Origin of the sequence: Pandoraea iniqua, assembly GCF_902459685.1 — a bacterium.
In the GTDB taxonomy this organism is placed as follows: Bacteria; Pseudomonadota; Gammaproteobacteria; order Burkholderiales; family Burkholderiaceae; genus Pandoraea; species Pandoraea iniqua.
Genome location: NZ_CABPSF010000002.1, coordinates 57,672 through 285,136, shown reverse-complemented (window position 1 = coordinate 285,136; position 227,465 = coordinate 57,672). Strand labels below are relative to the sequence as shown.

At 63.5% G+C, this 227,465-nt stretch carries 204 protein-coding genes, 1 tRNA gene, 1 other RNA gene, 1 pseudogene and 1 riboswitch (1 of these 208 only partly in view); of the genes and pseudogenes, 86 read left to right on the top strand and 121 right to left on the bottom strand.

Features of this window, described 5'->3' with window-relative positions; genetic code table 11:
* The first annotated feature begins 272 nt into the window (after positions 1 to 272).
* The 3 genes from PIN31009_RS07055 to panD all read left to right on the top strand — a co-directional run bounded on the left by PIN31009_RS07055 (position 273) and on the right by panD (position 2,670).
* Positions 273 to 1,100, top strand: a complete 828-nt coding sequence (locus PIN31009_RS07055) for a segregation and condensation protein A (protein ID WP_150684231.1) — start codon at positions 273 to 275, stop codon at positions 1,098 to 1,100.
* Between the two features lie 172 nt (positions 1,101 to 1,272).
* Positions 1,273 to 2,109 (top strand): pantoate--beta-alanine ligase, encoded by an 837-nt coding sequence (gene panC, locus PIN31009_RS07050; RefSeq protein WP_150789779.1) that lies wholly within the window; start codon positions 1,273 to 1,275, stop codon positions 2,107 to 2,109.
* 147 nt (positions 2,110 to 2,256) lie between these two features.
* Positions 2,257 to 2,670: an aspartate 1-decarboxylase gene (gene panD / locus PIN31009_RS07045; protein WP_058375448.1), complete on the top strand. Its 414-nt coding sequence runs from the start codon at positions 2,257 to 2,259 to the stop codon at positions 2,668 to 2,670.
* Positions 2,671 to 2,783: 113 nt separating this feature from the next.
* On the opposite strand, the gene PIN31009_RS07040 is transcribed toward panD, so the two are convergent.
* Together PIN31009_RS07040 and PIN31009_RS07035 are read right to left on the bottom strand one after the other, a co-directional pair.
* Positions 2,784 to 3,407, bottom strand: coding sequence for a ParA family protein (locus PIN31009_RS07040; protein ID WP_087688642.1), 624 nt, complete (start codon positions 3,405 to 3,407; stop codon positions 2,784 to 2,786).
* Between the two features lie 101 nt (positions 3,408 to 3,508).
* On the bottom strand, positions 3,509 to 5,020 hold the full coding sequence (locus tag PIN31009_RS07035; RefSeq protein WP_246185541.1) for a cobyric acid synthase: 1,512 nt from the start codon (positions 5,018 to 5,020) through the stop codon (positions 3,509 to 3,511).
* A gap of 40 nt (positions 5,021 to 5,060) precedes the next feature.
* On the opposite strand from PIN31009_RS07035, the gene cobU reads away from it, so the two are divergent.
* The 4 genes from cobU to PIN31009_RS07015 all read left to right on the top strand — a co-directional run bounded on the left by cobU (position 5,061) and on the right by PIN31009_RS07015 (position 8,194).
* On the top strand, positions 5,061 to 5,612 hold the full coding sequence (gene cobU / locus PIN31009_RS07030) for a bifunctional adenosylcobinamide kinase/adenosylcobinamide-phosphate guanylyltransferase (protein WP_150683624.1): 552 nt from the start codon (positions 5,061 to 5,063) through the stop codon (positions 5,610 to 5,612).
* A gap of 6 nt (positions 5,613 to 5,618) precedes the next feature.
* Entirely contained in the window at positions 5,619 to 6,599 is a 981-nt protein-coding gene (gene cbiB, locus PIN31009_RS07025) for an adenosylcobinamide-phosphate synthase CbiB (protein WP_150789777.1), read from the top strand.
* On the top strand, positions 6,596 to 7,693 hold the full coding sequence (gene cobD / locus PIN31009_RS07020) for a threonine-phosphate decarboxylase CobD (RefSeq protein WP_246185540.1): 1,098 nt from the start codon (positions 6,596 to 6,598) through the stop codon (positions 7,691 to 7,693). The genes cbiB and cobD overlap by 4 nt, the downstream gene beginning before the upstream one ends.
* A 273-nt stretch (positions 7,694 to 7,966) precedes the next feature.
* Positions 7,967 to 8,194: a hypothetical protein gene (locus tag PIN31009_RS07015; RefSeq protein ID WP_150683621.1), complete on the top strand. Its 228-nt coding sequence runs from the start codon at positions 7,967 to 7,969 to the stop codon at positions 8,192 to 8,194.
* 175 nt (positions 8,195 to 8,369) lie between these two features.
* Here the strand turns inward: PIN31009_RS07015 and PIN31009_RS07010 are convergent, their stop codons facing one another.
* Complete coding sequence (locus PIN31009_RS07010; protein WP_150683620.1) at positions 8,370 to 8,549, bottom strand: hypothetical protein; 180 nt, start codon at positions 8,547 to 8,549, stop codon at positions 8,370 to 8,372.
* A gap of 314 nt (positions 8,550 to 8,863) precedes the next feature.
* Between PIN31009_RS07010 and PIN31009_RS07005 the strand changes: the two genes are divergently transcribed.
* A complete protein-coding gene (locus PIN31009_RS07005; RefSeq protein WP_150789776.1) occupies positions 8,864 to 9,766 on the top strand; it encodes a cobalamin-binding protein in 903 nt (300 codons plus the stop codon).
* A 4-nt stretch (positions 9,767 to 9,770) separates the two neighbouring features.
* Here PIN31009_RS07005 and PIN31009_RS07000 read toward each other — a convergent pair whose 3' ends face one another.
* The 7 genes from PIN31009_RS07000 to PIN31009_RS06970 form a co-directional block, all read right to left on the bottom strand.
* A complete protein-coding gene (locus PIN31009_RS07000) occupies positions 9,771 to 10,376 on the bottom strand; it encodes a histidine phosphatase family protein (protein WP_150789775.1) in 606 nt (201 codons plus the stop codon).
* Positions 10,367 to 11,242, bottom strand: coding sequence for an adenosylcobinamide-GDP ribazoletransferase (locus PIN31009_RS06995; RefSeq protein ID WP_150789774.1), 876 nt, complete (start codon positions 11,240 to 11,242; stop codon positions 10,367 to 10,369). The genes PIN31009_RS07000 and PIN31009_RS06995 overlap by 10 nt, the downstream gene beginning before the upstream one ends.
* 4 nt (positions 11,243 to 11,246) lie before the next feature.
* Complete coding sequence (gene cobT, locus PIN31009_RS06990) at positions 11,247 to 12,335, bottom strand: nicotinate-nucleotide--dimethylbenzimidazole phosphoribosyltransferase (RefSeq protein WP_150789773.1); 1,089 nt, start codon at positions 12,333 to 12,335, stop codon at positions 11,247 to 11,249.
* A gap of 87 nt (positions 12,336 to 12,422) precedes the next feature.
* Entirely contained in the window at positions 12,423 to 13,082 is a 660-nt protein-coding gene (gene cobO / locus PIN31009_RS06985; RefSeq protein ID WP_150789772.1) for a cob(I)yrinic acid a,c-diamide adenosyltransferase, read from the bottom strand.
* Between the two features lie 87 nt (positions 13,083 to 13,169).
* A complete protein-coding gene (locus PIN31009_RS06980) occupies positions 13,170 to 14,018 on the bottom strand; it encodes an ABC transporter ATP-binding protein (protein WP_150789771.1) in 849 nt (282 codons plus the stop codon).
* Positions 14,015 to 15,010 carry a FecCD family ABC transporter permease gene (locus PIN31009_RS06975; protein ID WP_150683614.1) on the bottom strand — a complete coding sequence of 332 codons (996 nt, stop codon included), beginning with the start codon at positions 15,008 to 15,010 and terminating at the stop codon, positions 14,015 to 14,017. Before PIN31009_RS06975 ends, PIN31009_RS06980 begins: the two co-directional genes overlap by 4 nt.
* A gap of 27 nt (positions 15,011 to 15,037) precedes the next feature.
* Positions 15,038 to 17,026, bottom strand: coding sequence for a TonB-dependent receptor plug domain-containing protein (locus tag PIN31009_RS06970; RefSeq protein ID WP_150789770.1), 1,989 nt, complete (start codon positions 17,024 to 17,026; stop codon positions 15,038 to 15,040).
* Between the two features lie 166 nt (positions 17,027 to 17,192).
* Positions 17,193 to 17,443, bottom strand: a riboswitch (cobalamin riboswitch).
* An 89-nt stretch (positions 17,444 to 17,532) separates the two neighbouring features.
* On the opposite strand from PIN31009_RS06970, the gene PIN31009_RS06965 reads away from it, so the two are divergent.
* From PIN31009_RS06965 to ssrS, 3 genes are all read left to right on the top strand, one after another.
* A complete protein-coding gene (locus PIN31009_RS06965; protein WP_058375458.1) occupies positions 17,533 to 17,844 on the top strand; it encodes a hypothetical protein in 312 nt (103 codons plus the stop codon).
* Positions 17,841 to 18,152: a cell division protein ZapA gene (locus tag PIN31009_RS06960; protein ID WP_058375459.1), complete on the top strand. Its 312-nt coding sequence runs from the start codon at positions 17,841 to 17,843 to the stop codon at positions 18,150 to 18,152. Before PIN31009_RS06965 ends, PIN31009_RS06960 begins: the two co-directional genes overlap by 4 nt.
* Positions 18,153 to 18,197: 45 nt before the next feature.
* Positions 18,198 to 18,378, top strand: a non-coding RNA gene (gene ssrS / locus PIN31009_RS06955) — 6S RNA.
* Positions 18,379 to 18,522: 144 nt separating this feature from the next.
* Here the strand turns inward: ssrS and PIN31009_RS06950 are convergent.
* From PIN31009_RS06950 to PIN31009_RS06940, 3 genes are all read right to left on the bottom strand, one after another.
* The gene (locus PIN31009_RS06950; RefSeq protein ID WP_150789769.1) at positions 18,523 to 20,304 is read right to left on the bottom strand and encodes an acyl-CoA dehydrogenase; all 1,782 of its coding nucleotides are present in this window, start codon (positions 20,302 to 20,304) and stop codon (positions 18,523 to 18,525) included.
* 188 nt (positions 20,305 to 20,492) lie between these two features.
* On the bottom strand, positions 20,493 to 21,425 hold the full coding sequence (locus tag PIN31009_RS06945; protein ID WP_087688460.1) for an electron transfer flavoprotein subunit alpha/FixB family protein: 933 nt from the start codon (positions 21,423 to 21,425) through the stop codon (positions 20,493 to 20,495).
* Between the two features lie 12 nt (positions 21,426 to 21,437).
* Positions 21,438 to 22,187 carry an electron transfer flavoprotein subunit beta/FixA family protein gene (locus PIN31009_RS06940; RefSeq protein ID WP_058375462.1) on the bottom strand — a complete coding sequence of 250 codons (750 nt, stop codon included), beginning with the start codon at positions 22,185 to 22,187 and terminating at the stop codon, positions 21,438 to 21,440.
* Between the two features lie 398 nt (positions 22,188 to 22,585).
* Here PIN31009_RS06940 and PIN31009_RS06935 point away from each other — a divergent pair, with 398 nt between their 5' ends.
* Together PIN31009_RS06935 and PIN31009_RS06930 are read left to right on the top strand one after the other, a co-directional pair.
* On the top strand, positions 22,586 to 23,491 hold the full coding sequence (locus tag PIN31009_RS06935; RefSeq protein ID WP_174997007.1) for an alpha/beta hydrolase: 906 nt from the start codon (positions 22,586 to 22,588) through the stop codon (positions 23,489 to 23,491).
* A gap of 101 nt (positions 23,492 to 23,592) precedes the next feature.
* Positions 23,593 to 24,366: a ferredoxin--NADP reductase gene (locus tag PIN31009_RS06930; protein WP_150683610.1), complete on the top strand. Its 774-nt coding sequence runs from the start codon at positions 23,593 to 23,595 to the stop codon at positions 24,364 to 24,366.
* A 41-nt stretch (positions 24,367 to 24,407) separates the two neighbouring features.
* Here the strand turns inward: PIN31009_RS06930 and PIN31009_RS06925 are convergent, their stop codons facing one another.
* Complete coding sequence (locus PIN31009_RS06925) at positions 24,408 to 25,208, bottom strand: enoyl-CoA hydratase (RefSeq protein WP_150789767.1); 801 nt, start codon at positions 25,206 to 25,208, stop codon at positions 24,408 to 24,410.
* Positions 25,209 to 25,291: 83 nt separating this feature from the next.
* The gene (locus PIN31009_RS06920; protein WP_150683608.1) at positions 25,292 to 26,215 is read right to left on the bottom strand and encodes a histone deacetylase family protein; all 924 of its coding nucleotides are present in this window, start codon (positions 26,213 to 26,215) and stop codon (positions 25,292 to 25,294) included.
* Positions 26,216 to 26,752: 537 nt separating this feature from the next.
* Between PIN31009_RS06920 and mltB the strand changes: the two genes are divergently transcribed.
* Positions 26,753 to 27,907 (top strand): lytic murein transglycosylase B, encoded by a 1,155-nt coding sequence (gene mltB / locus PIN31009_RS06915; RefSeq protein WP_343039030.1) that lies wholly within the window; start codon positions 26,753 to 26,755, stop codon positions 27,905 to 27,907.
* Positions 27,908 to 28,042: 135 nt separating this feature from the next.
* Here the strand turns inward: mltB and cysM are convergent, their stop codons facing one another.
* From cysM to cmk, 10 genes are all read right to left on the bottom strand, one after another.
* Positions 28,043 to 28,945 (bottom strand): cysteine synthase CysM, encoded by a 903-nt coding sequence (cysM, locus tag PIN31009_RS06910; RefSeq protein WP_058375468.1) that lies wholly within the window; start codon positions 28,943 to 28,945, stop codon positions 28,043 to 28,045.
* A 224-nt stretch (positions 28,946 to 29,169) separates the two neighbouring features.
* Positions 29,170 to 30,015 (bottom strand): ComEA family DNA-binding protein, encoded by an 846-nt coding sequence (locus PIN31009_RS06905; protein ID WP_150789766.1) that lies wholly within the window; start codon positions 30,013 to 30,015, stop codon positions 29,170 to 29,172.
* A gap of 421 nt (positions 30,016 to 30,436) precedes the next feature.
* Entirely contained in the window at positions 30,437 to 31,441 is a 1,005-nt protein-coding gene (gene rfaD / locus PIN31009_RS06900; RefSeq protein WP_150789765.1) for an ADP-glyceromanno-heptose 6-epimerase, read from the bottom strand.
* A 1-nt stretch (position 31,442) separates the two neighbouring features.
* Positions 31,443 to 32,426 carry a D-glycero-beta-D-manno-heptose-7-phosphate kinase gene (gene rfaE1, locus PIN31009_RS06895; protein ID WP_150683604.1) on the bottom strand — a complete coding sequence of 328 codons (984 nt, stop codon included), beginning with the start codon at positions 32,424 to 32,426 and terminating at the stop codon, positions 31,443 to 31,445.
* A gap of 17 nt (positions 32,427 to 32,443) precedes the next feature.
* Positions 32,444 to 33,817: a UDP-glucose dehydrogenase family protein gene (locus tag PIN31009_RS06890; RefSeq protein ID WP_150683603.1), complete on the bottom strand. Its 1,374-nt coding sequence runs from the start codon at positions 33,815 to 33,817 to the stop codon at positions 32,444 to 32,446.
* A gap of 21 nt (positions 33,818 to 33,838) precedes the next feature.
* Positions 33,839 to 35,014: a lipopolysaccharide assembly protein LapB gene (lapB, locus tag PIN31009_RS06885; RefSeq protein WP_087688663.1), complete on the bottom strand. Its 1,176-nt coding sequence runs from the start codon at positions 35,012 to 35,014 to the stop codon at positions 33,839 to 33,841.
* A 67-nt stretch (positions 35,015 to 35,081) separates the two neighbouring features.
* Complete coding sequence (locus tag PIN31009_RS06880) at positions 35,082 to 35,375, bottom strand: LapA family protein (RefSeq protein WP_042115054.1); 294 nt, start codon at positions 35,373 to 35,375, stop codon at positions 35,082 to 35,084.
* 235 nt (positions 35,376 to 35,610) lie between these two features.
* Positions 35,611 to 35,904 carry an integration host factor subunit beta gene (locus PIN31009_RS06875; RefSeq protein WP_017232087.1) on the bottom strand — a complete coding sequence of 98 codons (294 nt, stop codon included), beginning with the start codon at positions 35,902 to 35,904 and terminating at the stop codon, positions 35,611 to 35,613.
* Between the two features lie 12 nt (positions 35,905 to 35,916).
* A complete protein-coding gene (rpsA, locus tag PIN31009_RS06870; RefSeq protein ID WP_058375474.1) occupies positions 35,917 to 37,620 on the bottom strand; it encodes a 30S ribosomal protein S1 in 1,704 nt (567 codons plus the stop codon).
* Between the two features lie 116 nt (positions 37,621 to 37,736).
* On the bottom strand, positions 37,737 to 38,432 hold the full coding sequence (gene cmk / locus PIN31009_RS06865) for a (d)CMP kinase (protein WP_150683602.1): 696 nt from the start codon (positions 38,430 to 38,432) through the stop codon (positions 37,737 to 37,739).
* Between the two features lie 110 nt (positions 38,433 to 38,542).
* On the opposite strand from cmk, the gene PIN31009_RS06860 reads away from it, so the two are divergent.
* Positions 38,543 to 39,859, top strand: a complete 1,317-nt coding sequence (locus PIN31009_RS06860) for an Nramp family divalent metal transporter (RefSeq protein ID WP_150789764.1) — start codon at positions 38,543 to 38,545, stop codon at positions 39,857 to 39,859.
* A 58-nt stretch (positions 39,860 to 39,917) separates the two neighbouring features.
* Here the strand turns inward: PIN31009_RS06860 and aroA are convergent, their stop codons facing one another.
* The 6 genes from aroA to gyrA form a co-directional block, all read right to left on the bottom strand.
* Positions 39,918 to 41,249 (bottom strand): 3-phosphoshikimate 1-carboxyvinyltransferase, encoded by a 1,332-nt coding sequence (gene aroA / locus PIN31009_RS06855; protein ID WP_150789763.1) that lies wholly within the window; start codon positions 41,247 to 41,249, stop codon positions 39,918 to 39,920.
* Positions 41,249 to 42,139, bottom strand: a complete 891-nt coding sequence (locus PIN31009_RS06850) for a prephenate dehydrogenase (RefSeq protein ID WP_425495469.1) — start codon at positions 42,137 to 42,139, stop codon at positions 41,249 to 41,251. The genes aroA and PIN31009_RS06850 overlap by 1 nt, the downstream gene beginning before the upstream one ends.
* A gap of 3 nt (positions 42,140 to 42,142) precedes the next feature.
* Positions 42,143 to 43,225 (bottom strand): prephenate dehydratase, encoded by a 1,083-nt coding sequence (gene pheA / locus PIN31009_RS06845; protein WP_150789761.1) that lies wholly within the window; start codon positions 43,223 to 43,225, stop codon positions 42,143 to 42,145.
* A 104-nt stretch (positions 43,226 to 43,329) separates the two neighbouring features.
* Positions 43,330 to 44,445: a 3-phosphoserine/phosphohydroxythreonine transaminase gene (gene serC, locus PIN31009_RS06840; RefSeq protein WP_150683597.1), complete on the bottom strand. Its 1,116-nt coding sequence runs from the start codon at positions 44,443 to 44,445 to the stop codon at positions 43,330 to 43,332.
* A 282-nt stretch (positions 44,446 to 44,727) separates the two neighbouring features.
* On the bottom strand, positions 44,728 to 45,321 hold the full coding sequence (locus PIN31009_RS06835) for a DUF2059 domain-containing protein (protein ID WP_150789760.1): 594 nt from the start codon (positions 45,319 to 45,321) through the stop codon (positions 44,728 to 44,730).
* A 156-nt stretch (positions 45,322 to 45,477) separates the two neighbouring features.
* Positions 45,478 to 48,099, bottom strand: a complete 2,622-nt coding sequence (gyrA, locus tag PIN31009_RS06830) for a DNA gyrase subunit A (protein WP_150683595.1) — start codon at positions 48,097 to 48,099, stop codon at positions 45,478 to 45,480.
* A 411-nt stretch (positions 48,100 to 48,510) separates the two neighbouring features.
* Between gyrA and ompA the strand changes: the two genes are divergently transcribed.
* A complete protein-coding gene (gene ompA / locus PIN31009_RS06825) occupies positions 48,511 to 49,176 on the top strand; it encodes an outer membrane protein OmpA (RefSeq protein WP_058375482.1) in 666 nt (221 codons plus the stop codon).
* 185 nt (positions 49,177 to 49,361) lie between these two features.
* Here the strand turns inward: ompA and PIN31009_RS06820 are convergent, their stop codons facing one another.
* Entirely contained in the window at positions 49,362 to 50,150 is a 789-nt protein-coding gene (locus PIN31009_RS06820; protein WP_150789759.1) for a hypothetical protein, read from the bottom strand.
* Between the two features lie 300 nt (positions 50,151 to 50,450).
* Between PIN31009_RS06820 and PIN31009_RS06815 the strand changes: the two genes are divergently transcribed.
* Complete coding sequence (locus PIN31009_RS06815; protein WP_150683593.1) at positions 50,451 to 50,918, top strand: EVE domain-containing protein; 468 nt, start codon at positions 50,451 to 50,453, stop codon at positions 50,916 to 50,918.
* A gap of 149 nt (positions 50,919 to 51,067) precedes the next feature.
* Entirely contained in the window at positions 51,068 to 51,775 is a 708-nt protein-coding gene (locus PIN31009_RS06810; RefSeq protein WP_150683592.1) for an SIMPL domain-containing protein, read from the top strand.
* A 99-nt stretch (positions 51,776 to 51,874) separates the two neighbouring features.
* Here the strand turns inward: PIN31009_RS06810 and PIN31009_RS06805 are convergent, their stop codons facing one another.
* Positions 51,875 to 54,277, bottom strand: a complete 2,403-nt coding sequence (locus tag PIN31009_RS06805) for a DNA polymerase II (RefSeq protein WP_150789758.1) — start codon at positions 54,275 to 54,277, stop codon at positions 51,875 to 51,877.
* Positions 54,278 to 54,495: 218 nt separating this feature from the next.
* Between PIN31009_RS06805 and PIN31009_RS06800 the strand changes: the two genes are divergently transcribed.
* Positions 54,496 to 55,623, top strand: a complete 1,128-nt coding sequence (locus PIN31009_RS06800) for an aminotransferase class V-fold PLP-dependent enzyme (protein WP_150789757.1) — start codon at positions 54,496 to 54,498, stop codon at positions 55,621 to 55,623.
* A gap of 80 nt (positions 55,624 to 55,703) precedes the next feature.
* On the opposite strand, the gene PIN31009_RS06795 is transcribed toward PIN31009_RS06800, so the two are convergent.
* The 6 genes from PIN31009_RS06795 to dctP all read right to left on the bottom strand — a co-directional run bounded on the left by PIN31009_RS06795 (position 55,704) and on the right by dctP (position 62,760).
* Positions 55,704 to 57,236 carry a malonate--CoA ligase gene (locus tag PIN31009_RS06795; protein ID WP_150789756.1) on the bottom strand — a complete coding sequence of 511 codons (1,533 nt, stop codon included), beginning with the start codon at positions 57,234 to 57,236 and terminating at the stop codon, positions 55,704 to 55,706.
* A 118-nt stretch (positions 57,237 to 57,354) separates the two neighbouring features.
* The gene (locus PIN31009_RS06790; protein ID WP_246185539.1) at positions 57,355 to 58,143 is read right to left on the bottom strand and encodes an enoyl-CoA hydratase/isomerase family protein; all 789 of its coding nucleotides are present in this window, start codon (positions 58,141 to 58,143) and stop codon (positions 57,355 to 57,357) included.
* 70 nt (positions 58,144 to 58,213) lie between these two features.
* Positions 58,214 to 59,746: a malonyl-CoA decarboxylase domain-containing protein gene (locus PIN31009_RS06785; RefSeq protein ID WP_246185538.1), complete on the bottom strand. Its 1,533-nt coding sequence runs from the start codon at positions 59,744 to 59,746 to the stop codon at positions 58,214 to 58,216.
* A gap of 43 nt (positions 59,747 to 59,789) precedes the next feature.
* Positions 59,790 to 61,133 (bottom strand): TRAP transporter large permease, encoded by a 1,344-nt coding sequence (locus PIN31009_RS06780; RefSeq protein WP_087688677.1) that lies wholly within the window; start codon positions 61,131 to 61,133, stop codon positions 59,790 to 59,792.
* On the bottom strand, positions 61,130 to 61,717 hold the full coding sequence (locus PIN31009_RS06775; RefSeq protein WP_150789754.1) for a TRAP transporter small permease: 588 nt from the start codon (positions 61,715 to 61,717) through the stop codon (positions 61,130 to 61,132). The genes PIN31009_RS06780 and PIN31009_RS06775 overlap by 4 nt, the downstream gene beginning before the upstream one ends.
* On the bottom strand, positions 61,714 to 62,760 hold the full coding sequence (gene dctP, locus PIN31009_RS06770) for a TRAP transporter substrate-binding protein DctP (protein ID WP_150789753.1): 1,047 nt from the start codon (positions 62,758 to 62,760) through the stop codon (positions 61,714 to 61,716). The genes PIN31009_RS06775 and dctP overlap by 4 nt, the downstream gene beginning before the upstream one ends.
* 335 nt (positions 62,761 to 63,095) lie before the next feature.
* Here dctP and PIN31009_RS06765 point away from each other — a divergent pair, with 335 nt between their 5' ends.
* Positions 63,096 to 63,767 (top strand): GntR family transcriptional regulator, encoded by a 672-nt coding sequence (locus tag PIN31009_RS06765; protein ID WP_150789752.1) that lies wholly within the window; start codon positions 63,096 to 63,098, stop codon positions 63,765 to 63,767.
* Between the two features lie 108 nt (positions 63,768 to 63,875).
* Here the strand turns inward: PIN31009_RS06765 and lgt are convergent, their stop codons facing one another.
* The gene (gene lgt / locus PIN31009_RS06760) at positions 63,876 to 64,769 is read right to left on the bottom strand and encodes a prolipoprotein diacylglyceryl transferase (RefSeq protein WP_150789751.1); all 894 of its coding nucleotides are present in this window, start codon (positions 64,767 to 64,769) and stop codon (positions 63,876 to 63,878) included.
* Positions 64,770 to 64,948: 179 nt separating this feature from the next.
* Entirely contained in the window at positions 64,949 to 65,920 is a 972-nt protein-coding gene (locus PIN31009_RS06755) for a LysR substrate-binding domain-containing protein (protein ID WP_150789750.1), read from the bottom strand.
* 178 nt (positions 65,921 to 66,098) lie between these two features.
* Between PIN31009_RS06755 and ilvD (PIN31009_RS06750) the strand changes: the two genes are divergently transcribed.
* The 3 genes from ilvD (PIN31009_RS06750) to PIN31009_RS06740 all read left to right on the top strand — a co-directional run bounded on the left by ilvD (PIN31009_RS06750) (position 66,099) and on the right by PIN31009_RS06740 (position 70,385).
* On the top strand, positions 66,099 to 67,976 hold the full coding sequence (gene ilvD / locus PIN31009_RS06750; protein ID WP_058375496.1) for a dihydroxy-acid dehydratase: 1,878 nt from the start codon (positions 66,099 to 66,101) through the stop codon (positions 67,974 to 67,976).
* A 139-nt stretch (positions 67,977 to 68,115) separates the two neighbouring features.
* On the top strand, positions 68,116 to 69,789 hold the full coding sequence (gene ilvD / locus PIN31009_RS06745) for a dihydroxy-acid dehydratase (RefSeq protein WP_150789749.1): 1,674 nt from the start codon (positions 68,116 to 68,118) through the stop codon (positions 69,787 to 69,789).
* 236 nt (positions 69,790 to 70,025) lie between these two features.
* Positions 70,026 to 70,385: a c-type cytochrome gene (locus tag PIN31009_RS06740; RefSeq protein ID WP_246185537.1), complete on the top strand. Its 360-nt coding sequence runs from the start codon at positions 70,026 to 70,028 to the stop codon at positions 70,383 to 70,385.
* A gap of 62 nt (positions 70,386 to 70,447) precedes the next feature.
* Here PIN31009_RS06740 and PIN31009_RS06735 read toward each other — a convergent pair whose 3' ends face one another.
* From PIN31009_RS06735 to PIN31009_RS06725, 3 genes are read right to left on the bottom strand one after another with little or no spacing between them, the layout of a single operon-like run.
* On the bottom strand, positions 70,448 to 70,807 hold the full coding sequence (locus PIN31009_RS06735) for a DUF2486 family protein (protein ID WP_174996015.1): 360 nt from the start codon (positions 70,805 to 70,807) through the stop codon (positions 70,448 to 70,450).
* Between the two features lie 2 nt (positions 70,808 to 70,809).
* Positions 70,810 to 71,226, bottom strand: a complete 417-nt coding sequence (locus tag PIN31009_RS06730) for a DNA polymerase III subunit chi (RefSeq protein WP_150683581.1) — start codon at positions 71,224 to 71,226, stop codon at positions 70,810 to 70,812.
* Positions 71,223 to 72,734 carry a leucyl aminopeptidase gene (locus PIN31009_RS06725; RefSeq protein ID WP_150789748.1) on the bottom strand — a complete coding sequence of 504 codons (1,512 nt, stop codon included), beginning with the start codon at positions 72,732 to 72,734 and terminating at the stop codon, positions 71,223 to 71,225. The genes PIN31009_RS06730 and PIN31009_RS06725 overlap by 4 nt, the downstream gene beginning before the upstream one ends.
* Positions 72,735 to 72,825: 91 nt before the next feature.
* Here PIN31009_RS06725 and lptF point away from each other — a divergent pair, with 91 nt between their 5' ends.
* The 4 genes from lptF (at position 72,826) to PIN31009_RS06705 (ending at position 80,344) form a co-directional block, all read left to right on the top strand.
* The gene (lptF, locus tag PIN31009_RS06720; protein WP_150683579.1) at positions 72,826 to 73,959 is read left to right on the top strand and encodes an LPS export ABC transporter permease LptF; all 1,134 of its coding nucleotides are present in this window, start codon (positions 72,826 to 72,828) and stop codon (positions 73,957 to 73,959) included.
* A complete protein-coding gene (gene lptG / locus PIN31009_RS06715; RefSeq protein ID WP_150683578.1) occupies positions 73,959 to 75,098 on the top strand; it encodes an LPS export ABC transporter permease LptG in 1,140 nt (379 codons plus the stop codon). The genes lptF and lptG overlap by 1 nt, the downstream gene beginning before the upstream one ends.
* Positions 75,098 to 75,484: a sirohydrochlorin chelatase gene (locus PIN31009_RS06710; RefSeq protein WP_150789747.1), complete on the top strand. Its 387-nt coding sequence runs from the start codon at positions 75,098 to 75,100 to the stop codon at positions 75,482 to 75,484. Before lptG ends, PIN31009_RS06710 begins: the two co-directional genes overlap by 1 nt.
* 258 nt (positions 75,485 to 75,742) lie before the next feature.
* Entirely contained in the window at positions 75,743 to 80,344 is a 4,602-nt protein-coding gene (locus PIN31009_RS06705; protein WP_150789746.1) for a dermonecrotic toxin domain-containing protein, read from the top strand.
* A gap of 68 nt (positions 80,345 to 80,412) precedes the next feature.
* On the opposite strand, the gene cobA is transcribed toward PIN31009_RS06705, so the two are convergent.
* The 5 genes from cobA to PIN31009_RS06680 form a co-directional block, all read right to left on the bottom strand.
* Complete coding sequence (gene cobA, locus PIN31009_RS06700; protein ID WP_150789745.1) at positions 80,413 to 81,204, bottom strand: uroporphyrinogen-III C-methyltransferase; 792 nt, start codon at positions 81,202 to 81,204, stop codon at positions 80,413 to 80,415.
* Between the two features lie 109 nt (positions 81,205 to 81,313).
* Entirely contained in the window at positions 81,314 to 82,615 is a 1,302-nt protein-coding gene (locus PIN31009_RS06695) for a sulfate adenylyltransferase subunit 1 (protein ID WP_150683574.1), read from the bottom strand.
* 109 nt (positions 82,616 to 82,724) lie between these two features.
* Complete coding sequence (cysD, locus tag PIN31009_RS06690) at positions 82,725 to 83,672, bottom strand: sulfate adenylyltransferase subunit CysD (RefSeq protein WP_150789744.1); 948 nt, start codon at positions 83,670 to 83,672, stop codon at positions 82,725 to 82,727.
* Positions 83,673 to 83,786: 114 nt separating this feature from the next.
* The gene (locus tag PIN31009_RS06685) at positions 83,787 to 84,563 is read right to left on the bottom strand and encodes a phosphoadenylyl-sulfate reductase (protein ID WP_150790239.1); all 777 of its coding nucleotides are present in this window, start codon (positions 84,561 to 84,563) and stop codon (positions 83,787 to 83,789) included.
* Positions 84,564 to 84,637: 74 nt separating this feature from the next.
* Entirely contained in the window at positions 84,638 to 85,414 is a 777-nt protein-coding gene (locus PIN31009_RS06680; RefSeq protein ID WP_150789743.1) for a sulfite exporter TauE/SafE family protein, read from the bottom strand.
* Positions 85,415 to 85,546: 132 nt separating this feature from the next.
* Here PIN31009_RS06680 and PIN31009_RS06675 point away from each other — a divergent pair, with 132 nt between their 5' ends.
* The 5 genes from PIN31009_RS06675 (at position 85,547) to PIN31009_RS06655 (ending at position 89,632) form a co-directional block, all read left to right on the top strand.
* The gene (locus PIN31009_RS06675; protein ID WP_058375510.1) at positions 85,547 to 86,488 is read left to right on the top strand and encodes a CysB family HTH-type transcriptional regulator; all 942 of its coding nucleotides are present in this window, start codon (positions 85,547 to 85,549) and stop codon (positions 86,486 to 86,488) included.
* Between the two features lie 165 nt (positions 86,489 to 86,653).
* Positions 86,654 to 87,823, top strand: a complete 1,170-nt coding sequence (locus tag PIN31009_RS06670) for an ABC transporter substrate-binding protein (protein WP_174997005.1) — start codon at positions 86,654 to 86,656, stop codon at positions 87,821 to 87,823.
* Between the two features lie 7 nt (positions 87,824 to 87,830).
* Positions 87,831 to 88,715, top strand: coding sequence for an NAD(P)-dependent oxidoreductase (locus PIN31009_RS06665; RefSeq protein ID WP_150789742.1), 885 nt, complete (start codon positions 87,831 to 87,833; stop codon positions 88,713 to 88,715).
* 169 nt (positions 88,716 to 88,884) lie between these two features.
* A tRNA-Leu gene (locus tag PIN31009_RS06660) sits at positions 88,885 to 88,969 on the top strand.
* A gap of 354 nt (positions 88,970 to 89,323) precedes the next feature.
* Positions 89,324 to 89,632, top strand: a complete 309-nt coding sequence (locus PIN31009_RS06655) for a hypothetical protein (protein WP_150789741.1) — start codon at positions 89,324 to 89,326, stop codon at positions 89,630 to 89,632.
* Between the two features lie 187 nt (positions 89,633 to 89,819).
* On the opposite strand, the gene PIN31009_RS06650 is transcribed toward PIN31009_RS06655, so the two are convergent.
* The 4 genes from PIN31009_RS06650 to PIN31009_RS06635 form a co-directional block, all read right to left on the bottom strand.
* The gene (locus PIN31009_RS06650) at positions 89,820 to 90,146 is read right to left on the bottom strand and encodes a hypothetical protein (protein ID WP_150683569.1); all 327 of its coding nucleotides are present in this window, start codon (positions 90,144 to 90,146) and stop codon (positions 89,820 to 89,822) included.
* 185 nt (positions 90,147 to 90,331) lie between these two features.
* A complete protein-coding gene (locus PIN31009_RS06645) occupies positions 90,332 to 90,730 on the bottom strand; it encodes a DUF1640 domain-containing protein (RefSeq protein ID WP_174997003.1) in 399 nt (132 codons plus the stop codon).
* Positions 90,731 to 90,968: 238 nt separating this feature from the next.
* Entirely contained in the window at positions 90,969 to 92,096 is a 1,128-nt protein-coding gene (locus PIN31009_RS06640) for an ArsO family NAD(P)H-dependent flavin-containing monooxygenase (protein ID WP_150789739.1), read from the bottom strand.
* Entirely contained in the window at positions 92,093 to 92,959 is an 867-nt protein-coding gene (locus PIN31009_RS06635; protein ID WP_150789738.1) for an AraC family transcriptional regulator, read from the bottom strand. The genes PIN31009_RS06640 and PIN31009_RS06635 overlap by 4 nt, the downstream gene beginning before the upstream one ends.
* Before the next feature lie 137 nt (positions 92,960 to 93,096).
* Between PIN31009_RS06635 and PIN31009_RS06630 the strand changes: the two genes are divergently transcribed.
* Both PIN31009_RS06630 and PIN31009_RS06625 read left to right on the top strand, forming a co-directional pair.
* A complete protein-coding gene (locus PIN31009_RS06630) occupies positions 93,097 to 94,488 on the top strand; it encodes an FAD-dependent oxidoreductase (protein ID WP_174997001.1) in 1,392 nt (463 codons plus the stop codon).
* A gap of 68 nt (positions 94,489 to 94,556) precedes the next feature.
* The gene (locus tag PIN31009_RS06625; RefSeq protein ID WP_150789736.1) at positions 94,557 to 95,420 is read left to right on the top strand and encodes an NmrA family NAD(P)-binding protein; all 864 of its coding nucleotides are present in this window, start codon (positions 94,557 to 94,559) and stop codon (positions 95,418 to 95,420) included.
* A gap of 33 nt (positions 95,421 to 95,453) precedes the next feature.
* Here the strand turns inward: PIN31009_RS06625 and PIN31009_RS06620 are convergent, their stop codons facing one another.
* From PIN31009_RS06620 to PIN31009_RS06610, 4 genes and pseudogenes are all read right to left on the bottom strand, one after another.
* Complete coding sequence (locus PIN31009_RS06620) at positions 95,454 to 96,308, bottom strand: alpha/beta hydrolase family protein (RefSeq protein WP_150789735.1); 855 nt, start codon at positions 96,306 to 96,308, stop codon at positions 95,454 to 95,456.
* Positions 96,308 to 97,468: a glycosyl transferase family 8 gene (locus tag PIN31009_RS28455; protein WP_425495476.1), complete on the bottom strand. Its 1,161-nt coding sequence runs from the start codon at positions 97,466 to 97,468 to the stop codon at positions 96,308 to 96,310. Before PIN31009_RS28455 ends, PIN31009_RS06620 begins: the two co-directional genes overlap by 1 nt.
* A 306-nt stretch (positions 97,469 to 97,774) precedes the next feature.
* A pseudogene (locus PIN31009_RS28450) lies at positions 97,775 to 98,485 on the bottom strand (tetratricopeptide repeat protein); the annotation flags it as partial.
* Positions 98,486 to 98,619: 134 nt separating this feature from the next.
* Entirely contained in the window at positions 98,620 to 105,159 is a 6,540-nt protein-coding gene (locus PIN31009_RS06610) for an autotransporter domain-containing protein (RefSeq protein WP_150789733.1), read from the bottom strand.
* Positions 105,160 to 105,911: 752 nt separating this feature from the next.
* Between PIN31009_RS06610 and PIN31009_RS06605 the strand changes: the two genes are divergently transcribed.
* On the top strand, positions 105,912 to 106,457 hold the full coding sequence (locus PIN31009_RS06605; RefSeq protein ID WP_087688705.1) for a glutathione peroxidase: 546 nt from the start codon (positions 105,912 to 105,914) through the stop codon (positions 106,455 to 106,457).
* A gap of 82 nt (positions 106,458 to 106,539) precedes the next feature.
* Here PIN31009_RS06605 and PIN31009_RS06600 read toward each other — a convergent pair whose 3' ends face one another.
* From PIN31009_RS06600 to PIN31009_RS06515, 18 genes are all read right to left on the bottom strand, one after another.
* Positions 106,540 to 107,511 (bottom strand): VOC family protein, encoded by a 972-nt coding sequence (locus tag PIN31009_RS06600; protein WP_150789732.1) that lies wholly within the window; start codon positions 107,509 to 107,511, stop codon positions 106,540 to 106,542.
* 55 nt (positions 107,512 to 107,566) lie between these two features.
* On the bottom strand, positions 107,567 to 108,541 hold the full coding sequence (locus PIN31009_RS06595; RefSeq protein WP_150789731.1) for a PDR/VanB family oxidoreductase: 975 nt from the start codon (positions 108,539 to 108,541) through the stop codon (positions 107,567 to 107,569).
* 76 nt (positions 108,542 to 108,617) lie between these two features.
* On the bottom strand, positions 108,618 to 109,076 hold the full coding sequence (locus tag PIN31009_RS06590; RefSeq protein ID WP_150789730.1) for a Rid family hydrolase: 459 nt from the start codon (positions 109,074 to 109,076) through the stop codon (positions 108,618 to 108,620).
* 17 nt (positions 109,077 to 109,093) lie between these two features.
* Positions 109,094 to 110,128: an aromatic ring-hydroxylating oxygenase subunit alpha gene (locus PIN31009_RS06585; protein WP_150683558.1), complete on the bottom strand. Its 1,035-nt coding sequence runs from the start codon at positions 110,126 to 110,128 to the stop codon at positions 109,094 to 109,096.
* 72 nt (positions 110,129 to 110,200) lie between these two features.
* Positions 110,201 to 110,419 carry a recombinase-like helix-turn-helix domain-containing protein gene (locus tag PIN31009_RS06580; RefSeq protein ID WP_087688710.1) on the bottom strand — a complete coding sequence of 73 codons (219 nt, stop codon included), beginning with the start codon at positions 110,417 to 110,419 and terminating at the stop codon, positions 110,201 to 110,203.
* Entirely contained in the window at positions 110,419 to 110,763 is a 345-nt protein-coding gene (locus PIN31009_RS06575) for a hypothetical protein (protein ID WP_150790237.1), read from the bottom strand. The genes PIN31009_RS06580 and PIN31009_RS06575 overlap by 1 nt, the downstream gene beginning before the upstream one ends.
* Before the next feature lie 22 nt (positions 110,764 to 110,785).
* On the bottom strand, positions 110,786 to 111,790 hold the full coding sequence (locus PIN31009_RS06570; RefSeq protein ID WP_150789729.1) for an ABC transporter substrate-binding protein: 1,005 nt from the start codon (positions 111,788 to 111,790) through the stop codon (positions 110,786 to 110,788).
* A gap of 74 nt (positions 111,791 to 111,864) precedes the next feature.
* Positions 111,865 to 113,361: an aldehyde dehydrogenase gene (locus PIN31009_RS06565; protein WP_150683555.1), complete on the bottom strand. Its 1,497-nt coding sequence runs from the start codon at positions 113,359 to 113,361 to the stop codon at positions 111,865 to 111,867.
* 19 nt (positions 113,362 to 113,380) lie between these two features.
* A complete protein-coding gene (locus PIN31009_RS06560; RefSeq protein WP_150789728.1) occupies positions 113,381 to 114,199 on the bottom strand; it encodes an aspartate dehydrogenase in 819 nt (272 codons plus the stop codon).
* Positions 114,192 to 115,844 (bottom strand): thiamine pyrophosphate-binding protein, encoded by a 1,653-nt coding sequence (locus tag PIN31009_RS06555; RefSeq protein WP_087722078.1) that lies wholly within the window; start codon positions 115,842 to 115,844, stop codon positions 114,192 to 114,194. The genes PIN31009_RS06560 and PIN31009_RS06555 overlap by 8 nt, the downstream gene beginning before the upstream one ends.
* Positions 115,837 to 116,643 carry an SDR family oxidoreductase gene (locus tag PIN31009_RS06550; protein WP_150683554.1) on the bottom strand — a complete coding sequence of 269 codons (807 nt, stop codon included), beginning with the start codon at positions 116,641 to 116,643 and terminating at the stop codon, positions 115,837 to 115,839. Before PIN31009_RS06550 ends, PIN31009_RS06555 begins: the two co-directional genes overlap by 8 nt.
* A complete protein-coding gene (locus tag PIN31009_RS06545) occupies positions 116,640 to 117,617 on the bottom strand; it encodes an IclR family transcriptional regulator (RefSeq protein ID WP_150789727.1) in 978 nt (325 codons plus the stop codon). The genes PIN31009_RS06550 and PIN31009_RS06545 overlap by 4 nt, the downstream gene beginning before the upstream one ends.
* Before the next feature lies 1 nt (position 117,618).
* Positions 117,619 to 118,533 carry an alpha/beta fold hydrolase gene (locus PIN31009_RS06540; RefSeq protein ID WP_150789726.1) on the bottom strand — a complete coding sequence of 305 codons (915 nt, stop codon included), beginning with the start codon at positions 118,531 to 118,533 and terminating at the stop codon, positions 117,619 to 117,621.
* A 108-nt stretch (positions 118,534 to 118,641) separates the two neighbouring features.
* On the bottom strand, positions 118,642 to 119,199 hold the full coding sequence (locus PIN31009_RS06535; RefSeq protein WP_058375531.1) for a cupin domain-containing protein: 558 nt from the start codon (positions 119,197 to 119,199) through the stop codon (positions 118,642 to 118,644).
* A gap of 54 nt (positions 119,200 to 119,253) precedes the next feature.
* Positions 119,254 to 120,036 (bottom strand): SDR family oxidoreductase, encoded by a 783-nt coding sequence (locus PIN31009_RS06530; RefSeq protein WP_425495475.1) that lies wholly within the window; start codon positions 120,034 to 120,036, stop codon positions 119,254 to 119,256.
* A gap of 51 nt (positions 120,037 to 120,087) precedes the next feature.
* Complete coding sequence (locus tag PIN31009_RS06525; RefSeq protein ID WP_150789724.1) at positions 120,088 to 120,870, bottom strand: ABC transporter permease; 783 nt, start codon at positions 120,868 to 120,870, stop codon at positions 120,088 to 120,090.
* A 43-nt stretch (positions 120,871 to 120,913) separates the two neighbouring features.
* Positions 120,914 to 121,780: an ABC transporter ATP-binding protein gene (locus PIN31009_RS06520; protein WP_087687421.1), complete on the bottom strand. Its 867-nt coding sequence runs from the start codon at positions 121,778 to 121,780 to the stop codon at positions 120,914 to 120,916.
* Between the two features lie 363 nt (positions 121,781 to 122,143).
* Positions 122,144 to 123,220, bottom strand: coding sequence for a porin (locus PIN31009_RS06515; RefSeq protein WP_150790236.1), 1,077 nt, complete (start codon positions 123,218 to 123,220; stop codon positions 122,144 to 122,146).
* Between the two features lie 501 nt (positions 123,221 to 123,721).
* Here PIN31009_RS06515 and PIN31009_RS06510 point away from each other — a divergent pair.
* The 4 genes from PIN31009_RS06510 to PIN31009_RS06495 all read left to right on the top strand — a co-directional run bounded on the left by PIN31009_RS06510 (position 123,722) and on the right by PIN31009_RS06495 (position 127,757).
* A complete protein-coding gene (locus PIN31009_RS06510) occupies positions 123,722 to 124,879 on the top strand; it encodes an FAD-dependent monooxygenase (RefSeq protein ID WP_150789723.1) in 1,158 nt (385 codons plus the stop codon).
* Between the two features lie 75 nt (positions 124,880 to 124,954).
* Positions 124,955 to 125,821 (top strand): IclR family transcriptional regulator, encoded by an 867-nt coding sequence (locus PIN31009_RS06505; RefSeq protein WP_150789722.1) that lies wholly within the window; start codon positions 124,955 to 124,957, stop codon positions 125,819 to 125,821.
* Between the two features lie 339 nt (positions 125,822 to 126,160).
* On the top strand, positions 126,161 to 127,162 hold the full coding sequence (locus tag PIN31009_RS06500; RefSeq protein WP_150789721.1) for a hypothetical protein: 1,002 nt from the start codon (positions 126,161 to 126,163) through the stop codon (positions 127,160 to 127,162).
* A 286-nt stretch (positions 127,163 to 127,448) separates the two neighbouring features.
* Positions 127,449 to 127,757 carry a DUF4148 domain-containing protein gene (locus tag PIN31009_RS06495; RefSeq protein WP_087687415.1) on the top strand — a complete coding sequence of 103 codons (309 nt, stop codon included), beginning with the start codon at positions 127,449 to 127,451 and terminating at the stop codon, positions 127,755 to 127,757.
* Between the two features lie 194 nt (positions 127,758 to 127,951).
* Here the strand turns inward: PIN31009_RS06495 and PIN31009_RS06490 are convergent, their stop codons facing one another.
* Together PIN31009_RS06490 and PIN31009_RS06485 are read right to left on the bottom strand one after the other, a co-directional pair.
* Positions 127,952 to 128,653, bottom strand: coding sequence for an ArsR/SmtB family transcription factor (locus tag PIN31009_RS06490; RefSeq protein ID WP_150789720.1), 702 nt, complete (start codon positions 128,651 to 128,653; stop codon positions 127,952 to 127,954).
* Between the two features lie 92 nt (positions 128,654 to 128,745).
* On the bottom strand, positions 128,746 to 129,159 hold the full coding sequence (locus tag PIN31009_RS06485; protein ID WP_150789719.1) for an Imm70 family immunity protein: 414 nt from the start codon (positions 129,157 to 129,159) through the stop codon (positions 128,746 to 128,748).
* Between the two features lie 795 nt (positions 129,160 to 129,954).
* Between PIN31009_RS06485 and PIN31009_RS06480 the strand changes: the two genes are divergently transcribed.
* The 3 genes from PIN31009_RS06480 (at position 129,955) to PIN31009_RS06470 (ending at position 134,061) form a co-directional block, all read left to right on the top strand.
* Entirely contained in the window at positions 129,955 to 131,118 is a 1,164-nt protein-coding gene (locus tag PIN31009_RS06480) for a cytochrome P450 family protein (RefSeq protein ID WP_150789718.1), read from the top strand.
* Between the two features lie 182 nt (positions 131,119 to 131,300).
* Complete coding sequence (locus PIN31009_RS06475) at positions 131,301 to 132,689, top strand: MFS transporter (protein WP_150789717.1); 1,389 nt, start codon at positions 131,301 to 131,303, stop codon at positions 132,687 to 132,689.
* A gap of 118 nt (positions 132,690 to 132,807) precedes the next feature.
* Positions 132,808 to 134,061: an Hsp70 family protein gene (locus PIN31009_RS06470; protein WP_150790235.1), complete on the top strand. Its 1,254-nt coding sequence runs from the start codon at positions 132,808 to 132,810 to the stop codon at positions 134,059 to 134,061.
* Positions 134,062 to 134,181: 120 nt separating this feature from the next.
* Here PIN31009_RS06470 and PIN31009_RS06465 read toward each other — a convergent pair whose 3' ends face one another.
* The 7 genes from PIN31009_RS06465 to zwf all read right to left on the bottom strand — a co-directional run bounded on the left by PIN31009_RS06465 (position 134,182) and on the right by zwf (position 142,524).
* Positions 134,182 to 135,558, bottom strand: coding sequence for a GntT/GntP/DsdX family permease (locus PIN31009_RS06465; RefSeq protein WP_058375541.1), 1,377 nt, complete (start codon positions 135,556 to 135,558; stop codon positions 134,182 to 134,184).
* Positions 135,559 to 135,751: 193 nt separating this feature from the next.
* Complete coding sequence (locus PIN31009_RS06460; RefSeq protein WP_150789716.1) at positions 135,752 to 137,251, bottom strand: AMP nucleosidase; 1,500 nt, start codon at positions 137,249 to 137,251, stop codon at positions 135,752 to 135,754.
* A gap of 148 nt (positions 137,252 to 137,399) precedes the next feature.
* Entirely contained in the window at positions 137,400 to 137,609 is a 210-nt protein-coding gene (locus tag PIN31009_RS06455; RefSeq protein WP_058375543.1) for a dodecin, read from the bottom strand.
* A gap of 103 nt (positions 137,610 to 137,712) precedes the next feature.
* A complete protein-coding gene (locus PIN31009_RS06450) occupies positions 137,713 to 138,288 on the bottom strand; it encodes a MarR family winged helix-turn-helix transcriptional regulator (RefSeq protein ID WP_150789715.1) in 576 nt (191 codons plus the stop codon).
* Between the two features lie 169 nt (positions 138,289 to 138,457).
* Entirely contained in the window at positions 138,458 to 140,329 is a 1,872-nt protein-coding gene (locus PIN31009_RS06445) for a bifunctional transcriptional regulator/glucokinase (RefSeq protein WP_174996999.1), read from the bottom strand.
* On the bottom strand, positions 140,307 to 140,984 hold the full coding sequence (gene pgl, locus PIN31009_RS06440; RefSeq protein WP_150683541.1) for a 6-phosphogluconolactonase: 678 nt from the start codon (positions 140,982 to 140,984) through the stop codon (positions 140,307 to 140,309). Before pgl ends, PIN31009_RS06445 begins: the two co-directional genes overlap by 23 nt.
* Positions 140,985 to 141,063: 79 nt before the next feature.
* Positions 141,064 to 142,524 (bottom strand): glucose-6-phosphate dehydrogenase, encoded by a 1,461-nt coding sequence (gene zwf, locus PIN31009_RS06435; RefSeq protein ID WP_150683540.1) that lies wholly within the window; start codon positions 142,522 to 142,524, stop codon positions 141,064 to 141,066.
* Positions 142,525 to 142,805: 281 nt separating this feature from the next.
* Here zwf and edd point away from each other — a divergent pair, with 281 nt between their 5' ends.
* Entirely contained in the window at positions 142,806 to 144,653 is a 1,848-nt protein-coding gene (edd, locus tag PIN31009_RS06430) for a phosphogluconate dehydratase (RefSeq protein ID WP_174996997.1), read from the top strand.
* A 5-nt stretch (positions 144,654 to 144,658) separates the two neighbouring features.
* Here the strand turns inward: edd and PIN31009_RS06425 are convergent, their stop codons facing one another.
* Positions 144,659 to 145,651: a LysR family transcriptional regulator gene (locus PIN31009_RS06425; RefSeq protein ID WP_150789714.1), complete on the bottom strand. Its 993-nt coding sequence runs from the start codon at positions 145,649 to 145,651 to the stop codon at positions 144,659 to 144,661.
* Positions 145,652 to 145,752: 101 nt separating this feature from the next.
* Between PIN31009_RS06425 and PIN31009_RS06420 the strand changes: the two genes are divergently transcribed.
* The 4 genes from PIN31009_RS06420 (at position 145,753) to PIN31009_RS06405 (ending at position 149,288) form a co-directional block, all read left to right on the top strand.
* Entirely contained in the window at positions 145,753 to 147,174 is a 1,422-nt protein-coding gene (locus PIN31009_RS06420; protein WP_150789713.1) for an aldehyde dehydrogenase family protein, read from the top strand.
* A 109-nt stretch (positions 147,175 to 147,283) separates the two neighbouring features.
* Complete coding sequence (locus tag PIN31009_RS06415) at positions 147,284 to 147,718, top strand: hypothetical protein (RefSeq protein ID WP_150789712.1); 435 nt, start codon at positions 147,284 to 147,286, stop codon at positions 147,716 to 147,718.
* Between the two features lie 79 nt (positions 147,719 to 147,797).
* A complete protein-coding gene (gene dapA, locus PIN31009_RS06410) occupies positions 147,798 to 148,679 on the top strand; it encodes a 4-hydroxy-tetrahydrodipicolinate synthase (protein WP_150683536.1) in 882 nt (293 codons plus the stop codon).
* 72 nt (positions 148,680 to 148,751) lie between these two features.
* Positions 148,752 to 149,288 carry a hypothetical protein gene (locus tag PIN31009_RS06405; protein ID WP_150789711.1) on the top strand — a complete coding sequence of 179 codons (537 nt, stop codon included), beginning with the start codon at positions 148,752 to 148,754 and terminating at the stop codon, positions 149,286 to 149,288.
* A 10-nt stretch (positions 149,289 to 149,298) separates the two neighbouring features.
* Here the strand turns inward: PIN31009_RS06405 and mgtA are convergent, their stop codons facing one another.
* Together mgtA and PIN31009_RS06395 are read right to left on the bottom strand one after the other, a co-directional pair.
* A complete protein-coding gene (mgtA, locus tag PIN31009_RS06400; RefSeq protein ID WP_217426769.1) occupies positions 149,299 to 152,040 on the bottom strand; it encodes a magnesium-translocating P-type ATPase in 2,742 nt (913 codons plus the stop codon).
* A gap of 93 nt (positions 152,041 to 152,133) precedes the next feature.
* Complete coding sequence (locus tag PIN31009_RS06395) at positions 152,134 to 152,313, bottom strand: hypothetical protein (protein ID WP_150789710.1); 180 nt, start codon at positions 152,311 to 152,313, stop codon at positions 152,134 to 152,136.
* A 643-nt stretch (positions 152,314 to 152,956) separates the two neighbouring features.
* Here PIN31009_RS06395 and PIN31009_RS06390 point away from each other — a divergent pair.
* Positions 152,957 to 153,559 carry a phosphatase PAP2 family protein gene (locus PIN31009_RS06390; RefSeq protein ID WP_170935882.1) on the top strand — a complete coding sequence of 201 codons (603 nt, stop codon included), beginning with the start codon at positions 152,957 to 152,959 and terminating at the stop codon, positions 153,557 to 153,559.
* Between the two features lie 186 nt (positions 153,560 to 153,745).
* Here the strand turns inward: PIN31009_RS06390 and rnk are convergent, their stop codons facing one another.
* Positions 153,746 to 154,171, bottom strand: coding sequence for a nucleoside diphosphate kinase regulator (rnk, locus tag PIN31009_RS06385; protein WP_058375555.1), 426 nt, complete (start codon positions 154,169 to 154,171; stop codon positions 153,746 to 153,748).
* A gap of 416 nt (positions 154,172 to 154,587) precedes the next feature.
* Here rnk and hemL point away from each other — a divergent pair, with 416 nt between their 5' ends.
* The 5 genes from hemL to ribD all read left to right on the top strand — a co-directional run bounded on the left by hemL (position 154,588) and on the right by ribD (position 159,241).
* Positions 154,588 to 155,892, top strand: a complete 1,305-nt coding sequence (gene hemL / locus PIN31009_RS06380) for a glutamate-1-semialdehyde 2,1-aminomutase (RefSeq protein ID WP_150789708.1) — start codon at positions 154,588 to 154,590, stop codon at positions 155,890 to 155,892.
* Between the two features lie 90 nt (positions 155,893 to 155,982).
* The gene (locus PIN31009_RS06375) at positions 155,983 to 156,612 is read left to right on the top strand and encodes a LemA family protein (protein WP_058379812.1); all 630 of its coding nucleotides are present in this window, start codon (positions 155,983 to 155,985) and stop codon (positions 156,610 to 156,612) included.
* A 10-nt stretch (positions 156,613 to 156,622) separates the two neighbouring features.
* Positions 156,623 to 157,591, top strand: a complete 969-nt coding sequence (locus PIN31009_RS06370) for a TPM domain-containing protein (RefSeq protein WP_150789707.1) — start codon at positions 156,623 to 156,625, stop codon at positions 157,589 to 157,591.
* Positions 157,592 to 157,618: 27 nt separating this feature from the next.
* The gene (locus PIN31009_RS06365) at positions 157,619 to 158,137 is read left to right on the top strand and encodes a TPM domain-containing protein (protein WP_174996007.1); all 519 of its coding nucleotides are present in this window, start codon (positions 157,619 to 157,621) and stop codon (positions 158,135 to 158,137) included.
* A 6-nt stretch (positions 158,138 to 158,143) separates the two neighbouring features.
* Positions 158,144 to 159,241 carry a bifunctional diaminohydroxyphosphoribosylaminopyrimidine deaminase/5-amino-6-(5-phosphoribosylamino)uracil reductase RibD gene (gene ribD, locus PIN31009_RS06360; RefSeq protein WP_150789706.1) on the top strand — a complete coding sequence of 366 codons (1,098 nt, stop codon included), beginning with the start codon at positions 158,144 to 158,146 and terminating at the stop codon, positions 159,239 to 159,241.
* A 92-nt stretch (positions 159,242 to 159,333) separates the two neighbouring features.
* On the opposite strand, the gene PIN31009_RS06355 is transcribed toward ribD, so the two are convergent.
* From PIN31009_RS06355 to PIN31009_RS06345, 3 genes are read right to left on the bottom strand one after another with little or no spacing between them, the layout of a single operon-like run.
* Entirely contained in the window at positions 159,334 to 160,095 is a 762-nt protein-coding gene (locus tag PIN31009_RS06355; RefSeq protein WP_058375559.1) for a 2-keto-4-pentenoate hydratase, read from the bottom strand.
* Positions 160,092 to 160,901 carry a 2-keto-4-pentenoate hydratase gene (locus PIN31009_RS06350; RefSeq protein ID WP_150789705.1) on the bottom strand — a complete coding sequence of 270 codons (810 nt, stop codon included), beginning with the start codon at positions 160,899 to 160,901 and terminating at the stop codon, positions 160,092 to 160,094. The genes PIN31009_RS06355 and PIN31009_RS06350 overlap by 4 nt, the downstream gene beginning before the upstream one ends.
* Entirely contained in the window at positions 160,901 to 161,110 is a 210-nt protein-coding gene (locus PIN31009_RS06345; RefSeq protein WP_023597244.1) for a tautomerase family protein, read from the bottom strand. The genes PIN31009_RS06350 and PIN31009_RS06345 overlap by 1 nt, the downstream gene beginning before the upstream one ends.
* Positions 161,111 to 161,303: 193 nt before the next feature.
* Here PIN31009_RS06345 and PIN31009_RS06340 point away from each other — a divergent pair, with 193 nt between their 5' ends.
* The 6 genes from PIN31009_RS06340 to PIN31009_RS06315 all read left to right on the top strand — a co-directional run bounded on the left by PIN31009_RS06340 (position 161,304) and on the right by PIN31009_RS06315 (position 167,535).
* Positions 161,304 to 162,209 (top strand): LysR family transcriptional regulator, encoded by a 906-nt coding sequence (locus PIN31009_RS06340; RefSeq protein WP_058375561.1) that lies wholly within the window; start codon positions 161,304 to 161,306, stop codon positions 162,207 to 162,209.
* 437 nt (positions 162,210 to 162,646) lie between these two features.
* Positions 162,647 to 163,759: a branched-chain amino acid ABC transporter substrate-binding protein gene (locus PIN31009_RS06335; protein WP_087687373.1), complete on the top strand. Its 1,113-nt coding sequence runs from the start codon at positions 162,647 to 162,649 to the stop codon at positions 163,757 to 163,759.
* Between the two features lie 104 nt (positions 163,760 to 163,863).
* Positions 163,864 to 164,787, top strand: a complete 924-nt coding sequence (gene livH, locus PIN31009_RS06330) for a high-affinity branched-chain amino acid ABC transporter permease LivH (RefSeq protein ID WP_150683528.1) — start codon at positions 163,864 to 163,866, stop codon at positions 164,785 to 164,787.
* Positions 164,788 to 164,795: 8 nt separating this feature from the next.
* A complete protein-coding gene (locus PIN31009_RS06325) occupies positions 164,796 to 166,070 on the top strand; it encodes a high-affinity branched-chain amino acid ABC transporter permease LivM (RefSeq protein WP_150683527.1) in 1,275 nt (424 codons plus the stop codon).
* The gene (livG, locus tag PIN31009_RS06320) at positions 166,067 to 166,834 is read left to right on the top strand and encodes a high-affinity branched-chain amino acid ABC transporter ATP-binding protein LivG (RefSeq protein ID WP_058375565.1); all 768 of its coding nucleotides are present in this window, start codon (positions 166,067 to 166,069) and stop codon (positions 166,832 to 166,834) included. Before PIN31009_RS06325 ends, livG begins: the two co-directional genes overlap by 4 nt.
* Positions 166,834 to 167,535 carry an ABC transporter ATP-binding protein gene (locus tag PIN31009_RS06315; protein WP_058375566.1) on the top strand — a complete coding sequence of 234 codons (702 nt, stop codon included), beginning with the start codon at positions 166,834 to 166,836 and terminating at the stop codon, positions 167,533 to 167,535. The genes livG and PIN31009_RS06315 overlap by 1 nt, the downstream gene beginning before the upstream one ends.
* Before the next feature lie 77 nt (positions 167,536 to 167,612).
* Here the strand turns inward: PIN31009_RS06315 and PIN31009_RS06310 are convergent, their stop codons facing one another.
* The gene (locus tag PIN31009_RS06310; RefSeq protein ID WP_150683526.1) at positions 167,613 to 168,110 is read right to left on the bottom strand and encodes an SRPBCC family protein; all 498 of its coding nucleotides are present in this window, start codon (positions 168,108 to 168,110) and stop codon (positions 167,613 to 167,615) included.
* Positions 168,110 to 168,445: an ArsR/SmtB family transcription factor gene (locus PIN31009_RS06305; protein WP_150789704.1), complete on the bottom strand. Its 336-nt coding sequence runs from the start codon at positions 168,443 to 168,445 to the stop codon at positions 168,110 to 168,112. The genes PIN31009_RS06310 and PIN31009_RS06305 overlap by 1 nt, the downstream gene beginning before the upstream one ends.
* Positions 168,446 to 168,608: 163 nt before the next feature.
* Between PIN31009_RS06305 and ribBA the strand changes: the two genes are divergently transcribed.
* The 4 genes from ribBA to PIN31009_RS06285 all read left to right on the top strand — a co-directional run bounded on the left by ribBA (position 168,609) and on the right by PIN31009_RS06285 (position 172,152).
* Entirely contained in the window at positions 168,609 to 169,730 is a 1,122-nt protein-coding gene (ribBA, locus tag PIN31009_RS06300; protein ID WP_150789703.1) for a bifunctional 3,4-dihydroxy-2-butanone-4-phosphate synthase/GTP cyclohydrolase II, read from the top strand.
* Positions 169,731 to 169,858: 128 nt separating this feature from the next.
* On the top strand, positions 169,859 to 170,374 hold the full coding sequence (gene ribH / locus PIN31009_RS06295) for a 6,7-dimethyl-8-ribityllumazine synthase (protein WP_058375570.1): 516 nt from the start codon (positions 169,859 to 169,861) through the stop codon (positions 170,372 to 170,374).
* Entirely contained in the window at positions 170,374 to 170,823 is a 450-nt protein-coding gene (gene nusB, locus PIN31009_RS06290; RefSeq protein ID WP_058375571.1) for a transcription antitermination factor NusB, read from the top strand. Before ribH ends, nusB begins: the two co-directional genes overlap by 1 nt.
* A 126-nt stretch (positions 170,824 to 170,949) precedes the next feature.
* Positions 170,950 to 172,152 (top strand): pyridoxal phosphate-dependent aminotransferase, encoded by a 1,203-nt coding sequence (locus PIN31009_RS06285; RefSeq protein ID WP_150789702.1) that lies wholly within the window; start codon positions 170,950 to 170,952, stop codon positions 172,150 to 172,152.
* A gap of 150 nt (positions 172,153 to 172,302) precedes the next feature.
* Here the strand turns inward: PIN31009_RS06285 and PIN31009_RS06280 are convergent, their stop codons facing one another.
* A complete protein-coding gene (locus PIN31009_RS06280) occupies positions 172,303 to 173,358 on the bottom strand; it encodes a lytic transglycosylase domain-containing protein (protein WP_150683523.1) in 1,056 nt (351 codons plus the stop codon).
* 568 nt (positions 173,359 to 173,926) lie between these two features.
* Between PIN31009_RS06280 and PIN31009_RS06275 the strand changes: the two genes are divergently transcribed.
* The 3 genes from PIN31009_RS06275 (at position 173,927) to PIN31009_RS06265 (ending at position 179,241) form a co-directional block, all read left to right on the top strand.
* The gene (locus tag PIN31009_RS06275) at positions 173,927 to 175,477 is read left to right on the top strand and encodes a UbiD family decarboxylase (RefSeq protein ID WP_150789701.1); all 1,551 of its coding nucleotides are present in this window, start codon (positions 173,927 to 173,929) and stop codon (positions 175,475 to 175,477) included.
* Between the two features lie 175 nt (positions 175,478 to 175,652).
* Positions 175,653 to 177,164: an NAD-dependent succinate-semialdehyde dehydrogenase gene (locus PIN31009_RS06270; RefSeq protein WP_150789700.1), complete on the top strand. Its 1,512-nt coding sequence runs from the start codon at positions 175,653 to 175,655 to the stop codon at positions 177,162 to 177,164.
* A gap of 460 nt (positions 177,165 to 177,624) precedes the next feature.
* A complete protein-coding gene (locus tag PIN31009_RS06265; RefSeq protein WP_058375576.1) occupies positions 177,625 to 179,241 on the top strand; it encodes an APC family permease in 1,617 nt (538 codons plus the stop codon).
* A gap of 76 nt (positions 179,242 to 179,317) precedes the next feature.
* Here PIN31009_RS06265 and PIN31009_RS06260 read toward each other — a convergent pair whose 3' ends face one another.
* The 9 genes from PIN31009_RS06260 to PIN31009_RS06220 form a co-directional block, all read right to left on the bottom strand.
* On the bottom strand, positions 179,318 to 181,237 hold the full coding sequence (locus PIN31009_RS06260; protein ID WP_150789699.1) for a GGDEF domain-containing protein: 1,920 nt from the start codon (positions 181,235 to 181,237) through the stop codon (positions 179,318 to 179,320).
* 407 nt (positions 181,238 to 181,644) lie between these two features.
* Positions 181,645 to 182,457 carry a MetQ/NlpA family ABC transporter substrate-binding protein gene (locus PIN31009_RS06255; RefSeq protein ID WP_087687363.1) on the bottom strand — a complete coding sequence of 271 codons (813 nt, stop codon included), beginning with the start codon at positions 182,455 to 182,457 and terminating at the stop codon, positions 181,645 to 181,647.
* A gap of 65 nt (positions 182,458 to 182,522) precedes the next feature.
* Entirely contained in the window at positions 182,523 to 183,176 is a 654-nt protein-coding gene (locus PIN31009_RS06250; protein ID WP_058375579.1) for a methionine ABC transporter permease, read from the bottom strand.
* Positions 183,166 to 184,200 (bottom strand): methionine ABC transporter ATP-binding protein, encoded by a 1,035-nt coding sequence (locus PIN31009_RS06245; protein ID WP_150789698.1) that lies wholly within the window; start codon positions 184,198 to 184,200, stop codon positions 183,166 to 183,168. The genes PIN31009_RS06250 and PIN31009_RS06245 overlap by 11 nt, the downstream gene beginning before the upstream one ends.
* Before the next feature lie 166 nt (positions 184,201 to 184,366).
* Entirely contained in the window at positions 184,367 to 184,789 is a 423-nt protein-coding gene (locus PIN31009_RS06240) for a response regulator (RefSeq protein WP_058375581.1), read from the bottom strand.
* Positions 184,790 to 184,801: 12 nt separating this feature from the next.
* Entirely contained in the window at positions 184,802 to 185,443 is a 642-nt protein-coding gene (locus PIN31009_RS06235; RefSeq protein ID WP_058375582.1) for a response regulator, read from the bottom strand.
* A 63-nt stretch (positions 185,444 to 185,506) separates the two neighbouring features.
* Entirely contained in the window at positions 185,507 to 186,118 is a 612-nt protein-coding gene (locus tag PIN31009_RS06230) for a ferritin-like domain-containing protein (protein WP_087687360.1), read from the bottom strand.
* 107 nt (positions 186,119 to 186,225) lie between these two features.
* The gene (locus PIN31009_RS06225; protein WP_039374862.1) at positions 186,226 to 186,387 is read right to left on the bottom strand and encodes a DUF1328 domain-containing protein; all 162 of its coding nucleotides are present in this window, start codon (positions 186,385 to 186,387) and stop codon (positions 186,226 to 186,228) included.
* A 103-nt stretch (positions 186,388 to 186,490) separates the two neighbouring features.
* Complete coding sequence (locus tag PIN31009_RS06220; protein ID WP_064674981.1) at positions 186,491 to 186,667, bottom strand: DUF1328 family protein; 177 nt, start codon at positions 186,665 to 186,667, stop codon at positions 186,491 to 186,493.
* Positions 186,668 to 186,975: 308 nt separating this feature from the next.
* Between PIN31009_RS06220 and PIN31009_RS06215 the strand changes: the two genes are divergently transcribed.
* From PIN31009_RS06215 to PIN31009_RS06195, 5 genes are all read left to right on the top strand, one after another.
* Complete coding sequence (locus PIN31009_RS06215; RefSeq protein ID WP_174996995.1) at positions 186,976 to 188,490, top strand: sensor histidine kinase; 1,515 nt, start codon at positions 186,976 to 186,978, stop codon at positions 188,488 to 188,490.
* Between the two features lie 197 nt (positions 188,491 to 188,687).
* On the top strand, positions 188,688 to 188,894 hold the full coding sequence (locus PIN31009_RS06210) for a CsbD family protein (RefSeq protein WP_058375584.1): 207 nt from the start codon (positions 188,688 to 188,690) through the stop codon (positions 188,892 to 188,894).
* 134 nt (positions 188,895 to 189,028) lie between these two features.
* Positions 189,029 to 189,166 (top strand): entericidin A/B family lipoprotein, encoded by a 138-nt coding sequence (locus PIN31009_RS06205; RefSeq protein ID WP_084656361.1) that lies wholly within the window; start codon positions 189,029 to 189,031, stop codon positions 189,164 to 189,166.
* Between the two features lie 67 nt (positions 189,167 to 189,233).
* A complete protein-coding gene (locus PIN31009_RS06200) occupies positions 189,234 to 189,815 on the top strand; it encodes a hypothetical protein (protein WP_058375585.1) in 582 nt (193 codons plus the stop codon).
* A 565-nt stretch (positions 189,816 to 190,380) separates the two neighbouring features.
* Positions 190,381 to 190,695 carry a hypothetical protein gene (locus PIN31009_RS06195; protein WP_246185535.1) on the top strand — a complete coding sequence of 105 codons (315 nt, stop codon included), beginning with the start codon at positions 190,381 to 190,383 and terminating at the stop codon, positions 190,693 to 190,695.
* 143 nt (positions 190,696 to 190,838) lie between these two features.
* Here the strand turns inward: PIN31009_RS06195 and PIN31009_RS06190 are convergent, their stop codons facing one another.
* Together PIN31009_RS06190 and PIN31009_RS06185 are read right to left on the bottom strand one after the other, a co-directional pair.
* Positions 190,839 to 192,251: a methyl-accepting chemotaxis protein gene (locus PIN31009_RS06190; RefSeq protein ID WP_150789696.1), complete on the bottom strand. Its 1,413-nt coding sequence runs from the start codon at positions 192,249 to 192,251 to the stop codon at positions 190,839 to 190,841.
* Between the two features lie 262 nt (positions 192,252 to 192,513).
* Positions 192,514 to 193,434 carry a LysR substrate-binding domain-containing protein gene (locus PIN31009_RS06185; RefSeq protein WP_246185534.1) on the bottom strand — a complete coding sequence of 307 codons (921 nt, stop codon included), beginning with the start codon at positions 193,432 to 193,434 and terminating at the stop codon, positions 192,514 to 192,516.
* A gap of 121 nt (positions 193,435 to 193,555) precedes the next feature.
* On the opposite strand from PIN31009_RS06185, the gene PIN31009_RS06180 reads away from it, so the two are divergent.
* From PIN31009_RS06180 to PIN31009_RS06170, 3 genes are all read left to right on the top strand, one after another.
* Complete coding sequence (locus PIN31009_RS06180) at positions 193,556 to 194,326, top strand: sulfite exporter TauE/SafE family protein (protein ID WP_150789695.1); 771 nt, start codon at positions 193,556 to 193,558, stop codon at positions 194,324 to 194,326.
* Positions 194,327 to 194,426: 100 nt separating this feature from the next.
* On the top strand, positions 194,427 to 195,359 hold the full coding sequence (locus PIN31009_RS06175; protein WP_150789694.1) for a carbohydrate kinase family protein: 933 nt from the start codon (positions 194,427 to 194,429) through the stop codon (positions 195,357 to 195,359).
* Between the two features lie 72 nt (positions 195,360 to 195,431).
* Positions 195,432 to 196,340, top strand: coding sequence for a LysR family transcriptional regulator (locus PIN31009_RS06170; protein ID WP_150683514.1), 909 nt, complete (start codon positions 195,432 to 195,434; stop codon positions 196,338 to 196,340).
* Between the two features lie 87 nt (positions 196,341 to 196,427).
* Here the strand turns inward: PIN31009_RS06170 and PIN31009_RS06165 are convergent, their stop codons facing one another.
* Positions 196,428 to 197,534, bottom strand: a complete 1,107-nt coding sequence (locus PIN31009_RS06165) for an SDR family oxidoreductase (protein ID WP_150683513.1) — start codon at positions 197,532 to 197,534, stop codon at positions 196,428 to 196,430.
* A gap of 69 nt (positions 197,535 to 197,603) precedes the next feature.
* Positions 197,604 to 198,500, bottom strand: coding sequence for a MipA/OmpV family protein (locus tag PIN31009_RS06160; RefSeq protein ID WP_150789693.1), 897 nt, complete (start codon positions 198,498 to 198,500; stop codon positions 197,604 to 197,606).
* 265 nt (positions 198,501 to 198,765) lie between these two features.
* On the opposite strand from PIN31009_RS06160, the gene PIN31009_RS06155 reads away from it, so the two are divergent.
* The 6 genes from PIN31009_RS06155 to PIN31009_RS06130 all read left to right on the top strand — a co-directional run bounded on the left by PIN31009_RS06155 (position 198,766) and on the right by PIN31009_RS06130 (position 205,391).
* The gene (locus PIN31009_RS06155) at positions 198,766 to 199,470 is read left to right on the top strand and encodes a response regulator (protein WP_058375593.1); all 705 of its coding nucleotides are present in this window, start codon (positions 198,766 to 198,768) and stop codon (positions 199,468 to 199,470) included.
* 3 nt (positions 199,471 to 199,473) lie between these two features.
* Positions 199,474 to 200,775: an ATP-binding protein gene (locus tag PIN31009_RS06150; RefSeq protein ID WP_064674982.1), complete on the top strand. Its 1,302-nt coding sequence runs from the start codon at positions 199,474 to 199,476 to the stop codon at positions 200,773 to 200,775.
* A gap of 108 nt (positions 200,776 to 200,883) precedes the next feature.
* Positions 200,884 to 202,020, top strand: coding sequence for a porin (locus tag PIN31009_RS06145; RefSeq protein WP_150683511.1), 1,137 nt, complete (start codon positions 200,884 to 200,886; stop codon positions 202,018 to 202,020).
* Positions 202,020 to 202,748, top strand: a complete 729-nt coding sequence (locus PIN31009_RS06140; RefSeq protein WP_246185533.1) for an ABC transporter ATP-binding protein — start codon at positions 202,020 to 202,022, stop codon at positions 202,746 to 202,748. Before PIN31009_RS06145 ends, PIN31009_RS06140 begins: the two co-directional genes overlap by 1 nt.
* A 39-nt stretch (positions 202,749 to 202,787) precedes the next feature.
* Positions 202,788 to 203,726, top strand: a complete 939-nt coding sequence (locus tag PIN31009_RS06135; RefSeq protein WP_237171978.1) for an ABC transporter substrate-binding protein — start codon at positions 202,788 to 202,790, stop codon at positions 203,724 to 203,726.
* A 6-nt stretch (positions 203,727 to 203,732) separates the two neighbouring features.
* Positions 203,733 to 205,391: an ABC transporter permease gene (locus PIN31009_RS06130; protein WP_150789692.1), complete on the top strand. Its 1,659-nt coding sequence runs from the start codon at positions 203,733 to 203,735 to the stop codon at positions 205,389 to 205,391.
* A 77-nt stretch (positions 205,392 to 205,468) separates the two neighbouring features.
* Here PIN31009_RS06130 and ahpF read toward each other — a convergent pair whose 3' ends face one another.
* The 4 genes from ahpF to PIN31009_RS06110 form a co-directional block, all read right to left on the bottom strand.
* Positions 205,469 to 207,058, bottom strand: a complete 1,590-nt coding sequence (gene ahpF, locus PIN31009_RS06125; protein ID WP_150789691.1) for an alkyl hydroperoxide reductase subunit F — start codon at positions 207,056 to 207,058, stop codon at positions 205,469 to 205,471.
* Positions 207,059 to 207,226: 168 nt separating this feature from the next.
* Positions 207,227 to 207,790: an alkyl hydroperoxide reductase subunit C gene (gene ahpC / locus PIN31009_RS06120; protein WP_058375599.1), complete on the bottom strand. Its 564-nt coding sequence runs from the start codon at positions 207,788 to 207,790 to the stop codon at positions 207,227 to 207,229.
* A 152-nt stretch (positions 207,791 to 207,942) separates the two neighbouring features.
* Positions 207,943 to 208,617, bottom strand: a complete 675-nt coding sequence (locus tag PIN31009_RS06115; RefSeq protein WP_150789690.1) for an outer membrane protein assembly factor BamB family protein — start codon at positions 208,615 to 208,617, stop codon at positions 207,943 to 207,945.
* Positions 208,618 to 208,702: 85 nt separating this feature from the next.
* Positions 208,703 to 209,932 (bottom strand): helix-turn-helix domain-containing protein, encoded by a 1,230-nt coding sequence (locus tag PIN31009_RS06110; protein ID WP_150789689.1) that lies wholly within the window; start codon positions 209,930 to 209,932, stop codon positions 208,703 to 208,705.
* Between the two features lie 890 nt (positions 209,933 to 210,822).
* Here PIN31009_RS06110 and PIN31009_RS06100 point away from each other — a divergent pair.
* Complete coding sequence (locus PIN31009_RS06100) at positions 210,823 to 211,365, top strand: cysteine hydrolase family protein (protein WP_150789687.1); 543 nt, start codon at positions 210,823 to 210,825, stop codon at positions 211,363 to 211,365.
* Between the two features lie 6 nt (positions 211,366 to 211,371).
* On the opposite strand, the gene PIN31009_RS06095 is transcribed toward PIN31009_RS06100, so the two are convergent.
* From PIN31009_RS06095 to PIN31009_RS06085, 3 genes are all read right to left on the bottom strand, one after another.
* Positions 211,372 to 212,898, bottom strand: a complete 1,527-nt coding sequence (locus tag PIN31009_RS06095) for a YfcC family protein (protein WP_150789686.1) — start codon at positions 212,896 to 212,898, stop codon at positions 211,372 to 211,374.
* 106 nt (positions 212,899 to 213,004) lie between these two features.
* Complete coding sequence (locus tag PIN31009_RS06090; protein WP_150789685.1) at positions 213,005 to 213,814, bottom strand: IclR family transcriptional regulator; 810 nt, start codon at positions 213,812 to 213,814, stop codon at positions 213,005 to 213,007.
* Positions 213,811 to 214,686, bottom strand: coding sequence for an N-formylglutamate amidohydrolase (locus PIN31009_RS06085; protein WP_150789684.1), 876 nt, complete (start codon positions 214,684 to 214,686; stop codon positions 213,811 to 213,813). The genes PIN31009_RS06090 and PIN31009_RS06085 overlap by 4 nt, the downstream gene beginning before the upstream one ends.
* A gap of 379 nt (positions 214,687 to 215,065) precedes the next feature.
* Between PIN31009_RS06085 and PIN31009_RS06080 the strand changes: the two genes are divergently transcribed.
* Entirely contained in the window at positions 215,066 to 216,289 is a 1,224-nt protein-coding gene (locus tag PIN31009_RS06080; RefSeq protein ID WP_150789683.1) for a porin, read from the top strand.
* A 131-nt stretch (positions 216,290 to 216,420) separates the two neighbouring features.
* On the opposite strand, the gene PIN31009_RS06075 is transcribed toward PIN31009_RS06080, so the two are convergent.
* On the bottom strand, positions 216,421 to 216,663 hold the full coding sequence (locus PIN31009_RS06075; protein WP_058375606.1) for a hypothetical protein: 243 nt from the start codon (positions 216,661 to 216,663) through the stop codon (positions 216,421 to 216,423).
* Between the two features lie 241 nt (positions 216,664 to 216,904).
* Here PIN31009_RS06075 and PIN31009_RS06070 point away from each other — a divergent pair, with 241 nt between their 5' ends.
* From PIN31009_RS06070 to PIN31009_RS06060, 3 genes are all read left to right on the top strand, one after another.
* Positions 216,905 to 217,357: a MarR family winged helix-turn-helix transcriptional regulator gene (locus PIN31009_RS06070; protein ID WP_150789682.1), complete on the top strand. Its 453-nt coding sequence runs from the start codon at positions 216,905 to 216,907 to the stop codon at positions 217,355 to 217,357.
* Positions 217,358 to 217,401: 44 nt separating this feature from the next.
* A complete protein-coding gene (locus PIN31009_RS06065) occupies positions 217,402 to 219,156 on the top strand; it encodes a chloride channel protein (RefSeq protein ID WP_150790231.1) in 1,755 nt (584 codons plus the stop codon).
* Positions 219,157 to 219,266: 110 nt separating this feature from the next.
* Positions 219,267 to 220,097 carry a DUF72 domain-containing protein gene (locus PIN31009_RS06060; RefSeq protein ID WP_150789681.1) on the top strand — a complete coding sequence of 277 codons (831 nt, stop codon included), beginning with the start codon at positions 219,267 to 219,269 and terminating at the stop codon, positions 220,095 to 220,097.
* Positions 220,098 to 220,183: 86 nt separating this feature from the next.
* On the opposite strand, the gene PIN31009_RS06055 is transcribed toward PIN31009_RS06060, so the two are convergent.
* Together PIN31009_RS06055 and pobA are read right to left on the bottom strand one after the other, a co-directional pair.
* On the bottom strand, positions 220,184 to 221,566 hold the full coding sequence (locus PIN31009_RS06055) for an MFS transporter (RefSeq protein WP_150683500.1): 1,383 nt from the start codon (positions 221,564 to 221,566) through the stop codon (positions 220,184 to 220,186).
* 239 nt (positions 221,567 to 221,805) lie between these two features.
* Positions 221,806 to 222,984: a 4-hydroxybenzoate 3-monooxygenase gene (gene pobA / locus PIN31009_RS06050; protein ID WP_150789680.1), complete on the bottom strand. Its 1,179-nt coding sequence runs from the start codon at positions 222,982 to 222,984 to the stop codon at positions 221,806 to 221,808.
* Between the two features lie 253 nt (positions 222,985 to 223,237).
* Here pobA and PIN31009_RS06045 point away from each other — a divergent pair, with 253 nt between their 5' ends.
* Positions 223,238 to 224,197, top strand: a complete 960-nt coding sequence (locus tag PIN31009_RS06045; RefSeq protein ID WP_174996993.1) for a helix-turn-helix domain-containing protein — start codon at positions 223,238 to 223,240, stop codon at positions 224,195 to 224,197.
* A gap of 26 nt (positions 224,198 to 224,223) precedes the next feature.
* Here PIN31009_RS06045 and pcaD read toward each other — a convergent pair whose 3' ends face one another.
* The 4 genes from pcaD to pcaG all read right to left on the bottom strand — a co-directional run.
* Positions 224,224 to 225,018, bottom strand: a complete 795-nt coding sequence (pcaD, locus tag PIN31009_RS06040; RefSeq protein ID WP_150683497.1) for a 3-oxoadipate enol-lactonase — start codon at positions 225,016 to 225,018, stop codon at positions 224,224 to 224,226.
* A gap of 13 nt (positions 225,019 to 225,031) precedes the next feature.
* Positions 225,032 to 225,457, bottom strand: coding sequence for a 4-carboxymuconolactone decarboxylase (pcaC, locus tag PIN31009_RS06035; RefSeq protein ID WP_087687337.1), 426 nt, complete (start codon positions 225,455 to 225,457; stop codon positions 225,032 to 225,034).
* On the bottom strand, positions 225,454 to 226,830 hold the full coding sequence (locus PIN31009_RS06030; protein WP_150789678.1) for a 3-carboxy-cis,cis-muconate cycloisomerase: 1,377 nt from the start codon (positions 226,828 to 226,830) through the stop codon (positions 225,454 to 225,456). Before PIN31009_RS06030 ends, pcaC begins: the two co-directional genes overlap by 4 nt.
* 129 nt (positions 226,831 to 226,959) lie before the next feature.
* A protein-coding gene (gene pcaG / locus PIN31009_RS06025) for a protocatechuate 3,4-dioxygenase subunit alpha (protein WP_150789677.1) crosses the window boundary here: on the bottom strand, positions 226,960 to 227,465 show its 3' portion. 94 nt of this gene lie beyond the right edge of the window; 506 of the gene's 600 nt are visible here — the last part of the coding sequence; its start codon lies beyond the right edge, outside the window; it ends in the stop codon at positions 226,960 to 226,962.

Below are 227,465 nucleotides of genomic sequence, written 5' to 3'. Positions count from 1 at the left end.
GTCACGCCAAGCGCCCTCCCGCCTACCACCAGCCCCGTATCGCGTTGAATCACACCACGCCTGACGATCCGTCGCAAACGCCCGAGCCCGTCCCCGAGACCGCGCCGGCGCCTTTGCACGTCGATCACGATCAGCCGGCCGATTCTACGGAAGGGGCCGGGGTGGCCGACGGGGCCGATGTGACCGAGGCTCCCGACGTGGCCGAGGCGCCCGCCAGTGCCGGCGCCCCGCACCGGGCGGCAAGCGGTGCCGCCGAAGGCAAGACCGCAGAGCTGCCGGCGCCGCCCGAAGGGCAGGACACCACGCCCGACACCGTCGACGGGGTTGCGCGCGCGCGTCTGTACGGCGAGCCGTTGTTCGCGATGCCGAACGACCTGTACATCCCGCCCGACGCGCTCGAAGTCTTCCTCGAAGCCTTTGAAGGTCCGCTCGACTTGCTGCTGTACCTGATCCGCAAGCAGAACTTCAACGTGCTCGACATTCCGATGGCGCAGGTGACCAAGCAGTACCTGCTCTACGTCGAACAGATCCGCACTACCAACCTCGAGTTGGCGTCGGAGTATCTGCTGATGGCGGCCATGCTCATCGAGATCAAGTCGCGCATGCTGTTGCCGGTCAAGAAGGCCGACACCGGCGAAGAGGCGGAAGATCCACGCGCCGAACTCGTGCGCCGCCTGCTGGAGTACGAGCAGATGAAGCTCGCCGCGCAAAAGCTCGACACGCTGCCGGTGCTGGGCCGCGACTTCCTGCGCTCGCAGGTGTACATCGAGCAGAGTCTGCAACCGCGCTTCCCCGATGTGGATTCCGAGGACTTGCGCGCCGCATGGGCCGAAGTGCTGCGCCGAGCCAAGCTGGTCCAGCATCACCGGATTTCGCGCGAAGAGTTGTCGGTGCGCGAGCACATGAGCCAGATTCTGCGGCGTTTGCAGGGTGCGCGGTTCATGGAGTTCAGCGAGTTGTTCGACGTCGGGCGCGGCGTGCCGGTCGTGGTGGTCAACTTCATCGCCATGCTGGAACTGGCGCGCGAGTCGCTGCTGGAGATCACACAGGCCGAGCCGTTCGCGCCGATCTACGTGCGCCTCACTTATTCTCCAAACTGAGTCGCCGAAGGAGGCCGAGCCGGGCTTGCGGTTTTGCGCACGCCCGTTGAGATTTCCTCTACAATCCCCCGGACATTTTGGCGGCCAGACCCCAATATCGGGCCAAGCGCATGCCAGATCTGGACTAGGGGGAACAGGCCCTAGCCACACATACGCCACGCACGGAACCTCAATGAAAGTCATCCCCTCGATTCACGAACTGCGCGATCAACTGCGCGGACAGAATCGCGTTGCCTTCGTGCCCACGATGGGCAATCTCCATGAAGGGCATTTGTCGCTGATGCGACTGGCGCGCCAGCACGGCGACCCGGTCGTGGCCAGCATCTTCGTCAACCGCCTGCAATTCGGGCCGAACGAAGACTTCGACAAATACCCGCGCACGATGATGGATGACGTCGAGAAGCTCACGCGCGAGAACGTCTACGTGCTGTTTTCGCCGGACGAGAAGGAGATGTATCCCGAGCCGCAGGAGTATCGCGTCGAGCCGCCGACCGATCTGGGCGACATTCTCGAAGGCGAGTTCCGCCCGGGCTTCTTCAAGGGCGTGTGCACCGTTGTCACCAAGTTGTTCTCCTGCGTGCAGCCGCGCGTGGCCGTGTTCGGCAAGAAGGATTACCAGCAACTGATGATCGTGCGCAGCATGTGCCGACAGTTCGCACTGCCGATCGAAATCATTGCTGCCGAAACCGTGCGCGCCGACGATGGCCTCGCGCTGTCTTCGCGCAATCGTTACCTGTCGGACGCCGAGCGCGCAGAAGCGCCGCAGCTGTATCGCCTGTTGGGTCAGATTCGCGACGACGTGGTCAGCGGCAAGACCGATTACGAGGCGCTCGAAGCCGCCGCCATGCAGACGTTGCGTGAGCGTGGCTGGGCACCGGATTACGTGTCGATTCGCCAGCGTGCCAATTTGCGGGCCCCGGCCCCGGGCGCCGCACCGGCCGAGAGTCTGGTCGTGCTGGCCGCCGCGAAGCTGGGTGCAACGCGCCTGATCGACAATCTGGAAATCTGAATCCGAGTGCCGGCAACGTCTGGCGTCTGACTGCGCGGTGTCGCAGGACGGGCGAGAGGCGAGGCCGGCAGATATCGTGCGCGTGTCGGATGCGCGTGCTTAATTCGTCGCGCGGAGTGCGCGACATCGCAACACAAGAGGCAAGCCATGTACCGCACCATGCTCAAGTCGAAGATCCACCGCGCCACCGTGACGCATTGCGAATTGCATTACGAGGGCTCGTGCGCCATCGACGAGAACCTGCTTGAGGCGTCGGGTCTGGTCGAGAATGAGCAGATCGACATCTTCAACGTCAACAACGGCGAGCGTTTCACGACGTACGCCATTCGTGGCGAGCGCGGCAGCGGCATGATTTCGTTGAATGGCGCCGCGGCCCGCCGCGCTCAGTTGGGCGACATCGTGATCATCGTGTCGTATGCACAGGTCGACAACAAAGATGTGCTGGCCGGCTTCAAGCCGCAGCTCGTGTTTGTCGACGAGAAGAACGTGCAGAAGGGCGAACGCGATCACGTGCCGCTGCAAGCGTGGGAAGAAACCCGCGCTTTCGACGCTGCCAAGTAAGCGTCACGCGTGAACCGCGCAGCATGAAAAAAAACCGGCCGAAATGGCCGGTTTTTGCGTTTCAGGGGCGTCGTCGATGAGCGATCCTATTCCGCCCCACGCCTCATTACAGCCTATTCACCCACGAACTTCACGATCCCCTGCCACTGCGGCAGGTCGCGTTCGACGCGGCTGGGCGCCACGTCCCACAGCGTGAGCCCGTGCGCGGCGAGTTGCACGTAGTTCTGCGTGTCGCGCAGCATGCCGAGCACCGGCAAGCCGGCTTCGTCGCAATAGCGGGCGAGTTGATCGGCGGCGCGGGTGCGCGCATCGACCCGCATGCCGACCACGCCGATGCGCACGTCGCCCTGACGGACTGCCTTCTCTTCCTGAAGCTTTTGGAGAAAATCGCGCGTCGCGAGGATATCGAAAATCGACGGCTGCAACGGCACCAGCACGTGATTGGCGAGTTTGAGCACCGTCTCCAGCCGTTTGCCGTGTAGGCCAGCGGGGGTATCGAGCACCGCGTGCGTCGTGCCCTTGGGCGGACGGGCGATCTCACTATGATCGACATCCCACGTCGCAATGGGCCGTAGCGCCGGCGGACGCAGCCCCAGCCACGCCCGGGAGGACTGCTGGCGGTCGGTATCCCCCAGCATCACCGCGTGCCCTTGGGCGGCCAGATAGCCCGCCAGATTCGTTGCCAGCGTGCTCTTACCCACGCCGCCCTTCGGATTCGCCACCACGATCACCGGCATTACGCACTCCCCGAGGTCGATTTTCCGCACATCTTACAACGGCTGCGTTACGGCTTCCGGCGGGCACCGGTGGCACGTCTTGGGCATTCTGCCCGGCAGCCTTACCGCAGACAGCCCCACACACCCGACAAATCCAGATGCGCAGCGAACGAATCGGCAAGGCGGTCAAGCGACGCCTCGCGCAGCGCGTTGTAGTCCTGCGCCTCGATGTCGCGTGCGCCCGCCCACGTCAACAGGGCTTGCAGGGCCTCCGGCGTATCGAACAGGCCATGCAGATACGTGCCCATGACCTGATCGTCCTCAGAGCGTGCACCGTCGGGCACGTCGCCGTGATCCCCGGTAAGCATGGCTGCGGGACGCGCCAGCGCCGCCCCGCGCGTCACGCCCATATGGATCTCGTAGCCGCGCACCGGTGCGTTGCCTGCGCTCAGGCGTCCGCTGACCACGCGCAACTGCTTCTGCGCTTCCATCGTCGTTTCGATCTCCAGCCAGCCGAGGCCCGCCGTCGTACCGGCTTCGCCTTCCAGCCCCCGTGGATCGTGAATCACTGCCCCGAGCATCTGCAAGCCGCCGCATATGCCGAGCACTTTGCCGCCGTAGCGCAGGTGGCGCGCAATCGCTGGTTTCCAGCCCTGCGCCCGCAGCCACGCCAAGTCGGCACGCACGTGTTTGCTGCCGGGCAGAATCACGAGATCCGAGGCAGGCCACGGTTCGCCTGCGCCCACGTAGCGAAAGTCCACTTGTGGATGCGCCCGCAGCGCATCGAAATCCGTGTGATTGCTGATACGCGGCAGTGCAGGCACCGTCACCCGCAGGCGCGTCTCGCCGCTGGCCGCCGTGTGGCGCTCACCGGGGAGCATGTCCTCGCCATCGAGATGCAGCCCGTGCAGATACGGCAACACTCCCAGCACCGGAATTCCCGTGCGCGCCTCCACCCATTCCAGCCCGCTGGTGAGCAACGACGGATCGCCGCGAAAGCGATTGATGACGAACCCCTTGATGCGCGCGCGCTCGCTGTCCGACAAACAGGCGAGCGTGCCGACCAACTGCGCGAAGACGCCGCCCCGGTCGATGTCCGCCACGAGCAACACCGACGCGTCGACGGCTTCGGCGAATCCCATGTTCGCGATATCGCGCGCCCGCAGATTCACTTCCGCAGGACTGCCCGCCCCTTCCACGATCACCGCGTCGTAGCCCGTGCGCAGCCGCTCATAGGCAGCCAGCACGGCCGCCATCGCGCGCGGTTTGTATTCCTGATAGGCCCGCGCGTCGAGATCGGCCACCACCTTGCCGCCGATGATCACCTGAGCGCCGCGGTCGCTGCTCGGCTTGAGCAGTACCGGGTTGAAGTCTGTATGCGGCGCAATGCCGGCAGCCTGTGCCTGCAGCGCCTGCGCACGGCCGATCTCACCACCGTCGGCCGTCACGGCGCTATTGAGCGCCATGTTCTGCGGCTTGAACGGCGCAACGCGCACGCCCTCTCGATAGAGCAGCCGGCAGAGCCCAGCCACTACCGTGCTCTTGCCTGCGTCGGAGGACGTGCCTTGAATCATCAAGGTGCCACGGAGGCCGCGCGTGGACAGCGCACTGGAATTGACAGGGATTTCACTCATGGTGCGGATTATCGCATCGGGCGCTCGTACAATATCGCCCATGAGTGCCCACGACCTGACTTTCGTGCTGGGTGGCGCGCGCTCCGGCAAGAGTGCGTTCGCCGAACGCCTCGCCTCGGAGAGCGGCCTGCCAGTCAGCTATCTCGCCACCGCTGCGGTGAGCGACGAACCCGAGATGCGCGCACGCATCGCCCACCATCGGGCCAGCCGGCCAGCGCACTGGCCCACCGTGGAAGTCGGCCGCGATCTCGCCGGTGCCGTACTTGAAACCGCCCGCGAAGGACACTGCCTGCTCATCGACTGCCTGCCGCTATGGCTGGCCGGCTGGCTCTGCCCGCCTGACGACGGTCCCGACGCACCAGCAGACGATACGCAATGGCATGACGTTGTGGACCAACTGGCGCAGGCGCTCTCGACCGCCCCCGGCAAACTTATCGTCGTGAGCAACGAGATCGGACTCGGCGTGATCCCGATGGGCTCGCTCACGCGACGCTACGTCGATGAACTCGGCCGTCTCAACCAGCGCGTTGCTGCGCTGGCACCGCAAGTGCGATTTGTCGTCGCCGGCCTGCCCATGGCCGTCAAAGGATGATGGCGGATGCTCACCGGACTCGCTCCTGAATCTCTCTGGCTCGCCGGCCTCATCGGCGTGCTGCTCGACGCGTGGCTCGGTGAGCCCAAGCGCTGGCATCCGCTCGTCGGCTTCGGCTTCATCGCCAACGGCGTAGAAGCGTGGCTGAATGCGCCCGACATCCGCGACAAACCCTTTACCGCGATGGTGCGCGGCACGTGGGCATGGACGCTCATGTTGCTGATCCCCGTCCTGATCGCGTGGGCGCTCACGTTCCTGCCCGGCTGGGGCGGCATCCTCTGGCAGGCGCTGGCCCTGTACGCGGCACTCGGCGCGCGCAGCCTGCGCGAACACGTCATGCCGATCGCTCGCGCATTGCAAGACGGCAACCTCACACAAGCACGTGAGTTGACCACACGCATCGTGTCGCGCGACACCGAAGACGCGAGTGCATCCGACATCGCACGCGCCGCCGTCGAATCCACATTGGAGAACGGCAACGACGCCATCTTCGGCGCCCTGTTCTGGTTCGCCATTGCCGGGGCGCCCGGCGTCGTGCTGTTTCGCCTCGCCAACACGCTCGACGCCATGTGGGGCTACCGCACCGAACAGTTCCTGTATTTCGGCCGTCCCGCTGCCCGCATCGACGATTGGCTTAACTGGATTCCGGCACGTCTCACGGCAGCGAGCTATGCCATCTTCGGCGACGTCGCGCGCGCCATCGACTGCTGGCGCACGCAAGCGAGCGCATGGTCGAGCCCCAACGCCGGGCCCGTCATGGCAGCGGGTGCCGGTAGTCTCGGCGTACAACTGGGTGGCCCCGCCCGCTATCACGGCGAGTGGGAAACGCGCCCGCCGCTGGGCTGCGGCACGGAACCGTCTGCACAACACATCAAGGCCGCGTGGCGGCTCATTTCACGCTCGATGTGGATGTGGCTGGTGGTGAGCGGCGCGCTCGCACTCTTCGCCGCATCGCAGGCCGACGCGGCCACCGTGGGGGTATTGTGAGCGTTTCGGCAATACCCGCAACCACATCGCCTGCGCCAGCGGCACCTCGCCATGGCGGCAATCTGGGCGAAGCCATTGCGCGCTACGGACGCGCGCGCGAAGACTGGCTGGACCTGTCGACGGGTATCAATCCGCTGGGCTATCCGGTGCCGATGCCGCCACCCGAAGCGTGGCGCGACCTGCCCGATGCCTTCGACGATCTGATCGACATCGCCGCCGACTACTACGGTGTGCCAGCGAACGCGGTGGTGCCCTGTGCCGGGTCGCAGGCCGTCATCCGGGCAATACCGACGCTGCTGCGCCCGGGGCGCGTGGCGGTGGCCTCGCTGACCTACAGTGAATATGCCCCGGCCTTTGCGCGCGCCGGCCATACGCTCGTACCGTGGACTGGCCCGGAGGCCGGACTCCCGGATGTCGACTATCTCGTTTGGGTGAATCCCGATAATCCGACCACGCGTCACGTCTCGCGCGAAACCTTATCATCATGGCAAGCTTCACTCGCAGAACGTGGCGGGATGCTGATCGTCGATGAAGCGTTCGCGGATGCGTCGCCTGCGGCGTCGATGACCTCGCAGGTTGGGCGGGACGGGCTCGTTGTGCTGCGTTCGGTAGGTAAGTTCTTTGGACTGGCGGGGATTCGGGCGGGGTTTGCGCTGTGTCCGCCGGCGTTCGGCGCGCAATTGTCGCAGACCCTCGGCGCATGGACGGTCAGCGGCCCTGCCCGTTTTGCGGTGCGCACCGCGTTGCGTGACACCGTGTGGCAAATTGCCGCCCGTGAGCGCTTGCAGCACGACGGCGAGCGGCTTCTCGCGCTGTTACGCCACCATGGCTGGCCTGCGCTGGGCACACCGCTGTTCGCGTGGACGCCGCACCCGCTGGCCCCCGTCTGGCATGAGAAGCTGGCGGCCCAAGGCATCTGGACGCGGCTGTTCGACGCCCGGCCTGTAACAATACCGGCAGGAATATCACCAGCAGGAGCAGTCGTCACAACGGCCGCCATGCAGTCCCTGCCCAGCCTCCGATTGGGCCTGCCTGCGCACGAAGCCGGCTGGGAACGCCTCGCCGTCGGGCTGGCCGACTTGCCGGTGTCCTGAATTTTTCGGGAACTGCCGTGCCCGGCGGGTATCAAATTTCCCCGTTATGCTTCTGAACGGACGTGCCCTACCCGTTCAACCGACGGCGCACGGCCTCACGGGCACCATCAGTGCCATCGGCGCCTTACGCCGTATTAAACGACGTGCGTTTGCCGCCGTTTTCGTTACAAATTGAAGCATTTCTGCAACAAATGCACACAGCCTTCGCCTCAGGGCGCCGTTAGACTGAGGGTTCTTTCGCAAGGGCTTTCCCTATATCAAAAGGACGACCAAATGAAAAAACTTCCGCTGTTGCTCGCTACGCTCGTAACCGCCACCGTCGTGATGGTGGGTTGCTCGAAGAAGGACGATCAAACCGCCGCCCCGGCCGCCGACACGTCGGCATCGGCACCGGCAGCTGCCCCGGCGGATACCGCCCCGGCCAGCGATGCAGGCGCCGCCATGACGCCGGCACCGGCTTCGGATGCAGGTGCAGCCGCCCCGGCTCCGGCTTCCAACTAACGCCGCACGGCGCTGCCGCGGGCTTCGATCGGGCATCCGGTCGATCCTGCGGTGCGCTGAAACGACTACGCCCCCTGAGTTCTTCTGAGCTCAGGGGGCGTAGTCGTTTACATCGCTGTGTCGTTATGTCGCTACGTCGCTACGTCGCTACATCGCCGACTCGCGACGATCCGCCTTACTTGACGATGGTGACACCGCCATCGATGACGCCGTAGGCTTCCACCTTGCCCGTGCCGCTGCCGCTGCGGGCCGACGAACTCGAATCGCCCGCACCACTGCCGGTATTGGCGCAAGCGCCAAGCATGACCGTCAGCGCCACCATCAGCGCACTCACTATCCCGAAATTTCGTTTCACGTCTTCTGACTCCTTGGCTCGCCCCGGCTTGGATACCGGGCAGGTTACGCATCATTCGACCGCAACCCGGTGACGTCAGTTCGCCACGCGGGCATCTTACGCTGTCTGTCGTCACGCCGAAGCCCCTGCGCCGCCCCGCCTTGCAGCGTCGCGGCAACACGTCGACAATGGCGGGGCTTTGTCGTCCTCACGGCCGACGCGCCACCCCGCTCTGCGCCCCTTCAACCCTTTCCGCCTCGCACCGCCGGTCAATGTCGCTCACTCTTCAGGCTCTCCCCCGTCACCGCGCCCGCCAAGCTGCCGCTGTTTTGTCGATGGTGCTTTCGACCGCCGTCTTGACGCTCGGCTTCGCCACGAGCGCGCATGCCGCGCTCTCCGTCAAAGACGACACCGGCGCCACCGTCACGCTGGCGGCGCCTGCACAACGCATCGTGAGTCTTGCACCGCACGCAACCGAGTTGTTGTTCGCTGCCGGTGCGGGCGACCGCGTGGTCGGTGCCGTGGCGTACTCAGATTACCCCGAAGCGGCCAAACACATCACACGCGTGGGTGACAATAGCGCCCTCGATCTCGAGCGCATTCTCGCGCTCAAGCCAGACCTGCTGGTGGTGTGGATGCATGGCAATTCGCAGCGGCAAGTCGAAGCGCTGCGTCAGTTGAAATTGCCGGTGTTCTATTCGGAACCCAAGCACCTGACCGACTTGCCCGATGCCATCGAGCGTCTGGGGGCGCTCACCGGCACGCCGGCGAAAGCACAGGCGGCCGCCAACGCGTTCCGTGCGCGGTACGAGGCGCTGCGCACGCAATACTCGTCACGCGCGCCGGTGTCGGTGTTCTATCAGGTATGGACGCAGCCGCTGATGACGCTCAACGGCACGCATATGGTGAGCGACGTGATCCGCCTGTGCGGCGGCGTCAACATCTTCGCCGACGAGCCCGCGCTGGTGCCGCGCGTGTCGATCGAGGCGGTGCTCGCCAAACGGCCGGAGGCGATGTTCACGGCCACGCCCGGTGCGACGAAGTCGGACAAGCCGCTCGCGACACTCGACAGCTGGCGCAAGTGGACGCAGTTACCTGCCGTGGCGAACAACAATCTCTTCGGTATCGACGGCGATCTGATCAACCGCCCCGGTCCGCGCATTCTCGACGGGGCGCGCACGATGTGCGAAGACCTCGACATTGCGCGTCAGCGACGCACGCAGGCGCGTGCGCAGTAATCGGTCAGGTGTTCCAACGAATCAGCCGTGCTTGTCCGTCGTCGCTGACGTGCAGCTCGCACGCGGCACCGAAACCGAGCGCCCACGACAGGCACGCCGTTGTCGGCAGGCGTAGCGCTGTCGCCGTGTGCAGCCGGATCGGTCCGGCGTGCGTGACGGCGATGTGCACGTCTCGTGCAGGGTTCGCCGTGGTAGCAACCCGCACCGCCCTCGCCCACGCGTCCATGCGCAGCACGACGTGGCGGGCCGACTCGCCACCGGGCGGTGCAAAGCCCGCCACATCGCGCGCCCAGTCATCGAGCTGCGCGCGATCGAGGGTGTCCCAGCGCTGCATTTCCCACTCGCCGAAGTGCATCTCCGACAAGCGGGCATCCTCAGTCACCGGCATATCGAACGATTCGGCAATCACATTCGCTGCGCTGCGGGCGCGTTGCAAAGGGCTGCTATGGACAGCGACGGGCACGCGGCCATCGAGCCATGTCGTGATGTTCTCCCGCATCCCCGCCACACACGCATCGAACTGCGCCGCGTCGACCGGCAGGTCGGTCTGCCCGTAGCAGATGCCCGGGGCAACGTCGGGCGGCGGATGCCGCAGCAGAATCAGATCCATGCGCACACCGTCAGATACAGCGCCAGTTCGCCGATCTGTTGCGCAAAGCCCAACGTGTCACCGGTGTACCCCCCCAGACGCCGGCGCAGATAGCGAATAAACGCAGCCCGCAACACGATCAGCACCACTGCGCCAGTAGCGCCAGCGCGCCAGTCCGGCCAGAACGCCCACGGCAGGCTGCACACCACACCGAACAGCAAACCCTCGAGACTCAGGCGCTGGGCGACCGGCTTCGCCTTACCCTGTGCACGCACGTAGTCGAGCGCGCGCAACAGACTGATGGCCATACAGCGGCTCGCCGCGTGCGCCCCGATCAGCACGATCGAAAAGCCGCCCCAGCCGAAGGCGGTCTGCACGTCGACCAGTGCCTGCCATTTGATGGCCAGCGCCAACCAAAGGGCGACCGCCCCATAGGTGCCGATGCGCGAGTCGTGCATGATCTCCAGCACGCGCTCGCGCTCGAACGCACCGCCGAAGGCATCGACCGAATCGGCGAGGCCGTCTTCATGAAACGCGCCGGTCAGCAGCACGCTGACCGCGAGCCCCAGTGCAATCGCCAGACGCGGCGACCAGAGCATGCCCATCGCCACCGTCAACAACGCCACCAGCACGCCGACGAACACCCCGACCATCGGGAAGTAACGTGTCGCCGCGTTCAATTGCGCGGGCGAATAGCCTACCCATGAAGGGATCGGCACACGCGTGAAATAGCCGAGCGCCGTCAGGAAAAGCCGAAGTTGCTGCTTGCCCCATCCGTCATGAGCATCCGGGCCGGGCACTGCCGGCACGACCGCATGCGACGCCGTCGTCTCGCCGGGGAGCGGTGCGGTGTTTTCGTCGGACGGATCGGGGTGCGATGTTGTCATGTCGTCATGCTGCCGGTGTGTCGCGATCGCTCACGCCTGCGCCCTCGAATGTGGCCATCTCGCGCAAGAACGCCGCGGCGGCCTGAATCAGCGGCATGGCCAGCGCCGCGCCGGTGCCTTCGCCCAGTCGCAGCCCCAGATGCAGCAGCGGCCGCGCACCCAATGCGTCGAGCATGGCGCGATGACCGGCCTCGTCCGACGCGTGCGCGAAGATGCAGTAGTCGAGGACGGCCGGGGCGAGACGCGCCGCAACGAGCAACGCCGACGTGCTGATGAAACCGTCGACCACAACGACGAGGCCCAGCTTGGCTGCCGCCAGATACGCGCCGGTCATCATCGCGATTTCGAACCCGCCGAACGTTGCCAGCACGTCGAGCGGATCGACTTCACCGTTCACCGGATGGGCGTCGAGTGCCTGCGCGAGCACTGCGGTCTTGCGCGCCAGTCCTGCGTCGTCCACGCCCGTGCCACGCCCCACGCAGGCGGCGAGCGGCAAGCCCGTCAGACGCTGCATCACACACGCCGCTGCCGACGTGTTGCCGATGCCCATCTCGCCGAAGCCGATCATGCGCGTGCCGCGCTGCGCATGGGCGACCACGCGGGCGGCGCCGGCAGCGAGCGCCGCCTCAAGCTGCTCGCGCGACATGGCCGCGCGTTCGAGAAAGTTCTGCGTGCCGCGCGCGACGGGGATATCCACCAGCGAGGCATGCGCCGGGAATTCGGCCGCCACGCCTGCGTTGATCACTTCCATCTCGATCTGATTGGCGCGGCAGAACACGTTGATCGCGGCACCACCGCGCAGAAAGTTGAGCACCATCTGCGCCGTGACCGCCTGCGGATACGGGCTCACGCCCGACGCCACGATGCCGTGATCGCCCGCGAACACCAGCATGGCCGGGCGGGCGAGATCAGGCGTCACGCTCTGCTGAATGCGGCCGATTTGCAGCGCGATGCGCTCGAGTGCGCCAAGGCTGCCGGGCGGCTTCGTCTTGATGTCGATGGCGTGTTGCAACGCGGCGTCCATGGCGGCGGACGGCGCGGCAACTTCGAACAATTCGGCCAGCAGCGGGCTGTATGCGGTCATTGCGGACATGCGTGAGACTTCCTGAAACGAAAACGAAAAACGGCGGCGTGCCGGGTGGATCAGTTGCGCCGGTTGGGTCTGGGCGAGCGACGCCGCTTACATTTCCACGCCGGGCTGCGCGCGAATGCCCTGCGCGAAAGCGTGCTTGACCGGCGTCATGTCGGTCACCGTGTCGGCGGCATCGACGAGTGCCTGCGGCGCGCCCCGGCCGGTGATCACGACGTGCTGCATCTCGGGACGCGACTCCAGATCGGCAATCACGGTGTTCACATCGAGATAGCCGAGCTTGAGCGCGATGTTGAGCTCATCGAACAACAGCAGGCCGAACGAAGCGTCAGCCAGCATGCGGCGCGCCTGCTCCCATGCCGCTTCGGCCTTGGCGATGTCGCGCATGCGGTCTTGCGTGTCCCACGTGTAGCCCTCGCCCATCACGTGAAACTCGCACTCCTCCGGAAAACGGCGCAGAAATTTCTCTTCGCCCGTCGGGATCGCGCCCTTGATGAACTGCACCACGCCCGTTTTCATGCCGTGGCCCATGGCACGTACGACCATGCCGAAGCCCGAGCTGGACTTGCCCTTGCCGTTGCCGGTGGTGATGACGAGCACGCCGCAATCGTGTTGCGCCTGCGCAATCTTGCCGTCGATCAGCGCCTTCTTGCGCACCATGCGGGCACGATGGCGCTCGTTGCGGGCTTCGTCGGCGTTGCTGCCGTCGGAGGTGGCGTTGGGATCGGGTTGCGGCGTTTCGGTCGTCATGAACAGCACCTGTAAAAACGGGAAAAACTGTGACCACGGGCGCGTGGCGCGATGCCACGCACGGAAATCGTGAGAAAAGCCAGCGCCTTAGCCACGGCGGGCGGGCACGAGTGCCTCGTCCTCGCCGTCGCGAATGAGGCGCAGCGGGTAACCGAATGCGTCGCTGCAATATTCGGCCGTGAGTACGTCGCGCACCGGTCCGGCGCGCCATGCCCCCCGCCCGTCGAGCAACAACGCATGGGTGGCGAAGCGGCGGGCGAGATTCAGATCGTGGCAGGAAAAGACCACGGCGGCATCGTCACGTGCCGCGTGTTCGGCGAGACGTTCGAGGGCATCCATCTGGTGGTGCAGATCGAGATGCGAGATCGGTTCGTCGAGCAATAGCAACGGCGTCGCCTGCGCGAGAACCGCCGCCAGCGACACGCGCTGACGCTCACCGCCCGAGAGCGTGGTGACGTCGCGCTGCGCAAACGATTCGAGCCCGACCTGCGCCAGTGCGTCGAGTGCGGCGGCGATGTCGTCGTCCGATTCCCACGCGCCCCAACGGCCCTGCGCCAGATACGGATGCCGGCCCGCGAGTACGACTTCGAGCGCCGTCGCGCCAAACGCATCGCGCGTCTGCTGCGGCATGAGCGCGCGCACCTTCGCGAGTGCGCCGACGCGCCACTGCGCGAGTGGTTTGCCCGCAATATCGACACGGCCGGAGGCGGCAATGGCGTCGTCGCGATGCGGGGTTTCGTCGATGCTGCGCAAGCCCGCGAGCGTGCTGAGCAACGTGGTCTTACCCGCGCCGTTCGGCCCAGCAAGGCACCAGCATTCCCCCGGGGAAACGGCAAAATCGAGCCAGTCCACGAGCACTCGCTCACCTGCGCGTAATGTCAGCGCGTGCGTGTGAAGCAGCGGGGTCTGTGCCTTTACCGGATTCGGGGCGGTCATCGAATCACCCGTCGCGAGAGCAACCAGAGGAACAGCGGCACACCGATGATCGCGGTTATTACGCCGACCGGCAGTTGCGTCGGCGCGATGACGGTGCGTGCGACCAGATCGGCGACCATCAACAGCACGCCACCGGCCAATGCCGCCGCGGGCAGCAGCATGCGCTGATCGTTACCGAAACGCAGTCGCAGAATATGCGGCACGACGAGGCCGACAAAACCGATGCTGCCGGCGGTGGTCACCGCCACCGCGGTGGCCAGCGACGCCGCCAGATAGATGCGTGCGCGCAGCGGCCCGACCGCCACGCCGACGGCCTGCGCCACGGCTTCGCCGCGCAGCAGCACGTTCAGCCGATGGGCTACGGGGCAGACGATGAGCAGCGTTGCGCCCAGTGCCAGCAGCGGCAACGTGGCACGGTCGACACCATTGAGATCGCCAGTGAGCCAGAACAGCATGCCGCGCAGGCTGGCGTCGGGGGCCAACGTGAGAATCAGCATGGCGAGCGCGCCGAAACCGGCGGCCATCATCACCCCGGTGAGCAGCAGGCGAGCGCTGCTGTCTTGTTCACCGGGACGGAAAAAGCTGCGATGCGAGAGCGCCATCACGAGCGCAATGGCCGCCAGTGCACCGAAGAACGCGCTTGTCTGCACCCAGAAGAACGGCAGCATCAGCGCGAGCGAAGCCAGTGCGGCAACCGCTGCACCGCCGGAAATGCCAAGCACGTAGGGATCGGCCAGCGGATTACGCAGCAGCGTCTGCATGAGCGTGCCCGACACGGCGAGCAAGCCGCCGCAGGCAAAGGCAGCCAGCGCACGCGGCAGGCGCAGGCGCCAGACCACGTCGCCGGCCAGCCCGACGTCGTGGCCGAGGATCAGACCACCGATCTCACGTAGCGAGACCGGCACACTGCCCAGCATGAGCGACGCGACGAGCACCGCCAGCGCGAGGCTGGCGAGTGCCGTCCAGATGGCGAGTGCGCGGCGCAGCGTCATGCCGCTACGCCCCGCGATGCCGGTGCGTCAGAACTGCTTCCAGCCGAGCGTGACGTAAATCGCGCGCCCGATCGTGTTGTAGGCATAAACCGTCTGGTAGTTTTTGTTGAAGACGTTATCCAGATGCGCCGAGACGTACCAGGATTTGTCGATATCGTAACGCGCTTGCAGGTTCACGAGCGTGTACGCGCCGAGATGCTGGCCACCGCTGTCGTAGCGCTCGCCACTGTAGAACACATCGCCGCCGACGGTGAACTTGTCGAAACGCTTGGACAGGCCGACCGAGCCGAACTGCTTGGCACGGCGAGCGAGTTGCTTGTCGGCATCCAGATCGGTCGGGTTCTGACGCGTGAACGAGGCCCGCACATCGACGCCGAAAAGCGGACGGCCGGTGTACGTCAGCTCAAGCCCTTCGACACGCGCCTTGGCCACGTTCGAGGCCGTGTACGGGAACACCGTCAGGCCCTGAATCAGGTTCGTGTACTTGGTCTGAAAGCCGGTCAGCTTGACCAGACCCAGACGTTCGCCGCCGTTGAACTGCACGCCGAGTTCCTTCGAGATCGAACGCTCGGGTTGCAGGTTCGGGTTGCCGTAGCCCGGGTAGAACAGGTCGTTGAAGGTCGGTGCGCGGAAGCCGTCCGACGCGTTGGCCATCAGCTTCCATTGCTGCGTCAGGTTGTAGCCGTAGCCGACCCAGTAGCTGTTGGCGCCGCCAAAGTCGGAGTACACGTCGCGACGCACGTTGGCCTGCACCTGATGCTTGCCGAAGGTGCCTTCGTAGCCGAGGTAGCCCGAATCGACGTGACGGTTGTTACGGCCGTAGTTGGTGCTGCTCTCGACGGTCTGCTCCAGACGGGTGTAGCCGGCGATGAGCTTCTGGTCGGGCATGAAGGCGTATTCGTTACCCCAGTCGATCTGATTGCTCGACGTGTGGAAGTTGCCGTTGCCCTTGCCGTTCAGGTAGTTGTAGCTGTAATCGTCGCCCTGCGTGACCGAGAAGCGCGTGCTCCACTTGTCGGTGACGTTACCCTTCGCGTAGCCCGTGATCTGACGCACGCGCGCGTCGGTGTCGTTCAGGTCGGTGGGCTTGCCGTAGGCGTTGTCGTAGCTGCTGCTGCCGTCGCTCTGGAACAGGCGCGCGCCCACTTCCCACGTGTCGCCGAGCTTTTGCGAGATCGACGCGCTCACGCTCGTGTTGTCGTCGCCGTTTCGGTTCGGGTTCACATTCTTCGGATAGAAGCGCGGGTCGATGGCCGAGATGCCATTCGTGTGGAAGCGCGACACATCCAGCGAGAAGTTGGTCTTGCCGTCGTTGAACGAGCCCGCAATGCCGGCGTTGGCTTGCGTGGTGTTGTTCGTGCCGTAACCTATTTCCGCGTAGGCACGCGGCGGGCCGCCGTCGCCTTTACGGGTAAAGATCTGAATCACGCCGCCCACAGCCTGCGACCCGTAGAGCGCCGAAACATTGCCGCGCACGATTTCGATGTGGTCAATTTGCGACACCGGAATCTGTGCAATGTTGGTCGTGCCCGTGGTGGCCGAGTTGACCGGCACGCCGTCGATGAGCACGAGCGAGGCGTTCGATGCCGCGCCGCGCATGAAAATGCTGGCCGACGTGCCGAAGCCGCCGTTCTGCACGATTTCTACGCCGGCCTGACCGCGCAGCAGCGTCGGCAGGTCCTGCGCCTGACTTTGTTCGATGTCTTCGCGCGTGATCACCGAAGTGGCGGCGAGCGTGTCGGCCAGCTTCTGCTCGGTGCGCGACGCCGTGACGACCGTCGTCTTGAGCTGTGCGGCCGTGGTGTTGTCGCTGGCCGCATTGGCTGCGATGGTGACGGGCGCGGCCGGTGCTGCGGTGGCTTCAGCCGAAGCCGCCCCAGTGGCTGGCGTGGCCGACTGGGCGTGCACGGCAAAGCTCAGCGAGGCGGCGAGCGAGGCGCAAACAAGGGCGACGGTGCGCGGGGCAGGAACAAAGGCAGGCGCGTGCGGCGCCATAGCGCGAACGTGGGAGCGCATGATCTGGTGTGACTTCCGTAGTTTTCTTTTTTGCCTTGACCCGTTCCCCCGCGGGTCGTCAGCGCACGGGGAGCGCCGGCGACAGGTCACGGATGCAAGTCGGATGGAATCGCATCGACACATGAAAACGACGGCGAGCCGCCAGCGGCAGCGCCGGGCGGCATAGTTTTTCCCCACTCGCTCGGCCGGTATCCGGGCTGGTCATCGTCACGCCTGACCGGCCTTCCCACAAGCGAAACACTTGCAGTGGCGATTGAGGCGAAGCGTGTTTTCGGAAACCTTTATGGCCGAAATGATGACTTACCGTTGCGGGGGCAGCACAGGTTGGCCAGCCCGTGTGGGGGCGCGGCTCCCTGTTTCCCGTTTAACTGCGCATGCCGGGGGGCGTGCGCGAGCACCGAAGCGCCGCAAGTGTAGGGGTCAATCGGACGAGCGTCAATGCTCGTTCATCGGGCATTGGCCGCCGATTCCGTTAGAATGTAGGGCAATTAAGAGGACGCAGCCCGATGCTCACCGATCTCGACAATCTCACTGACAAAATCGAACAGTTGGTTGTGATAAGCCAACGTTTTCATCAACACAATCAGGCACTGCTAAGTGAGCTTGAGCGCACACGCGCCGAATGCGACGATACCCGCGCCGCGATTGAACAATTACGCGCCGAGCGCGACGCCCTGCGTTTGCAGCGCGATCAGCTCGCCGCCAAGATCGACGAGGCACAGGTTCGCCTGAATGCCATTCTGGAAAAGCTTCCGTCGCAAAACCCTGCTGAGGGTCAGATGGATCTGCTCGGTACCCCCGGTGGAGAACACGCATGACGATCAAGCAGCTCGAAGTTCATATTCTGGAACAGTCGTACCGTCTCGCGTGCCCGCCGGAACACGAGGCCGATCTGCTCTCCGCCGTGTCGCGCGTCGATGCCGAAATGAGCAAGGTTCGTGCACAAAGCAGCGTGCGCGGCACCGACCGGATTGCCGTCATGGCAGCGTTGAGCCTGGCATCCGAATTGCTTGCACTGGAAAAAAGTATTGCTGCTGGACAATCTTTCCCCGCTGAAGAAATTCAGAGTAGAATGCAACGCATGAACGATCGATTGAGCGCTGTGATCGACCAGTATCAAAGCTGAGTCAACGTAGAAATTCACAGGCTGTCGCGCGATTCAAAAGGTTAGTTTTCCCTGCCTGGTTTGCGAAAGTCATAGATTCCTTGAACCAATGCTTTTTGCAGGTTGCGGAAGTTTGTAGTGCTGGCGTGAGCGTCACTCTGTCTGATGAACCCAAAGCGCTACTAACCGCGACCACCTTGAACCTCCCGGTTCAGGATGCCGGCTTAGCGGCTGTGGCGGGGACCCAATACACGGCACTGCGTTCGCGCAGTGCCGTTTTTTTTCGCTCGATGATTGTCGTGCGATGACTGTGTCGTGCGATGACGGCAAAAAGAAAGGCGGCCCGCAGGCCGCCTTTTTTATCGCTCGCTACTAGCGCCAGCGTTACGCGTCAGAACTGCGCTTCGCTCAGCGACAGCGCCGAATCCGCGCCCTCGGTGATCGACTGTGCGAGACCCGGTGCTTGCGTCAGGATGTGGTCGGCAAAGAAACGTGCGGTGCCGATCTTGGCATCGTAGAACGCCGGATCTTCCTCACGACGCGCCTGCGCTGCCAGCAACGCGCGGCCCATCTGCCAGCCACCCAGCACGATCCCCGCCAGCTTCAGGTACGGCACGCTGCCGGCAAACACGGCATTCGCGTTGTCTTGCGTGTTCGCGATGACGTAATCGACCACAATCGACAACGCTTCGCGGCCCTTGGCCAGACGCTCGGCCACGCTCGTCGCCACGCCGCCTGCGGCACGCAATTCGTTTTCGGTCGCCGCCACCTGCTCGAACAGTGTGCGCGCCACGGCGCCCCCGTCACGCAGCGTCTTGCGGCCGATCAGGTCGTTGGCCTGAATGGCCGTGGTGCCTTCGTAAATCGGCAGAATCCGCGCGTCGCGGTAGTACTGTGCAGCACCCGTTTCTTCGATGAAGCCCATGCCGCCATGCACCTGCACGCCGAGGCTCGTGACGTCGAGCGACATCTCCGTGCTCCAGCCCTTCACGATCGGCACCAGAAACTCGTAGACGGCCTGTGCGCGCTTACGCTCACCCGCATCGGCGGCGTTGTGGCCGATATCGGCCTGTGCGGCCGCGACATACGCCAGCGCACGCGCCCCTTCGGTGAGCGCGCGCATCGTCATGAGCATGCGCTTCACATCCGGGTGATGAATGATCGCGACCGCGTCGCGCGACGACCCGTCGACCGGACGGCTCTGCAAACGATCACGCGCATACGCCACGGCATGCTGATAGGCGCGCTCTGCGACCGCGACCCCTTGCATACCCACGGCGAAACGCGCGGCGTTCATCATGATGAACATGTACTCGAGGCCGCGATTCTCTTCGCCGATCAGGTAACCCGTTGCGCCGCCGTTGTCGCCGAATTGCAGCACGGCGGTCGGGCTCGCCTTGATGCCGAGCTTGTGTTCGATCGACACGCAGTGCACGTCGTTACGCGCGCCGAGCTTGCCCTCGGCATCGACGTTGAACTTCGGCACGATGAACAGCGAGATGCCCTTCACGCCCGGCGGCGCATCGGGCGTGCGGGCGAGCACGAGGTGCACGATGTTCTCGGCCATGTCGTGTTCGCCGAACGTGATGAAGATCTTCGTGCCGAAAATCTTGTACGTGCCGTCGCCTGCGCGGTCGGCACGCGTACGCACCAATGCGAGATCCGAGCCCGCCTGCGGCTCGGTCAGGTTCATCGTGCCGGTCCATTCGCCGGAGAGCAGCTTGGGCACATAGAGCGCGCGTTGTGCGTCGCTGCCGGCCGTGAGCAGCGCTTCGACAGCGCCGTCGGTCAGCAACGGGCACAGGGCGAACGACAGGTTCGCCGCATTGAGCATTTCGGTGCAGGGCGTGGCCACCAGTTTCGGCAGGCCTTGACCGCCGAATTCCTGCGGGTGCAGCACGCCTTGCCAACCGGCTTCGGAGAATTGTTTGAAGGCTTCCTTGAAACCCGGCGTCGTCGTGACGACACCATCTTTCCACGTGCTCGGCTGCTGATCGCCGATCACGTTCAGCGGGGCAAGCACTTCCTGATTAAAACGTGCGGCTTCTTCGAGCACGGCCTGCGCGAGTTCGGGCGAGGCATCCTCATAGCCCGGCAACGCGGCAATGCTCGACAGGTCCGCCAGCTCGTTCATCACGAACTGCATGTCCTTGATCGGGGCCTGATAACTCATGTCGTTCCTCCAGGGGATTCCGTTTGCCTGCGGATGGTGGCGAATGCCGGGATTCTTATTTTTTTATTGTCTTGTGTCTGACCGATTCAGATGAGGACGCACCGGGTTGCCTGCCTCCTCATGTGAATCGGCTGCGAAGCCAGTCTCTCGACTCACTCCGCAGCGCGATTTCGTTACAGCGTTCGTGCTTACAGCGCGCTCACCAGTTCCGGCACGACGGTGAACAGATCACCCACCAGACCGTAATCCGCCACCGAGAAAATCGGCGCTTCCGGATCCTTGTTGATCGCCACGATCACCTTCGAATCCTTCATCCCGGCCAAGTGCTGAATCGCGCCCGAGATGCCCACCGCAACGTACAACTGCGGTGCCACAATCTTGCCCGTCTGTCCGACCTGATAGTCGTTGGGCACATAGCCGGCGTCCACTGCCGCACGCGAGGCGCCCAGTGCCGCACCCAGCTTGTCGGCCAGCGGCTCCAGCACCTTCGTGTAGTTCTCGCCCGAGCCCAGACCACGGCCACCCGAGACGATGATCTTCGCGCTCGTGAGTTCCGGACGGTCCAGCTTCGTCACTTCACGGCCCACGAACTGCGACAGACCGGCGTCCGGCGTGGCGGCGATGCTCTCAACTGCGGCGCTGCCACCGGTCGCGGCTGCCGGGTCGAAGCCCGTCGAGCGCACCGTGATCACCTTCACCTTGTCGGCACTCTGCACCGTCGCAATCGCGTTACCGGCGTAGATCGGGCGCTCGAACGTGTCGGCGCTGTCGACCTTCGTGATATCCGAGATTTGGGCGACGTCGAGCAGTGCGGCCACGCGCGGGGCGATGTTCTTGCCGTAGGCGGTCGCCGTTGCCAAGATGTGCGAATAGTTACCTGCGATCGACACCACCTCGTCGGCGATGTTTTCTGCCAAACCGTCGGCGAAGTACGGCGCATCAGCGAGCAGCACCTTTTTCACGCCAGCGATTTGCGCGGCAGCGTCAGCGGCGGCCTTGGCATTGCTGCCGGCCACCAGCACGTGCACGTCGTCACCGCATTGCAGGGCGGCAGCGACCGTGTTCAGCGTTGCCGCTTTGATCGATTGGTTGTCGTGTTCTGCGATTACCAGAATGCTCATCTCGTCGTCTCCTTACAGGACCTTGGCTTCGGTCTTCAGTTTGTCGACGAGCGTTGCCACGTCCGCCACCTTCACCCCTGCGCTGCGCTTGGGCGGCTCGGCCACCTTCAGCGTCTTCAGACGCGGCGCCACATCCACGCCCAGATCGGCAGGCTTCACCGTCTCGAGCGGCTTCTTCTTCGCCTTCATGATGTTGGGCAGCGTCACATAGCGCGGCTCATTCAGGCGCAAGTCGGTCGTGATGACTGCCGGCAGCGACAGCGAGATCGTTTCCAGACCGCCATCCACTTCACGCGTGACTTGTGCGCGGTTGTCCGCCACCGTCACCTTCGAAGCGAACGTCGCCTGCGGCAGCTTTGCGAGTGCTGCGAGCATCTGGCCGGTTTGGTTCGAGTCGTCGTCGATGGCCTGCTTGCCCAGAATCACCAGTTGCGGCTGCTCTTTGTCGACCACGGCCTTGAGCAACTTGGCCACGGCCAGCGGTTGCAGTTCTTCATCCGATTCGATCAGGATCGCGCGATCCGCACCGATGGCCAGCGCCGTGCGCAGCGTCTCTTGCGATTGCGCCACGCCTGCGGACACCGCAATCACTTCCGTCGCCACGCCCGCTTCCTTCAGACGCACCGCCTCTTCCACCGCGATTTCGTCGAACGGATTCATCGACATCTTCACGTTCGCGATGTCGACGCCACTGCCATCGCTCTTCACGCGAACCTTTACGTTGTAATCCACTACCCGTTTGACCGGTACAAGGATCTTCATGAACTCGCTCCAAAGTTACGTTTACGTCAATCCGCTGCCATTATAACCACAGGGTTGCTGACGCATTTATTGCATATTTATGGCATTTTGTGGCAATTGTTCGATGCGCCCTTCGGCGATGCCACGCATGCGCGATCCTCGCGATAGCGGTGCCGGAACCGCGACGGCACTTGCCGATACGCCATCACTGCCCCGAACGATCGTGCTATTTTTATGCAAATCGTGACGCTCAACCAGTGTCTTCGTGGTGCATTTCCTCTAGAGAAATCCACCCGTCGTACAGGCGCCTATGATCGAATGGCGCACCCGGAATTCAGACCGTCACACGTATGACGGCCCGCTGCGGATCAATTCGAAATTCGGTGACAAGCGCCCTGCCACCGGGCGAGGAGGAAGACATGACCACGCATTCGGAATCGCGTCTGAAGGCCAGCGACGGCCTCGAGTTGCACGTGCAGAGCTGGCGGCCCGACAACATCGGCACCGCGGCCAACACGGGCACGCCGCTGCGCGCGGTGGTTGCCATCGTGCACGGCATGGGCGAACACGGCGGGCGCTACGCGCGGCTCGCCGAGCACTTCGCCTCGCATCAGATCGCTACCATCACGTACGACCTGCGCGGACACGGCCGCTCGGCCGGGGCCCGCGTCTTCGTCAATCACTTCGACGAGTATCTCGACGACACCGAGATCTTCCTCACCCACGTGCGCCACACGTTCGGACAAGTGCCACTGTTCGTGCTCGGCCACAGCATGGGCGGCGCGATTGCCGCGCTCTACACGATCACGCGGGCGCCCGCCCACGTGCGCGGGCTGATTCTGAGCAGCCCTGCCCTCGCACCGGGCGAGCCGGTCGCCCCATGGCTCGCCAAGGCCGGGCGCTGGGTGTCGCGCTGGCTGCCGAAGGTGCCGGTCTTCAAGATCGATCCGGCGATGATTTCGCGCGACAAGGCGGTGGTCGACGCCGCCAAGCAAGACCCGTTGAACGCGTATCAAGGCACACCGGCGCGCACCGCCGCTGAGTTGCTCGACGCGATGGCGCGCATTCACGCGAACGCCGATGCCCTCCATCTGCCGTTGTACGTCTTTCACGGCACTGCGGACAAACTCACCGCACCGTGGGCCAGCGAGCAGTTTCATGACAACGCGGGCTCGCAGGACAAGACGCTGCATCTCTACAAGGGCCACTTTCACGAGACGCTCAACGATCTCGACCGCGAGAAGGTCATTGGCGACCTCACGCAGTGGATGTTGCAGCATCTGCCGGTCGCGAAGACGCCCGAGCCGGCACACGACAGCGCTTGAGGCCGCTCGCCCTGCGATCCCAACACGGTAGCAGGGTCTCATCCCGATAGGCCGCGGTGCGCGTTACACTGGGTTCGTACGTATTCGCGAGGAGCCCCGGCATGCAAGCGCAGACGAAATACTCGCCGCAAACCGTCACCGGCGTGCACTTCTGGACGCCGACGATCTTCAGCATCAAGACCACACGGCCGCCCGGCTTGCAATTTGCACCCGGGCAGTTCGTTCGGCTCGGCCTGCCCGGTGACGACGGACAACTGATCTGGCGCGCGTATTCCTTCGTGAATTCGCCTGCCGAAGATACGTTGGAGTTCTACGTAATCACGATTCCCGAGGGGCTGCTGACGCCACGCATGGCCAAGCTCAAGGTCGGCGACGAGATGTTCGTCGACCACACCGCTTACGGGTTTCTCACACTCGATCGATTCACCGGCGGCGATGACCTCTGGCTGCTTGCCACGGGCACGGGCCTTGCGCCGTTCGTATCGATACTGCGCGATCCGGCTGTGTGGCAGCGCTTTCAGAAGATCTACGTGGTGCACAGCGTGCGCTGGGAGCGCGACCTCGCCTATTACGAGGAACTGCGTCACTTCTCACATCCCGATGTCGATCCGGCGTTGGTCGAAAAACTCCACTTCGGTGTTTGCGTGACGCGCGAGCAGACGCCCGGCGCGCTCTATGGCCGCATCACGTCATTGCTCGAATCGGGGGAACTGGAAACATCGATGGGCGCGACGCTCGACCCCGCCACGTCGCGCATCATGGTGTGCGGCAATCCGGACATGGTGAAGGAACTACGCGCGTGGTTCACGGGCAATGGTTACGCGGTGAGCCGCACGGCAACGCCGGGGCCGCTGGTGCTGGAGAAGCAGTGGTGAATCCGCGATGGCGATAACGCCGTCGACGGCTATGGCTATGGCTATGACTTCGCCCAATCGGGTGCGCGTTTTTCGATAAAGGCCTGTACGCCTTCGAGCGCGCAGTCGTCCATCATGTTGCACGCCATCGTCTGACCCGCCATCTGGTAGGCCGCTTCGATGCCCGTCTCCAACTGCCGGTAGAACAGACCCTTGCCGGCGGCGACCGCTGCGGCAGGCTTCGCGAGTATCGAAGCGCAGAGCGCCGCCACTTCCGCGTCGAGCCGCTCCATCGGCACCACGCGATTAATGAGGCCGCGTTCACGCGCGGTGTCGGCGTCGATGAAATCGCCCGTCAACAGCATCTCCATCGCCTGCTTGCGTGACAGATTGCGCGAGAGCGCCACACCCGGCGTTGCGCAGAACAACCCCACGTTAATGCCGGACACCGCGAAGCGTGCCGCCGAGGCTGCCACCGCCAGATCGCACATTGCCACCAACTGACAACCGGCCGCCGTCGCAATGCCGTGCACGCGCGCGATAACGGGCTGCGGCATGCGCTGCATGGTCATCATCACGCGGGTGCATTGATTGAAGAGTCGACGGTAGTAGTCGAGCGACGGCTCGGCGCGCATTTCCTTGAGGTCGTGCCCGGCACAGAATGCCGCACCCGCGGCGGCCAGCACGACAACGCGCGCGCTGTCGTCGTTCGCGACGGCATCGAGCGCGTGTTGCAACGCATCGAGCATCGCTTCAGACAAGGCGTTGAACTGGCGCGGACGATTCAACGTGAGCGTCACGACGCCCGCAAGGTCGCCTTCACCGCGCGAGATGAGAACAAGCGATTCGTCGGTGGCGCTCATGATCGTCTCCTGTGCCACGTCATGCCGCGCGGCATCGAATGGGGTGAAGTGCGGGCGCCGCTCGAAAGCCACTAGAAGGCCACTCAAACGTCGGCGAGCACCTTCAGATGCGCAACAACGCTGCGGCCGAGTGCCGAGAGGTTGTAGCCGCCTTCGAGACAACTCACGATGCGCCCCTTCGCGTGACGATCGGCAATGGCCTTCACGCGTTCGGTCATCCACGTGAAGTCCGCTTCGGTCAGCCCGAGGTTACCGAGATCGTCTTCCCGATGCGCATCGAAGCCTGCCGAGAAGAAAATCATTTCGGGACGAAACGCGTCGAGTTGCCCGAGCCAGCCGTAGTCGATGGCCTCACGCGCCGCCATGCCCGATGTCCGCGCCGAGAGCGGGATATTGAGCATGTTCGGTGCAGGGTGATCGGCGCCCGAGAACGGATAGAACGGGTGCTGGAAGATGCCGCACATCAGCACGCGATCGTCGTTGGCGAAAGCCGCTTCGGTGCCGTTGCCGTGGTGCACGTCGAAGTCGACGATAGCCACGCGCGACAGACCGTGCACTTCCAGTGCATGGGCCGCCGCAATCGCCACGTTGTTGAACAGGCAGAAGCCCATGGCGCGCGTCGGCGTCGCGTGATGGCCCGGCGGGCGCACGCTACAGAATGCGTTATCCAGTTCTCCGCGAATGACCGCATCGGTTGCCGCCACCGCAGCGCCTGCCGCACGCGTGGCAGCACGCCACGAATACGGGTTGAGCAAGGTGTCGGGATCGATGGGGAAATAGCCCGTTTCGGGGATATTGTCGCGGATGAAGTCGATGTGATCTTGCGTGTGCACGAGTCGCAGGCTGGACTCGTCGGCCGCCGGCGCTTCACGGCGCTCGAGCAAGCCGTCGATGCGTCCGGCGATCAGTTGATCCTCGATGGCGCGCAGCCGCTCGGGACATTCCGGATGCCACTCGCCCATCTCGTGACGGACGCAATCGGGGTGCGTATAAAACCCGGTAGCCATTCGATGTGTCGCGTTCGTATCGTTATATTGGAACGAGGCGGGGGATACCCGCCGCGCCGTAGTCTCCACGTCCGGTAGCGGCCGGGCAAAGAGCCTGGCGAGCGTGAGCCGGATTGCACTGGTATTCATTGGCAAACACTGGCAAACGCCTGCCTATGGCGGACATCCCCCATGAGCACTGTCAGTGACAGCCCCTAAGGTATCACAGGTGCACTCGGTTATACTGCCAGCAGTCTCTTTCCAGCAGACCCGTGTCAGTTGGCGAGGGCCGTTCGTAGTGCAACATGCGAGACGGCCGGAACCGACACGAATGACCGACGCTCTAGACGTAACCGCTAGACGAAACGCTCACGCGACACCGCCGGCCCACGCCGACGTGTCGCATTCGGACTTCATACAGGCCTGACAGACAGCATGACATCACCGGTACGGATGCAAGACTCTCTCGCGCCGGCGCAATCGCGCCGCGCCCAACGACCGGACAACGGCCGCACCTCCAACTGCACTGCGTACGGCTTGCAGCAATTCACGCGGCCTGTGCGCGCATTGAGCGCTACACTCAGCGCCACGCTAGGCACGACGTTCACCACAACACTCAGCGCTGCGCTATGCGTCGGCGTGTTTGCCGTGACGACGCTGGGTGCGTCCAGTGTGCATGCGCAGACATCGCGCCCCAAGCAAGTCGCACAGCAATCGACGGAATTCGAGGAAGAAGTGGTGCCGCAGCGCTACGCGGCCAACCCCGACGTCGACGCGTTCATCAACGACGTGGTCGCGCGCGACGGTTTCAATCGCGCCGAATTGCAGAAGATTTTCTCGCGTGTGGTGTTCTCGCAGACTGCTGCGCGACTCGCGGCACCGCCCGCCACGCCGGGACAAAAGAACTGGACCAACTACGAGAAACGTTTTCTCGATAACACGCGCATCAACGGCGGCGTGCGGTTCTGGAATCAGAACGCCGACACGCTCGCGCGCGCGGCGAAGCAGTACGGCGTGCCGGAAGAGATCATCGTCGCCATCATCGGCGTCGAGACAATCTATGGCCGCAACATGGGCAACTTCCGCACCATCGATGCGCTCACCACGCTCGCGTTCGATTACCCGCCCGCGCGCAATCGTTCAGAGCGCATGGCACTCTTCCGTAACGAACTCGAGAACTTGTTGCTGTACGCACGCGAGCGCGCGGTCGATCCGTTCAGCATCTATGGCTCGTATGCGGGCGCCATCGGCATTCCGCAATTCATGCCCTCGTCGATCCGCAACTATGCGGTGGACTACACCGGCGACGGCAAGATCAACCTGACGACCGATGTCGCCGATGCCATCGGCAGCGTCGCCAACTTCCTCAAGCAACACGGTTGGCAACCGGGCCAGCCGGTCGTGTGGAACATCGCAAACGACCGGGGCAGTCAGGGGCTGGCGGAAGCCGGTGCCGACGGTCAGCCTGAGCCGCACTGGAAACTCAGCGACTTCATTAAGGCCGGTATGTTGATGAACGAGCCGCGTCTCGATGTGGGCGCGAAACTCGACACCCCGGTGCTGATCGTCGATCTCCCAACGCCGGGTCAGGCGACGCAGTACCGCATGGGGTTGAATAACTTCTACGTGCTCACGCGCTATAACCGCAGCTTCTTCTACGCGATGTCGGTGTATGACCTCGCCGATGCGATCAAGGCGGCACGCGCGCCGTGATGGGACACTCGCCGAAATAGTGGCGTCGTACGGCAGCTTCAAGCACCAATGAAAACGGGACCGCAAGGTCCCGTTTTTTTATTCTCGCGCTGGATACGTGCGCTCACGTCATTACGCGATCACGCGATGGCAGCATCACGCCGGGAACACACCCGTCGACAGATAGCGATCGCCGCGATCGCAGACCACGAACACGATGGTCGCATTCTCGACTTCGTGCGCCAGATTCAGTGCGATCTGGCAAGCACCCGCGGCCGAAATACCGCAGAAAATGCCCTCTTCCGCGGCGAGACGGCGCGCCATGATTTCGGACTCCGCCTGCGTCACCGAAATCGTGCGATCCACGCGAGCGCGATCGAAAATCTTCGGCAGATACGCTTCCGGCCATTTGCGAATGCCCGGAATACGCGAACCTTCCGCCGGCTCGGCACCGATGATCTGCACCGCGTCGTTCTGTTCCTTCAGGTACTGCGACACGCCCATGATCGTGCCCGTGGTGCCCATGGCCGACACGAAGTGCGTGATGCGGCCTTCGGTATCACGCCAGATTTCGGGGCCGGTGCTTTCGTAGTGCGCGAGCGGGTTGTCCGGGTTGGCGAACTGGTCGAGGATGGTGCCCCGGCCATCGCGTTGCATCTGCTCGGCGAGGTCGCGCGCGTATTCCATACCGCCCTTCACCGGGGTCAGGATGATCTCGGCACCATACGCGCCCATGCTCTGGCGACGCTCGATCGACAGGTCTTCCGGCATGATCAGCACCATCTTGTAGCCGCGAATAGCGGCTGCCATGGCCAGCGCAATGCCCGTATTGCCCGAGGTGGCTTCGATCAGCGTGTCGCCCGGTTTGATGCGCCCGCGCTGCTCAGCGCGCTTGATCATCGAGAGCGCCGGACGGTCCTTCACCGAGCCGGCCGGATTGTTGCCTTCGAGCTTGCCGAGAATTACGTTGTTGCGGCGGCGGATTTCGTCGTCGGGCAAACGCACCAGTTGCACCAGCGGCGTATTGCCGATGGTGTCTTCGATAGTCTTATAGGCCATTGCGCTAAGCTTTTTCGGTCGGGAATCGAAACATTCTAATCCACCGGCCATGTCCGCGCTCAGGGTAAGGGTTTAGCGGAAATCGGGCGCGCAGCGCGAAACGCAAAGCAGAAGGCCGATCAGGGCTTGGTATTGCCCGGATCGGCCTTCGGTATTCCTGCCTTGCCCTTGCCCTCGGTTTAGCGAGAACAAGGGCGGGATCACGGCATCACTGCGTTACACCCTTACGCCTTAGGTGCGCTTGCCGCAGCCGGTGCCTTGGACTTCTTCGACTTGGCGGGTTTCGCCGGTGCAGCGTCGGTCGCTGCGCCCGGTGCCGACGCGGCTGACGGTGCGGTTGCTGCGGAAGCCTTCGAGGTCTTCGATTTGCTCGACTTCGTGGCCTTCGTCGCGTCGGCTGCGGGTGCCGCAGCGCCCGCGGCAGACGCCCCTGCCGGTGCGGCGGCGGCGTCCTTGGCCTTCTTCGACTTCGACGACTTGGTCTTGGCCGTCGTGTCGGTCGCGGAGGCGGCGGCCGCGCCCGTTGCTGCCGCTGCCGGAGCCGTCGCGGCGGGGTTCGCCGTCATGGCCGGTCCCGGTGACGTGGACTTCATCGCGGTGCCGGGGGCCGGTACCGGTTGCATGGTCGTCGACGGCGCAGGCTTCATGGTGGTGGCAGGGGCCGGAGCCGCGGGGGCCTGCGCGGTGGCTGGCGCCGGTTTGGCGGGCGCAGTGGGTGCAGCAGGGGCAGGGGCAGGTGCCTGAGCCGCAGGGGTCGCGGGCGCAGCCGCCGGCTTGGTTGCCGCCGCCGGGGCCGCACCGCCGCCCTGTCCGTTGATCGTCATGCCTTCGGTTTGCAGCGTCGAGACCGACTTGGCGCCGAGCCCTTTGACGCGCTTGGCGACATCGGCGGCGTCTTTATAGGGGCCGTGCGCGTTGCGCTCGTCGATGATGGCCTTGGACTTAACCGGGCCGATGCCTTTGAGGGATTCGAGTGTCGCCTGATCGGCGGTGTTGATATCGACGGCGGCCATGGCCAGGCCGCACAGGGCAAAAAAGGTAACAACTGCCAGCAAGAGCTTGCGGAGCATGGTGCAATCCTTTTTGAGACAGTCGGCGACTTGCCGCGTCCAACGTCCGGCGCCATGCGCGACGTTGGGAAAAACGGCGTGGTCCGACGAACCAGACCGGCGATGGCGAGCGGATCGTGACGTCCTCCCGGCCACCTCCTCCCTTTGCTGCCCGTTCCCGTGGTCCCGTTCCCGTGTTTCGGTGTTCCGGTGTTTCGGTCAGGCAGCCCTACGCGCCTTTCTCCACCCTTGCGTAGTCAGAACCCGTCCACTCTCCGCCTGATGTGCCCTTACCCGCGCGCACGCCGGAAAATGATACGTATAACGAGGTTAACACGCCCGAGCGCTTCCGGATGACATCTGGCGTCGGCCGGCCGCACAAAACAAAACGGGGAACCCACTGGGTTCCCCGTCGTTCAACCGAATCGTTTCGCGGCGCCGCTCATCGCGCCAGCAACCAGCGTACGTAGCGCGAGACACCCTCGCCCACCGTATAGAACGGCTGCGTGTAACCGCCTGCCTGACGCAGATGGTCGATATTCGCCTGCGTAAAGCTCTGATATTTGCCGCGCAGCGCGTCCGGGAAGTCGATGTACTCGATCAGCCCCTGACGCACCAGTTCGTCGAGCCCCAGCGGGGCTTCGCCCTTTTCTTCGCGCAACGTGTTGATGACCGCCACGGCGATGTCGTTGAACGGTTGCGCACGGCCCGTGCCCAGATTGAAGATGCCGCTACGCTCCGGGTGATCGAAGAAGTGCAGGTTCACCTTGACCACGTCTTCCACCGATACGAAGTCGCGGCTTTGCGTACCCGCTGCGTAGCCGTCGTACTCGCCGAACAGCTTCACACGGCCATTGGCGCGGTATTCGTTGAAGTTGTGGAACGCCACCGATGCCATGCGGCCCTTGTGCGCTTCGCGGGCACCGTACACGTTGAAGTAGCGGAACCCTGCCACCTGACTCGGCAGCTTGCCGCCGGCGTCACGCATGGCGCGGCGCACAATCTGGTCGAACAGAAACTTCGAGTAGCCGTAGACGTTCAGCGGCTTCTCGTATTCGCGCGTCTCGACGAACGTCTCGGACGCGCCGTAAGTCGCCGCCGACGAAGCGTAGAGAAACGGCACAGCCTGTGCCAGCGATGCGTCGAACAGCGCCCGCGTATAGCGGAAGTTGTTCTCCATCATGTAGCGGCCGTCGGTCTCCATCGTGTCGGAGCAAGCGCCTTCATGGAAAATCGCGCGCACACGACCGAATTCACGGCGCTGGAAACGCGCGACGAAATCGGTCTTGTCGAGGTAGTCGCTGATCTCGCAATCCACCAGATTGTGAAACTTGTCGGCGCGGGTGAGATTGTCGACCGCCACAATGTCGGTTTCGCCACGCTCATTGAGGGCTTTGACAAGGTTGGCGCCGATGAAACCTGCGGCGCCGGTCACGATGATGGTCATGTCAGTTCGGGAAAAGTTCGGTGTAGTCCACGCTCGCCGTGCCCAGCTTGCCGACCACGATACTGCCGGCACGATTCGCCAGCACCACCGCTTGCGGCAGCGGCAAACCGGCGGAAAGTGACGCTGCGAGCGTCGCGATCACGGTGTCGCCCGCGCCCGAGACATCATACACTTCGCGTGCCTGCGCCGGCACGTGCAGCGCCCCGGTCTCGGTGAACAGGGTCATGCCTTCTTCCGAGCGCGTCAGCAGCAGCGCCTCGAGGTCCAGCGATTCGCGTAAATTCTGCGCGCGTTGCGTCAAGTCGTCTTCCGAGCGCCATTCGCCCACGACCTGCTGCAACTCCGCGCGGTTCGGGGTGAGGATCGTCGCGCCGCGATAGCGCTCGTAATCGCTGCCCTTCGGATCGACGAGCACGGCCTTGCCGGCCGTACGCGCCGCTTCGATCATCGGCTGCACGTGGGTCAGACCGCCCTTGGCGTAATCGGAGAGCAGCACCACGTCGTAGTCGTTCACCAATTGGCGGTACTGATCGAGCACAGCCAGCAGCACTTCACGGGCGGGCAAGTTCTCGAAATCGATACGCAGCAGTTGCTGCTGACGCGAGACGATGCGCAGTTTGATCGTGGTGGCGAGGTCCGCGTCACGCGTGACATACGACGTCACGCCGCTCGCTTCGAGCATGTCGGTGACGCGGTTGCCCGGTTCGTCCTGCCCCAGCACGCAGAGCAGCCCGGCATGCGCGCCGAGCGACGTCGCGTTGAGCGCCACGTTGGCGGCGCCGCCCAGTCGCTCCTCGTTGCGCTTGACGTGCACGACCGGCACCGGCGCCTCCGGGGAAATGCGATTGACGTCGCCAAACCAATAGCGATCGAGCATCACGTCGCCGACGATCAGCACGCGCGCGCGCGCGAAGGCCTCGCGGGAAACGGTGGGCACGCCCGGTGCCTGCACCGTGCGAGTGAGCGAAGTTGCCGTCGATGTCATCCGTCGCTCCTCGAAACTCAGGCGGGCACGTGCAAGCCGCGGCCGATGGCGTGGTACTCCACCCCCAGCTCGCGCATCGCTTCCGGATCGTAAAGATTACGACCGTCGAAAATCAGCGGCATCGACAGCGACGCCTTCACGCGGGCGAAGTCGGGGCTGCGGAAGGCCTTCCATTCGGTGACGATCACGAGCGCATCGGCGCCGGTGAGCGCATCGTTCTGCGAGGTGCAGAATTCGATGCGTGCGTGGGCGGTCGGATCGTCCGCGAAGTCGAGCGCGATCACGCGGCGTGCTTCTTCAAGCGCCACCGGATCGTAGACGCGCACGCGCGCACCACGCGCGACCAACTCGGCGATCACGCGACGGCTCGGGGCCTCGCGCATGTCGTCGGTGTTCGGCTTGAAGGCAAGGCCCCAGAGTGCGAACGTCTTGTCCGAGAGATCTTCGCCCAGACGCTTCACGATCTTGCCGATCAGTACGGTCTTCTGCGTTTCGTTGACGGCTTCCACCGCATCGAGAATCCGCAGCGGCAGACCGTAGTCGTCGGCCGTACGCACGAGTGCCTGCACATCCTTCGGGAAGCAGGAACCGCCGTACCCGCAGCCAGCGTAGAGGAAGTGATAGCCGATGCGCGGGTCCGAGCCGATGCCCTGACGCACGTTTTCGATGTCGGCGCCCACGCGGTCGGCCAGATTGGCCAGCTCGTTCATGAACGAGATACGCGTCGCGAGCATCGCGTTGGCCGCGTATTTCGTGAACTCCGCCGAGCGAACGTCCATATACAGCGTGCGCTCGTGGTTGCGGTTGAACGGCGAGTACAGACGCTTCATCATGGCGCGCGCCTGCTGGCCGTCGGCATCGTCGTCCACGCCGATCACGATCCGGTCGGGGCGCATGAAGTCGTCCACGGCCGCGCCTTCCTTCAGGAATTCGGGGTTCGAGACGACCGAGAACGACACGGCTTCACCGCGCTTGGCGAGCTCGTCGCTCACGGCGGCGCGCACCTTGTCGGCCGTGCCGACCGGTACCGTCGACTTGTCGACGATGACCTTGAAGTCCTTGGCGTAACGGCCGATGTTGCGGGCGGCGGCGACCACGTATTGCAAGTCGGCGGAGCCGTCTTCGTCGGGCGGGGTGCCCACGGCGATGAACTGCACGTCGCCGTGCGCGACCGACGCTTCGATATCCGTCGAAAAATGCAGGCGGCCCGCTTCACGATTGCGCGCGATGATCTCTTGGAGACCCGGCTCGTGAATCGGCACGCCGCCGTTGTTCAGAATCTCGATCTTGCGCGGATCGACGTCAAGGCAGAACACGTCGTTGCCGACGTCTGCCAGACACGCGCCCGTAACGAGGCCGACGTAACCGGAGCCGATGATGGTGACTTTCATGATTGCGCGAACTTTAAAAAATTAGGAGGCCGCCGGCACGTCGGCACGTCGCGGCGTATAAGTCTCCCAGCCATTACAGCCGGGGCATTGCCAGTAAAAGAGTCGGGCACGGAAGCCGCACTGGTCGCAGACATAGCGGGGCAGCGACTTCGTGCGTTGCGTGATGAGCTTGCCCATCAGTTGCAGGTCGGTCTGCGTGTCTCCATGGGCCGTCGCGGCGTGTGCTTCGAGCAACCGCGCCATTCCCGGCGCGCTCGGCGCCCGTTGCATCTGCTCGCGCATCGCCTTCAGCGCGGCCTCGGGACCATTCAGCGACAACGTCTTTTCATAGACGATCTCAAGCAAGTCGTCAGACGGATTTCGCATCAACGCGTCATGCAGCAAGGCCAGCCCTTCCGGCGCACGGCCCAGCGCTTCATAGGCACGCATCAGCCGCTTGGCAGCCAGCCCCAGATAGACGGGGTTCTGCTCTTCGATCGTGCGCAACACGCGCAGCGCGCCTTCGGCGTCGCCGGCCGCCAGCAGCATGTCGCCACGCAAGAGCGGCGCGCGCACATTGGCCGGGTTGACGTCGAGCGCCGCGTCCAACTCGCGCGCGACGGCTTCGGCATCCTTGCGTTGCAGCGCTTCCTGCGCCAGTTCGCAATGAAACTGTGCAATTTCCTTGCGGTACGACACGGCCGGGTCGAGATCGCTGAGCGTCTCGGCTTCGGTGAGCGCCTTGCGCCATTCTTTCTCGATCTGATAGATCGTGAGTTTGGCGTGCTGCGCCGCCTTGGCGTAGTTGCCCGTTTGCAGTCGACCGAAGGCTTCTTCGGCGCGATCGAGCAGCCCTGCCTTCAAGAAGTCGTGACCGAGCTCGTAGAGCGCGTGCTCCTGATCGGTTTTCGGCAGATCATCGCGCGAAAGCAGGTTCTGATGCACGCGAATGGCGCGCTCGGTCTCGCCGCGGCGGCGAAATAGGCTGCCGAGTGCGAAGTGCAGTTCGGTGGTCTCGGGGTCGAGCTTCGCGACTTCGATGAAGGCATCGATCGCCTTGTCCGGCTGCTCGTTGAGCAGGAAGTTCAGCCCGCGAAAATAGGATGCCGGCAGGTTGCGGCTCTCGGAGAGCAGGCTGCGCAAATCCAGCCGCGCAGCGACCCAGCCGCAGCCGAAAATCACCGGGATGGCCAGTAGCCACCAGACCTCGAATTCCATGGATGCGTGTTGTCTTTGAAACAGTCGATGAGGATGGCGAAGGTCGCCAGCTTGCGCGCCTGCCGGTTCAGACCGGCGGCAGCATCGGCGGCTGGTCGCTCGCCTCGGGGTCGCGCTGCGCCCGCGCCAGATCCCGGCGGGTGCGACGCAGCTCAAGCCGCTGACGCATCAGGCTCGGCAACGTTGCCAGCACTCCGATGACGCCACCGACCACGAAGAACGCCAGACCGATCATGATGAGCGGTGCCGTCCACGTATGGCCCAGGAACAGGTTCAACGTGACTTCGCCCGTGTTGGCGAGTGCGAGACACAGCAACACCACGAAGACGATGAGACGAACGATCCAAACAATCAGCTTCATGCCGAAAGGCTCCTGCGGCAGGATTGCCGTATGTTTTGCAACTTGCTCGGCCCGCAGGGTCCATTGAGACTGCCCACGCGCGGGCCGGCACGTGCGCGTATTGTACCGGATGTGCCCTGAGAGGCGGCGTTCATGCAACGCGCTTCACATTTCCGGGAATTGTGTGCATCTGCGCTCCCGGAAACAAAAAAAGCGCCCTGAGGCGCTTTTTTTGCGTAGTAGATCCCAAAGGGCCTTATTGGTCCGACGCCTTGTGATCAACCCGCTCTCGCAGCTCCTTGCCGGGCTTGAAGTGAGGCACGAATTTCTCCGGCACCATCACTTTCTCACCCGACTTGGGGTTGCGGCCGACGCGCGGTGGCCGACGGTTGAGCCCAAAACTACCAAATCCGCGGATCTCGATACGGTGGCCGCGCGCAAGCGCGTCAGCCATCGCGTCGAGAATCGTCTTCACCGCGAAATCGGCATCCTTGAGCACCAACTGGGGAAACCGCGCCGCCAACTGGTTGACCAATTCAGACTTGGTCATAGGCCTTGGACCTTACTGATTCTGGCTGTCCAGCTTGGCCTTGAGCAGCGCACCGAGGTTGGTGGTGCCGCTCGCTGCCGAGCTGTCCGACGACAACTTGCTCATCGCTTCCTGTTGCTCAGCCGAATCCTTGGCCTTGATCGACAGGTTGATGTTGCGCGACTTGCGGTCGATGTTGACGATCATCACGTTGACGGCGTCACCATCCTTGAGCACGTTGCGGGCATCTTCCACGCGATCTTGCGAGATTTCCGAAGCACGCAGGTAGCCTTCGACGTCCTCACCCAGCGACACGACAGCACCCTTCGGATCAACCGACTTGACCGTACCGTTGACGATCGAGCCCTTGTCGTTGATCGCAACAAACGTGTTGAACGGATCGCCTTCGAGCTGCTTGATACCCAGCGAGATGCGTTCCTTCTCGACGTCGATACCCAGAACCACGGCTTCGACTTCGTCGCCCTTCTTGTACTTGCGGACGGCGTCTTCGCCGGTTTCGCTCCACGACAGGTCCGAAAGGTGGACCAGGCCGTCGATGCCGCCAGGCAGACCAATGAACACGCCAAAGTCGGTGATCGACTTGATGCCGCCCTTGATCTTGTCGCCCTTCTTGAAGTTGCGCGAGAAATCATCCCACGGGTTCGGCTTGCATTGCTTCATGCCGAGGCTGATACGACGACGGTCTTCGTCGATCTCAAGAACCATGACTTCGACTTCGTCGCCCAACTGGACAACCTTGGTCGGTGCAACGTTCTTGTTGGTCCAGTCCATTTCCGACACGTGAACCAGGCCTTCGATGCCCGATTCGACTTCGACGAATGCGCCGTAGTCAGTGATGTTGGTGACCTTACCGAACAGGCGGGTGCCTTGCGGGTAACGGCGAGCAATGCCTTCCCACGGATCTTCGCCGAGTTGCTTAACGCCCAGCGAGACACGGCCCTTCTCTTGATCGAACTTGAGGATCTTGGCGGTGACTTCTTGGCCAACCGACAGAACTTCGCTCGGGTGACGCACACGACGCCATGCGATGTCGGTGATGTGCAGCAGGCCGTCGATACCGCCGAGGTCCACGAATGCGCCGTAGTCGGTGATGTTCTTGACCACGCCCTTGACGATCGCGCCTTCCTTCAGGGTTTCGAGCAGCTTGGCGCGCTCTTCACCTTGGGTGGCTTCGATCACAGCACGGCGCGACAGCACAACGTTGTTGCGCTTGCGGTCGAGCTTGATAACCTTGAATTCGAGGGTCTTGCCTTCGTACGGGGTCGTGTCCTTGACCGGACGCGTGTCAACCAGCGAACCCGGCAGGAATGCGCGGATGCCATTGACCATCACGGTCAGGCCGCCCTTGACCTTGCCGGTGATCGTACCGGTCACGAGGTCGCCCGATTCGAGAGCCTTTTCCAGTTGCAGCCACGAAGCCAGACGCTTGGCCTTGTCGCGCGACAGCACGGTGTCGCCGTAGCCGTTTTCCAGGGCGTCGATCGCCACGGAAACAAAGTCGCCGGCCTGAACTTCGACCTCGCCCTGATCATTCAGGAATTCTTCGATGGGGATGTACGCTTCGGACTTGAGCCCGGCGTTGACGACCACGAAGTTGTGGTCAACCCGAACGACTTCAGCGCTGATGACTTCACCAGCACGCATGTCTTGACGGGAGAGCGACTCTTCGAAAAGCGCCGCGAAAGATTCGTTGGTCGAGGTTTGCAGGTCGGACATAAATGTGGATTACGCCGCTGGCGTCTCAGATCCCGAAGGGGGGGCTGACAAAAACGCACAACGGTTGGGTTAAAGGTTAGACAAATCCGGACTGAGTGACTGCATGAAACACTCGGTCAGGCGCCTTGCGGGTACTGCACTTGCGCGAACCATTCGAGCACCTGAGCCACCGCCTGATCGACGTTGAGCCCGGAAGTATCGAGTACCCGCGCACCCTCAGCTGGCCGTAGCGGCGCTTCGACACGATTTCTATCCCGTGCGTCACGCGCCTCAAGATCCAGCATGAGACTGTCTATGTTAGCAGAAAAACCTTTTTCTATCAATTGCTTATACCGCCTCTCGGCACGGGCCTGTGGCGATGCGGTCAAAAACACCTTCAGTTCCGCCTCGGGGAAGATCACCGTGCCCATGTCGCGACCGTCCGCTACGAGTCCCGGCGCGGTCTTGAAGCCCCGCTGCAAGGCCACCAGCGCCTGACGCACCGGCTTGTGCACCGCAATACTCGACGCCCGGTTACCGATCGCTTCGGCCCGGATCGCGTCGGTCACATCTTCACCCGCCAGCCAGATGCGCTGTTCCTTGAACCGCACGTCGAGCGTCTCGGCCAGCACCGTGAGCCCATTGGCGTCGTCCGGGTCAATCCCGTGGCGGGCGCTCGCGAGCGCCGTCAGGCGGTAAAGCGCGCCGCTGTCCAGATAATGGAAGCCCAGCGCGTCGGCAACACGGTGCGCCACCGTTCCCTTGCCGGACGCCGTCGGGCCATCCACCGTAATTACCGAAACCGAATCGTCCACGAACATCGAATCAGGCATCCCTTCGTCTCTGTCTATCCAACGCATTGAAAAATAAAACTTCCGAATTAAATAATAATGATTATCATTTAGATGTAAACGCAACTCGCGTCCCGGAAGGTGTCACTGCCATGCAAAGCCGCGATTATCCCTTAGTCGGCCCCGAATGGGCCCCATCACCCGACGAACCACCGCGCCGTCCGCAGCGCTGGCTGGGGTTCGCCGGCGCGGGCACGCTGATTGCCGTTGGCTATATGGATCCGGGCAACTGGGCCACGGCCATCGCCGGGGGCGCCCGATACGGCTACACGCTCCTGTCCGTCGTCCTGCTTTCGAGCATGATGGCCTTGCTGTTGCAGTGGCTTGCCGCGCGCGTCGGTCTGGTGACCGGGCGCGACCTTGCCCAACTCTCACGTAGCCAGTATAGCCGCCGCACTTCGCTGGCGTTATGGGCGCTTTGCGAGATCGCCATCATCGCCTGCGACCTCGCCGAGATCATCGGGAGTGCCGTGGCGCTGCAACTGCTCTTCGGCGTGTCGCTGCCCGTCGGGGTGCTGCTCGCCGGGGCGCTCGCCTTCGCCATGCTCGGTCTGCAAGGTTTCGGACAACGCCGCCTCGAGGGTGCCGTCGCCGCGCTCATTCTGCTGACTGCCGGTTGCTTTGCCGCCCAACTGGCCCTCGCCAATCCGGACTGGGGCGCCGCCCTTGCCGGGATGCGCCCACGCAGCGAAATCGTCGCGCAGGCGGGCATGCTTTGGCTCGCGACCGGCATTCTCGGTGCGACGGTCATGCCGCACAACCTTTACCTGCATTCGGCCCTGCTGCGCATGCGCGGCGAGGCCATGCCCGAACGCACGCCGGTCACGATGGCACGCGCGTTGCGCGCGACGCAATGGGACACGACGCTCTCGCTCGGCTTTGCGTTTCTGATCAACGCGGCATTACTGATTCTTGCGGCAGCCGTGTTTCACGCCAGCGGCAACACCGGTGTGGAATCGCTTGGCGACGCCCACAAAATGCTCGCCCCGTTGCTGGGGAATCAATGGGCTGGCGTGATGTTCGCCGTTGCGCTGCTCGCCTGTGGCCTCAATTCAACGGTGACGGCAACGCTTGCCGGTCAGGTCACCATGGAAGGCTTCCTGAACCTGCGCATGAAGCCTTGGCAGCGGGCACTGATCACGCGCGGGCTGGCCTTGATTCCCGCGCTACTGATCGTCGGCCACGGCGGTGAAGCCCAGACGACCAACCTGCTGATCTTCAGTCAGGTAGTGCTGAGCCTGCAATTACCATTTGCCGTGATTCCACTCGTTCGCTTTGCCGGCGATGCCAAGCTGATGGGGCAATGGCGAGTCCGCGGGCTATTGCTGGCACTGGCGTGGATCATCGCCGCCGCCATCGTGGCGCTCAACGGCGTGCTGCTCTGGCAAACGATGACGGGGCAAGGCTGAGCCGCCCCGCGCCATCGCTGCCAACCCGTCGCCAACGTCGCAAAAAATCACGACGCCATTACGACGCCACGCGGGCAAACTCGTCGAAATAGGTCGGGAACGTCTTCGCAACGCACTTCGGATCGTTGATGGTTACCGGCACGCCTCCCAAGCTCACCAACGAGAAGCACATCGCCATGCGGTGGTCGTCGTAGGTATCGATGGATGCATTCGGCGTCAGCACTGCGGGCGGGGTCACGCGCAGGTAATCCGCGCCCTCTTCCACCGTCGCGCCCACCTTGCGCAGTTCGGTCGCCATCGCGGCGAGGCGGTCGGTTTCCTTCACCCGCCAGCTCGCGATGTTGCGCAGCGTCGTCGTACCGTCAGCGAACAATGCCGCAACGGCAATCGTCATCGCCGCATCGGGAATGTGATTGAAGTCCATGTCGAGCGCACGCAGCTTGCCGCTCGGCGTATCGATGCCACGCACTTCGATGGCGTCGTCGTGCAACGTGACGCGCGCGCCCATCGCGGCAAGCGCATCGACAAACCGCACGTCGCCCTGAATGCTGTCGCGTCCCACGCCTTCGACCCGCAGCGGGCCGCCGCCAATCGCACCGGCGGCGAGAAAGTACGATGCCGACGAGGCATCGCCTTCGACGCGAATCTCACCCGGGCTAAGGTACTTCGCCCCGTCAGCCCCGGCCGCCCCGGCCGCCGGCAACGTAAAGCGCTCCCAGCCATCCTGCCGCACATCGATACCGAACCGGCGCAGCAAGCGCAAGGTGATGTCGATATAGGGCTTGGAAATCAGTTCGCCTTCGACTTCCACCACAATCTCGCCGGTGGCTGACGGCAGCAGCGGCAGCGTAAGCAGCAGCGCGGTGAGGAATTGACTCGACACATCACCACGCACGCGAATTGGCGCAGCGGGTGCCTCGACATCGGCCGGCTTGATGTGCAACGGCGGATAGCCGTCGTTGCCGAGGTAATCGATCTGCGCGCCAAGCTGCCGCAGGCCGTTCACCAGATCGCCGATCGGACGTTCGTGCATGCGCGCCACACCCGACACGTTGTAATCGCCATGACTGAGCGCGAGCGCGGCCGTCAACGGGCGAATTGCCGTCCCGGCGTTGCCCATGAAGAGCTTGGCAGACTTGACGGGAAACACGCCCCCACAGCCTTCCACAATGAAGTCACGCGTATCGCCCACCTGCGTGCAGGGGACACCGAGCGCAGCAAGCGCGTCGAGCATCACGCGAGTGTCGTCGGATTCCAGCAAATCGCGTACGCGCGTCGTGCCGCGCGAGAGCGCGGCGAGCAGCAGTACGCGATTCGAGATGCTTTTCGAGCCGGGCAGGCGCAGCGTGCCTTCGGCGTGCCCGTACGGGCCGAGATCGAGCGTTTCCATTACTTTTCCTGTTGCTTGGCCCAGTCCGTGCGCGCTTGGCTGGTACGCGCGAACACGGCCTCGAGACCGGCGCCGTCGCCGGCATCGATCAGTTGGCGCAGCGTACCTAGCGTTGCCAGATAGCCGTCGAGTTCGGCCAGCAACGCTTCGCGGTTGGCGACGCAGATGTCGCGCCACATCTCCGGATTCGACGCGGCAATGCGCGTGAAATCGCGAAAGCCACCGCCGGCGAAGCCGAACTTCAGCGCCGCATCGGGCGCCTCGAGAATCTGCGCGATCAGTGCATAAGACAGCACATGAGGCAAATGACTGACCGACGCAAACACGCGGTCGTGCTGCGTTTCAGTCATCTCCGACACACGCGCCCCCGTGGCCTCCCACATGGCACGCACACGCGCCACATCTTCGCCACGATTTTCGGGTTGCGGACACAAGACGACGCGCCGGTCGCGATACAGGTCGGCCTTCGCCGCATCGACGCCGGACAACTCCGCCCCGGCAATCGGATGCCCGGGCACAAAGCGCCACACCGCATCGCCGAGCGACGCGCGTGCAGCGGCAACCGCGTCGCTCTTGGTGCTGCCCGCGTCCGTCACGATCGTGTCGCCGTGCAGATGCCCACGCATCGCGGCGAGCAACGCAGGGGTCTGCGCGACCGGAGCCGCCAGCACCACGATATCGGCACCGGCCACCGCGTCAGCCATCGATGTGGCCGCGCGGTCGATCACGCCGAGTTCGCAGGCGCGCGCCAACGAGGCCTCGCTACGCCCGACACCGACGACTTCGCGCACGTCGCCTGCGGCTTTGAGCGCACGCGCCAGCGAGCCGCCGATCAGGCCGACACCGCAGATAACGAGTTTATTCAGACTCATGGATGTATCGCCTGCCACGCGTCAGGCCGAGCGCGGGTAGGACCCGAGCACCTTGCAGTACGCCGCGTTCTGTCGCAGCGAATCAAGTGCCTTGGCCACATTGACATCGTCGCGATGCCCCTCGAAGTCGACGTAGAAGTAGTACTCCCACGCGCCGCTCTTGGCCGGACGCGACTCGAAGCGGGTCATCGACACGCCGTTATTGGCCAGCGGTTCGAGCAGCGCCACCACGGCACCGGCACGATTAGGCACCGACAGAATCAGCGACGTCTGATCGTGGCCGCTCGGCGACGGATCCTGCGTGCCGATCACGACAAAGCGCGTACGGTTGTGCGGATCGTCCTGCACGTGCGAAAACGCGATCTGCAAGCCGTATTGCGTTGCCGCCGAATCGCCGGCAATCGCAGCAATCGCCGGGTCAGCCGCCGCCATACGCGCCGCTTCGGCGTTGCTCGACACCGCCTGACGCTCCAGCGTCGGGAAATGGGCCGTCAGCCAGTGCTGGCACTGCGCCAGCGACTGGGCATGCGAACAGATACGGGTCACGCCGTCGAGCGCGCCGGATTGCGACATCAGATTGTGGTGGATCGGCAATGCGACCTCGCCACCGATCGTCAGCGGGCTTTGCAGCAACAGATCGAGCGTGCGCGACACCACGCCTTCGGTCGAATTCTCGACCGGCACGACGCCAAAGTCGGCGCTGCCGGCTTCCACCGCCCGAAATACTTCATCGAGCGACGGGCACGGCAGGCCCTTAACGCTCTGCCCGAAGTAGGCGAGCGCGGCCTGCTCGCTGTAGGTGCCTGCCGGGCCGAGGTAGGCCACGGTCATCACCTTCTCGAGCGCGCGGCTCGCCGACATGATCTCGCGCCAGATCGACGCGAGATTATCGCCATACAGCGGGCCGTCGTTGGCCTGTTGCAGTCGCGAAATTACCTGCAATTCGCGTTCGGGCCGGAACACCGGCGCGCCGAAGCGCTTCTTCACCTCGCCCACTTCGAGGGCGACGGCGGCGCGTTGATTGAGCAGCTTGAGCAGCTGCTCGTCGATGGCATCGATTTTCTCGCGCAGGGGGCGAAGCGATGCGTTCAGATCATCATCCATGGAGCGTGTTGTCTTTTTGCGATGGGACATAGTCAGGCAGCTTGCGGCGAGGCGTTCTTGTCGAGGTGTCGGGAGAACGCCATCACGCCGGTCATTTGCCCTCGTCAGCCGTGGCTGCGCTCGAATTCGCGCAGATAGTCGACCAGCGCCTGGACACCGGCAAGCGGCATCGCGTTGTAGATCGAGGCGCGCATGCCTCCCACGGACTTGTGGCCCTTGAGTTGCAGCAGACCGCGCTCGCGAGCGCCGGTCAGGAAAGCTTCGTTGAGTGCGTCGTCGTGCAGGAAGAACGGAACATTCATCCGCGAGCGGCAGTCCGCTTCGACCGTCGTGCGATAAAACCCGCTGCTGTCGAGATAGCCGTAGAGCAGTTCGGCCTTGGCCTTGTTCTGCGCTTCCATCGCGACGAGACCGCCCTGACGCTTGAGCCACTGGAACACCAGCCCGGCAATGTAGATCGCGTAGGTCGGCGGCGTATTGAACATTGAATCGTTCTCGGCGACCGTCTTCCAGTCGAAGGCGCTCGGCGTGAACGGCAGCGAGCGGCCCAGCAAGTCGTCGCGAACGATGACGAGGGTCAGGCCCGACGGGCCAATGTTCTTCTGCGCTCCGCCGTACAACACGCCGAACTTCGAGACATCCATCGGGCGCGACAACACGTGCGACGAGACATCGGCCACGAGCGGCGTGTCCGCCGGCAAGCCGGCAGCCGCCAGATCGGGCGTCCAGAAGTATTCGACACCGTGGATCGTCTCGTTCGTGCAGATGTGCACGTACGCCGGGTCCTTCGACAACTGCCATTCCGACACCTGCGGCAAACGCGTGAACTTCTCGGCCTCGGTCGTTGCCGCGATGTTGACGTCGCAGTACTTGCGCGCCTCTTTCTGCGACTTCACCGACCACGAGCCGGTCACCACGTAATCGGCCGTGCGACGCTCGCCCGCACGCTCACCGCCGAGCAGGTTCATCGGCACGATGGCGTTTTCCGCGAGCGCACCGCCCTGCATGAACAGGATGCGGTAGTTGTCGGGAACCGCCAGCAGTTCGCGCAGATCGGCTTGCGCCTGCGCCAGAATGCTCATGAACTCCCGGCCGCGATGGCTCATCTCCATCACGCCCATCCCGGCACCTTGCCAGTCGAGCATCTCTTCGGCTGCCTGCGTGAGAACCTCGGCGGGCAGTGCCGCCGGTCCGGCGGAAAAGTTGAAAGGGCGCGTCATAGTCTTTTGCTGCGGTAAAAGTGAAACGCAAGCCGTCGGATTCTGTCCCGGGCGGCTTGCGTTTCACATCTGACTTGTATCGGTTGCGCAGCAGCGGTAAGGGCCAACTATACCGCCAGTTGGCCGTCCCGTGCGGGCGCTCGGCCAGATTCCCCGGCAAAACGCCGACTTTCAGCGATTTCCGAGCATGTCATGCCGATTTGCCCATGCAATGCAAAATGGCCGTTTGCGATCACTCGCAAACGGCCATTATCGGTCAATCCCTGAGGGACCGGCCGGAATTTACTTCTTGGCCGGAGCCTTCGGTGCCGACTTCGACGCCGCAGCAATTTCCTGGTCAGCTTGCGAGCTGGTTGCCTGGATCGATTGCGGCATGTACTTCTGCATCAGACCGCCAACCACTTCCTGGCCGACCTGATCCTGCACCTTGATGTACTTCTGGCCAACCGCACTCTTGTAGAAGTCCGTCAGACCCTTGATTTCTTCGGTCGTGTAGTACTTGCCATAGGCGGCGTACTGGGCTTGCACTGCGTCGTTCTTGAACGCATCCGAAGTGAAGACCTTGCCTGCACCGTCGACCAGCTTCTGCACCGAATTTTGTTGCAGGGTCGGCACGATGGCTTGCTTCTGGGCATCGCTCAACGTCTTGTTTTCGACCAGTTGGCGTTCCAGCACTTGCGGAGCCAGTTGCTTGGCTTGCTGCTGTGCGCCTTCACCGATGGCCGTCACGAGCTTGTTCGCATCAATCGCGTCGAGCAGTTGCTTGATGGCCGCCTTCTTGTCAGCGTCCAGCGGAGCGCTCGCCGGTGCCTGAGCCATTGCCATTGCCGGGGCTGCCAACAGCAGCCACATCCACTTCTTGACGTTGTGTTGCATAGTAATAGTCACTCCAAAATTCGCCGGCTCCCGCCAACGATAAATAGATGCATCCTCGCCTGGGCATTTCACTGCATCGGGCCAGATTCTACTGACTTTTCGGGGTAATGCACCTACAGCTTACAACGAGTTACGGTTACAACCAGTTACGGCGCCTCACTCGGTAGCGTCAGATTCCGCCGCATCATCGCCGCCTTCCGCGTCACCGTTCTCGGCGACTTCGGCGTCGGATTCAACGATGCGTTGCAGACCCGAAAGCGTCGTGCCCTCGTCCAGGCTGATCAGCGTCACCCCTTGCGTGGCCCGGCCCATCTCGCGAATTTCCGACACTCGCGTACGGATCAGCACCCCGCCCGTCGTGATCAGCATGATCTCGTCATCCGGCTCAACCAGCGTCGCCGCGACCACCCGGCCGTTGCGCTCGCTCGTCTGGATCGCAATCATACCCTTAGTGCCACGGCCGTGGCGCGTATATTCGGTGATCGAAGTCCGCTTGCCGTAGCCGTTTTCGGTTGCCGTCAGCACCGACTGCTGCTCGTTTTCGGCGACCAGCAGCGCGATGACCGTCTGACCGTCTTCGAGCTGCATGCCGCGCACGCCGCGAGCCTCACGGCCCATCGGACGCACGTCGTTCTCGTCGAAACGCACGGCCTTGCCCGAATCGGAGAACAGCATCACGTCGTGCGCACCATCGGTGATGGCAGCGCCGATCAGCACGTCGCCGTCATCGAGATTCACGGCGATGATGCCCTTCTTGAGCGGTCGGCTGAAGGCCGCCAGCGGCGTCTTCTTGACCGTGCCCAAGCTAGTTGCCATGAACACGAAGCGATCTTCCGTGAACTGCTTGACCGGCAGCACCACGTTGATCTTCTCGCCATCCTGCAACGGGAACATATTGACGATCGGACGGCCACGAGAGTTCCGCGAACCTTGCGGCACTTCCCAGACCTTGATCCAGTAAACCCGGCCGCGGTTCGAGAAGCACAGGATCGTGTCGTGCGTGTTCGCAATGAACAGCGTATCGATCCAGTCGTCGTCCTTGGTCGCCGCAGCCTGCTTGCCCCGGCCGCCGCGCTTCTGTGCACGGTACTCGGACAGCGGCATCGACTTGATGTAACCCGTATGCGACAGGGTAACCACCATGTCCTGCGGCGTGATCAGATCTTCGGTATCCAGCTCGGTGGCGTTATGTTCGATGGTCGAGCGGCGGGCATCGCCGAACTCGGCACGCACGGCGGTCAACTCTTCGCTGATGATTGCCGTCACGCGTTCCGGGCGGGCCAGAATGTCCAGCAGGTCGGCGATCTGCGCCATCACTTCCTTGTACTCGGAAACGATCTTGTCTTGCTCGAGGCCCGTCAGGCGTTGCAGACGCATCTGCAAGATTTCCTGCGCCTGCGTTTCCGACAGACGGTACAGGCCGTCGAGCTGCATACCCACGGCGGCGTCGAGCCCTTCCGGACGATAGGCTGCACGGCCGCCTTGCGTCTCGCTCTCGGCACGCGCCAGCATGTCGCGCACGACCGACGAATCCCACGCCTTTTCCATCAACGCAGCCTTCGCGATCGGCGGCGTCGGGGCCGCCTTGATGATCGCGATGAAGTCATCGATGTTAGCGAGTGCTACCGCCAGACCCTCGAGTACATGGCCACGTTCGCGTGCACGACGCAGTTCGTAGACCGTACGGCGAGTAATCACTTCGCGGCGGTGCGCCAGGAAGTGCACCAGCATTTCACGCAGGTTCAGCAGCTTGGGCTGGCCATCGACCAGCGCCACCATGTTCATGCCGAACGTGTCCTGCAACTGCGTGTGCTTATATAGATTGTTCAGCACGACTTCAGGCACTTCGCCGCGCTTGAGCTCAATCACCACACGCATGCCGCTCTTGTCGGACTCGTCGCGGATGTCGGAAATACCTTCCAGACGCTTTTCGTTGACCAGCTCGGCGATACGCTCGAGCAGTGAGCGCTTGTTAACTTGATACGGCAGCTCGTCGACGATGATCGCCACGCGTTGACCGCGGTCGATATCTTCGAAGTGAGTCTTTGCTCGCATCACCACACGGCCACGACCGGTGCGGTAGCCTTCGCGCACGCCGGAGATGCCGTAAATGATGCCCGCCGTCGGGAAGTCCGGTGCCGGGATGATCTCGATGAGTTCATCGATGGTGGCATCCGGGTTCTTCAGTACGTGCAGACACCCTTCGACCACCTCATTGAGGTTGTGCGGCGGGATGTTGGTTGCCATACCGACGGCAATACCCGACGAACCATTGAGCAGCAGGTTCGGGATACGGGCCGGCAGAATCAGCGGTTCCTTCTCGCTGCCGTCGTAGTTCGGACCGAAGTCGACGGTTTCCTTGTCGATGTCAGCGAGCAGCTCATGGCCGATCTTGGCCATACGAACTTCGGTGTACCGCATTGCCGCAGCGTTGTCGCCGTCGACCGAGCCGAAGTTGCCCTGACCGTCGACCAGCATGTAACGCAGCGAGAACGGCTGCGCCATGCGAACGATCGTGTCGTATACAGAAGCGTCGCCGTGCGGGTGATACTTACCGATGACGTCACCGACGATACGCGCCGATTTTTTGTATGCCCTGTTCCAGTCGTTATTCAACTCGTGCATGGCGAACAGCGCCCGGCGGTGAACCGGTTTCAGGCCATCACGTACATCGGGCAATGCACGGCCGACGATCACGCTCATCGCGTAATCGAGGTACGACCGTCGCATTTCTTCTTCGAGTGAAATCGGGAGAGTTTCTTTGGCGAACTGATCCATTATCCGTGTCTATCAAACGCTCATCGCGATAGGCGGTTGCCGGCGATATGATCTCGGGATTCTAACATGCTCGCTATTAGCATCCGAAACCGGCGTGATGCAGCGCACAAGACATGTCGAGGATGCCAAAACGTCGGCGGACGAAGAAGAATGAAACGGTTGGCGAGGCGCCTCAAAAGGTGTTGCGCTCAAACCACAACTGCGCCATGAGGGGCGGCAAACCTGGGTTTTTTCTCGCGGGCGGCAGGAGCGCTATGGCAAAATGCGACGGCATAAGTTAGACATTATTCGAAGTGCATGGGCCATGCTTTCGCGCACTCGGCGATGTTATACTTCGAGCGATGTAAGACTTTGGTTCCGTCGTCTAGGCTCGCAGTAAACCTGCGGTAATCTCATTTCGAGAGGAGAAATATGAATAAATTCGCTAAGCTCGCGATCGTTGCAGCTACCGCAGTGATGGCTGCTTCGGCTATGGCTCAAAATTATGTCCAGACCGCTCCGGGTCCGATCGCGGCCTCGAAACAAGCAGTCAACGACAACTGGGTTAACGGCAGCGGCGAGTGGGTTTGGAAGAACGGTTCGGACGAACTGTGCTGGCGCGATGCCTACTGGACCCCGGCGACGGCCAACGCCAAGTGCGACGGCTCGATCATCGCTCAGGCTCCGGCTCCGGCACCGACCCCGGTCGCTCCGGTGATCCAGTCGCAAAAGGTCACGTACCAAGCCGACGCCCTGTTCGACTTCGACAAAGCCATCCTGAAGCCGGCCGGTAAGGAAAAGCTGGATGACCTCGCAGGCAAGGTCCAAGCACTGAATCTGGAAGTTGTGGTCGCCACGGGTTACACCGACCGCATCGGTTCGGACAAGTACAACGACCGTCTGTCGCTGCGCCGCGCTCAAGCTGTGAAGGCTTACCTGGTTAGCAAGGGTGTCGAAGCCAACCGTGTCTACACGGAAGGCAAGGGCAAGCGTAACCCGGTTACCACGGGTTGCAACCAGAAGAACCGCACTCAGCTGATCTCGTGCCTGGCACCGGATCGCCGCGTGGAAGTGGAAGTGGTCGGCACGAGCAAGTAACTAGCTCGCCGATTGAAAAACCCCGCCTCGGCGGGGTTTTTTTTCGTCTGCTGACGGCGAGACGTGTCGAATTCGCCACGAAGCCGTCTCATAGGTATCTCGAATCCGTCTCAGCCGACCAATCGAAACCCGGCACCGCCTGCGACATCAAGTCGCATCGGGCTTAGGGGTGCCGGCCTCAGGCCTCAGGCCTCACTCCCCAACTGCGGGTACTGCCGCTTCACCATGAAGGACATCAGCGCCTTCACCGGCCGGTCACGCCACCACGAGCCAGTCTCCAACGGCTTGAACATCATGCGCGTCGCGGCCTCCACCGGCATGTACTGCTTCATGACGTCCCCCGACATCGCGAGAAACGCCTCCCACTTCATCATCTCGAACGGTGGCGGCGACCGCCAGAAGTTGTTGAGCGGTTCGAAGGCAAACGCAATGTCCTCATCGCGCACCAGTTCGCTGCGCGCCACCATGGTGCGCAGGCGGCTGATGACGCCGTGCTGCTCCACGGCGTTGTAGCGGTCGAAGGTCTTACGGAAGTACCGGTAGTGCCCCACCTCTTCGTTGCTCAGCTTGTGCATCATCTGCTTGAGCTCTTCCACCGGCATATACGATTCGAGGCAGCGGTAGATCATGGCGGTCTGCGTTTCCGTCACGCACCGCGACAGCGCCTCGAGCGCGAGGGATGGCCGCATATGCTCCACGTCACAACGGGGCTTGTAGCGGGCCAGAAACGCCTCGTAGGCGGGTGCCCAATCGAACTCGGGCCAGACACGTGCGATGTAATCCTTGGCCAGACGCCCGTGCTCGACCTCTTCAGGCAACCACGTATCGCGCAACCACGTTTTCATTTCCTCGTCGTCGCCATACATCTGGTTGAGCGTGGAAACGAACTCAGGCACGCTGGTCTCGATGAACGACACCGTGGCCAGAGAATAGAAGATGAACGCGTTCGTTCGGACTGACGGCTCTGCTGCCATGACACACTCTCCTATCGGCATAGGCGGTTGAACATGTATCGCTCAAGCACGTACATGCGCCTCGGGCGAGGCGCCGCAGGCGACGGGCAGTTGCTGCACCGCACATTTCGCCTGCTGCCTCATCCGTTGCATGATGAGGCTCATAAAGGTCATACGAAGTTCACAAAGGCATAGTATAGGAATTGGCTCAATATCGCAGCGCGGCACACAATCGATTACAAATGCGCCGGCATTCCGCCAGTTATGCGAGGATGTCCGCTGTTCCGCCAACAAAAACAACTGAAACCAACCGTAACCAACATGACGCAACGCTACTGGCTGATGAAATCCGAGCCCGAAGAGGCAAGCATCGACGATCTCGCGAGTGCCAAGCAGCAAACCCTGCCATGGACCGGCGTACGTAACTATCAGGCGCGCAATTTCATGCGCGACGGCATGCGCGTCGGTGACGGTGTTCTCTTCTATCACTCCAGCTGCGCCGTGCCGGGTATCGCCGGTCTGGCCACCGTCGCGTCGACCGCCTACCCCGACCCGACGCAGTTCGATCCGAAGAGCCCCTACTACGACGCCAAGTCCAGTCCCGCTACGCCGCGATGGCTGCTCGTCGACGTCAAGCTCGATCGCAAGACCCGTCTGGTGCCGCTCACAGAAATGCGCGAAACACCCGAACTCGAGGGCATGCTCGTGCTCGCGCGCGGCAACCGGCTCTCGATCACACCGGTCGCCCCCGAGCACTGGAAATTCATCACCAAGCACTTACTCAAATAGCGATTGGGAACCAATTTTGCATCGATAGCGTCTCTATAACGTTGTCGATGAACGCATAGTGCGCCCCCCTTTAGGCCTACGGCGTGCATCGGCAACCGGTCAAACGTTCGCCAATCAGACGCGAACTTACATTCAAAAAAGGACAAACTATGCGCAAATCTCTCGCTGCCGCCCTGTTGATCGCCACTGCCGCCAACGCAGCCTATGCCCAGTCGGGCGATGAGTCGAACCGCCAGCTCGCGGGCGTGCTGGGCCTCGAAGCCCACGCCACGAAGGAAGTCGATCAGGACACCGTGCACATCACGATGTCTGCGGAAGAACAAGGCGCCGACGCCGCCACCGTGTCGCGCAACCTGACGCAAAAGGCGAACAACGCGATGGCCAAGGCCAAGACGCAGAACGCCGTGCAAGTGCAGACGGGTAACGTCTCGCTGTATCCGACGACCAATCGCGACGGCAAGATCACCGCGTGGCGCGGCCGCACCGAACTGCAACTGAAGTCGAAGGATTTTGGCGCCGCATCGCGTCTGGCCAGCGAAATCTCCGGCCAGATGCAAATGGACGGCGTGTCGTTCTCGCTCTCGCGTGAAGCGCAGGAAAAGACGCAGGCCGAGTTGACCAATCAGGCCATTCAGGCATTCCGCGATCAGGCGCAAAGCAACGCGACGGCGTTCGGTTACAAGAGCTTCACGATTCGTCAGGTGCAGGTCGGCGCCAACGCCCCGATCATGCCGCGCATGTACGCAATGAAGGCAGCCCCGATGGCCGCCAGCGCCGATGCCGCGCCGCCGATGCAACTCGAAGGCGGCAAGACGCAGGTCACCGTGACCGTCTCGGGTACCGTGCAGATGAAGTAAGCCGGGGCCTACGCCTCGCGCGCGTTGCCATCGAGTTTCCCGATCGACGCAATGAAAAAGCCGCCCTCTCACGGGCGGCTTTTTCATTGGCCGTTTGACTTAGAACAACCCCATCTGCCGCGTGACCAGCGCGTCGAACGCATCGCCCACAAACGGCAGAATCGCGTCCGCCACGGGCTTGAGTTGATTCTCCAGATAGTGCTCGTAGTCGAGCGCTGAACGCCGGTCTTCAAGCGGCTCCGGCCCAGCGGTCGTCATCACGTAGCTGATCCAGCCACCGTTCTGATACTGCGGCGGGCGTCCGTGACGGCGATTGAAGTCATCGGCAAGACGCGCGGCACGCACATGCGGCGGCACGTTGCGCTCGTAGTCGCCCAGCTTGCGGCGCAAACGTTTGCGGTACACCAGCCGGTCATCCATCTCGCCCGCGAGCGTGCGCGCCACGTAATCGCTCACATACTCCCGATACGGCTCGCCGCGAAAAATGCGCGAATACAGGTCTTGTTGAAACTGCTGCGCGAGCGGTGACCAGTCGGTGCGAACCGTCTCCAGCCCCTTGTAGACCACCGCTTCGCTTCCGTCAGGCTGCATCACCAGCCCCGCATACCGCTTCTTGCTGCCCTGCTCCGCACCCCGCACAGTCGGCATCAGAAAGCGTCGATAGTGCGTGTCGAACTCCAGCTCCAGCGCGCTTTCCAGATCGTAGGTTTCGCGCAGATGCGTGCGCCACCAGTTATTGACGTGCGTCACCAGCGCCCGGCCGATGTCCTCCGCCTGCGCCTCCGTGCGCTGCACGCGCAACCACACGAACAGCGAGTCGGTATCGCCGTAGATGACCTGATAACCACGCGCCTGAATCAACTCGCGCGTCTTGCGCATGATCTCGTGCCCGCGCATCGTGATCGACGACGCCAGACGCGGATCGAAGAACCGGCAGCCGCTCGATCCCAGCACCCCGTAGAACGCATTCATGATGATCTTCAATGCCTGCGACAACGGCGCATTCTTCTCGCGCTTGGCTTCGTCCCGCCCTTGCCAAACCTGTCTGACGATGGCCGGCAGACAGTGACGGGTACGGGAGAAACGCGCCCCGAGAAACCCCGGCACCGAATCGGCATCGCCCGGATGATGCATGCCTTCCACCAGCCCGACCGGGTCGATCAGGAACGTGCGGATGATCGACGGATACAGACTCTTGTAATCGAGCACCAGCACCGAGTCGTACAGGCCGGGGCGCGAGTCCATCACGAAGCCACCGGGGCTCGCCGCGCCTTCGACATCGCCCAGATTGGGCGCCACATAGCCCTGCCGATGCATCGACGGCAGGTACAGATGCGTGAACGCCGCCACCGACCCGCCACTGCGATCCAGCGCGAGCCCAGTAACAGCGGAACGTTCCAGCAGGAACGCCAGCAGACCGGTCTTCGCGAAAATGCGAGTGACCAGTTCGCAATCCTTGAGGTTGTAGCGCGCGAGTGCGGGCTTGTCCTCGGCGAACATTCGGTCGATCTCGGCCATGCGCTCATACGGCGTATCAATCGCCTTGCCCTCACCCAGCAGCGTCTGCGCCACGTTCTCGAGACTGAACGACGGAAACGTCCACGTGGCCGAGCGCAGCGACTCGATGCCGTCGATGAACACGCGCCCCGGCGCGCTCGCGAAGAAGTGGTTGCGATGTTCTCGCCATTCGAGCGGCGTATCGCCGCGCCCGAGCAAAAGGGGCGTCTGAAATCGCGTCGCGCTCTCGTGCAGCACGCGCAAATCGAACTGAATCAGATTCCAGCCGATGATGGCGTCGGGATCGTGACGCACCAGCCAGCCGTTCAGGCGCTGGATGAGTTGCGCACGGGTGTCGCAATATTCCAGCGAGAAGTCGAGATCGGCATGACCATCTCCATTGGCCGGCCCGAGCATATAGACCTGCCGCTGTCCGCAGCCCTCCAGCGCAATCGAGTACAGGTCGCCATGGATGGTCGTTTCGATATCGAGCGACACAATGCGAAGCGCCGGGCGATAGCGCGGCGCGGGCTTCATCCGTACTTCGGTGATAAGTCCGCCGGCGCCATCGGCACTATCGTCACTATCGCCCCCCTCCGCCCCCAACTGCCCGGCAAACTCCACCGGCGCCGTGATGAACCGCTCCATCAGAAAGCGTTCGGGCGGACGAATGTCGGCTTCATAGACATCGATGCCCGCGCTACGCAGCAGGGTTTCCAGCTTGAGCAGCGGACGTTGATGGCGGCAGTAGACCCCCAGCACAGGCCGACGGTGAAAATCCGTCAGTGCCAGCTCGCGCAATTCGTACTGATCGGATTGGCGCTCATTGCGCAGCAATGTTTCCAAGCGCGCGCGTTGTTCGACGGGGACGAAAACGACGTTGGTCTGCACGGGCAGCCGCACCCGTCGCGGCCCGTCGTCGGTGGCGAGCCAGAATTCGACTTCGGTGCCGGCGGGCGTATCGCGCCAATGCCGCGTGAGGAGAAAACCGTGCTGTCGATCCACCAGAAGCCGCTTTACGTATCCAAGATGAGGGGGGTACTGCGTTTCGCGTATTTTACGTCGCGGCGTCCAAACTCGCCCCACCGGCGCCCCACCAGCGCACCGACGGCCATCCCCGAAGCGCCGCCGCACGCCCCCCGCCCCCGTGGTCACTCGGGTTTCGTCACCCCAGCCATTCGGGGTAGGATGACGGGCACGTAGAAAGCTAACAGGAGACGAACATGACCAGCCTTATCCCGACTGTGGACCCCGATGGCCTGCTGGAATATTCAGTGGTCTATACCGACCGGGCGCTGAACCACATGTCGCAAGCCTTTCAGGGCGTGATGCGCGACATCTCGCGCGTTCTGAAGGATGTGTATCACGCGCAAGCCGCGATCATCGTGCCGGGCAGCGGCACCTTCGGCATGGAAGCCGTCGCGCGGCAGTTTGCGACTAACAAGCGCTGTCTGGTCATTCGCAATGGCTGGTTCAGCTATCGCTGGAGCCAGATTTTCGAGATGGGCAGCATTCCGGCCAGCACCGAAGTGCTCAAGGCCCGCCCGGTCACCGAAGGCCGTCAGGCCGCGTACGCCCCGCCCCCGATCGATGAAGTCGTCGCGGCGATTCGCGAGCACAAGCCCGAGATGGTGTTTGCGCCGCACGTCGAGACCGCTTCCGGCATCTTGCTGCCCGACGATTACCTGCGCGCCGTGGCCGACGCCACGCATGCAGCCGGTGGCCTGTTCGTGCTCGATTGCATCGCCTCGGGCACGATCTGGGTCGACATGGAAGCCACCGGCGTCGACATCCTGATCAGTGCGCCGCAAAAGGGTTGGAGCGCGTCGCCGTGCTGCGCGCTGGTAATGCTGAACGCCGCCGCGCGCGCAAAGCTCGACACCACCACCAGCACCAGTTTCTCGTGCGATTTGCGCAAGTGGCTTCAGATCATGGAAGCCTACGAGAAAGGTGGTTTTGCCTATCACGCCACGATGCCGACAGACGCCCTGAGGGTGTTGCGCGACGTCATGCTCGAAACCGAAGCGTACGGTTTCGAGAAGGTGCGCGAGGAACAGCAATCGCTGGGCGACAAGGTCCGCGCACTGCTCGCCGAGAAGGGATACCGCAGCGTGGCGGCGAAGGGGTTCGAAGCGCCGGGCGTGATCGTGAGCTATACCGACGACGACGCCATTCACTCCGGCAAGAAGTTTGTCGTGCAGGGCATGCAGATCGGTGCCGGCGTGCCGCTTCAGGTCGACGAGCCGGCCGACTTCAAGACGTTCCGTCTTGGCCTGTTCGGGCTGGAGAAGCTTCACAACCGCGAGCGCACGATCGACAGTCTGGCGAAGGTGCTCGACGAGATCGCCTGACGAAAACAAAACGGGAGGGCGCCACGCCCACCGGCGCACGTGCCCTCCCGTCAGACCAGTTACCGGTTGCCGGTGACCGATTACTTGAACCGGTCGCGCAACACGTTCTTCTGTACCTTGCCCATCGTATTGCGCGGCAGTTCGGTGACGAAATGCACGCGCTTGGGCACCTTGAAGTTGGCAATGCGCTGCTTGAGTCCGTCGATCACGCTGCGCTCGTCGGGCGCCGTTGCGCCATGGCGCGGCACCACCACCGCCACCACCGCTTCGCCGAAATCCGGGTGCGGCACGCCGATCACGGCCGATTCCGCTACACCGTCCATTTCGTCGATAAAGCTCTCGATCTCTTTCGGGTAGACGTTGTAGCCGCCCGAGATAATCAAGTCCTTCGAGCGTCCGACGATGTGCACGTAGCCGTCGTCATCGAACTTGCCGACATCCCCGGTCTTGAAGAAACCATCAGCAGTGAACTCCTCGGCGGTCTTCTCCGGCATGCGCCAGTAGCCTGCGAACACATTCGGCCCCTTGACCTGAATGTGCCCGATATCCCCCTGTCCCACCACCGCGCCGTCGTCGCCCACCACCCGCACGGTCACTTCCGGCAGCGGCACGCCGACGGTGCCCGCACGACGCACCTGAGCGGCGTCGCCGTGGTACGGATTCGAGACGAGCATTACCGTCTCCGACATGCCGTAACGCTCGAGAATCGTGTGGCCCGTGCGCTCGCGGAACGCATCGAACGTCTCGCGCAGCAACGGTGCCGACCCAGAGATGAACAGGCGCACGTTGCGGCACACATTGCGATCCAGCCCCGCTTCGGCGAGCAGCCGCACGTAGTACGTCGGCACGCCCATGAACACCGTCGCGCGCGGCAGTTGATGCAGCACTTCGCGCGCATCGAACTTCGACAGCCAGATCATCTTACTGCCCGAATACAGCGCGGCGTGACTCGCCACGAACAGCCCGTGCACGTGGAAGATCGGCAGCGCGTGCAGCAGCACATCGCCGCCGTCACGCTCACCCCAGCCCCAGAACTGATGCAGCACGCGCGTGTTGCTCGCGAGATTGCCGTGCGACAGCATGGCGCCCTTGCTGCGCCCGGTCGTGCCCGAGGTGTAGAGAATTGCCGCCAGATCTTCCGGTGCGCGCGGCACCGTTTCGAAGCTGTCGCCGAACCACGCGGCACGTTCCAGCAGCGAGCCCGTGCGATCGTCGCCCAGCGTGTACACGTGCTTGGCACCGCTGGTGAAGGCGATCTTCGACACCCAGCCGAAGTTTGCCGGGCTGCACACCACCACGTCGGGCTCTGCGTTCTCGACGAAGTACGTGATCTCGGCGTCGCGATACGCCGTGTTCAGCGGCAGATACACGAGCCCTGCGCGCAGCGTCGCGAGATACAGCAGCAGCGCCTCGGGTGACTTTTCGACCTGCACGGCCACGCGGGCACCGGGGGCGAGATCCAGACTCGCGAGCAGGTTCGCGATGCGGGCGCTGGCGTGTTCGAGATCGTCCCAGCTGTAGTAAAGCCCCTCGGGCGTCTCGATGGCGCACGCGGATTTGTCCGCGGGGAAACGTTCGGCAAACAGTCGATAGAGATTGGCGTCTTGCGTCATAAACGGAACCGGATTCGAAATTATCGAAACGTCGATGGAAAAAGGAAAAACGGGGGATGCTGAAGTCCGCCCATAAAACACGACCTGCCCCGCCTCGCGGGCCGTCAGGTCACGCGCTTCATCGCCCCTGAAACACCGGCGGGCGCTTCTCGAGAAACGCGGCCACGCCTTCGCGATGATCGTCGGAATCCCAATACGCGAAGGCGCGTTGCCACTCGGCTTCGGACAACGCCGGCACGGCCGGTGCCAGCCGGGTAATCAGCCACTTGTTCGCTTGTGCAGCGAGCGGCGCGCCGGCCGCAATGCGCCGGGCGCAAGTGTACCCGGCCTCTTCGACCGACTCGTCGTCCACCACGCGCGTCAGCAGACCTTTCTCTCGAGCCTCGGCGGCGCCGAACACCCGGCCTTCGAGCAGGATTTCCAGCGCCGTAGCACGCCCCACCAGTGCCAGCACACCCTTGAGCTCGCCCGGCGCCATCGGAAACCCCAGCTTGTTGATGGGCACCCCGAAGCGCGACCCTTCGGCGGCAATGCGCAAATCGCAATGCGCGGCGATCTCCAGACCGCCGCCCACGCACACGCCCTCGATCAACGCGACGCTCGGATGCCGGCAATTTGCCAGCGCTTCCAGCGTCGGCCCGATCACTTCGCCGTGATACCGGCGCAGAGCGTCATAGCTACCGCGTTCGACGGGAAACTCCTCGATATCTGCGCCCGCGGCAAAGTTACCGCCCGCGCCACGAATCACGATCGCGCGCACATTAGGCTCGGCGTCCAACGCGAGCAGATGCGCCCGCAACGCGCGCCACATGGCCACCGAGATGGCGTTGAGCTTGCCGGGGTTCGAGAGCGTCAGCGTCACCAGCCCTTCGTCCGCCAGACTGTCGTCGCGTAAAACTTCGCTCACAGGTGTCTCCCTAAGTTTTGTCGTTCGTGCCGTGATCACGCAACGTGTCCCCGGCACGGATTTCACCGTATTAAAGCAGCCGCGATACCGCACGTCCCAGCGCCGCCTCGCCATCGATCAGCCGTTGCAGGTTGGCGTCGAGCTCGTCAGGTTCGTAGAGATAATTGACCATCATGCCGCACGACTGCTTGGCCCCTTTCTTCGAAAGATCGGCATGCCAGTTGATGCGCTCCACCCGGGCGCCGTTGCCCAAGTGAAAACGCGCCACTGGGTCACGCGGCTGCCCGCGCACGCGCTCCCGCGCCAGATAATGCGCAGCAAGCGCTTCGCCGATGGCCCGTTGCAGGGCCAGTGCACTCTTGCGCTCGGGCGACGCCTGCAACCACGCAACCAGTTGTGCGCCGGTGGCCTCGGCGGCCAACGACGTATCCTGCGCGAGCAGCTTCAGCCGCTTGGGCCCAAGCGTTTGTGCGACACCAGTCGCCGGCAACGACTTCAACCAATCGCTAAACCCGGGAATCGGCGAGAGCGTGGCGAAGTTGCGCAACTTCGGAAAATCGACGTGCAACTCGTCGATCACCCGCTTGAGCAGGAAGTTGCCGAAGCTCACGCCGCGCAGCCCCGGCTGCGTATTCGAGATCGAATAGAAGATGGCCCAGCGCACGCGGCGCAGATCTTCGAGCGGGGCCTTCTCGTCGAGCAGTGAATGCACGTCGGCGGCCATGTCGGGCACGAAGGCGACTTCCACGAAAATCAGCGGCTCGCGTGGCATGCGCGGATGGAAAAACGCGTAGCAGCGACGGTCGGAATCCAGCCGGTTGCGCAAATCTGCCCACGACGAGATTTCGTGCACCGCCTCGTAACGCATGAGCTTTTCGAGCAGCGACGCGGGCGAGTCCCACGTGATCGGATGCAGCTCAAGAAGCCCGACATCGAACCACGTCGAGAACAGGCTGCCGAGATCGTCTTCGAGCGCGGCGAGTCCCGGCAGGGCTGCGCGGTGATGCAGCATGTCGGCCCGCCAGCGCACCAGAAACGGCAGGCCATCCGGCAGCGCATTGAAGCGCTTGAGAAAGCGCACACGCTCACTGCCGAGCGCGCCCGCCAATCCGCTGGCGGCACGCTTGGGTGCCGCCTCGCCATCCTTCCCGCCCTCGCCGCCGGCGCTGTCCGTGCTGCCGCAGACGTCTGCGACCACTTGCAGCAGCGCGAGTTGCTCGGAAGGAGACGCTTCGCAGTAGCGCGTCATGAAGTCGCGCGCCGCTTCGTTGGCCGCCGAATCGGTCAGCCGGGCCGACAGACACTGCGCCAACTGACGCCGCAGCGCCGCTTCTGCCCGCGCGGAGAGCTTCGCCGGTTCGACCTTGCCGTCGCCTTTCGACTCCGGCTTGCCGCCCTCGCCCGGACCGCCCGGGCCACCGGCCCCGCCACGCCCGAACCACTGTCCCAAACGCGCTTTCAGCGAAGGCTTCGACGGCGACGGCACCGGCGCGCTCACATCGGCCACACTCTCGGGCGTCGTACGCTCCGAGGATGCGGACGATGCGGACAGGGAAAGCGAGACCGGGGCGGTCATCGCGGACAGGATCGGCTCATCCTTCATGGCTTCCTCTCAAGTCGGACAATCAACTCAGGGCCTGCTCACCCTAACCCATCACCCAATCCGGCAGCCACAGCGAGAGGCCCGGCATCAGGCAAATCAGGGCGACGGCGACAATCATCAGCACCACAAACGGCATCACACCCCAGACGATGTCGCGCAACGCAATATCGGGTGCCGTGTTCTTGATGACGAATATGTTGAGTCCCACGGGCGGATGAATCAACCCCAGTTCCATGACAATCGTCATCACCACGCCGAACCACACAAGATCGAAACCGGCCGCGCGCAATGGCGGCAGAATGATCGGCGCGGTCATCAGGATGATGCTCACCGGCGGCAGGAAAAAGCCGAGCACGACGACCATCAGCAAGATGGCCACCAGCAGCACCCAGCGCGACAGATGCAGCCCCACGATCCACTGCGCCGCCGACTGACTGATGTGCAGGTAGCTCATCACGTACGAGTACAGCAGCGACATGCCGATGATGAACATCAACATCGTCGATTCACGCAGCGTGCTCGTGAGAATCGGCGCGATCTGGCGCGGACGCCACATGCGATAGATCACGGCGATGAGCGCCAGCGCGAGCAGACCGCCCAGCCCGGCCGTCTCCGACGGCGTCGCATACCCGCCGTAGAGCGCCGCCATCACCCCGATCAGCAACGTGATGAAGGGCAGCACGCGCGGCAGCAGCGCAAGCTTCTCGCGCAACGTGGCGGGCGGTTCGTTCGGGAACGGCGACGGCGTGCCGTCGCGTGCTAGCGCGACTTGCGCGGCGCCGTATTCCTTGCGATAGCGCCACGCCGCGTAGCACGAGAACAGGCCCACTAACAGCAGCGCCGGCACGATGCCCGCGAGGAACAAGCGCCCGAGCGACTGTTCGGCAGCCACTGCGTAGAGAATCATCGTGATCGACGGCGGCAGCAGAATGCCCAGCGTGCCACCGGCGGCGATGATGCCCGCAGCGAAGCCCGGCGAATAGCCGCGCATGCGCATCTCGGGAATGCCGGCACTGCCGATCGCCGAACACGTCGCCGGGCTCGACCCAGCCATGGCCGCGAACAGGCCGCAGGCAAACACGTTGGCGATACCGAGCCCGCCCGGAATCCGCCGCATCCACGCGTGCAGCGCCAGATACAAGTCCTGCCCCGCGCGTGATTTACCAATCGCCGCGCCCTTCAGAATAAACAGCGGAATCGACAGCAGCGTGATGCTGGCCATCTCCTCGTAGACGTTTTGCGTGACCGTATCGAGCGACGACGCGGGCATGAAGCCGAACATGAACGCGACGGCCACGGCGCCGAGGGCAAACGCAATGGGCATGCCTGAGAACATGGCGACCAGCGTTGCGCCGCCGTACAGCAGGCCAATAGTGAGCTCGCTCATACGTGCGTGTCTCCCTTGCGATTCGCCGCCTGCCCATCATCGGCGCGGGGCCCCATCTCACAAGCGCCGATGGCGATTTGCAGCAGCAATTGCACCGTGAGCAGGGTCATGCCGCCCGCCATCAGCCCATAGGGAATCGCCAGCGGCGGGCTCCACGTCGAGCTGCTGGTCTGCCCGTCGACATAGGCTTCCCAGAACAGCGTCCACGACTTCCATGAAAAGAACGCACAAAACGCGAACGTGGCGATGTCGACAAACCAGCGCCGGATACGATTCACCCGCGGCGAGAGCAGTGTCGTAATCGCTTCGATGCCGATGTGACCGCGCAGATGCTGCACGTGCGCGGCACTGACAAACGTTGCGCCCACCAGCAGGAACACGGCGGCCTCGTCCTGCCAGTCGGTGGCGAGCTTGAGCACATGCCGGGCAAACACGCTGTAACTAAGCACCAGCGCGGCCCCCACGAGCGCGAGCATGCACACGACCATGAGCAGGCGGCTCACGCCCTGCAAGAGGGCGTCGAGCCGACGCAGGACGCGGGTTCGCGGCACCACGGGATCGGCCCCCATGGCGACCCCGCTCATGCAGGCACCTTCTCGGCGAGCGCGAGCAACTTGGCGCAGGTGTCCGACTTGCTGGCGTAGTCCTTCCACGCCGTGCGCCGGGCAATGTCGCGCCATTTCATCACCGTCGCTTCGTCGAGGTCATAAACCTTCGCGCCCGCCTTGGTGTAGACGCTGGCAATCTGCGCGTCGTCGGCCTTGGCCGCTTCGGTACCGAACGCCTCCAGTTCCTTGCCGACTTGCAGAATGACCTGCTGCTGGTCTTTGGGCAGCTTGTCGAAGATCTGCTTCGACATGAGCAGCGGCTCCAGCATGAACCAGTAAGACTTGTTGCGCCCGGTGGTCAGATGCTTCGAGACTTCTTCGAGCCGGAACGACATCAGACTCGTCGACGACGTCATGGCCGCATCCATCGCGCCGGTCTGCATGGCGGCATACAACTCGTTGGACGGCAGCGAGATCACGGCGGCCCCGGCTTCCTTCAGCATCATGTCCATCTCGCGGCTGCCGCCGCGCACCTTCATGCCCTTGGCGTCTTCGGGGGCAACGAGCGGCGTCGAGCGGCTGGCGACCCCGCCCGCCTGCCAGACCCAGCTCACGATCACGATGTTCTTCTCAGCCAGTACGTCGGTCAGCACCTTGCCGATTTCGCCGCCACGCCACGCGTTGCCTTGGGCGTATGAGGTGACCAGCCCCGGCATCAAACCGATATTGAGTTCGCGCACCTCGCCACCGGCATAAGGGAGCGGGTACAGCGAGAGATCGAGCGCGCCCCGGCGCAGCGCCGAGAACTGCGCGTTGGTCTTCATGAGCGAACTGCCCGGATAGACCTGAAATTTGAGCGCGCCATTCGTGCGCTTCTCGACTTCCTGCGCGAACTTGCGGCACAGCCGATCGCGAAAGTCGCCTTCGGTGAGGGTGCCCCCGGGGAATTGATGCGAAATCTTGAGCGGACCGGTCTGCGCGAAAGCGCCGCCCCACGGGCTGGCCAGCCCGCCGGTCACGAGCGCCGATGCGGCGCCCAGCATGAGTTGCCGCCGCAGCGGGGAAGGTGTCGTCTCCATGGCGTCTCCTGTCACTTCTGTCAGTGATGAACCGGCGAAGCACGGTGTCTGACGTCGCCCGGGCCGAAGATCGCCCCGGGTGCACCACCGGCCCAACCGGCACTGCATGTACGGATGACTTGCTTTGTTTTTTGATATTTCGAGCGCAGTGGTTGCCGCACTCGAGTTGAAATCGTATAGTTATTCCGTCACGGTGTATACAAATTGACCGCGTAAAAAATACACTTTCGGCGTTAACCCCGATCTTCAGGCAACGCGCACCGCGTTACCTTGATCGCAATTCCCCCATCCACGACCCGGGCGACCGGATCGATTTACGTCCTGGTGAGAGCGTCATGACGGTAAAACCGAAACGATCGGAAGCGCTGCGCCAGGCCATCGAAGAAAAGATTGCGCTGGGCGAGTACCCGCCGGGTATGCGGCTGGACGAAGCCGAGTTGTCCGCCACGTTCGGCGTGTCGCGCACGCCGCTGCGCGAGGCGTTGATTCAATTGGGCATGTCGGGCGTGGTGGAGATGCGCCCGAGGCGGGGGGCCGTAGTCGCCGAAGTCGATCCGAAGCGGCTTTGCGAAATGTTCGAAGTGATGGCGGAGCTCGAATCGATGTGCGGCCGGCTCGCCGCGCGCCGGATCACCGACGCGGAGCTGGCCGAGTTGCGCGCCACCCATCTGGCGAGTCAGGCAGCGGCCGAGGCGCGCGACCTCGACCGGTACTACACCATCAACGCCAGCTTTCACGCGCAGATCTACGCGGCGAGCCACAACGCCTATCTTCACGAAACGGCGTTGCAGTTGCATCAACGGCTGCGCGTCTACCGCCGCATGCAGTTGCGTGTTCGCGACCGGCTCGGACACTCGTTTGCCGAACACGACGCCGTCTTCCGCGCGATCGAAGCCGGCGATGCCGACGCCGCCGCCGAAGGCTTGCGCGGCCACGTCACCGTGCAAGGCGAGCGCTTCGGCGATTTGATGGCGTCGCTGCGGGCACTGGAGCGCAAGGCGGGATAAGGCGGGATAACGCGGCGTAGGGATATAAAAAAACGGGCTGCCGGAGAAAAAACCGGCAGCCCGTTTGATTTTGCGCAGGCGGTCAATCGACCGCGCGGTTTAGCTGATCTAGCGTGACGCGACCGACGGCGTTGCGCGCCGATGCGCCCACACCAGCATGATCACGCCCGCGACGATCATCGGCAGCGAGAGCCATTGGCCCATCGACAGGCCGAACGACAGCAGGCCGAGGAACGAATCCGGTTCACGTGTGAATTCGGCGAGGAAGCGGAACAGCCCGTAGCCCACGAGGAACATGCCGGAGACCGCGCCTACCGGACGCGCCTTGCGTGCAAAGAACCACAGCAGCAGGAACAGCGCCACGCCCTCAAGCGCGACCTCGAACAACTGCGACGGGTAGCGCGGCAGCCCATGGAACTGCGCAAACACCATCTGCATCGCGCTATCGGCCATGGCCTGCGGATGCGACATCGCCCATTGCGCGTCTTCCGCCGCCGCTTGCGGGAACAGCATCGCCCAGCGCGAATCGGGGCTCGTCACCCGGCCCCACAGCTCACCGTTGATGAAGTTGCCCAGACGCCCTGCCGCCAGCCCCAGCGGAATCATCGGCGCGATCAGATCTGTGCCTTCGAGCAGCGAATGACCCCGGCGGCGCGTGAACAGCCACATCGCCACCAGCACGCCAAGGAAGCCACCGTGGAAGGACATGCCGCCTTCCCACACCTTGAAGATGTCGAGCGGGTTTGCCAGATAGAACGACAGCTTGTAGAAAATCACATAGCCCAGCCGTCCGCCGAGAATCACGCCGATCACGCCGTAGAACAGCATGTCGTCGAGATCCTGCGCCTTCCAGCCTTGCGCGGCAATTGACGGCTGACGCACGCGCAAGCGTCCGACCAGCAGGAAGAGAATGAAGCCGACCAGATACATCAGGCCGTACCAGCGGATGGCGAGCGGGCCGAGGTGAATCGCGACCGGGTCGAATTGAGGATGAATCAGCATGGATCAGAAGATAGGGATTCGTGAACAAAAGTTCCGAAAATTTCCGTGAACTCGCGCGCCGCCATTCACAAAAAAGCGGTGCCGCCGCGTCATGACACACAGATTCCGGCGTGCCGTCGGATGGCCTGCACAATACCACGAGCCATAGGGAAAACAGGGGGGAATAGGGGGAATCGGCCCTAGTCCACCAGCGTGGCACCGGGCGGTGTTTGTGCCACACCGCGTGCCGTTTCGAGAAAGCCTTCGAGCACGGGCGTTACCTCCGCCGTGCGCCAGAGCAGCCCGGTCTCGATCAGCGCACTGGTCTCACGCAGCGCACGATACTCGACGCCCGTGCGACGCAGATGACACAACGACTGCGGTACCAGCGCCACGCCCATGCCCGCCGAAACGAGACTCACGATGGTCTGCATCTGAATCGCCTCCTGCCCCACACGCGGCGTCAGCCCCAGTGCCCCGTAGCATCCCATGATGATGTCGTAGAACGCCGGGGCCACACGGCGCGGGAAGATCACCAGCGGCTCGTCGGCAAAGTCCGTCAGGCTGACCGGCTCGTTCGCTTCGTTCGCTTCGTCCGGATCGCTCGACTTCTTCGACTGCTTCGCCCCACCCCGCCGCCCCCCCCGCCCCGCCGGCAACGCCAGCATCAGCGGCTCGCGCATGATCGGCAGATACGAGAGCTCGTTCGCGAAACGCGCGGGCACGGGCGGGATGAAGAGGCCCGCGTCGATCCGGCCGTCCATGAGCGCCTCGACCTGCACGTCGCTCGTCGCCTCCAGCAATTGCAGGCGCACGCGCGGATAGCGCTCGCCGAACTCTCGCAGCAGCGGCGGCAGGATGCCGTAGTCCGCCGTCGACACGAACCCAAGCGATAGCGTGCCGACCTCGCCGTGCGCCAGCCCCTGCGCCAGCGCAGGCAGCGCCTCGGCATCGGCGAGAATCCGCCGCACCTCGGGCAGCAACTGCCGCCCGACCGCCGTGAGCTCCACCGAGCGGTTCGTTCTCACGAACAGCGGGGCGCCGAGCGACGCCTCCAGCGCCCGAATCTGCTGGGAGAGCGGCGGCTGGGTCATCGCCAGACGCTGCGCGGCCCGGCCGAAATGACGCTCTTCGGCCACCGCCACGAAATACCGAAATTGACGCAGATCCATGATATGTTTTCCGACCTAATCCGAGTCAAATAATATATTTGACAAGCATTGAAGGAAAGACGAATCTTAACGTCCAATTCAGTCTGGCCAAAGCCCGCTTGGATGCGTGGCTGCCCAAAAGCCGGACGACTCGCCTGACCATTCTTTACCCACAAACACTGCGTTTCACGAGACGACCATGCCTCACTACCGTTCCCGCACCTCCACCCACGGCCGCAACATGGCCGGTGCCCGCGCGCTGTGGCGCGCCACCGGCATGACCGACGAAGACTTCGGCAAGCCGATCATCGCCGTGGTGAATTCCTTCACGCAGTTCGTGCCGGGCCACGTGCACCTGCGCGATCTGGGCGCCGTCGTCGCCAAGGAAATCGAGGCTGCCGGGGGCGTCGCCAAGGAATTCAACACCATTGCCGTCGACGACGGCATCGCCATGGGTCACGGCGGCATGCTCTATTCGCTGCCGTCGCGCGAACTGATCGCCGACTCGGTGGAATACATGGTCAACGCGCACTGCGCCGACGCCATGGTCTGCATCTCGAACTGCGACAAGATCACCCCGGGCATGCTCATGGCCGCCATGCGCCTGAACATCCCCGTCGTGTTCGTCTCGGGCGGCCCGATGGAAGCCGGTAAGGTCAAGTCGGGCGACGGTCAGGTGATCGCCAAGATCGACCTGATCGACGCCATGATCAAGGCCGCCGATCCGAAGATCAGCGACGCGGAAGTGGCCGAAGTCGAGCGCAGCGCCTGCCCGACGTGCGGCTCCTGCTCGGGCATGTTCACTGCTAACTCGATGAACTGCCTGACCGAAGCCATTGGCCTCGCGCTGCCGGGCAACGGCACCATCGTCGCCACGCACGCCTGGCGTCGCGGGCTGTTCGAGCAAGCCGGCCGCCTCGTGGTCGATCTGTGCCGCCGCTACTATCAGGAAGAAGACGCCTCGGTGCTGCCGCGCAATATCGCCACCAAGGCTGCGTTCGAAAACGCCATGACGCTCGACGTCGCCATGGGCGGCTCGACCAACACCGTGCTGCACTTGCTGGCCGCCGCACAGGAAGCCGGTGTCGACTTCAAGATGGCCGACATCGACCGCATCTCGCGCAACGTGCCGTGCCTGTGCAAGGCCGCCCCGGCGACCGACAAGTACCACATCGAAGACGTGCACCGTGCCGGCGGCATCATCGGCATTCTGGGTGAACTGGCGCGCGCCAACCTGCTCGACACCTCGTGCGGCAACGTGCACAGCGGCACGCTCGGCAACGCCATCGCCAACTGGGACGTGGCTGCCAGCGCCGAGAAGGTGAACGACAAGGCGCAAACGTTCTACAGCGCCGCCCCGGGTGGCGTGCCGACGACCGTGGCGTTCAGCCAGTCGTCGACGTATGCGAGCCTCGACGTGAACCGCGAAACCGGTTGCATCCGCGATCTGGAACACGCCTACACCAAGGATGGCGGTCTGGCCGTGCTGTACGGCAACCTCGCCGAAAAGGGCTGCATCGTGAAGACGGCCGGCGTGGACGAATCGCAATGGGTCTTCACCGGCCGTGCCCGTGTGTATGAAAGCCAGGACGACGCCGTCGAAGCCATTCTCGGCGACAAGGTGCAAGCGGGCGACGTGGTCGTGATCCGCTACGAAGGCCCGAAGGGCGGCCCGGGCATGCAGGAAATGCTGTACCCGACGTCGTACCTGAAGTCGAAGGGGCTGGGCAAGACCTGCGCGCTGTTCACCGATGGCCGTTTCTCGGGTGGTTCGTCCGGCCTCGTGATCGGTCACGCCTCGCCGGAAGCGGCCGAAGGCGGCACCATCGGTCTGGTGGAAGACGGCGACGTGATCGAGATCGACATCACGCAGCGCAAGATGCATCTGGCCGTCTCCGACGAAGAACTGGCGCGCCGCCGTGCCGCCATGGAAGCCCGTGGCGACGACGCATGGCAGCCGGTTGGCCGTGAGCGCGTGGTGTCGCAGGCCCTGCAAGCGTATGCAGCGCTGGCGACGTCGGCCGATCGCGGCGCCGTGCGCGACCTGTCGCAACTGAAGTTGGCCAAACGTGGCTGATTTCGCACTGGCAACCTGACGTAAGCCACACGGCGCGCCCCATTTGGAGCGCGCCGTTTTTGTATTCGACGTGTGATACAACAACGCATGTGTCTGCGTAACGAAAGCGGCGCATCCCCACAGGACAGAGGAGACAGTCATGGCATTCAACCGTCGTTCGCGCAACGTCACGCAAGGCGTGGCCCGCTCGCCCAACCGCTCAATGTATTACGCGCTGGGCTATAAGGAAGAAGACTTCGACAATCCGATGATCGGTGTGGCCAACGGCCACTCGACGATCACGCCTTGCAACGCCGGCCTGCAACGCCTCACCGACGCCGCCGTCGAAGCGATCAGAACGCATCAGGCCAACCCGCAGACCTTCGGCACGCCGACCATCTCCGACGGCATGTCGATGGGCACCGAAGGCATGAAATACTCGCTCGTCTCGCGCGAAGTCATCGCCGACTGTATCGAGACGGCTGTGCAGGGTCAGTGGATGGACGGCGTGGTTGCCATCGGCGGCTGCGACAAGAACATGCCGGGCGGCATGATCGCGCTGGCCCGCATCAACGTGCCGGGCATCTACGTCTATGGCGGCACGATCAAGCCGGGCAACTGGAAGGGCAAAGACCTGACCATCGTCTCGTCGTTCGAGGCCGTGGGCGAGTTCACCGCCGGGCGCATGACGGAGACCGACTTCAAAGGCATCGAGAAGAACGCGTGTCCGTCGACCGGCTCGTGCGGCGGCATGTACACGGCCAACACGATGAGCTCGTCGTTCGAAGCCCTCGGCATGTCGCTGCTGTACTCGTCGACGATGGCCAACCCCGATCAGGAAAAAGTCGACTCGGCGGCCGAATCGGCGCGCGTGCTGATCGAGGCAGTGAAGAAAGACATCAAGCCGCGCGACATCATCACGCGCAAGTCCATCGAAAACGCCGTCGCACTGATCATGGCGACCGGTGGCTCGACCAATGCCGTGCTGCACTATCTGGCGATTGCGCACGCCGCCGAAGTCGAATGGTCGATTGAAGATTTCGAGCGCGTGCGCGCCCGCGTGCCGGTCATTTGCGACCTGAAGCCGTCGGGCAAGTATGTGGCGACCGATCTGCACAAGGCCGGGGGGATTCCGCAAGTGCTGAAGCTGCTGCTCGACGCGGGCCTGCTGCATGGCGACTGCCTGACCATCACCGGCCGCACCATTGCGGAAGAACTGAAGGACGTGCCGTCGGTGCCGCGCGCCGATCAACATGTGATCTACCCGATCGACAAGGCGCTCTATAAGGAAGGCCATCTGGCGATCCTCAAGGGCAACCTTGCCGAAGACGGCGCCGTCGCCAAGATCACCGGCCTGAAGAATCCGGTCATCACCGGACCGGCACGCGTGTTCGACGACGAGCAAAGCGCGATGGACGCGATTCTTGCCGACAAGATCAAGGCTGGCGACGTGCTGGTGCTGCGCTACCTCGGCCCCAAGGGCGGGCCGGGCATGCCGGAAATGCTGGCGCCGACCTCGGCGATCATCGGTAAGGGCCTCGGCGAGTCGGTCGGCTTCATCACCGACGGGCGGTTCTCGGGTGGCACGTGGGGCATGGTGGTCGGCCACGTGGCCCCGGAAGCGTTCGTGGGCGGCACCATCGCACTGGTGCAGGAAGGCGACTCGATCACCATCGATGCGCACAAACTGGTGCTGCAACTGAACGTGCCCGACGACGAACTCGCCAAACGCCGCGCTGCATGGAAGGCCCCTGCGCCTCGCTACACGCGTGGCGTGATGGCGAAGTATGCCGCGCTGGCACAGCCTGCCAACAAGGGCGCGGTGACCGGCTGACGCATGCCGGTTTTGCGCGAAGGTCATGACGACGACTTTCGCGCAGCGGCATCGGTGCAGTGAGTTGCGGCACGTTTGGCCTCCCCGGCAGACGTGCCGTTTTCATTGGGCCGTTGCGTGCACAGAAGGCGTCGGCGGCGGCCGTATAATGGCGCGTCGATGCGCCCTGCGCCACAGCTTCACATCACTATCACGCAGCCTCGCATCGCGATCCGTCAACGATCGGGGAGTATCACATGAAGGATTCAGGCGACAAAATCGCCGTAGTGGTTGCAGGCCTGCTGATGACGCTGATCGCGCTGGTGCCGCCGAGTGCGGCCGCCCAGACGTCGGCGACCGATCAGGCCATGCTGAAGCTCGCGCGCGAGCGCAATTGCATGACATGCCATGCGGTCGACCGCATGCTACTGGCGCCGGCCTTTCGCGACATTGCCAAGCGCTACGCCGGACAGAACGGCGCGGCGGAAAAGCTTACCCAATCGATTTCGGAAGGGAGTCGCGGTACGTGGGGCAATATTCCGATGCCCGCCAGTCCGCAACTGGCACCGGGTGAAGCCGAGCGGCTTGCCTACTGGATTCTGGGCTTCATCCGCTGAGCGCGGGCAACGGGGCCTGAAGCAGCGCGGCGGCACGGCTAGCCGGCCGCCCCTACCCCCACTCAGCCCTGCGAGCGGGCCTGCTTCGCCACTTCCTCGATGACGGCCTGCCGGATGCGATCCGGCAGTTGTGCCTGCAAGGCATCCGCCACCTGCTTACCGATGAGTTGCACCAGCCAGGACGTCTGATCGATCAACGCGTCATGACAACGCCGCTCCACCATCGTCGTGATCTCATCGGCCAGTTGCAGCGTGAGCCGCGCGCTCACCCGCTCGGCAAACACCGCCACATCTGCCGGCACGCCCTCCTGCACCGGAGCCGCAGCGCCTTGCGCGACGCTCGCAGGCGCAGACTCACCGGGCGCAAGCACTTCGGTCAGCGTGGGAATGCCGGGGTCGTTGCGCTCGGGCTCGTTCGTCACGGTCAGCCTCGTTGGTCGTAGTTGTTCAGGGTGTAGCCGCGATCGCGGTAGAAGCGGTAACGCTCGCGGGCGCCGGCCAGATCCTCGGGCGCATCGCCGATGATTTCCACCACCCGTTCGAAGCGCGCGAAGTGCGTCGGCACGCTGTTAGCCAGATTGAGCAGCACCTGATGGTGCTGCGCCTCTTCGTCCGGCCCGGCTAGCACGACGGGCGTCTTCGCCGCTTCATCGTCACGCGTAAAGCAGTGCGGGACAAACTCCAGCGGCGAAAACGTCCACAACGCCTGATCGAACGCCCGCAGCACGTCGGGTTCACCGACGACCACGAGCGTCTGCCCAGCCAGATAGACCTTGCGCGCGAACCGGCACGCGTAATCGAGCCGGTTCGCGACGTGGGTATGAAAATCGACGCGGGTCACCGGGCCTCGCGATCGATCAGGAACTGCGTGAGCAACGGCACCGGACGACCGGTCGCGCCCTTAGCCGCGCCGCTCTTCCATGCCGTACCGGCGATATCCAAGTGCGCCCACTCGTACTTTTCGGTGAAGCGTGCCAGGAAACAGGCGGCAGTGACGCTACCCGCCGGACGCCCGCCGATGTTCGCCATATCGGCGAAGTTCGACTTCAGTTGCTCCTGATACTCGTCTTCGACCGGCAGACGCCAGGCGGTGTCGCCCGTCGTACGGCCGGCAGCCACGAGTTCGTCGGCGAGCGCATCGCTCTTCGAGAACAGGCCCGAATTCACATGGCCCAGCGCGATGATGCAAGCGCCCGTCAGAGTTGCCACGTCGATCACGGCAGCCGGCTTGAAGCGTTCGGCATAGGTGAGCGCGTCGCACAGGATCAGACGGCCTTCCGCGTCGGTATTGAGCACCTCGATGGTCTGGCCCGACATGCTGGTCACCACATCGCCCGGCTTGGTCGCTTGCGCGCCCGGCATGTTTTCCGTGGCCGGCACCACCGCGATCACGTTGAGCTTGAGGCCCATCTCGGCAACCGCACGAATCGTGCCGAGCACCGAACCCGCGCCGCACATGTCGTATTTCATCTCGTCCATACCCTCGCCCGGCTTGAGCGAGATGCCGCCCGAGTCGAAGGTCACGCCCTTGCCCACCAGCACAATCGGGGCCTGCTTGGCAGGGCCGCCTTCATACTTGAGCACGATGAACTGGGGCGGCTGGACCGAACCGCGCGACACCGACAGGAACGACCCCATCTTGAGCGCTTCGATCTGCTTCGGCCCGAGGATCTCTGCTTTGAGCTTGAACTCGCGGGCCAGCTTACGGGCCGTGTCGGCCAGATACGTCGGCGTGCACACGTTGCCCGGCAGGTTGCCGAGATCCTTCGTGAGCGACATGCCGTTGGCAATGGCCTCGCCGCGCTTGGCAGCCAGCTTGGCGGCCTTCAGGTCTTCCGGGGCGACGGCGAACACGATCTTGCGCAGCGCCAAGTTGGCCGGCTCGACCTTGCTCTTCATCTGGGTGAAGCGGTAGGTGGCGTCGCGCAGCGCGAGCACCGAGGTGCGCACGGCCCACGCGGCGTCCTGCTTGGCCACCTTGGCTTGCGGCAGCGTCCACAGGGCGTCGGCAGCGCGCGAGGCCAGCACGGCACGCACGGCGGCGCGCGTGGCATCGTTGAAACCCTTTTGCGAGAGCTGGTCTTCGCGGCCCAGGCCGACGAAGAGCACGCGTGCGGGGCTCCAGCCTGCGACTTCGTGCAGCATCAGGGTGCTGCCGAGCTTGCCGTCGAGTTCGCCACGCTTGACCATGCGGGCGAGCAGGCCCTTGCTGGCGGCGTCGAGCGCCTTGGCGAGGCCCGCGAGCGGCTGTTGCTCGAATACGCCGACCACCAGGCATTCCGTCTTCGCATTGGCGAGATCGGCCAGGCCGGTCTTGGTCGAATCGAAGGCTTTTGTGCTAAAGTCCATCGCGCTTTCCTCGGGTAAAATTCGTACGAGCCGCAATTATCCGCTTTTTTCCGCGCTCGCCCAACCGCGAGAGCTCCCCAATCTTCATCACATGATTTTTCAGCGTTCCCTACAGCGTGAGCTGAACTACACCGCTGGGGCCGTCTTCATGGTGCTGATCACCGTCATGCTCACCACGATGATGATCCGCATCCTGGGCTTCGCAGCGTCCGGGAAGGCCGATCCGCGCGACGTGCTCGTGCTCATCGGTCTGGCCGTGGTCGGCTACCTCGCGGTGATTCTGATCGTCACGCTGTTCGTCTCGATCCTGTTTGTACTGACCCGCTGGTACCGCGACTCCGAAATGGTCGTGTGGTTTGCCTCCGGTCTGTCCATCAACGACTTCATCAAGCCGGTGCTGCGCTTTGCTGCGCCGTATCTGGCCGTCATCACGTTCTGCGCGCTGGTCGCGTGGCCGTGGGCAAACCTCCAGATCTCCGCGCTCGAAGCCCGCTTCGCCCAGCGCGACGACGTCTCGATGATCGCGCCGGGCCAATTCCGCGAGAGCGCCGCCAATCACCGCGTGTTCTTCGTCGAAACCGTCTCGCCCGACGCCACCAAGGTGCACAACGTCTTCGTCTCGGGCACCGAGAACGGCAAGGTCAACGTCATCGTCTCGAAAGAAGGTCACATCGAGACGGCCAAGGACGGCAACCGCTACATCGTGCTGGAAAACGGCCGACGCTACGACGGCGTGCCCGGACAGCCCGATTACCGCGTCATGGAATTCGAGCGCTACGGCGTGAAGATCGATAACCCGGCCACGACCGACGTCGACAACACCCCGACCAAGGGCGTGCCGACCATGCGTCTGTTCCGCGAGATTGCCAATCCGATCTTCCGCGGCGAAATCGTCTGGCGTATCGGTCTGCCCCTGCTGGCGCTCTCGCTCGTCCTACTGGCCGTGCCGCTGGCGTATCAGAACCCGCGCCATGGCCGCACCGTCAACCTCGTCATGGCCGTGCTCATCTATCTGGGCTACACCAATTTGCTGAGCTTGTCGCAGGCCTATGTGGCGCAGGAGCGCCTGCCGCTCGCCATCGGCGTGTGGCTGCTCCACGCCATCGCCCTCATCGTCATCGTGCTGCTGTACGTGCGCCGCATGCGCTTCCGCGGGCTGCTCGGCCGCAAACGCAATCGTGGCAATGTCGAACGAAGCGAGCCGACGGCAGGAGGGGTTCGCTGATGCGCGTCTATGAAAAATATTTGGCGCGCCAGATCTATCTGGCGTTCCTGTTCGTCCTGCTCGCGTTTGTCGGTCTGTTCGTCTTCTTCGATCTGGTGAGCGAACTGGGCGACGTGGGCCGCGGCAACTACCGCTTCCAGCACGCGCTCGCCTATGTGTTGCTGTTCGCACCGCAGCGCATGTACGAAATCATTCCGGTCGCTTCGTTGATTGCCGCGATTTATGTCTGCGCGCAGTTGGCGGGTAATTCGGAATTCACGATCTTCCGCGTCTCGGGTCTCTCCACCGGACAGGCGCTGCGCTCGCTGCTCAAGATCGGCCTGCCGGTGGTGCTGTTGACGTTCGCCATCGGCGAGTTCGTCGCACCGGGTGCCGAGCAACTCGCGCAGAAGATTCGTCTCGAAGCGTTGGGCAGCTCCGTCTCGGCGGGCTTCCGTTCAGGGGTCTGGGTCAAGGACACGGTCGAACAGGAAGGCGGACGGGTCACGCGTTTCATCAACGTGGGTACGCTCAACCCTGACAACACGATCGCCGACGTGCGCATTTACGAATTCGACTCGTCGCTGCGCCTCGACAGCGTGCGTCTTGCAAAGCTCGGACAGTTTCAGACCCCGAACTTCTGGCAGTTGACCGACGTGTCGGAGACCGTCTTCTCCGCCACCGACGACGCCACGGCCAGCAAAGACCCGCTGCGCGCGCTCGTACAGAGCAAGCAGATCCACATCGACAAGGTGCAGATGAAGTCGGAGCTGACGCCGCAGATTCTGTCCGTGCTGATGGTCTCGCCTGACAACATGGCGATCGGCAGCTTGTACAAGTACATCGGCCATTTGAAGGAAAACCAGCAGAACACCGACCGCTACAACCTGGCGCTCTGGCAAAAGCTGCTGTATCCGTTCGCGGTATTCGTGATGATGGCGCTGGCACTCCCGTTCGCCTACCTGCACGCCCGCGCCGGGGCCATCGGCCTGAAGGTGTTCGGCGGCATCATGCTCGGCATGAGCTTCCAGTTGCTCAACAATCTGTTCTCGCATCTGGGCCTGCTCAACACGTGGCCGGCATGGTTCACGGCGGCATTGCCGTCGCTGCTTTATCTGGTGCTCGCCATCGCGGCGCTGCGCTGGGTGGACAAACACTGATGCAGAAACAGGCGCTCATCCTGTTCGGCCATGGCTCGCGCGATGCGCGCTGGGCCGAACCGTTCGAGCGCCTGCAGGCCATCGTCGCCGCTCGCCGCCCCGGCGTGGATGTGCGTCTGGCCTTTCTCGAACTGATGACACCCAGCGTGCTGGATGCCATCGACGCCCAAGTGGCAGCAGGTGCTGCCGATATCACTGTGGTGCCCGTCTTCTTCGGGCAGGGCGGACACGTCCGGCGCGACCTCCCCGCGCTCATCGAGCAGGCACGTCAGGCGCATCCGCAGGTGCAGATCGACATTGCCGGTGCTGTCGGCGAAAACGACGACGTGCTGAACGCCATCGGCGATTACTGCCTGCATCAACTCGACGCCGGCGACCCGGTCTGACCGCCATCGGCGTCGCCACGCCACTGGCTCCCTCCAGCTTCCCAAGCTTCTCCCGCCTCTCCCGCTCCGCTTCGCCCCCGCGCGGCGAATTCCCAATGCGGTCCCGCAGACAAAAAATGAAATCGGACCGACGGGCTCAAGTCCAACAATCGGTGTCACCGCGACGCGTGCGTCCGGTTATCTGAGCAACGGCCGGAAGCCCACCGGGCGCGTGCCGTGCTCGTCTGCGCAGCCCTATCAGGACTTCCCGAGCCCCTTATGCCAGGCATCATCACCGACTTGCGCGCCGTGCCGGGCACCATGCCGAAACCCGCGATCAATCCGCCCCGGCACTTGCCCAACAACGCGTTCCTGCAACTCTCCGAAGCGGCGCGCGAGATGCTCGATATACCGCGCGATCTCGCCGCCGCACTCGGCTTTACCCTGCATGTCATCGAGTCGAGACTGTCGCAGAGCGAACTCGATCAGTTGATCAGAAACGATCTCCCCGACATCGCTCAAGTCCTCGCCGCGAACGAAGACCTCGCCCCGCTCATTCTCGATAGCCTGACGAAGGCGTTGAGTCTGCGCCGCCCGTCGGAGAGCGTGCGAGACGTCATGCAACGTGCCGTATCGACAAGCGCCTTGCGCGACCTACAACGCTCCGTTTCGCGTGCAGAGGCCGGCGACTTGGCGCATACCCTCCCCGCAGACCAGTGGCGCGCGCAGGTCACGCAATGGCTTCGCCTTCTGCACGAGGCGGCGGTACGCTTTCGCTGGGCCGGCTCCGGCCACGATCCGAAGGCGCGTCACGGCCATCCGTCCGAATCGGCATTCCCCGCAGCACAACCGCTCCCGTCCGCGCCGCGCCCGCCGAACTTCCGGGACGCTGGCGTCATGGGCTTCGTGCTCTGGTGGTTGTACGCCACACAGACGACTACCGCGCCGGGAAGCCGGGCGGCATCCGAAACCACGCGTTCAGTGCATCTCGTCGATGCCGCTTCACCATTCGCCGAGCCGTCCGGTGAAGGCACTCTCACGCGTCTGGCCGATGCGGTGCTGGCCTACCGTTCAGGGCAACACGCGCCCGGCGCGCAAGATCAGGCATCCGACGTCACCCCGCTTCGGAACAACGTCGCGCACGTGAACGATCTGCGTGCGCGACGTAGCGCCGAGCAAGCATCGGTATCCAGCACGGCAACGCCAGCCGGGCAATTCGTCGAGGCATCGTCAACGCCGGCCGTCGTTCCCGCGCCGCGCCCGGAAATCGACGGCATCGCATCGTCCGCGACGTTTCACGAGGAAGTCGCGGCGTTCATCGGTTTGCTGCGAAATCGCACCATGGAGCACAAGGCAGCTTTCCGGCTGACGCAAAGCACGGTGAACCTCACGCAAATCATCGAGACCAGTTTCACGCGACGACTGACCCGTGCGGCATTGCCGGACAAAAACGCCCCCACGCTCGACAACGTGTTCCTGTACCAGTTCGATACGTTCGACTTTCCGGACGCTCCGCAGTCCTACGACATCCGTCACCTGCAACGCTCGGCATTGCGTTCGCGCACGCCCATCGTGGAAGCCGCAATGCGTATCGTTAGCGGCCAGCAGCAGTTGAGAATCGAGAATTACGGTGTCTACGCAGGCGACTTGAAGGAGCACCGCAAACACCCTGCCAGCGAGCAGGTACCGGGGCTGTCGATCGACACGTTTCTCGGTGCGCTGACCGAATGGAAATGGCTGGGGCAGCAAGGTGAATCGAGCATCGAAGCACAGCGCTTCCTGAAGAAACTCGATGCGTCCCAGCGTCACATGGCCCGCGATGATCTTCAGTTGTCCTACGCCGCCGGGCATTTGTCTGCGGATGCCGTGGTTCTCGGGCAAATCGTTCTGGACACCCCCGTCTACGCCAGTCAGGGACCGCTCGAGTACGTGCGCACCTATACCGTGCATCTCACCGGCTTGGGCGTATCGGATACGCTGCCGATCGCTGCGATGTTCGCCACCACCGAACACGAAGACGACGGACGCGCGTTGCTGTATCTCGCCGGCGACGCCCACCCTTGGCGGGAATACGCGAACCTCTCCGCGTTGCAGGCGGACCTCGCGTCGGCAACCTCCGGCCTGACCGGTGCCGTACGGGCTCGTCTGCCGCTGCGCGTGACATCATCGGCCCGATCGACGCCACCGAACACTCAGCACGCCCCGCGCAACGACACAGGCTTCCGCTTGAAGCCCTTCGCGGCTGACCCGTTGGTCGTGGCGCGGGCCGCTTCCCTCACCGTCGTCCTCGACGACATCGCCTTCGACGTGACACGGGCCACCACCTCCGCACGGGCGGAAGACCACGCCGCGTGGTTTGCGGGCGCGACACCGCATGCCCGCTATCAATCATTGCAGTCAGGCACCTCACTGGGGACGAGCCTTCCACTGGGCGCCAGACCGGCCGCCCGCGTCATTGCGTTGCCGGAAGACATCGAATCGTCCATCGAATCGCTGCTCGATCTGCGCGCACAAGTCTCGATGCTGCTGCCCGACGAGCGGCGCATTGCGCGAGCCGCCGCGCGAGATGCGCTCAAGGCACTCGACGCCGAGGCGCTAGACCCCGATCTCATCCGGCTGGAGATCTGCACGCAAACGCCGTCACCTCCCGGCACCTCATCCGGCAACGCGACCACCATCACCTCGATGAGTCTGACCAACGCCGTTCTCGAAGCGGTCAGCGGCAGGCCCCCCGTTCCGCTCACGGGACAAGTCATGCGACTCGCGCGGGTAGCACGCTCCCCCAACGCCCCGACCGGACAAGCTGCTTCGACGCTTCCCCTGCCGGACGCGAACGCCTTCATGCGCCGCGTTCCCTTCGACCATTTTCAGGAGAATTACCGGAACGCGCTGGAGGATTTCATTGCCGCGCGGCACGGGTCGTTGCGTCAGGTGCTCAGGGCAAGCTTCGGCATCGATGCGCTCTCGCTGGCGTTACAACAGAAGCTGGACCCAGCCCAAGTCGCCCTCGCCCAAGCCGTGGCCGAAGATTCGCAGCGCGGCGACAACCGCATCCCCATCGGGGTCGCACCGCCCACGCGATATTCGCGCGAGTGGATCAGTCTCGGCGGCGTACCGACACGGTTAATGCTCTTCACGGACGCGCGAACGCATAAGGTGCTGATGTACGCCCCCGGCACGGGAAACGGTGAAGTCACGGGTTTCGACAGCCGGGCTGCCATGCAGACGTGGCTGACGGAGCAAGCACGCAGCCCCGATGGCAGACGCCGTCTTCTGTCCCTGCTTCAACCGCATCGAAAACGCGAGGCCAACGCGAAACTGGAAGCGTTTGCCGCCGAGGCGTCCACCACGGACACGCTGCCCGATACCGTTGGCGCGCCTGTCGACGGCGATACCTTTCAGGTGGTCGCCGACCGGATGTTGAACCACTCGAGCGCGTATCTCAACGCGACGCTGACCACCGGCAATTCGGGGGAATCGGTGGTCGGCGTAGCGCGCGCGATCCGCTGGATAGACATGACAATGGGGCTCGGTACCTGGGCCGCCGACATCGTCCGGCCGGCGTCGATTTCCGCGAGCATCTCGGACGGCATGATCGGCGCGCTTCTGGCCGCGTTCGGCGATGAACATACCCGCCCCGAGGGTTGGAAATCGCTGGCCACCGCCATTGGCAGCCAAGGCATCTCCGCGCTGCGCCTTCAGATACTCAGCCGTCTGCCCGGCGGCGCCAAGTATCACTTTTTCGTCGACGGCCCGTTGGACGGCGTTAGCGGGGTCATTGACGGGCTGTACTACGTCGACGGTGAATTCATCGCGCATGTCGACGAATTCACCTACGCCCATCTCACCTTCGATTTCGGTGCGGGCGAGTTCCGTCTGTGGCATCCCGAGACCAACGAGTTGGGACCTCATATGCGGCTGGACGCCACCGGCGGGTGGCGCGTCATACCGCAGTCCGAAGTCGGGGCCAGTTCGTCACTCAACGAACCCCATCTGGCCTACGAAATCGATCAGGCCTACGGCGCGCGACTCGAAGCCGTGCGTAACGAGGCGACGCTTGCCGAACGCAAGGTATTCAGAAACGCGAAGAACGAGGCCTTTCTGCGGGGCACCCAGCCCATCGGAGAGCGCGCGCCCGCCACGTATCACATGCTGCTCTTCATCGCGCCGGAGATTTCCGATTACGCCACGCTGGGTGAGATTGCCGGCGAAGTCGAAAACGCCTTGGCCGCGGAGGCGTCCAGTGAGCTGGTTTCAGATATCGAGACCGAAGCGGCCGCCGGGGGTGCCGTCGTCACACGCGTGACCGACATTCCCGGCGTGCCAGCTGGCACGCTCGACAACGGCATGGTGCGCGCGATGGCGGTGGCGGTACGCGATGGGGAGGAAGGGACGCTATTGGCCCATCAGAGTGAGTTCGCGATGGCGCCCGAGGCACCGGCGACGCAGCAATACGTGGACCAGATGCAAAGTCTGGGGGCGAGCGAGTACGCCGGTAATGCCATCCACTCGGGCGCCGACAGCGTGCGCACTTTCAGCATCGACAATCTCGGCGCGGCACTCGATGGCAAGGCCAACATCGAGCGCATCTACGAGATGACGACCCCGCATCACATCATGCTGTTCGGACGCCGGGTCATCAGAATGCGCACGGAGTATTTCTTCTTCGACCCGGCGACGGGCATCGTCGTCCATCCCGACAAGGCCGTTGTGCTCGAGACCACGATCCGGCACCTCAAGCGCATGAGCGCAACCTATGGCGCGTTCAGGTTTCCGGGCGGCCCAGCCGTCATGATGCGACGCGTCGATGTCGGCCAACTGACACACGCACCGATCGCCGAGGGGCGCAGCGTGCAGGATTTATTCCGTCTGACGCAGTAAGGTTTTGTTCGCCGCAGGGCGGACGGGAGAACCACCGGCCTGCCGATGCGACACTATGCCGCCATGCGTCAGGCGGCCAGCGACGCGCCGGCGTGCATCGCCGGCGAGGACGTCGACACCTGTGCCTGCGCGAAAGCGTCGCCAATCAGCAGCACGCTCGGCTGCGTGCTGTCGAACCAACCGGCCGCGACGCCGCGCGAGATATCGTCCAGCGTCATGACGACGCTGCGTTCGCGGGGCGTGGTCGCAGCTTCGACGATTGCCACCGGCGTAGCCGCCGGCTTGCCGGCAGCGATCAGTTCACCGGCGATACGTTGGGCGGCGTCGCGGCCCATGTAATAGACCAGCGAATCGGCGGAGGCTTGCGCCGTGATTTCTGCCGACTCGGGGGCACGGCTTTGCGTGGCGAAGGCAACGCTGCGGGAAACGCCGCGCAGCGTCAGCGAGCTTTTCAGCGTAGCGGCACTGGCGAGCGCCGCCGTTATGCCCGGCACGACTTCCACCGTAATCCCGGCCGCTTCCAGTGCGCGCAACTCTTCATCGGCGCGTCCGAACAACATCGGGTCGCCGCCCTTCAGACGCACCACGAGCGCATGCGTGCGCGCGTTATCGATCAACTGCTTGTTGATGAAGTGTTGTGCGCTGGAGTGCTTGCCGCAACGCTTGCCCACGGCGATCAATTTCGCCTGCGGGCACAACGCCAGCATTTCCGGCTCGACCAGTGCGTCGTGCAGCACGACGTCGGCCTGCGCGAGCAAGCGTGCGCCGCGCACCGTAATCAGGTCTGCGGCACCGGGGCCGGCACCGACCAGATAGACCTTGCCCGGAAGTGCGGCAGATTGCGAAGAAGTCACCGTCATGTTGCAGCCGTCGTCGTGAGGAGTGGGCGCCGGCCCCTTCGAGAGGGAGCCGTGCGCCGTGAAAAGCCGATGAATACTTGTGATTGACGCGTAGCGGACCAGTTACCGGTTACGCCGCCAGCGATCGGATCATGCCCGCAGCCACCGTGTGATGCGTCGCTTCGTCGATCAGCACGAAGGCGCCCGTGGCCGGGTTCGCGTCATACGTATCGGCGGCGAGTGGCTTTTGCAGGCTCAACTGCACGCGGCCGATGTCGTTCATCGCGAGCGTGGTCTTGTCCGTGCCATGCAGCAGCGTCGTGACGTCGAGCACCGTATCCACGCTGCCGATTTTCACGTACACCGAGCTCGTCGCTTGCTTGAGCACGTACTTGCGCTGGGGTGCCAACGCGTCTTCATCGAACCAGCACACATCGGCGGACAGTTTGCGCGACGGTTGCAGGGCCGACTCGGCCGTGACGAACGTGTCACCGCGCGAGACGTCCACATCTTCCGCCAGACGAATCGTCACGCACTGGCCGGCAAACGCTTCTTCGAGCAGACCGCGCGGGCCGACAATCTCGGCGACCGTCGCATCGCGCCCGGCGGGCAGTACGCGCAGCGCTTGGCCGACGCGCACCGAACCCGATTCCACGCGGCCCATGTAGCCCCGGAAGTCATCGGCGTGCGAGCCATCCTGACGTGCCACCAATTGCACCGGGAAACGCAGTTCGCCGCCCGTCTGCGCCACCGGCAGCGATTCAAGCACGTCGAGCAGCGGCTCGTCCTGATACCAAGGCATACGCTCGCTGGCCAGCACGATGTTGTCGCCCTTGAGCGCCGACACCGGTACGAAACGCACGTCTTGCAAACCGAGGCGATGCGCCAGTTCCAGATAGGCGGCACGAATCGCGTCGAACGTGGCTTCGCTGTAATCGACCAGATCCATCTTGTTGATGGCGACGATCACGTGTTGCAGGCCCAGCAGCTTGACGATGGCACTGTGACGCTTGGTCTGTGCGAGCAACTCGGTCCGGCCATCGACTTCGGTCACGCGTGTGGCATCGACCAGAATGATGGCGGCGTGAGCCGTCGACGCACCGGTAACCATGTTGCGCGTGTATTGCTCGTGACCCGGCGTGTCCGCGATGATGAACTTGCGGCGCGCCGTCGTGAAGTAGCGATACGCCACGTCAATGGTGATGCCCTGCTCGCGCTCGGCTTCGAGGCCGTCGGTGAGCAGCGAGAAGTCGATATCTTCGCCGGCCGTGCGCTTGTGCTTGGCACGTGCGAGGGCCGAAAGCTGGTCCGTCAACACGGCCTTGCTGTCGTACAGCAGGCGGCCGATCAGCGTGCTTTTGCCGTCGTCGACGCTGCCTGCCGTGATGAAGCGCAGTACGCCGAGATCTTCTTGGTGAGGGGTGAGGCTCATGGTCAAATCCACTCGAATCCGTGGCCCCGGCGCTTGCGCGCAATCTGCTGCGCGCGCCGGCGGGCCGTATTTCTGTTAGCTCGAAAAGCCGGGTTTTCTATCGTGCGACTTAGAAGTAACCCTGTTTCTTGCGCTGCTCCATCGCCGCCTCGGACGCCTGATCGTCCATGCGCGTGGCGCCGCGCTCGGTGATATCGGTCACGGCCGTCTCGGCGATGATTTCCACCGGGCTGGCGGCGACGCTGGCCACCGGGCACGTGCAGCTGATGTCGCCGACCGTGCGAAAACGCACCGACGCCAACTCGCTCGACTCATCGTTCTGCTTCGGCGTGAGCGGCGTCACCGGCACCAGCAAGCCGTTGCGGCGCACGATCTCGCGCTCATGCGCGTAGTAGATCGACGGCAGATCCAGATTCTCGCGGGCGATGTATTGCCACACGTCGAGTTCGGTCCAGTTCGAAATCGGGAACACGCGCAGGTGCTCGCCATTGTGCAGACGTGCGTTGAACAGGTGCCACAGTTCCGGGCGCTGCGCCTTCGGGTCCCACTGGCCGAATTCGTCGCGGAACGAGAAGATGCGCTCTTTCGCACGGGCCTTCTCTTCGTCGCGGCGTGCGCCGCCGATCATCGCGTCGAAGCCGTGTTCGGCAATCGTCTCGAGCAGCGTGACCGCCTGCGCAGCGTTGCGCGAATCGGTTTCGCGACGCAGACGCACGGTGCCGCGCTGGATCGAATCTTCCACGTGACCGACGATCAGTTCGGCGCCGAGTGCCTTGGCATGACGGTCGCGAAACTCGATGACTTCCGGGTAGTTATGACCGGTGTCGATATGCACGAGCGGGAACGGCAACACCGTCTTGCGGTTCGGGCCGAGACCGAAGGCTTTGAGCGCGAGGTGCAGCACCACGACAGAATCCTTGCCGCCCGAGAACAGCAGCGCGGGCTTGCGGCACTCGGCCACGACTTCGCGCAGGATGTACATCGATTCCGCTTCCAGCCAGTCCAGATGATCCATCCGCGCGCCGCTGGCCTGCGCGACTTCGTGCATCGCACCCATAGTGTTCCCTTCCTTGACGATTCCGTGATTCGTTTTGCTTCGATGCGTCGCTTGCGGCTTATTCGTGAAGCGCGGCGTCGCATCGCATGGTGTTGTTGGTCTGTCGCGTGCGCGTCAGTTCGACTGCACCGAGACCGGGATCTTGCTCAGGTTGCCCGCGTGCAGCCCGCATTCCTTGCTGTCGCGCGACTCCCACCACCAGCGGCCCGCTCGGCTGTCTTCACCGGGGCGGATCGCGCGGGTACACGGTTCGCACCCGATGCTCGGGTAGCCGCGTGCATGCAGCGGGTTGACCGGCACATCGCGCGCGGTGAGGTACGCCCACACCTGCGCTTCCGTCCAGTCGAACAACGGGTTGTACTTGGCGATACCGCGTGCCTCGTCTTGCTCGGCGAATGCCAGTTCGCCACGCGTCACCGACTGCTCGCGACGCTGGCCCGTGAGCCACGCGTCCGCATCCGCCAACGCACGGCCGAGCGGCTCGACCTTGCGAATCTGGCAGCAGGCTTTGCGCAGGTCCACGCTTTCATAGAAGGCGTTGGCACCGTGCTCGCTGACGTATTTCTCGACCGCATCGGGCTGCGGCGTGTACTGCACCACGTCGTAGCCGTAGCGCGCCTTGATCTTGTCGATCATGCCGACGGTCTCGTCGTGCAGACGGCCGGTGTTGAGCGAAAAGATCGTGATCGGCAGTTGCTGGCGCAGGATGACGTGCGTAATCAGCATGTCTTCGGCGGCCAGACTGCTCGCAAACTTCACGTTGCGATGCAGCGAGGCGATACGCGCCAGACGCTCGGCCAGCACGGCCTCCATGTCGTCGAGCAGCGCCGCGTCCAGATGCTCGGCGTGCGCGACGCTCGACGGCACGGCAGCCGGGGCAGCGGGCGACATTGACGATGCAGACACCGCCGGCTGCCAACGGGATTCGTTTCGCATGTCGCGAACTCCTTGTTTTGTGTGGGGTGTCAGCCGACCAGCTTGACTGCCGCGAGCGTGAGCGTGGCCGCCAGCGCCCCGCGCACGATGCGCTCGGGCAAATGGCGGGTCAGCTTCGCGCCCAGCCAGATCCCTGGCAGCGAGCCGATCAACAAACTGCCGAGCAGTGCCCAGTGCACCGTCTCGAGCCAGATATGGCCCAGCGCCGCAATTGCCGTGAGCGGCACCGCGTAGGCGATATCCGTACCGGCGACTTCCGCCGGTTCCAACTGGGGGTACAGCATCAGGATCAGCGTCGCGCCCACGGCACCGGCGCCAATCGAGGAAATCGTCACGAGCACACCGATGACCGCGCCAACGAGTACCGTGGCAATCGTCTGCGTGCGGCCCGTCAGCTGCCAGTTCGGGTGCGCCCGCAGGGCCGCCAGCAACTTGGCGCGAAACAGGAGCGAGAGCACCGTGAGCAGCACCGAGGCTGCAATCGTCAGTTTGATGACGTGCAAGGCGTTGTCATCGATGCCGCCAAGGCGCTTCAGCCCGAGAATGGTCACCAGCGCCGCCGGCAGCGCGCCGAGCGTGAGGCGCCGCACGATGTGCCACTTCACATGGCCGTGCGAGCGGTGCGCCACCGTGCCGAAACTCTTGGTGACGGCGGCAAACGCCAGATCGGTGCCCACGGCGACCGGCGCCGCGTAACCCAGCAGGAGCGTCAGCAGAGGCGTCTTCAGCGAGCCGCCGCCCACCCCGGTCAGGCCGACCAGCAGGCCGACGCCAAATCCGGAAATGGGTTCGAGCCACAGCGACATGTATGACGTTCCTGATGGGTCTAAATGACTGAAAGGAATAACGTTATCGAAACAGTGGCACCCACTGTAATGAAAACGCTATATACTTCAAACGAATTAAAAATTGTTTGTATATTTTCTAAAGTTATACAAATGAACCTGCACCAGTTCCGTTTTGTGCGCGAAGCCGTTCGTCAGAACTTCAATCTGACGGAAGCGGCCAAAGCGCTGTTCACCTCCCAGCCGGGGGTTTCAAAGGCGATCATCGAGCTAGAAGAAGAGCTGGGTGTCGACATCTTTGCCCGTCATGGCAAGCGCGTCCGTAATCTGACGGAGCCGGGGCGCATCATTTTCGAGTCCATCGAGCGGATCTTGCTCGAGGTCGAAAGCCTCAAGCGCATCGGCAAGGACTACGCCGCACAGGATCAGGGCAACCTGACCATTGCGACGACCCACACGCAGGCGCGCTATTCGCTGCCGCACGCGGTGGCCGAGTTCAAGCGCCGTTACCCGAAGGTGCGTCTGTCGATCTTGCAAGGCAGTCCGACGCAGATCGCCGAGATGGTGCTGCACGATCAGGCCGATCTGGCCATCGCGACGGAAGCCATCGCGGGCTACAAGGATCTGGTCTCGCTGCCGTGCTATCAGTGGCAGCACGTGGCCGTGGTGCCGCCTGACCATCCGCTGTTGCAGTTGTCGTCGGTTGGCATCGAGGATCTGGCGAAGTACCCGCTGATCACTTACGACCCGCAGTTCGCCGGGCGCGCCAAGATCGATCAGGCGTTTGCGCTGCGTCATGTGCAGCCGGATATCGTGCTCGAAGCCATCGACGCGGACGTCATCAAGACGTACGTGGAACTGGGGCTCGGCGTGGGTATTCTGGCGGGCGTGGCGTTCGACCCCGAGCGCGATCGCAATCTCCGCGCGCTTCAGGTCGGGCATCTGTTCGGCACGAACGTCACCCGTGTGGCGCTCAAGCAAGGCGCCTACCTGCGCGGCTATGTGTATACGATGGTCGAGCTGCTGTCGCCGATTCTCACACGCAAGCTGGTCGAACAGGCCTTGCGCGGCGAGCACGAAAGCTACGAGCTCTGACGTTGCGGGATGGCCCCGTTCAGGCCATCCCCCTCCCGATCATCAGGCGCTGCTATCCAATAGCAGCGCCTTTGTTTTATGTGGCTCGCAAGCCGGTCTTTTGACAGCGTTTGCGCGGCTCGCGGCGTACGGTATCCTTGCGTGATTCGACCAAAAGGAGACCCCATGCGCTCACCCCTTCGCGGTATTCGCCTGTCGGGCGTGTTACTCGCCATGACCCTGACGGGTGTGGTGACGGCAGCACACGCCGACATTACCGTCGGCATCGATCTGTCATCTACCGGTCCGGCGGCGGCCATCGGTATTGCCAGTAAGAACGCCATGCAGTTGTGGCCCGACGAGATCGGGGGGCAGAAGGCGCATTACATCTTCTTAGACGACGGCTCCGACCCCGGCACGGCGGTGAAGAATGCCCGCAAGCTCATGAGCGAGAACAAGGTCGACGTCATCGTTGGCCCGAACATCACGCCGAGCGCCTTGGCGATGCTGGACCCGATTTCGGAAGCCAGCACGCCGATGATCACGCTCATCGGGTCAGCTGTGGCGGTTGAACCGCAGGATGCCAAGCGCCGCTGGGCATTCAAGATGGCCGCCAACGATTCGGCCATGGCCGACGTGATGACGCGTTATATGGCCAACCACGGCATCAAGACCGTTGGGTTCATTGGCTTTGCCGATGCTTACGGCGAGAGCTGGTGGAAAGAATTCTCGAAGTTTGCCGAGTTGCGCAAGCTGAAGATCGTGGCGCAGGAGCGATTCAATCGCACGGACACAAGCGTGACCGGACAGGTGCTCAAGGTCATGGCGGCCAAGCCCGACGCGATTCTGGTAGCTGGCTCCGGCACGCCTGCGGCGCTGCCGCAGCGCACGCTGCAAGAGCGCGGGTATGCCGGGAAGATTTATCAGACACACGGCATCGCGACCTATGACTTCGTGCGCGTAGGCGGCAAGGATGTCGAAGGCACGCTGTTCCCGACGCAACCGGGGGTTGTCGCGAAGACGCTGCCCGCTGGGCATCCGGCACGTACCGCGGCGCTGGCGTTCACGAAGAAGTACGAGACGAAATACGGCGTGGATACGGTGACGCAGTTTGCTGCCGATGCTTATGGCGTGTGGGATCTGCTCAACGATGCGGTGCCGCGTGCGGTCAAGACGGCGCAGCCGGGTACGCCGGCGTTCCGTGCGGCATTGCGTGACGCGCTCGAATCGACGCACAACCTGGCGATCCCCAACGGCATCATGAATCTGAGCGCGGCCGATCACGTCGGTCTGGATCAGCGCGCTGGCGTGATGGGTCAGATCAAGAACGGCAAGTTCGTGTACGTCTCGGATTGATCGCGGCATGACGACATACACCATTGCATTTATTGGTCTGGGCGCGATGGGCGGCCAGATGGTGCGTCATTTGATGGCGGCGGGTCATCGGTTGCACGTCTACGCGCGACGCCCGGAAGCTGCGGCCGCGTACGTTGAGAATGGCGCACGGGCGTTTTCGAGTCCGGCTCAGGCAGCGGCGGAAGCCGACTTCGTGATCACCAACGTGACGACCACGCACGACGTCGAGCAGGTTCTGCTCGGCGAAGACGGCGTGATTCATGGCGCACGGCCCGGCACGATCTGCATCGACCACAGCACGATCTCGGCGGAGGCCACCCGTCGTATGGCGGTGCGTCTGGCACGCGAGGGCATTCAGTTGGTGGATGCGCCCGTGTCGGGTGGGCCGTCGCGGGCAGCGGACGCGTCGTTGTCGATCATGGTCGGCGCACCGCGCGAAGCGTTCGAGAAGGTGAAGCCTTTGTTGGCGACGCTGGGCACGACGATCACGCACGTTGGCGACACGGGGGCGGGTCAGGTGGCGAAAGCGTGCAATCAGATCGTTCAGGTCATCAACATTCAGGGAATCGCCGAGGCGATGTTGTTTGCTGCGCGTAACGGCGTAGATCAGGACAAGGTCATCGAGGCGATTTCGCAGGGACTGGCGGGCAGCCGCATGCTGGACATGATGGGGCCGAAGATGGCGCGCCGGGACTTCTCGGCCGGCATCGAAGCGCGGCTGCACGACAAGGACTTCTCGATGATTCTGGACGCCGTGGCGGATGCGGGGCTGGCGTTGCCCGCGCTGTCGCTGGTGAAGGGGCAATTGTCGACGCTGATGGAAAACGGCTGGGGGCATGACGACACGTCGTCGTTACTGCGCGTGCTGGAAGGCCAGCAAAAGCTGCATTGAGCATGAAGAACGCCGGATCGGGACGACGAAGAATCCGACCCGGCGTTTGATACTATCGATGGGCTTGTCGACATCAAAAAATTCGGTCATAATCTCGCCTTCGTCCGGTAGCCGAACAGGCCCGCCAGACGAGTATCACGCTGCGACACCGTTCGGTGAACGCACACCTGCCCAGGTGGTGAAATTGGTAGACGCAGGGGACTCAAAATCCCCCGCCGCAAGGCGTGCCGGTTCGATTCCGGCCCTGGGCACCACTCCTGCCGGTTCTGGCAAGACTTTCCTGATTGTTTTAGCGTAATTTTGGCGTAACCGCGCAAACGTGCCGCATGTTGGCTGGCCTTCAGCGAACCTGAAATCGCGGCTATGATCACTGCCATCAGACCATTCCAAGAACCCTGCCACTTTGATGTTCGGGTGCGTCTCTGTGGTTGCAGCTCTGTGGCTTGTCGCCGCCGCAATATTCAAGACAATCGCAGCGAACTCACAGGACAAAAAAGAAAACGAGGCCACCTACTGGCCCTCGGTGGCGAGGCACTAGCTGGACCGCATTGAGACGTGCAAACGCCCGGCGGAGGGCACATCCATGTTTATCCTCGAGGGGCACGCAGATGACTAAGCAAAATGGCTTTTTGGCGTTGCGGGCAACTGGAGTGCGGTTCCTCTCCTCAGGTGATGAGTCAGCATTCTTCGCTTGGCTGAAGGGAATAGGTTTCATCAATCAGGTCAAGGGTCAGGGGAAGACATTGTTCATCTCAATTGATGAATCGCTGATTGATGAAGGTGGAGTGAGAGAACTGTTGGCCTTGTTTCGTCGATATGACATGGATATGGCGCAGCTCATCGTGTTCGATCGGGATGAGTTTGCTGACTGGTTTCGCGATGATCGAAGTTACTGGCACCCATATGTGTTCGGTTGAAGATGTGCCGCTGGCTTGACCGCCCCCCCCACGAACATTGGGTTCTCCGAGTTCTCGTCAATTTCTTACGGTGTCGAACAGTCCACGCTAATTTCCGGCCCCGGGCACTTTTCCCGTTTCAAATAAAAAAAGCCCGCCTGAAATAGCGAGCCATAAGCCGTACTGACTACATCAGTTATTCCATCGCCTATCCCATCACTGTCGGCGACATGCCGGGCCCGGGCGAATGCAATACCCGGCTCGGACTGATCAACTTCGCTGACACGACGGCGGCCTGCGCAAAGGTATCGAAGTAAATCGCGTGCTCAGCGTTCTTCACATGGGCACGCCGGATTTCCTGTTCCGATTCGCTCCATGCATAGCCAAGAAATTTGCCGTGGTTCAGAAACCAGACGACGTAGCCCTCTCGTGGGAGCGCCTGAGGCACCGGATGCGGCTTTGCCGCCCCGGCCCGCTTGCCTTTTCCTCGCTTGCGCTTCGGAGGTTGCGTGTCATCATCTTTCGCGTCACTCATCGATCGCTCCTTGAACAGAAGTTGCCATACCAAAGTGGGGGCACTTCCATCATCGCAGCGAGGAGGGCACTTGAGTTTCAGTAACTTCCGAATCACGTGACACAGCGCGTTGACATTCGATAAGCGCCGGTCCTTTTCCCATGCTGTCCAACGCTTTACGCGGGATTTACCGAGGCATCGACCAATTAGCCACCTCTCGATATGAAGTGGGTAGCAGCGACCAACGCCGTGCAAACCGTGATCAACGTACCGATCAACCGCCACATCAACGCGCCCATCGACTGATGCATCTCGATGCGCAATCCGTTGATTTCGGAGAACACCGTTTGGCGTAGCTCGCGGACCTCCTCTTTAACGCTGCCAATCTCGCCTCGGAGCGTGGAGACCTCGCCGCCGATCTCTTGTCGAACTTTGGCAAACTCGCCGCTTATCTCCTGCCGGACTTTGCCAAACTCCAGATTCACTTTCGCGAATCCCTGATGCATTTCGGAGCGCAGCGTGCCCACCTCGCGCGCCAGGTCTTCCTTGGTCGCAAGCGTCGGCAAGACCGCTTCGATTTTCGTTACGCGCTCGTGAAGTCTCATGCTGTCGTTCCTGTCGTGACTGTCGGCGTCGCCGATACCTGCGCGCGCTTGGCGCGGGACTAATTTCCGGAGTGTTCCCATCTCTACCTGCACCTTCCGCCGTGCCGACACGTCTGAAACGTCTCGTCACGGCAGGTTGAATACGGAGTGCAGCCCCTGTTATTTCGCGAAAAAACGCGGACATTTACCAAACTCTCCGCGCCGCCCTCGCATCCATCGGGCACTGCATGGAATCACTCTATCCCGCCACCACACCCCGCTGGTTCTGCGTAGTCCGCGCAGCCCCTTGCGCCAAACACGCCACGACATCCTGTACCGTCGCACGCGCACTGCGCATCACACCAATGAGCGTCGCCGACGCGTAGCCCGTCCACTCTCCGTAACCGACCAGCCACAAACGCGGCTCGTCAATCGCCCGCGTGCCGTCAACACGAATCCGCCCGTCGTCATCGGTAAGACCCAATCCGGCCAGGTGCCCCAGCGCCGGACGAAACCCCGTACACCAGATCACCGCATCGACCCGCGTATGCGTGCCATCCGCCCACACAACGCCATCGTCGACAAAACGCTCGAACGGCCGCACCGCGTTCAGCACGCCGCGATCACGCGCTTCTCTTACCGGCGGCAGCATCACGATGCGTCCCAGACCACTGTCCGGAAACGGATCGGGCAAACCACGCTGCCTCGCTTGCCATCGTGCCGTCGCCTGCTCGAAAAGCACGCGCCCGTCGACGTCGTCAGGAAGATATTCGGGCGGTGCCAGCGTGACCCACGTTGCATCGCACGTCGATGACAACTCCGCGAAAATCTGCGCCCCCGAATTGCCGCCACCGATCACAAGCACGCGCGCACCACGCAAATCGCCAACGTCGCGGTAGTCGGCCGAGTGCCATTGCCGTCCGCGAAACAACGCGTGCCCCGGGTACGCCGGGATATACGGCGAACGCCACGACCCGGTCGCGCTAATCACTGTCTTGGCCAACCAAGCGCCTCGGTCCGTCTCCACCCGCAACGCGCTCCCGCCCGGCTCACGAACGACGCGCGCCACCCGTACCGGCCGTTCAACAGGCACGCCATACCGCGCCTCGTACGCCGTCAAATACGCCACCACCTCATCGCGCGACGGATAGTGCCGCTCACCACCCGGCATCGGCCATCCCGGCAACGAACTCCACTGCGCCGGGGAGAAAAGTCGCAACGACGGCCATGCACGCTGCCACGCCCCTCCCGCCTCGGGCTGGTCATCGAGCAACACATGATCGACTTGCCAGCGCCGCAGGAAATACGCCGTTGCCAACGCCGATTGCCCGCCACCGATCACCAGCGTATCGACGGCCCTCACAGACGACTCCCCCGTGCGACTCATGCGCCATCCCCTTCGTCCACATGCACACGCGGCCCCACCTGCTTGAAGTAGCGCCCCGGCGACTCGCCGAATGCCCGCCGGAACATGGCGATGAAATTGCTCGGCGTGGAATAGCCCAGCGAATCGGCAATCGTGCTGACCGGCTCGCCTCTGGCCAGATGTTCAAGCGCATTCACCAGCCGCGCCTGCTGTCGCCATTGCGTGAATCCCATGCCGGTCTCCGCAACGAACAGACGCCGCGCAGTGCGCGACGACACCCCCGCGTGCTGCGCCAGCGCCTCAAGCGACGCCTGCCCGCCAAGGTCCTCCAGCACGGCACGCGCGATCCGCGACACACGGGCATCGATCGGCATGGGCAAACTCAGCGGCTCCGCCGGCGCACGCTCGATTTCATCGACCAGCACCTGCGCCAGACGCAATTCGTCCTCGGTCAGTTCGTCGCGCGCCGCCCACGTCACGGCCCGCTTGACCAACGCGGCCAGCAGTTCGGAAACCCCGACCACACGTGGCGTCACCGGCAAGCGCTCGCCGGCCGAGGGCGCCACCAGCACGATCCACCCGCTCACCACGCCGATAAACGCTACGCGGTGCGTCATACCCGGTGGAATCCAGCCCGCACGGTACGGTGGCAGCAACCACGACCCGTGGGGTGTATGCACGTGCACCAATCCCGAGTGGATACAGAACAACTGACCGCGCACGTGCGAGTGCCAGTCGAGCTCTCGCGTGCCCATCCGGAAGAGACTGCGCTGATGGTCATGTCCGCCGAACGCCCAGATGGGCGGTCCGTCGAGCCGGTCGTTGGGCTTGTACCGGGCAAAGGGAGAGTCCGAGAACGAGACCAGCACTTGGTCCGTATTCATGGGCGTTCGGTCAGTGCTCATGAGTTTGTCCGATTTGCATCATTGAATGACCAAACGATGTTATCAGGTCACTCGTCGTCGCGCAGACAATGATCGCAGTGCAACAACCGACCGCCCCAGGGGGGTCACCGAAAATCATGTCTGCCTTGCATGTCACCATCATCGGCGCCGGCCTCGGCGGCCTGTGTCTCGCGCAGGGGCTGCGCCGCGCCGGAATCCCGTTCGACGTCTTCGAGCGGGACAGCGCCCCCGCCGCCCGCTTTCAGGGCTACCGCCTGCGCATCGATGCCAACGGTTTCGACGCCATCGGCCAATGCCTCCCGGACGGACAGGCACAGCGCCTGCGCAAGCACGCCGCCGTTGCGCGTAATGGCGGCCATTTCGTCACGCCCGCGCTGGACGATGCGGACGTCGTACTGCCGCCGAGCTGGCACGAGTCACATACCGAGCCGACAGCTATGCCCCGCCCCGCCCCCCAGCCTCGCCGAAACATTGCGCGCCCCAAAACGCACGACGGCGCCCCGCCCGGCGACCTAAGCATGCACCGGCAGACATTGCGCGAGATTCTGCTCGACGGCATTCTCGATCACGTGCATTTCGGCAAGACCTTCACGCACACGACACGCGCTGCCGACGGGCAACGCATTGCCCATTTCGAAGACGGTACGTGCAGCGTGCCGGGCCTCGTCGTTGCCGCCGACGGCACCCACTCGCGCGTGCGTGAGCACCTGTTGCCGGGCATGACGCCGCGTGACACCGGCAACGTCTGTTTCTACGGCCTCACGCCCGTATCGACAGCACTACTCGTGCTAATGGACAGCCACGGCGAGGCGACGTTGATGGAAGGCAGCACCGTCGTGTTTGCCGATGGCTTTGCCGTCGTGGTCGACGCCATGCTGTTCCGCCGCGAATCGAGCACCGGCGGGTACGCGACGTCTAACCTGCAAAAAGATGGCACGGATGGCACGAACGCCGGCACCGGCGACGCCACCCGCATGCCGCTCTCGCCGGTCTCCGACTATCTGTACTGGGCATTCATCGGCCCATCGCAAGCCCTGCTCGGCCGCGAAGGGATGGCGGCCGACGCGTCCGGCCTCGTGCCGCTCGCCCACATCGACACACTCACGCGCCGTTGGCACCCGCACCTGCGCTCGCTCTTTGCGCACGCGGTGCCCGACACCGTGCGCACCATGCCGGTACGCAGCACGACCAGCCCGCTGCCGTGGCAACTCGACGGTGTGACAGGACTGGGCGACGCCGTACACACCATGAGCCCCGCCGGCGGTCTTGGCGCCAACACGGCGCTTTGCGATGCCGCCATGCTGACCCGCCATCTGCAAGCAGTCGCCGCCGGAGAGCAGCCGCTCGCGCAGGCCCTCGCCGCTTACGAGCGCGATATGTGCGAGCGCGCACGCGAAGCCGTGCGACTCGCGGACGCCGCCGCCGCGATGCTCAACGCACGCCGCGCAGCCCCGCAGGAAGCCGCGCCGACCAACGCGTCGACCAGCGCCGACGCCGTCCACCTGTAGGCCTCCTGTGAAGCGTCGACGCTCCCGTGGTACTTTTACGGCAACGACATTGCGCGCGAGGAATGGCCATGTACACCGTAATGGGTATCACGGGACGAGTCGGCGGCGTTATCGGTCACGATCTGCTCAAGGCGGGCCTCCCGCTGCGGGCCATCGTTCAGGACCCCGTCAAATCGAGCCGATGGGCGACGCTGGGCGGCGAGATTGCGGTGGCCGAGAATGGCGACGTCGAGGCACTGACCAACGCGTTCCGGGGCAGCAACGCCGTGTTCGTGATGTTGCCGCCCAACGCCGACCCCGAGCCGGACTTCTCGCACGCGCGGCATCTGATCGACGCCATCCGTCAGGCGCTCGCCGCCACACGCCCGAAGCGGGTCGTATGTCTTTCGAGCATCGGTGCCGATTGCGAAACGCCCAGCCTGCTGACGGCGTTGAGCATGTTCGAGACGGCGATGATCTCGCTCTCGCTGCCGGTCACGTTTTTGCGTCCGGCGTGGCTGATGGAGAATTTTTCGTGGGATATCGCGCCAGCGCGCGAGCGTGGTGTACTGCCGAGCTATCTGCAACCGGTGGAGCGCGCCATCCCGATGGTCTCGACCAGCGACGTCGGCCACGTAGCCGCACGTGCCATGCAAGACGACATCGATGGCGAACGCGTGCTTGAAATCGAGGGGCCGGAGCGCTATTCGCCGGACGACATCGCCGCAGCCTTAGCCCGCGCACTAGTACGAGACGTACACGCCGAAGCGGTACCGCGCGCAGCGTGGGATCCGCTCTTTCGCGCGCAAGGCATGCGCAATCCGCTGCCGCGAATTCAGATGCTCGACGGTTTCAACAACGGCACGTTCCGCTTTGTTGACGATGGCCGCAATGCCCTGCGCGGCGACGTCACGCTCGTCGAAGCCATTGCCGCGCTGGTGCGCGAAAGCTGAACCGGCGCCTGAATCAGCGCAGCGAGCGGCTAACTAACGGCTCTCGCGGCAAACCGGCACCGCCGCCAGCAACGCGGGCCATTGCTGTGCCCACTCGCCATCATGGGCCACGCCGCTCACCACGCGTGTGCTCACGCACCGGCCACCCACAGCGGCGGCAAACCGCGTAGCGACGGACGGTGGCACAACGGTGTCCTGTGCACTGCTGAAATGTATCTGCGGCATCGCTGCCACTTGCGCGGCGACGTCGATCGGATTGCGCGACGCAGGCATCGGCGATACACGATGCAACTGGTTCACATACTCCACATCGAGGTTACCGGCCACCGTGCGCAGCGATGCCACGTCTCGACGGCGCGCCGCAATCAATACCGCAATCGCACCGCCTCCCGAGTAGCCAATCAATTCGATACGCTGCCCCGGCACCTGCGCGGCAATACGATCGACCGCCTCGTTCATGGCATCGATCACTTCCGGCGAAAATCGCTTGCCGGTCCAGTACGGCACACCGCATCGCGGGTTCTGCGCCATCGGTGTGAACTGACACGGGCGGGCCAGATACACCACGTTGGGCGACGGATCGACGGCAGCGAGTGCCAGCCCGGTCGCGGCAACGGGTGTCGGATCGAGCGACGGTTCAGTGCGCGAGAGCCACGCCAGCCCGTCGCCTTCGATATAAATTCGGACGGGCGCATCGGCATGCGCAATACGGGCGAAAGCGGTGAGCACGAAGTCCCGGGTCTGCAACGTCTCGCGATGCAGACCGGCGGGCTCCGCAAGCGCTTCGGCGTGCTCGTCGCGATCAAGGCTGGAGCAGCCCGACATCAGCAATGTCGCGGCAAGACACACGCCCGCGACATACCGAATGCCGGCCATGGCATGCCACATCACTGCGCTCCCTCGCGCTGCTCGGCCACCCAACGCGTCAGGTCTGCCGCCGCACGCTCGATCACCGGCTGCCATGCCGAGCGTGCCGGCTGCCTGAGCAGACGCATACCCGGATACCACGGCGTGTCCTCACGCTCCAGCAGCCAGCGCCAGTCCGGCACGAACGGCAGCAGCACCCACACCGGCCGTCCCATCGCCCCGGCCAAATGCACCGGCGACGAGTCGACGGAAATCAGCAGATCGGCCAGATGCAGAATGGCCGCCGTATCTTCGAAATCGCGAATCTCTTCGCTCAGCGACACGATCGACATGCCATCGGGAGGCGTATCGGCTTGCGGCGCCGCCGGCCCTTTCTGAATCGACAGGAACGTCGCGCCCGACGCCCCTAATGGCGCCAGTTGGTCGAGATGCACCGACCGATTGCAGTCGTTCACATGCTCGGGCCGACCGGCCCAGACCAACGCGACCCACGGCTTGGGCAAATCTGCGAGGCGCGCCTGCCAATGCGCAATGCGCGCGGGGTCGGCGCTGAGATAAGGCAGTTGCCCCGGCAAGTCATCCAGCTTGAGCCCCATCGCCATGGGCAGGCTCATCAACTCGCAATGCTGATCGAACACGACCGGCAGCGTGCCGCGCGCGACGATATCGTCGTCGCCCCACATACGCTTGGCGATGGAGAACGTTTCTTGATTGACCTCGAAGATCACGCGCGCCTGACTGCGCTCGCGCGCCCATCGGGCCATACGCATGAACTGAAACGTGTCGCCGTAACCCTGTTCGTCGTGAATCAGCAGCGTCTGCCCGGGAATGGGCTGACCGTCCCAGCGCGGGCGTTGCACCTTGCGCTCGATCGACTGGGTGTGTTCCAGACTGTAGCGATACCGATATTCGCGCCACCCGCGCTCGAAGTCACCGAGCAGCAGCAGCGCCTCGGCGAAGTCAAAACGATTGGACAGATCTCCCGGCACTTGTTGCGCAAGCATGCCCAGCACGTCGCACCCGGCTTGCGCCTTGCCCTGCGCCCGCAGCACCATCGCCAGCAGGCGCCACATCGACATCGGGGCGACGCCCTGTGACACGACACCGCTGAGCAACGCCTCGGCACCGGCAAAATCCTGTTCACGCACCAGTGCCAGCGCCCGTTCGTGAATCGCCACCACCTCCGACCGCGCTTGATGGGTATTCGGTGCCGCGAGATTCTGCTCGCTGGCTACCGCGCTCGCCTGTGCAACCTGAGGCGCGGCGCCCGACACATCAACGTCGGTTTGCCCAGCAGCACGCTTGTCGATCTCCGCCTGAATCGCAACAAGCACCGCACGCGCGTCCGCACTCTCCGGTTGCAACGCTACGGCTTCGCGTGCGCTCGCCAGCGCGTCGTCCCAGCGACCGACCAGCCCCATAATTCGCGCGCGTGCGCCGAGCGTGGACGGATGCCGTTCGGCAAACGCGCTCATCACCTCGACAATCTGCAATGCCCCTGCCACATTCCCGCGCGACAGCTCCACGTCGGCGAGATTGCGATAAGCGTCCACAAACTGGGGATCGATCTCGATGGCCCGGCGCGCCAGCACGGCCGCTTCGTCAAATCGTTTCGTGGCACTCAATAGCGCCGCCAGATTGCTATGCGTATCGGCGCGCTGCGGCGCCAGTTCGAGGGCACGGCGATAGTGCGCCTCTGCGGCATCGGCTCGCCCGAGCAATCGCGCCGTGTTGCCGAGATTGTTCTGTGCATCGGCCGATGCCGGTTGCAACTCGCTGACACGCAGCAGGCACGTCATGCTCTGTTCTAGCTCACCCGCTTCCTGCAACACGATGCCAAGATTGTTCCATCCGGCAGCGAAGGCCGGGTCGATCGTCACCGCCTGCTGCCCGGCTAGCTTTGCCTCCTCCAGACGTCCCGCCTGACGACACATCTCCGCCAGATCGGACCAGAACGCCGCCGGTGCACCCGGCGCGTCGCAGGCCTTTTTCAGGTGATCGATCGCCATCTCGCGCTTGCCGTAGGCGTGCGCCATCAGCGCCAGCAGATAGTGCGCGTCAGGCTGACCGGGGTCGACATCCAGCACCCGGCGGCAGAGCGTCTCGGCCTGTGCGGCCTGTCCGGCTTGCCAATGCGATTGCGCCAGTGCGATAGCCTGAGCGAAGGTAAGTGTGCCGGGAGCGGGAGCGGAGGACATCGGGGAACGGGGTGTCGTGCTGAGGGGAGAAGGAACCAGCGGTGAGGGACTGCGCAATACTTCCACGGCGGTCGCAGCCATGTCAAATGGTGCGACCGCCGTGTGTTACATCAACGCATCAAAACATCAAAGCATCAGAAGCGCTGTTGCACGCGCACGATACCCGTGTGCGAGATGAAACCCGAACCCGCTTGCAGTTGGTAGCGCACGGATGCCGTCAGGTTGTTGGCGCGCACGAGCGTGAGACCCAGCGAAATGTCTGCCAGATCCGACACCGGCGTTGCGCCCACCGTCGTGAAGCCGGTCTGACCAATCGGGTCAGCCGCGAAGCTCGCCCCCGTGGCCTGACGCGTACGGTTGTACTCGTGCACCCAACGCAGGCTCAGCTCCGGCACCAGGCTGCCATACGACGTTTCGAACGGCAGGGCAAACTTCGCACCCAGCGCGCTGCGCACCGAGCTCGCCGATGCGCTACCCACCGACAACGCCGTGCCGTTACCGCCCGTTTCCGTGTAGCTGTTCTGGTTCAGATAGCTATACGTGAGGCTGGCGAGCGGCGTCACGACCGCGCGGCCCACTGCCAGCGGATAACCGAACTCGGCGCTGGCCACGTATTGCTGGCCGTTGAAGTTGCCGTTGGCCATGCCGCTGAAGCCTTGCATCGTCACGATGCGCTTCGTGTCGTAGCGTTGCATCACGACCGAGCCCGACAGGTTCACGTACCACGGCTCGCCCGTAAAGGCGGCGTAGCCGATCAACCCGTAACCGTTCACACCCGTGCTGTTGCCCGACGTGCTGCCATCGTTGTTGATGACCGTGCGCGAGAACTGGAATGCACCACCGCCACGCCAGTGATCGCCGAACGCGCGATCGGCACCGACCAGCAGGCCGCCATAGTTGGCGCTGTAGCCATCGACACCGTCGCGTGCCGACTGGCTGGCGTGACCGCCGAAGGCCTGACCCCATGCCGCCCAGTTCGAAGCGCTGTCGCCAGTGGCCACACCGGTGCCACCGGCCTGCGCAACGCGCAGGCTGTTGACGTGCGAGTTGACCACACTGAGCGAATCGAACGTGGCGGCACCTGCGGCACGCGTGTGCTGTGCCGGGGCCAATTGCTGGCCGACGCGGTTAGCTGAACCCGCCGACTTATCGCTGAGCGAACCCAACGTGGCGTTGTACAGGTTGAGCAACTGCGGATCGCTCACGCCGGTATAACCCAGCAGCCCGCGCAGCGACGAGACGGCATTCTGATTCGAGGCGATGGTGGCATTGGTGCGCGGGTCGAACGTCGGCTGACCGCCGTTGTTGCCGCCTTCACTGCCGCCCGGGGTACCACCGTTGTTGCCGCCGTTATTGCCACCGTTGTTGCCGCCGTTGTTGCCGCCGTTACCCGGGGTGCCACCGTTGTTCCCGCCGTTATTTCCCCCGTTGTTGCCCGAACCCTGCGCCAGCGTCACCACCAGATCCTGATGCGAGCCATTGGCCACGGAGGCACCGGTCGCGGCAAGCGTCGTCGAGCCGTTGACCTTGTACACCAGCGAATCGGCGTTGTAGTTAGCCGTGCCGGCGGTGTCGATCACCACGTAACGCTGACCTGCGGCGAACGTGTAGCCCAACGATTGCAGCGCGACGCTCGAACCCGAGGCGAGCGTGGTGTTGCCGCTCACCACAAGGCGGCCGTAACCGCTGTCCGTGGTCATGTCGCCCGTGGTCACGGCATTGTTCGCCACGCCGATTTGCAGCGTCCCGCCTGCTGCCTGTGCATAGTTGCCCGACACCAGAATCGGACGATTGATCTGCAACACCGACGAATCGTTGTTTGCGGTGCGCAAACCGGCCAGATCGAAGTTGTTGTTCACCACCAGGTTGCCGCCGTTGAAATGCACATCGGCGTTGGTGCTCACGATGGTGCCGGGGTATGTGGAGAAGCCCGTGATCGTACCGAACGTCGAATCGGTGGCACCGCTGATGCGCAGATCGTTGTTCGAGCGGTTGATGATCCAGCCGGCAATCGTGCCCGCATTATTGATCTGGCCAATGCTGGCGTCTGCGGCCTGATTCGAGATCGCGCCGCCGAGCGCCGTGATCACACCACCCGCAAGGTTGTTGATCGTGTTGATCCGGTCGCGGTTAGTGATCGCGTAGTAGTCGCCCGAGATCAGACCCGCGTTGTTGATCGCACCAATCGTGCCGCCGTATACCGTGCCGACAATGGTCAACGTGCTGTTCTGAATCCCGGAGGAGGCTCCGCCGCCGGTCCCCGTGATCTTGCCGCCGGCGAGGTTGTTGATTGTCCCAATGGTGCCGCCGAAATTTCCCACACCGTACGCCGTTGTGCTGAAGATCGTGCCGCCGTCCCCTGCAATGGTGCCGCTGTTCGTCAGTGTGTCGAACGAGGTAACCGGAGTGGCATTGCCCGACGCCCAGTTCACGAGCCCGCTATACCCGCTGATCAACCCGGTATTGGAAAGCGTACCGAACTGTCCGGTGTTGACCATACCGACTGCATTCGCCGTGCCATCCGTCGCGGCAATCGTGCTGGAGTTCACGGCGGAAGTGATCACGCCGCTGTTGTACACGCCCGACATCCTGCCGGAAATAAGGCCCGTGTTTTCCAGACGGGTCAGCGCAGTCACACTGTTCACGCCCGACATGTTGTCCGAGCGCAACGTGCCGCCGTTGACCAGCGTACCGACCACGCCGCCGTTGTAGAGGGCCGAATCGGTCGCGCCTGTCGAATGAATCAGGCCGTTATTCTCAATGCGGGCAATGCCACCACCATTGGTGCCAATGGCCAGTGCCGATGTACCCGTCAGCGTGCCATTGTTCGTCAGTGTTCCGAGCGAGCCGTTGATCGAGCCGTAGGTTGTCCCCGTGACCGTGAGGTTCGCCCCGTCAAACGTCCACGACGGCGATGCATCGATGGGCACGCCTGCCATCAGCGGCGTCGTACCGGCAATGGTGCCGAGGTAGTTCGGCGCGAAGATCGTGACGACCAGATCGACGTTCGCACCATTACCCACACGCGCACCGCTCGCGGCCAGCGACGGATAACCGTTCACCACATAGCGAAGCGTCGCTTGGTTGTAGTTGCTCGTACCCGCCGTATCGATGACGACGTAACGCTGGCCGCTCGCAAAAGCGTAGCCCAGCGATTGCAGTGCGATCGTGGAGCCCGGCGCGATATAGGTGTTGCCCGAGACGACCAGACGGCCATAGCCGAGGTCGGTGGCGATATTACCCGTCGTGTTCGCCCCGCTCGCCACACCGATTTGCAGCGTGCCCGTAGCGGCCTGAGAGTAATTACCGTTCACCTGAAGCACGCGATTGACCTGCAGCACCGACGAATCGTTGTAAGCGGTACGCGAACCAGCCAGGTCAAAGTTGTCGTTGAGCAGCAGGTTGCCGCCGTTGAAGTGCACATCGGCATTGGTACTGACGATGGTGCCGACACCACCGCCAAAGCCCGTGAGCGTACCGAACGTCGAGTCGGTGGCACCGCTGATGCGCAGATCGTTCGGCGAGCGGTTGATGATCCAGCCCGCGATGGTACCTGCATTGCTGATCTGCCCCAGCGAAGAGGTGGCCGACTGATTCGAAATCGCACCACCCAGGCCGGTGATCAACCCGCCGGCGAGGTTGTTGATCGCACCGATCGTATAGTCGTTGTAAATGCCGTAGTAGCCGCCGGAAATCGTACCGGCGTTGTTGATCGTGCCGATCGTTCCCGGATTCGTCAGCGTGCCGGCGAGAGCGCCTGAGTTGACGATCCCCGAGACGATCGCGCCGCTGTTGTCGGTCGCGGTAATCAAGCCGCCGGCCTGATTGTTGATCGTCGTGATCGTTCCGCCCAGGTTGCTCACACCTCGCGCCGTGCCCGAAATCGTGCCGCTGTTCGTCAGCGTACTCAGCACCGAATTGGAATAGCCGGTCCCCCCGTTTGCCACGGCCCATTGGCCGGACATCTTCCCGCTGTTGACCGCCGTACCCAACGTACCGGTGTTGGCAAGACCACTCGTCGAGCCGGCAAGCGTGCCGCTATTGTCGAGACGCGTCAGCGAACCGCCGTTGTTCACTCCGGCAAAAGCTACCGCGGAAACTTGTCCGCGATTGGTCAACGTCCCGATCGTGCCGCCATTGAAGAGGCCAGAGTTATTCGAACCGGTTGCCGCGATGGTGCCGTCGTTTTGGATACTGGCGATATTGCCCGTACCAGCGACCGAGAACGCGTAAGTGCCGGTCAGGGTGCCGGTGTTCGTGATCGTGCCGAGGCTGCCCGCGATCGTGGTAAACGTCGTGCCCGTGACGGCAAGGTTCGAGCCGTCGAAGCTGAAGACCGACGGCACGCTGGTGGGCGTACCGGCAGTCAGCCCATACAGGCCACCCATCGTGGCGTCATAGTTCGGACCGACCAGCGTGACGACGAGATCCTGGCGCCCGTTGATGAGCAGTTGCGCGCCGCTACCCGTGAGTGTCGGGTTGCTGACAAGGTAGTTCAGCGCGCCGGCATTGTAAGTGGCGGTATTCGCGTCGATGACGATAAAGCGCTGACCGGCCGCCAGCGTGTAGCCCATCGACTTGATCGAGACGGTCGAGCCCGCGGCCACCGTTGCGTCGCCGTAGACCAGCAATCGACCGTAGCCGAAGTCCGCCTGAATATTGCCTGTCGTGAAGGCACCGTTCGCCACACCGACTTCGAGCGTGCCGCCGGCGTCCTGCTGATAGTTGCCGTAGACCGGGATCGTCCCATCGAGGTGCAACGTGGCACCGCTGTTATACAACGTGCGCATGCCAATCAGATCGACGGCTTCGTTCAGCACGATGTTGCCGCTGCTCAGTCGCAAATTCGAATTGGCGTTCATGATGCTTCCCATGAACGTGCCGTACGTATTGCCCGTGCCACCCGTGATCGTCAGATCTTGCATCCCGAGGTGCGCAACGTCACCTTGAATGACACCCGCGTTGTTGATCGTGCCAATCCCGCCAGTGCCCGAAACGATGGCAGCCATACCCCCGAAAATCGTGCCGCCTGCCAGATTGTTGATCACCCCGATCGTGCCGTTGCTGTTGTTGATCCCGTACGTATCGCCCGAAATCAAGCCGCCATTGGTGATCGTGCCGATCGTGGCATTAAAGGTCGTTCCCCCGACGAGGTAGCCCGAATTGTCGATACCGTGAACTTGGCTGCCACTGCCCGAACCCGAAATCGTCCCTGCGGCGGCGTTACCGTTCGCGCCAGCGTTGACGATCGACGTGATGGTGCCCCCGAGGTTGCGCACCCCCGCGCTCTGCCCGAAAATCGTGCCAGCGTTGGTCAGCGTGCCGATGGAGTGCCCGTTGGCATCGTTGAACACGCCGAGATCCGACTGGATCAGCCCACCACTTGCGTTGCTCAGCGAATCGATGCGATTGGCGTTATACACGCCGCTGCTGCCGTTACCGGCCACGGAACTGGCAAGGATCTGCCCGCTGTTCGACAGCGTGCCGAGAATGCCGTAGTTCTGCACGCCGTTGGCCACCGTCGCAGTAGTTTTGCCCTGAATCGCACCGGTGTTGGTCAACGTCCCCATTCGCGAGGTGTTGACCACCCCGACCGAATTGCCAGCAATCACGCCCGCATTGTCGATCGACGTGATGGTGCTCAGATTCTGGACACCGAAAACGCCACCCGAGATGCTTCCGCTATTTTCAATCGCGGAAATCAGGCCGAGGGCGTTGCGAACCCCGTACGAACCAGTGCCCGAGATCACACCGGACGCGTTGTTGTGAATCGTTCCGATCGTCGACGCGTTGGCAATACCGACATCCGTCCCGGTGATCACGCCGGAGTTCTCGACACGATCGAGCGAGCTGTTCACCGTAGTGCTATTGACGTACGCGGTCGTGTTGAGAATGCCGACCTGCCCCTTGATCGTGCCCGTCGCAGATCCGGCAACGTTGTTCGAGATCGTGCCGATCGTCCCGCCCGTGTTGCTGATGCCGTTGGTGCCGCCGGAAATCGTACCGGTGTTGCCGATGTTACCGAGTTTGGCAGGCACGGCAGGGTCCGCTGCCGCCACGGAAACGCCGTTGCCGCGGTCGCTCGCGCCGGCAATGGCGCCGGTATTCGTCAGCGTCCCAACAGTGCCCGAGACCTGAACGGCAGCCGCGTTGAACAAGCCATTCGAAATCAAGCCATTGTTGACGATCGAGCCCAGCGCCCCGGCGACGGTCACGCCAGTTTGTGTGGCCGAGATGGTGCCACTGTTCGTCAGACCCGACTGATTCGACAGGACGCTGTCTGCCGTAATGGCAACGCCCTCTGTGCCGCCGGAGATCGCGGCGCCAGCGCCAACCGCGATCTGCCCAGTCAGGTTGTTGAAGTTCACCGTCTTAACGCCGGACATCGAGACGTTCAGATCGGTACCGTTCCAGTCCCAGACGGGGAACCACCCCGTTGCGGTGCCGGGGGTCAGCGCGTAACCGCTGTTATCCGATTGGGTGAGGATCCCCGCGTAGGGCGGCGCCGCATGAGCTACCCCCGACAGTACCGCGAGTGCTGCGGCTGCGGCCGCCTTGCGCGCCCGGCGACGATCGACCGAACGCGACTTGCCGCTATGGCCGCACGCGATTTCCGATGCGACCTGATACATGCCAAGACTGGCGCTCCACACCACGCGGTAGACGTGATTCATCTGATTCCCCTAATAAGTATTCTTTTAATGCGAGAGATTGCGAATTCGGTACGGTCCACGCCTGAACACCCGTCATGCCAACGCAAAAGCTCCGCCACGCGGGCGAAGTCCGTTGATAAGGGGCGATGAAGGCGAGACGGTGCGCCGACGCTATTGCGTCATGACGCTAGACAAGCGGACGAGTCGGTCGGGCAGGACGGAAAGTGCTGACGACGCGCTGTTTTGCCGTGCAGCAAAGGGAATTTGCGCTCGTGCAAAAGCCGCAAACGCATCAGACGTCTGAAAAGCAGTACGAAGCATTCGGACAACCCCGTTTTATTGACCTGCGCCGTCGATCAGCGCTGTGTGCTTGTTATATTCGGTAACTATTTTTAATTCCGCGAATACTTTCACAAGCTTTCACGACTGTCAATCGGGAATCACCGATGAAAAATAAACCATTGATTTCAATGAAATCTTCGTTGTCCTTCCGAAACAACACATCACCCAAAAATACCGGAAAATATGTAACAGCACCGTAAGAACCGAGAAAATTCGCCAAAACAGCGACCCTCCCGATTTAACTCTCGAAGTGCAACCCGAATGTGCAACCTCTTTCGGCTTACATGTTCCTTACATCGGGGCGAAATCAACCAAATCGTATAAATCGGTACCTCATCCGGGCGCCGTCAGCACCGTTTGCGGGCTTCCGATACACTCGACTTCGTTGATCCTCGCCACTCCCGGGTCACTCTCGAAAAAGGAATTCACGCATGAGCACGAATATCGAAACCATTGCCGTCAACCGTAACGACGGCACCCCGTCCAAGCTGGGCGATTACGCCGGCAAGGTACGTCTGGTGGTGAATGTCGCGTCGAAGTGCGGCCTCACGCCGCAATACGAAGGGCTGGAACGCCTGTACGAAGACAAGCGCGGTGCAGGGCTGGAAGTGCTGGCCTTCCCTGCGAACAACTTCAAGGGGCAAGAGCCGGGCACCGATCAGGAAATTCTGGATTTCTGTTCCACGCAATACAACGTGACCTTCCCGCTGTTTGCCAAGATCTCGGTGCTCGGTGACGACCGCCATCCGCTCTACGCGGCGCTGGTCGATGCCAAGCCGGAAGCCACGGGCGAAGGCCCGTTCCGCGAACGTCTGAAAGGATTTGGCGTCGAGCGGGAGAACCCCGCCGATGTGCTGTGGAACTTCGAGAAGTTTCTGGTTGGCCGCAATGGCCAAGTCGTCGCGCGCTTCTCGCCCGACGTGAAGGCTGACGACCCGCGTCTGGTCGCCGCCATCGACGCCGAACTGGCTAAGTAAGCCGGCGCGCCGAAAAGACGCCGATAAGACAGGTGCAGGGCGCGCCGTTCCCCCCGGATCGGCGCGCCCCGCAATGACCGGCTCAGCGCTTGGCCGTGTCGGTCATGAACTTGCCAGTCGGCGCTTCGCCGCCCTTCTTCTGACGGCGCGTCGTGCCGTCGATACCACCATCCACGGCCCACTCCGCGAACACCGTCGGTCCCGGCTCAAAGTCGCGCGGCTGCCACTCCGGCGTCAGCACGTCTTCGTCGGCGTAATACTCGATCAACGCGCCGCACGGGTTTTTGAAGTACCAGAAGTATGCCGACGAGATCGGATGACGGCCCGGGCCGAGTTGCGTTTCCCAGCCGCAGCGATCGATGTGCATGCCGCCACCGAACACTTCGTGGATATCGCGCACCGTGAACGCCACGTGGTTCAGGCCACGCTTGCCATTCGGCAAGGCCAGCAGGAACAAATCATGGTGCCCGCCGTGCGGGGCGCAACGCATGAACGCGCCGCGATCCGGATAACGGTCAGATAGCTCGAAGCCCAGCTTGTCCTCATAAAACTTCTGCGTCGCCGCGAGCGCATTGGTGAAAAACACCACATGCCCGACTTCAATTGGCTGCGCCCGCTCGTACACAGGGCTCGGCGTGTTCACGCGCTGCGCCGGAATGCCCCACGGGTTGGTCGGTGCGCCCTGCACGTCCAGCGCCCGCTTGGTGCTTACTTCCACGCGCACGGCCAAACCGTTCGGGTCGATGCAGCCCGTGGCACCCTGTGCGAAGTAATACCCCGGTTGCCCCGCCAGCTTGTCGGCAACGGCCGCGACCTCATCGGCGGTCGCCACGCCCCACGTTACCTCGCGCAGCGTCGGGCCGTCTTCCATCGCAGGCGGCAGCGACGGATCGTCGTGACGCACCGCCAGCACGCGGCCACCGTTGAGCGTTTCGAAACGCACACCGTCGGCGTCGGCCGAGACTTCGGTCAGGCCCCAGTCGGCGAGAAAGCGGCGGCAGGTGTCGAGGTCGGTCACCCCGTAAGTAATCTGTTCGATGCCCAGAATCGTCATGGCAGTCTCGGGTGAGAAGTCGGGATAGGTCGGGATAGGTCGAGATAAATCGGTTTCAAAGATCCAGCGTCAGACGGTCGCCTTTGCAACCGGACACGCAGATCATCATCACGTTGTTCGCAGCGCGCTCGCCCGCACTCAGCACTGAGTCACGGTGATCCGGGCAGCCTTCCAGCACGCGCGTTTCGCACGCACCGCAGATGCCTTCCATGCAGCTGTGTTCCGCGTCGATGCCGGTGGCAAGCAGCGTGTCGAGCAACGTTGCGCCCGCAGGCACCGCAATCTCCTTGCCGCTTTTCGCCAGCTTGACGACGTAGCCTTCGCTGGTCGCGGGCGGCGGCGCATCGGGTGCCGCCGCGAATCGTTCGATATGTACGTTGGCAATCCCGGCATCGGCACACGCCGCTTCGAAGGCGTCGAGCATCACGCCCGGGCCGCAGCAATACGCGTGCGTACCAGCGGGTTGTCCGGCGAGGAAACCCGCCAACGAGGCAGGCTTACCGCCCTGCTGATCGTCAAAGTGATAAGTGACGTCGCCACCCAGCGCGCGAATCTCGTCGATGAAAGCGGCCTGCGGTGCCGTGCGCGCACAGTAGAGCAACTTCACGCTGCGCCCCAGCGAACGCAGACGGCGATACATGCAGAGAATCGGTGTCACGCCGATGCCCCCCGCCACAAGCACCGTATGCGCTGCGCTCTCGTCGAGTTCGAAATGATTACGCGGCGCCGAAATATCTAGCGTCATGCCCACACGGAAGTTGTCGTGGATGAAGCGCGATCCGCCACGGCTCTTAGGATCGGCGAGGATACCGAGCACGTAGCGGTTGTTCTCACCCGGCGCGTTCACGAGCGAATAGCTGCGCAATAGCCCGCTCGGCAGATGCAGATCGATGTGCGCACCCGGCGTGAAGCCGGGGAACGTGCTGGACTGCGCGTCGCCGCCAGCGGCAGGCACGAGTTCGATACTCATGATGCCGGCCGCCTCGTAGCGAAGCGTGCGCACCATGGCGCTCAGGTTTGACTTGCTCATGACCCAGCTCTCTGATGTTGCTCGCAGGGGTGTCCTGCGTCGGTATTGATATTCACCGGCTCGGGGTTCGTTCCCGTCAGCCGGCTTCGGACAAATCGATATCGAGACGCGCGAACGCCTCGATTTCCACGCGCAATTCGGGAAACACCAGCCCGCTCACTGCCACGAGCGTCGAACACGGATAGGCGCCACCGTTCGCCGCCACGTCGGCAAAAAACTCGCGGCGCGCGCGGCCCACTTCATCCTTGTCGGCGATATCGGTCACGTACACGACCAACTTGTAGATGTTGCCGAGATGTCCACCCCCCGCTTCGACCAGCGCCCGAATCTTGCCGAGCACCACCAGCGTCTGCTCGTAAGCCGTCAACGGTTGCGCGGCGTTGCGCGTTGCCGGATGCGCCGTCATGCCCGACATCAGAATCTCGTTGCCGAAGCGGATGCCATTCGTCCACGTGGCCGTGCCCAGATCGGACACGGTTGGCGCGTGAATGCGTTCAGCCTTCGGTGCAACAACGGCTTGTGCGTTCGATGACATGTGTCGTCTCGTGCGGCTTACGCCGCCTTACCCTGTTGCAGGCGTTCAAGCTCGGCCTTCGCCAGATTCTTCAGATGGCGGCGCAGACGTACGATGCCCATATCGTGTTGATACAAGTGCTCGTTCTGATTCGCATCGAGCTCCATGTCTTCGAGCATCACGCGGTCTTGTTCCAGCACGGCCCAGTGGCGTGCCTCAAGGCGATTGCGATACAGGAAGCGCCACGTATCGCGCTGCCAGTCCTGCAACTTGCGACAGCGCCAATGGAACACGGCGGCGAGCGTCGGCGAAATCGGCGTGTAGCTGCCCACGATCACGAAGTTGCCACCCGGGCCGCCCGTCTTCGGGTACGGAATCTCCAGCCGCATCCAGTGCGTGCCTGTGTCTGCCCACTCGGTCCAGTCGAAGTTCACGTCGCGCTGGCCTTCCTTCTCGAACACGAAGCCGCGGTCGGTGTCGCGAATGCGGAACGCTGCCGTGTTGTCGCCCTCGGCCATCGAGTGCGACTGCTTGTGCAGATACGTGCCGTGCATCGGATCCATCACGTTATCGAGCACGTAACGGTAATCGCCCTTCCACTCGGTGTAGCAGAGGAACGACGAGAATTCGCCATCGGCGTCGAGCTCTTCCGGCAACACCAGCGGCGGCGGCGTGTCGATGTTTTCCGTCGCGTTGTACAGCCAGATGGCTTCGTTGCGCTCAACGATGTGATACGCCTGCGTTGGGCGCGAGCCTTCGAGCTTGCAGCCCGGGCTGCCGGGCACACGCATCACCGTGCCGTCGCTGCGCACTTGCACGCCGTGATAACCGCAGGCGATGCGATCGCCCATCACGATGCCCTTCGAGAGCGGCGCGCCCCGGTGCGGGCAATGGTCGTCGAGCGCATGCACCTTGTTGTCCTGATCGCGCCAGAACACCAGCTTCTTGCCCAGACGGCGCAGCGAGACCGGCTCGCGGCCAACCATGTGCGACGGGCAAATCGGATACCAGAGATTTTTCAGACCGCGCTCGAGGATGGCGTCGGCAGTGAGAATGGGTTGTTGCATAGTCATGGGGGACCTCTTCATCGTCGGCGCCGCGCCGGGGCTTATGCCAGCGGGCGAGCGCATCGTCAGGTGATGTTGTTACGCTTCGGCCATGCGGGCGATCTGCGCCTTGTAGACCGCTTCGGTCCACAGCTCGCCCTCTTGCGGGCCGGGGCCCGTGCGATTCAGGTAAGCGACGAGGCCGGCCAGATCATGCGTACCGGCCGCATAGGCGCGCTCGATGGCGTCGCCCAGCAGGCTTTCGTATTGCGTCGGCACATGGCGACGCGCTTGGTGCGGGTCAAGATAACGATCCATTATTTCCCTCCTTGGCGAACCCGTTCGCGAATGCGTGCGTGCACGGGTACAAAGTCGTAAGTCGGATAGCATTCGGTGCGGAACACCCCCCACGCCGAGCGCTCCAGCTCGACGTTGACCACCGGCAGCAGGTGGGGCGGCAACTCCAGCGTCACGATCTGGCCGAAGCCCATCGCCACCGTCCACGAGACCACCTTCACGCCTTCCGGCGGAAAGCGCTCCCACCACTCAGCGGCCTTCAGGCGCTCCTGAAACGCGTCGAGATTGTTCGACTGGTCGTGACGCAGAACCACCGTCAGCAACATCGTCTGCGGGGCATCCACCGGCGTAGCGTTCTCGGTCATCGGTTGCATGGGGGTGCCTGCCTTACTGCACGAACTGGTTGGTGTACAGGTCGGCCGGATTCGACTTCTCGCGAATGACCTTTTCCTGTGCGTAAAAGTCCTGAAGCTTCGTCACGCGCGCCGGATCGAACGCGCCGAGGCGTTGCTGGCCCGGATACACATTGCGGGCGTAGTACGTGAGAATTTTTTCGATCTCGGCTTCCTTGCCCTTGTAAGCGGGCACCGCTGCGCAGTAATCCTTCGCCGCACCTGCCGGGTCACGCATGATCTCGGCGACCGACTTGAGCGTGGCGTGCACGAACTTGCGGATCATCTCGGGCTTCTCGGCAATGGTCTTGTCCGAGGCGAGAATCGCCTGCGCCATACCCGGGAAATACTTGTCGGTCGACGTCATGGTGATCTTCACGCCCGCGTCTTCGATGTTCTGCGCCCACTCCGGCGTGCCCACCATCACTTCGGCCTTGCCCGTGGCCACTTGCTGCCACACGCCTGCGGGTCCGGCGCCTTGAATGCGGGCGTCGTTACGGGTCAGCCCTGCCGATGCCAGCAGCCCCAGCGTGGCGTAGAAGCCCGTGTCCTGATAAGCCAGCACAGTGATCGTCTTGCCCTTCAGATCGGCCGGCGACTTGATGTTGGCGTCGTCACGCACGACCAACTGATGCAGCGTGCGGCCGCCAAGGAGTGCCACGCCCTTGATCGGAATACCGTTGGGTCGCAGCACGATGGGCGTGTCGCCCAGACCGCCGCCCAGATCGCCGTTACCCGACGCCAGTTGCTTGCCAACGTCGGCACCGCCCTGCACGGTGAGCCAGCGCACCGACAGGCCTTCGGCGGCGTAGTAGCCCTTCTTCTCGGCGAGCATCAGCGGCGCGAACGCCGGCAGATTGGCCGGGGCCGGCAGCAAATAGGTGATCTGCTGGGTCGGTTGTTGCGCCCAGACCGGCGCGGCGACCAGCCCGGTGATGGCACACAGGCCAGCCGTCAAAAAGGCGCGACGCGCCAACGATGCACGGAAAATCGACAACATATCTCTGCCTCGCTCAAGTCTCGGGTTACCGCGATGCCCCGTGCACCGCAGCTTGTGATGCCACAGCTTGTTGTTCAGACCTGCCCCGCCCAGCCGAGCGGGTTGTCGTTCATGCCCCAGTAGAGGCTCTTCTGATTCGTGTATTCAAGCAGCCCCAGACGTCCCTTCTCACGCCCCATGCCACTCTCTTTCCAGCCGCCGAACGGCGTCGAAATCGAAAACTGCTTGTAGGTGTTGATCCAGACCGTGCCGGTCTCCAACGCGCGCCCCAGACGCCACGCGCGCTTGTAGTCGCGCGTCCAGATGCCTGCCGCCAGCCCGTAGACGCTATCGTTGGCTTCGGCCAGCAACTCGTCTTCGTTCTCGAACGGCAGCACCGCCAGCACCGGGCCGAAGATTTCTTCCTGCACCATGCGCGCCTGATTGGTCAGCCCGGCGATGATGGTCGGCTGATAGAAGTAGCCCTTCTCGCGACCGTCTCCCGCCGGACGCTCGCCGCCGCACAGCAGGCGGCCGCCCTCTTCCAGCCCGATGGCCACATAACGCTCGATCGACTCACGATGCGACGACGTCACCAGCGGGCCCATCTGCGTGTCTTCGCGCAACGGGTCACCCACACGCAATTGCTTTGCGCCTGCGACCAGCCGCTCGACAAACGTGTCGAAGATCTTTTTGTGCACGAACAGTCGCGAGCCCGCGATGCACGACTCGCCCGACGAACTGAAGATGCCGTAGAGCACACCGGCCACGGCGTGATCGATGTCCGCGTCTTCGAACACGATGGTCGGCGACTTGCCGCCCAGCTCCAGCGAGACAGGCATGAGCTTTTCCGCCGCCAAACGCGCAATGCCGCGCCCGACTTCGGTGCCGCCCGTGAAGGCCACCTTCTTGACCTTCGGATGCCGCACGAGAATGTCGCCGATCACCGAGCCCTTGCCCGGCAGCACCGACAACACACCGCGCGGCACACCCGCGGCTTCGCAGATACGGCCCAGTTCGAGCGAAGCCAGCGGCGTGACTTCCGCAGGCTTGAGCACCACGGCATTGCCTGCGGCGAGCGCAGGCGCAAGTTTTTGCGCGTCGGACGCAATCGGCGAGTTCCACGGCGTAATGGCGGCCACCACACCCAGTGGCTCGTGAACGCTCATCGTCAGATAGTCGCCACGCGACGGCGTGAGCGTCTCTTCCAGCGTTTCGAGACACGAAGCGAAATAGCGGAACGTGCCCGCTGCGCTCGCCACAAGCGCTCGCGTCTCGCTGATCGGCTTGCCGTTGTCGCGGCGTTGCAGGTGCGCCAGTGCCTCGGCGCGCTGCGTGATGCCGTCGGCCACGCGATGCAGTACGGCGGCGCGCTGGTGCGGCTTGAGGCCTGCCCAGTCGGCACGACGCCACGCGGCATCGGCAGCTTCCACGGCGTCGGTCGCATCTTGTGCACCGGCGGCCGCGATCTCGGCATTCACGCTCTCGTCGGCCGGATAGAGGCTCTGATAGCGCTTGCCCGAGCCGGCACGCCATTCGCCGCCGACCAGAATGTCGCTCGAGAACCCTTGCAGCAAATCTTGATGACTCATGGTGCTTGTCCTGCGAGAACTAGATCACGCAATTCGCGACGCGGTTCTTGAGCGCGCGAATCGCCGAATAAGCGGTCAGGGCCGACGTCTTGGGGTTGTCCGGCAACGGCTTGCCACACATCTCCAGCGACATCTCGCCAAACGCGCCACGCACCGCAATGTGATGCACGTTGCGCGAGGTGGCCGGGTCGGCAATCAGGCGCACACGCGTGGCGTCGAGCCCCAGACCGGCGATGGCCACGGTGGCCGCCACGTTGGCGTTCTTCGGGTACAGACGCGCCGCATCGCGGGCACTGCCTTCGAAAATCACCGTAGCGGTGGCAAGCGTCGTCAGATCGCACACTTGCTCGGCCGGCGTGCCCTGCCAGCCCAGCGGCGGCTTACGGCCGGTGTAGACCACTTCATCCAGCCCCCCTTCGCGAGCGGCAGAGATGGCGTCGATACCGCCGATGGCGCCCGAGAGCAGCGTGACGGTCGATGCGCCTTCCTTGGCGGCTTGCTCCAGTGCGGCAAGCAGTGCCGAGTCGGACAGCGCGCCGATGGAAGCCACCGCGCAATCGATGCCTGACTTCAGCAATGGCACGACGTGCGCCGACAGCGCGCTGTGCCCCGCGCACTCAAGCACGAAGTCCGGGCGGCGGGTGAGCGCCGCGGCCGACGACACCACTTCGGTGCCTTCACGCACGCTTTCTCGCACGCGCGCCGCAGCGTCTTCGGGCACGATCACGTGGCCAATGCGCAGATTCGGATCGCCCGCGCAGGCTTCGTAGACTTTGGAGCCGATAGCGCCGAAGCCGATCAGCGCGACATCAACCGGTCGATGATTCATTTCACGCATTCGCGGGCTCCCGCACCGGCGGACCGGCAAAGTGCGACGCGAAGCTGCCGACCGACAGCATGTCGACTTCGAGCAGCACCGGGCCGTCGTGAGCCACGGCGCGCGCGACAGCACCCTCGGCCTGATCGATGGCCGTGATGCGCTCGTGCTTGAGTTGCAGGCTGGCGCAGAACGCAGCGAAGTCCGGCTGATGCAGTTGCACGTAGTGACGGCGGCCGCCGTACTGCGCATCCTGAATATTGCGAATCACGCCGTAGCACTGATCGTTCATCAGCAGGATGATGACCTGCGCTTTCTCCTGCACAGCCGTGGCGAGTTCACCCACGTTGACCATCAGGCCACCGTCGCCGCACAACGCCACCGTCTTCTTCGCATTGCCGGCGAGCGCCGCGCCAATGCCCATCTGCATGCCCTGACCGATACCGCCGCCCAAGGCGTGCACGCCGGCGCGCGGCGAGAAAATCTTCAGCAGACGGTTGCCCCACGTGCTGTTCGAGATCGTGACGTCGCGCACCCAGTTGAAGTCGCGGCCCAGTGCGCCTTGCAGCGCTGCCACGAGTTGGCGGTACGGGCCAAGGCCTTCTGCCACCTGTTTGACGGCGGCGTCGCGCGCCGCGGCCAGATCGGCATGGAACGCCGGGTCAACCGACAAGCGGCCTTGCAGGCGGTCAGCCAGTGCGTTCAGCACACGCGCGGCATCGCCTTGCACGAACAAGTCGTTGCGATAGCCGCGGTTGTCGGCCAGCCCATCGGCATCGACGCGATAGAGCGGACGCGGCAGACCGAGCTTGTACTTGAGCGTTTCGTTACCGCGCAGACGCGAGCCGACCACGAGCACGGCATCGCAAGTCTTGTAGAACGCTTCGACCGTCGGGTGGATGTTGAATGCGCCCAACGTGGCGGCATGGTCTTCCGGCACGATGCCGCGACCTTGCACGCTGGTGACCACGCCGAAGCCCATGTCGACCAGTCGCTTAACAGCGGCCTCTGCGCCACGCGCACCACCGCCCAGCCACAGCAGCGGGCGATGTGCCGCTGCGAGCTTGTCGGCGAGTTCAGCCACGCGTTGCTCGTCATGCGACGGCACCGTCACGTGCGGCGCAGCCAGATCGGCCGGCCATTCGATTTCAGCCGCCTGAATGTCGATCGGAATCTCGACGCTGACCGGGCCGGTCGGCGCAGTGAGGGCCGCGCGCACGGCTTCACGCACGGTCGAGAGTGCCGTGTCGACGCAACGCACGCGATAGGCCGCTTTCGAGATCGACTTGAGCATGCTCAGTTGATCGGGCGCTTCGTGGATGTAGGCGAGGTCGCGGTCGAGGAATTCGGTTTCGATCTGGCCGGTGATGTGCAGCACGGGTGTGCCGGCGGTCAGCGCTTCAACCATGGCACCGGCGGCATTCCCCGCTGCCGTGCCGGTGCTCGTGAACGCCACGCCTAGACCACCCGAGACACGCGACAGGCCATCGGCCATGTTCAGTGCACCGGCTTCGCCGCGCGCACCGACGTAACGGATTTTTTCGCGACGCGCGATGGCGTCGAGAATCGGCATGTTGTGAATCGAGATCACGCCGAACGCGGTTTGCACACCGCATTGTTCGAGGAACGCCGCGATGACTTCGCCGACGGTGGTTTTGTTAGACATGTCTTGCCAAGCCTCCGGAAACATCGATATGGCTGCCCGTCGTGTAGGACGATTGCGGGCTCGCCAGGAAAAAGATCGCTGCGGCCGCCTCTTCAGGCCTGCCCAGACGCTGCAACTGGATTTGCTTCTTACGGGCCAGTTCGCCGGTCCACTCCTGCCACGTCTTGCCTTCGCCTTGCGCGGCGAAGCGGCGGCGCCACTGTCCCGACTCGACCAGCCCGATCAGAATCGAATTGACGCGCACACCGTCCGGCGCGAATTCGCTCGCCATCGAGCGCACCAGATTCTGGATACCGGCGCGCGCCGACGAAGTGGCCACCATGTGGGGTTCCGGCTGAAGCGCGAGCAGCGAATTCACGCAGACGATTGCCGCGTCGCCCGTTTCGCGTGCGGCGTCGCGCAGCATCGGCAAGCAGGCGCGCGTGGTGCGGATCACGCTGAAGTACTTCAGTTCAAGCTCTTCGCGCCACGCGTCGTCGGTGGTGTCGGCAAAGGTCGACACGCGGCCCTGACCGGCGTTGTTGATGAGCATGTCCAGACGTCCGAACTCGCGTTGGATGCGCTCGGCGAGCGCGGCAACATCGCCCGCATCGAGCACATTGCATTGCGCCGCGATGAGGCGCGCGTCCGGATGGCGCTCGCGCAGGTGCGCTTCGGCTTGCGTCAGCCGCTCGGCGTTACGGCCGCAGATCGCGACAGCGGCACCCGCTTCGAGCAGGCGCTCGGCGGTGGCCAGCCCGATACCGGACGAACCGCCCGTGACCAGCGCCGCGCGTGCGGAAAGGTCGATCTTGATCATTTCAATCCCAGTGACTTCATGTAGGGGGTGGTCCGGCCGTCACTGCCCGGCCGGTAATTCAAACGGTGCGACAGCGCATCGGCGGCTTCGCGCACTTGGCCGATCAGGCCCGCATCGAGCATCGACGCGTCGATGTTGGCGCGCGGGATCGTGACCGTGATGGCCGCGCAAATGCGGCCCGTGTCGCTGCGCACCGGTGCGCTCACCACACTGATGCCGCGCTCGAACGACGAGGCCGACACGGCGTAGCCGCGCTCGGCGTCTTCGCGCACGCGCTCGAAAAGCTCGGCGAGCGTCTCGGGCGTTTGCGGTGTGAATTTCTCCAGCGTCTTCTCCGGATAGAGCGCCTTGAGCTCGGTCAGCGTCAGATCGCCCATCAGCACGTGGCCATGGACCGTCGCGTGGGCAGGCAAGCGCGTGCCGACGTTCACCTTGATCGAATTGAACACGCCCGCCACGCTCTGCGCCTTCGCCACGAAGACGATGTCGCGGCCATCGCGAATCACGATGTGCGAAGTGAGTTGGGTCGCGTCGCGCAGGCGCTCGATGATCGGAATGCCCAGATCGGTCAGCTCCAGCGAACTCAGGTATTCGAAGCCCAGACGCAGCACGGCCACGCCCAGACGGAAATTCTTTTCACTGCCTGCACGCTCCAGAAACCCCATGGCTTCGAGCGTCTGCAACAGACGGAATACAGTGGTGCGCGGAATGCCGAGACGCTGCGACAATTCCGGCGCACTGAACACGGATTCGCGCGGCGAGAACTGCGTGAGGATGCGCAAACCGCGCTCCAGCCCCGGCACGAGATAGCGTGACTCGGACGGTCCGGCGTCAGCGGCATCGCCTTCGGCGTCTTGGTCGCCTATCGCATCGATCGCATCGATCGCATTGATCGCATCGGTCGCATCGATGTCGTCGCGCGCGTCGTCTTCAGGCAGCGCGGTCGTGTTGCGTTTCGGGGTTGCCGGTGCCATCTCAGCGCCCTCCCGCCGCCACCCGGTCCAGCCACGCCGCGAGCGCAGCGTTCAGGACGTCGGGGGTTTCGATATACGACGCATGACCTGCGCCGTCGATGATTTGCAACGGCACGCCAGCTACATCGGCAATGACCTGACAGGCGGCGGGCGTCGTGATGCCGTCCTGCGCGCCGACGGCCACGGCCACCGGACCTGCGTTGGCGGCCACGTACTTCGCCAACTCGCCCGCGACATCGCCGTTCGACAGCAGATGCGTTGCCTGCCGATAGCCGGCGGGCAGCACACGGCCCATATTCCATTTCACCCAAGCGCGCGGCAGGTCCGCAGCATTCGGCGCGACCAAGTTGTCGCTGCGCTCGCGCGCCATACCGGCCGGCCCGAGTTTGTCGAGCATCGCCAGACGGCTGTCGCGCTTCGACGCACGCACTGCCAGATCGGCCTTGCCATAGCCACCTGCCGGCGAGCAGAGAAAGAGGCCGCGCACGCGCTGCGGCGCACGGCTGGCGAACTTCGTCGCCATGATTGCGCCGAGTGAATGGCCAACCAGTGCGACGCGATCCAGACCCAGCGCGTCGAGCCATGCTTCGAGCACGTCGGCGTAGGCGCTGGCGTGCGGTTCGGCATCGCTCACATTCGACGTCTGGCCGTAGCCCGGCGCATCCCATGCATACAGCGCAACATCCAGACCGGCCGCTTCGAACTGGGCAAGCCACGACGCGGCGCCCGAGCCGATGCCGTGCAGCATCACGACCGCGATGCGGCCATCGTCAGCGGTGGCGGTGCTGCGATAGCCGACCGTCCCCGCATGCGTGGCGATGGTGCGATACGCAAACGCATTCAGCCGCGCGCAAAGCGGGGCGACGATGCCGTCGTTGGCGTCGGGCAGTTCGGACTTGAGAGCTTCGGCTGACATGGCTTCGGGTAACGTCTTCTGCAATGACTCGGAGAGAATTCCTGCCGGCGTGGCGCTTGCCTGTGGCTTGCGCCCGCCGGACTTTCGGGAGGAACGACGCTCCCGTGCTTACTTCTGTTCGCGTTTGATCTTGGCGAGCGGCGAATCCGGCGGGTATGTCGGCGTGACCGGCTTTTGCGAACCGAGCATCACGCACATGAGTGCGTCTTCGTCGCCGATGTTGATTTCCGTGCGATACACGCCCGGCGGCACCGAGATCAGATCGCGTTCGCCGAGAATGGCTTCCCACGTCTCGCCGTCACGCTCGCAGACCACTTTCATCTTGCCGCGCATGACGAAGAAGATTTCTTCCACGTCCATGTGGATATGGCTCGGGCCGATGTTGCCGGCCGGAATTACCATGGTCGAGAACGTGAAATGACCGGCGGGCACCGTGTTGACATCTTTGGCGACACCCGTGCCGCCCGTGCCGACGTAGCGCATCTGCGCACGGCGATACTTCGGGTCGTAGTCGGCCTGAAACTTGAGAGCATCCCAGTCGTACTTGCGCGTCGAAAAACGCGCCACACGCGAGTCCAGCCAGTCGCTGAACGGCTGACCTTCGGCCTGCGTCCAGCTCTCGACGGCCTGAGGCGTCGCGGTGTTTTTAGCTTCGGCTTGCGCCATGTTGTGACTCCTTGAAGGCGTTGCGAATAAGGGAAGACGATTCGTCGTGCCGCGTCACGGCATGACGAAACCGCCGTTGACCGGCAGCACCTGACCGGTCACGAAACGGGAAGCATCGGAGAGCAGGAACAGCACCGGCCCGACCACGTCGTCCGGCACCTGTGCGCGCGGCAACGCGCGTCCTTCCAGATAGTGGCGATGACGCTCGGCCGGCACGTAAGCGGTGGCTTCGACCTCCACCAGCCCGGGCGCAATGGCGTTCACGGTGATACCGTCGGGGCCGAGTTCGCGCGCCAGCGAGCGGGTCATCGCCATCACGGCACCCTTGCTGGCGGCGTAGGCGAGCAAGCGCGGAGCGCCCCACAGTGCCGTGTCCGAGGCGATGTTCACGACACGCCCCTGCCCCGATGCGCGCAGATACGGCAGTGCCGCCATCGTCATGAGCCACGTGCCACGCACGTTCACGTTCATGACGGCGTCCCACGTCTCGATGCTCAACTCGGTGGCGAGCTTGCCGCCGGAGTTGGTGATGGCGCCGTTGTTGACGAGCCCGTCGATGCCGCCCATGTGTTCGGCGGCCGTCTTGGCAGCCGCTTCAACCGAGGCCGGATCGGACAGATCGACGCGCACGAACGAGACCGCGTGACCCGCGTCGCGGAGTTCGGCAGCGAGCGCTTGGCCCGCGTCTGTCGCGATATCGGCAATCGTCACCTGTGCGCCACGTGCCACAGCGGCGCGCACGAAGCCTTCGCCAAGACCGCGAGCGCCACCGGTTATCAGCAGATTCTTGCCGTCGAGCGGCGCGAGCGTGGCGGTGTCGAGCGGGAGGATGGGCAGTTCGGTCACGATGCGTTCCTTGTTGGCTGAAGAGCAGGTCGCGTCATCACGTCAGGCGATGTTCATCGACGCACGCGGCACGTAATGCAGTGCGCGGCGCTCGAGCCAGACCACGGCCGCGTAGGCAGCGATACCGATGACCGTCAGCCCCGCGATGGCGACAAACACCATGGCGGTGTTGCCCTGCCCTTCGCCGTAGACCAGCAGATAGCCCAGCCCGCGATCGCCGCCGACCAGCTCACCGACGGTCACGCCGATCACGGCGAGCGTCGAGGCGATGCGCAGCCCGGCGAACAGGGCCTGCATGGCCGACGGGAATTCGACGAAGCGGAAGATCTGCCAGCGGCGGCCGCACAACGCACGCACCAGATTGACCATGTCGGGGTCGACCGAGCGCACGGCGCCCAGCACGTTGATCATCACGGGGAAGAAGACGATCAGCACGGCCACGAGAATCTTCGGATAGATGGTGTAGCCCATCCACATCACGAACAGCGGCGCGAACGCCACCTTCGGCGCGATTTGTAGCGCGAGGATGTACGGCGAGAGCATGGCTTCGGTCGACGGCGACAAGCCGAGGATCACCCCGATCAGCACGCCCAGCGCCGAGCCGATCACGAAACCGGCGATCACTTCGAGCGCCGTCACGCCGATGTGCAGCCACAGGTTCTCGACCTGAAACATGCGCACGCCTTCGACGAGCGTCGACGACAACTTGGGCAGCACGAACTCGGGCACGCCGAACGCCGTCGGGCCCCATTGCCAGGCGGCCGCGAAGAGCAGCAACAGCACGAAGCTGCCAGCGGTTAGTTGGGCTTTGGTGAGGGTTTTCATAGCGGGAATTCCAGTGTCTTGGGCAGGAGATGACCGGTAGGGATCAACCGAGGTGATCGTCGCGGCCGACCTTGAGCAGTTCCATCAGATGGGCGACGTATTCGTTCATGCCCGCCTGCTTGCGGCGCTCGATGGGGTTGTCGCGATGCGGCAGATCGACGGTGATCTCTTCGATGATCGTGCCCGGACGTTCGCTCATCACGAACACGCGATCCGACAGCGCAATCGCCTCTGCCAAGTCGTGCGTGATCATCAGCGCGGTCTTGCCTTCGGCGGCCAGCATCTGCGCGAGATCCTGTTGCAGCACCATCTTCGTTTGCGCATCCAGCGCGGAGAACGGCTCGTCCATGAGCAGCACGTCGGGCTCGACGGCGAGCGTGCGTGCCAATGCTGCACGTTGGCGCATACCGCCCGAGAGTTGGTGCGGATAGTGATTCTCGAAACCCTTCAGATGGCAGCGCGCGAGCAGCGTCTTGGCCACTTCAGCGCGCTCGGCCTTGCTGCGGCCGCGAATCTGCATGCCCAACTCGACGTTCTTCTGAATTGAGCGCCACGGCATGAGCAGATCTTTTTGCAGCATGAAAGCAACCTGTTGCGACGGGCCGCGCACCGGCTTGCCGGCCAGCGTGACCTGCCCTTCGCTGGGCGCATACAGGCCCGCGCCCATATTGAGCAGCGTGCTCTTGCCGCAGCCGCTCGGGCCGATCAGCGAGACGAACTCGCCGGTCTTGATCCCGATGGAGACGTTCGACACCGCCGTCATCTCGCCCTTGCCCTGGCGATTTTTGAATCGACGCGTCACGCCGCGATACTCGATGGCAAACGGCAGCGGTGCCGTCGCCGGCGTGTGACGTGCGTCGGCATACGCCTCGGCTACGTTCGCGTCTTGCAATTGAATCGACCTGAGCATGGGAAACCACCGTGTTTCTGGATGTTCAACTTGCCTCGGGCAGCGTGCCGCTTTCCTTCGCCGCATCGCCTGCCAACCTGTCTTTCGCCTTGTGGCTACGTTTCATATGTGAAACGTTGATTTACTTATGGATCAATTATAGGGAGTGACAGCCGGAGTCAAAATTGTTTTTTGACTAGGGGAAACCCCAACCCATGGGCTTTACCGTGAGAACAGCGCGTTTGCAGGGCGAAAAAAACGCCGGCCAACGAATGTCGGCCGGCGCGAGGTGAGCCCACTTGTTGAATCCACTAATTCAGTCCGCTTATTGGGTTCATTAAGTGAGATCACTGGGTGATGCCCGGTGCTGACGATCGGTGCGCGTCAGAACGCGTGATGCACGCCCGACATGATCACGACCTGATTGGCGGTCGACGAGGCCCCGATGGTGTTGATGGCGGTGATTGCGCCGTTGCCGCTGGCGTGCTGGTACACGCCGCTCACATACACCTGCGTGCGTTTCGACAGCGCGTAGACGTCGCCCAGACTCACCTGCGTCCAGCGCTTGCCCGACATGGTCGTCGTGGCCGCCCCGAAGGTGATCGTGTTGGCGATGCTGGTGGCGTAATTCGCACCGGCGTCGAAAGCCTGATAGGTGTCGCTGTAGCCCGGCGACGCGAGCTTCACGCGCGTGTACAACGCGTGCAGCAGCCACGGACCAAAAGCGTACGACGCGCCCGCGCCCATGTTCTCGACGTTCGACGCCGTATAGGTCGCGACCGGCTGGTTCTGGAACGTGGCGCCACCGAGCACGGCAACGTTCGGCGTACGGTTGTTTTCGTTCGAGTAGACGGCCGACGCCTTGAAGCCCCCGTTGGTGTAGTTCGCGGCCACGCTCCACTTCTTGCCGTTGGCGAAGTTGGTCGTGTTGCCCAGCGAGATCATGGCGCCCGCCTTGAAGCCCGCGAAGTCCCGGGTGACGTAGCGCACCGAGTTATCCACCTGCACCACCGACGTGTTGGCCAGTTCGTCGAGGTTGCCCGGGTGGAACATGTACCAGTTCATGCCCAGATACGACGTGCTGAACGGGCCGAGCCAGTCGAAGTTGAACGTGGTCATGTGGCCGATCGTGACCGTGCCCAGCGTGTCCGATTGCAGACCGACCCACGACTGGCGGTTGAACATCGCGCCCGCCTTGAGGGTGTTGCCGGTGAGCGTGGAGAAACCATTCTCCAGCAGGAAGATCGCGCGATTGCCGCCGCCCAGATCTTCAACGCCGCGAAAACCCCAGCGATCCGGCTGCGTGCCGCCTTGTTGCGCGAGAAAGTTGCTGCTGCCGCCCTGATTGTTCACGTACGCCACGCCGGCATCCATGCTGCCGTAGATCGTCACATTGCTTTGCGCATGCGCTGCCATCGGCACGCCAACGGCTAGCAGCATCGCTGCCGCCAGTTTTGTCATCCCCGAGATCCGCCCCGTCGGAAACCGCTTCATCTGTGTACTCCTGTCGTTCGATGATTCGCTGACTCGAAAACGGTGGTGACGCCGACGGCGACGCACGGCAACCCAAGCCGGTCACGCCCTTCGTACCGTCGCATTTCGACGTTCCACCTATGAAACGTTGGATTACTTATGAAACCAACAATGCGGAGCTTAGGCCAGGTGATGCGTGAGTCCCGCAGCGGAGATGCACGAATTGATGACAGGAATTTGGTGTGCTACTACGCGCGCATTCGGCGGCTGGCATCTTGTATTCAAAGCTTCGGTGAGATGCTGTTCGTCCCGCCGGCGTTGCCGTGCGTCTGATGGGAGCGTTGCTCCGGCCGAACACGTTGCGTCGGGATTTACCCGAGGAAGGCTTGCGATGGATCGAATCAAAAACAATAATATTTGAACACTACGTTCATATTTGAACGTTTTATTTTTCTGAATTCGTCGCAACGTTTATCAAAAGGTGTCCCCATGCAAGCTCCCCTCGTCGGCATCAACGGTGCCGGCATCGGCGGTCTGGCCGCCGCCATCGCGCTGATCCGTGCCGGTTTTCGTGTGCGCGTCTACGAACAGGCGGCGCAGTTCGCCCGTGTCGGCGCCGACATCAACCTGACGCCCAATGCCGTGCGGGCACTCGACGGTCTGGGCGTTGGCAACGCTCTGCGCGAAACCGCCGCACAGCCGAGCCATCGCATCAGCCGCACGTGGGATTCGGGCGAAGAGACGTCGCGACTGGAGATGGCACAAACGGCGCAGACCAAGTACGGCGCGCCGCAACTCACAATGCATCGCGCCGATCTGCTTCAGGCGCTGGAGCAGGCGGTGCCCGCCGAGAGCATCGCGTTGGGCAAGAAGCTGGTTGCCTTCGAAGCGCCGGGCGTCGGCGAAACGGGCCGCATTCGGCTCAGCTTCGCCGACGGCACGCACGACGACGTGGATGTGCTCATCGGTGCCGACGGCATTCATTCGGTCGTGCGTACGGGCCTGTTCGGACCGGAATCGCCGGAGTTCACGGGGGTGGTTGCTTATCGCGCGGTCATCCCGGCGAACAAGCTGGGCGGGGTGCCGAATCTGGGCGCGTTCACCAAGTGGTGGGGGCCCGTCGCGTCGAGCCAGATCGTGACGTTTCCGCTCAATCTAGGCCGGGACATTTTCGTGTTCGCCACCACGGCGCAAGACAGTTGGACGCTGGAATCGTGGACCGCACCGGGCGACGTGCTGGAGTTGCGCGCGATGTATGCCGACTACCATCCCGAAGCGCGCGCGTTGCTCGATGCGTGTGACAGCGTGCTGAAGTCGGCGTTGTACGTGCGCGACCCGCTGCCGCAATGGTCGCGCGGCCGGGTTTCGCTGCTTGGCGATGCGTGTCACCCGATGATGCCGTTCATGGCGCAGGGGGCCGGTATGGCCATCGAAGACGCTGTGGTAATGTCTCGCCACCTTGCTGAAGTCGGCCCTAACGCCGATGCGGATGCACTGGCTGGCGCGCTCGCCCGTTACGAAGCGGCACGTCGCGAGCGCACTGCGCGCGTGCAGATCGGTTCACGCGGCAACCAGTGGCTCAAGGAAGGCGGCAACGCAGATTGGGTCTACGAATACGACGCGTGGCAAGTGCCGTTGGCCGCTTGAGAAGCCGCTAACGCCAGCCGGTAACAGATCGTTGATCGCCCCTTCGTTTCGACACAACCAAACGTACAGCACCGCATGACGAAAGCAACGCCCGCCACCGCCCGTGATTCCAGCAATGTCAGCGCAGAGAGCGACGATCGCGACGCCACGCAGGCCGGGCTCATCACGCCGGTCATTCGTGCGCTCAAGCTCCTGCGCTTTGTGGCTGACGGTGGCTCGACGGCCAACATGAGCGAAGTGGGCCGGCGTATCGGTGTCAATCGCGTGACCGTCATGCGGCTGCTGGCCACGCTTGAGCATGAAGGCGTGCTTGAACCGCTGCCGCACGGCGGGCATCGGCTCGGTCTCGGCTTTCTCACGCTTTCCGCTGCGGCGCTCGCAGGCGAGGATCATCTCGCCACGGCGCGCCGCGTACTCACGCGTGTGACCAGCGAGACCGGGTTGTCCAGCTACCTCACCGTGCTCGACGGCACACAGGTGCGGTATCTGTTGTGCGAGACGCCTGCCCTGCCCCTCGTGAGCAATATCCGTGCGGGGAGTCGTGTCACCGCGCACCTGACCGCGCCCGGGCGGTCGCTGCTGGCGCACTTGAGTCCCGAGCGCCGCCGGGCGTTGCTCGGCCCGGAGCCGCTGGCGGCCGCAACGGCGCAGAGTGCGCGGACTTTCGCGGCACTGGACGCCCAATTGGCGCGCGACAAGGAAACCGGTTGTGCGTGGAGTCAGGATGGCTTCGAAGCGGGTATCGACGCATGCGCGGCGGCGGTGCTCGATGCGCAGGGACGTCCGTTGGCTGCACTGAGTGTGGCGGGGCCGCGCTCGCTCGTGGGCACCGACACGCTCAGCCGGGAGCGTACGGCGGCCGTGGTCAAATCTGGCGCAGCCGATCTCACCGTATTACTGGCAGACGCGCCAGCTTTTTTGGCGGCGGCGGAAAGAGCCTGATATTCACGTCATCTCACCGGCAGCCTGTTACCGGTGCGAAACCGCGCAAATACAGGGGAAACGACCACCAGACGTTCCGTCTGACTGGCCTCGGTCGCAGCCCCTTTCATTCCCTGACATATTGTTTGCGTAACTGTTTCGGTATGCCATACGATGTGGCATCGCCGATGCCGTAATGTTCGGTAATTTGAAGCCGCGGCCTGTTGCCGCGCTTCGGTCGGATCGTGGCTGCTACGATAACGCGAACCGAGGGCACCGCGAAGGTGCCGCGTATCGAATGACGCGAACGTCGCTAACGCTGAAGCGACGAACGAATACTTGTCTTGCGGCGGATCGAGAATGAAAAACAATCCATGGTGGGTGCGTACGGCTTTGGCTGGCGTGGTCTGCGGTGCATCGGCTTTCGCACATGTCGCGCAGGCACAGGAAGCCACCGTCTATGCCGGGGCCATGAACGCCCGCAACGACGACAACGCGCACACCTATTCGTGGGGCATGGATTATCGGCAGGGGCTTGGCGAACACTTCGCCGCGAGCTTCACGTGGATGAACGAGGGCCACGTGCCCGATCATCACCGGGACGGCTTTGCGTTGCAGGTGTGGGCGCGTCAGACCTTCTTCGACCGCCGCTTCGACGTTGCCGTAGGCGTTGGCCCGTATCGCTATTACGACACCGTGGCCGGCAATCGCGGCAAGCGCTATGAGGACGACCACGGCTGGGGCGCCATGTTCTCGGCCACCGCCACGTACTATTTCGCGAGCCGTTGGTACGTGCAGGCACGCGCCAACTACGTGCAATCGCCGTCGAGTATCAACACCGTTCAGTACTTGCTTGGCGTGGGCTATCAGTTGGACAAGCCGTCGACGCCGGGCCCGGTCATCGGCAATATGGATTCGCCGGTGCCGACGGGCGATGTGCTGTCGGTCATGGCAGGGCTGTCGATCGTGAACAGCCTCGACTCGCAGAACGCGGTGGCAGAAGGCATCGAATACCGGCACGGCTTCGGCAAGTGGTTCGACGGCACGGTCTCGCTGATCAACGAAGGACATAGCGATATCGGTAACCGTCAGGGCATTGCGGCGCAGGCGTGGGTCAAGAACGACTTCTTCAACGATCGCTTCAGCCTCGGCCTTGGCTTCGGCCCGTATGTCACGTGGAATAAGTACAAGCAGAACCGGGCGGCGGGTGGTGCGCAGAACGTCGTGGCCGGTCTGCTGACGATGAGCATGGCGTACCGGTTTGCCGATCATTGGGTCGGACGCCTCTCATGGAACCGCGTCGTAACCGGTTACGACCGCGACAGCGACATCTTCCTCGCAGGCGTCGGCTACAAGTTCTGACCGCCCTGCTACGCGCCGTCATTTCTTCCGACGGCGCTGCGACATTCTGTCGCACTCCTGTTAATTAACATCTTCATTAGAGTCGGTATTCGACTGATTCGAAAACGTCGACCGCCTTGAAACCCTTACTACATGAGGGTTTCGAGATGGCACGTTATCTGCAATGCATTGTTGCGCCGCATGCGGTTACTCCTGCGACGTGGTCGTCCTACCTTAGAGGCGTAGGCGGTGCCGGACATCTAAGTGAGCCGGCCGACCACCAGACAATAAAGACAGGAGAAACATCATGACCCGCACTCTTTCGCATCTGTTGATTGCCGCGACGTTGACTGTGGCAGCCGCACCGGCCGCATTTGCAGGCACTGGCGGTAACGGCTATCCGAACGAAAACCTGTTCTGGCAATCGAGCGTGTACAGCGAAAAGCTGGCCGTGCCGAGCGCACAGGTTCGTCAGGAACTGATCGAAGCCCAAGCGCAAGGCAAGCTCACGCAGACCGACAGTCAGTATCCGCAACTGACGACTTACGGCCATTCGGTTGGTGCACGTGTCCAAGGTTCGACTGCACTGATCAATTCGACTTACGCTGGTAGTTAAAGCCAGCCTCTCGCGTCGGCGCTGGTTGACGGCGCGAGGACACGCAAAGTTTGAAGCGTGCTCAAGCGGCAATCGGCGACGACGCTACGGCGGCCAGGACGATCGACTTCGGATCCTGTCCCGTAGCCCACCGCTCCCGGTGCCTCACACCCCGCATATTTCTGCGGGGTGTTTCTTTTTGTGCGCCTGATAAATCAGGTAGCGAAGTCGGCGAGATGGCGTTCGCCCAACGGCGTGACGCGCAGCGCGCGAGGTTCGCGTGTCGGCTCAAGCCATTTGGCATGAAGGCACGTGGTGAGGAGTGCCGCGCCGAGTGCACCGCCGAGGTGGGGTTTGCGCTCGCTCCAGTCGGGGCAGGTGCAGGCGAAGCGACGGCGGCGGGCACGCGCGGTGGTGAGGTCGACACCGAGGGCGGTGAGGCCGTTGACGCCCGAGTCGGTCAGCGCGACATCGCTGCCGTCGATGCGAAGCCAGCGACGCTCTCGCATGCGCGCGAACAGGTCGACGGCGACTTCCCCGGCAAGATGGTCGTAACAGGTGCGTGCGTGACGTAGCGGGGGCGGTGTTGCGCGGCTGACGGGGACCGGACGCGGGCGGAGTTCGCGTGTTGCCAATGCGGCACTCGCGAGCGCTTCGATGGCCGTGGCGGTTTCCGGCGTGGCAATGCGGAAATAGCGATGGCGTCCGCGGGCTTCTTGTGCGAGGACACCGCCGTCGACGAGACGGGCGAGATGGCCGCTGGCGCTGGAAGGAGAAAGCCCGGCAACCAGTGCCAGTTCCCCTGCCGGACGGGCGGAACCGTCCATCAACGCCCAAAGCATGGTCATGCGGCCCGCATCGGCGAGCAGGGCTGCGAGTGAACTAACGCCAGGGGCGTAATCGCGGGTGAGGTCCATAGGGCGGTTCCGGGAGGGGATGAGCCGTAGTATGGGGTATGTCAGGCATGCGATAGTTCAGCGTGATGTGAAGTGAGGAATGCTGTGATTATTCATTGGAAGAGAATTGGCACGCCTCGCGCCACGCTCAAGTCTGCCAGACCGCGCAGCCTTTCAACCAGCGGCTCGCCATCCACATCGAAAAAGCACTCAAGAAAATTTTTCGGATCAAGACCGATGAAAGCAGCCGTTTGCTTTTTCCAGGGAGAATTGAACTCGACAGGCGGAGCAAGAGCGAATTTTTCCCCGATTTCGTTCAACTCTAAGACAAGCCTCTGTGCCTCATCTGGTGACCAAATTCCATCACCATCCTCGTGATTCACCAGAGTAGGGCACCGACTTCCCCGGACACCGTCCTCAACAAGTGCGACAACCCCATCTCTGAAAAAATTGAAATCCGCATACGAACCGACTTCCACTCCGTCGATTTCGTCCTCGCCGTCAAAAACGCAAAGATATAGGCCCATCAAAAATTCTCCCGGATTACAACCTTGCGATTCTTCCTAACAAGATCAGCCAACGAATCATCAAAAACACATTGCTCTGGCACTCTTATGACGAGACGCTTCCCCTCCTCCGCCGCGCGGAAGATTAGCAATCTAATTTGATAAGTAGCTCTCAATTTCAGCGCAGTCTTTATCAAATACATTGTATTAAATTTCTCCGCATCCGCCATAGTGCCACGAGCCACTTGATATTTAGTTAGCTTTATATCCACACCCCACCTCCTTACTTTAGAAAATCCACAACATCCCCCCAACGCCCCAAAAGACTCCATAGATATTGGGTTTACTGGCCTACTGGCATTTATGATTGATCTAGAAGCATCGACGCCGAGATTTTTTCTGTACGGCCTCAATTGCGGCATCGCTGCCCCCATCAACTGGTTTTACACCAAAAATTACCAGTTGATTCTCTCCACAGCTTCGCTCCAGCATCTAACCTAGCGACGACTTACATTAATCGCCCCTACCTTTAACGGCAAGGGCCAATACTTCACGTCGGAGAAAAGTATCTTGCTCAGATCGCCTGAAGCATCGACCTTAGAGCATCCGCTATTGCGGGACCACTTTCACCCGCTTAGTTTCAAATTCTGTACATAGGGTCGATCTGAGTCCGGTAGAGACAAGCTCGCTGCTATGTGCCGCGACACTTCACGTCATCGTGAATCGAAATCACGCGCGTCACGACAAGATATCGGCATTACTGCAATGTTCATGAGGACAGACGTGCCCTTATCCCCCGAATCCGGACTCCCGCATATGCTCCCAGCGAATGCCCTGACTGCCGTCACCCACCCCGATCCTTATCCGTACTACCGCGCACTTGCGGCACAGCGGCCGTTCGACTTCGATGCGTCGCTCGGCATGTGGGTCGCCGCCGGGCCGGAGGCGCTCGTTGAGGTGCTGCGTCATCCGGCATGTGGCGTGCGGCCGGCGGGGGCGCTCGTGCCCGCTGCGATCGCCTCTGGTGCGGCTGGAGAATGGTTTGGGCGGCTCGTTCGCATGAATGACGGTGCGGAGCACATCACGCTCAAGCCGTGGCTCGCCACACAGCTTGCATCACTGTCCGCCGACGCCCCAACGCTCGACCGACTCGGCTACGCCAGCGCCGCCGCGTACTCGGAAAAACTCGATGACTACGTATTCCGCCAACCCATCTATGCACTAGCCGCTTGGCTGGGGGTTCCAGAATCGCAATGGGCCGACGTCTATGCGAACACCCACGCCCTCGTTGCCGCAATGGCGGAATCGGCACGTCCTGCACCACGGGCCGAGGTCATCGCCGACGGCCACCGCGCTGCGGCAACGCTGAATGATTTCGCCCGTCAATGGCTCAGCACCGACAACGCACCCGATACTTGGCTTCAGCGCACCGCGAATCTCGCCGCCCTTGAACCTGCCATTGACCCGCGCGCGCTGACGGCCAATGTCTTTGGGCTATTCACACAAACCCACGATGCCTGCGCAGGACTCGTCGCCAACGCGCTTCGCCGTCTGGCGCGCGCCGAACCGTCGACAACGGCAACCGAAGCGAGAACGCCAGCAGCCAACCGCCCCGCCACGCGCCCCCATCTCGCCACGGCCATTGCCGCCGTTCGTGACGTCATCCGCTTCGACCCGCCCGTCCAGAACACGCGCCGCTTTCTGCACACCCCGGCGGTCATCTGCGAACGGCAACTGGCGCGGGGCGATGTCGTGCTGGTTGTACTCGCCGCCGCCCCAACACCGATCAGCCCCGACGACACGGCATGGACGTTCGGGCACGGCGGGCACGCGTGCCCCGGCCAGTCCCCCGCCAGTACGCTAGCCGCCGTCGGCGTGCAAACGGTACTCGCCAGCGGACTTGATCTCGCGTCGAAGGCTTCGGGCACGTCATATCACCCGCTCGGCAACGCTCGCATTGCACGCTTCTCGGAGGACTGAATTTGGTTGTTTTATCTGATGGAATGTTAATTTCATCAGATAAAACAATATCTACAAAACCCAAACCCTTTGTTTATAAGGCTCCCAGCCCATCCAACGCCGCTTTTCACGAATTCGGGCACGATTACGCTTTCGCCGGTCGTGTCGCGCAGACTCACCGGCAGTCTCGCCTCGCTGCTCTCATGTCAGAACACTATGCCGACGGCATGCCCATGCCCGCCCGGGTCTGGGCCATCGCGACCGTCATGCTCGCCATCTCGCTCTCGGTGCTCGACAGCGCCATCGCCAACGTCGCCCTGCCGACCATCGCGCGCGACCTCAACGCCAGCCCCGCCACTTCAATCTGGATCGTCAACGCGTACCAACTCGCGATCACGATCTCGCTGCTGCCGCTCGCCGCGCTCGGTGAAATCGTCGGCTACCGGCGCGTCTATACGGTCGGTCTGGCGCTCTTCACGCTCGCGTCGCTCGCCTGTGCACTCTCCGACTCGCTCCTCACGCTTACGCTCGCGCGCGTCGCCCAAGGCTTCGGCGCGGCCGGCATCATGAGTGTGAACAGCGCGCTCGTGAAAATGATCTACCCGCGCGCGTGGTTCGGCCGCGGTGTCGCCCTCAACTCACTGATCGTCGCGTTCTCGTCGGCCGCCGGACCAACGCTCGCCGCCGGCATTCTCTCCATCGCTCACTGGCCGTGGCTCTTCGCCGTCAACGTGCCGCTCGGCATCATTGCGCTGGGCATCGCCATGCGCTCGCTGCCCGACAGCATCCAAGCCTCCCACGCCTTCGACTGGACCGGTGCGCTGCTCAGCGCGCTCACCTTCGGGCTGCTCATCTCCGGCATCGACTCGTTCGGCCACGGTCAGGAACGCTGGCTCGTCGCCGTCGAACTGGTAGCCGCCGTCATCATCGGCACGATCTTCGTGCGGCGTCAGCGCACGCAACCCGTGCCGTTGCTGCCCGTCGACTTGTTGCGCATTCCGATCTTCGGCCTGTCGATCTGCACGTCGATGGCGTCGTTCTGCGCCCAGATGCTCGCGTTCGTTGCGCTGCCCTTCTATCTTCAGGATTCGCTCGGTTTCGACCACGTGCAGACCGGCCTGCTGATGACCGCATGGCCGCTGACCATCGTTGTGGTTGCGCCCGTCGCCGGACGTTTGCTCGAACACTACAAACCCGGCCTGCTCGGTGCGATCGGCATGACGGCCTTCGCGCTCGGCCTGCTCGCGCTCGCCATGCTGCCCGCGCAGCCGCACTCATGGGACATCGTCTGGCGCATGGCATTGTGCGGTTTCGGCTTCGGTCTGTTCCAGTCGCCCAACAACTACGCCATGCTCACCGCCGCCCCCGCGCATCGCAGCGGCGGCGCCAGCGGCATGCTCGGCACGGCGCGCCTGACCGGGCAAACGACCGGCGCGGCGCTCGTCGCGCTTATCTTCAGCGTGGCACCGCAAGGCTATGGCACGCGTGCGGCGCTGTATGTCGCGGCAGTCTTCGCAGCCGTGGCCGCCGTGGTGAGCAGCCTGCGCACGCTGCCCGCCGCGCAGCCACCTGCCAAAACATCGCACGGTTGAAAGCCCTAACTGGTCGCGAGCGGGTCCTGAAGGTATTCTGGGACACTAAATTTGGCCGGCCGCCCGGCCGTGCTACACTGCCGACCTTTTACGGCTCGCCTGCATGAGCCGCAATGCCATGAGTTTCTGCGCCATCGATTTCGGCACTTCGAATTCAGCCGTCGCTGTACGCGACGGTGCCGCCATGCGTCTGGTCGAGCTGGAAGCCGGCTACGGCACGCTGCCGACGGCCGTCTTCTTCAACGCCGACGAAGGTGGCCGCGCGACATTTGGCCGCCAGGCCGTCGCCGACTATATCGACGGCTACGACGGGCGCCTGATGCGCTCGCTCAAAAGCCTGCTCGGCTCCTCCCTCATCGAAAGCACCACCGATCTCGGCAACGGGTCGGCGATGCGCTATATCGACATCATCGCGACGTTCCTGCGTCACCTGCGCACGCACGCCATCAAGTCCGATGGCAACGACCTGCGCCAAGTGGTGATGGGCCGTCCGGTGTTCTTCGTCGATGACGATCCCCGCGCCGATGCCGCCGCACAACGCTCGCTCGAACAAAGCGCCCGCGACGTCGGCTTCAAGGACGTCCATTTCCAGTTCGAACCGATTGCTGCCGCCTTCGATTACGAATCGCGCCTGACCGAAGAGCAACAAGTGCTCGTCGTGGACATCGGCGGCGGTACCTCGGACTTCTCGCTGGTGCGCGTGGGCCCGGACCGTGCCCAACGCCTCGAACGCAAGGACGACGTGCTCGCGCACCACGGCGTGCACATCGCCGGGACGGACTTCGATCGCCGCATCGAACTCGCCACGATCCTGCGCGAAATCGGCTACAAGGCCCTCGGCCCGGACGGCAAGGAAGTGCCCAACCGCATCTACTTCGATCTGGCGACGTGGCACCTGATCAACACGGTCTACACGCCGAAACGCGTCGGTGAACTGGCCCTGACGGCTCACCTGTACGCCGACCCGGTCCATCATCGCCGCCTGATGCGCACGGTGGAGCAACGCCTCGGTCACGCGCTGGTCGGCCATGCGGAAGACGCCAAGATTGCCGTGGCTGCCGGCGGTGAAACGCGTATCGACCTCGCCGTCATCGAGCGCGAACTCGGTGTGGCCTTCTCGGAAGCGGGACTGGTCGACGCGGTGAGCGACGAAATTGCCAGCATCACGGCAGGCGCCGTGCACACGGCATCGCTTGCCGGCCTGCGCGCGGAAGACGTCGATGCGCTGTACTTCACCGGCGGCTCGACGGGGCTGCGCTGCCTGTCGGGCGCCATGTGCGCCGCCTTCCCGAACGCGACGCCGGTCTTCGGCGACCGCCTCGCCAGCGTGGCGCTCGGCCTCGGCATTCACGCGAAGCGCGTGTTTTCGTAAGCCACACCGCAGCAACAGAGACGGCAACATCGCAAAGAAAAAGCGCGCAACCTCACGGTCTGCGCGCTTTTTTCATGGCCGGCGATTCCAGCGTCTCAGCCCATCATGCCGGCCGATGCATCACACCAGAATCTGCCAGAGCAGCAGTGTCATCACCAACCCCACGACCGAGACGATGGTCTGCAATACGGACCAGACCCACAGCGTCTCCTTAAGCTTCAGACCGAAGTACTCCCGCACCATCCAGAAACCCGCGTCGTTGACGTGGCAGAAGAACACCGACCCCGCCCCGATCGCCAGCGCAATCAGCGAGCCCTGCACGGGCGGCAGATGCATCACCAGCGGCGCCACGATGCCCGCCGTCGTGGTCGTCGCGACCGTTGCCGAGCCCGTCGCCTGACGCAATGCCACCGCGATCAGCCATGCCAGCAGAATCAGCGGCATGTGCGTGCCGACCGCCACCTTGCCGATGGTCGTCGCAATCCCCGCCGTCACCAGCGCTTGCTTCAGGCCACCACCTGCGCCAATCGTCAGTAACAGGCCAGCGATCGGCGGCAGCGCGCGGCGCAGCGTTTCACCCACGCGGGCACGCGGCAGACCGCGCCCCCAGCCGAGTACAACAATCGCCACGATCACCGTCAGCGCCAACGCGATGATCGGCTCGCCAAGGAAGTCGAGCGCTTCGAAGACTGGCGTCTCCGGCGTGAGCGCCACCTTCGCAAGCGTGCGGCCCAGCATCAACACCACCGGCAGCAGAATCACCAGCAACGCAGCGGCAAACGGCGGCGGTGCGAGGTCGTCATCGCGCTTGGTGAACAGGTCGCCCAGTTGCTGCGGCGCTTCCACATGCAGGCGCGGCGCAAGCCACATGCCATACAGCGGCCCGGCCAGAATCACGGCCGGAATGGCAATCAGCAGCCCCAGTCCCATCGTCATGCCGAGATCCGCATGCAGCGCCGATACGGCGATCAGCGGCCCCGGGTGCGGCGGCACCAGCGCATGCAGCGTGGTCATGCCGGCCAGCGCCGGGATCGCCACGCGCAGAATCGGCGTGTTCGCACGGCGCGCCATCACGAAGATGATCGGCACCATCATGACGAGGCCCACTTCGAAGAACAGCGGCAAACCGATGATCATCGCCACCACCGCCATCATCCACGGCAACGCGCGGCCTTTGGCGAAGGTGAGCAAGACGGTCACGATGCGGTCGGCCGCCCCCGTGTCCGCCATCAACGCGCCGAGCATGGCCCCTAGCGCGATGATCATGCCCGCGTCGCCCAGAATGCCGCCCGCGCCCTTGCTGAAGGCACTCGCGACCGAATCCAGCGGCAAGCCGGCGCCTAGCCCCGCGATGAACGTGCCGATCAGAATCGACAGGAACGGCGAGAGTTTTAGCGCGCTGATGAAGAGAATGATGGCGACGAGGCCGACGAGGCAGGACAGCAATAGACGCGTGTCGTGCGCTGCCCAGGGCACGACGTGGTTGACTAGCTCCACGATGATCCTTGATGACGAGAAACAAAAACACCGGTAGAACGCACGCGGGGAAGCGGCGTCGTACCGGTGTGCGAAGGCATTGTGCTACTAGCGGCGGCCGCATGCACGCATGGGGCGCAACGCCCCGTGATACGGGGCAGGCGGGGCGCGGCGGCAAGTTTCAGGTGTCGAAACATCGCCGCCGCCGGGTGCTTTACTGGAACGCGACTTCGTTGAAACTCCGGAGCTTGCGGCTGTGCAAACGGTCCAGACCGTTATCGCGCAGCAGCTCCATGGCCTTCACGCCGATCTTCAGATGCTGATCGACCCGCTCGCGATAGAACCGGTCGGCCATGCCCGGCAGCTTCAGTTCGCCATGCAGCGGCTTGTCGCTCACACACAGCAACGTGCCGTACGGCACCCGGAAGCGGAAGCCGTTGGCGGCAATGGTCGCGCTTTCCATATCGAGCGCAATCGCCCGGCTCTGGCTCATGCGCTGCACCGGCTCGCGGTGATCGCGCAATTCCCAGTTACGGTTGTCGACGGTCACGACGGTGCCCGTGCGCATCACGCGCTTGAGTTCGAAATCGTCCAGTTGTGTTACATCGGCCACGGCACGCTCAAGCGCCACCTGCACTTCTGCCAGTGGCGGCACCGGCACCCACAGCGGCAGGTCGTCGTCGAGCACGTGGTCTTCGCGCACATAACCATGCGCCAGACAGTAGTCGCCCAGACGCTGCGAATTACGCAGGCCGGCGCAGTGGCCCAGCATGACCCACGCGTGCGGGCGCAGCACGGCGATGTGGTCGGTAATGGTCTTGGCGTTCGACGGACCCACGCCGATGTTCACCATCGTGATACCGGTGTTATCCGGGCGCACGAGGTGATACGCCGGCATTTGCGGCAGACGAGGCGGCGGCGTGCCCTCCGAATCCCGCTCGGCAATGTTCTGGTTCCAGTGGACGACGTTGCCCGGCTCGACAAATGCCGTGTACTGGCTGCGATACTCGCGCTCCGCCGGGTCGTCGCTCGCACTCATCAACTCGCGGCCCAGCTCGACGAATTCATCGATGTAGAACTGGTAGTTGGTGAACAGCACGTAATTCTGGAAGTTCTCGGGCGACGTGGCCGTGTAGTGGCGCAGCCGATGCAGCGAGTAATCGACACGCGGCGCGGTAAATAGCGCGAGCGGCAGGATTTCGCCGGGCAGCGGATCGCGCGTGCCGTTGACGATGCTGTCGTCCATCTTGGCCAGATCGGGCACGTCGAACGCGGTGCGCATGGCGCGCAGGTGCGACTGGTCGAGATCACCTTCGAGATACACGCCGTCGCGATAGGCGAAGTGCACCGGAATCGGTTCGTCGGACACACCGACTTCGAACGCTACGCCATGGTTATGCGCGAGGCGGCGCAACTGCTCGATGTAGTAGTTCTCGAAGAGATCGGGACGCGTGACGGTCGTCTGATAGCTCCCCGGGCCCGAGACGAAGCCATAGGACAGGCGCTTGTCGAGCTGGGTGATGTCTTCGGTGGTAATGCGGATGAAAGGATAGTGCGCGCTGACACGGCGCGCGGCGTCTTTCTCGGTGGAAAAGCGCTCGAAAGCCGCCCGCAGATATGCGGTGTTGGCGTCGTAGATCGTCTTCAGATAGTTGACGGCTTCCACCGGGTCGGCAATCGATCGGGTGGCGTGGACCGGTTCTTGTTCGGACATGCGCAAACCTCTTCTGTCTTTTCGTGTTGTCGAGTATGCGCCTATTGTGGCACGACTGTATGACGCCCGCGGTGCCGTGTTTTGAGCCTGATTTGGCTTGCGCCAGCTCAATTCCCGGCAGCCGCGAACGCCCTCCCGCCACCCGCCGTCAGTCTTCCAGACGCATGCCGACCTTGAGCGTCACCTGCCAGTGAGCCACCTTGCCGTTTTCGATATGGCCGCGTGTTTCCGTGATCTCGAACCAGTTCAGATTGCGCAACGTCTTGCTCGCGCGCTTGATGGCCCCTTTGACGGCGTCATCGATGGACTTCTCCGACGAGCCGGTGAGTTCGATCTGCTTGTAGACATGCTGCGTCATGACTGCCTCCCGAGAGGTGGTTGGAACGACTCCTCATGCTAGGCGCATGCCTCCCCCACGGCAAGTCGGGCTTGTCCGATAGGGTTGTCGGGATTGTCTTGCGTCAGTTGGCGGGGTTGTCTTCGTCCGGCCCGTCGTCCGGCTCGGCGCTTGGGTCATCCGTGGCCGTGGCCCCATGCGGAGGTTCCGCAGTGTCGGCTCCCCGCAGCGCCGCCGGCACCACGGTATCGAGCGGCTTGGGCACCACGCTCGTGAGGTTGCGGCGCACCTTTTGCAGCAGTTGCATGAGCTGCACCGTCTCGAAGGCCGTCAGCCCGGTCAGTGCCTCGTTGCGCACCTCATCGGAGAGGGTGCGCGCCACCGCCAACTGCTCAAGCGCCGAACGCGTGACGTACAGACGATGCAGACGAGGGTCGCGGGCGTCAGGACGGCGACGCACCCAGCCGGCTTCTTCCATGCGTTCGAGCGAACGTGCGAGCGCCGGTGGCGAGACTTCGAGAATGTCGGCCAGCACGGTCTGGCTCACGCCGCGATTGTCGGCGAGATAGACGAGCAGGCGGCACTGCGCGCGCGTCATCGGCAGCGCGCGTTGGGCAAACTGCTCGAAGCGGCGCCCGTACAGACGCTGAACGTCTGCCACGAGAAAGCCGAAACGTTGGGCGGAATCGGTCACTTTCATAGGCCGCATTATGATAAACATGTTTACGAATATCAAGCAGCCAAAACAGTCGTGGAAATCGTATACGGATTACTACGGATTACGTCGGACTCCTTGACTGATACCGGCGATTCAAACGATCGACCGAGTCGAACGAGGTGATCGAATCGCAGCCCGCCATGCCATCGATCTACGCCGCCGCTTCGTCTGCCGCGTCCTGTCCGCTGCCGTGCCCGAGCCAGTCGAGCGCGCCCTCGCCCGCCGTCTGTGCCCCCGGACCGGCACGCCGGATCGCAACCCCCACGGCCAGCACGTCGATCGTCGCCAGATGCAGAATGCGCGCGATCATCGTGACGTGTGCGCCCATCGTCTCCACGTGATCGTTCGGCAGCACCAGTGTGGCCTTACGTGCGAGCGGCGAATTGCGCGAGGTCAGCGCAATGACCTTCGCCCCGCGCCCGATGGCAATGTCGACCGCGCGATTCAGATCGGCCGACCGGCCCGACGCCGAGATCGCGACAACCACATCGCCTTCATTGAGCAAACCCGCCGACGCCTGCAACAAATACGGGTCGCCGTAGGCAATCGTCGGCATGCCGAACCGGAAGAACTTGTAGTGCGCGTCCTGCGCAACCACGCCCGAATTGCCCAGCCCGTAGAACTCGATACGGCGTGCGCCATCGAGCAGCGACACGGCCGCTTCGACGGTGCGCGCGTCAAGATGCTCGCGCAGTTGCAGAATCGACGAGACGGTGTTGTCGAGCACCTTCGCGCTGAATTCCGCTGCCGAATCGCCGACGTGCACCTGACCGTGGCGCACCGGCAGCGTCCCCGTCAGCGCGCTCGCCAGCTTCAACTTGAAGTCCGACAGCCCCTGACAGCCCAGCTTGCGGCAGAACCGGATCACCGTCGGCTGGCTCACACGTGCTAGCCGCGCAATTTCGGACACCGGTTCGGCCAGCAGTGCGCGAGGCTGCTTCAGCGTGAGCTCCGCGACCCGTTGCTCGGCCGGGCTCAGCCGGTCGCGCAAGCGATGCAGGCGATCGATCAACGCGCCCGCCCCTGCCGCGTGCGTGCCCAACTGCTCCGCAAGAATCACCGAGGTGCCGAGAAACGCCGGATGATCGGCGGTGATGACGAACGTCGGAATCTTCTTCAGATACGCTTCAAAACGCCCCTTCGCCTCGAAGCGCGCGCGAAATGGCGAATCTTCGAAAAGCTTGCCGAGCTTGGGAATCACACCGCCGCCAAGGTACACGCCGCCGACGGCGCCCAGCGACACGGCGACATTGCCGGCCAACGTACCGAGCATGGCGCAGAAGCAATCGACCGTTTCGTGGGCGAGCGCATCGCCCGCTTGTGCGAGTTTCACGATATCGGGCGTTTCCAGCGGTTTGACGCGCTTTTTCGCACGAAGGGCCAACACCTGATAGACCAGCGCCATGCCGGGCCCCGCGACCAATCGCTCGAACGACACATGGGGAAAGTGCTGCCACGCGTAGCGCAACACGTCGATCTCGCGCTCATCGGCGGGTGCGAACGTGGTGTGTCCGCCTTCGCTGCCCAACGCAATCCAGCGATCGCCGGCCGGAATCAGCCCCGACACGCCGACGCCGGTCCCCGGCCCCAACAAGCCGAGCACGCCGTTCGGCCGAGGCTCGCCGCCGCCGACCTGATGCTTTTGTGCGTCGTTCAGATACGGCAGCGCCATCGCCAGCGCCGTGAAGTCGTTGACGACGAGCAGCGTCTCGAACCGCAGCGCACGGCGCGTGGCTTCGATGGAGAAGTGCCAGTCGCGATTGGTCATGCGGACTTCGTCGCCTTCGATGGGATTGGCAATCGCAATCGCCGCGTGGCGCACGGGTTCGGCGTGATCGGCCTCATCGAGATAGGCGCGGATGACTTCCGGCACGCCGGGATAATCGTCGCAGGCGTAGTCGCGAATCTCGACGAGATCGCCCGGTGCAATCTCAAGCGCGAACCGGGCGTTGGTGCCGCCAATGTCGGCGAGCAGCCGCGGGCCGCTCACATGCGGGGGATTATTCCTCACTCCAGAAGACATCGATCTTGACTCCTTCACGGTGAATCAGCCGGGAGATGGCGTTGTCCTGCGGTTGCGCCTGCGCGGCTTCGAGCACGGCGCGCTTGGCCTTGCCCTGAATCTGCAACAACAACCGCTCGCTCGACGCCAGCGCAGACAACGACCACGACACGCGCGTGTACGGAGCCTGCTGCGGTTGCACGAGGACGAACTTGTCTTGGGTGGTGATGGCGTCGTGCCATTGCGGCGCGTCGGCGAAGAGCGACGCGGTGTGACCGTCTTCGCCCATGCCCAGCACGCAGACTTGCGGCACGCCGTGCGTCCATGTGTCGTTGAGCGTGCGCACTTGCAATTCGGGGGCAGCGGAAGTGTCGACAAGCGGTAGCCACTGCGCTCCCTTGGCGCCCGGAAGCAATGTTTCACTCACCAACCGGGCGTTGCTGTCGGCGTGCGTGTCGGGCAGCCAGCGATCGTCGACGAGGGTGATGCCGATGTCGCGCCACGCCACGGGCAGGCGCGCGAGTTGGGTGAGAAACGGCTTGGGGCTCGTGCCGCCCGAGACCGCGAGCAGCGCACGCGGGCGAATCGTCAGCGCCTCGTCGAGGCCCGCAACCACCGCATTCGCCAACGCATGCGCCTGCGCTTCGCGGGTCGGATACGTCCGCCAGTGAATCATGTCTCGCTCCTTATGCTTGCTGACTTCGCCGCCTCGCCGGTCTGTTTGCCTGACTTCGTGCGCGCTCGGCTGTCTTCTATCAGTTGTCTTCTTCTACCCAGCAGGTGCCGTATTGCGCGAGCAGTGCGCTCGCGGCGGGCGGCCCCCACGTGCCGGCGGCGTAGCGCTTCGGCCCCTTGTGCTGACGTGCCCAGTACGCCTGAATCGGTGCCACCCAACGCCATGCCTGTTCCTGCTCGTCGCGGCGCACGAACAACGCCAGCCGGCCGTGGATCACGTCGAGCAGCAGGCGCTCGTAAGCATCCATGGTGTGGCCTTTGAAGAACTGGTCGAACGCCAGATCCAAATGGACCGTTTGCAGATTCATGCCCTCGCCCGGCTGTTTGGCCAAGCAGTACAGCCGCATCGATTCGTTCGGCTGCAAGCGAATCACGAGACGGTTGGCGCCCGCATGCGCGGTGGCTTCGCCAAGCAGCGGATACGGCGTGGGACGATAGTTCACCACGATCTCCGCCACGCGCTCGCCCAGCCGCTTGCCGGTGCGCAGGAAGAACGGCACGCCGGCCCAGCGCCAGTTGTCGATTTCGACCTTGAGCGCGACGAAGGTTTCGGTCTGACTGTCCGACGGCACACCGGGTTCGTCGGTATATGCCGGCACCGCTGTCTTGCCGATGGCCCCGGCGCCGTACTGGCCGCGCACCACGTTGCGCGCGACCGTATCGTCATCGAGCGCACGCAGCGAGCGCAGCACGCGCAGTTTCTCGTCGCGAATGGCATCGGCATCCATCGCGAACGGCGGCTCCATCGCGACGATGGCGAGCAGTTGCAGCAAGTGGTTCTGCACCATGTCGCGTAATGCGCCGGTCTGCTCGTAGAACTCGCCGCGCCCTTCCACACCCAGCTCTTCGGCAATCGTGATCTGAATGCTTTCGATCAGGTCGCGCCGCCACATCGGCTCGAAGATCGCATTGCCGAAGCGCAACGCGAGCAGGTTCTGCACCGCCTCTTTCCCAAGGTAGTGGTCGATCCGGTAGATCTGGTCTTCGCGGAAAATCGCCCCCACGGCGTCGTTGATCGCCACGGACGAGGCGAGATCATGACCGAGCGGCTTCTCGAGCACGATGCGGCCGTGTTCGTTGAGCTTCGCGGCGCGCAGCCCTTCGCAAATTGGAATGAAAAGCGACGGCCCGGTCGCCAGATAGAAGATGCGCACGCCCTCGCGCTTTGCCAGCCGTTCGGCCAGCGTGTTGAATTCTTCTTTGCGGCCCAGATCGAGCGGCAGGTAGTCGATGGTGCCGAGAAAGCGCTTCCATTGCGCCTCGTCCCAGACGTCGGACCCGATATGTGCGCGCACATGCTGCTCGCACCACGCGTGATACGCCTCGGCGTCCATCGGGCTGCGCGCGACCGCCAAAATGTTGCCGACCTCGGCTAACTGCCCCGTACAGAACGCCCTGAACAGGGACGGAAGCACCTTGCGCAGCGACAAATCGCCGGTGGCGCCGAACAAAACAAAGGTATAGGGTGAAGGCGTGTTCATGGAGAGCGTGGACTCCGTGCGGTCGGAACGTGAAACCACCCGCGCCACAAAGGCTTACCGGCGTTGCGAGTGGTTTCTGACGTCACTGGGAAGGCGCAACTTTGACACTGCATTGTAGTTTAACTACACTGCAATTCAACTAAATCTCGTGCTTTGACTACATCGTCGGGTAGTTTTGGGGCGACGCAGGACAGAGCACTTCCCAGCCAGCATGCGGGCCGCGCGCCGCAGGTTTCGAGCGCGCGAGACGTATGGGCAACCCACAACGTCCGGGAATCCCCATGACCCAGTCTTCGCACAACGTGTCGCTGCATCCGGTGGTAAAACGCGTCACCGAACGCCTGATCGAGCGCAGTCGGAAGTCACGGCAGGCCTATCTCGCAGGTGTCGAGCGTGCCGCCCAAGGCCAACCCGGGCGCGAATCGCTCGGCTGCGCCAACATGGCACACGCGCTCGCCGCAGCCCCCGCCGACGACCGCCTGAAAATCCGCTCCGAACGCACCCCCAACATCGGCATCGTCACCGCCTACAACGACATGCTCTCGGCGCACGCGCCGTTTGTCGAATTTCCCGACATCATCAAATCGGCCGCCCGTGCGCATGGCGCGAGCGCGCAGGTCGCGGGCGGCGTGCCTGCCATGTGCGACGGCGTGACACAAGGTTATGCAGGCATGGAGCTGTCGCTGTTCTCGCGCGACGTCATCGCCATGGCCTCGGTGGTAGCGCTCTCGCACCAGTTGTTCGATGCCGCCATGTTCCTCGGCGTGTGTGACAAGATCGTGCCCGGGCTGGTGATCGCCGCGCAGGCGTTCGGACACTTGCCCGCGGTGTTCACACCGGCTGGCCCGATGCCCTCTGGGCTGCCGAACGACGAGAAGTCGCGCATCCGGCAGGAATTTGCCGCGGGGCGCGTCAGCCGCGCCGCCCTGCTCGATAGCGAGCTTGCCGCGTATCACACGGAAGGCACCTGTACGTTCTACGGCACGGCCAACAGCAATCAGATGCTCATGGAATTCATGGGACTGCACCTGCCGGGGGCTTCGTTCATCAATCCGCATACGCCCTTGCGTCACGCACTCACGCAGGCCGCGACCGCGCGCGCCGTGGCGCTGGCCAAGACGGGCATCAACACCTCGCACATTCTCGACGAGCGCGCCTTTATCAACGGCGTGGTCGGCCTGCTCGCCACGGGCGGCTCGACCAATCACACGCTGCACCTCGTCGCGATGGCGCATGCGGGCGGCATTCTGCTCGACTGGCAAGACTTCGCCGAACTCTCCGACGTCACACCGCTGCTCGCGCATGTGTACCCGAACGGCAAGTCCGACGTGAACCAGTTTCACGCGGCGGGTGGGCTGAATTTCCTTATCCGGGAACTGCTCGACGCCGGTTTCCTGCACAACGACGTGACGACTGTCATGGGACACGGCTTGCGCGCCTACACACAGGAAGCGACGCTGCGTGACGACGTGCTCTCGTGGCAGGACGCGCCCGCGCAAAGTCTCGATGAGAACATCGTGCGCCCGGCCGCCCGGCCGTTTGCGCACGAAGGCGGCTTGCGCATGCTCGCGGGCAATCTCGGCCGCGCTGTCATCAAGTCGTCCGCCGTCAAACCGGAGCATCAGAAAGTGCGCGCACCGGCACGGGTGTTTCCCGATCAGGAATCGGCGCAGGCGGCCTTCAAAGCCGGGGAGCTCACGCGCGACGTGATTGTCGTGGTCCGCTTCCAAGGGCCGCGTGCGAACGGCATGCCGGAGCTGCACAAGCTCATGCCGATGCTCGGCCTCTTGCAGGACGAAGGCCATCATGTAGCGCTGGTGACCGATGGGCGCATGTCGGGCGCGTCGGGCAAAGTGCCCGCCGCCATCCACCTCTCACCGGAAGCGGAGCAAGGCGGCATGCTCGCGCGCGTGCAGGACGGCGACATCATCACCATCGATTGCGAGAAGAACCTGCTTCATATGGAAGTGGATGCTGCCGTGCTCGCGGCGCGCACGCCGGAGCCGACGCCGCAACGCGCGTTCGATCCGTGGCGCAACACGTTCGGGCTGTTCCGCAACAACGTGGGCGCGGCGCCGCACGGTGCTTGCGTGCTGTTCAACGACGCTGAGTATCCGCCGGGGTCCTAGGCGCCCTAGGCACGCTTGTCACCCGGCTTGCGCGACAGGCTGCGCACTCGCCCCTTCGACGCGGGCGGGCGCGCGGGCTGAACGCCGTGCTCTCCTCGCTTGCGCTCCGCCTCCGCTTGCTCTCGAATCATGTCGATAAGCGCTCGCAACCCGGCGGGCGCATGGCGGCGGCTCGGGTAATACAGACACACGCCATCGAGCGGCGGTGTCCACGCCGTCAGCACCCGCACCAGCGTGCCCGCTTGCAAGTCGGCCGCCACATTCCATTCACTCAGATACGCGAGCCCCAGACCGGCGCGCGCCGCTTGCAGCATCAGGTCGGGTTCATCCAGCGTCAACACCCCATCGACGTCGATGCGCGCCACTTCGCCGTGCCGCTCGAATTCCCAGTGATAAATCACGCCACTCGGCATGCGCATGCGAATACACGCATGGGCCAGTAGATCGGCCGGGGCACGTGGCGGCTTGTGCCGGGCGAAGTAGTCCGGGCTGCCGACGACGGCAAAGCGCAGCGCGCCACCGAAGGGCACCGCCACCATGTCTTGCGGCACGGCTTCGGCCAGCCGGATACCCGCGTCGAAACCGCCCGCAACGATATCGACCATCTTCCCCTCGGTGACGATGTCGAGCTTCATCTCCGGGTACCGCTGCAAGAACTCAAGAAAGAGCGGCATCACCACCCGCGCAGCCCCGGCGGAGGTGTTGATACGCAACACACCCGACACGGTGTCGCGAAAACTGCCCGCCTGTTCGATTGCCACGCGAATGGTGGAAAGCGCGGGCGCGACGCTGTCAACGAACTGCGCGCCCGCCGCCGACAGCGACACGCTGCGTGTCGTGCGGTTGAACAGGCGCACGCCGATGCGCGCCTCCAGACCGGCCACCGCATGGCTGAGTGCCGACGTCGAGACACCCAATTCGGTCGCCGCCGCACGGAAATTGCGATGGCGCGCCACCGCCAGCACCGCCTCAAGCTCACCCAGACCGGAGGTTTTCATTATCCTGAATCTCTCAACGTGACATGCCGGATTGTACGGCTACTCAACACAATGCTGCGCACCTATGATGACTCCATCCCCCCACTCCACCGCGAGTCATCATGCAGATCATCGACAAGATTTATATCGACGGCGCATTCGTCACGCCACACGGCGACGAATCGTTCGACCTCTTCAACCCGGCCACTGAACAAGTGATCGGTCGCGTGCGCCTCGCCGATGCGCAGGACGCGCGCGATGCGATTGCCGCCGCGAAGCGGGCCTTTCCCGCGTTCTCCCGCACGAGCAAGGGTGAGCGCATCGAGATGCTCAAACGCATGCACGCCGCGGTGCTCGCGAGAGAAAACGACCTGCTCGACGCCATCGTCGAAGAATATGGTGCGCCGGTCTCGCGCGCCGGATGGATGGCACGGCACGCCAGCGACGTGCTACTCGAAGCCGTGAAAGTGCTCGAGAACTACGCGTTCACGCGCCCGGCGGGCACGGCTGAAGTCGTGATGCAACCGCTTGGCGTCGCGGGCCTGATTACCCCGTGGAACAACGATGCAGGCTTTATCTGCGGGAAGCTCGCTGCCGCGCTGGCAGCGGGTTGCACGGCCGTCATCAAGCCCAGCGAGATGAGCGCCATTCAAACGCGCATCGTGACCGAAGCGTTGCACGCGGCCGACTTGCCGCGCGGAGTGTTCAACATCGTTACGGGGCGGGGCGAAACGGTGGGCGCCGAAATCAGCGCGCATCCCGATGTTGCGAAGATTTCGTTCACGGGGTCTACGGCGGTGGGCAAGACCATTCTGCGCACGGCGGCTGAATCGTTGAAGCGCGTGACGCTGGAACTCGGCGGCAAATCGCCCTTCGTCGTGCTCGACGATGCGAACTTTGACGACGTGGTACCGATGGCGCTCGGCGCGGGCTTCATGAACAGTGGTCAGGCGTGCATTGCAGGCACACGCATTCTCGTGCCGCAACACCGGCTGGCCGAATTCGAAGCCCGCGTGCGCGAGGAAGTGGCACGCACACAAGCGGGCAACCCGCGTGATCCGCAAACGGCCATCGGGCCGATGGTCAGCCGCAAGCAATGGGAGCGCGTGCAAGGCTACATTCGCATCGGCACCGATGAAGGTGCGCGCTTGATCGCCGGTGGCGAAGGACTGCCGGAAGGTGTGGATGGCGGATGGTTCGTGCAGCCGACCGTGTTCAGCGACGCGTCGAACGACATGCGCATTGCCCGCGAAGAAATCTTCGGTCCGGTGCTGTCGATCATTGCCTATCGCGATACCGAAGACGCGATCGCCATTGCGAACGACACGCCCTACGGCTTGCAGGCGTATGTGTTCGGTGCCGATAAGCAACGTGCACGCGAGGTTGCCGCGCGGCTCGAAGCCGGCCGCGTCATGGTCAATACGCTCAACCACGAGCCTGCCGCGCCGTTCGGCGGCTTCAAGCAATCGGGTATCGGCCGCGAGTACGGCACGTACGGATTAGAGGCATTTCTCGAACCGAAGGCCGTGCTGGCCGCGTACTAATTCCCTCCGACATCCCTCCAAGATGGCGTCAAAAATCTTGACGCCATTTTTATCCCCTCCTACTTAGACTGGCCTCGTTGTCACTTCAGTCGCTTGTCGACACGCAGCCATGCCTACGCTAGCTCAACGCGCCAGTCTCGAACCTCCCGGTGCTCGTCTCGCACCCGCTGGCGCCCCGTTCGAATCATTCGAATCTCACGAATCGCACGACGCCGTCGATACGTCTGATCGCGCCGCCTCGTTTTCCGCACCGCGTCCGGCGCCCACCGTACGACAGCGCAACCGGCACACGCCGCGCGCTCGACTGGACGCCACGCTCGACATCACACTCAGCCGCGCCGCCGTTTCCACGCTGGCCGTCACGCTGGCGATGAGCCTGCCGCTGCCGTGGCGCGTCGAGACGATTCGACCGATCCGGCGCGATACCGCCGCCGTCGTGTCGATCGCCCTGCCGCGTGTCGAAGCCTCGCGCGCCATGCATGTTGTCATGCAGTCGCTGCCGGAAGCCGAGTTCGGTGCGCTGCGCCTGCGCCCGGCTGTCTGACCGAACCGAATTGATTTGAATTGAATGAATACCCGTCGTGCCTCACGGCCGGCGGGCTGCCCTCACCCGACATCACGTTATGAACACTGCCATCTTCGAAGGCGTGTGGATTCCGCTCGTTACTCCCATGACCGGCGCCAATGGCGCGACCATCGACCACGATGGGTTCAAGCTGCTGGTCGACTACTACCTCTCCGCCGGTGTGAACGGTCTGGTGGTCGCCGGCACCACCGGTGAGGGCACGCTGCTCACTGACGAAGAGCGCTACTGGCTGGCGCAGACCGCCTGCCAGTATGCCAACGGCCGTACGCCGGTGATGGCCGGTGTGGGGGCCGCCGACACGGCCAACGCGGCACGCCAGATTCGTCGTCTCGACGATCTGCCGCTCGCCGGTTATCTCGTGCCGCCGCCCTACTATCTGCGTCCGTCGCAAGAGGGCATTCTCTGGCACTACCGCACACTGGCTGCCGGTACGCACAAGCCGATCGTGCTCTACAACGTGCCGCTGCGCACGGGCGTCACGCTCGGCGTGGACACCATTCGCGAACTGGCCGCGCACGAGTCGTTCCCGTGCATCAAGGAATGCGACGCGCATCCGCTGCTGCACCTGCCCTCGCAAACGACCATGCGCGTGATGTGCGGCGACGACATGCAGTGGCTCCCCGCGCTGCAAGCGGGCGCCGTCGGCGGCATCTCGGCAGCCGCGCATATCCGGCCTGATCTGTATCTGAAGTTGATGCGCTATGTGCGCGAAGGCGATATGGCGCACGCTAACACGCTGTTCAACGGCATGAAGCCGTTGATCCGCCGCCTGTTCTCCGAACCCAACCCGGTCGCAATCAAGGCTGCGCTCTCCACGCTGGGACTGTGCTCGCCGATCGTGCGCCGCCCGCTCATGCCGTGCAGCGCCGCCCTGCGCAAAGAGATCGACGCCCAACTCGAAGTGATGATGGCGTTCTGATCGCCGACCCATCGCACTGATTGCGCTGATTGCGCTGACTGCTCTGATCGTTCTGACTTGAGGACATTCGCCATGGATGACATCGAACAACGCCACCGGACTGTCGCACGCCTGCTCATCAAACTCTCGGGCACCACGCTGGCCCGGCTGGCATATGCCACCGGCATTACCGGCAACACGATCTCACGCTGGGTGCATGGCGATTACTGCGTGCTGGGCGCACAGGGACGCGACAAGCTGCTCGCTGCGCTCGGCGCCTCCACCGATGGCACGAACATCCGGCTGGCACCGCGTGCGACCGGCGCCGCGCAGCCGATGTTTCACATCACGGGGCTCGTACAGGCCGAGCGCTTTGCCACGCTCGCGGCGCTGACGTCGTCGCGTTTCGTCGCCGCACGCGAAACGTGTCAGGGGCAGACGCTCGTGAGTCTGGTCACCGATGCCGACGGTCAGACTACGGCGTTACTCATCGGTCCGCGTGAGGCGCTCGACGAGGTGTACGCCGAGCTGGGGATTGCGATGTCGCCGAAGCGCCAGCGGGAGCCGGCGATCGGGCACTACGGCGCAGGCGGTGCAGGCGGCGAAACTGCACGTGCGCACTCGCATTGATTTTGACGCCTCACTGCCAGCCGAACCGCCGTGCAAACATGCCCTTCATCATCTGCGTCAGCACTGCATAAGCGAGCAGAATCGCCGCGAGCATCGGGAAGTAGGCGAGCGGCAGTGCCTGCATCTTGAAGGTATCGGCGAACGGCGACATCGGCAGCATCAGGCCGATGAGCATCACCGCACCGGTCATCATCAGCAACGGCCACGCGGCGCGGCTTTGCACGAACGGAATGCGACGCGTGCGGATCAAATGCACGATCAGCGTCTGCGAGAGCAGCCCTTCGACAAACCAGCCCGACTGGAACAGCGTCTGATGCTCGGCGCTGTTCGCGCCGAACAGATGCCACATGGCGACGAACGTCAGCACGTCGAAAATCGAACTGATCGGGCCGAAGAAGATCATGAAGCGCGACAGATCGGCCGGGTTCCATCGCTGCGGCTGCGTGAGTTGCTCGGCATCGACGTTGTCGAACGGAATGGTCGTCTGCGACAGGTCGTAGAGCAGGTTCTGCGTGAGCAATTGCAACGGCAACATCGGCAGGAACGGCAAAAACGCGCTGGCGATCAACACCGAGAAAACATTGCCGAAGTTCGAGCTGGCCGTCATCTTGATGTATTTGAGCATGTTCGCGAACGTGCGGCGCCCTTCGATCACGCCCTGCTCCAGCACCATCAGGCTCTTCTCGAGCAGGATCAGATCGGCGGCCTCTTTGGCGATATCGACCGCCGTATCCACCGAAATACCGATATCGGCAGCGCGCAATGCCGGGGCGTCGTTGATGCCGTCGCCCATGAAACCGACGACATGACCATTGGCGCGCAGCATGCGCACCAGCCGCTCCTTATGGGCCGGCGTGAGTTTCGCAAACACGTTGGCGCGCTCGACCGTCTGCGCGAGTTCGGCGTCGCTCATGTTTTCGATCTCGTCGCCGAGCACGCAGCCGTCGACCTTCAGACCGACCTCGCGGCACACCTTGGCGGTGACCAGATCGTTATCGCCCGTGAGTACCTTGACGGCTACGCCCGAGGCAGCAAGTGCCTTGAGTGCAGGCGCCGTCGACTCCTTGGGCGGATCGAGAAACGCGATGTACCCGACGAGCACCAGTTCGCGCTCGTCGGCAATGCCGTAGCTCTCCTGCACCGGCGGCAGATGGCGCGTCGCCACTGCCACCACGCGCAGGCCCTCGGCGTTCAGGTCGGCTGTCACACGGCGCAGACGCGCAAGGACATCGGGGGTCAGCGGTTCGACATTCGCGCCGTGTTGCACGCGGTCGCACACGGCCATGACTTCTTCGACCGCGCCTTTGCAAATCAACTCGTGATGCTCGCCGTTCTCGCTGACCACCACCGACATGCGACGGCGCTGGAAGTCGAACGGAATCTCGTCGATCTTGCGATAGCGGTTCACCACGTCGAGCCGCTGATGCAGTTCGCCATGGTCGAGCACGGCCACGTCGAGCAGGTTCTTCAGACCGGTTTGATAGAAGCTGTTCAGATAGGCGTACTCGAGCACGTCTTCTGAGGCGTGGCCCCACACGTCGGTGTGGCGCTCCAGACAAATCTTGTCCTGCGTGAGCGTGCCGGTCTTGTCGGTGCACAACACGTCCATCGCACCGAAATTCTGAATCGCATCGAGCCGCTTGACGATGACCTTCTTGCGCGAGAGCACGACGGCGCCCTTGGCGAGCGTGGCCGTCACGATCATCGGCAGCATTTCGGGCGTGAGGCCCACGGCCACCGACAGCGCGAACAGCGACGCTTCGAGCCAGTTGTGTTTGGTGAACCCGTTGATGAGCAGCACGATGGGCGTCATCACCAGCATGAAGCGGATCAGCACCCACGACACGCGGTTCACCCCCTGCTGGAACGACGTGACCGTGCGCTCCTGCGCCGTGACGCGCTGGGCCAGCGAGCCGAAAAACGTTCGTGCACCTGTCGCCACGACTACGGCCGTGGCCGAACCGCTCACGACATTGGTACCCATGAAGGCGAGGTTGTCGTAGGCCAGCGGGTTGCTGCCGCCGGCCTCGCACACGTGGGCGAATTTCTCTACGGGCAACGCTTCGCCCGTGAGTGCCGATTGTGAGATGAAGAGGTCTTTCGCGGCGAGAATGCGCACGTCGCCGGGAATCATGTCGCCCGCCGCGAGCAACACGATGTCGCCGGGGACCAGTTCGGCCAGCGGAATTTCACGGCCCATGCGCGCTGACCGGGCGCCTTGCCGCGTCGCGGCCTCGCCGGTGATATCAACGTCGCGGCGCAGCACGGTGGCAGTGGTGCTGACCATCGCCTTGAGCTTCTCGGCGGCCTTGTTCGAGCGCGCTTCCTGCACGAATCGCAACACCGTGGAAATGATCACCATCGTCGCGATGATGATCGTTCCCTCGGTGTCGTCGGTCGCATACGACACCGCCGCCAGAATCGTGAGCAGCAGGTTGAACGGATTGCGGTAGCAATGGAAGAGGTGGCGCCACCAAGGCAGCGGCTTCTCGTGCTCGACTTCATTGGGGCCGACGTGCGCGCGAACGGTCGCGGCTTCGTCGTCGGAGAGCCCTTCGCGGGTCGTGCGCAGGCGCGCGAGCAGATCGGGGCCGGCAACGCGGGCGGCGTCGGCCAGACCGGGTGGTGCCTCGTGGCCGTGCGCAGGCGCATCGAGGGTTTCGAGCATGTCGCGACGGCGGAAGTAGCGCAGGCCGAGGCGCGCGCCGAGTACCGTCATCAGACGCTCGCTGAGCGTGAGGGTTTGTTGCATCGGAGACATCCTGAAGGATCGCGGGCGCCAGCCCCGGTCTGTCGCGACCGGGCGGCGCCCGAGGGCTAGGTTTTTGTTGTTTGAAGGCCCGGCTCAGCGCACCGGCGTTGCCTTGCGCGTCACCGCACGCCACCACTGGTGCAGACGCGAGCCTTGAGGGGCCTGTGCATCGATTTGCGCTTGATGGTCGACGTGAAAGTGATGCAGGCACTCGGTGGGCAGCATCAGGGCTTGCGGATTGCTTCCGCGAAAGGTCATGGAGTAACGGAACACGGTGAATCTCCCGGCCGCACAGCGCCATCCGGCCCGGCACGCGCGGTCAGTTCGCGTTCCTGCGTGGCAGACGGTCGGCAGAAAGCGACAACCGGCGTGCGCGCGGAATGCGAACGAACCTGCGTTGCGAGGCGTGAGACGGCCCGAACGGCAGACGTAAAACGAATAAGGGAGCGTGCTACGAACGACGGTCAGCTTCGGCCTTGCCCTGCCCGGCTTGGCCACAATGGCAAAGCGGCAACGTGCAAGGCGATCGAAACGTACGTCAGAGGTGCGCGCCAACCCGACAAATGCGAGTCAGCGGCGGGGAGATACCCGGGGGACTAACTCGCGGTGATGGTGTCGACCTGCGTCGACCGGCAACTACCACTAGAACAACTGTCCACGGAGAAATCTCCTGAGAGCTATGACGGCGCGATTTTACCTCCGAGTGCGTCGAAAGAAAAGTGACAAATCAACGTGTTACAAAATGATGACAAAAGCGGCTTTCCTCCGCGCCGGGGTTCGTCCAGAATCTGTCATGCTTTCGTCATAAACCGCCTGCCGGCGGCCGTCGATGCGCCGGCTCAAGGGTTTCAGCCCAAGTTTCAGCCAGCGTATTGCCATGGGTCTCCGGTGCGGACTTCTCGCCCCTCGACGCCCTATGGAACAACTCAATCGCGCCCTCTTTCTGGCCATCAACGCCTCGCCGGCTGTCAGCGACGGTGAACTGGCCATCGCCATCTTTCTCGCCAAATACCTGATCCTGCTGCTGCCGGCCGGTCTCGTCATGCTCTGGCTGGCGGGCGGACGCGATCGCGAAGGCGCGGTGCACGGCCTGCTGGGCGTGGGCCTTGTCCTGCTGATTAACTTCGTGATTGGGTTGGCTTGGTTCGAGCCGCGCCCGTTTGTCGTCGGTCTGGGCACCAATCTGCTGCCCCACGCGCCCACGAGCGCGTTCCCGAGCAACCATGCCTCGATCATGTTCGCGTCGGCCTTCGTGCTGATGGGCACGGCCGCACGCTCGCCACGCGGGCTGGGCAAACTGTTGTTGCTGTGCGCATTGCCGGTTTGCTGGGCGCGCGTCTATCTCGGGGTGCATTGGCCGCTCGATATGCTCGGCGGGTTCTGCGTCTCGATCGTGGTCGCGCTCATCATGCGCACGGCGTCGGCACGTGAGACGAGCCGCATCGTGGCCGCCATCTTCGAAGGCATTTATCGACGCTTGCTGGCTTGGCCGATTGCACGCGGCTGGCTGCGTCGTTAAATCGTCTTAGAAAACGTTGAATAGCGCCGCATAACGCCGAATAACGCTGAACACAAGACGGCAACAGGACTGCGCGGGACTGGCGAGGCAACTGCGGGGAATCTGTGGGGGAACTGCGGAACTGCGGAAAGGAGGTTGGGAGACTCGGGAGATCCGAATCTCCCAATGGTGCTGCGGAGACGTGAGTTAGCGGTGGTACTCGCCAGCGGCTTCGGGCTGGTAATCGATGCCGAGCAATTCCAGCTCGATCAGGTGGCCGCCCGGCACTTGCCAGTGAATCGACTCACCGATGCGCAGGCCGAGCAGCGCGCTGCCGACCGGGGCCAGTACCGAAATACCGCCTTCCGTGGCCGCCAGATGCTGCGGATAGACGAGCGTCACGCGATGCTCCTGCTGCGTGGCGAGATCACGGTAGCGCAACACCGAATTCATCGTGGCGACATCGGCCGGCATTTGCTCGGGTTCGACGACACTCGCCCGGGCGAGCTCTGTTTCGAGTGCCTCCACATACGGCAATGCCGCGCGCGGGGCCTGCGCCATGAGCGCTTCGAGGCGGTCAAGGTCGAGAGTCGAGACAGTGATCGGAGGACGTTGCGAATTGACGGTGGACATGTCGATGGCCTTGTTTTTCCTTGAGCGTTGGGTGAATCGGTTGAAAGGTTGGCCTTCAATCTAACAGAACCCCCGCGCGGCGAGAAGCCCTTGCCAGCCGGGCCGGGGCGTGCATCGGGCACCGCCACACGGGGCTCACAGAGGCCATACAGGGGCTATGTACGGGGCTACAAGCGGGGCATATTGGCCCGAGTGGGCCCGGTTCCGATAGAATCGACGCATTCGACGCCGCTGACCGGCGCCTGCCCGCGCAGCCCGCTTTACACGGGTACCGCGCGACAAATGCCGGTCATCGGCGCGGCGTAACCTCCCTCTTCAACGCCGGCTAACCGACGCCCGACGTACCGCCTGCACAGTGCACCCGCCGTACGTCGCCGCGCATCGCCCTGCCGGCCTCATCAGGTAAAGCAGAAGTCATGTCCGCACACACTACGAACGACGCCCTTTTTGAACGCGCCCAGCAAACCATTCCCGGCGGCGTGAACTCGCCGGTCCGCGCGTTTCGCTCGGTCGGCGGCACGCCGCGCTTCATCGCCCGCGCACAAGGCCCGTACATGTGGGATGCCGAAGGCACGCGCTACATCGACTACATCGGCTCGTGGGGCCCGATGATCGTGGGTCACCTGCACCCGGAAGTGGTCGCCGCCGTGCAAACGGCCATGGCACAGGGCTTCAGCTTCGGCGCCCCGACCGAAGGCGAAGTCGTCATGGCCGAAGAAATCTGCCGTCTGGTGCCGTCCATCGAGCAGGTGCGTCTGGTGTCCTCGGGCACCGAGGCGACGATGAGCGCGCTGCGTCTGGCGCGCGGCTTCACGGGCCGCAACAAGATCGTCAAGTTCGAGGGCTGCTATCACGGCCACGCCGACAGCCTGCTGGTCAAGGCCGGGTCGGGCCTGCTGACGTTTGCCGATTCGACGCGCAACGCGCCATCCTCGGCCGGCGTGCCGCCGGAAGTGACGCGCGACACGCTCGTGCTGGAGTACAACAACGTCGAGCAACTGCGCGAGCTGTTCGCGCAACAAGGCGGCGAGATCGGTGCCGTGATCGTCGAGCCGGTCGCCGGCAACATGAATCTCGTGCGCGGTTCGCGCAACTTCCTGCAAACGCTGCGCGAGCTCTGCACCGCGCACGGCGCCGTGCTGATTTTCGATGAAGTGATGTGCGGCTTCCGCGTGGGTCTGGGCGGTGCGCAGGCGCTGTATGGCATTACCGCCGACCTGACGTGTCTGGGCAAGGTCATCGGCGGCGGCATGCCGGCGGCAGCCTTCGGTGGACGCCGCGACATCATGGCGCATCTGGCACCGCTCGGCGGCGTCTATCAGGCGGGCACGCTCTCGGGCAACCCGCTCGCCGTGGCCGCGGGCCTCGCCACGCTCAAGCTGATTCAGGCGCCGGGCTTCTATGAAGACCTGTCCAAGCGCACCTCGAAACTGGTCGCCGGTCTGGTCGACGCAGCACAAGAGGCGGGTGTGCCGTTCTCGGGCGACAGCGTCGGCGGCATGTTCGGTCTCTACTTCCGCGCCAATGTGCCCGCGAGCTTCGCCGAAGTGACCACGTCCGACGTGCCGCGCTTCAACAAGTTCTTCCATGCGATGCTCGATCGCGGCGTCTATCTGGCGCCGAGCGCGTTCGAAGCGGGCTTCGTTTCGGCCACGCACGACGATGCCGTGCTCGAAGCGACCCTCGACGCCGCACGCGCAGCGTTCAAGACGATCGCCTGACCGGGCCACGATCCGTGAGTGCATTACCGCATTTGTTGCCGCATTACATAACGATTCACTCCTGCTAAAACAAGGACACACATCATGCTCATGCTGCTGCCGACAAAGTTCCGTCAGACGTTCGCCGCCCGTCGCGGCACGTTCGCGCGCTGGCTGGCGCTGGCATTCCTCACGTCGTTCCTCTCCGCCTGCGGCTACAACGACATTCAGGTCAAAGACGAAGCCGTCAAGGCCGCGTGGAGCGAAGTCGTCAACCAATATCAGCGCCGCGCCGATCTGGTGCCGAATCTGGTGAACACGGTCAAGGGCTATGCCACGCACGAGCAGACCACGCTCACCGACGTGATCAACGCGCGCGCCAAGGCGACGAGCATTACGGTCACGCCGGAAACGCTCAACGATCCGGACGCGTTTAAGCGCTTCCAGCAGGCGCAGGGCGAACTCTCGGGCGCGCTCTCGCGCCTGATGGCGGTCTCGGAGAACTATCCGAACCTGAAGGCCGATGGCTTGTTCCGCGATCTGCAATCGCAACTGGAAGGCACGGAAAACCGCATCACCGTGGCGCGCAACCGCTACATCCAGTCGGTGCAGGATTACAACGTGTACGTGCGCCAGTTCCCGAACAACCTCACGGCCAAGATGTTCGGCTACGGACCGAAGCCGAACTTCACGGTCGAGAACGAGAAGGCGATTTCGACGGCGCCGACGGTCAAGTTCTGAGGACCGGGCCATGGCTGACGTCCTGATGCGTCGTTCGTTGCAATCGTGGGGCCTGTCTGGCCTCACGGCCTCAGCGCCTTCACGGGGGTACGGACTCGCGCGCCTGCTGTGGGCGCTGGCCCTCGCCTGTCTGTGCTGGCTGGCGCTGCCGGCCGGTGCCGAATCGCTCGTCGCGGTGCCTGCACTCACCGCGCGCGTGACCGACCTGACCGGCACGCTTACGCCCGAGCAACGCAATGCGCTCGAGACCCAGCTCGCCCAGTACGAACAACAGCGCGGCAGCCAGATCTTCGTGCTGATGGTGCCGACCACCGCCCCCGAGACGATCGATCAGTACAGCATCCGGGTCGCCGATGCGTGGAAAGCCGGTCGCAAGGGGATCGATGACGGCGTGATCATGCTCATCGCGAAAGACAATCCGAACGACTTGCGCAAAATGCGCATCGAAGTCGGACGCGGTGTGCAGGGCTCGCTCACCGATGCGATCTCCGGGCGTATTCTGCGCGACGTGATGGCACCGTACTTCCGCAATGGCGACTTCTTCGGCGGTCTGGCCGCCGGTGTCGCAGCGGTGGAAGCGGCGATCAACAACGAAGCGTTGCCGGCACCGCAATTGCCGTCTACGCGTGCGCCGCACTCCAATCTTTCCGACTTTCTGCCGCTGCTGTTCATAGTCTTCATCATCGCGATGGTGGTGATCATGGAAAGCCGCCGGCGCTTCAAAGGCCCGGGCCTGCCCGGCGCCCTGAGCGATCCGAACGACCCGCGCTCGCGCGTGCTGACCGGCCAACGCGGCCGTATCGGCCCGGGTGGCTTTGGTGGTGGACTGGGTGGCGGTATCGGCGGCGGGCTGGGCGGTTTGGGTGGCTTAGGCGGCTGGGGACGCGGCGGCGGTGACGATAGCGGCGGCGGTGGAGGTGGTTTTGGCGGCGGAGGCGGCGGCGGTTTCGACGGCGGCGGCTCGTCAGGGAACTGGTGATCGGCGATGGCACACGAGGAAATCGCGATGCAACATCGGCAACACAATCTCTCGCGCTGGCTGCGCCATCTCGGCACATGGCGCGCGCACGCCCGCTGGCTGTTCTCGGATAAAGCGCTCGATACGCTCGAAGCGGCGATTCGCGACTCCGAAGCCGATCATCGCTGCGAGATTCGTCTGGTGATCGAAGCGGCGATGCCGCTCGGCGCGGTCTGGCAGGGCCACACCTGCCGGCAGCGCGCCTTGCAGTTGTTCCGCCAGCTCGGCATTGCCCACACGGGCGACCGGACCGGCATTCTGCTGTACATCAACATTGCCGATCACGATATCGAGCTGATCGCCGACAAGGCTGTCAATGCGCTGGTGGCACCGCGCACGTGGGATACCGTAGTCGCGCAGATGAGCGCCGGTTTTCGTGACGATCAGTATGTTCCGAGCGTGCTCGACGCTCTGAACACCTTGCGCGGCATTGCGCGCGAACACCTGCCGGCGCATGCCGGCGCGGCCCCGGACAATGCCTTGACCGACCGGCCGCTGATGATCTGACGGACCATGTTCTCGGAACAGGATTTTGCTTACATGCGCCGCGCGCTGGCTCTGGCCGAGCGCGGCATGTTCACCACCGCGCCGAATCCGCGCGTGGGGTGTGTGATCGTCAACGAAGGCCGGGTGATCGGCGAAGGCTTCACTCAGCCGGCGGGTCAGGACCACGCCGAAGTGCAGGCCATGAAGGACGCCCGCACGCGCGGCGAATCGCTGCGCGACGCCACGGCGTACGTCACGTTGGAGCCGTGCAGCCATTACGGACGCACCCCGCCTTGCGCGAAAGGGTTAATCGAAGCCGGTGTGCAACGCGTGATCGCCGCGATGGAAGATCCGAATCCGCTCGTCGCCGGGCGCGGCCTGACGATGTTGCGCGATGCCGGTATCGAAGTGCGTTGCGGGTTGCTCGAACAAGAAGCTCGCGAACTCAATATCGGGTTTGTCGCGCGTATGACGCGCGGCACGCCTTGGGTGCGCATGAAAGTGGCCGCCAGTCTCGATGGCAAGACGGCGCTGCACAACGGCGTGAGTCAATGGCTGACCGGGCCTGCGGCACGCGCCGATGGCCATGCATGGCGCGCTCGCGCTTGCGCGATTCTCACGGGCATCGGCACCGTTCGTGAAGACGATCCGTCGCTGACCGTGCGTGAAGTGCAGACGCCGCGTCAGCCGCTGCGCATCATCGTCGACTCGCGGCTGGATATTGCCCTGACCGCCAAAGTGCTTGCCGACGGCAACGCCCTCGTGGTTTGTGCAAACGGCGACGAAGCACGGGTGGCGCGTCTGCGCGATCACGGCATCGATGTGCTCGACTTGCCCAACGCCAGCGGTAAAGTCGAACTCCCGGCGCTCATGCGCGCGCTCGGCGAGCGGCAGATCAACGAGTTGCACGTTGAGGCGGGCTTCAAGCTCAACGGGTCATTGCTGCGCGAGCACTGCGTGGATGAACTGCTGGCGTATTTCGCCCCCTGCATCGTCGGCGACGCGCAAGGCATGTTCAATCTGCCCGCGCTCACCTCGCTCGACGACAAGATCCCCCTCGCGTTCTCGGATGTGCGGATGATCGAAGGCGATTTGCGCGTCATGGCGCGCATCAAGCGAAGCTGAAACATCGCGGCTGGACAACGAAAAACGGGGCGTGTCGATGTGACACGCCCCGTTTTTTATTCAACCGCGTCGTGGTTTCGCTAGGGTGACGCTCAGACGTGGAAGCCCACGCTGCCCAGCTTTTCCATTTCCACCGACACGTACTGCCCCGGCTTGATGTACTCGGCCGGCGTTGCGCCGCCTGCCATCACGATCCAGCCGGCTTGCAGCGGCTCACCGGCAGCGGCCGACAGACGCGCCGCCGCGACCAGCGAGCGCAGCGGATGACCGAGCAGCGCCGCCGTCGAGCCAACCTGCACCGTACGGCCGTTGATCGTCATCGCCAGCCCCAGATTCGAGAAATCCGTGCGCGGGTCGTGCCATGCGCCGATCACGAAACCGCTCGACGAGGCGTTGTCCGCGATCACTTCCGGCAGCGTGAACTTGAAGTCCTTGTAGCGCGAGTCGATGATCTCGATGGCCGGCGCAATCGCTTCGACCGCAGCCAGTGCCTGCGGGCCGGTGACGTTGCCCTCGAGCGGCTTCTTCAGAATGAAAGCGATCTCGGGTTCGACGCGCGGATGCACAAAGCGCTTGAAGTCGATGGCCGTGCCCTCTTCCACCTGCATGCCCGACGTCAGACGGCCCCAGATCACGTCCGAGAGGCCCATCTGGACCATCTTGGCGCGGCTGGTGAAGCCCATCTTCACGCCGACACGCGTCTCGCCGCGCGCGGCACGCCGAGCCAGCGACGCGGCCTGAATGGCGTACGCATCGTCGAGCGAGAGACGGTTGTCGGTATCGAACTGTTCGACCTCGTGCGCGTGATGCGCGGCGTCGTCGAGCAGCTTGGCGTAATCCTGAATATGGCTCATCGTGCGGCCTCGCTGGCGGGTTCAAACACGGCGCGGACCGAGCCCAGGCCGTTGATACGGGTCTCGAAGATGTCGCCCGGCGTGACGGCCGCCATCGGGCCGAGTGCGCCGGAGAGCACCAGATCGCCCGCCTTGAGCGGCGTGCCCACGGCGGCCATGGTGCGGGCCAGCCACACCACCGCGTTGATCGGGCTGCCCAGACACGCGGCACCAGCGCCCACGGAGACCGGCTCGCCGCGGCGCTCCATCACCATGCCGCACAGGCGCACGTCGAACTCGGAGAGCTTCTTCGGCGTGTTGCCGAGCACATAGGCCGACGACGAGGCGTTGTCGGCAATGGTGTCGGTGATACGGATATTCCAGTCGGCCACGCGGCTGCCCACGATTTCGAGCGCGGGCAATGCGTATTCGATGGCGTTCAAGACATCGAGCTGCCCCGGGTTGTCGACGTTCAGATCGCGCCCGATCACGAAGGCGATCTCGGCTTCGATCTTAGGCTGCGTGAGAATCGAGGCGGGAATCGGTTCGCCGTCGCCATAGCCCATGTCGTCGAACAACAGGCCGAAGTCGGGCTGGTCCACGCCAAGCTGCTTTTGCACCGCCACCGACGTCAGGCCGATCTTGCAGCCAACGATGCGGCGCCCGGCAGCGAGACGGCGCTCGGTGTTGATGCGTTGAATGGCATAGGCGTCTTCGATCGACAGCGGCGCGAAAGTCTCGCGCAACGGGGCGATGAAGTGGCGTGAACGCTCGGCTTCGACGAGGGCGTCGGCGGCCGCTTGCAAACGTTGCTGATCGGCCGCCATTACGCGCCCGCCTTGGCCGGTGCTGCCGGCTCGTCCTTGGTGCGCTCACCCACGGCCCAGTGGGCGGCGGGGACCTGCGTCGCATAGACGCGAATCGATTCGAGCGGTGCGCCAAGCGTCTCGTGCACGGTACGTGCCACGGCCTTGACGCAGGCTTTCACGGTGGCGTCGTCGCGACCTTCCACCAGATTGATATGTACGATAGGCATGACCCTGTCCTCGGAAATTACCGCGTTGGTGCTGTAACAAGCGGCTTCGACGGGCAATGATGCGCGCGCAACGAGATACCGTCCAATACCGTTTTTCCGAAATCCGATACCATTTCGGTATTGAGTTTGGATTGAGCGATGAGGCTGACATCCGCCATGACGGCGGCGAATGCCCAACGCGACAAGGGTCTTTATGGACATCAAGCAGATGCGGTACTTCCTCGCTGTGGCCGAGGAAGGCAATTTCGGACGCGCCGCCGAGCGCCTGAACATGGCGCAGCCGCCGCTCACGCGGCACATTCAGGCACTCGAAGCGCAACTGGGCACGCAATTGTTCGTGCGCACCCCCAAGGGCGCGACGCTCACGGCCGCAGGCGAAACGCTGCTCGCCGAGGTGCCCAACATCCTGTCGCTTGCCCGGCGCGCGGAAGAGCAGACGCGTCTGGCCGGCGAAGGCTATATCGGGCGGCTCGACGTCGGCATCTTCAGCTCGGGCATTCTCAATGTGATTCCTCGCCTGCTGGCCAACTTTCACACGGCCCGGCCCGAGGTGAAGATCGGGCTGCACAACCTGTCGAAAGCCGAGCAGATCGCCGCGCTTCGCGAGCGCCGTATCGCCATCGGCTTCAACCGCCTGATTCCGGACGAACCCGACATCGCCGTCGACTGGATTCATCGCGAGCCATTTCTCGTGGCGCTCTACGAAGGGCATCCGCTATGCAAGCGAACTTCGCTCACGCTCGCCGATCTCGATAACGAACGAATGATTCTTTATCCGAACGCACCGATGCCGGGCTTAGCCGAAGAAGTGACGGCGGCGTTTCGTGCAGAGGGGGTGACGCTGCGCGTCGAACAGGAGGCGGAGGACGTGGTGACGTCGATCGCGCTAGTGGCGAGCCGCTTCGGTATTTGTGTGACGACCGAGTCCGCGGCGAACTTACGCCTGCCCGGTGTGGTGTACCGGCCGCTCAAGTCGCAGCGCCTGCGCTCCATCGAACTGAACTGCATGTACCGGCGCGACGACACGTCACCGATTCTTGCCGCGTTTCTGGCGCTGATCCGGCAGTCGCGCAATCACCGGCATGCGCTGACGATGTGAGGCTGTGGCGGGTGATGTCCGCACTGAAAACAAGACCGCTGAAATATACGCAATCGGATGCAAAGCAAAAACTTTGGATTTCAACTGCGATCGGATTGTATCCAAAATGTCCTGATGTCCTAAGGCGTCTCGTAAATCATCGTGGCCCCGATTTGTGCGGCAAGTCGAAATGCTGCGCTGCACCCATCTGCGTAGTACTACGGAGTGTCCTTGTGACGCCTCCGATAATCGTCATCCGACCCCTTTGAAATCCTTTATCCATGCGGGTCTCCAGACCCATTGGGATAGTGGTTCCAATTGGACTCCGTATTACGCTAACATGGCGCATCGTTCGCACCTCATGGGGTGGGAATGATCGAATAAACAGGTTCAGCAGTCGCTTAAGACCACCGCACGCTCGGGTAGTCAAAAAAATACAAATCAAGGAGATGTCCACAATGCAGTTCCGTCACAAATCCCTGTTCGTCGCCGCCGCGCTCGCCTTCATTGGTACGGCTGCTAATGCCGAGACCGTCAAAATCGCCATCGCCGGTCCGTTCAGCGGCTCGGTTGCCCAATACGGCGACATGGTCAAGGCCGGCGCGCTGACCGCCATTGAAGAAATCAATGCGGCCGGTGGCGTCAACGGCAACAAGTTCGAAGCGGTCATGATGGACGATGCGTGCGAGCCGAAGCAGGCCGTCGCTGTCGCCAACAAGATCGTCAGCCAGAAGATCAAGTACGTGATCGGTCACGTGTGCTCGGGTTCGACGATTCCGGCATCGGACATCTACGAAAACGAAGGCGTGGTGATGATCACCCCGTCGGCCACGGCCCCGCAACTGACCGAAGGCAAGAAGCGCCACTTCATCTTCCGCACGATCGGCCGTGACGATCAGCAAGGCCCGGCGGCTGCCCAGTACATCATCAACAAGGTCAAGCCGAAGAAGGTTGCCGTGCTGCACGACAAGCAGTCGTACGGTCAGGGCATCGCCACCTCGGTGAAGAAGGACCTCGACGCGGCCAAGATTCCGGTCGTGCTGTTCGAAGGCATCAACGCCGGCGACTCGGATTACTCGGCCGTCATCACCAAGCTCAAGGCGCAAGGTGTCGACTTCGTGTACTTCGGCGGCTACCACCCGGAAATGGGTCTGCTGCTCCGTCAGGCACGTGAGCAAGGCGTGAAGGCTACGTTCATGGGACCGGAAGGCGTGGGCAACAAGGACGTGACGGCTATCGCCGGCCCGTCGTCGGAAGGCATGCTGGTCACGCTGCCGGCCGACTTCGCCGCCGACCCGGCCAACGCCAAGCTGGTGAAGGCATTCGCCGACGCCAAGCGCGATCCGAACGGTCCGTTCCAGATGCCGGCTTACACGGGTGTGCAACTGATCGCCAAGAGCATTGCCGGCGCGAAGAGCACCGACTCGGAGAAGGTTGCCGACTACCTGCACAAGAACACGTTCGACACGCCGATCGGCAAGGTGTCCTACGATGCAGCCGGCGATCTGAAGTCGTTCAAGTTCGTCGTCTACACGTGGCACAAAGACGCGACCAAGACGGCCGCCAACTGATTCCCTGACGCTTTAAAGGCCAGCGAATCACCCCCTGCCGCCCGCCGATTCCGGCGGGCGGCGCGCATTCGCGCTCGGCCCCCGCACGTCGCGAGGCTTCCCGCATGAACGAATTTTTCCCACAGCTCGCCCAGCAACTGGTCAATGGCCTGACGCTGGGTGCGATCTACGCGTTGATTGCCATTGGCTACACAATGGTCTACGGCATCATCGGCATGATCAACTTTGCCCACGGCGAGATCTATATGATCGGTGCCTACGTCGGGCTTGTCACACTGACTGCAATCGGTACGTCGGCGGGTTATCCCCTGCCCCTCGTGCTGGGCGCAGCGCTGCTGGTAGCGGTGCTGATCACGGGCCTGTACGGCTTCGCGATCGAGCGGGTGGCGTATCGCCCGCTGCGCGGCGGCCCACGCCTCGGACCACTGATCTCTGCGATCGGTATGTCCATCTTCCTGCAAAACTACGTGCAGATCGGTCAGGGCGCGCGTGACGTGTCCGTGCCGATGCTGATCTCGGGCGCCATCGATATTCCGATGGGCGACTTCACCGTGACCATTCCGTACGCCCGCATGCTGATCATGGGTGTCACGCTCGCGTTGATGATCGCGCTCACGCTGTTCATCGCCAACTCGCGCATGGGCCGTGCCTGCCGCGCGTGTGCCGAAGACATGCGTATGGCCAACCTGCTCGGCATCGATACGAACCGCGTGATCTCGTTCACGTTCATCCTCGGCGCCATGCTCGCGGCCGTGGGCGGCGTGCTGATCGGCCTGACCATCGGCAAGCTCAATCCGTATATCGGCTTCATTGCCGGCATCAAGGCCTTCACGGCCGCAGTGCTCGGCGGTATCGGCAGCGTTCCCGGCGCCATGCTGGGCGGCGTGCTGCTGGGGCTGGCGGAAACGCTCGCGTCGGGCTACATGCCCTCCGAGTACAAGGATGTCGTGGCCTTCGGCCTGCTGGTGCTGGTGCTGCTGTTCCGCCCGACCGGCCTGCTGGGCAAGCCTGACATCGAGAAAGTCTGAGGTCGACCATGACACAACAACTCACGCTCAAGTCCGGCGCCGTCAACCGTGCGCCGGCCGGAGAGACGCTCAAGGGCGCGGTCATCGCCACGCTCGTGACGATCATCCTCACGGCCCCCATCCTGGGCCTGCAACTCAAGCTCGAAGGCTATCAGGTTGTGCTGGAGCAACACTGGCGTCCCGTGTGGATCGCTGCCGCGATCGTGTTCATCTTCCAGATGATCAAGCCGATGCTGCTGCGCTCCAAGCGTGCGGTGAAGCTGCCGACCATGCCCACGCTGGGCCGCCGTCAGCAACTGCTCGCGATGTGGGTGCTGCTCGCCATCGGACTCGTGTGGCCGTTTGTCGGCTCGCGCGGTGCGGTGGACGTGGCAACGCTGGCGCTCATCTACTGCATTCTGGGTCTCGGCCTGAATATCGTAGTGGGCTTTGCCGGTCTGCTCGATCTGGGCTACGTCGGCTTCTACGCCGTCGGTGGCTACACGTATGCGCTGCTCAATCAGTACTTCGGTCTGACGTTCTGGGAATGCCTGCCGCTGGCCGCGCTCATGTCGGCAACGTTCGGCTTCCTGCTCGGCTTCCCGGTGCTGCGTCTGCGCGGTGACTATCTGGCCATCGTGACGCTCGGCTTCGGCGAAATCATCCGCCTGCTGCTCAACAACCTGACGAGCATCACCGGTGGTCCGGACGGCGTGTCGGGCATTCCGAAGCCCAGCGTGTTCGGCTTCGAAATGGCGCGCTCGTCCAGTGTCGAAGGGGCGAAGACTTTCCATGAGTTGATCGGCATGTCGTACAGCGGCTCGCACATGGTGATCTTCCTGTACCTGCTCGCGTTCGTACTCGTCGGCTTCACACTGTTCGTTACCAGCCGCCTGATCCGCATGCCGATCGGCCGTGCGTGGGAAGCGCTGCGCGAAGACGAAATCGCCTGCCGTTCGCTCGGTCTGAACCCCACGCGCATCAAGCTCTCGGCGTTCACGCTGGGCGCGTCGTTCGCAGGGCTGGCCGGTGCGTTCTTCGCGGCGCGGCAAGGGCTCGTAACGCCCGAGTCGTTCACGTTCATCGAATCTGCGCTGATTCTCGCTGTCGTGGTGCTGGGCGGCATGGGTTCGCAGGTCGGCGTGATTCTCGCGGCCATCCTGCTCACCGTGTTGCCGGAAGTGGCGCGCGGTTTTGCCGAGTACCGGATGTTGATCTTCGGTCTGGTGATGGTGCTGATGATGATGTGGCGTCCGCAGGGCCTGCTGCCCGCCACTCGCCCGCATGTGGAGTTGCCGCAATGAGTGCAGACCTGTTGAAACTTTCCGGCTTGCAGATGCGCTTCGGCGGTCTGCTGGCTGTCGACGGCGTCGAGTTCGCCGTGCGCAAGAACGAAATCTTCGCCGTGATCGGCCCGAACGGTGCCGGCAAGACCACCGTGTTCAACTGCGTGGGTGGCTTCTATCGCCCCACCGCCGGTTCGATCATGCTCGACGGCGGCGATATCACCGGGCTGCCGAGCCACATGGTGGCGCGTCGCGGGCTGGTGCGCACGTTCCAGAACATTCGCCTGTTCCGCCAACTGACCGTGGTCGAAAACCTGCTGGTCGCGCAGCACATGCGCGTGCACAGCGGTTTTCTGCAAGGGCTCTTCTCGACCGGCGCGTTCCGCCGTGCCGAGCGCACCGCCCTTGAGCGCGCCAAGCACTGGCTCGACCGTCTGGGGTTGACGGCCGTGGCCAATCGCGAAGCCGGCACGCTCTCGTACGGGCATCAGCGCCGGCTGGAAATCGCGCGCTGCATGATCACCGAGCCGCGTCTGCTCATGCTCGACGAACCGGCTGCCGGTCTGAATCCGCAGGAAAAGATCGAGTTGCAACAACTCGTCGACAACCTGCGGCATGAGTTCGGGATCTCGGTGCTGCTGATCGAGCACGACATGAGTCTCGTGATGGGTGTCTCCGACCGGATTCTCGTGATGGAACACGGCAAACCGATCATGACCGGCAAGCCCGACGAGGTGCGCAACGATCCGCGCGTCATCAAGGCCTACCTCGGGGAGGAATAATGCTGAAGCTGGAACAGATCCACACCCATTACGGTGCCGTCGAAGCGCTCTCGGGCGTATCGATCGAAGTGAACAAGGGCGAGATCGTCACGCTCATCGGCAGTAACGGCGCGGGCAAGACCACGCTGATGATGACGGTATGCGGCACGCCGCGTGCGTCGAGCGGGCGCGTGATGTTCGAGGGCAATGACATCACCGGCAGCCCGACGCATGAAATCATGCGCATGGGCATGGCGATTTCGCCGGAAGGCCGTCGCGTGTTCCCGAGTCTGACCGTCATCGAGAACCTCAAGATGGGCGGCTTTTTCGGGTCCAAGCATGAGATCGAAGCGGGCATGGAGCACGTCTTCAAGCTGTTTCCGCGGCTGGCGCAGCGCGGCAAGCAACGCGCGGGCACGATGTCCGGCGGCGAGCAGCAGATGCTTGCCATCGGGCGCGCGTTGATGAGCCGCCCGCGTCTGCTACTGCTCGATGAGCCGACGCTGGGTCTCGCACCGCTCGTGATCGCGCAGATCTTCGACATCATCCGCACGATTCGCGAAGAAGGCGTCACGGTGTTTCTGGTGGAGCAGAACGCGAACAAGGCCTTGCACGTCGCCGATCGCGGCTACGTGCTCGAGACCGGACGCGTGGTGCTCGCCGACTCGGCCGACAACCTGCTGGCGAACGACGACATCAAGCGCGCTTATCTGGGCGCGTAGGCCGTAAAGCCGCGTTGTAAAAAAGGGGACACGTTTTCGCGTGTCCCCTTTTTCATTTCACTGTCCGCGAGCCCGCGTCACTTCATCAGTTCGACCAGTTGATCGAGCGCCTTGCCCCAACCGTCGTGGAAGCCCATCGCTTCGTGCTGCGCACGCGTGGCCTCGTCGCCATGCATCGCGATCGCCGTGTAGCGCGTGCCCTTGCCGTGCGTCTCCATTAACACGGCCGCCGTGAAGTGGAAGCCGCCATGTTCGGCCACCGGTGCGGGCGCGGGACGAAAACCCGGCAGCACGGCGTTGGTCCACACGAGGCGCGAGTTCTCCTCCACTTCCAGATAGCAGCCGACGTTGGGGAATTGCTGCCCCTCCGGCGAGCGCATCACGGTGTGAAAAAGACCGCCCGGGCGCAGATCGATCTCGCACTCGATGGTCTGCCACGGTGCGGGGGTGAACCACTTCTTGAGGTGCTCCGGCTGCGTCCATGCCGCCCACACACGCTCACACGGCACATCGACATAGCGTTCAAGCACCAGATCGAGTTTGGGGTCGACCGAGAAAAGATTGGCGTGGCTCATTAGGGTGTCTCCTTCATCTGCAACAGGTAGTTATCGAGTTGATCGAGTCGGCGCGTCCACTTGTCACGCTGCAATTGCAGCCAGTCCTGCGCACCCGCCAACGTTTCGGTCTCGAGCGAGTAGGTGCGCACGCGGCCGGCTTTGGTTGACACCACCAGCCCGCACTCCTCTAGCAGCTTCAGATGCTGCGAGAACGATGGCAACGCCATCGAAAACGGTTGCGCCAGTTCGCTCACCGACGCAGGACCGATCGTCAGACGTTCGACCACCGCCCGGCGGGTGGGATCCGAAAGCGCCTGAAAGACCCGATCGAGAGGGATGGAATGGTTAGTCATGTGCCTAACTATAGGCATCGGCATTACTTAGGTCAATACCTTTGTTTTCAAATGTCCTTGATTGCCGCTTTTCGGGGCGATCCGACACGAGAATCGGGCGCAGCCGTGCACCGGCTTGGCGTAGAATAGAGCCTTTCCAAATTCAGCCCCCGCGTCGCCCGCTATGCCGTTGGCCACTACAGAAGAAATCATTGCCGAGCTCAAGGCCGGCCGCATGGTAGTCCTCGTCGATGAAGAAGATCGCGAGAACGAAGGCGATCTCGTCATGGCAGCTGAGTTCGCAACGCCGGAAGCCATCAATTTCATGGCGAAGTACGGGCGCGGGCTGATTTGCCTCACGCTCACGCAGGCGCGCTGCAAGCAGCTCAACCTGCCGCTGATGACCTATCGCAACGGCACGCAGTACGGCACCGCGTTCACGCTGTCGATCGAAGCCGCCGAGGGTGTGACCACCGGCATTTCGGCCGCCGACCGTGCGTACACCGTCAAGACTGCAATCGCCAAGGAAGCGCGCCCGGAAGACATCGTCCAGCCGGGTCACGTGTTCCCGATCATGGCGCAGCCGGGTGGCGTGCTGGTTCGTGCGGGTCACACCGAAGCTGGTTGCGACCTGACGGCGATGGCCGGCCTTACGCCCGCGGCCGTGATCTGCGAGATCATGAACGACGACGGCACGATGGCACGCCTGCCGGAACTGCTGGTATTCGCCGAGCAACACAACATCAAGATCGGCACCATCGTCGATCTGATCCATTACCGCAGCCGCACCGAGTCGATGATCGAGACGGTTGCCACGCGCGAAATGCAAACGGCATGGGGTCCGTTCCAGGCCACGCTGTATCGCGACAAGCCGAGCGGCAACCCGCATCTCGCGCTGGTGCGCGGCACGCCGTCGCCGGACGATGAAACGCTGGTGCGCGTGCACGAGCCGCTGTCCGTGCTCGATCTGCTCGAAACCGGGGTGTCCACCCACTCGTGGACGCTCGCCGGTGCGATGAAAGCCATTGCGGAAAACGGCAAGGGTGTGGTCGTGCTGCTGAATTGCGTGGAAACACCCGACCATCTGTTCGGCCAGTTCGAAGCGCTCGACGAAACCGAGAAGGCCGCGCGCGCCAAGCGCCGCCCGGTGGACTTCCGTACGCACGGCGTCGGCGCGCAGATCCTGCGCGAGCTGGGTGTCGGTAAAATGCGTGTGCTCTCCAGCCCGCGCAAGATTCCGAACATGGCAGGTTATGGCCTCGAGGTCACCGGCTTCCAGCCGATGCCCGGCGCCGAAGTTGCCTGAGCCAAATTGAATCATTGCCCCGCCGTCTGACGGCGGGGGTATGACAACGCCGAGCGGCGCTCCTCACGGGCCCGCTGGCACTACGTAGGCCGCACCGCCTGGACGGTACTTTTTTAAGGAAGCCCATTATGGACATCGGACAATACCAGCCGGAACTCGACGGTGAAGGCCTTCGCGTGGGCATCGTGCAGGCGCGTTTCAACGATGCGGTTTGCACGGCACTGCGTGACGCCGCCATCGCTGAACTCGACCGTCTGGGTGTCGACGGCGAAGACGTGCTGCTCGTGTCGGTGCCCGGCGCACTGGAAATCCCGCTGGCATTGCAGAAGATGGCCGAAAGCGGTCAGTTCGACGCACTCATCGCGCTGGGCGCGGTGATTCGCGGCGAAACGTACCACTTCGAGCTGGTCTCGAACGAAAGCGGTGCCGGCATTACGCGCATCGGCCTCGATTTCGGTATTCCCATCGCGAACGCGGTGCTCACCACCGAAAACGACGAACAAGCCGAAGTGCGCGCCGCCGAGAAGGGTCGCGATGCGGCCCGTGTGGCGGTGGAAATGGCCAATTTGCTCGAAGCCCTGGATGTACTGAACGGCGACGACGAAGCGGATGAAGACGAAGACGAAGAAGAGGAAGATCGGTAATGAAGAGTGCTCGCCGCCGCGCGCGCGAATTTGCGCTGCAAGGTTTGTATCAATGGCTGCTCTCGCGCGACCACGCGGGTGAGATCGATGCGCACCTGCGCACCACCCCGGGCTACGACAAGGCTGACCGCGCCCACCTGGATGCCCTGCTCCATGGCAGCATCCGTGAAGCGGATGCCTTGTCGCTGCAACTGCAACCGTACCTTGACCGTCCGGCAGCCGAGCTGTCGCCGGTCGAGCACGGGGTGCTCGTGCTCGGTGCCTACGAACTGATTCACCACCTGGACATTCCGTACCGCGTGGTGATCAACGAGGCAGTGGAGTTGGCCAAGACCTTTGGCGGCGTGGAAGGCTTCCGCTACGTGAACGGTGTGCTCGACAAGTTCTCGGCCGAAGTGCGCCCGGACGAAGTCGCCGCCAATCGCGGCGGGCGCGGCAAGAGCGCCTGATAGCGTCTGAAGTCCCGGGAATTCGTCAGCCCCCATGTGCGCCGGCGAATTCCCGCCAGTTCTCCCTGCTGCATCCCCCTCCACCCCCTCCACCCCCTCCACCCTCTCTACCCGCCCCCCGCCAACATGGACCGTACGCCCGACCTCGCCCCCGCGCTGAAACTGGCACAACGTGTCGACGACATCGCGCCGTTCCACGTCATGGAGCTTGCCAAGCAAGCCGCCCTGCGTGAAAAGGCCGGACACGACGTCATCCACATGGGCATTGGCGAGCCCGATTTCACCGCGCCCGAGCAAGTGATCGAGGCCGCGGCGAAGGCGATGCGAGACGGTCGCACCCAGTACACCAGTGCGATGGGCTTGCCCGCGCTGCGCGAAGCTATCTCCGATTACTACCGTAGTTACTACGGGGTTGACGTCGATCCGTCGCGCATCGTCGTGACGGCGGGTGCCTCTGCGGCACTCGTGCTCGCTTGTGCGGCGTTGGTTGGCGTGGGTGATGAAGTGCTAATGCCGGACCCGTGCTACCCGTGCAACCGGCACTTCGTGTCGACGTTCGACGGCAAGCCGGTGTTGATTCCGTCCGGCCCTGCTGAGCGTTTCCAACTGACTGCCGAACGCATCGAATCGCACTGGGGCCCGGCGACACGAGGCGTGTTGCTGGCCTCGCCGTCAAACCCGACCGGCACGTCGATCGAAACCGCCGAGCTGGGCCGCATCGTCAAATCGGTACGGGCGCGTGGCGGCTTCACGCTGGTCGACGAGATTTATCAGGGGCTGAGCTACGACGGCAAGCCCACCACGGCATTGAGCTTTGGCGATGACGTGCTGGTGGTGAGCAGCTTCTCGAAGTACTTCAATATGACGGGATGGCGCTTGGGTTGGCTGGTTGTGCCGCCCTCGCTGGTGCCGACATTCGAGAAGCTCTCGCAGAATCTGTTCATCTGCCCGTCTGCGGTTGCGCAGCATGCGGCGATCGCCTGCTTCCGTCCCGACACGCTGGCGATCTACGAAGCCCGCAAGGATGCCTTCCGCAATCGCCGCGACTACGTGGTGCCGGCACTCGAGCGACTCGGCTTCAAGGTGCCCGTCATGCCGGACGGTGCGTTTTACGTCTACGCCGACTGTTCGGGCGTACAGCATCCGAATGCTGGCGACAGCGACCTGCTCACGCAAGCGCTGCTGCAACAGGCGGACGTCGTGCTGGTGCCGGGACTGGACTTCGGTTTTGCCGAGCCCCGCAAGTACATCCGGCTGTCGTACGCCACGTCGCTCGAGAAGTTGCGCGAGGCCATGGGCCGTATCGAACGGGTCTTCACCGGCGGCTGATCTAAAGCTCCCCCGAGGGCTCACCAAAAACAAAAAAACCATCGAATCGCTTCGATGGGTTTTTTGTTGGTCCGCATCACCCTTCTATATAGAGAGCGATGCGTTCCGGGCGGCGATGCACTGGCCAGCGTGCATCAGAGCAGAGTTCACTCAGGCTGCCGTGCTGTCGTCCGCTTCAAGCGGCTTGGCTGCGGCGGCCTTGCCGGTTGCCGACACGCTCGGTGCCGGTGCCGATTCCGCGGCCGACTCATCGGCCTTGCCAGCCGAGACCGGCTTGGTCACAGGCTTTGCGGCGCTGACGATCACCGGCGCTTGCGGCGCGTTCGGCGAGATCTTGCGGCCCATGGCCACACCACGCAGACGATCACGCTCGGCGAGCACCTTCGCACCGTAGCCGCCGTCGCCCGCACTGGTCGAGCCGACATACAGACGCAGACCACCGGCGAGCGAACCGCCGCGTGCGATGCATTCCTTCAGAATCAGCGCGCCGACCTTGATGTTGGCGAGCGGATGCAGTGCCGCTTCCGGACCGCCGAAGTATTCCAGCTTGTCCTGATGCACCTTCGACATGACCTGCATGAGGCCTTGGGCGCCAACGGTGCTTTCGGCATACGGGTTGAAACCCGATTCGATCGCCATGACCGCCAGCAACAGCAGCGGGTCGAGACCCACTTCCTTGCCCGTCGTGTAAGCGGCGCGCACGAGGTTACCCGTCACGTCGCCGGCCACGCGATAACGGCGGGCCAGATAGTCGCCCACGGCGATTTGTTCGCGCGTGTCGAGCACCTTGCCGGCACGGGCATCGGCTGCCACGCGCTGGTTCGGGATATAGGCAGCGAGAACCGCTGCCGAGGGCACGTGTTGTGCGGCTTGCGCCATCATCGTGGCGTCGGAGGGCATGCCCTGCGCCACGGTGCTGCCGTTCGCACCGCCGTGATTGGCCGCATTGGCCGACCCGGTGGCTGCTTCGATCAGCGGACCGACACGCGACGCCAGATCGGCGCGCCACGTCGGTCGGGCCCACAACGCGAGCGTACCGACCACGGCGACAAGACCGACAGCGCTGGACGTATACAGTCCAACACGACCGCCATGCCACGCGAGGCGACGCCAATCGCGGCGAGCCGCGGCTACCGTTGCCACGCCACGCGCTTGCAGCGCACGGACAGCGGCCAGTAGCCAGGGTGATAAACCAGACTTCTTCATACTGCGTACTCCGGTTACGCCGTCACCACGGGGTGGTCCCGCGGCGTAAGGAAACGAGCCGGGATGCCCGCCAGGCATTCCGTGAAGCGCTCATTTACGGCATAGGGAAAAAGGCGGTGCACCGTGTTTGTCATCAACGATGCCACTACCGCCGCAGCGCGCCGACCTGTTCGGTCCCCGGCGCTGACGAGCTATCGCTCGCGCTGCTTCCTAAAACACTGGTTTCCCGACCTCGGTGAGAAAACCAGCCACTGAAAATCCACGTCGATGTTGTAGTTGTCGCTAAGCTCGATCGGGTTGGCCTACCCGTCATCGAAGCCGCCTTTCTGGATTCAACGGGCGGATTGTAGCAGCGATATATAATCCGTCAATACTATGAATTAGAAAAATCATTACTAAAAGTAATTTGTAACAGGTGTTTTGCCGTGTCGTTTCAGGCCTCCGAACGGTAGAATGGCCCGCACTAGCCTGCGTTTACGGGGCAAAAACCCGCCCTTCCGCGAATTCGAACGGCCGTTTTCAGCGCCTGTATGAATTCCGTAAAAATTTTTTGGTAACCGTTTGTTTCATGAAATATCTCGATCTTCGTGACTTCACCACGCAACTGGAGCGATCCGGGCAGCTTCGTCGTGTAGACGTGCCTGTCTCGCCGGTGCTGGAGATGACGGCGCTGGCCGATCGCGTACTCAAGGCGGGCGGCCCCGCGCTCTGGTTCGAGCGGCCGACCGGTTACGACATGCCCGTGCTCGCCAACTTGTTTGGCACCCCTGAACGAGTGGCGCTCGGCATGGGCGTCGAAAAAGGGGAAAACGCACTGGGCTCGCTGCGCGAACTCGGTCAGCTTCTTTCGACACTCAAGGAACCCGAACCGCCTCGCGGCCTGAAAGACGCGGGCAAATTGCTCAGCATGGCCAAAGCGGTTTGGGACATGGCACCGAAAGACGTCAGCAGTCCGGTGTCTCAGGAGATCGTCTGGGAAGGCGACGACGTGGATCTCGCGCGTCTGCCGATTCAGACTTGCTGGCCCGGCGATGCCGCCCCCCTGATTACTTGGGGGCTCGTCATTACCAAGGGCCCGCACCGCAAGCGCCAGAATCTGGGCATCTACCGCCAGCAGGTCATCAGCCGCAATCAGGTCATCATGCGCTGGCTCGCGCATCGCGGCGGCGCGCTCGACTTCCGTGAGTTTGCGCAGGCAAACCCCGGCAAGCCGTTCCCGATTGCCGTGGCACTGGGCGCCGACCCGGCCACCATGCTCGGCGCGGTCACGCCGGTGCCCGATACGCTCTCGGAGTATCAATTCGCCGGTCTGCTGCGCGGCAGCCGCACGGAGTTGAGCAAGTGCCTGACCCCGGGGCTGGAATCGTTGCGCGTGCCGGCCCGCGCCGAGATCGTGCTCGAAGGCTTTATCTATCCGTCGGATCAGCCGCCCGAAGTGCCGAAGGGGGCCCCGCCGCCGCCCTCGCGCGGCGCGACCGCCGGTTACGCCCACGCCCTCGAAGGCCCATACGGCGATCACACCGGTTATTACAACGAGCAGGAGTGGTTTCCGGTGTTCACCATCGAGCGCATCACGATGCGCCGCAACGCCGTCTATCACTCGACCTACACCGGCAAACCGCCCGACGAACCGGCCGTGCTGGGCGTGGCGCTCAATGAAGTGTTCGTGCCGCTGCTGCAAAAGCAGTTTCCGGAGATCACCGACTTCTATCTGCCGCCCGAGGGTTGCAGCTACCGCATGGCCATCGTGCAGATGAAGAAGGCCTATGCCGGTCACGCCAAGCGGGTGATGTTCGGTGTGTGGAGTTTCCTGCGCCAGTTCATGTATACGAAGTTCATCGTTGTGGTCGACGAGGACGTCGATATTCGCGACTGGAAGGAAGTGATCTGGGCGATCACGACCCGCGTCGATCCCACCCGCGACACCACGCTCGTGGACCAGACACCCATCGACTATCTCGACTTCGCCTCGCCCGTGGCCGGTCTGGGCTCCAAGATGGGCATCGACGCCACCAACAAGTGGCCGGGTGAAACTTCCCGCGAGTGGGGGCGTCCCATCGAAATGACCGCAGACGTCGACGCTCGCATGGCCACGCTATATAAAGACCTCGGCCTGTAAGCCCTACTGACTCCGGGTCACTCGCGCCGTCACAAAGCGCGAGTGACATTGGAGTAAGCTGGCGACCGATGTATTGACGTACTGACGCACCGACAAGCCGTATCCGTTTCCGTCCCCGAGCAGCGCCCCTGTCTATATATAGGCAGCGCTGCCGGATATCGAGAGGAGAGCTATCGTGTCGCACCCCCCGCATCCCCCCCAATCCACGCAGTCCCCCCATCAGAAGCACCCCGCCCTCAGCCGCCTGAAAGACCCCGGCCTGCTCAAATCCGACGCCTACATCGACGGCGCATGGACGCCCGCCGATTCCCACGCCACCTTCGCCGTTGCCGACCCGGCTACCGATGCCGAAATCGCCCATGTGGCCGATCTCGGCGCCAAAGAAACCGAGCGGGCCCTCGTCGCCGCCGAAACCGCCCTGCCCGACTGGCGCAGCAAGACCGGCAAAGAGCGCGCCCGCATCATGCGCCGCTGGTTCGAATTGATCATGCAGGCGCAGGACGATCTCGGCGCCATCATGACCGCCGAGCAGGGCAAGCCGCTGGCCGAAGCCAAGGGCGAAGTCGCCTACGGCGCGTCGTTCATCGAGTGGTTTGCCGAAGAGGCCAAGCGCGTGAACGGCGACGTACTCAGCTCGCCCGAGGGCGGCAAGCGCATGTTCGTCATCAAGCAGCCCATCGGCGTGTGCGTCTCGATCACGCCTTGGAACTTCCCCATCGCGATGATCACGCGCAAGATCGCCCCGGCCATTGCCGCCGGGTGCACGATCGTCGTGAAGCCAGCCCGGCTCACCCCGCTCTCGGCACTGGCGCTCGCCGAACTGGCCGAGCGCGCTGGATTGCCCAAGGGTGTATTCAACGTCGTGACGTCGAAGCACTCCGGCGACGTGGGCGACGTGCTCACCGCCAGCCCCCGCGTGCGTCACCTCTCGTTTACCGGCTCAACCCCGGTCGGCGCCAAGTTGATGGAACAGTGCGCGCCCACGATCAAGAAAGTGGCACTCGAACTGGGCGGCCTCGCGCCGTTCCTCGTCTTTGAAGACGCCGACGTAGATGCTGCCGTCGAAGGCTGCATTGCCTCCAAATTCCGCAATGCCGGTCAGACCTGCGTGTGCGCGAACCGCATCTACGCGCAGGACGGTATCTACGACGCCTTCGTCGAGAAGCTCACCGCCGCCGTGGGCAAGCTCCGCGTCGGTAACGGCTTCGAACCGGGCGTCGCCGTCGGCCCCCTCATCGAAGACGCCGCCGTCGAGAAGGTGGAGCGCCACGTTGCGGACGCCGTCAGCAAGGGCGGGCGCGTCACCGTCGGCGGCAAGGTGCTGCATGGCCGTTTCTTCGCCCCGACCGTGGTGGCCGACGCCAGTGCCGACATGCTCGTCGCACAGGAAGAAACCTTCGGCCCGCTGGCCCCGGTGTTCCGGTTCAAGGACGAAGCTGACGGCATCCGGCTCGCCAACTCGACCGATTTCGGGTTGGCGTCGTACTTCTTCGCCCGTGACGTCGCCCGAGTCTGGCGGGTCGCCGAAGCGCTCGAAGCCGGCATGGTCGGCATCAACACCGGGCTGATCTCGAACGAAGTGGCGCCGTTCGGGGGTGTCAAACAGTCCGGTCTGGGGCGCGAGGGGTCGAAATACGGCATCGACGAGTACCTTGAAATGAAGTATCTCTGCCTCGCGTCGACGTGACGATCATCCGACCCTTTAATACTTTGTAATAGGCGTTGTCCCGCTCTGAGAACCGCGCCATCGCTGGCTTGCACGCATTTCTACGAAATGTCGTGCATCCACCGGCAATGTCGAAAGTGTTACAAAGTCCCACAGATGGGCACGGGCTCGGGTAGAATCGCGCTTTTTTCGCGAACAGCGACTCCGACCCTCATTTCGTTCTGTGTAACGGCTTGCCGCCGATACACCTGCGAAACCCGCAAAATCGCCGCCGGAAATGCGCCGGCGCGTGACGAGGGGCCAGAGCGGCATTCGCGAAGTCCGATCAACAGAAGTCACGTCCGGTAGCGCCGCCCCCCGCGTCGTCACGCCCTGTGATGACACCCGGCCTGCCGACGGTTTGTCCGCCCTCGCGTACCTCGCCAATCCGCCCTCATCGGTGTTGGCTTGTTGCTCCCCCCGGGCGTGGAGAAGACATCGAATGGATAACAACCCATCCCTCATGCGCAACATCGGGCCGTTCGCCCTGATGTTGACGGGTCTTGGCTCGATCATCGGCTCCGGCTGGTTGTTCGGTGCCTGGAAGGCGGCGAAGATCGCCGGACCCGCAGCCCTTCTGGCGTGGATCATCGGCGCCGTCGTCATTCTGGCCATCGCCCTCACCTATGCCGAACTCGGCGCCATGTTCCCCGAATCGGGCGGCATGGTGCGTTACTCGCGCTATTCGCACGGCAGCCTCGTCGGCTTTATCGCGGCGTGGGCCAACTGGATTGCCATCGTCTCGGTCATTCCGATCGAAGCCGAGGCCTCGATCCAGTACATGAGCACATGGCCGTACGACTGGGCGCACCAGTTGTTCGTCGACGGCACCCTCACCACCAGCGGCCTGTTGTTATCCGCCCTGCTCGTGATCGTGTACTTCATGCTGAATTACTGGGGCGTGAAGCTGTTCGCCCGCGCCAACACGGCGATCACGCTGTTCAAGTTCGCGATTCCGGCGCTCACTATCGCCGGCCTGATCATCGCGGGCTTCCATCCGGGCAACTTCAATATCGCCGAGCATGGCGGCTTTGCCCCTAACGGCATGTCGGCCGTGCTCACCGCCGTGGCCACCTCGGGCATCGTGTTCGCGTTCAACGGTTTCCAGAGCCCGGTGAATCTGGCCGGTGAAGCGCGCGACCCCGGCCGCAGCATCCCGTTCGCCGTGGTCGGTTCGATCCTGCTCGCCACCGTCATCTATCTGTTGCTGCAAGTCGCCTACATCGGCGCGCTCTCGCCCGAGCAACTCAAGGGCGGCTGGCACATGGTGAGCTTCAGCTCGCCGTTCGCCGAACTGGCGATTGCGCTGGGCCTGAACTGGCTCGCGATCGTGCTCTATTTCGACGCATTCCTGAGCCCGAGCGGCACCGGCACCACGTATATGGCGACCACCAGCCGCATGATCTATGCGATGGAACGCAACCGCACGATGCCGGCGATCTTCGGGCGCGTGCATCCGCTCTATGGCGTGCCGCGTCCGGCGATGTGGTTCAACCTCGCCATCTCGTTCGTGTTCATGTTCTTCTTCCGCGGCTGGGATACGCTGGCCGCCGTGATCTCGGTCGCTACCGTGATCTCGTACCTGACCGGCCCGATCAGCGTGATGGCCTTGCGCCAAGCAGCGCCGGAGCTGCATCGTCCGCTGCGTCTGCCGGGCCTGTCGCTCATCGCGCCGTTCGCGTTCGTGTGCGCGTCGCTGATTCTGTACTGGGCCCGCTGGCCGCTGACCGGTGAAATCATCGTGTTGGTGGTCGTCGCCTTGCCGGTGTACTTCTACTATCAGGCGAAAGACAAGTGGAAGGGCTTCGGTCACGACCTCAAGGCGTCGTGGTGGCTGATTGGATATCTGCCGATGATGGCGCTGCTCTCGTATATCGGCAGCAAGGAATTCGGCGGCCTCGGCGTACTGCCTTACGGCTGGGACATGGTCATCGTCGGCGCACTGTCGCTGGCGTTCTACCACTGGGGGGTGCGCTCAGGCTGGCGCACGCCGTATCTGGATGAAGAGCGCGAGCAGGATGCGGCAAGCATGGACGGCATGCCGGCGCTTTCACACTGAAGCCGTGAGGCATTGATGTCTTGATGCCGCAAAGAAAAAGCCCGCCAAAACGGCGGGCTTTTTTCGTCTTGCGATCTCACCGATGTGCGCGACGCCGCTCGATGAACAGGCTGTTGCCGAGCGCGCGCTTGGCCATTTTCTTCGCATCGGCAGCGGCGGCCGAGACTTCCACGTGCGACGGAAAACTCTCCGGCGTGACCGCCACCACACCGATCGACAGACTCGTGATCGGATGAAAGATCACCATGCCGCGCCGGTCTTCCGCCTCGAAGCCCCCCGCTGCAATCTGATCCGGATGGAAATATTCCGTCACCGCTTCGCCGAAACGCGTGAGGGCTTCGCGGCAACGCGCCTCCCAGTCTGGGCTGCGGAACAGGATCAGAAAATCGTCGCCGCCGATGTGTCCGAGAAAATCGCGTTCGGGATTACGCACCGCCATCAGCACACGCGCCACCAGTTGAATCAGATCGTCGCCGCGCCGGTAACCGAACACGTCGTTGAACGGCTTGAAGTTATCCAGATCGACATAGCAGGCGTGAAACGACTGACGCTCGCCGATCATGCGATCCATATAGTCGTCGATCGGCACATTGCCCGGCAGCAGCGTCAGCGGATTCGCGTAACGCGCCGCATCGAGCTGCATGTCGGTGATATGCCGCATGAGCGCGTGCCCCTGCGCGACGCCGAAATAACGCCCCTGATCGGTCACGATGAACCCGGCTGTAATTTGGCGGCTGGCGCCCTCGGCGATCATGCGGCTCAGGTCTTCCACGCGTGCGGCTTTGTCGAATGTGAGCGGGCGCGGCTCCATCACCGCCGAACACGGCTTGCGCCCGTACAACTCGCGCGTGAACGGCCGCGCAAACCGGCCGATCAACGAAGCGCGGCCGATCAGGCCCACCGCGCGGTCGCGCTCCACCACCGGCAGCACTTCCAGCGCGGGATCGCTCTCAAAACGCGCCACCACGTCTTCGCTGCGCGTGTCCGGCGACACCGGGGCGACGTACGACGCAATGCGCTCCAGCGTCACGTTGCCCGCACCAAGCTGACTCGGTTGCTGATGCACATACGCGCGCCGCTCGTTCACGACCTCCTGCACACTCGTCGTGATCGCCCGTTGCGGCTGCGCTTCCGGGCGTGCAATGAAATAGCCTTGGCCGAGAAAAATACCGAGATCGCGCACCACCTGAAGCTCTTCGGCGTGTTCGATCCCTTCTGCAATGACGCGCGTGCCGCTCGTCTCGGCGATCTGGCGCATGGAGCGCACGAACTGAAGCTTGACAGTGTCGCTGTCGATGCCGTCGACGAAATGCCGGTCGATCTTGACGTAATCGGGGCGCAGTTCCGACCACAGCCGCAAGCTCGCGTAGCCCTCGCCCATATCGTCCAGCGCCACTTCGAAGCCGAGCGCCCGATACGCCGTGAGCGACGCCCGCGTGCTGGCGATGTCGAGCGTCGGGGCGTGTTCGGTCAGTTCGAGCACCACGCGTTCGGGTGGCAGACGGAACGATTGCAGCATGGCAAACGTTTCATCCAGCCCGAGCGACTCGGTCACACCACCGCCCGGCTGCGCCCGCGTTACCGGGCCGATGTTCAGAAACAGCCGCTCGGGCAGATCTTGATCGACGAACCCGCGCAGCACCGTGCGGCGGCATGCCAGTTCCAGCGGGCCACTCAAGCCGTGGCGACGGGCGGCAGCAAACAGCGCCAGTGGCGAGTGAATTGCCGTACCGGCCGGGCCTCGCACCAACCCTTCATAGCCGGCAATGCCGGACGTCCGAAAGTCGATAATCGGCTGGAACACACACGTGAGACCGATGCCCTCGCACAACTGCGCGAGCAACACGCTCTCGTCGGGTTCGTCGAATTGGGAGAGGGAAGCGAGGGCCGCAGCGGAAGCCGATGTGGCAGAGGCCGTGGACAGTGCATCGTGCGATGCCGCAGGGGCGCCGAAGCGCTCCGACGGACGAATCGCAACAGGCGGGGGACGGTTCAACTGGTACTCCGTAAGTCGGTGCGGTGCGCGCCCGTCATGCCAACAGCATTGCGTCGTGCGGGCATGCCGCCTCGTGCGCGCGTGCGCCCCGAGGGCGAGATGGTGCGCCATGCAGCGCCCTCGCCCGGTCCCCGTGCTTCGCTTGCGGTAGCTGCTCTCAGGCCCATGTCCGCGTCTTGTGACGGTGCCCGCGGGCACCCTCTTTTACTTGCTGCACAGGCTATCGCCGTTATTTGACAAAACCATGACAGTGTCGGAATTGCCACACACGCGCCGCTGGCATTTCGGCTGTCAGACGAGCGCTCGGCTTGCCTTCGTCCGGACGAAAAAAAACGGCAGCGCCGTGAAGCGCTGCCGTTCCGGGAGATCGCGTTAGCGTCTGCCGACTGTCTGCCGACTTGCCAAACTTACCAGGCCGTCACCACCGAGCCGCCAAACTTCTGCTCGATGAACGCCTTCACTTCCGGCGAGTGGTACGACTTGATCAGTTGGGCCACCCACGGCTTGTCCTTGTCGGCCGCGCGCACGACGAGCACGTTGGCGTACGGGCCATTGGCGTCTTCGATGGCGATGGCATCACGCTTCGGGTTCAGACCGGCTTCCATGGCGAAGTTGGTGTTGATGACGGCCACTTCCACGTCGTCGAGCGAGCGCGGCAGTTGGGCGGCATCCAGTTCCACGAACTTCAGCTTCTTCGGGTTCTCGATCACGTCGATCGGCGTCGCCTTCAGGCCGGCGTCGGGACGCAGCTTGATCAGGCCGTTCTTTTGCAGCAGCAGCAACGCGCGGCCGCCGTTGGTCGGATCGTTCGGCAGCGACACCTTGGCGCCGGCCTTCAGGTCGGCCAGCGACTTGATCTTCTTCGAGTACACGCCCATCGGGAAGATCACGGTCTTGGCGATCGACACGAGCTTGTAGCCACGGTCCTTCACCTGCGCGTCGAGGTACGGCTGGTGCTGGTAGCTGTTCACGTCGAGATCGCCCGACGACAGCGCGGCATTCGGCTGCACGTAGTCGCTGAATTCGATGACCTTGAGATTCAGGCCGTTCTTGGCAGCGACCTTCTTCACTTCATCGAAAATCTGCGCGTGCGGGCCACCCGTCACGCCGACCTTCAGGTTGACGGCATCGGCGGCAGCAGCCGGTGCGGCGAATTGCGTGGCGAACACCGTGGCGGCACCCACACCGGCCAGCAGTTTGAAAATCGTACGACGTTGCATGAGAAAAACCCCCGCGTGTAAGTGCCGGCTCGCCGGCGACGATGTTATTCCGAAAACAGAATGAATTACTTGTGGCTCAGGCGGCGCACCAGCCAGTCGCCGAACGTCTGCACCAGTTGCACGAAGACGATCAGGATCAGCACCACCGTGATCATCACTTCGGGCAGGAATCGTTGATAACCGTAACGAATCCCCAGATCACCCAGCCCGCCGCCGCCAATGGCACCGGCCATGGCCGAGTAGCCGACCAGACTCACGAACGTGATGGTCAGGCCGGCGACGATGCCGGGCAGCGCCTCGGGCAGCAGCACCTTCATGACGATCTGCCCCGTGGTCGCGCCCATCGATTGGGCGGCTTCGATCAAACCACGGTCGACTTCACGCAAGGCCGTCTCAACCAGACGCGCGACAAACGGCGCGGCGGCGATGGTCAGCGGCACCACGGCGGCCATCGTCCCGATCGACGAGCCGACGATCAGGCGCGTGAACGGGATGACGGCGACCAGCAAGATGATGAACGGCGTGGAACGCACGGCGTTGACGAGAATGCCGACGATGCGATTGGTCGGCAGGTTCTGCAACACGCCATTGCGATCGGTCAGGTACAACAGCACGCCCAGCGGCACGCCGACCACGGCACCGATCAGGCCGGAGATCCCGACCATGATGATCGTTTCCCAGAACGACGAGACGAACAGATCGAACATTTCACTCCACATGGCTCATCTCCTCGACAACGACGCCTTGACTGGCGAGGAACGCCATGGCTTCGGCCACACGGGCCGGGGTACCGCCGGCCATCACGGCGAGCGATCCGAAAGCCTGCCCCTGGATCTCGTCGATCTGGCCATGCAGGATATTGAAATCGAGTTCGTAGCGGCGAATCGCTTCCGAGAGCAGCGGCTGATCCACCCCGGCACCCGAGAAGGCCAGCCGGTACAGGTGATCGTGCCCGTTGCCGATGCGCGAAGCGATGCGCTCGCGCACGCCTGCCGGCAATTCCTGCGCAATCACGTCGCCGATCATGGCGCGCGTGACTTCGTGACGCGGACGCAGAAACACGTCGATCACGCGCCCCTGCTCCACCACACGGCCGGCGTCGAGCACGGCCACGCGGTCGCACACCTGCTTGATCACTTCCATCTGGTGGGTGATCAGCACGATGGTCAGGCCGAGTTCACGGTTGATGCGCTTGAGCAGGTCGAGAATCGAGCGCGTGGTCTCCGGGTCGAGCGCCGACGTGGCTTCGTCGGAGAGCAGCACCTGCGGTTCGCTGGCGAGCGCCCGGGCAATGCCCACGCGCTGCTTCTGACCGCCGGAAATCTGCGCCGGGTAACGATCCTTCTGTGCCGTCAGGCCCACCAATTCGAGCAGCGGCAGCACCTTCGCGCGGATTACGTCGGCCGACAGGCCGGCCAGCTCCAGCGGCAGCGCGACGTTGTCGTACACCGTGCGCGAGCTGAGCAGGTTGAAATGCTGGAAGATCATGCCGATACGGCGGCGCGCTTTGCGCAATTCGTCCGACGAGAGGGCAGTGAGATCCTGCCCGTCCACGCGAACGCTGCCGTCGCTCGGACGGTTGAGCAGGTTGATCACACGCACGAGCGTGCTCTTGCCGGCGCCGCTTCGGCCGATGATGCCGAAAACTTCGCCGCGCTCGATCGACAGGCTGATATTGGAGAGCGCGTCGATCGGCCCCTTGGGCCCAGCGAAGCGCTGGGTAATGTTCTGGAGTTCGATCATGCAAAAAAATAGCAGCTCACTGCCGAAACTACCCGCAGTGCGCCGCCGTTGACCCGGTATTTAGCGCAAAGGCGATATTTTAGCCCATGCACCTAAATAGTTGAAAATAATAAAATTCGATCCCTTTATATGGGAATTCAACTGTAGTCCGGGGGAGGTCCGCCGCTCAGGCCTGCCGGCCGGTGGCGAAATCGTCCAGCACCTCGATCACGCGATCGAATTCGAGCGATTTGTCGAAAAAATACTGCACGCCAAGCTGCTGGCAACGCTTGCGATACGTCGCCAGCGCGTAATTCGTGAGCACAATGGCCATCAGGTGAGGCAACAGGCCGGCGTCGTGCAGGTAGGACAGCACGTCCATGCCTGAGCCGCGCCGCAGTTGGATATCGACGATCACCGCGTCGAACGAATCCTCCTTAAGCGTGCGAACCGCGTCGTCGGCGGTTTCCGCAACCCCTGCCACCTCAAGCATCCCGGTCGAACCGAGTGCTTCGGACAGGCTCTCGCGAATGACCGCCGAGTCCTCGATCAACAGCACCTTAAGGGGAGAGCGGGACCCCGTCAGCGTTGTCGCTTTCCCGGTTGACATAACTGCCTCTCATCAACTGATCAGACCGTTCTTGAGCGCGTAGAGCGTCAGATCGGCATTGGTTTTCAAATGCATCTTTTCGAGCACGCGCGCGCGATACGTGCTCACGGTCTTCACTGACAAATGCAGTTCTTCCGCGATCTCGGTGGGCGTACGGCCCTGTGCGAGCTTGCAGAACACCTGAAACTCGCGCTCGGAGAGCTGCTCGTGCATTGGCTCGTCGATCGGTTGATCGAGCTTCTGCGCGAGCAGATCGGCGGTAATTTCGCTGACATAGCGGTGGCCGCGCGCCACCGTGCGAATCGCCCGGATGATCTCTTCGGGCGCCGCATCCTTCATCAGATAGCCATTGGCACCGGCTCGCAGCAGATTGACCGCGTACTGCGCTTCCGGATACGTCGACAGGAACAGCACCCCCTGCTGCGGACGCAACTGCTTGATCACACGCAGGGTATCGATGCCGTTCTTGTCAGGCATGGCGATATCCAACAGCACGACATCGAACGCCGTATCGCGAACGGCACGAATCACTTCGTCGCCGCTCGCAGCCTCGCCCAACACTTCCATGTCCGACTCGTCCGCGATGAATTGCTTGAAGCCGGTGCGAACGATGGCGTGATCGTCGGCAATCAGGATTTTTATTGTCAGTGACATCTAAGCTCCAGAGACTGTCCCCATCGGTCCGGTCGCTACCCTTCGGCGCGTTGGCCATGACCTTCACTCCCGGTCGAGCAGGTCGCGCATATCGTCGGCGTGCTCTTCCTCGACAGCCAGAATTTCCTCGAGCATACGCCGCGTCGTGGTATCCCGGTCGCCCAAATAATGAATCATCTCGCGGTAACTCTCAATCGCGATGCGTTCCGCAACGAGATTCTCGCGAATCATTTCGCGCAGGTTCTTCCCGGCGACATATTCGGCATGGCTGCGCGCCGACAGGCTGTCCGGCGCGAAATCGGGCTCACCGCCCAGTTGCACGATACGCGTCGCAATGCGGTCCGCGTGGTCTTGCTCCTGAGCAGCGTGCTCGGCAAATTCGGCGGCAACCGGCTCGGCATGGATGCCGGTGGCCATGAAATGGTGGCGCTTGTAGCGCAGCACGCACACCAGCTCGGTGGCGAGCGCGTCGTTGAGCATATGCACGACAGCATCGCGATCGGCGCGATAGTCTTCCGTCACCGCACCATCGTCCAGATGCTCGCGGGCACGCTCACGCAGGGCACGGACATCGATTTCGAAGTCCTCGCCGGCGTGAGCGCTATGACCGTTGCCCTTGATGGCGGGCTTGCCCTGCGTCTTGGCGTGTTGCTTGGCGTGCTTGGCGGTATGCATGAGCGAATTCTCCTGCGAGTGTGTTGTGGGGAAGGGGCGATCAGGCCCGGGAGCCGGTCGTCAGGTCACTATCGGACGATCGGTCTCCCGGCACCGGCCGCACCCGGCTATCGTCGGACCACGCCGAACAGCAGCGTGACCAAAAAGATCACGAGGAAAATGAAGAACAGAATCTTGGCGATTTCGGCGGCGCCGGCGGCAATACCGGTGAAGCCGAACACTGCGGCGATCAGCGCGATCACGAAAAACACGACGGCGTAGTGAAGCATCGCTAGCTCCTTGCAAAAATGACGGCCCAGACCAGCATTGACAGCGTTGGTAACTTATTCGGGCCGCCTGGGCCTCCACGATGGGAGGCCTGGGCGGCACCGGCTAGTCGACGATCTTCTTGGCGACGGTCAGACCGAGCAGCAGGAAGATCACGAACAACACCAGGAACAGCACGAAGAGGATCTTGGCGACCCCAGCCGCACCGGCGGCGATCCCTGTAAAGCCCAGCAGGCCCGCCACGATCGAGATCAGTGCGAACAACAAAGCCCACTTCAACATAGCGTTCTCCTTGTTTTACCCTTCACTTCCCTGAGGCTTGCGTGTGCTCCGCGGCGTTTGGCGTGCCCATGTATCCCGTCTTTCGGGGGCGCACATGGCATGCAAAACGTTCGGCGCTGAATGTATGGTAGAAAAACAGCCGCGTCAGGAATGCCCGGGTGGCGCTGGTTTTTACGTAGGAATTGGCTGACATTTCGCGCTATCGGGTGATTTTCGACTTATGATCGAAGCGCCCCCTACCCTCCATTGGCCCTTCAATGCCCCGTTTGTTCACGTCCTGGATACGTCGCCGAAGCTGGATCATTGCCATGATCGCCGCGATCGTCATCACGGTCGGGAGCCTGATCGGGCTGGAGTCGGCGCACCGGCGGCTGGCCTCGACGTACGAGGCTGCCCTGCAAGCGATGACCGCCGCCAACGAGCTCAACGAGATCATGGCGCGCACCTCCACGGTGGTGTCGAGCCAGCGCGGTTATCTGCTCACGAACAACCCGATCTATCTCGACCCCTATCTCTCGGCCGTGCGTCGCATTCGCGATCTGGCCGCGCTCGTCATCCAGCATTACGAAGATGTGCACGATGCGCAGGCAGCGCGCGAATTCGCCGACGTGATGACGCTGTTCTCGCAGCGCATTACCGCGATGGAAACCGCACGCGCGGCTGTCAAACAGGGCGAAATGAACCTCGAAGAAGCGCTCGCCCCGAGCAATCTCGGCATCGGCACGATGGAACCCGTGCAGAACGCCATTACCGATCTCTACAACCGAGAACTCGCCCGCGCGCGCACCGCGCAGGACGACGGCCGCTTCGATCAGGCCATCTCCGCCATCAGTGCAGGCGCGCTCTCGGTGCTGACGATTCTGCTGTTCATCCTGCTGTTCCGCACGCTTGGGCGGCAGATGCGTCAGGAGCAACTCGCGCGCGACCAGCTGCATGAACAACAGGCGCACCTCGACCGCCTCGTGCGCGAGCGCACCGAGCAACTCGATGAGTTGGCCACGCACTTGCAGAACGTGAGCGAAGACGAGAAGACGCGGCTCTCGCGCGAGTTGCACGACGAGCTGGGCGCGATCCTCACCGCATGCAAGATGGACGTCACGTGGGCGCACCACAAGCTGCGCAACACCGACACCGTCATCGCCGAAAAACTCGCCCGTGCGCAGCGCAATCTCGACTCGGGCATTCAAATCAAGCGCCGCATCATCGAGAACCTGCGCCCCACGGTGTTGATCAATTTCGGTCTCGTAACCGCCCTGCGCTCGCTCGCAGAAGAAGCCGCCGATCAGCAGCACTGGCAGCTCGATCTCGATCTTCCCGAAGAGGATTTCGCCCTGCCGGAAGCCACGGCCATTGCGCTGTTCCGCGTGGCACAGGAGGCGCTGACGAATGCGGGCAAATATGCGCGCGCGACGACGATTCGTGTCGCGCTCGCCTGTGACGACCAGCGTGTGCGCCTCGAAGTCATCGACAACGGTATCGGCCTCACACCTGACCAGTTCAACAAGCCCAAGACGCACGGCCTGTTCGGCATGCGTCAACGCGTTTCGGCGCGCGGCGGGCGCATCGATATCCACTCGCTGCCGGAGCGAATCGGCACCGAGATTCAGGTGGTGATGCCGCTGTGCAACCCGGCCGATGCGCTCGACATATCGGACCCGGGCAAGGCCCTCTATGGTGCGGACGGCATCGATCGCACCGACGCCCCCGATAGCACCTCTCCGGCCTCCACTGCCGATCAATCTGCACACACCGCACAGACCGCTCAAGCCGATCAGACCGACCGGCCCGACGGCACGCCGCCCTCCCCCGTGGGAATGCGCTGACAGCGCTACCCGACTCCGCCTACAGCGCGACGATGGTCTCGCTGACAGCGCGAACGATTGGCACTCCCTACCATGGAATCAACCGCCGCCACACCGGGCGGCAACTGCGGCGACGGCGCAGCAATGCCATCGCATGACGCAGTCAGTACCACGGAGTACTCCACGGAGTATTCAATCCCAACCGGAAAGGAGTTGATATGAACTCGGATCAGATCAAGGGCAAGTGGAATCAACTGAAGGGCGAAGCCAAGAAGCAGTGGGGCAAGGTGACCGATGACGATCTGCTCAAGATCGAAGGCAACCGCGACAAGTTCGTGGGCGTGATCCAGGAACGCTACGGCAAGGAAAAGGCCGAGGCGGAACGTGAAGTCGACACCTGGAACAAGGATCACAAGCTCTGGTAAGCACCACGGTCGCGTCCGTCGGGAGGCGGACGCACCGGCGGGGGGCCAGCGCCATAGAGCACTTCCCCGGCACCTCTGTTAGCACCCTTGGCCACTATCGCCGCCGCTATCGCTATCTCTCAAGGAGAACTCAAATGAAACGACTGATCGCCATCGCTCTGCTCTCCGGCTTCGCGCTGGGTCTTGCTGGCTGCAACACCGTCCACGGTGCGGGTACGGACATCGAAAAGGGTGGTGAAGCCATCCAGGGTGCCGCCGACCGCAATAAGTAACGGCTAGCGAACACAACGAAGCCCACGAAGACATCAACTATCTGCTCGTTCACTGGAGGACTTTGACATGCAACACCGACTCGCTCTGAACTGGCTGACCTGTGCCGTGCTGGCCGCAAGCGCCTTTGGCGCTGCCTCGGCCAGCGCCGCCGACGCCGCCACCAAAGACCGCTACGACGCCGCGCAGAAATCTGCCGAGGCCGACTACAAGGCATCGGTCGCGCGTTGCGAAGACCTGAAGGACAACGCCAAGAAGGTCTGTGTCGAGAACGCCAAGGGCAATGAGAAGGTTGCCAAGGCCAATGCCGAAGCCGACTACAAGAACACGCCGAAGGCGCGTTACGACGCGGCAGTGGCGAAGGCCGACGCCGACTACAGCGTCGCCAAGCTGCGCTGCGACGACAAGAAGGGCAACGAAAAGGATGTCTGCGCGAAGGATGCCGACGCCGCCAAGACCAAGGCCTATGGCGACGCCAAGGTGATGCGCACGAGCCGCGAGTCGTCTAAGGACACCGCGACGGCGCGTCAGGATGCCAACGCCGACGCGAACAAGGCCCAGTACAAGGCCGCCGTGGAACGTTGCGACAGCATGACGGGCAACAGCAAGGATGCCTGCGTGGCTGACGCCAAGGTGCGCTTCAATCAATAAAAAGACGTAGCAAAGACGTTGACGACAGCAGTACCCGAACCCGCGGCGGTGCCGCGCCCGGTTTAGCAGGGGAGGAGAGGTGTCTCGGCAGGCGCGCGGTACCACCCGCGGTTCCACCGTTATCCACAGGGACAGCACGCCCGGCAGTAAGAGACACCGACGGCAGGCGGATGTCGCGCAAGCGGCATCCGCCGCTGTTTTTGCGCCACAGCACACCCGCGGCCATGTAAATGAATGTAACAAGTGCCGCGCGGCTGTCACCACTTTCGCGCCCTACGGCGACACTCGTCGTCAACCGAAACGAGCGCAAACCGTTGATTCTGAATAGAATGGGTGCGTGATTCACACGTTTGGCGGCCGCTTTTCCACGCCCGAACGTTCCCCACCCCGTGCGAATGCGCATACTTTGCAACAATTGCGCAGCACCCGCGTTTCGGAACTTCAGTAAAGTTAAGCCAAGGAATCTGACAAACCCAAGGTGCCGGCGGGCACCCGGCGAGTCGGCCGGCATGGTGCCGTCCGGGCGCTGTCTTCAGTACGCTGCCAAGTCCGCAGGAGAAATATCATGAAAGCCAAGTTTGCCGCCCTTGCCATCGCCGGAATCGCGCTCGCCGCGGGTGCGATCGGAACTGCGCAGGCACACGTCTCGGTGGGCATCGGCATCGGTGTGCCGTTGGTAGTTCCGGGCCCGGTCTACGCGCCGCCGCCCGTCTACGTCGCCCCGCCCCCGCCTGTGTATGTTGCCCCTGCGCCCGCCTACTATGGCCCGCCGCCGGTTTATGTCGCCCCGGCCCCGGTGTACTACGGCCGCCCCTACTACGGCCATCCGTACGGCTACGGTCGCGGCTACTGGCGCCACGGCCAATGGTATCGCTATTGATATCGGCTGAATCGATCGATGAATGAGGGCAACCGGCGCGTTATCCGATGCCCTCGTTCAACAAAAAAACGCGCCACCGACGAAAGCTTCGGTGGCGCGTTTTTTCATGGTCGTACGGCAACAAACGTTCGGTGACTGAGCGGCTACGCCATCACCCGATACGCAATCCGGAAGCCGCCCCAGTGACGCCCGTTCACATAGATGGGCGCGGACGCATCCTTCATCACCACGAACTCGCCCCCGCCCATATCGCGCCGATACGTCTGCAACAGCAGCGGTTTCGTATTACTCCCTGCGGCCGCGCCCGTGCGGTCGTTGAACAGTCGTCGGTTGCGGCAATGCGCGGCGTTCCACACCGGGTCGTTGGTGGGCGCCTGCGAGAACTTGCGGTTGTGCGTCGGCAGATAGCCGTTCTCGTCGACGGCGGCGCAAAAGGCGATGCGCTCGCTCAGTGAGAGCAGCGGCTCTTGAATCGTCGGCAACGTTTCGTCGGTAAATCGCGTGAAGCGCGCCATCAATTGCTGCGGGTTCGACCCCGGAATCGGTTCGTAGCGACGATCGAACAACTCCTGCTCGCTGATCTTGCCCTTGGCGAGCGCCGCCTCGAAGGTCTCGCCCACTTGTTTCGCCGCACGGCGGACTGCGCGAATGAACGGCGTGTCTTCCGTTTCCACATCCGCCTCGGCGATCAGGCCGATCAGGTGCTCCGATACCGAGAGCAGCCCGTTGATCCGCTCACGTGCGTTTTCGACGTGCTCGGCGGAGTGCGCGACGCCATCGGCCATTTCATCGACGTGCGCGACGAGCGTGCTGCATTCGTTCTCGATGGCTTCGCTCGCCTGCACGATCTGCCCGGCCTGACGGTCGAACGTGTCGAGCGCGGTGCCGGCGGTCTCGATCACGCTCGCGATGGCTCGCGTGCCTTCGCGCGCTTCATTTGCACGGGCCACATTGGTGTTGCTCTCGCGCATCAGCCGCTGGGTGCGCTCCGCCAGTGCGGCGAGCGTTTGTTCGATCTGCTGGGTGGCCTCGGAGGTCTTGCTCGCCAGTTGTTTGACTTCGGTGGCCACGACCGCAAAGCTGCGCCCCGCGACACCGGCGCGGGCGGCTTCGATCGCGGCATTGAGGGCGAGAAGATTGGTCTGGCGCGCAATGACCGAGATGCCTTCGGCCACCTTACCCACGTGTTCGAGCGCGTCGCGCAGTCCGGCAATTTCACCGGCCATGCCCGACACCCCTTCGACCAGCCCGTGAATGGACGCGAGCGAGGCGTCAGCGGTACCGCGCGACGCGGCAATTTCGGCGCTCGCCCGATCGGCGACGTCGCGGGCTTCGCGCGCGGCGGCCGCAATCTGCTGATTCCCTTCGCTGGTGTCAGCGGCGGCGCGTTGAAGCTCCTGAAACACTTCGGCCTGCCGTTTGATGCGCACGGCGATTTCGTCGACATTACCGGCGATATCGCACAGCTCGATGCCAAGGGTGCCGGCACTGTCGGCCACCTCGCTCATGATTGTGACGGTCTGCGCGGCTGCCCCGCGGCGCGTGAATAGCCCCATCGTCGTCTCCTCGCATCTCTGATCTGATTTTTATGGCGAAGGTGCGCGCCTGCCGGTCCGGCGTGCGCGCCCTGCGCTGATGTGTCGAAAAGTATAACGGGAGAAAAAACGGCCGACTTGAGGGTTTCCTCGCTTCGCCCAAGCGCGCCCGCGACGCTGCCGCAGCCGGCTTGCGGGCCTGCCCCACATGCCCCCGTGCGCTTTCCGCACCTTATGGGGGCACCCTCTCATGCACGCCTTACGCGGGACTTACTGCGAGGGGTCAAAGTCCGTCAGGGATTGCCATAGCGCAAAGCGCAAGCTTCAGCGCGTCCCCCAACGCCACGGCGAGCGCCCCAGCATCGCGGCGGCGCAGCAACGCGACTTCGCACACGGCTTCCGGGTCGTCGAGCGCCACCCGGCAGACCCCGGCACCGGCCATCGCAGCCAGACTTTCCGGCACGATGGCCACGCCAAAGCCCGCCGCGACCAGATTCATTTGGGCGATCTTGCGCGAGGTCGCCGCCGCCGCGCGGGGAAAGAACCCGTGCTGCTGGCACAACTGCGCCACCCGGTAGCTCAGGCCGCCGCGCTCGCGATGGGGAATCGAGACAAAGGGCTCGTCGGCGAGCGCCGCCACACTGACAGACGCCTCATTGGCCAGCGGATGCCCGTCCGGCACCAGCAACACCAGACGCTCGACGGCGATGCGCTCGCAAATCAGCGACGGCGCGGGGCGCAGCACCGGCAGGCGAACGAGCCCAAGATCGATGCGGCCGGCTTCGATTTCGTCCTGCTGCTGCTCGGACGACAACGTCGAAATCTCGACATTCACCCCGGCATTAGCAGACAAATGCGCGTGCAATGCCGCAGGCAGGCCGCCCGCAAATGGCACCGAGGTGGAATGCGCGAGCCGCACCGAACCCTGCTCGCCACGCGCTACGCTGCGTGTGAGCGCCACCGACCCTTCGAGTTCGGTGAGCACACGGCGCGCTTCATCGACGAACGTGCGCCCGGCGGGCGTCAGCGTCACGCCCTTGGATGAGCGCTCCAGCAGCACCGCCTGCAATTCGCGTTCGAGTTCCGAGATCTGACGGCTCAGCGCCGATTGCGCGACAAACAGCCGTTCAGCGGCAGCGCTGAAACCGCCCGCATCCACCACTTCGAGGAAATACCGCAACTGCCGCAGCGACACCATGGTCATGCCGTTTCGAGATCGAATATCGCCACATTCTATATTGGCGCGGCGCCGCACCCCGGCCCTATGCTGACGCAAAGCACACGCCTTCGCGGCGCGTGCCCCGATCATCCCTCGCGCACCCTTTATGCCGTTCCCTCAGTTCGATACCGTCATCGCAGCACTCCCCTCCCTCCACGCTTGGTTGTCGATGAGCGCGGCGCTCGTCGTCGCCTATCTCATCTTCGGCATTGCAGGCTTCGGCACCGCGCTGGTTGCGAGCCCGGTGCTTGCTTACACGTTGCCCGTCGCGCAGATCGTGCCGATGCTCGCGCTGCTCGACTTCAGCGCCGCCTCGGGCAATGTGGTGCGCAACGCCCGCGCGGCCGACACGAGCGAACTGCGCCGTCTGCTACCGGCGATGCTTGCCGGCAGCCTCGCGGGCGCGGCATTGCTGCTGCACCTTCGCCCTGAAACGCTGCTGCGCGCGCTCGCGTGGTTCGTGTGCGGCTATGCCGTCTTTGCGCTGATCGGCCCGCGCGCCAAATCTCGGCTCTCGCAGCAGTGGGCGATCCCGTTCGGCACCGTGGGCGGCGTGTTCAGCGCGATGTTCGGCAGCGGCGGCTTCATTTATGCGATCTACCTGACCAGCCGTCTCGAACGCGTGGAGTCGATGCGCGTCACGCAGGCCACGCTCATCGGCTTCAGCACGCTGGTGCGCGCTGTGTTGTTTCTGCTGGCGGGCGTCTATGCCGATCTGTCGATGCTGGTGACTACCGTCACGCTGGTGCCCGCGATGATGCTGGGCATGTGGCTGGGCAAACGCGTCACGCTGCATCTGTCGCGTGCGCAGTTCGTGAAAGTCGTGAATCTCGTGGTGCTCGCCGCGGGTGTGGCGCTATTGCTGCACAGCAAATAGCCGCAGCACCACCGAGCAGCATCTCGCGCAGACAGCGCCCGTAGGGCCTCATCGAAGGTATGCTGACGGCCTCTGCTTCCCTGCGACCGATGTTGTCACCATGACCCTGCCCGCACTGCTTGTCTTCGGCGAAGCCCTCACCGACCTGATTCGGCAGCCGCAGGGCGATGGCCGCCAGTGGGTGAGCCGTGCCGGTGGCGCTTGCTGGAACGTGGCACGCGTGACTGCCGCGATGGGCGTGCCAACGGGCTACGGCGGCGCCATCAGCACCCATGCGCCGTTTGGCACCGAATTGCTTGCACTATCGGAAGCGGCAGGGCTCGACGCCCGGTTCGTGCAAGCCGTGGACCGTCCGCCGTTGCTCGCCGTCGTGCATCGCCACGATCCCCCGGCCTACTTCTTCCTTGGCGAAGGGGCTGCCGATCTGGCCTTCGACCCGCAGGCGCTGCCCGAGGGCTGGCAGGCAGCAGCCCGCGTCGCGCACTTCGGCTGTATCAGTCTCGTGCGCGAGCCGCTCGCCAGCACCCTGCTCGATCTGGCCGAACAACTGCATGCGCGCGGCGTGGCCATCAGCTTCGATCCGAATCTGCGCAACCTGATGGGGCCGGACTATCTTGCGACTTTCGCCCGCATGGCACGCCTTGCCACTTGGCTCAAGTTGTCCGTCGAAGATCTGCGCGCGCTGTATCCCACACAAGCTGACGCCGCCGCATTGACCGAAGTCCGACGCATCGCGCCACAAGCCACGGTGCTGCTGACCGACGGCGAACGCGGCATGCGCCTGCTGACGCCTGACGGCATCGAACTCGCGCAACCGGCCTACCGCGTGGCCGTGGCCGATACGGTGGGCGCAGGTGACGCCAGCATCGGCGGGTGGCTCGCCAGCCTGTCACGAGCGCCGGATGCGCCCCTCGCGACGCACCTGCATCACGCGGCGGCAGCCGCCGCACTGGCCTGCACCCGCACCGGGGCGCATGCGCCGACTTGGGACGACGTTCAAACGCTCGTCGCAGCACAACCCAGCCTCACCTGAGACTCCCCGCGCCGATTATCGAAAAAATGGCTATGATGACCACCAATCATCACCATTTCCGATGAATTCGATATGACGCCGGACCAATTGCTGACCTTCGCGACGGTGGCCGAACTGGGCAACATCAGCCATGCCGCCGAGGCATTGCACCTGTCACAGCCGGCGGTTTCCGGGCAGTTACGTTTATTGCAGGAATCGTTTGGCGAGCCGCTCTACCGCCGTGATGGGCGCGGCATCAGGTTGACCGCCGTGGGCGAGCAAGTCGCGGCGTATGCGAACAAGTTGCGGCAGGACTACCGGCAGGCGCTGGCGTTACGCGACAGCCTGCGCGGGCTGGAAACAGGGGCCTTGCGCATCGGCGCGAGTACTACGCCCGCGAGCTATCTGCTGCCGTATGTCATCGCGGAATTCCATCAGCGCTACCCCGCCGTCGCTTTGCATATCGTCGACGGCAACACGAGTGAAATCGTCGCGCAGCTCGACAGTCTGGACGTCGCGTTCATCGAAGGCGCCGTACCGCCCGGCCTGTCGCCGGAAATTGCCGTGCGTCCGTGGCGTGACGACGAAGTCGTGGCCATCGCGCGGTCCGATCACCCGCTCGCGCATCTACCGGGCGGTGCCTCGCTGCAAAGCATCGCCGAATATCCGTTGATCCTGCGCGAACCGGGCTCCGGCGTGCGGGCGCTGGTGGCGCGCGCCTTCTCTGTTTCAGGGCTGGAGCCCCGTGTGGCGCTGGAACTGGCCGGGGTGGAAAGTATCAAGGAAGCGGTGCGTGCCGGCATGGGGATCGGCTTCGTCTCCGCCATGTCGATGCGCCATGAAGATGGCGCGCTGACCTCCGTTCGCATCGATCCGCCGCATGGCCTCAAGCGCCTGCTCACGGCACTGGTGCCGCATGCGGACGCGCTCAGCCGTCCGACCGAGCGCTTTCTCGCGCAATGTTTTGCGGCAGACGCCGCCAGTCCGGTCGCCTCACGCTGAAAGGCGGCAGCGACCCCATCGTACGCTGCACGCCCCGCAGCCAGCTGACCGGACCGGCGCGTCGCCTGCCCCGTCCTCCAACGAGACTCACTTGAAATCCCACGCCATCTGCTCGGCCACCGAGGTGGCTGCCGACGAGCGCACACAAACATCGAGGTAATCGGTGACGGGCGGCGGCGGCGAAGTGCCTTCGCCCAGCAGGCGATGGTTATCGAACACGTAATCGAGCGAGGCAAACGCGCCATAGCGACGCAACGCCTTGGCCATCAACCGGCCGTTGCCATTGCCGAGTTGGCGCGAGAGCGCCGGTGTCAGCCGCTCGATCTCTGCGTCGCCGATATGCCGGAAGCGCTCGCCCAGCGGTGCCACACCGCGCGCTCGGGCAAGCGCCGCTTCGATCTCGCGAATCGTGCGCGTCGACGACTGCCCCGCCGACACGTGATACAGGTCGTGGCGTAAGCGCGGCAGAAATGCCAGATCGATCAGCGCGTCGGCGCAGAAATCGACCGGCACCACGTCGAGCCGGTCATCGAGACCGCACGTGAACGCACCCAGCAACTGCACCATGCGGAACATCCAGAAGATGCTGCCCGACGGCTCGCAGCCGAGTTTGGTATGCCCCACGACAATCGACGGACGCGCAACCACCAGCGGCAGCCCCGGCCATTCGCGCCGCAGCCGCGCCTCCGCTTCGGCCTTCGACGCCGTGTACGGCACCAGTTGATGATCGGCGCGCGCCAGATCGTGCGACTCCTTGACCACGCCTGACAACGCATCGCCGCAGGCCATGGCCGTGCCCACATACACGAAGCGCTCCAGCACCGGCGAAGCGGCCACGGCGCGCGCGAGCGCCAGCGTGCCCGCGACGTTCACGGTATCGAGTTGCGGGTGCGCCGAGAACGAGGCGATGGCCCCCGCGTGGATCACGTGGGTCACGCGGCGCATGCGATGGTCGTCGTCGAACGAGATCGGTTGCGCGAGATCGCCGCAAACGATGTTCGCTTCCGTGAGCGAAAGCCGGTGTACCGGGGCGACGCGAAACCGGTCCATGGCGGCACGCACGCGCGCAAGGCCGTCGGAACTCGTGCGCGCACGCACCAGCAGCAACAGCGACGGGCCGAAGCCGTCTTTGAGAAGTTGGGCGACGACGGCGCCGCCCACAAAACCGGTACTGCCGGTGACGAGAATTCGCATGGCTTTTGCCTCGCAAGGCTAGGAAACTGGACCCAACAGGACCACCGCACTTCACACGAGTACAGACGCTCAGAACGTGTAATCGAGCGTGGTGGCGACCTGATAGTTGGTCTTGTTGAACACGATGGGACTCTTCGATGCGTTACCGGTGTAGCGAATCAGGCCGCCGGCAACCGTAGTGCTCCAGTGCTTGTTGAACTTGTGCGTCCAGTTCGCCGTGAGGCTCACGCCGTATAGGCCGCCGCCGACGGCATACTGCCGATAGCCGGAATTCAGACTCTGGTTGGCCGTCACGCCGAAATACGTCTGCGCATACTTGCCGCTGGCAAAGTGCGCCGTTGCGCTCACGCCCACCGAGTCTTCGGCCGTCTTGAACAGCAAGCTGTCCACCGCAAAGCGATAGACATTGCCGCGATCGCGGTTAGAGAGCGGAATATCGGTCGCGACGCTCACAACGGCCAGATCGCCGATGGCGTAGCCGGCTTGCAGCGTGGTGAACACCGAGCCCTTGATGTCGCCCATGCCGCGCAGCTTGTCCGACCCCGAGTCGAGCCCCTTCTTCTGGTCCTTTCGGCCGCCGTCGTACGACAGCGCGGCCGACACGAAGAAGCCCGCCGGCAACGACAGCCGGTAGCCGATGCCGCTCAACCCGACGAACACGCCAAACGGCGTTTGCAGCGCCAGATTCAGCGCGGGCGTCACGCGGTATTCATTGCTGCCCATGTAGCGCGGCGAATAACCGACACCGCCCCCCACCGTGAACTCGTAACCGCTTTCCGGCGCCTGCGTGGGCAGGCTCGCGTCGGGCTGGATGCCGCTGTAGCGGCCCGGGTCGACGGCGAACGCCTGCGGGGCGACACCAGCGAACACGACACCAGCAGCGCTCAGTGCAGCAACGCGGGGAAACAGGCGGAGATAGCGCGCATAGCGGAGATGGCGGAGATGGCGAAGGGGGCGGTTTTTCATTGGATTCCTACAAATTATTGGAAGATTGCAGCCGGCGAACACGACGAAGCGAGATGAATCAAGACGAACGGACTGCAAGGTGAACGCATGGTAGGCGCGAACCGGCGGCGTGACTGTTATTCGATTTAGGAGAGTTGTGAACAAATGTTTTCAATTGTTCGCAGGTTTGAAACGCCCGCCGGGCGGGGCTCCCGGGCAGTAGAATGCGCTTCACGGGAGTGCCGCCCAACATTGCGGCACAGCACAACAGGAAAGGAATACGGCCATGTACCGTGTCTTGCTCGTCGAGGACGATGCGCGGCTTGCCGCACTCGTCACCGAATATCTGCACGCTTATCGATTTGAAGTGACGGTGGTGGCCAACGGCGCGCGGGCGCTGGAGCGCTTTCGCGCCTTCTCGCCCGACGTCGTCATCCTTGACCTGATGTTGCCCGGCATGGACGGCATGGAGGTCTGCCGGCAGCTTCGCGCCGTCAGCGCCACGCCCATCCTCATCCTGACGGCACGCGAAGATACCTACGATCAGGTCGCCGGACTGGAAGTCGGGGCCGACGATTACGTCGTCAAGCCGGTTGAACCACGGCTGCTGCTGGCACGCCTGCGGGCGCTATTGCGCCGCGCCACGCCGCTTGCCGAGATCGAAGAACCCACCGAAGACGGTCTCGCGTTCGGCCAGTTGCGCATCGTTCCGCGCGACCGCATGGTGTTCTGGCGCGGCTTGCCGGTGGAGTTGAAATCGAACGAATTCAGCCTGCTGCTGATTCTGGCAAAGGGCGCCGGGCGCGTGGTGACCCGCGACGAAATCCTGCAACAGCTGCGCGGCATCGAATTCGACGGCATCGACCGCACCGTGGACGTGGGCATTTACCGGCTGCGCAAACGCTTCGAAGATACCGATGGCGAGCCGCAGCGCATCAAGACCGTCTGGGGCCGGGGCTACCTTTTCAGCCCGTCGGCTTGGGAGAGTTGATTCATGTTTCGCATTCTTTTGAAGCTGTACGCGCTGGTCGCGCTCGCCGTGGTCGCGGCCATCCTGCTGATCAACAACACGTTCGGCTTTTTCTTCTACGACATCCTGAACCGTTCCGCGCAGAAGCAATTGGGCGCCTACGTCTGGCTCATCAACCAGTCGCTCGAAAAGCTGCCGGAATCCGAGTGGCCGGCGTTCATCGCGACGTTCGAATCTCACGGCAACGACAAGATCGACATCAAGCCGCTCAAAGGCCTGCCGCTGCCGTTCGAATATGCCCGTAAGGATCTCGAAGCGGGGCTCGTCGTCGCCAACGGCATCGACGGCGATCACTACGCCGTGCGCCTGCGCAACTCCGACTGGGTGCTCACCTCGGCCACCGGCACCGACCTGAATCTGCGCCAGATCAACTACCTCGCCTACACGCTGGTCGCGCTGCTGATCCTGCTCGCCGTGCTCACATGGTCGCGCTGGTACTGGACCGACGTGCAGTCGCTCAACCGTGCAGCTTTGCGTTTCGGCGAAGGCGATTTCAGTTCGCGCGCCCGTGTCTCCCGTTTCTCGAATCTGGCCGCCCTCGTGCGCGTGTTCAACACGATGGCCGATCGCATCGAACGCTCGATCACCACGCAGAAAGACATGATCAATGCCGTGTCGCATGAACTGCGCACGCCGATCGCGCGGCTCGACTTCGGGCTGGAAATCCTGCAACAGCGCCGCCACGACGCCGATGCCGACGATCGCATCGTCGCGCTCAAGGGCGACATTCGCGAGCTTGATGAACTGGTGACCGAGCTGCTCTCGCTCGCCCGTCTCGATCAGATCACCGCGCCGCCCACGCGTCACAGCGTGTCGCTGCGCCTGATGTTCGACAGCCTCGCCGCCAATTGCACCGAAGTGCTGGCGTCGCGCTCGATTGCGCTCGATATCGCGGCAGAACCCGGTGCCGACTGCGTCGAAGTCGAACCCAAGCTGCTCGCCCGCGCCGTGCAGAACCTGCTCAACAACGCCATGCGCCATACCTCGCGGCGTATCGTGTGCGGTGCGAAAACCTGCGACGACGGCGGTGTGATGATCTACGTCGACGACGACGGCGAAGGCGTGCCCGCCGAAGACCGCGCGCGCATTTTCGAGCCGTTCCACCGTCTCGACAGCAGCCGCAACCGCGCCACCGGCGGCTTCGGGCTGGGGCTGGCCATCGTGCGGCGTATCGCACTGCTGCACGGCGGCAAGGTCGGCGTGGAGACTTCGCCACTCGGTGGCGCCCGCTTCACCATCACCCTGCCCGGCCCGAACACGATCTGAGCGGCAAGCATTGCAGGACCTCTTTCGGATGACGATCGATTGTCATGTTGGCGACATGTTGGCCGCTTAACCTGACGGCTCAATTGAATCCCAAAGAGGACTCCTGTAATGAAACCCAACTTCCGCATTGCGGCGGCGGGGTGCTGCCTGGCTTTCGCCAGCAGCCTGCCCATGCCCGCCTTGGCCCAGTCAAACGTTCAGCTCTACGGGCTGATCGACTCGGGTGTCGAATTCCTTACCAACGCCGACAAGAACAGCGCCGGCAACACCGTCAGCCTCTCCCGCGTCACCTCGGGCAACCTCGCCGGTTCACGCTGGGGTCTCAAGGGCTCCGAAGACCTCGGTGGCGGCAACAAGGCATTTTTCCTGCTCGAAAACGGCTTCAACCTCGGCAACGGCACGTCCCTTCAGGGCGGTCGCGAGTTTGGCCGGCTGGCTTATGTCGGTTTGTCGAACAACGCCTTCGGCGCGGTCTCGATCGGCCGTCAGGGCGGCGTGTTCCTTGACTGGGTGAGCAAGTTCAACCCGCTCAACAACGCCGTGTACGCCATCAAGATGCAGGACACCGCGTTCTCGGATCGTCTGGACAACAGCCTGCGCTACACGGGCAAGTTCGGCGCCTTCGAAGCGATGGTGCAGTACTCGAAGGGCTACGACGACGTGAGCTTCGGTGCGTCCAGCACCACGCCGGGCGACAACCGTCGCGCGCAAGTGGTCGACGCCGGTCTGCGTTACGCCAACGGCCCGCTGTCGTTCGTGATCGCTTACGACCAGAAGAACGGCGGCTCGGTGCTCCCGAACGCTGCGCTGACCGCCAAGGTCGGCGGTTATGAAGGCAACGTCGATCGCCGCATCGCCGCCGCCGTGCAGTACTCGCTGCAAAGCGTCGACCTGTATGTGGGCTACCGCTACCTGAACGCCAAGGCGATCCACCTCTCGGCCCTGAACAAGAGCCCGGTGGAAGCCTCGAGCTACTACTGGCTGGGTACCACGTGGCACGCCACGCCGGCGCTCGATCTGTCGGCCACGGCCATGTACCAGAACTTCTACGGCACGAATCGTGACCCGTTGTCGTTCCAGGTCAGCGCCGACTACAGCTTCTCGAAGCGTACCGACGTCTACGTCAACATGGGCTACGTCGTGAACCGCAACGGCTCCGACCTCGGTCTGAACGGTTTCGGCACCAACGTGGTGGCCGGCAAGAACCAGTTCGGTACGATGGCCGGCGTCAAGCACGTGTTCTGATGAAGCGCGACACACGCCCGTCGTACGGCGAGGTGTCGCCGGCAAGCATGGCAAGCAGCGGGGTTCATCTCTCGCTGCGCGCGCTGCACCAGACGTTTGGTGCAGCGCGCGTGCTTGACGGCATCGATCTCGATGTTCCGGCCGGCACCACGACCGCCTTGCTGGGACCGTCCGGCTGCGGCAAGAGCACGCTGCTCAAACTGCTCGCAGGACTGCTCGCGCCTACCGGCGGCGAAATCCGCTTCGACGACACCGTTGTCGCCAGCGACACCGTTTGCCATTCGCCCGAATTGCGCTCGCTCGGCATGGTCTTTCAGGACTATGCGCTGTGGCCGCACATGACCGTGGCGGCCAATGTGGCGTTTCCGCTTGAAATGCGTGGCGTAAAACGCGCCGAGCGCGCTGAGCGTGTGGAAGAAGCGCTGACGCTGGTCGGCCTCGCCGGTTACGGCACGCGCCGGCCGCAAGCGCTTTCCGGCGGCCAGCAACAGCGTGTCGCACTGGCGCGCGCCATCGTCTCGGCCCCTCGCCTGCTGCTCTTCGACGAACCGCTATCCAACCTCGATCGCGATCTCCGCACGCGCCTGTGCACCGACATCGGTGCCCTGCTCTCGCGTCTGGGCACCACGGCTGTGTACGTGACCCACGACCGCGAAGAAGCCGAAGCGCTGGCCGATCAGATTGTGATCCTCGCCCACGGGCGCGTTGACAAACGTATTACGAGGTAGCCCATAATGCTCCACCGCAAAATTATCGCGACACTCACCATGGCCTTTGCTGCAAGTGTCGGCGCACAACACGCCCATGCGCTGACCGTCTACACCGCCGGCCCCGGCAACCTGAGCAAGAAGCTTGCAACGGGTTTCGAGAAGAAGACCGGCATCAAAGTCGATGTATTTCAGGCCACTACCGGCAAGGTGATGGCACGTATCGAAGCCGAACAGGCCAACCCGCGTGCCGACGTGCTCATCTCCGCCTCGTGGGACACCGCACAAGACCTCGAAAAGCGCGGCTGGCTCGCCCCGTTCCAGAGCGCCAACGCCGCCCGCGTACCGGCCCCGTTCAAGACGACGCATTACGTCGCGCAGGGCCTCTCGGCGCTCGGTATCGTGTGGAATGCGAAGTCGGGCACGCCCGAGCCGCACGACTGGCGCGATCTGACCAAGCCCGCGTATCGCAACCTTGTGACCATGCCTGACCCGGCCCTCTCGGGCGCGTCGGCCGACTTGCTGCTCGGTCTGCAAGCGCGTCTGGGCGGCGAAGCGTGGAAGCTCTTCGACGATCTGAAGCAAAACGGCATGGTGGTGTCGGGCCCGAACGCGCAAGCGCTGAACCCGGTGCTGCAAGGCGCGAAGGCAGCCGTGTTCGGTGCCGTCGATTACGTGGCTTATGCGGCAGCGGCAGGCGGTGAGGCCGTGAAGGTGATCTTCCCGACGAGTGGCACGGTGATCGCCCCGCGTCCGATGATGATTCTGAACACGTCGAAGCTGCAAAGCGAAGCGCGTCAGTTCATCGACTACGTGCTCTCCGACGAAGGTCAGCAACTGGTGGCGGAAGCGTGGCTGATTCCGGCACGTGAAGACATTGCCATCAAGCGCGCCTCGTTCAAGGATCTGCGTTTGCTGCCGCAAGGCGACGCACAGTCGTCGAGCGCCTCGCGCGCGGAAGTGCTGGCCCGTTTCGCGAAACTCAACGGCCAACACTGACCCCACGTGAAATCGTTCCGACTTCTCCCGACGGCGACGGTCGCAGCCCTCGCCGTCGTGGTGGCATTACCGGTCGCGTTCGTGCTGTTGCAGGCCATCTTCCCGCATCTCGCACAGGGCTCGTTCGCCGCGCCCTTCTCCGCCGTCTGGCCGACCCTCGCGCATGACAGCACGTTGCCGCTCATCGGCAACACGTTGCAGCTCGGGGTGTCGGTGGCACTTGGCACAGCACTCGTAGGCGGCGCCCTCGGCGCGGTGCGCGGGTTGTTCCATGTGCCGTATGCGCGGGTGTGGGATCTGTGTTTCCTGCTGCCGTTTCTGGTGCCGCCGTATCTCGCGGCGCTGGGCTGGATGCTGTTGCTGCAAACCGGCGGTTACGCGCAGCAGCTCACCGGGCTCGATGCCGGACGCTTCCTCTTCTCGCTGCCGGGCCTCGTCTTCGTGATGACGCTCAACATCTTCCCGGTCGTGTACTTCGCCGTGTCGCGCTCGCTGGCCACCACGGGCTCGCGGCTGGCCGACGTGGCACGCGTGCATGGCGCGTCGGCATGGCGGGCGTTTGCGCGCGTGACGCTGCCGCTGGCACTGCCGGCGTTTGCCGCCAGTCTGCTGCTCGCGTTCACGATGGCCATCGAAGAGTTCGGTGCCCCTGCCGCTTTGGGGGCACGCGCCGGGTTTTCGGTGCTGGTCACGTCCATCGAAGGCCGCTTTGCCGACTGGCCCATCGACTTGCCGGGCGCATCGATCCTGTCGGTGGTGCTGGCAACGCTGGCCTTGCTGGCGTTCGTGTTCCAGCACCGGTTGTCGGCTGGCAAGGACTTCGAGACGCAAACCGGCAAGCCCATTGCTTCACCGCCGCGTGCGTTGGGGCGCTGGCAACTGCCTGTGATTGTGGGGTTCGGTTTTGTGGCGCTGCTGGCCACGGTCGCGCCGCTGTTCTCGATTCTCGCGACGGCCTTCTCGGGCACGCTCTCGGGCGGGCTGTCGATGGCGAACCTGACGACGGCACATTTCGCTTCACTGCTGGGTCAGGGGGCCGAAGGTGTCGAAGCGTTGCTGACCAGCTTGTCGCTGGCACTGGGCACGTCGCTCGTCACAGGCGTGCTGGGCTTCCTGTGTGCGTGGTGCGTGGTGAAGTCGACCATGCGCGGCCGCGTGCTGATCGATGGCTTGTCGCTGTTGCCCCATGCGCTGCCGGGCATCGTCGTGGGTGTGGGCCTGATCCTCGCGTGGAACCTGCCGTTCTGGCCGGTCACGCCGTACAACACGTGGGGAATTCTGTTGCTCTCGTACAGCTGCCTGTTGCTGCCGTATCCGGTGCGTTACACGAGCGCTGCGTTGCGTCAGACGGCGGCTTCGCTGGAAGCTGCTGCCCGCGTGCACGGGGCACCCGCCGGCGTGGCCCTGCGCCGCATTACGCTGCCGTTGGTGATGCCCGCGCTCGCGGCGTCGCTGATGATCGTGTTTGCGATTGCGTCGCGCGAGTTGGTTACGTCGTTGCTGCTTGCGCCGAGCGGCGTGCAGACAGTGTCGATCTTCGTATGGCGACAGTTCGAGCAAGGCTCGATCGGTCAGGGTATGGCGATGGGCGTGGTCTCGATGGCGGTGAGCGGCACGTTGCTCATGCTTGCGTCGCGCCTGACCGGCAAACCGGCCAACGCCTGACGTTTATCACTTTGATGTCTTGATGCACGAGGGCGCAGCCATCCGGCTGCGCCCTCGCTTTTTCCCTTCCTGAATCGTCAGGCCGCCACAGCTTCACGCTGCACGTCGACCTCGTCATCCACCGAGCTGAGCATCAGGTGCTCGAAAGCGCCCAGCGATGCCTTCGCGCCCTCGCCTACCGCAATGACGATCTGCTTGAACGGCACCGTCGTCACATCGCCGGCCGCGAATACGCCCGGAATCGACGTGGCGCCCTTTGCATCGACTTCGATCTCGCCGTGACGCGACAGGGCCAGCGTGCCTTTGAGCCATTCGGTATTCGGTACCAGACCGATCTGCACGAACACGCCTTCCAACGCCACCGTCGTCGTTTCGCCCGAGGCACGGTCGCGATACACCAGACCGTTCACCTTCTGGCCGTCGCCGACGATTTCCGTCGTTTGCGCATTCATCAACACACGCACGTTCGGCAGGCTGCGCAGCTTGCGCTGGAGCACTTCGTCAGCGCGCAGTTGCGTGCCGTATTCGATCAGCGTGACTTCCTTGACCACACCGGCCAGATCGATCGCCGCTTCCACACCCGAGTTGCCGCCACCTACGACGGCCACGCGCTTGCCCTTGAACAGCGGGCCGTCGCAGTGCGGGCAGTACGCCACGCCGCGATTACGGTAGTCGCGCTCGCCCGGCACACCGATTTCGCGCCAGCGCGCACCAGTGGCCAGCACGATCGCGCGGGCCTTGAGTACCGCACCGCTGGCGAGACGCACTTCGTGAATCTTGCCGGGCACCAGCGCGGCGGCGCGTTGCGTATCGATCACATCGACGTCATATGCCTTCACGTGCTGTTCGAGCGCGGTGGCAAACTTCGGGCCTTCCGTGTGCGTGACCGAGATGAAATTCTCGATCGCCATCGTGTCGAGCACCTGACCGCCAAAGCGCTCGGCCACGACGCCCGTCGTGATGCCTTTGCGCGCCGCGTAGATCGCAGCGGCCGCACCGGCCGGGCCGCCGCCGACGATCAGCATGTCGTAGACCGGCTTGTTTTCAAGCGCTTTCGCTGCCCGTGCGCTCGCACCGGTATCGAGCTTGGCGAGCAGTTCCTTCACGCTGGTACGGCCTTGCGTGAACGACTCGCCGTTGAGATACACCGTCGGCACGGCCATCACCTGACGGGCTTCGACTTCGCCTTGGAACAGCGCGCCGTCGATGGTCACCTGCTGAATACGCGGGTTGATGAGCGCCATGACGTTCAGTGCCTGCACGACTTCCGGACAGTTCTGGCACGACAGCGAGATATAGGTTTCGAAACGGAAATCGCCGTCGAGCGCGCGAATCTGTTCGATGGTGTCGTCGTCGAGCTTGACCGGATGGCCGCCCACTTGCAGCAGCGCCAGTACCAGCGACGTGAATTCGTGCCCCATCGGCAAACCGGCAAAACGGATACGCGGTGCCTCGCCCGGTGCACCGATGGCGAACGACGGACGACGCTCGCCGGCGTCATCGCGTGCCACGACGGTGATGCGCGTCGAGAGCGGTGCGATCTCGTCGACCAGCGCTTTCATCTCGGCCGCCTTGGGGCTGTCGTCGAGCCACAGCGCGATCTCGATCGGGCGCGTGACTTTCTGGAGGTACGTTTGCAACTGGGCTTTGAGGTTCGCGTCCAACATGGCGTGTCATCCGTCTCGATAGGGTGAACAGGGGCAACCGCATCAGCCGGAGGCTGGCGATGGCAACGTAGTTATTCGGGGGAGGTGCCGGCACACCCGGTTCAGGGGGGACAGGTGCGCCGGCGGGGCGCCGCGCTGTGACGAGCGCGGCGTTTGCTGCGGTAAAACTTAGATCTTGCCGATCAGGTCGAGCGACGGGCTCAGCGTTTCAGCGCCCGGCGTCCACTTGGCGGGGCAAACTTCGCCCGGGTGAGCGGCCACGTACTGGGCAGCCTGCACCTTGCGCAGCAGTTCGCTGGCGTCGCGGCCGATGCCGTTGTCGTGGATTTCGCACAGCTTGATCTCGCCTTCCGGGTTGATCACGAACGTGCCACGCAGGGCCAGACCTTCTTCTTCGATCAGCACGTCGAAGTTGCGCGAGATGGCGAGCGTCGGGTCGCCGATCATCGGGTATTGGATCTTTTGGATCGTGTCCGACGTGTCGTGCCAGGCCTTGTGCGTGAAGTGGGTATCGGTCGACACGCTGTAGATCTCGACGCCCAGCTTCTTGAATTCTTCGTAATGGTCAGCCAGATCACCCAGCTCGGTCGGGCACACGAAGGTGAAGTCGGCCGGGTAGAACACCACAACCGACCATTTGCCCTTCAGGGTGTCTTCGGTCACGGTGGTGAAATCGCCATTGTGGTAAGCGGTGGCTTTGAACGGCTTGATCTGGGTATTGATGATCGGCATGTCGTTGTCTCTCTGACTGGGTGGAAAGTGTTGTCAGTATGCCGAATGCTATCAATCAATAGAAATTGATTATTGAAATCTATGAAATAGGCGGAGGCTATCGCGCTCGATAGCCTCCGCCCGTGTGCCTCGAAATATCGGCCTTTCGGCGATCAGTCTTTCGGATAGCGGACGGCGCGCACCTTGCCGCTCATACCGCCGCCGCAGAAGAAGCGATCGATGCCGTTGTATTCCAGACCGCTGACGCCGATGCCGTCCGGCATCACCACGCGCGCCAGCACTTCGCCGCTGACCGGGTCGACGTGGCGCAGTTCGCTCTCGTCGTTTTCCCACGTGCCGTGCCAGAGCTCGTCGTTGGCCCACGTAATGCCGGTGACGAAGCGGTCCGACTCGATGGTGCGCAGTACACGTCCGGTCGCCGGGTCGAGTTGCAGGATCTTGCGGTCGCGGTACTGACCGACCCACAGGTGGCCCTCCGCCCATGTCAGGCCCGAGCTGCTTCCGCTATCGGGCGCAGGGATCGTGTGCACGACCTTGCCCGTCGCCGGGTCGATCTTGTCGATGCGCGATTCGGCGATTTGATAGAGGTGTTTGCCGTCGAACGCGGTACCGGCGTCGCCCGGCATATCGAGCGTGCGGCGGACTTCGCCGTTTGCCGGGTCGAAGGCCACCAGATGGGGGCCGGTCGATGCCCAGACGGATTGGCCGTCGTAGGTCACGCCGTTGATGCGGTCGGCGCCATTGAAGGGGCCGTATTCACAGAGGATATCGGCCGCGCTCACGGTAGGGGTGGAGGTGCGGGCGCGTTGTTGGGGTTGGCTCGTCATGGTGGACTCCAGTTGTCGGTTCGTCGATTCGTCAGTGCTTCGGTTCGTCGGATCACTTACCCGGGCCCGGGGGTGCGACTTCACTTTAGCTAAACGACCACGCAGCAGGGAGTAACAATATCGTCGTGAATTCGGTCAGCGGCGGCGACACCCAGCGTCGCGCTCTGGCCTGCCCGACGGCGCGGACTCGCCCCTCGTCATGCAGTGCGGAAAGGGCTCGCTGCACGGTGCGCTGATTGACGCCGAGCGCGAGGGCAATGGCGGACGTGGACCACGCCGCGCCATCGGTGAGTAACGCGATCACCGAAGCGAATTCGCCGTCGATCGGTGGCACGAGCACGGCAACCGGTCGTTCGTCGACGCTTCGCAGCACGAAGCCGCGCCCGGTTGCGTCGATCGTCGCTACGCCTTTGAGTAGCGCGCGAAGACGGCCGATTTCCACACGCAGACGGGCACGGTGGGTATCGTCGATATCGCCGGACCGCCGCAGTCCGAAGGCTTCCGCAATGAGGGTCTCGCGAGCCACGTCAGCCGGCCACGCCTGCGCCAGACACCGGATCAGTGAAAAAAGCACCGGCCGCCGCGCCAGTGGCCGCCACGTGTTTCCCGCACTCACGCCGCGCCGGCAAGCGTCGACCACCAGCGCACCGGACTTGAGCAAGCGGGCGACATCATCCAGACCCAGTACCTGCTCAGTGTCCGGATGCCAGAGACGCGCGACCGGCCGTGCCAGCACCGTGCGCACGTGTTCGACTTCGGCGCTCAGCGCGGGCACGTTCGCAATGCCGGCGGCGGCTTGTGCCCGCGCAAGTGCGGCATGAGCGTTGTCGATGCGCAGCGAGCGAAGGGCGAATTCCGTGGCAATGAGTTCGAAGACTGCGACAAGGCGTGCGGGAGCGTCATGCGCCTTGATTTCGTAGAGCGCTTGCGCGGCGGCGTCGAGTCGGCCGAGCAGCAGCAGACGACGCGCCATGACCAGACGGGCGAGCATCGCGTTGGCGGCATCGGCATGCGTGTCGAGCGTGGCAGCGGCGGCTTGCACGGCGCGAAGCGAACCGCTGAAATCTCGCGTGGCGAGGGCGATCTCGGCGTCGGCGACGATGCAACGCGCGCGTGCCATGGCCTCGTGCGTGCCGAAGCGGCGCGCGGCGCGTTTGAGCAACTCGCGGGCACGTGGGTATTCACCCAACTGCGCCATGGCGATACCACGCAGCGCGAGCGCAGGCGGGTCGTCTCGCAGCGCAACGCGCTGCAAAGCACCCAACGGGTCACCGGCGGCCAGTGCCCGGGCGGAGGCAGCGATCAGGGAGTCCATCGCGGGATATTACCTCGCCGATGGCGCGGCCTTGGGCCGCGTCTACCGTGTCGCAAAAGATTCCGCTGGCGAACACCGTGCGCCGGAGCGAGCTACCGCGTGCGCGTCAATGCGACGTACCCGACGGATGGGTTCGCGTCCCTTCCTGATGCGTGTATGGATTCGTATTGCCTTTGGTCGTCCAGTTGTTATTGAACTTCCCGTCAGGCGACGACCGCTCATGCGAATTCACATGCGTACCGTTTTGACGCGTGTAGCCACTGACATGGGAGCTGCTCATGTTGGCACCGGTCCCCGGTGAACTGCTGTGACTTCCCGAGTGACTGTGCCCGCCCCCACCGCCGCCGCGTGCGAATACGGCCATCGAAACAGACGCCAGTACCACGCCAAGAATGATTCGCTTCATTTTTATCCCCATAATCTTTTAGTTTTTTAATCTCGCCAACTTGCGCACTTGCCATTGTCTTTGCGATAGCCCGGACCACCCCGACTGCCGCATCCACCGCGTGCGCCTGACCTTCTGCCCGAATAGCTGCGCGACCCGCCTCCCTTGGATCGACCACGCACCTGCAACATATCCGAGGGCGTCGCCATCGACGGCAACGTTGAAGAAAAATGCGTAGGCAGCGATGTGGATTGGGCTTGCGCCGATGACGAGACACTCCATCCCGTCAATAGCAGCAGACTGGCAATGGCTGCCGACATCCCCGTTATTTTCATGTTTTCCTTTTTTCTATTTATATGGCAATGATGAACAAATCACTTCATCCATTTAAACCAATGGAAAACGAATAATAACTTAGTTAACCAAAGCATCATGATAATCGGCAAGTCGAAATTCACGGCACGCCCCCAGCCGCCTTAGAATGTATCTTTCCACGGAGACGGCCATGACTTCAGCATTGCTTGTGATCGATTATCAACGCGGTCTGATCGACGGCGAACCGCGTCCGGGCGACGCCGAGCGAACCACGGAAAACATCAATGCGCTGATGACGAACGCCCGCCATGCCGGCGTACCCGTGGTACTGATTCAGCATGAGGACAACAAGACGTTGGTGCGGGATTCGTCGCCGTGGGAACTGGCGAGTGCATTGGATGCAGGCGCAGGCGATTTCCGCATCGGGAAACGTACGCCGGACTCCTTTCTCGGAACGGAGCTTCAGCCGCTGCTCACTTCACTGGGCGTGAAGCATGTCGTCGTGTGCGGCTATGCGAGCGAATTCTGCGTCGACACCACGGTGCGGCGGGCCGCCGCGCTGGGCTACCCCGTGACCATCGCGGCCGACGCGCACACCACGCACGACAAACCGCATGCCACCGCCGCGCAGATTCGCGAACACCACAATGCCACGCTGTCGGATATCGGAAGCTTCGGCCCTAAAATTTCCGCCGTTCCCGTGGCATTGCTGGATTTCAACGCATTGATCTGAGCGCGATCAATACCCGCTGAGCACCGCAAACGCGAGCGCCCCGCCCGACAGGATCAGCAACACGACGAACAGCGGCAGGATGAACTTCAGCCACTGGCCGAAACCGACGCGCGCCGTCGCCAAGTAGGCCAGCAACATCCCCGACGTCGGCGTAATCATGTTGGTCAGACCGCCGCCCAACAGGAATGCCAGCACCGACGTCTGCGGACTCACGCCCGAGAGTTGTGCAATCGGCCCGATAATCGGCATGCTCACCGCCGCCTTGCCCGAAACCGACGGAATGAAAACGTCCAGCGCCATCTGCACGCCCATCAGACCATTGGCCACGGCCACCGCCGACTGCCCGCGCACCATCTGCGTGAAGTCGTTGATCAGCGTATCGAGCACGTAGCTGCCATGCAGAATGATCTCGACAGACGCCGCCAGGCCGATCAACAGCCCCGCAAGCATCATGCCCTTGAGCCCTTCGACGAACGCATCCGCGGCCGTGCGCGAATCGAGCCGCCCCACCACCGCCGTCACGAGACTCGTCAGCACATAGAACGCCGACAGCTCCAGATTGCCCCACTTCAATTCACGTGTGCCGTACACCAGCATCGCCGCCGCCACGGCCAGCACGAGCAGCGTGGCCTTGTGACGCGTGGAGAGTCGCGCATGCAGATGCGCCACTTCCTGCATATGCGCCCGCGCCTCGGCGAGCCGATAGTCGCTGCGATACACGTGCCAGAGGAAGTACGCGATACCCAGCGCAAGAAAGACGACGAAGATGGCCACTCGCAAGCCCAGCCCCGAGAACAACGGCAGGCCGACCAGCGGCTGAGCCACCGCCAACGCGAGCGGGTTGGTCACCGACGCGATGTAGCCGATCTTTGCGGCGATTGCCACCAGCGCCACGGCAAACAGATTCGACAGCCCCAGACGGCGCGTGAGCACCATCACCATCGGAATGACCACGAGGTATTCCGAGATAAACCCGAGCAACGTGCTGCCCAACGCAATCAACACCATCAGCAACGGTGCCAGCACGTACATGTTGCCCGAGGTCAGTTGCAGCAGCCGATCGATACCGGCATCGATGGCCCCGGTCTTGCGCATCACCCCGAACATGCCGCCGACAAACATCACCATGAAGATGAGCGGCGCGTTCTTCACCAGCCCCTGCGGCACCGAGAGGAACGCCGACACCACGTTGGCGGGCTGCGCCTGCTCCGGCGTGCTGTGCGTCGCCTTCGGTGCGACGAGCATGCCGACATCGTGCGTCTTCGGCACCACCTGATACGTGCCCGGCACGACCAGTTTGCCCGCGCGTTCGAAGCGGCCCGCATCGACCCACCACGTCATCGCGACGGCCATGATCAGCACCCACAGCATCATCACCACAGGGTGCAGCATCTTGCCGTGCGGCTTCTCTTCGCGACCGGCGGCACCGTCGCCGTGATCGCCGCCGCGCGCGGTGTCACCCGGACGGTCCGGCGCAGAAAGTGATGCGGAATGGGAATGCCCGTCGACGGGCGTCGGCGCTAGCGCTGTCATGAAAGTCCTGCCTGTTGTCTCGTTGTGTTTGTGAAATGACGTCGCGCTGCGCCTTGCCGAGTGCCTGACCCGCGAAGCTAGTCAGGCCCATCGGCCATCTGCCGCGCTATGCCACCCGATTCGCGGGGTGCGCGGCGTTCGACGCGTCGGTATTTGCTGTCCCGGGCGCTGCACCGGCATAGCCCAGCTCCGCCGAAATCTGGCGGCTGCACGCTTGCAGGCGCTCGAGATAATCGGGAATCTCGATGCGGCTGATACGCGCCTCGGGCCCCGAGATCGACAGCGCCGCCACCACGTCGCCCGACACGTCGCGCAGCGGCACGGCAATCGCCACGGCACCGCTCGTCACTTCGCCCGCGCTCATCGCATAGCCCTTGCGCGCCACACCCGCCAGCTCCTCGGCAAACGCCACCGGCTCGACGGCGGTCGGCAAGTGCTTCATGCGGGCAAAAAACTCGTTGCGAATCGCGTCCTGTGCAAACGCCAGCAACAACTTGCCGGACGCGCCCGAAATGATCGAACGGCGATTGCCCACTGCGCCGACCGAGCGCACCTGATGCGTGGTTTCGCAACGGGCGACGCACACCGTCTCGAGCCCTTCGCGCACGCGCAGCACGATCGTCTCGTTGATCGACTGATTGAGCGCGAGCATGTACTTCTGCGCGGCCCGCACGAGAATGTTCTGTTGCGACGCGGCCACCCCGATCACGAATGCCTGCGGCCCGAGCGCGTACGTCGTCGTGCGCTCGTCCTGCAACACGAAGCGGTTGTGCTCCAACGTGCACAGCATGCGATACGTGCGTGATTTGTTGATGCCCAGTCGATTGGACAACTCGGTCACGCCGAGCCCCGGGTGCTCGGCCACCAGCGAGAGCAGCTTGAGGGCGCTGTCGACGGAATCGACGATGTAGTTCATGAGATTTCCTTCGGGCTTAGCTGCGCTCGCACCCAATGGGCCAGCGCAGCAGTGAACGTTTCCAGATTGCGCCCGAGCGTATCAAATCCGGCGTGCTTCACAAAGCGCGCCTCGTCCATGTAAAGCGCCCGGTTGATCTCGATCTGCACGCTGGAGCGGCGCTTCGCCGGATCGCTCACCGCCGTGAGCAGGTCACCGCCCTGATACGGCGTGTTCACCAGCACGCGATAGCCGAGCCCGCGCAATGCCTCCGCCACCCACGCCGTGAATGCCGGGTCGGCGGTCGTGCCGAGCCGGTCGCTCACGACCATATCCGGGCGCTGCGCCCCTTCATCCACATTCATCGCATTGCCGCGCGACTTCATCGAATGACAGTCCACGTGCCACAACGCGCCGTGCTGCGCGACCGCAGCATCCGCAGCGTCGGTGAGGGCACGGCGGTACGGCAGGTAGTACGCGTCGAGACGATGCTGCACCTCGGCCACCGTCAGCTTGCGGTCGTACATCGGCATGCCCGGCAGCGCATAGCGGCGCAGCAGGCCCATACCGCGCGCCGAGTACTTCTCCGGCGCAATGGCGCCCGGCCACGGCGCATCTAGCATGTCGGCGTCGATATCGGTCGCCGCGCGATTCGCATCGATGTACGTGCGCGGAAACGTCGCGCCGATCAGCGTGCCGCCATGACGCGGTACGCAGGCCCACAGTTCATCGACGAAGGCGTCCCATCCCGAGAGCAACGCTTCGTGCGGCGCAATCGTGCCGAAGTCGGCCGGCATCTCGATGCCGCTGTGCGGCGAGTCGAACACGATCGGCAACGACTCGCCCTGAGCGCGCATCACGAAGCACGCCGTGTTGTTTTCTTGCGTCACCATCGAAATTTTTTCCAACGTTCTGTTCACCACTTCGCGGCCAGAAATCGCCTGCCTCAACCGCTTCAAAATGGTTTTGTTTTATTTATTAAAACAACGTATTAAAAATTAAGCCTCAAAAAATTTGGCCGGTCAAGCACCCTCGATATCCTTTTTGTCCGGCCATCGATGCCATCGCGCACCGAGGCCCCGCCCAACATGCCCGTAGATTGGATGTTTCAGTGATTGAAATGATGCAGCCGGCGCACTGACATGATCGTCAGGCCGTTAATTTTTTCTCCCCCGTTGACGACTTCATACCCTCGAAACGATAATTTTCAAAACATCGTTTTAATCATTAAAACATTCGAATCAATTACTCAAAAACACCCGGAGGGGGGATATGAATCACAAGGCATGGTCAGTCGCACGTATGGCGTTTCTGGGCTTGGGCACGGCCGCAATCAGCGCATCGGCAGCCGCGCAATCGAACGTCACGCTCTACGGCTTGATCGACAGCGGGGTGACTTACGTCAGCAAGGTGGCAGGCCCGAGCGGCACAACCACAGGCAACCGGTTCAGCGTGGATAGCGGCGATCTCCAGCAGTCGCGCTGGGGCATGAAGGGGACCGAGGATCTGGGCGGCGGCCTGAAGGCCTTGTTCATCCTCGAAGGCGGCTTCTCGGTGGCCAACGGCACGGCGGGTCAGGGCGGGCTGCCGCTCGGCCGCACGTCGGTCGTCGGCCTGTCGAGCCCCTACGGTACGGTGCAGTTGGGCCGCCGCAAGGATTACATCGATGAAATCGCCACGTGGTATTCGAGCGTCTACAACTTCGGCGTCTTCATCAACGGCGTGCACGACAACAACCTCGACCGGGTCGGCGGCAACCGTTCGAACAACTCGATTCGCTACGACTCGCCCGACTTCAACGGCCTGACCGCCAACGCGACCTACGGCTTCGGCGGCACGCCCGGCTCGATGTCGACGGGCCAGTCGCTCGGCTTCGGCGCCAACTACAAGTACGGCGGCTTCGGCATCGGCTTCGGTTACTGGCAGTCGCGTCTGGGCACCGGGACGGCCGCCACCAACACGTCGAGCGACGTGGGCGCCAGCTCAGGTGCCGGCTGCGATCCGGCTTACGGCAATTCGGGGGATGTGTGCATCCGCACGTGGATGGTGGGCACGAGCTACAAGTGGGACAAGGCGCGCGTCTACGCCTCGTGGTCGCGCACGCTGCAACCGCTCGCACGCTTCAGCGGCACGTCGGCACCGTTCGCCACCACGTTCACCAGCGCGGCGAGCACCGGTGCATTTGCCGCCGCAGGCTCGAACAACAGCGCGACCAACGTGTTCGACGTGGGCGTGAACTACTGGGTGCTGCCGAACCTCGAGTTGGTCGGCGCCGTGCTGCATTCGCGTTACACGTTCGTTGGCGCGCCGGATACTGGCCGTCTGCTCCAGTTCAACGTCGGGGTGGACTACTTCCTGTCCAAGCGCACCGACATCTACTCGTACTTCGCCAATCTGCGTGCGTGGAACATGTACAACCCGGGCATCACCGGCGGCGCACCGGGACGCGATGCCACGCAGAGCGCCATGACCATCGGCGTGCGTCACACGTTCTGATCGAAGCAACGCAATAAACGAAAAAAGCCGCGCCCTGCAACGGGGTGCGGCCCGGATGCCTGCACGAGCGCGAGCGCGTGCGGGCATCGCTTCATCGTCTGCCGTAGTTCGTTCCCTGTAATGCTGAAGGTTCAGTGCGACGTCGTCTTCACACCGGGACGGCAACCGCTGCCTTCGCAGGCAGCCGGCGGCGCGCGTGTCTGTGCGACTGGCGCAGGTGCCGCGTCAGCGCGTCCGAAGCCGATCTGCTGGAAAACACCGCCACCCAGCTCGAAGCCTGTGGCGTAGTGATAAGCGGCGATCGTCGAGCCCAACGCCACCGAAAGCAACAACAACGTACCCGTACGCCAATGGCGTCGGACCGTGGAAGCCATGTCTCCTCCCTGTCAGAGGTCGGCCCGCTCGGACGACGCTCGTCACCAGCGCATGGCGACGTCTCGGCGGGGATCGAGTTCCAGTCACTACTGAGTCTCGTTTTTTCGCGATTCTGCACGCGCAGCCCCCCTTTTGTCATCCCCGGCTATCCCTAAGGCCAGAATTTATATCGTGTTGTGATATATTTTCTGGCTTTCGGGTGTACGCCTGATAACGCATTCCTTTGGACCTTTCCGGAACATGTCCCGCGACACTTCTCACGATGCGACCGCCCCTGCCGCGCCTATCACGGCCGATGCGCTGAACAAGAGCGACTTCGAAGCCCTCTCGGAATTTCGCTATCGCCTGCGCCGGTTCCTGAACTTCAGCGAGACCGCGGCGCGCGAGGGCGGCATCACGCCGCAGCAGTATCTGTTGCTGCTGCACGTGAAAGGTATACCGGGACGTGAGTGGGCGTCGATTAGTGAATTAGCGGAGCGACTGCAAGCCGTCCATCACAGCGTGGTCGCGCTGGTGGCGCGCTGCGAGAAGGCCGGGCTCGTCACGCGCCGGCAAAACGAGAGCGACCGGCGCGTGGTGGAAGTGCACCTCTCCCCCGCCGGTGACGCGTGTCTCGCCAAGCTCGCGGCCCAACACCGCAACGAGCTGACCACCTTCGCCGACATCTTCCACATTCGTGGCGTTCACCTGTAGGCAACGGCCCCCCCATGTCATCTGCTACCGATACGAATTCACCGATGGCCCCGCCAGCCCATGCGCGCGACTTTGCGCGCACGCCCGGGCTGTCGCGACTCATCCTGCTGGCCGCGTTCATCGGCTTTTGCGGTGTCCCTGCCGCGTGGTTGCTGCTGCACCTGATTCAGGGCTTCACCAACCTGTTCTTCTATCAGACGCTGTCGTTCGCGCCGACCTCGCCCGCGCACAACACGCTGGGCCTCGCCGTCATCGCATTGCCCGTCATCGGCGGGTTGATCGTCGGCGCGATGGCGCGCTTCGGCAGCGACAAGATCCGCGGCCACGGGATTCCGGAAGCCATCGAGGCGATTCTCTTCGGCAAGAGCAAGATGTCGCCGCGCGTGGCAGTACTCAAGCCACTGTCCTCCGGCATCGTGATCGGCAGCGGCGGACCGTTCGGAGCCGAAGGGCCGATCATCATGACCGGTGGTGCCATCGGCTCGCTGATCGCGCAGGCCTTTCACCTGAGCGCCGCCGAGCGCAAGACACTGCTGGTCGCCGGCGCGGCTGCCGGTATGACCGCCGTCTTCGGAACGCCGGTCGCCGCCGTACTGCTCGCGGTGGAGTTGCTGTTGTTCGAATGGCGCCCGCGCAGCCTGTTGCCCGTCATCGTGGCGTGTGCCGTCGCCGGTTTTGCACGGCCGCTGATGCTTGAAGCCGGACCGCTGTTCCCGATGACGACGCCGCCCGTCGTGCCCATCGCCTTGGTTTCGTGTGTAATCGCGGGGGTGTGTGCCGGTGTGCTGTCCGCAGGCATGTCGCGCGCGCTCTACGCGATCGAGGATGCGTTTCACAAGCTGCCGGTGCACTGGATGTGGTGGCCGGCCATTGGCGGCCTCGCGGTCGGTATCGGTGGCTATTTGCAGCCGCGCGCGCTCGGTGTGGGTTACGACGTCATCGCCGACTTGCTCGCGGGTCACTTCACCATGCACGCCGCGCTCGCGCTATTGCTGGTCAAGGCGATCATCTGGGCGATTGCGCTGGGGTCGTGCACGTCGGGCGGTGTGCTTGCCCCGCTGCTGATGATCGGTGCAGGGCTCGGCACGCTGCTCGCCCCGGTGCTGCCGGGAGGCGACGTGTCGCTCTGGGCGCTCATCTGCATGGCGGCCACGCTGGCCGGTGTGCTGGGTGCGCCGCTCACCGCCATCGTCTTTGCCCTCGGTCTGACACACGATGTCAACGCGCTGCTGCCGCTGCTCCTCACCTGCGGCGTCGCGTACGGCGTGACGATCTGGATCATGCCGCGCTCGATCATGACGGAGAAGATCGCGCGGCGCGGACGGCATATTCATCGCGAGTATGGTGTCGATCCGCTGGAGCGGCTACACGTCGGGGAATTGATGACACGCGAGCCGGTTGCCCTGTCGGCGGATATGACAATCGACGCGGCTGCCACGCAAGCGTTCGGCGCGGGGCAACGTCATCGGGCTTATCCCGTGACGGATGCGGCGCACGCCGTGCTGGGCATGGTGGACCGTCAGGCGCTCACGCGGGCACAAACGGCCGGGTTGCAAACGCTGGGGCAGTTGTATGGTGTAAATCCGCCGCTGGTGGCGCTGCCGGGCGAGACCGGACGCATCCTCTCGGCACGCTTTGCGGCGCATGGTCTCGAGCGTTTGCCGGTTGTCGCCGATGCCGTCTCGCGACGTCTCATCGGCATCATCAGCCGCAGCGATCTGGTCAAACCCGCCGAGCACTGGCGTGCCGAAGAGCAGGTCCGCGAGCGCATGCTTCATCTCGGACGCCGACACAACTGATATCACCGCAATACCCGCACTGCCCACGTCACCCCCGTTGACGCGCGCGGCGCGGGTGAATCACCATCGAGGTCTCCGTCACCCGAACGCGCATCGCGCGCCCCCTTCTGATGGCAGCTTCGAAATCGCATGGCACCTCCGCTGGACACCCCATTCGCGTGGGCGTCGGCGGCTGGAATTTCGCCCCGTGGCAAGGCACGTTCTATCCCGAGAAGTGGCCCAAACGCCGCGAACTCGAATACGCCAGCCAGCACCTCACTTCTATCGAAATCAACAGCACGTTCTACGGCTCGCAAAAGCCCGCGACGTTTCGCAACTGGCACGACGAAACGCCGGACGATTTTGTGTTTTCGGTGAAGGCGTCGCGCTATGCCACACACCGCCGCGTGCTCGCGGAAGCCGGCGACTCGGTGCAACGGTTCTTCGATAGCGGCGTGCTCGAACTCGGCAAGAAGCTCGGCCCGGTGAACTGGCAGTTCGCACCGACCAAAGCGTTCGATGCCGACGACTTTGAACACTTTCTGAGCCTGCTGCCGACGTCCGCCGGAGGGCATGCGATCCGCCATGCGCTCGAAGTGCGGCACGAGAGTTTTGCCGTGCCCGCATTCATCAAATTGGCACGCAAGTACAAGATGGCCATCGTGCTCGCGGGGGATGCGAAATTCCCGTGCATCACCGATGTCACCGCGCCGTTCGTCTACGCCCGGCTCATGGGCACCGAGGAGAAGTACAAGCTCGGTTACGCGCCCAAGGCAATGACGACGTGGATCGAGCGCGCCAAGGTCTTCGCGAGCGGGGCCGTACCCAGCGATCTCGACACCGTGGCCGGCCGGCCCCCTAAGGCGAAAAGCCGCGACGTCTTCCTCTATGTCATCAGCGGCTTCAAGGAGCGCAACCCGGCTGCCGCGATGGCGATGATCGACAAGCTCGCGAAGGGCTGAACGGTACGGCTGCACCATTCCGCCGCGAATAAAAAACGCGGCGCACAAGGCGCCGCGTCAACACTGCTACTACGGTCAATCGGTGGTCAGTGCATTGCCGCCGACTTGCGCGCCTGTGCGGCGTCGTCGGACGACAGTTGATCGCCACGCGCACGCTCCCACGCGTTCTTGGCGAGCAGAGCAATCGTCGCAATCACCGCCGGAATCGCCAGCAGCGAGAACGTTGCCGAGAAGCCGAGGTGGCGGCGCATCAATTCCGCGCCCAGCAGCGCACCCGCAATGCCGCCGAAGCGGCCGATCCCGAGCATCCACGCCACGCCGGTGGCACGGCCGTGCGTCGGGTAGAACATCGCCGCGAGCGACGGCATCGACGACTGTGCACCGTTCATCGCCGTGCCTGCGAGGAAGATCAGCGTGACGAGCATGCCGATGTCGCCCATCGCCTGCCCCACGGCGTAGACCAGTACGGCGGTCAACGCATAGCCGATCGCCACGACTTTCTGCGCATTGAACTTGTCCATCAGCCAGCCCGACAGAATCGTGCCGACACCGCCACCCAACGGGAACAGTGCGGTAATCAGTGCGGCGCGCTGCACGGTGAAGCCGGCATCCTTGAACAGAATCGGCATCCAGCTCGTGAGCAGGTAGAAAATCACAAGCCCCATGAAGTAGGTCAGCCACAGCATCACCGAGCCGAAACCGTACTGCTTCGACAGCACCACGCCGATGGGCGAACCTGCACGCTTCGGCGCGGCTTCGTTGACGGTAAACGTCGTCACGTCATCCATCGACTCCCCGGCAATGCGCGACAGAATGCGGCGCACGCGCTCGACCGGCTTCTGATGCACGACGAGATACTTGACCGATTCGGGCAGCAGGAAAATCAGCAGCACCGACAGCAACAGCGGCAACACGCCGCCAAGCACCAGCACGCTGTGCCAGCCGAACGTCGGAATCAGCCACGACGCGACAAAGCCGCCGACCGACGCGCCCAGCGGAAACCCACAGAACATCGTGTTGACGATCACGGCGCGGCGCGCTTCAGGGGCGAACTCCGAAATCAGCGTCACGGCATTCGGCATGGCCGCGCCAAGGCCGAGCCCGGTGAGAAAGCGCAACACCGTCAGCGTCGTCAGATCCTGTGCGAAGGCGGTCGCCAGACTGGCCACGCCAAAGAACACGACCGACAGCACGAGCATCGTCTTGCGGCCGACGCGGTCGGCGAGCGGGCCGGCAAAGATGGCACCGCCGGCCAGACCGAACAGCGCCGCCGAAAGCACCGGACCGAGCGAGCCCTTATCGATATGCCATTCCTGCACAAGGGCAGGTGCGATGTAGCCAATGGCGGCAGTGTCGAAACCGTCGATGGCGACGATGAAGAAACACAAGATCAACACCAGCCACTGAAAGCCGGAAAACCGTTGTGCGTTGATATAGGCGGGCACATCCACCGTGCGCGGCTGGGTCATGAAGCTGTCTCCTCGGAGCTTTGCCGCTCCGTATGTCGTCGTTCTGAAACCGGGTTACGTCCCTCTGAGGGGCCGCGGGGGGTCCCGATTTCTGCCGCTACTGTACGTGTTTCACCCGCCTCTCGAAATGATCTTTCGTCAGATCATCCATAACGGGCGGTTATGCCCCCGACAGGTGCCACCGGGGTGCGAGAACCTTATAGCACGGCCAGTCATCAAGCCGTCCGCCCATCAAGCCATCAGGCCAGCGGCAGCCCGACGTAGTTCTCCGCCAGCGTCATCGACGCCGCACGCGAACTCACCACGTACTCCAGCTCGGCGCGCTGCATTTGTTGCTCGAACGGCGACGCGTCGTCCAGACGGTGCAGCATGCGCGTCATCCAGTACGAGAAGTGCTCGGCCCGCCAGATCCGCTTGAGCGCCGCCTCGGAATAGCCCTTGAGCGCGCCTTCCGTATCGCGATGGAAGAAGTCGTCGAGCGCACGGGCCAGACGCCACACGTCGGCGACGGCCAGATTCATCCCCTTGGCGCCGGTGGGCGGCACGATGTGCGCGGCATCCCCTGCGAGAAAGAGCCGGCCGTGCTGCATCGGCGTTGCCACGAAACTGCGCATGGCGATGACGCCCTTCTGGAAGATGCGCCCTTCCTTGAGTCGCCAGCCGTCGTCGCTCTCGATGCGCGTGTGCAGTTCGTGCCAGATGCGCTCGTCGCTCCACGTCTCGGCACGCTCGGTCGGGTCGCACTGGAAGTACATGCGCTGCACCATCGGCGAGCGCGTGCTGATGAGGGCGAAACCGCGTTCGTGTGCGGCGTAGATCAGCTCGTCGGATGACGGCGGTGCCTCCACCAGCACGCCGAACCAGCCAAACGGATACACGCGCTGGTATTCATTACGCACGTCCGACGGCACCGCTGCACGGCACACGCCGTGGAACCCGTCGCAACCCGCGATGAAATCGCAAGTGAGGCGGCGCGTCTGCCCGTCTACGGTGAACTGCACGCTCGGCTGCGTGCTGTCGACATCGTGCACCGAGACGTCGGACACCTCGAACAGAATCTCGCCCTGTGCCGCCTCGCGCGCCGCGATCAGGTCTTTGATGACCTCGTGCTGCGCGTAGACCGTGATGGCACGCCCGGTCAGTTCGGTGAGCGCAATGCGATGGCGAGCGCCGCCAAACGCCAGCTCGATCCCGTGGTGTACCGCCCCTTCGCGGCGCATGCGCTCGCCCACGCCCGTCTCGTTCAGAATGTCCATCGTGCCCTGCTCCAGCACGCCAGCGCGAATGGTCGATTCGACGGCTTCACGCGAGCGCGATTCGAGCACGATCGATTCGATGCCTTGCAGGTGCAGCAGATGAGAAAGCAGCAGGCCGGCGGGACCGGCACCGACGATGACGACGGGGTAATGGGTACGCATGAGGTTGTCTCCTTAAATTTGCGTCGCCCTCTCGATACACAAACGGCATGCGCGAATGTTGTATTTCTTGACTGCGCTTCACGCATTGCACCAACTTAGGACTGCGCGTAAACGAGCATGTCGAAACACGCGCGCACGCCTTGTCATGAGGGGCGAATGCGTCATATCTTATGGACCGCGCGCGTCGCATTGAATGGATGAATCGACGAGTTTCTTGTACTTTTTCGACAACTTCGCCCAAGGGAAAACCAGTATGTCAGGCTCGTCATCCCGGCTGCGCGCGGCGCGCGACACGATTCCGGAGTTTTCGCTTTACGGTGAATTGCACGAGACCGACAGTGCCGATTTCGTCCACATCGAGTGGATCGAAACGCGCAGCCGTCTGTACGACTGGCACATCGACACGCATCGCCATCTGGGACTGTTTCAGGTACTCGCGATCTTCGAGGGCACCGTCGAGGCGAATGTCGACGACGAGACGTGGGAAGTGGAAGGCCCGGCGGTGATTACCGTGCATCCGTCGGCCGTGCATAACTTCCGTTTCAGTCGCGGCGCGCACGGCTTTGTGCTGACGATGGCGCAGAGCGTGCCGTTCGACGCCGCGTTCGGGGTCGATGCCGATGTCGAATCGCTGCTGCGTAAGCCGTGGCTCTTCGCACTGGCCGATGCGCCGCAAACGCGCGATCGTCTCTATACCCTGCTGGGCCTGATCATGGACGAGTTTTCGCGGCCGCAGCTCGGGCACGCGGAGATGGTCGGCTGGCTCACGCGCAGCGTTCTGCTGCTGCTCACGCGACTGCGCGCGCATCACGATTCGGCCACGCGCACCGGGAGGACCGAGCTCGATTTGTTTGCACGATTTCGCGGACTGGTGGAAACGCACTACACCGAGGCGTGGAGCGTGCCCGCGTACGCAGAGCGGCTGCATGTGACGGAGAGCAAGCTCAACCGGCTATGCCGGCGCATCGCAGGCAAATCGGCGTTCGATCTGGTGCAGGACCGGCTCATGCTCGAAGCCCGTCGCAAGCTCATCTATATTCCCGCACCGGTCTCGCACGTCGCCTACGAACTCGGCTTTCAAGACCCGGCGTACTTCTGCCGGGTGTTCAAACGGCACGTGGGCGTCACGCCCTCGGCATTCCGGCGCTCGGCCCAGCATGAACATCTCGGCGACGATGTGCCGGCCGAGATGTCGGATGAAACACAGGACTAGGCGCAGGACTAGGCACAGGACTCAACTTAGGCCGCCCCGCGCAGGAACGACGACAGCGCGGTCGTGACTGCCGATGCGCATTCGATGTTCGACAGATGCGCGCCCGGCACCACCACCTGCTGCGCGCCGGCAATGCGCTCGACGATAGCCGTCGACATAGCCGGCGGCGTCGCCATATCTTCCGAGCCGGTAATCACCAGCGTCGGCGCCTTGATGGCGGCAATCTCATCGAGCTGATTCATATCGCGCACCGCACCGCAGGCCGCCGCGTAGCCTTCCGGCGACAGCGAGCGGAACATGGCCTTCATGCCGTCCACGGTGGCGGGCTCACGCTGTGGATACGACGGTGTGAACCAGCGCGACACGACCGCATCGGTCACGGCGCCCATGCCGTCAGCAAGCACGGTACGGATACGGCCGTTCCAGCCGTCCTCACCGCCGATGTGCGCCGACGAGCAGACAATCGCCAGCCGATCGAGACGCTCCGGTGCATGAATGCCCAGCCACATGCCGGTCATGCCGCCCATCGACACGCCAGCCAGACTGGCACGGGCAACGCCGAGGGCATCGAGCAGTGCCACCACGTCACGCCCGAGTTGCGCGATGTTGTAAGGTCCCGGCGTCACCGACGAGCCGCCGTGTCCGCGCGTGTCGTAACGAATCACACGGAAGTCGCGCGCCAGCACGCTCACCTGCGGCGCCCACATTTCAAGCGTGGTGCCCAGCGAATTGGACAGTACCAGCGCGGGGGCGTGGTCGGCCCCATCGATCGCCACACGCAGCGTGGCGTCACCCACGTCGATCAGACGTTCTACGGTCATTCGAATCGTCTCCTCAACCTTGTGCGTCGTCACGCGCACGCGTGGTCGAACCCGGCTCGGCTGCTTCCATTTCCGCGAACACCTTCTCGGCATCGTGAATGGCCTGATTCGCCGCGGGCAAGCCGCAATACAACGCGGCGTGCATGAACAGCTCTTTCATCTCGTCGCGGGTCACACCGTTGTTGAACGCGGCGCGCACGTGCATGCGGAACTCGTCGCCGCGATTGAGCGCGATGAGCAGCGAGAGCGTGATCATGCTGCGCATATGGCGCGTCAGCCCCGGACGCGTCCAGATATCGCCCCATGCGAAGCGCGTGATGAAGTTCTGAAACTCGTCGTTGAATTCGTTGCGACGCGTGAGCGTGCGATCGACGTGCGCGTCGCCAAGGACGGCGCGACGCACCTGCATGCCGTTGTCGTAGCGTTCCTGATCGTTCATTGAGATGTCCCGCCTTGAAGAGAGTCAGGGACCGCCGCGTCAGCGAGCGCCAATACGCGGCTCACAAACGTCTCGGCAGCGCCCAGATAGTGTTGAGGGTCCGTCAGACGCACGAGGGCGTCGTCGGAGAGAACGCGCGTGATCTCGTCGTCTTCGCGCAGCACGTCGAGCAGATCGCGCTGTTGGGCCACGGCGTCGCGGCAGCGGGCTTCGATGCGGCGATGCGCCTCTAACCGCCCCATCGATTCGCCGAGCGCCATCGTGACCGCTTCCGCCATGATCAGGCCATGCGTCATGTCGACGTTGGCGCGCATGCGTGCACTGTCCACCGTCCATCCGTCGATCAGCGTGCGCGATGTCGCCAGCGCACCGCCGCACAACATGAGCAGCTCGGGCAACGTTTCCCACTCGGCGTGCCAAGTGCCCAGCCCGCGCTCATGGTCCTGTTGCATCGCGCCGAACAACGTGGCGACGAGTTGGGGCGTGCGTGCCGCGGCGGCAAGAATGGCAGCGCACCCGACCGGGTTGCGTTTGTGCGGCATGGTCGACGAGCCGCCCCGGCCCGGACCGGATGCCTCGCCGATCTCGCCCACTTCCGTCTGCGTGAGCATGGCCGTATCGCGCGCAAACTTGCCGAGCAGGCCCGTGAGCGATGCCGCCCAACTGCCCACGCGCACGATGCGATCGCGCTGGCCGTGCCACGGCGTGGCGGCGTCGGACAAACCGAGATGCTTCGCCAGTGCCGCGCTCACCGCCGGGCCTTGCGTGCCCAATGAAGCGAGCGTGCCTGCCGCGCCGCCGAATTGCACGCACAGCACTTGCTCACGCAGCGCGCGCAGGTCCGTGCGCGCGCGCAACAGCGCGTCGAGCGTGCCGGCCAGCTTCAGGCCGAAGGTGATGGGCAACGCGTGTTGCAACCACGTGCGGCCAATCATTAGCGTCGCACGATGCGCGCGCACTTGGTCGGCGAACTGTGCAATCAGACCGTCGAGGTCCGTGCCGAGATCGTCGAGCGCGCCACGCACTTGCAGCATGAGACCGGTATCGATCGCATCCTGACTGGTCGCGCCCCAGTGCACGAAGCGGGCCGCTTCGGGGTCGAGCGTTTTCACGCGCGCGGTCAGTTGTTTGACCAGTGGAATGGCGAGATTGCCCGCGCACGCGGCGGCGTCGCGCAGGGCGGGCCAATCGAGATCGGCCGCGTGGGCAGAGGCGGTAATGGGGGCGACGGCAGACGCCGGGATGAGGCCGGTATCGGCTTCGGCGCGCGCGAGCGCCACTTCGAAGTCGAGCATGCCCTGAAGCGTGGCGTCGCGCGAGAAGCGCGCCGACACGGCAGCGCCGCGCAGCAATGAGTCAAGCAGTTCCGTCATCGGAGAGTCGATGGTGGTTGTTGCATTGCAAAAATGCAGAGACGGCCACGGTCCGCCAGCACTTTCATGCCGGTGGCCCGAGGCCGCGCCAATGTCAGAAAGACTTCAACCGACGTCAGAGGTCGAACGTCAGAGGTCGAGGAAGACCGTCTCCGCATTGCCGCCGTGGCTCTGCATACGGATATCGAAACGGTACGTCACACGCCCGCCGATCACCTCGCGGCGCGCCACCAGCGTGTGGCGCCGCTCGGCCGGTACCTGTTGCAGCACGGGGTCTGCCGCGTTGGCAGTTGCCTCATCGTCGAAATAGATACGCGTAAACAGATGATTCAGCAAGCCCCGCATCGTCAGCACCACGTCGATACGCGGCGCCTCGCCCTGCCCGGTCGAGCCCGGCTTGATCGTCTCGATCACGAAGCGGTTCTCGGCGTCGGTGCCCGTGCCGCAACGCGCGGCACCCGCAAAACCGGTGCGCTCGATGTCGTCGGCCGTCTCGACATAGCGCCCGTCGGCGTCGGCCTGCACGATCTCGATGAGGGCGTCGTTGATCGGATTACCCGCGCCGTCGATCACCTGACCGATCAGGCGAATGGCTTCGCCCTTCGCACGGTCGGTGGCGGCCACCGGCGTGAAGG

Excerpts from the sequence above, each read along its gene's own strand:
- rfaD (WP_150789765.1), bottom strand. The coding sequence starts at position 31,441 with ATGACCATCATCGTGACCGGCGCCGCAGGTTTCATCGGCGCCAACCTT.
- PIN31009_RS06490 (WP_150789720.1), bottom strand. The coding sequence starts at position 128,653 with ATGGACCTCACCCGCGATTACGCCCCTGGCGTTAGTTCACTCGCAGCC.
- PIN31009_RS06370 (WP_150789707.1), top strand. The coding sequence starts at position 156,623 with ATGGCTGACGTCCTGATGCGTCGTTCGTTGCAATCGTGGGGCCTGTCT.
- zwf (WP_150683540.1), bottom strand. The coding sequence starts at position 142,524 with ATGAACACGCCTTCACCCTATACCTTTGTTTTGTTCGGCGCCACCGGC.
- PIN31009_RS06195 (WP_246185535.1), top strand. The coding sequence starts at position 190,381 with ATGAAAGCCAAGTTTGCCGCCCTTGCCATCGCCGGAATCGCGCTCGCC.
- nusB (WP_058375571.1), top strand. The coding sequence starts at position 170,374 with ATGAAGAGTGCTCGCCGCCGCGCGCGCGAATTTGCGCTGCAAGGTTTG.
- PIN31009_RS06680 (WP_150789743.1), bottom strand. The coding sequence starts at position 85,414 with ATGTCGCTGTGGCTCGAACCCATTTCCGGATTTGGCGTCGGCCTGCTG.
- PIN31009_RS06980 (WP_150789771.1), bottom strand. The coding sequence starts at position 14,018 with ATGACCGCCCCGAATCCGGTAAAGGCACAGACCCCGCTGCTTCACACG.
- pcaC (WP_087687337.1), bottom strand. The coding sequence starts at position 225,457 with ATGAACGATCAGGAACGCTACGACAACGGCATGCAGGTGCGTCGCGCC.
- PIN31009_RS06535 (WP_058375531.1), bottom strand. The coding sequence starts at position 119,199 with ATGGCGCAAGCCGAAGCTAAAAACACCGCGACGCCTCAGGCCGTCGAG.
- PIN31009_RS06080 (WP_150789683.1), top strand. The coding sequence starts at position 215,066 with ATGAATCACAAGGCATGGTCAGTCGCACGTATGGCGTTTCTGGGCTTG.
- PIN31009_RS06090 (WP_150789685.1), bottom strand. The coding sequence starts at position 213,814 with ATGAACTACATCGTCGATTCCGTCGACAGCGCCCTCAAGCTGCTCTCG.
- PIN31009_RS06875 (WP_017232087.1), bottom strand. The coding sequence starts at position 35,904 with ATGACCAAGTCTGAATTGGTCAACCAGTTGGCGGCGCGGTTTCCCCAG.
- PIN31009_RS06945 (WP_087688460.1), bottom strand. The coding sequence starts at position 21,425 with ATGAGCATTCTGGTAATCGCAGAACACGACAACCAATCGATCAAAGCG.
- aroA (WP_150789763.1), bottom strand. The coding sequence starts at position 41,249 with ATGGAAACGCTCGATCTCGGCCCGTACGGGCACGCCGAAGGCACGCTG.
- PIN31009_RS06975 (WP_150683614.1), bottom strand. The coding sequence starts at position 15,010 with ATGACGCTGCGCCGCGCACTCGCCATCTGGACGGCACTCGCCAGCCTC.
- PIN31009_RS06565 (WP_150683555.1), bottom strand. The coding sequence starts at position 113,361 with ATGAGTCATCAAGATTTGCTGCAAGGGTTCTCGAGCGACATTCTGGTC.
- pheA (WP_150789761.1), bottom strand. The coding sequence starts at position 43,225 with ATGGATGATGATCTGAACGCATCGCTTCGCCCCCTGCGCGAGAAAATC.
- PIN31009_RS06190 (WP_150789696.1), bottom strand. The coding sequence starts at position 192,251 with ATGGGGCTATTCACGCGCCGCGGGGCAGCCGCGCAGACCGTCACAATC.
- PIN31009_RS06455 (WP_058375543.1), bottom strand. The coding sequence starts at position 137,609 with ATGACGCAGCATGTCTACAAGCAGATCGAACTCACCGGCTCGTCGGAG.
- PIN31009_RS06245 (WP_150789698.1), bottom strand. The coding sequence starts at position 184,200 with ATGATCGAACTCCAGAACATTACCCAGCGCTTCGCTGGGCCCAAGGGG.
- PIN31009_RS06415 (WP_150789712.1), top strand. The coding sequence starts at position 147,284 with ATGCCTACGCTAGCTCAACGCGCCAGTCTCGAACCTCCCGGTGCTCGT.
- PIN31009_RS06045 (WP_174996993.1), top strand. The coding sequence starts at position 223,238 with ATGTCAGGCTCGTCATCCCGGCTGCGCGCGGCGCGCGACACGATTCCG.
- mgtA (WP_217426769.1), bottom strand. The coding sequence starts at position 152,040 with ATGCAACAAACCCTCACGCTCAGCGAGCGTCTGATGACGGTACTCGGC.
- PIN31009_RS06610 (WP_150789733.1), bottom strand. The coding sequence starts at position 105,159 with ATGAATCACGTCTACCGCGTGGTGTGGAGCGCCAGTCTTGGCATGTAT.
- dapA (WP_150683536.1), top strand. The coding sequence starts at position 147,798 with ATGAACACTGCCATCTTCGAAGGCGTGTGGATTCCGCTCGTTACTCCC.
- PIN31009_RS06480 (WP_150789718.1), top strand. The coding sequence starts at position 129,955 with ATGCTCCCAGCGAATGCCCTGACTGCCGTCACCCACCCCGATCCTTAT.
- PIN31009_RS06655 (WP_150789741.1), top strand. The coding sequence starts at position 89,324 with ATGACTAAGCAAAATGGCTTTTTGGCGTTGCGGGCAACTGGAGTGCGG.
- PIN31009_RS06335 (WP_087687373.1), top strand. The coding sequence starts at position 162,647 with ATGCAGTTCCGTCACAAATCCCTGTTCGTCGCCGCCGCGCTCGCCTTC.
- pobA (WP_150789680.1), bottom strand. The coding sequence starts at position 222,984 with ATGCGTACCCATTACCCCGTCGTCATCGTCGGTGCCGGTCCCGCCGGC.
- lgt (WP_150789751.1), bottom strand. The coding sequence starts at position 64,769 with ATGCTGATTCATCCTCAATTCGACCCGGTCGCGATTCACCTCGGCCCG.
- PIN31009_RS06425 (WP_150789714.1), bottom strand. The coding sequence starts at position 145,651 with ATGAAAACCTCCGGTCTGGGTGAGCTTGAGGCGGTGCTGGCGGTGGCG.
- PIN31009_RS06670 (WP_174997005.1), top strand. The coding sequence starts at position 86,654 with ATGCGCTCACCCCTTCGCGGTATTCGCCTGTCGGGCGTGTTACTCGCC.
- PIN31009_RS06775 (WP_150789754.1), bottom strand. The coding sequence starts at position 61,717 with ATGAGCGGGGTCGCCATGGGGGCCGATCCCGTGGTGCCGCGAACCCGC.
- lptG (WP_150683578.1), top strand. The coding sequence starts at position 73,959 with ATGCGCGTCTATGAAAAATATTTGGCGCGCCAGATCTATCTGGCGTTC.
- PIN31009_RS06095 (WP_150789686.1), bottom strand. The coding sequence starts at position 212,898 with ATGACAGCGCTAGCGCCGACGCCCGTCGACGGGCATTCCCATTCCGCA.
- rpsA (WP_058375474.1), bottom strand. The coding sequence starts at position 37,620 with ATGTCCGACCTGCAAACCTCGACCAACGAATCTTTCGCGGCGCTTTTC.
- PIN31009_RS06310 (WP_150683526.1), bottom strand. The coding sequence starts at position 168,110 with ATGAGCCACGCCAATCTTTTCTCGGTCGACCCCAAACTCGATCTGGTG.
- PIN31009_RS06180 (WP_150789695.1), top strand. The coding sequence starts at position 193,556 with ATGCCGTTCCCTCAGTTCGATACCGTCATCGCAGCACTCCCCTCCCTC.
- panC (WP_150789779.1), top strand. The coding sequence starts at position 1,273 with ATGAAAGTCATCCCCTCGATTCACGAACTGCGCGATCAACTGCGCGGA.
- PIN31009_RS06155 (WP_058375593.1), top strand. The coding sequence starts at position 198,766 with ATGTACCGTGTCTTGCTCGTCGAGGACGATGCGCGGCTTGCCGCACTC.
- PIN31009_RS06420 (WP_150789713.1), top strand. The coding sequence starts at position 145,753 with ATGCAGATCATCGACAAGATTTATATCGACGGCGCATTCGTCACGCCA.
- PIN31009_RS06100 (WP_150789687.1), top strand. The coding sequence starts at position 210,823 with ATGACTTCAGCATTGCTTGTGATCGATTATCAACGCGGTCTGATCGAC.
- PIN31009_RS06785 (WP_246185538.1), bottom strand. The coding sequence starts at position 59,746 with ATGAAGGATGAGCCGATCCTGTCCGCGATGACCGCCCCGGTCTCGCTT.
- PIN31009_RS06210 (WP_058375584.1), top strand. The coding sequence starts at position 188,688 with ATGAACTCGGATCAGATCAAGGGCAAGTGGAATCAACTGAAGGGCGAA.
- PIN31009_RS06445 (WP_174996999.1), bottom strand. The coding sequence starts at position 140,329 with ATGTCTTCTGGAGTGAGGAATAATCCCCCGCATGTGAGCGGCCCGCGG.
- PIN31009_RS06215 (WP_174996995.1), top strand. The coding sequence starts at position 186,976 with ATGATCGCCGCGATCGTCATCACGGTCGGGAGCCTGATCGGGCTGGAG.
- PIN31009_RS06405 (WP_150789711.1), top strand. The coding sequence starts at position 148,752 with ATGGATGACATCGAACAACGCCACCGGACTGTCGCACGCCTGCTCATC.
- PIN31009_RS06250 (WP_058375579.1), bottom strand. The coding sequence starts at position 183,176 with ATGTGGAGTGAAATGTTCGATCTGTTCGTCTCGTCGTTCTGGGAAACG.
- PIN31009_RS06555 (WP_087722078.1), bottom strand. The coding sequence starts at position 115,844 with ATGTCTAACAAAACCACCGTCGGCGAAGTCATCGCGGCGTTCCTCGAA.
- panD (WP_058375448.1), top strand. The coding sequence starts at position 2,257 with ATGTACCGCACCATGCTCAAGTCGAAGATCCACCGCGCCACCGTGACG.
- pgl (WP_150683541.1), bottom strand. The coding sequence starts at position 140,984 with ATGATTCACTGGCGGACGTATCCGACCCGCGAAGCGCAGGCGCATGCG.
- PIN31009_RS06950 (WP_150789769.1), bottom strand. The coding sequence starts at position 20,304 with ATGAGTTATCAGGCCCCGATCAAGGACATGCAGTTCGTGATGAACGAG.
- PIN31009_RS06235 (WP_058375582.1), bottom strand. The coding sequence starts at position 185,443 with ATGTCACTGACAATAAAAATCCTGATTGCCGACGATCACGCCATCGTT.
- PIN31009_RS06175 (WP_150789694.1), top strand. The coding sequence starts at position 194,427 with ATGACCCTGCCCGCACTGCTTGTCTTCGGCGAAGCCCTCACCGACCTG.
- PIN31009_RS06630 (WP_174997001.1), top strand. The coding sequence starts at position 93,097 with ATGTCTGCCTTGCATGTCACCATCATCGGCGCCGGCCTCGGCGGCCTG.
- PIN31009_RS06880 (WP_042115054.1), bottom strand. The coding sequence starts at position 35,375 with ATGAAGCTGATTGTTTGGATCGTTCGTCTCATCGTCTTCGTGGTGTTG.
- PIN31009_RS06315 (WP_058375566.1), top strand. The coding sequence starts at position 166,834 with ATGCTGAAGCTGGAACAGATCCACACCCATTACGGTGCCGTCGAAGCG.
- livG (WP_058375565.1), top strand. The coding sequence starts at position 166,067 with ATGAGTGCAGACCTGTTGAAACTTTCCGGCTTGCAGATGCGCTTCGGC.
- PIN31009_RS06240 (WP_058375581.1), bottom strand. The coding sequence starts at position 184,789 with ATGTCAACCGGGAAAGCGACAACGCTGACGGGGTCCCGCTCTCCCCTT.
- ahpC (WP_058375599.1), bottom strand. The coding sequence starts at position 207,790 with ATGCCGATCATCAATACCCAGATCAAGCCGTTCAAAGCCACCGCTTAC.
- ilvD (WP_150789749.1), top strand. The coding sequence starts at position 68,116 with ATGGCATTCAACCGTCGTTCGCGCAACGTCACGCAAGGCGTGGCCCGC.
- PIN31009_RS06570 (WP_150789729.1), bottom strand. The coding sequence starts at position 111,790 with ATGTTGTCGATTTTCCGTGCATCGTTGGCGCGTCGCGCCTTTTTGACG.
- cobA (WP_150789745.1), bottom strand. The coding sequence starts at position 81,204 with ATGACGGTGACTTCTTCGCAATCTGCCGCACTTCCGGGCAAGGTCTAT.
- PIN31009_RS06710 (WP_150789747.1), top strand. The coding sequence starts at position 75,098 with ATGCAGAAACAGGCGCTCATCCTGTTCGGCCATGGCTCGCGCGATGCG.
- PIN31009_RS06860 (WP_150789764.1), top strand. The coding sequence starts at position 38,543 with ATGCAAAGCCGCGATTATCCCTTAGTCGGCCCCGAATGGGCCCCATCA.
- PIN31009_RS06085 (WP_150789684.1), bottom strand. The coding sequence starts at position 214,686 with ATGGTGACGCAAGAAAACAACACGGCGTGCTTCGTGATGCGCGCTCAG.
- PIN31009_RS06375 (WP_058379812.1), top strand. The coding sequence starts at position 155,983 with ATGCTGCTGCCGACAAAGTTCCGTCAGACGTTCGCCGCCCGTCGCGGC.
- PIN31009_RS06170 (WP_150683514.1), top strand. The coding sequence starts at position 195,432 with ATGACGCCGGACCAATTGCTGACCTTCGCGACGGTGGCCGAACTGGGC.
- PIN31009_RS06965 (WP_058375458.1), top strand. The coding sequence starts at position 17,533 with ATGCTCACCGATCTCGACAATCTCACTGACAAAATCGAACAGTTGGTT.
- PIN31009_RS06560 (WP_150789728.1), bottom strand. The coding sequence starts at position 114,199 with ATGCGTGAAATGAATCATCGACCGGTTGATGTCGCGCTGATCGGCTTC.
- PIN31009_RS06280 (WP_150683523.1), bottom strand. The coding sequence starts at position 173,358 with ATGAAGAAGTCTGGTTTATCACCCTGGCTACTGGCCGCTGTCCGTGCG.
- cysM (WP_058375468.1), bottom strand. The coding sequence starts at position 28,945 with ATGGCCTATAAGACTATCGAAGACACCATCGGCAATACGCCGCTGGTG.
- PIN31009_RS06890 (WP_150683603.1), bottom strand. The coding sequence starts at position 33,817 with ATGAAAGTCACCATCATCGGCTCCGGTTACGTCGGCCTCGTTACGGGC.
- PIN31009_RS06575 (WP_150790237.1), bottom strand. The coding sequence starts at position 110,763 with ATGACCGAGAACGCTACGCCGGTGGATGCCCCGCAGACGATGTTGCTG.
- PIN31009_RS07035 (WP_246185541.1), bottom strand. The coding sequence starts at position 5,020 with ATGAGTGAAATCCCTGTCAATTCCAGTGCGCTGTCCACGCGCGGCCTC.
- PIN31009_RS06275 (WP_150789701.1), top strand. The coding sequence starts at position 173,927 with ATGAAATATCTCGATCTTCGTGACTTCACCACGCAACTGGAGCGATCC.
- PIN31009_RS06225 (WP_039374862.1), bottom strand. The coding sequence starts at position 186,387 with ATGCTTCACTACGCCGTCGTGTTTTTCGTGATCGCGCTGATCGCCGCA.
- PIN31009_RS06145 (WP_150683511.1), top strand. The coding sequence starts at position 200,884 with ATGAAACCCAACTTCCGCATTGCGGCGGCGGGGTGCTGCCTGGCTTTC.
- PIN31009_RS06765 (WP_150789752.1), top strand. The coding sequence starts at position 63,096 with ATGACGGTAAAACCGAAACGATCGGAAGCGCTGCGCCAGGCCATCGAA.
- PIN31009_RS06640 (WP_150789739.1), bottom strand. The coding sequence starts at position 92,096 with ATGAGTCGCACGGGGGAGTCGTCTGTGAGGGCCGTCGATACGCTGGTG.
- PIN31009_RS06460 (WP_150789716.1), bottom strand. The coding sequence starts at position 137,251 with ATGTCCGAACAAGAACCGGTCCACGCCACCCGATCGATTGCCGACCCG.
- PIN31009_RS06355 (WP_058375559.1), bottom strand. The coding sequence starts at position 160,095 with ATGAGCCATATTCAGGATTACGCCAAGCTGCTCGACGACGCCGCGCAT.
- PIN31009_RS06450 (WP_150789715.1), bottom strand. The coding sequence starts at position 138,288 with ATGAAAGTGACCGATTCCGCCCAACGTTTCGGCTTTCTCGTGGCAGAC.
- PIN31009_RS06685 (WP_150790239.1), bottom strand. The coding sequence starts at position 84,563 with ATGTCGCCCGCTGCCCCGGCTGCCGTGCCGTCGAGCGTCGCGCACGCC.
- cobO (WP_150789772.1), bottom strand. The coding sequence starts at position 13,082 with ATGACGACCGAAACGCCGCAACCCGATCCCAACGCCACCTCCGACGGC.
- PIN31009_RS06795 (WP_150789756.1), bottom strand. The coding sequence starts at position 57,236 with ATGACGCAAGACGCCAATCTCTATCGACTGTTTGCCGAACGTTTCCCC.
- PIN31009_RS06960 (WP_058375459.1), top strand. The coding sequence starts at position 17,841 with ATGACGATCAAGCAGCTCGAAGTTCATATTCTGGAACAGTCGTACCGT.
- PIN31009_RS06150 (WP_064674982.1), top strand. The coding sequence starts at position 199,474 with ATGTTTCGCATTCTTTTGAAGCTGTACGCGCTGGTCGCGCTCGCCGTG.
- PIN31009_RS06030 (WP_150789678.1), bottom strand. The coding sequence starts at position 226,830 with ATGACGGAACTGCTTGACTCATTGCTGCGCGGCGCTGCCGTGTCGGCG.
- PIN31009_RS06520 (WP_087687421.1), bottom strand. The coding sequence starts at position 121,780 with ATGCTCAGGTCGATTCAATTGCAAGACGCGAACGTAGCCGAGGCGTAT.
- gyrA (WP_150683595.1), bottom strand. The coding sequence starts at position 48,099 with ATGGATCAGTTCGCCAAAGAAACTCTCCCGATTTCACTCGAAGAAGAA.
- PIN31009_RS06115 (WP_150789690.1), bottom strand. The coding sequence starts at position 208,617 with ATGACGAGCCAACCCCAACAACGCGCCCGCACCTCCACCCCTACCGTG.
- PIN31009_RS06925 (WP_150789767.1), bottom strand. The coding sequence starts at position 25,208 with ATGAGCGCCACCGACGAATCGCTTGTTCTCATCTCGCGCGGTGAAGGC.
- PIN31009_RS06820 (WP_150789759.1), bottom strand. The coding sequence starts at position 50,150 with ATGGCAGCAGAGCCGTCAGTCCGAACGAACGCGTTCATCTTCTATTCT.
- PIN31009_RS06970 (WP_150789770.1), bottom strand. The coding sequence starts at position 17,026 with ATGCGCTCCCACGTTCGCGCTATGGCGCCGCACGCGCCTGCCTTTGTT.
- PIN31009_RS06305 (WP_150789704.1), bottom strand. The coding sequence starts at position 168,445 with ATGACTAACCATTCCATCCCTCTCGATCGGGTCTTTCAGGCGCTTTCG.
- lptF (WP_150683579.1), top strand. The coding sequence starts at position 72,826 with ATGATTTTTCAGCGTTCCCTACAGCGTGAGCTGAACTACACCGCTGGG.
- PIN31009_RS06810 (WP_150683592.1), top strand. The coding sequence starts at position 51,068 with ATGCGCAAATCTCTCGCTGCCGCCCTGTTGATCGCCACTGCCGCCAAC.
- PIN31009_RS06935 (WP_174997007.1), top strand. The coding sequence starts at position 22,586 with ATGACCACGCATTCGGAATCGCGTCTGAAGGCCAGCGACGGCCTCGAG.
- PIN31009_RS06665 (WP_150789742.1), top strand. The coding sequence starts at position 87,831 with ATGACGACATACACCATTGCATTTATTGGTCTGGGCGCGATGGGCGGC.
- PIN31009_RS06185 (WP_246185534.1), bottom strand. The coding sequence starts at position 193,434 with ATGACCATGGTGTCGCTGCGGCAGTTGCGGTATTTCCTCGAAGTGGTG.
- PIN31009_RS06345 (WP_023597244.1), bottom strand. The coding sequence starts at position 161,110 with ATGCCTATCGTACATATCAATCTGGTGGAAGGTCGCGACGACGCCACC.
- PIN31009_RS06635 (WP_150789738.1), bottom strand. The coding sequence starts at position 92,959 with ATGAATACGGACCAAGTGCTGGTCTCGTTCTCGGACTCTCCCTTTGCC.
- PIN31009_RS06165 (WP_150683513.1), bottom strand. The coding sequence starts at position 197,534 with ATGCGAATTCTCGTCACCGGCAGTACCGGTTTTGTGGGCGGCGCCGTC.
- ompA (WP_058375482.1), top strand. The coding sequence starts at position 48,511 with ATGAATAAATTCGCTAAGCTCGCGATCGTTGCAGCTACCGCAGTGATG.
- PIN31009_RS06065 (WP_150790231.1), top strand. The coding sequence starts at position 217,402 with ATGGCCCCGCCAGCCCATGCGCGCGACTTTGCGCGCACGCCCGGGCTG.
- PIN31009_RS06325 (WP_150683527.1), top strand. The coding sequence starts at position 164,796 with ATGACACAACAACTCACGCTCAAGTCCGGCGCCGTCAACCGTGCGCCG.
- PIN31009_RS06505 (WP_150789722.1), top strand. The coding sequence starts at position 124,955 with ATGACGAAAGCAACGCCCGCCACCGCCCGTGATTCCAGCAATGTCAGC.
- PIN31009_RS06725 (WP_150789748.1), bottom strand. The coding sequence starts at position 72,734 with ATGGACTTTAGCACAAAAGCCTTCGATTCGACCAAGACCGGCCTGGCC.
- PIN31009_RS06390 (WP_170935882.1), top strand. The coding sequence starts at position 152,957 with ATGGAACAACTCAATCGCGCCCTCTTTCTGGCCATCAACGCCTCGCCG.
- PIN31009_RS06650 (WP_150683569.1), bottom strand. The coding sequence starts at position 90,146 with ATGAGTGACGCGAAAGATGATGACACGCAACCTCCGAAGCGCAAGCGA.
- PIN31009_RS06940 (WP_058375462.1), bottom strand. The coding sequence starts at position 22,187 with ATGAAGATCCTTGTACCGGTCAAACGGGTAGTGGATTACAACGTAAAG.
- PIN31009_RS06485 (WP_150789719.1), bottom strand. The coding sequence starts at position 129,159 with ATGGGCCTATATCTTTGCGTTTTTGACGGCGAGGACGAAATCGACGGA.
- PIN31009_RS06285 (WP_150789702.1), top strand. The coding sequence starts at position 170,950 with ATGGACCGTACGCCCGACCTCGCCCCCGCGCTGAAACTGGCACAACGT.
- PIN31009_RS06495 (WP_087687415.1), top strand. The coding sequence starts at position 127,449 with ATGACCCGCACTCTTTCGCATCTGTTGATTGCCGCGACGTTGACTGTG.
- PIN31009_RS07015 (WP_150683621.1), top strand. The coding sequence starts at position 7,967 with ATGAAAAAACTTCCGCTGTTGCTCGCTACGCTCGTAACCGCCACCGTC.
- PIN31009_RS06620 (WP_150789735.1), bottom strand. The coding sequence starts at position 96,308 with ATGTGGCATGCCATGGCCGGCATTCGGTATGTCGCGGGCGTGTGTCTT.
- PIN31009_RS06500 (WP_150789721.1), top strand. The coding sequence starts at position 126,161 with ATGAAAAACAATCCATGGTGGGTGCGTACGGCTTTGGCTGGCGTGGTC.
- PIN31009_RS06995 (WP_150789774.1), bottom strand. The coding sequence starts at position 11,242 with ATGACAACATCGCACCCCGATCCGTCCGACGAAAACACCGCACCGCTC.
- PIN31009_RS06800 (WP_150789757.1), top strand. The coding sequence starts at position 54,496 with ATGACCAGCCTTATCCCGACTGTGGACCCCGATGGCCTGCTGGAATAT.
- PIN31009_RS07040 (WP_087688642.1), bottom strand. The coding sequence starts at position 3,407 with ATGCCGGTGATCGTGGTGGCGAATCCGAAGGGCGGCGTGGGTAAGAGC.
- pcaD (WP_150683497.1), bottom strand. The coding sequence starts at position 225,018 with ATGACCGTAGAACGTCTGATCGACGTGGGTGACGCCACGCTGCGTGTG.
- PIN31009_RS06365 (WP_174996007.1), top strand. The coding sequence starts at position 157,619 with ATGCAACATCGGCAACACAATCTCTCGCGCTGGCTGCGCCATCTCGGC.
- PIN31009_RS06550 (WP_150683554.1), bottom strand. The coding sequence starts at position 116,643 with ATGATCAAGATCGACCTTTCCGCACGCGCGGCGCTGGTCACGGGCGGT.
- cobU (WP_150683624.1), top strand. The coding sequence starts at position 5,061 with ATGAGTGCCCACGACCTGACTTTCGTGCTGGGTGGCGCGCGCTCCGGC.
- ribD (WP_150789706.1), top strand. The coding sequence starts at position 158,144 with ATGTTCTCGGAACAGGATTTTGCTTACATGCGCCGCGCGCTGGCTCTG.
- PIN31009_RS06590 (WP_150789730.1), bottom strand. The coding sequence starts at position 109,076 with ATGTCATCGAACGCACAAGCCGTTGTTGCACCGAAGGCTGAACGCATT.
- PIN31009_RS06340 (WP_058375561.1), top strand. The coding sequence starts at position 161,304 with ATGGACATCAAGCAGATGCGGTACTTCCTCGCTGTGGCCGAGGAAGGC.
- PIN31009_RS06675 (WP_058375510.1), top strand. The coding sequence starts at position 85,547 with ATGAACCTGCACCAGTTCCGTTTTGTGCGCGAAGCCGTTCGTCAGAAC.
- PIN31009_RS06515 (WP_150790236.1), bottom strand. The coding sequence starts at position 123,220 with ATGACAAAACTGGCGGCAGCGATGCTGCTAGCCGTTGGCGTGCCGATG.
- PIN31009_RS06585 (WP_150683558.1), bottom strand. The coding sequence starts at position 110,128 with ATGACTATGCAACAACCCATTCTCACTGCCGACGCCATCCTCGAGCGC.
- ribBA (WP_150789703.1), top strand. The coding sequence starts at position 168,609 with ATGCCGTTGGCCACTACAGAAGAAATCATTGCCGAGCTCAAGGCCGGC.
- PIN31009_RS06110 (WP_150789689.1), bottom strand. The coding sequence starts at position 209,932 with ATGGACTCCCTGATCGCTGCCTCCGCCCGGGCACTGGCCGCCGGTGAC.
- PIN31009_RS06265 (WP_058375576.1), top strand. The coding sequence starts at position 177,625 with ATGGATAACAACCCATCCCTCATGCGCAACATCGGGCCGTTCGCCCTG.
- PIN31009_RS06350 (WP_150789705.1), bottom strand. The coding sequence starts at position 160,901 with ATGGCGGCCGATCAGCAACGTTTGCAAGCGGCCGCCGACGCCCTCGTC.
- PIN31009_RS06695 (WP_150683574.1), bottom strand. The coding sequence starts at position 82,615 with ATGAGCCTCACCCCTCACCAAGAAGATCTCGGCGTACTGCGCTTCATC.
- PIN31009_RS06755 (WP_150789750.1), bottom strand. The coding sequence starts at position 65,920 with ATGGATCTGCGTCAATTTCGGTATTTCGTGGCGGTGGCCGAAGAGCGT.
- edd (WP_174996997.1), top strand. The coding sequence starts at position 142,806 with ATGACCCAGTCTTCGCACAACGTGTCGCTGCATCCGGTGGTAAAACGC.
- PIN31009_RS06220 (WP_064674981.1), bottom strand. The coding sequence starts at position 186,667 with ATGTTGAAGTGGGCTTTGTTGTTCGCACTGATCTCGATCGTGGCGGGC.
- serC (WP_150683597.1), bottom strand. The coding sequence starts at position 44,445 with ATGACGCGCCCTTTCAACTTTTCCGCCGGACCGGCGGCACTGCCCGCC.
- PIN31009_RS06705 (WP_150789746.1), top strand. The coding sequence starts at position 75,743 with ATGCCAGGCATCATCACCGACTTGCGCGCCGTGCCGGGCACCATGCCG.
- PIN31009_RS06475 (WP_150789717.1), top strand. The coding sequence starts at position 131,301 with ATGTCAGAACACTATGCCGACGGCATGCCCATGCCCGCCCGGGTCTGG.
- dctP (WP_150789753.1), bottom strand. The coding sequence starts at position 62,760 with ATGGAGACGACACCTTCCCCGCTGCGGCGGCAACTCATGCTGGGCGCC.
- PIN31009_RS06055 (WP_150683500.1), bottom strand. The coding sequence starts at position 221,566 with ATGACCCAGCCGCGCACGGTGGATGTGCCCGCCTATATCAACGCACAA.
- PIN31009_RS06780 (WP_087688677.1), bottom strand. The coding sequence starts at position 61,133 with ATGAGCGAGCTCACTATTGGCCTGCTGTACGGCGGCGCAACGCTGGTC.
- PIN31009_RS06510 (WP_150789723.1), top strand. The coding sequence starts at position 123,722 with ATGCAAGCTCCCCTCGTCGGCATCAACGGTGCCGGCATCGGCGGTCTG.
- PIN31009_RS07005 (WP_150789776.1), top strand. The coding sequence starts at position 8,864 with ATGGTGCTTTCGACCGCCGTCTTGACGCTCGGCTTCGCCACGAGCGCG.
- livH (WP_150683528.1), top strand. The coding sequence starts at position 163,864 with ATGAACGAATTTTTCCCACAGCTCGCCCAGCAACTGGTCAATGGCCTG.
- ahpF (WP_150789691.1), bottom strand. The coding sequence starts at position 207,058 with ATGTTGGACGCGAACCTCAAAGCCCAGTTGCAAACGTACCTCCAGAAA.
- PIN31009_RS06070 (WP_150789682.1), top strand. The coding sequence starts at position 216,905 with ATGTCCCGCGACACTTCTCACGATGCGACCGCCCCTGCCGCGCCTATC.
- PIN31009_RS06600 (WP_150789732.1), bottom strand. The coding sequence starts at position 107,511 with ATGACGATTCTGGGCATCGAACAGATTACTTACGGGGTGACCGACCTC.
- PIN31009_RS06135 (WP_237171978.1), top strand. The coding sequence starts at position 202,788 with ATGGCCTTTGCTGCAAGTGTCGGCGCACAACACGCCCATGCGCTGACC.
- PIN31009_RS06075 (WP_058375606.1), bottom strand. The coding sequence starts at position 216,663 with ATGGCTTCCACGGTCCGACGCCATTGGCGTACGGGTACGTTGTTGTTG.
- cmk (WP_150683602.1), bottom strand. The coding sequence starts at position 38,432 with ATGCCTGATTCGATGTTCGTGGACGATTCGGTTTCGGTAATTACGGTG.
- PIN31009_RS06540 (WP_150789726.1), bottom strand. The coding sequence starts at position 118,533 with ATGTCAGCCGAAGCTCTCAAGTCCGAACTGCCCGACGCCAACGACGGC.
- PIN31009_RS06140 (WP_246185533.1), top strand. The coding sequence starts at position 202,020 with ATGAAGCGCGACACACGCCCGTCGTACGGCGAGGTGTCGCCGGCAAGC.
- PIN31009_RS06905 (WP_150789766.1), bottom strand. The coding sequence starts at position 30,015 with ATGCTCCGCAAGCTCTTGCTGGCAGTTGTTACCTTTTTTGCCCTGTGC.
- PIN31009_RS06835 (WP_150789760.1), bottom strand. The coding sequence starts at position 45,321 with ATGCAACACAACGTCAAGAAGTGGATGTGGCTGCTGTTGGCAGCCCCG.
- PIN31009_RS06200 (WP_058375585.1), top strand. The coding sequence starts at position 189,234 with ATGCAACACCGACTCGCTCTGAACTGGCTGACCTGTGCCGTGCTGGCC.
- PIN31009_RS06545 (WP_150789727.1), bottom strand. The coding sequence starts at position 117,617 with ATGGCACCGGCAACCCCGAAACGCAACACGACCGCGCTGCCTGAAGAC.
- PIN31009_RS06815 (WP_150683593.1), top strand. The coding sequence starts at position 50,451 with ATGACGCAACGCTACTGGCTGATGAAATCCGAGCCCGAAGAGGCAAGC.
- PIN31009_RS06160 (WP_150789693.1), bottom strand. The coding sequence starts at position 198,500 with ATGAAAAACCGCCCCCTTCGCCATCTCCGCCATCTCCGCTATGCGCGC.
- rnk (WP_058375555.1), bottom strand. The coding sequence starts at position 154,171 with ATGTCCACCGTCAATTCGCAACGTCCTCCGATCACTGTCTCGACTCTC.
- PIN31009_RS06255 (WP_087687363.1), bottom strand. The coding sequence starts at position 182,457 with ATGCAACGTCGTACGATTTTCAAACTGCTGGCCGGTGTGGGTGCCGCC.
- lapB (WP_087688663.1), bottom strand. The coding sequence starts at position 35,014 with ATGGAATTCGAGGTCTGGTGGCTACTGGCCATCCCGGTGATTTTCGGC.
- PIN31009_RS06230 (WP_087687360.1), bottom strand. The coding sequence starts at position 186,118 with ATGCATACCGCCAAGCACGCCAAGCAACACGCCAAGACGCAGGGCAAG.
- PIN31009_RS06470 (WP_150790235.1), top strand. The coding sequence starts at position 132,808 with ATGAGTTTCTGCGCCATCGATTTCGGCACTTCGAATTCAGCCGTCGCT.
- PIN31009_RS06595 (WP_150789731.1), bottom strand. The coding sequence starts at position 108,541 with ATGAGCAAGTCAAACCTGAGCGCCATGGTGCGCACGCTTCGCTACGAG.
- ribH (WP_058375570.1), top strand. The coding sequence starts at position 169,859 with ATGGACATCGGACAATACCAGCCGGAACTCGACGGTGAAGGCCTTCGC.
- PIN31009_RS07000 (WP_150789775.1), bottom strand. The coding sequence starts at position 10,376 with ATGGATCTGATTCTGCTGCGGCATCCGCCGCCCGACGTTGCCCCGGGC.
- cobT (WP_150789773.1), bottom strand. The coding sequence starts at position 12,335 with ATGTCCGCAATGACCGCATACAGCCCGCTGCTGGCCGAATTGTTCGAA.
- PIN31009_RS06645 (WP_174997003.1), bottom strand. The coding sequence starts at position 90,730 with ATGAGACTTCACGAGCGCGTAACGAAAATCGAAGCGGTCTTGCCGACG.
- cysD (WP_150789744.1), bottom strand. The coding sequence starts at position 83,672 with ATGGGTGCGATGCACGAAGTCGCGCAGGCCAGCGGCGCGCGGATGGAT.
- PIN31009_RS06525 (WP_150789724.1), bottom strand. The coding sequence starts at position 120,870 with ATGAAAACCCTCACCAAAGCCCAACTAACCGCTGGCAGCTTCGTGCTG.
- PIN31009_RS06740 (WP_246185537.1), top strand. The coding sequence starts at position 70,026 with ATGAAGGATTCAGGCGACAAAATCGCCGTAGTGGTTGCAGGCCTGCTG.
- PIN31009_RS06580 (WP_087688710.1), bottom strand. The coding sequence starts at position 110,419 with ATGGATCGTTATCTTGACCCGCACCAAGCGCGTCGCCATGTGCCGACG.
- PIN31009_RS06930 (WP_150683610.1), top strand. The coding sequence starts at position 23,593 with ATGCAAGCGCAGACGAAATACTCGCCGCAAACCGTCACCGGCGTGCAC.
- cbiB (WP_150789777.1), top strand. The coding sequence starts at position 5,619 with ATGCTCACCGGACTCGCTCCTGAATCTCTCTGGCTCGCCGGCCTCATC.
- PIN31009_RS06605 (WP_087688705.1), top strand. The coding sequence starts at position 105,912 with ATGAGCACGAATATCGAAACCATTGCCGTCAACCGTAACGACGGCACC.
- PIN31009_RS06060 (WP_150789681.1), top strand. The coding sequence starts at position 219,267 with ATGGCAGCTTCGAAATCGCATGGCACCTCCGCTGGACACCCCATTCGC.
- rfaE1 (WP_150683604.1), bottom strand. The coding sequence starts at position 32,426 with ATGACATCGACGGCAACTTCGCTCACTCGCACGGTGCAGGCACCGGGC.
- ilvD (WP_058375496.1), top strand. The coding sequence starts at position 66,099 with ATGCCTCACTACCGTTCCCGCACCTCCACCCACGGCCGCAACATGGCC.
- hemL (WP_150789708.1), top strand. The coding sequence starts at position 154,588 with ATGTCCGCACACACTACGAACGACGCCCTTTTTGAACGCGCCCAGCAA.
- PIN31009_RS06920 (WP_150683608.1), bottom strand. The coding sequence starts at position 26,215 with ATGGCTACCGGGTTTTATACGCACCCCGATTGCGTCCGTCACGAGATG.
- PIN31009_RS06625 (WP_150789736.1), top strand. The coding sequence starts at position 94,557 with ATGTACACCGTAATGGGTATCACGGGACGAGTCGGCGGCGTTATCGGT.
- PIN31009_RS06205 (WP_084656361.1), top strand. The coding sequence starts at position 189,029 with ATGAAACGACTGATCGCCATCGCTCTGCTCTCCGGCTTCGCGCTGGGT.